We start from the raw sequence: 230,686 nt of genomic DNA on the forward strand, positions 1-230,686 counted from the left end.
ATGAACTTGCGCAATATCGCCATTATCGCACACGTCGACCATGGCAAAACCACCCTCGTCGATGCGATGTTCCGTCAATCCGGTGTTTATCGTGACAACCAGCGTGTTGATGAACGCGCCATGGACAGTAACGATCTGGAACGCGAACGCGGCATCACCATCATGGCAAAGCCGACCGCAATTCAGTGGGGCGATACGCGTATCAATATCGTCGATACCCCGGGCCACGCCGATTTCGGTGGTGAAGTCGAACGTATCCTGTCGATGGTTGACGGTGTTGTTCTGCTGGTTGACTCGGCCGAAGGCCCGATGCCGCAGACCAAATTCGTTCTGGGTAAAGCCCTGAAACTCGGCCTGAAGCCGATCGTGATCATCAACAAGATCGACCGCCCGGACCAACGCGCAGAAGAAGTTCTCGACGAGATATTTGATCTGTTCGTATCGCTCGAAGCCAATGACGAACAGCTTGATTTCCCAGTTCTGTATGCCTCCGGTCGTGATGGCTGGGCTGCCGAGGCACCGGAAGGCCCGAAAGAAAACCTGACGCCGCTGATGAACCTGGTTCTGAACTATGTTCCGGCACCGAAGGCAGAAGTTGACGCGCCGTTCGCAATGATTGCGACCATGCTGCATGCTGACAACTTCCTTGGCCGTATCCTGACTGGCCGTGTCGCACAGGGCCGCGCAAAACTTAACATGCCGGTCAAGGTTCTTCGTGGTGATGGCACTGTCGAAACCGGTCGTCTTTCAAAATTGATGGGTTTCCGTGGCCTTGATCGTGTCCCGCAGGAAGAAGCTGTTGCTGGCGACATCATCGCGATTGCCGGTCTGACCGACGCAACCGTTGCCGACACCATCTGCGCACCAGAAGTCACCAGTGCAATTTCAAGCCAGCCGATTGATCCGCCGACCCTTGCCATGACTTTCTCGGTCAACAACTCTCCGCTTGCTGGGCAGGAAGGCGACAAGGTTACATCGCGCATGATCCGTGCCCGTCTGGAACGCGAAGTCGAAGGCAACATTGCCATTCAGCTGTCGGAAACCGCGGATAAGGACGCCTTTGAAGTTGCAGGTCGTGGTGAACTTCAGCTTGGCGTTCTGATCGAAACCATGCGTCGCGAAGGTTACGAACTGTCGATATCGCGTCCGCGCGTTCTGATCAAGGAAATCGACGGCGTCCTGTCCGAGCCGTTCGAAGAAGTCCAGGTCGACGTGGACGAAGAATTTGCCGGTGCCGTCGTTGAAAAGATGAGCCTGCGCAAGGCCGAAATGACCGACATGCGCTCAAGCGGTGGCGGCAAGACCCGTATCATGTTCCTGGCACCGTCGCGTGGCCTGATCGGTTATCATGGCGAATTCCTGACCGATACCCGCGGTACCGGCGTGATGAACCGTGTGTTCCATTCCTATGGTCCGGTCAAAGGTTCGATTGCAGGTCGTCGTAATGGTGTTCTGATTTCGAACGATCAGGGCGATGCGGTTGCCTATGCCCTTTGGGGTCTGGAAGATCGCGGTTCGATGTTCATCAATCCGGGCGAACGTGTCTATGAAGGCATGATCATCGGCGAACACAACCGCAACAACGACCTTGAAGTTAACATTCTCAAGGGTAAAAAACTGACCAACGTCCGCGCATCGGGCAAGGATGATGCCATCACCCTGACCCCGCCGCGTCGTATGTCGCTTGAAGAAGCGCTGGCTTATATCCAGAACGACGAACTGGTCGAAGTTACCCCGCAAAGCATCCGTATTCGCAAGCTGCACCTCGACCCGAACGTGCGCAAACGCGAAAGCCGCAAATCGGAATCCGAAACCGTTTAAACCGGTTTGGGTCGTGATTTAGAAGGGTCGCCTGCTTGGGCGGCCCTTATACATTGAGAGGCACGAACATTTGCTATGATGTTCGTGCCTTTTTCATCAGGGGTCTCGTCCCGAAGTCGACATTGTCTGCGCCTATAGCTGACAACGTCGACTTCGGGACGAGACATACAATCGCCTACACCGTTTCGGCATTCCTTAACGTGTTTCCCCTAATTTCGCACAAGGCCGCATTCAGACGGGGAATATCCATGCACGACACAGCCTTGCGCAGTTGGGGTGATTCATTTCGGGCGTTCATTCATCCACGCGTGATTACCATGCTGTTCATGGGACTGTCGGCCGGGATTCCCATCCTGCTGATTTTCTCAACCCTGTCGATCTGGCTACGCGAAGCCGGCGTGGAACGTTCTACCGTCACCTATTTCAGCTGGGCCGCCCTTGGTTATTCTTTCAAATTTGTCTGGGCCCCCCTTATTGACCGGCTGCCGTTCCCGATTTTGCATGGGGTTCTTGGACGTCGGCGAAGCTGGCTGATTATCGCCCAATGTGCCATTATCGGCGCCATCCTTTGGATGGGCTTTACCGATCCGGCCGAAAACCTGACTACTATGGCCTTTGCTGCTGTTGCGCTTGGCTTTGCATCGGCAACACAGGACATCGTGATTGACGCCTATCGCATCGAGGCAGCAGATACCGACCTGCAAGCCATGATGAGCTCGGCCTATATCGGTGGGTATCGTATCGGAATGATTGTCGCCGGTGCCGGAGCATTGACCATTGCCGGACTATTTGAGGCCGAAGGCAGTTATGAGCCGATTGCTTGGACAATTGCCTATGGCTGCATGGCTCTGGCCATGGGGATCGGCGTTATCACCACGCTGATCATTCGCGAACCCACCGTAAATCGGACTGACAGCAAGTATTTTCATAAAACATCCGATTACGGTCGTTTCCTTCTGATGTTTGCGCTGACTGTGATCGCCTTCATCATTGCCAACATCTATGCCAGCGACCTGACCGAGCCGTTAAAAACGGCTTTAATCGAAAACGGAATGATCGACGAACTGGCTGGTTTCATCGCCGGGTTTCTCAAACTAGCCATCTCTGTCGCAGCCGCAATCCTTGTCGCATGGCTGACCACCCGTATCGGCGTAACCCCAACCGGCATGGTTCAGGAAACCTATGTCGCACCGGTTAAGGATTTCATCGACCGCTATGGCAAGGCTGCGATAGTTGTGCTGGCACTCATTGGCGTCTATCGGATTGCCGATATCGTCATGGGGGTCATGGCCAATGTTTTCTATACCGATCTGGGCTTTTCCAAGGAAGAAATAGCAGCTGTTTCCAAAACATTTGGCCTGTTCATGACCATCGCAGGCAGCTTCCTTGGCGGTCTTCTTTCGGTTCGCTACGGGGTCGTGCGTATCCTGTTTCTTGGCGCACTTCTCTCGGCAATTACCAACATCCTGTTTGCAATTATGGCTCATCTGGGCCCGAACACGATCATGTTTGCCGGTGTGATTATGGCCGACAACCTGTCAGGTGGTCTTGCAACAGCCGCCTTCATCGCCTACCTGTCGGGCCTGACCAATATTTCCTTTACCGCCATGCAATATGCGATCTTTAGCTCGATCATGACCCTTTTCCCTAAAATCCTTGCCGGATTTTCGGGCAGTGTCGTCGATGCGCTTGGTTACAGCTGGTTCTTTATTGGCACAGCCCTGATTGGCATACCCGTGCTGTATCTCGTCGTCCTGGCCGGTAGGCTGATGACACAGAATACCGCAGAAAAAGCCGCGCACGCAGCAGCGATAACCGAAGACGGCTAACCAACAGTTATTCATCAAGGCAAAATAAAACCGGGCACCACATAATGGCACCCGGTTTCAGATTTTCTGATTTCACGACGTTCAGGCGGCCTGTTCAGCCTCATCCTGTGTCAGCAGTGCATAGATTGCATCCGCAGAACCCGCACCGCGCAACTTGTCGCACATGCCCTGATTACGCAGAAGGCGGGAAATACGCGCCAGTGCTTTCAGGTGATCTGCACCAGCTTCTTCCGGGGCAATCAGCATGCAAAACAAATCGACAGGATGTTCGTCAACGGCATCGAACTCAATCGGGTTCTGAGCACGCGCAAAGATCATGTGCAACCGGTCAAGATCCGCCAGCTTGCCGTGCGGAATCGCGACACCACCACCTACGCCGGTGCTGCCAAGTTTTTCACGGTCAAGCAAAACGGAAAAAATCTCGCCCGCTTCACGCCCGGTGACGTCAGCTGCCTTTTCGGCAAGTTCCTCAAGGACAGCCTTTTTCGCACCGGACCGCAGGGCCGGTATTACCCCCGAAGGGGAAAGAATCGATGATATGTCCATTTTTCGCGTTGCGTTGTTTGGCTCGGAAGAATCTGTGTCCGTCACGCTGCACCAGCCTCCTTATCGGATGGGTCAAGCCACCCGATATTGCCGTCAGCACGACGATATACAACATTCAATCCGCCATGTTTGCCATTCCGGAACATAAGTGCCGGAATGTCCCCCAAGTCGAGCCGCATAACAGCTTCTCCAACAGAGAGCGTATCAATGCGATCCGGTGTTTCAGCGACGATCACAGGCTCGAAGCCATTGACATGTTCGTCATCAGAATGATCGTCGTCTTCCTGTGCGATCACATAATGTGTCGCATCAATTCTTGCCTGCTCATACTGATCACGGTTGGTATGATGGTCACGCAGACGCCGCTTGTAGCGTCGCAACTGTTTAGCGACACGATCACAGGCGGAATCGAAGGCAGGATACACTTCATTCGCCGATGCCTTCGCCTGAACCAACATGCCCTTGCCGACATGGACCGATATCTGCGTGATGTAGAGATGTGCCTCTTTGGTGATGGTCACCGTGGCTTCGATCGCGTGATCGAAATATTTCTCTACCGCAGGATCCAACGTCTCGACGACGTGTTGACGGAGTGCGTTACCAACGTCGAGTTGTTTACCAATAACCGTAATTTGCATGGATCGCCTATCCCCAGTTGAGTGACTTCCCAGTACATATGGACATTCAGTGCCCCTCAATCAGGAGGCCGCACCATATTCCCTCGTTAATGCCAAGTCAACATTTGGGTATTATTGCTTAATATACAATACCTTAAGGTATATTTTGCAGTATTTGACTGGCTAGGAAACCCGCGACTTTTTTTCGCGCCGTCGCTGGACCGACGAGGGAATTCTCATCGCTTCGCGGTATTTTGCCACTGTTCGGCGGGCGATGTCGATCCCTTCCTTTTGAAGCAGCTCGACAAGTTTGTCATCAGACAAAATCTTTTTCGGATCTTCCCCGTCTATCAATGACTTGATGCGATGACGCACAGATTCAGAAGAATGCGCATCTCCACCGTCCGCAGATGAAATTGCCGTGGTGAAAAAGTACTTCAACTCGTAAACGCCACGCGGGGTCGCCATAAACTTGCCATTGGTCACCCGTGAAACCGTGCTTTCATGCATGCCGATTGCTTCGGCAATATCGCGCAGGATCAACGGGCGCAAATGCGATACGCCGTAATTGAAGAATCCATCCTGCTGACGCACGATCTCGCTTGCGACTTTCATGATCGTGGTAGCACGTTGGTGCAGTGCCTTTACCAGCCAATTGGCGTTTTGAAGCTTCTCGCTAAGAAAACTTCGTTCCTCGCGATTACGCAGCCCCTGTCCTATCGTTACGGCGTAATCCTCGTTCACCAATACGCGCGGCAATGCATCGCTGTTCAGTTCAAGATGCCAGTTGCCGCTTCCGGCTGCGCGCATCAAAACATCGGGAATGACCGGCGTTGCCGGTTCCCCATCGGCGGTTCGCCCCGGACGCGGATCAAGGGTGCGAATTTCGGAAATCATGTCCGAAAGATCATCGTTATCCACGCCGCATATCCGGCGCAAGCGATCAAATTCACGACGCGCAAGCAAATCCAGATTGGCCAGCAACGCTGCCATCGCCGGATCAAACCGATTAAGCTCACGCAATTGCAGTTCGAGGCATTGGGCAAGGTCGCGGGCGAAGATGCCCACTGGCTCAAATCCCTGCATAACGGCAAGAACGCGCAATACATCGCTCATTTCGCATTCAAGTGCCTCGGCAACCTCTTCAAGCGGCCCGGCGACATAGCCATTTTCATCAAGCATATCGATCAGGTAGCTGCCAATCATGCGTGAAATGGCATCCGCAAACGCGATGTTAAGCTGATCATCAAGTGACTGACGAAGTGTCGCCTTGTCGGCAAGCGTCTGTTCCAGGCCCGGCAGATCTTCGCCGCTGCCTCCACCACCCGTTCCACCGCTATAGGGCGAAGAATAATCATGGTTTCCGGCAACCGGGGCACCATCGGGAGTGATTTCACCTTCGCCGTTGTAAAGGGCATCTGGCGCACAATCGAGCGGACCGGAATCGCCGGTGCTCATGGTTTCACTTGACGTCAGGCGGTCGGTGCCAAAACGATCTTCTCGATCCGAAAAATCATCACTGGTACGGGAATCGATACCCTGATCGCCATTCCCGACGGCCCCGTCACCTGTTTCGGCAAAGGTTTGCCCCGGATCTGCGCGTTCCAGCAGCGGATTTTCCAGCAATTCACTATCAATGAAATTGGAAAGTTCGATGTTGTTAAATTGCAGCAGTTTGATCGCCTGCTGCAACTGAGGCGTCATGACGAGAGACTGAGACTGACGAAGATCAAGCCGCGCCTTCAGGGCCATTATGAACTACCCCTCGTCAATCCGAACCCCCTAGAAACAAGGTGTGTGATCAAAGGCTGAAACGATCACCCAGATAAACCCTTCTGACATCGTCATTTCTGACGATTTCGTCAGGACCACCTTCCATCAAAACCCGACCGTCATGCAAGATATATGCCCGGTCAATGATGTCCAGAGTCTCGCGCACATTGTGGTCGGTAATCAAGACCCCAATGCCACGATCTTTCAGATGACGTACAAGATCGCGAATATCACCGACCGCAATCGGGTCAATCCCAGCCAGCGGCTCGTCCAGCAGAACGAAGTTCGGATGGGCCGCAAGGGCACGTGCAATCTCGCAACGGCGGCGTTCCCCACCCGACAGGGCAAGGGCAGGAGTGCGGCGCAAATGCTCGATGGCAAATTCAGCCAGAAGATCTTCCAGGTTCTGTTCACGCTTGATCCGGTCATCTTCCACGACCTCCAGAACCGCCATGATGTTCTGTTCGACCGTCATCCCGCGGAAAATCGATGCTTCCTGCGGCAAATAACCGATTCCCATGCGTGCACGCTGATACATCGGCATCATGGTGATATCGCGCCCATCAAGCGAAATATTCCCCCGATCCGGAGAAATCAGACCCGTGATGATATAAAAACTGGTTGTCTTTCCGGCACCATTTGGTCCCAGAAGGCCGACGGCTTCGCCGCGTTGTACCGACATCGACACGTCTTTAAGCACCGGTCGCTTCTTGAAGCTCTTGCCAAGATTGTGCGCCACCAGCCCCTTGTTGGCTGTCACCAGCCGCGGGCCCGTACCGGAGGATGCATTGCTGCCACTACCGGTCTTTGGTGCATGTGTGTTGTCGGTTTTTCCGCTTTTGCGCGACCAGAACAAATTCCCGACCCTTCGTCAGTTGCCATTCCCGGATTGGCCCGGGCTGTTTTCGTCGTCTTTTTCCGGCACAAGCAAACCGCGAACGCGGCTTTTGCCATCGCCATTTCCGCTGGCGGTCAATCGGCTGACACCTGTATTCAGGTCGACAACAGCGCGATCCCCATTCAGCTGGTTCTCGCCGCGCGTGATCTTAACCGATCCGACAAGGGTTGCGATACCCGTTTTCGCATCATAAACGCCTTGATTGCCAACCACAAAATCGGTTGACGTTCGGATGGTAACATTTCCATCACCGTCAATGCGGCTCAGTTCGTTTTCGCCATTCTTGCCTGCTTCGAACCGTGCCGTCAGAACATCACCGCGAAGGGTACGATCATCGGCAACGGCAACCGCATTACCACGTGCAACCGCCATACGTTCGGTTTCCCAGTATTCAAGGCTTTCTTCAGCGGTCAGGGTTTCATTGGGTGTTTTGTATCGCAGATCTTTACCCGTCAAAACGACAACGGCATCGTCAATGTCATAAATCGCCTGATCACCGGTTGCGACATCGGTTTCTGAAGACAGTTTTACGTTGCCCGTGGCAATGATACGGTAAATCTCGCTTTGACCGTCACGATCCCGATAAAGGGCACGCAGTTCATCTGCGTCCACACGGGAATTGCCGCGTTTAGCCACCGCATTACCTCGCGCAATCAGGACCTGCTCGTTACGACGCCATTCAATGCCGTTATCGGATTCGACCTCAAGCCCCCCGCTTCCACTTTGGGCAAGACCAAGTGGATCGGCATATGCCGCCACTGAGGGAACCAGCAGCGCGCCCCCAAAAACTGTCGCCATCAAAAAACGGCGCACCGCAAAACGCGCAACTGCGATCATGATTTACCTTTCAAAGCACTATCGAAAATCACCAGACGAGCATTCCCCAAAAAGCGGATCACGGCACCCTTGTCCTCAAGCTCAAACCCGGTGTCAGATTTGATCGTCCCGAACGGTCCCTGTCCATCGACAGGTTCATTGCCTTTGGCACTGCCGCTATTCAATGCGATCTCGGCCTGCTCGGTATGAATTTCAAACCCCTGATCGTGATACATATTCACGGTCCCGACCAGATCAAGCAATTCATCGGACTGGGTATAAAAACCTTCATCCGCCGTAAGTGCAATCCACGAACCATCTTCAAGCGTTATATCAGCCTGCGGTGCATCAAGATGCACATGTGCCAGCCGCTCGCCGCTTTCCGGTTGCTCAACCGCGTCGTTGGCTGTGACGGTGAAGGGTTGCTTATTCCCATCCACGCCAAAAAAGCGCGGATTGCTCATGGTAACATTTTCCATCAAATCATCGGGTGTGGTCGAAAAGCCAAGACGAAAACCGCTTTCCTGAACCTTCTCGATTTGTGGCCACAGCACAACAAGAGCAACAAGCGATGCCGCAATCAACGGCAGCACAAGTTTCAGCATGTTAACGATCGAACGGCGAAACGGATTGATTCGCACGTCCCGCCGCCCGGACGGAAGACGATCGTTCATGCGCGCATTACGCGCGGCCCTCTCGATCTCGGCCTTCCGTTCTTCGCTCATGGATTACGCAACCCCCAAACGCAGAAGGTCATGAATATGCACAAGGCCAACCGGCTTGCCTGCATCATCAACGACAAACAAGGCCGTGATGCTGCGATCATTCATAATCGCAAGTGCCTCGACAGCCAGAACATCGGATTTGGTCGCCTTGGGATTGGGTGTCATCACATCACCGACCCGCATTGCCACCAGATTGTCTGCCATATGCCTGCGTAGATCACCATCCGTTACGATACCGCTCATCACGCCTGTATCGTCGAGCACACCGACACAGCCAAATGACTTGCCAGTCATGATGACCAATGCCTCGGACATCAGCGCATTTTCCCCAATAAGTGGAATATCCGCAACGTCATGCATAACGTCACTAACACGCAGCAATCGCTGCCCCAGTTTGCCACCAGGGTGGAATGTGCGGAAATCATCGGCGCTGAAACCACGACGCTCCATCAAAGTCACAGCAAGCGCATCGGCAAAAGCCAGCATCGCTGTCGTCGACGTCGTCGGTGCCTGCCTGTTCGGGCAGGCTTCCGGGCTATTGGGCAGAATCAGCGGATAATCACATTGAGCTGCCAGCGAACTTTCCGGACGCCGGGTCATACCGATCAACGGCACGTTAAAGCGGCGCGTATACGCGATGATATCTGACAGTTCTGGTGTTTCGCCTGAATTCGACAGGGCCAAGACGGCATCATTCTTGCCGATCATCCCCAAATCGCCATGGCTGGCTTCAGCCGGATGCACAAAGAAGGATGGCGTTCCTGTCGAAGCAAAAGTTGCTGCGATCTTTTTGGCAATATGACCACTTTTACCCATGCCGGTTACGACAAGGCGGCCCGCAAGGCTCTCGATCAGATCGATTGCCTTGCAAAAATCGCCGTTTAAGGATTTTGCAAGATCACTGAGTGCATCGGCTTCAATTGCCAGAACCCGGCGGGCGACTTCAAGGTCTTTCTCCGATGCCGGTTCAGGCGTGTTTTGCGGTTTCGGGGTCACTGTCATCAGTTTCTTTATGCGTTTCCCGGCGGAACTAACTACGGGGAAAGATGGGCGGGATCATCTGCACTGGCAAGCGACAAAAGCAACGATCAGGTTAATGATGTCGGAAGGGATCATTCCCTTACGCCAAATGCCGTTGACGCAGAATTAACAATGCAGGCTCACCAGGAAAAATTTCAACACACCAAAAAGGCAAATCAGTGGGCAAAAATGTCTGTCTCTTCCCAGCCAGCAAGATCAAGTGTCGCCCGTGTCGGCAGGAACTCAAAACAGGCCTGGGCCAGTTCCGTTCTTCCTTCGCGCGCCAAACGACGATCAAGCTCTTCCTTGGCCTTGTGCAGATACAGCACATCGGACGCGGCATATGCGATCTGTTCATCTGACAGATCAGAAGAACCCCAGTCAGAGCTTTGCTGTTGCTTGTCGAGGTTGATTCCAACCAGCTCCCTTACAAGGTCTTTTAAACCATGGCGGTCGGTGTAGGTGCGCACGAGTTTGGATGCAATCTTGGTGCAATAGACTGGTGCACACCGCACACCAAGATACTTGTCCATCACAGCAATATCGAACCGCCCAAAGTGAAACAGCTTCAAAACCGACGGATCGGACAAAAGCTTTTTAAGGTTGGGCGCTTCGTAGCTTTCCACGTCAAACTTCACCAGATGAGCATCGCCATCCCCCGCCGAAAGCTGGACCACACAAAGACGATCACGATGCGGATTAAGGCCCATGGTTTCACTGTCAATGGCAACGGTTTTGCCAAGATCAAGCCCGTCGGGCAAGTCTCCATGATGAAGGAAATTGGTCATCGCAATTCTCCAGAATGCTGGTTTGACGCTGTATTAACACAGCATTACCAACGTCGCGATGCAAAAGACTCACCAAGATCAGCTTTTTGCGTCAATGAAATTTCGCAAAAAGCCCAATCAATCACACAGATTTAACCTGATGTTTTTCAGACAAGCGCAACGCAGCAACGGCAACAGCAATCGAATTCCACGCAACAATCGCAGGCCAATTTGAAAATGCACTTTGTGTTGCCGCCAACGGAAATAAGGACAGAACCAGCGTACCGAAATACAAACCAGCGACCAGACTTTGGCGATCCCCGTTCCGGAAATGGCGCAGCCCAGCCCAAACAAGTATTCCAACAAAAGCCAACCAAGGCAAAGTGCCCAGTAATCCAGTATCCGACAACCATTCTACATAGAAGTTATGCGGATGGGGATGACATTCGCTAATCAAGCCTTGTGCTTCGTAACTCGGACAAACGAGACCAAAGTTTCCCATACCGGTCCCGGTAATAGGATGTTCCGCAAACAAGCGCCAACCAAGTGATGTCAGCTCACCATAGATCGAATTGCTATAGTCACTGACAACATTCCCGAGCGCCATAACCCGTGCAAGAATGCGATCACTCAATATAAGAAGTGCGCCGATTCCACCCACAACAAGAGCAGCGATTGCCGCTGCAGCATGGCGGCTTTTTCCACCAACAAAAAACAAGCCAATCAAACCGGAACCAACCGCCAAAAGGGTCAGCACACTTGCAGTGCGTTCACCGCTCAGAAAAATAATTGCAAGCAAAAAGGGGAAAGTCGCCAAGCTGATACGAAAGATATTTTGTTTTGAAGTCGAAATGCATAAGGCGCAAGCCAATGTGATCGTCGCAAAGCCAGTCTTAGCAAGGTATATTCCGATATTCGGTCGATCTAGCGGACCCGTAAGCCGACCGGTCATCAGCTGCCCCCCCAACAGGGAATAACCGACAAAGAACTGATAAAACGCGTCAGCAACCGCTACAGCAGCCGTTATCATAAAAGCCTTGCAAACCCATCGAACAGCTTTCTCATCAGCGAGAATCCAACGCGTTACTGCCGCATAGAAAATCACAAACCGTATCCAGCTCGCTGATCGCCCGAAACTTTTGCCAGTAAATTCGGCAAAGGGTGAAACCAGTAAATTCAGGATCAGCCAGATCATCAAAAGGATCGCGATATCTACTTCTCGCACCCAATACCAATCCCGGTACACGGCACTACGCACGAGAAACAACAGTCCGATTAAAACCAAAGCACCATCAGAAACGCCACGCGCAAACAACAGGAAGGCTGGGATCGTGCAAAGGAGGAATGTCGCAGCAATATGCATACGGCGATCAAACACACTGGAAGACTGGGCGGAAATCACGGTTTGATCGGCCTCCTGATGCCGGAAATTTGTTCAAAAACAGGCACGAAGCGGTTCAAACTCGTTGAATCAGCAGGGCCAATAGAAAGTTTGTTTGCCAGATATTGAAGCTGAAGATCAAGCCAATTGAACGGCGCACCATCACGCTTGGCTTTACGTGCAGCAGAAATACATTTGCCAAACACTTTGCGACGCTTCGCCAAGCCCAGCTCGGGATGGGCGCGTAAAAAGTTTGCATAGGCAAAAAAACGATCATGATGTTGCTGCATTTTATTTGCCGAGAGGTGACTACCTGCGTCCGGAACAAGTGTCACAACCATGTCGGCATCAACGACCCGACGACCATGGTATGACAATCTCAAAGGCAAAGACTCGTCCTGAATGAAGATGTCAGGGTCGCATCCCCCTGATTTTTCAAACAACTTCCTCTCAACCAGCCAAGTCATTCTAACCATGCCACGGCCTAAAATCCGCTCCAAGGCATCATCAAATATCTTGGCATCAATATTGTTGCCAATCATGTCGATGTTTGCCCGGGCAATTATTGCGTCAGTCTTTCGTCCGCGGCCATGCACCATGTCAGCATCGTATTCTTCGGCAAGCCGGAGCATGCAGGAAACCGCATCGGGCGCCAGAAGCTCGTCACAATCAAATAACGCAAGATATTTGCCACGCGCGCGTTCCGCGCCCTGATTTAGCCGGATCGCGGGACCGGCATTGTCATCATTGGCAATGACGCAAACAAAATCGTACTGCTTTGCAAAACCCTCCAAAACAGCACGCGAGCCATCGGTTGACGCATCATCGACAAATATCACCTCGCACGAAAATCCACCCTGTTGCGCAAGCAATGTCTCAAAAAAATGCGGCAAAGCATTTTCCTTGTTGAACACCGGCAGTACAAAACTGACATCAGGCATCATGCCATCACAAGGAGAGGAAATCATCACAACTCTCAACTATGCAGATACTTCGTCGTCTTAACACAGTGCTTGATGCGCCGCGACGCAAAAGTCATGTGTATCTAGGGCTTTAAAGGTCCTAAAACGACAATACCCCAGCACATTGACGATGTGCTGGGGTATGGTGCCCAGGAGAAGACTCGAACTTCCACGACCTTGCGGCCACTGGCACCTGAAGCCAGCGCGTCTACCAATTCCGCCACCTGGGCATAGGGGCTTGTGGTATTTACCCGGCGGAACCCGCCGGAACGGGGCGCAATATACGCTGCCAAACTTCAGTGTCAACAACCTTTTTGAGGGTTTTGCAAAACGCGTCTTTGAAAATCGCCCACCGTCGCAAGACATAAGGAAAATCTTGATTTTCCCACTCATCCGCGATCACGCCGAATGGTCGAACAAGTATCTGAGAACCCCGTTCAAACGGTTCCGCCCCTGATCGGTCGTGCTCAATCCTGCCTGATCGCAAATCAGATCGCCCGACGCAATCAGGGTTTCAAGCCGTTCTGAATCCAATGCCTCGCGCGGGGCTTTGCCAATAATCCGCTCGAAGCGTCCCACCGGAATCGGTTCATTCAGGCGCAGCCCCATCATCACCATTTCAATAAGGCGTTCATCCGCAACCAAAGCGGTTTCTTCCTGCGTGCCATGTCCCTGCTTTTCCACACGGTCAAGCCAGATTTCCGGCGCACGATGACGGCGCACCGCCATTGGTTTCGTGCTGCCATCTGGCTGAATCACGGCTTCGCGGCCATGTGCCCCCGGACCAATGCCAAGATAATCGCCATAGCGCCAGTATACGAGGTTATGGCGGCTTTCCTGCCCGGGTCGGGCATGGTTCGAAACCTCGTAGCAACTATAACCGGCGGCTTTGGTTTCTTCCTGGGTGATTTCATAAAGATCGGTCGCAAGATCTTCATCGGGTACAACGAGATCACCGCGCTGATGCAAGGTATGGAACTGCGTTCCCGGTTCGATCGTCAACTGATAAAGCGAAATATGACCGCGCGCGATCTCAAGTGCTTCGCGCAGCTCCTGACGCCAGGCTTTCGGATCATGTTCGGGCCGGGCATAAATCAGATCGAACGAAAACCGGTCAAACACATTCGCCGCAACATCAAGAGCACGCATGGCTTCAGCCGCATTGTGCACCCGCCCCAGAAATTTAAGATCGCGGTCATTGAGCGCCTGAATACCAATTGAGACCCGGTTGATGCCATTGGTAGCAAAGGCCGAAAACCGGTTGATTTCAACCGTACCCGGATTGGCTTCAAGCGTGATTTCGATGTCATCGGTTACCGGCCAGAAGGTTTTGATATCGGCGATCAGGGCCCCTGCGGTTTCCGGATCCATTAGCGACGGTGTCCCACCACCAAAGAATACCGATCCGACCGTGCGGCCGGGATGACGCGCAGCACCTGCGGCAAGTTCCGCACGCAATGCCGACCTCCAGCGCGCATGATCAACCTTGTCAGCAACATGACTATTGAAGTCGCAATAGGGACATTTCGACAGGCAAAACGGCCAATGGATATAGATGCCAAACGGGACAGCTTCTGCGGTTGCTAGGGACACGCGGTTCTCGATCTTCGACTGCGGGAAAGACGGATAAAGTAACACGCACCACCGATAGTTACATCAGCGATGCGTGCATAGGTTCGATGCAGGCAGTTAGCCGCCTAAAATCCTTACACGAAGCAAGCCTTGACCAGCTGGCGAAACGCATCCGCGCGATGGCTCATTGCATGTTTCTGTGCCGGGTCCATTTCCCCAAAGGTCTGCTCATAACCTTTTGGCTGGAAAATCGGATCATAGCCGAAACCGTGACGGCCACGTTTGGGCCAAACGATTTCACCTTCAACACGACCTTCAAAATTCTCCACATGACCGTCTGGCCAAGCCAGAGACAAGGCGCAGATAAAGGCCGCCCGACGGTCAGGATGGCTCCCGATCCCGTTCTGGACCTTTTCCATCGCCATATCAAAATCCTTGTCCGGCCCGGCCCAACGCGCTGAATAAATACCCGGCGCCCCATCAAGGGCGGAAACCGCCATGCCGCTATCATCAGACAGGGCTGGCAGATTGGCGGCCTTTGCTGCCGCCAACGACTTCAGTTGAGCATTGCCAATAAAACTGTTTTCGGTTTCTTCGGGTTCGGGAAGATTCAAATCGCCTGCTGAAACCACTTCGATCCCGAACGGATCAAGCAGTTCGGCAATCTCCTTGATCTTGCCTTTGTTGTGGCTGGCGATAACGAGTTTTTTTTCCGTAAAGCGACGGGCCATGATGCTGCCTAGAGATATTCGGGTCGTTAAGACGAAGACGGCTGAAAACCGCAAAAACAATATCGGGCGAACCATATCCAGGCTCGCCCGAATAAATTCTTAGATGCCAATCGCTGCTCGCTGTTTGGCAAACAGTTCCTTGCAGCCTTTTTCCGCCAGTTCAAACATCTTGTCATAAGCAGAACGATCAAACGGCACATCTTCCGCAGTCGCCTGAACCTCAACAATGCCGCCACTGCCCGCCAGAACAAAGTTCGCATCCGCACCCGCATTGCTGTCTTCGGCATAATCAAGATCAAGAACCGCTTCACCCTGATAAATACCGCACGAAATTGCGGCAACCGGCTGATTCAACGGGATTTCCTTGATCAGGCCAAGACGGCGTACGCCCTGAAACGCCAAATGGGCCGCAACATAGGCACCCGTGATTGATGCGGTGCGTGTTCCGCCATCAGCCTGGATAACATCGCAATCAAGGCGCATCTGCATTTCACCCATGCCCTTAAGGTCAGCGACCGCACGGATCGAACGCCCTATCAGGCGCTGAATTTCCTGGGTCCGACCCGACTGGCCACCGCGTGCGGCTTCGCGCTGCATGCGGCTGTCGGTTGCACGCGGCAGCATGCCATATTCTGCAGTGATCCAACCCTTGCCGGAATTACGCATCCAGCCTGGCACCTTGTCCTCGACCGTCGCGGTACAAATCACATGGGTATCGCCAAATTTAATCAGGCAGGAGCCCTCTGCATATTTGGAAACACCTGTCTCAATGGAAACGTCGCGAAGCTGATCGAAATTACGGCCGGATGGACGCATGGGGTCTGAACCTCTTTGTTCTGGGTCGGATCAACCTGCATGGCTGATCAACGATGGCTGAAATTGCGGCCAAAGCTACTGAGCATCGTATCAAAGGTCCAGCAGTTTCCCCGAAAATAACGGCAAAATCCCAGCAACACCATGCCTCAGATCCACGCGCAAAAACCATAAATGGCACTCGATTCGCGACGAATTCAAAGATTTGGCAAGACTAACTTCCTGATTGATACCATCGTTTTCCCGTCCACCAGCTATCACCAATCTGCCAGCTTCATTGACGCCTGCCCGACACCTTACTAAATTCCACGCTACACATTTGGTTTTGACAGGTTTGACATGGCGCTGTTTGACGACACATTGCTGGGCGACATGAACGCACGATCCCGCGAAGTCTTTCGCCAGATCGTAGATGCTTATGTCGAAACCGGCGAACCGATCGGATCTCGATCCATCGCACGCCGCATGTCAGAAAACCTCTCGGCGGCGACCATCCGCAATGTCATGTCCGATCTTGAGGAAATGGGGCTTCTGGTTGCTCCCCATGTTTCGGCCGGTCGATTGCCAAGCGAGAAAGGCCTGCGTCTTTTCGTCAATGCCCTGATGGAAGTCGGTGATCTGCCAAATGCCGAGCGCGATCAATTGACCAAAAATTGCGAGCAGGCCGGATATTCCCTTGATCAGATGCTGGGCGAGGCCACAAGTATGCTTTCGGGGCTGTCACGCTGTGCAGGGCTTGTGGTTGCACCGAAAACCGATGGAATCCGTTTAAAACAGATTGAATTTGTTGCGCTTTCGCCGGGCAAGGTCCTTGCGGTTCTGGTTTCGCAGACCGGTAATGTTGAAAACCGTATCCTTGATGTTCCGCCCGATTTGCCGACCTCGGCATTGACAGAAGCATCGAACTATCTAAATACCCGGTTGGCCGGAAAGACACTTGATGACGCCCGGCAATTGATGAGTTTGGAACGCGACCGCATCAAACAGGAACTCGACGAATTGTCGGCTGGACTGATTGATGCCGGACTTGCGACATGGGCCGGCGGGGTCAAGGGTTCGTCCCTGATCGTAAAGGGCCAGTCGCAATTGCTTGAAAATATCGACACGATCGAACAGCTCGAAACCGTAAGAAGGCTGTTCAACGTGCTCGAAGCACGCGATCAGATGATTGAATTGCTTGATGTCACCACGATTGCCCAAGGTGTGCAGATTTTCATCGGGTCCGAGAACAAATTGTTCGGCGGATCGGGGCTTTCGATGGTGATTTCGCCCTATCAGAATGCCGAAGGCAGCATTGTGGGCGCAATCGGGGTTGTCGGGCCGACCCGGATCAATTATGCCCGGATCATTCCGCTGGTCGATTACACCGCCAAGCTGGTCGGGCGACTGATTGGATAAACGTTGGCGCTGCGTGTCAGGCCACACAAATTGAAGGTACAGGTTAGCCATGTCGGAAACCGCAAAGAACAACCAGGACGATCTGCATGATGCCGCGTCGGCAGAAGAAACTGCCGCAGAGGATGTCGTCTCAGAAGCAACCGAAGCCGAAGGTGGCGAAGCCACCACAGATCCGGTTGCAGCACTTGAAGCAGAAGTTGCTGAGTTGAAAGACCGCCTATTGCGCGCCGCCGCCGAGGTGGAAAACACGCGCCGTCGCGCGAAGAAAGACGTCGAGGACGCCGGGAACTATGCGATTACCAAATTTGCCCGCGAACTGCTTGATGTAGGTGACAACCTCCGTCGCGCCCTTGAGGCTGCTGGCGACACGTCCAATGCCGACCCGACGATGAAAAAGCTGGTTGAAGGCGTTGAAATGACCGAACAGACGCTTCTTAAGGCACTGGAAAAGAACGGCGTTGAAAAGCTTGAACCGCTTGGGGAAAAACTTGACCCCAATCATCATCAAGCCGTGTTTGAAATGCCAAATCCTGCTTATCCAGACGGCCATGTCGCCCAAGTAATGCAGGCCGGTTACGTGCTCAAAGGTCGCCTTTTGCGCCCGGCAATGGTTGGGGTCACCAAAAACCCCGCCGGTCAGGAGGCCGCAAAAAACGACGAACCTGGCAGCAACGTTGACACCTCTGCCTGATAGCGCTGGCTGATTTCTGGTCGGGAATCCGCAAACCGGTTTTGAAAGATCAAATATTTAAACGGCCCTGCCATTTTCACGGCGGGCCGTTTTATTTTGTCCATTTCGGGTCTAATCTGGCTTGGTTGCAACAATGACATCGGAACACGCCATGCCGCTTCGTCCTGACATTATCAATATTCTGCGCGATGAAGCCGCAACGATTGTTATCTTGACCGGGGCCGGTATTTCGAAGGAAAGCGGCCTGCATACCTTCCGCGACCCAGATGGTATCTGGGCAAAATATGACATTTCCGAAGTCGCAACGCCTGAGGCATTCATCAACAATCCCGATCTCGTACATCACTTTTACAATGACAGACGCGCAGGGCTGCTTGACCCTGCGATACAGCCAAACAAGGCGCATCTTGCCCTTGCCCGGCTCGAAACCAGATGGCCAAGCGACGTTCTGCTGGTAACCCAAAATATCGACGATCTCCATTACCGCGCCGGATCAAAAAACCTTATCCATATGCATGGCGAATTGCTGAAAATCAGCTGCAATCATTGCGGGCTTCTGACGGTCTGGTCTGCCCCACTGGGACGAGACACTCCCTGTACCTCCTGCACCAAAACCGGGGGCCTACGCCCACACGTTGTCTGGTTCGGGGAAATGCCGTTTGAAATGGAACGCATTTATGCTGCTCTTTCCAAATGTGGCCTATTCATTTCCATCGGCACATCAGGGAACGTTTATCCGGCTGCCGGGTTCGTCCAAATCGCCAGTGAAGAAGCTGGTGCAGAAACGGTCGAGATCAACCTGGAACCTGGTTCCGGGGCGTCCTTGTTTGATCACAGTTCATATGGCCTGGCGACTAAATTGGTTCCGGCACTGATCGACAGCCTATTGATGGATCAAGTCTGACAACTATTAACTATCGCACAGCGCCTTGAAGTTGCGTTCGCCTTCGGGGCTGAAAATCACCACACGCGACTCCTTACTTCGGTGTGCCCAGCCCAGATCATAAAACCGGTCCAGTAACGCAGCACCAAACGACCCTGCCAAATGAGATTGTCGGGCGCTCCAATCCAGGCATTCCCGGCAAAGCGGCCTGCGGCTGGTGCGCAGTTCATTCAGATTAATCCCGAACGCCTCGGCGAAATCTGCACCGGCATCTGTCAAAGCCACGCCATTATGATCTGTCGAAATCAGTTTGCGGGCCTCAAGCCCCGAAAACAGGGCAACCCCCATTTCTCCGGCCAAATGATCATAGCAAACACGTGCCTTGCGCAATGCCGGGTCCTTCGGCCCGGTTCGGACCCGATTATGTCCGACCCGGCTGGCAATCCCCATCAGGACTTCCAATGCCTCGACAATATCGGGGCCCGAAAGCGTAAAATAACGATGCCGCCCCTGCTTTCGCGGGATAACGATCTGACCAGCCTCCAGCTTTGCCAGATGTGAACTCGCCGTTTGCGGCGTCACACCGGCCTCCTGTGCAAGTTCGGCCGCGGTCAGGGCTCGGCCACTCATCAGGGCGGTCAACATGTTCGCGCGTGCCGGATCGCCAAGCAATGCAGCCACGCGGGCAATATCGGGTCCTTCTTTCATAGTTCGATATTAATCGAAGCATTGGTCGCCAGCAATCGGTTATTTGTTCAGAATTGCCCCTGCCCCGGAGATCCGAATGACATCGTCCAAAATATCGCTACCCCTTGAAATCGGTTTGCTGACTTTGCTCGCCCTGCTTTGGGGATCGTCTTATCTGTTTATCAGAATCGCCCTAACCGACATCCCACCGGTTACGCTGATTGCGATCAGGGTTGGCATCGCATCGCTGTTTCTTCTAGTCGTCATGTGCTGCCGTAGCGAACGTTTTCCGCGCGATGGCAAGGTTATCGGCACATTGCTGATCCAGTCGGTTTTCAACAGCCTCGGCGCATGGACAATTCTTGCTTGGGGACAGCAACATGTCGAAAGCGGCCTTGCCAGTGTGCTGAATTCGACGTCACCGGTTTTTGTGTTCCTGTTCACGGCCCTTCTGACACGGCATGAACGGGTTGACCGGTTTCGTCTTGTCGGTGCGTGCCTTGGCGTTGCTGGTGTGGTTCTGATTGTCGGCCCCGGTGTGATTATCGGCCTAGGGCAGCATGTTGGCGGGCAGCTTGCCGTTCTGGCCGGAGCGATCCTCTATGCCGGAGCAGCAATCTATGGCAAGCGCTTCAACGCCCTGCCCGCAACCGTTACCGCCGCCGCAACCATGATCTGGGCCAGCACCTTTCTGATCCCGGCCAGTCTGGTGCTGGATCGACCCTGGACCTTGACACCTTCAACGTCCGCCATTCTTGCAACGCTTGCCCTGTCGGTCTTTTGCACGGCAATCGCTTTGCTGATCTATTTCAGGCTGTTACGCACGCTTGGCTCAATGGGTGTTGCCAGTCAAAGCTATCTGCGTGCCGGGATCGGCGTCTTGCTGGGCGCTCTTTTGCTTGGTGAAAGCATAAGTTCCCCGGTTCTTGCTGGAATCCTCTGCACGCTTGTCGGCGTCGCAATGATCAATCTGCCGCGCACATTCTGGCGACAGTCACCCTTTCCTAAATCATAAAATGGTCTCCCAATAAGGATATAAAGCCAATGATCACGTGTTTCATCCGCTATGAAATCGACCCTTATAAGAAGAATGCTTTTGTGGAATATGCGCGTAACTGGGGCGAAGCAATTCCACGATGCGGTGCTGATCTGGTCGGCTATTTCGCGCCCCATGAAGGAACAATATCGACCGCTTACGCAGTTTATCATTTGCCGGATCTGGCAGCATATGAAGCCTATCGCGCCCGCCTGTCACAAGACCCACTGGGGCGTGAAAACTATCAGTTCGCCCAACGTGAAAAATTCATCCTGCGCGAAGAACGCCAGTTTTTCAAAATCGCCTCTACCCCGCATGCGGAGCTGGTCAAGCCATGATTGCCGTCATTTTCGAAGTCCTGCCTAACCCGCAACATCGTAACGAATATTTCTCGATCGCAAAAGACCTCCGGCCGGTACTTGAAACAATCGACGGTTTCATTTCCATCGAACGGTTCGAAAGCCTTAACGAGCCGGGCAAGGTTCTGTCTCTTTCGTTCTGGCGCGATGAAGAAGCCGTCATGGCATGGCGCAATGTCAGTGAACACCGCATTGCACAGCACAAAGGCCGTAACCGGATTTTCGACGATTATCGTCTGCGGGTCGCCCATGTCATGCGTGATTATGGAATGCATGAACGGGCCGAAACACCCGATGATTCCCGCAAGCAACACGACGACAGTTCATAACGGATAAACAGGTTTTCCGAAGAAAGGCTAAACTTTCGCCGTTGCGGCCTTGCGATTTCCATCACTTTCATCATCTTCGGCGGGCACAACCGAAACCGGTTTTGCCCCGCCTCTGTAATCCAGCAAGGCAACCGCTAGCACGACAATCGCCGCCCCGACAAAAATCACCGGCACCGGAAGCATGTCAAAGAAGATCAGATCCATTGCTACAGAAAACGGCAAGGCCGTATAGGCTGCGGGCGAAATGACACTGGCATCCGCAACCCGAACAGCCCGCAGAACCATGTAGTTGGTCAGCATGGCAAAGAAACCTGCACCCGCAGAATAAAGCCAGTCAGACAAGGCCGCCGGTTGCCACATGATGACGGCAACCGGCACCCAGATCACGATGGCGACAATCTGGGGCCAGAACAGCATGGAGAAATTCGTCTCGGTCCGGGTCAGAACCTTGGCATAAAGCGTTTGCGCGGAAAAACAGAACGCCCCGATCAGGGCTGCGGCAACCCCCAATGGAACGCCAAATCCGTCCATTTTGGGAACGCACATCACCCAAACGCCAACAAGTCCAAGAAGGGTTGCGATTACTTTACGTGCCGTCAACTGCTCGCCAAGAATCACAACGGCAAGCATCACGGTCAGCAAGGCCTCAATGAACAGATAGGCATTTACCTCGGCAATACTCATCTGGCGAAGGGCAAAGAACACAAAAAACAACGATCCGTACCAAAGAACGCCGCGCGCCAGATGCGCATAAGGTCGCTTGGTCCGGATCGACCTGGTGCCAATAAACATCAGGATGATCACGAACACAGCCACCGTCGTCACTGCACGCATCGCGAGAATTTGTGCCGTCGGCACATCATGGGATACCAGCTTGGCACAGACATCGACAAAAACGCCCGATGCCATCGCCGCCGTCATCCACAAAACGCCGCGAAAATTGCCGCTGAGGCGCAAAAGCGTCCCGGTCATCACCTGATCCTGATCTCTGGAATTAAAGTGGGTTTCCGACAGCGGGGAGACTGCTGCGGGGTGGCGCAAGGAGACTATCTATCGATCAGCCGGAAACCCTTTTCATTCGGCAGTGTGCCCGCAAAAATTGAAAAATGCGAATGAGGAGTTTTCAGCCATTGATGAGAATTTTTTGCCCCAAACCACATTCAGGCCTGTTACACAGGAATAAACTCTAAAAACCCTGTCCCACGGAAATGTTCTATGCGCCGCAAACTGCCCCCCTTACGCGCGCTTGTCGCTTTTGAAGCCACCGCCCGCCATCAAAGTGTGAAGGCGGCGGCGGAAGAATTGCATGTCACCCAAAGTGCGATCAGCCATCAATTGCGTCAGCTTGAAGAATGTCTTGGCGTTGTCCTGTTTGTTCGCAAGGGACGCGGGCTCAGTCTGACCAAATCGGCAACCCGTCTGCTCCCGCGCCTGACAGAAGCCCTTGATGGCATTGCCGATATCACCGGCGAAGTCGGGCCCGACAAGGGCAAGGCGATCCGTATAGGCGCATTGGCAACCCCTGCCTTGACCGTTCTGTTAAACGAGCTTGGTGACCTGCAGGCCCGTATGCCTGCCGATATTCCCGTTCAGTTTCGCAAGATCGAATTTGATGATGATCTTGATCCACTTGAAATCGACATCGCCCTTCAGATCGCACCAAAAGATTTGCCGGGGCTTGATGGCTGGATCACCGAACTTCTGACTCCCGAAATTTACAATGCCTTTGCTGCGCCTGAATGGCTGAAAAAACGCGGACTTGATCCCTGCAATATCGATGTCAGTTCACTTGGATCGCGCGATATCCTGCTGATCGACAGCGACAGCGAACAATTTTCGCAGATTGCCAATTGGTTTGATCGCGCCACCTTTTCACTCGATGATTGCTGGACCTTCAGCCATCATATCTGGGCACTCGAAGCAGCCCGTGCTGGACAAGGCATTGTTGCCAGCACCGATGTGATCGCCCGCAACTTTGTGGAACGCGGGGAACTGGTATTGCTTAATTTCCCCGATTTCGTATCGCACTGGTGGTATCGCCTGCTGATCCGCCCGGCCCGTGAAAAAGACCCGGCCGTCATCGCCACCGCCAACTGGATCCGCGAACTGATCAATCCACATACGGCGTCGCTGAAAGGCAAAATGCTTAAAAAATGATCTGCCAGACAGAATTCACCTAATCTGTATTTCTAATACGACCAAATCATTGGCTGGATATTGAACAGAACGGAAGCTATGGAAAAAATACTGGTAACAGGCGGCGCCGGATATATCGGATCTCATATATGCCTGAAATTGCAAGAAAGTGGCTATCTGCCGGTGGTTCTTGACAATTTGTCGAACGGTCACCGTGACGCGATTTCTGGTGATATCCCATTTGTTCATGCAGATATTCGTAATCGCACCGCTCTTGACGATACCTTTAAAAAATTCCAACCAGCTGCCGTCATTCATATGGCTGCCCTGATTGAGGCAGGTCTTTCGATGCAGGAACCAGCCAGCTTTTACGAGGTGAATACGACCGGCTCATTTAATCTGCTTGAAGCGATGCGTCATCATGAGTGTCGGCAGATCGTTTTCTCATCAACTGCCGCCATATACGGTAACACCAATCTCGACATGCTTGACGAGACTTTACCGGCTCAGCCTGAAAATCCCTACGGCCGCTCAAAGGCGATGGTTGAAACAATGATCGCGGACTATTGCGCGTTATATGGTTTTCGTTCCATTGCTCTGCGTTATTTTAATGCCGCGGGTGCGGACCCTTCAAGGCGAACCGGTGAAAGACATGATCCGGAAACTCACCTCATTCCGCTTGCTCTATTGGCGGCGGTCGGGCGAAGAGACGGTTTAAAAATATTCGGCAATGACTATGACACGCCGGATGGAACCTGCATTCGTGACTACGTTCACGTTGATGACCTGGCAGCGGCCCACGTCAGGGCACTTGAGCATATAACAGGCGAAACAAAACCATTTTTTGATTGCGTCAATATTGGGACGGGCAAAGGCTGTTCTGTACGTGAAATATTGATGCTTTGCAGAGAAGTTACGGGTATCGAGTTCCCGATATCTGACGCGGCACGCCGCCCGGGCGACCCCGTAAAACTGATTGCCAATCCGGCGAAAGCGAATTCACTATTAAACTGGAAGCCGAAATATACAGACCCACGTGAAACGATTGCTCATGCTTGGGCCTATTATTGTTCTAACGCTCGAAAGTCTGAATGAACACAAATTGGTAACCTGTTCATGTGATATACGATTTTAATATCTAGAACTTTTTTGTAATTGACGAGACGGAGCGGAAGTCGGCTCCATGCATTATGGACCAGAGGGGATACTGGTTGAATGCGTTCTGTAATTGGGGGGAAATTACGTGCATAAGGTTTCTGTGATCGTTTCGACCTATAATTGGCCCGAAGCGCTTGAGATGGTCTTGCAGTCGTTAATCGACCAGAAAGATAGGAACTTCGAGGTGGTCGTCGCAGATGACGGGTCCGGCCCGGAGACGGCAAATACCATTATCCGCATGCAGAAAAAATCACCCGTGCCGATCAAACATTTCTGGCAAGAAGATATGGGCTATCGCCTGTCACGTGTCCGCAATGGTGCAATCAAACTCGCAGAGGGCGATATTGTTGTTTTCACCGATGGTGACTGTTGTCTTCTTCCTGATTTTGTCTCAAACCACCGAAAAGTGGCCGAACCAGGCTGCTTCGTGACCGGCAAGCGCGTTTTTCTTAAACGTCGCTTCACTGAATTCGTTATGAAAAAGCGCTTTTCATTTCACAAATGGCCTCGCATCCTTTTGTTCATACTGGGTCTGATGGGACAATGCAATCGCCCCTTCCAGTTTGCCCCTCTCCCGCAAAACAAGAAAAGCCTTTGGGCGCATCAGAAATGCTGGAAAAAGGCACAAGGGTGCAATATTGCCGCCTTTCGAAATGACATTCTGGCAATCGGCGGTTTTGACGAAGCCTATGAGGGACATGGTCTCGAAGATTCCGATTTCGTGCTGCGCATGATCCGATCTGGCGTGAAACGCAAAAGCGTCGAATACTGCTCACCCGTTCTGCATCTGTATCACGGACGCTCCATAGGGCAACGTCACGCCAACAAATCAAATAACGGTATGTATTTTAAAGAGCTAGAAGCAGACCCGAGCCGCTTCCAACCGAGACAGAGTGAACTCATTCCAATCGCCGCTTCAGCATAAAATAGTCCAGTTATCTGCGGGGCTTGGAACAACGCCAATTTCAAGATAAAAGGACCACCTGATTTTTGCATCCTCGATAGATTTCGAGTGTTTGTGCGTTGTGACAGCCCCGGCAACGGGGCACAGCCTTATCAAAAAGCGAAAGGGATTTTCCCACATGGATCTCAGCAAGATTGCCGTTGGCAAAGATGTTCCCTGGGACGTTAACGTCGTCATCGAAATCCCACAGGGCGGACCGATCAAGTACGAAGTCGACAAAGACTCCGGTGCTGTCTTCGTTGACCGCTTCCTCCATACCTCGATGTATTATCCGGTAAATTACGGTTTCATCCCGAATACCCTTGGCCTGGATGGTGATCCGGTCGATGCCATGGTCATGTTCCGTGAACCGGTTGTTGCTGGCTCGGTCATTCGCGCCCGTCCGGTCGGTGTTCTGATGATGGAAGACGAGGCCGGGCAGGATGAGAAACTGATCTGCGTGCCGCACGACAAGATCGATCCGTACTATACCGATATCAAATCCCACGAAGATCTTCCGCAGATTCTGCGTGATCAGATCCAGCATTTCTTCGAGCGTTACAAAGACCTTGAAAAAGGCAAATGGGTAAAAGTCACCGGTTGGGAGGGCGCTGAGAAGGCCGCCAAACTGATCGAAGAAGGTGTAGCCCGTCTCGGCAAATAAGCCGATTTATGTGCGATTGCTTTCTAACGCCCCGCCCGGATTCCGGCGTGGGGCGTTGTCATTTTTACATGACGCCAAAAAACATACATAATCTCAATTCGCTCGGGACTATTGGACAAAGGATTTGTTCCGTGCAGGCGAAGCTCGCCTGACGTAGGCATTAAGCCTTCCGCACCTTTCCAAAGGTATTTTTGCTTACCTGCGAAACCTGACAGTCTGCAATCCCGTATCAACTTTGCGTGCAATCATTGTAGCTGATACGGCATTGCCACAAATTCACCTTTGTTGTTTCTCAACATCTTCGAGCAATTTTCTGCAAAACGCTTTGGCGACAGCACTTTAGACAACCGGAATTCAGAGTTTCAGACCAATGCAAAGCAACCTGCAAACCAGTGCGCCGTCCGATCCGGTCGAAATGATTGTCTCGACAGATGGATTGCTGCGCTTTGAGGACCGGGAATTTCGCTGTGCAATTGGCAAAAACGGCGTGGTCTCTGCCGATGCCAAGACCGAAGGTGACGGTAAAACGCCGGCTGGAACTTGGCGACTGCGTTATGTTATGTATCGGTCTGATCGCCGCGCAAGCCCCCATACAGACCTTCCAGTCACCACTATTTCTTTTTCTGATGGCTGGTGCGACGATCCTACCCATCCGGACTATAATCGCCCCGTGCGGCTTCCGTTTGATGCCAGCCATGAGAAACTGTTTCGCGACGACGGGCTTTACAACCTCATCGTCGTACTTGGTCACAACGATGATCCTACAGTCCCGGGAAAAGGGTCGGCGATTTTCATGCATATTGCCCGCCCGGATTATACCGGTACCGAAGGCTGCGTTGCGCTTGGCGAAAAAGATCTCGAAACCGTTTTGTCCATGTGCACGACTGAAAGCTATATTCGGATCGATATGTAAAATCATGGACTTGCCGTTCTGGCAATGACACCCTAGTTTCATGCTGCACGCCATTGACCGGGACGGATCATGATTGAAGACGATTATCTATACAAAAAGAACGGTATTTCCGGTTTCGGAGCACGCATCAGGCGTGTTTTCAGCTCTCGCAAGTTTTGGGTGGGCAGCCTTACCGTTATTGTGTTGGTCGCTGTCATCTATTATCCGGTCGGCATGGCACTGGTGCACAAGATCGACGACAATCCCGATTTCACTGGTAATTATCAGGGCGGCAGCCATTCGGTAAGCACCGCATCCGCATTGATAGATCGCGAAATCAATCAGAACCGCTGGACGGCGAACGATCCCTTCTTCCTGCCGAGTGCCGCACTGGACAATATGCCGAACTTCCAGACGGGTATTGTCTATGCCCTGTCACGCTTTGCAATCGAGTTGTCCGATCAGATTGGTCGTACGCGTGGCTCAAGCCAGGTTGACCCGGATCTGGATGATGCAGCAGGCCTTCTGAAATTCAGGGGTGACAAATGGGTCTTTGATCCCAGCGTGTCGCTTTTGCCCGGTGTAACCTCCGAACAGCAATACCGGCAGGCTATTGCAGCGCTTAACCGTTACAATCAGCGCCTGGCAGACGGTCAGGCCGTTTTTGAACGCCGTGCTGACAATCTGCAGGAAACGCTGAACCGTTTCGCCAATGATCTTGGATCAGCATCCGCACTGATTGATGACAAGGTCGAAGACCCATCCTTGTTTGATCGCACTGCTGATGATGTCTTTTATGCCACCAAGGGCCGTCTTTATGCCTATAGCCTGATCCTGCGTGACCTCGGCACCGATTTCGAACAGGTCATCAATGAACGTCAGGTAGCACCAGCCTGGGCGGAAATGATCGGCTCGTTGCAGGCAGCAGCGGCTCTTGATCCTCTGGTTGTGGTCAACGGTTCGGCCGATGGCATTATTTTCCCAAACCACTTGGCCGGGCTTGGTTTTTATCTGCTGCGCGCCCGTACCCAGATGCGCGAAATCAGCTCTATTCTGCAGCGATAAGACAGGTTCCCGGTACCGGGTGTCAGATCACGAATACCTGAGTTGCGCGCTCAGACTTGATCTTTTCCTGTTTTTGCCCCATTTAGGGCCTAACCAGATGAAATCGGGAACGCCGCGCGGGCAAGATTTGCCCCGGCCCCCAGAGTGAGAGGACAAGCCGACATGTTCATTCAAACCGAGCCGACTCCGAACCCGGCAACACTGAAATTCCTGCCCGGCGAAGATGTTATGGGCCGTCAAGGCACCGCCAACTTCACGGCAACCGATACAGATGTAAAATCACCGCTTGCCCGCAAGCTGTTTGAAGTTGAAGGCATCACAGGGGTGTTTCTGGGCGGTGACTTCATCACCATCACCAAGGATGATGCCAAAGACTGGCAGACACTGAAACCGCAAATCCTTGGCGGTATCATGGAGCATTACACCTCCGGACAGCCGGTTCTTGATCAGAATTCCGGTGCCGCCACCGGTGCCAGCACCGCATCAGATGGAGATGATGAACTGGTCAGCCAGATCAAGGAACTGCTTGATACCCGTGTCCGGCCGGCCGTCGCGCAGGATGGCGGCGATATCGTCTTCCACAAATTCGAAGACGGCGTTGTCTTCCTTGAAATGCACGGCGCATGCTCCGGCTGCCCGAGCAGCACGGCGACCCTTAAAATGGGCATCGAAAACATGCTGCGTTATTACGTGCCGGAAGTTCAGGCCGTAGAACCGGTCATGGCTGACTGATTTCCCGATTCGCGAAATTTTTTCCGCCCAGCACGCACAAATTTCTGTGCCGGGCGTTGTCATTACGCGCGGAACGCAAACGTCGCAAAGGAAAAATTAACCTTTTCGATATTGCAGGTTGCGATCCGCACAACAGGCAGGCATAGATAACGGCTCGCATGAACCGGCAGTTTTACTGATCCTGGAGAAACAACATGAATAGCGCAAAAGAAGGCAGTTACCGTAAAATTGCGCTTGCTTCAGTGTTTGGAGCGGTAGGTTTACTGTATTTTGGCATTTTCGGTGGATGGGATGTTACCCCCACCCCTAAAGGTATGAGCTTTGACGAAGTCGCAGCAGTTACCGTTGCGCCGGAAAAAAAGAACGTCAAACCGCTCTACCGTCGCGATCCAGAAGTGATCGCGCTTAACCAGTATTATCAAAGCATCGGCTATAGCCTGTCGGGTGTGCAGGAAGTTCCACGCGTCTATATCAAACGCGTTCCCAAAGGCATGCGCGATCTGGCATCCGCAGACGAGCGCAAACAGATTTTCATTCGAATCATGCTGCCGCTGGCATTGCGTGTGAACGAGGAAATCACGGCGCGACGTGATCGCCTGATGGCTATTCAGAGCAAGAAATATTCCGGCGACCCGATCAGTGCAGCCGAAAAGGAATGGGTCGATCAGATGATGAAGCGCTATCGCGTGACGGATGGTGGTGTCACCGCACTGCTTGAACGCATCGATATCATTCCGCCATCTCTAATGCTTGCTCAGTCCGCTGAGGAAAGCGGCTGGGGCACGTCGCGCTTCGTGCGCAAGGGTAATGCCCTGTTTGGCCAGTGGGCCTGGGATGAAGACGGCATCGTCCCAGAAGACCGTGCCGAAGGCAAAACCCACGTCATCAAATCGTTTAACAGCCTGATCGACAGTGTTCGTGCCTATGCACGCAACATCAACTCGCACCCGGCATATGCCGAACTGCGCGCTGAACGTGCCAAATTGCGTGAAGGTGGCGAAGTCGTGCTTGGTTGGGATCTGGCCGATACACTAACCAAATATTCCGAACGTGGTGAAGAATATGTCGACTCGCTTCACGCCATCATGCGCGTGAACGGTCTTGAAACATTCGACGGGATCGGCTTCGCGTCTGGCGATATACCGCCGCCGCCAAGTGTTCTGGCACTTCTTGAAGATTGATCGCACCAATCGCGCATAAAAAAGGGACCGTTTTCACGCGGTTCCTTTTCTTATTTCCGTAAATGGATATCGCCAGATTCTATGGGCGGTAAATCCAGCCTTTCTCGGATTTGACCAGCCGGATCTCGCTTTCGACAATGCGCCGGTCTCCCGCCTTGAACTCGCCTTCCTTCAAGGCCAGCATCTTGGTCTTCACCAGATCAATTGCTTCACTGACAGTGTCACCAACCGTATCAAGGTCCCCGGCGGCCTTGCCCTTTTCCGTGACGTCATCGGCAAAATCCGCGACCGAGCGATCAAACACCAATTCGTAACGCACCATAACTGTCGTTTCATCGTCGGCTTCTTTGATGCTGTTGGTCTTTGTAACATTTTCGACATGACCAACTTTGGCATAAGGATCATCACGGAAACGTTCGATCACGGCCGTGGTGATCTCATTAGCTGTTGGGCCTTCGGTCTTTGTATCGTCGCACGCAGCCAGGGCCACAAGCGCCGGAACAAACAGAATAAATGCAAAAAAATGACTGATGCGATGCATCGACAAGTTCCTTATGCCTGAAATACGGTTATGGTGCTAACCTGTTACAGTCCGATGTGGCAGAAATCGGGTCGATCCACGCTATTGCCCAAACGATAAACGCCATCAGGGCTGCGCGATCCATTTGCCTTTGATCTTAACAAAATCGACGACCCGGGCGACGTCAAAGCGCTGATCTTTTTCAAATTCACCATAAAGGCTGGTCAGGCCCGTCAATTCAACAGTTCCAAGAATACCAAGATAATCACGAAACCGCTTACGCTCAGCTTCCGAAGCTGCCCCCGGATCGGCAACAATGCGAATGGCATTGGCAAAATCAATGTCAAACACCAGTTCGTATCGCACAGATACACGGCTGCGATTGTCGCCTGTACGCTCCGTATCGGATATCTCGATATTTTCCAGATGCGATAGCATGCCTATCAGGGCTTCATCGTGCAGTTCGTTCAAGCTGGACGTAATCAGTTCTGACGAAGGCTCGGAAGCATTGCACCCGAACAGAATCAAAAAAACTGTGCATAGCCCAAAACGCCATTTGCATGAAAAATTCAACGTCACGTTCCCACGATTACCGGTTGTTTTTTGTTATATTCCGGCCTCTTAAAGTAAAATGGCGGAAATTGCATCAGCAATTCCGCCATTTTAACAATATTGTTTAGCGCAACTTAGCCGTGTTCTGCCTCGTGTGCGGCCAGTGCTGCCAGGTTGACAAGGTCGTTAACCGTACTGCCCATCTGGGTGATCTGTGCCGGCTTTTCGAGCCCGATCATCACCGGACCAACAACCGTACCACCGCCCAGCTTGTCGAGAAGCTTTGACGCCGTTGTCGCCGCATGAAGGGCCGGCATTACAAGCACGTTGGCCGGGCCGGAAAGACGGCAGAACGGATAAAGCTTCAACAGTTCAGTATCAAGAGCCACATCAACCGCAATATCACCATCGAATTCAAAATCGACATTACTGCGCTCAAGGATACCGACCGCCTCGCGGATACGGTCGGTATCTGCACTCCACGGGTTGCCAAACGTCGAATGCGATACCATTGCCACACGCGGCTCGTGACCAAGCTGACGGGCTTTCTCGGCCGCCTGGATCGCAATCTCGGCAAGCTGCTCCGCATCGGGCATGTTATGCACGCGCGTATCGGCAATAAACACCGTCCGGCCTTTGGCAATTGCAATCGAAAGACCCATCGGGATTTCGCCCGACTTGGCATCGATCACCGAACTGATATCGGTAAAGCTGCGATGGAAGTTTCGCGTCAAGCCGGTAATCAGGCCATCGGCGTCACCCTTGGCCACCATGACGGCGGCAAAGACGTTACGCTTCTGGTTGACCATGCGTTGGCAATCGCGCCACAGGAAGCCTTTACGCTGCAGGCGACCATACAGGAACTCGGCATATTCCTTGTTCTTGTGAGAAAGGGCCGCGTTGCTGATTTCAACACCCTCAAGGCTTTCGATACCGAGCGATTTGGCCGATTCCGCGATCCGGTCCTCGCGCCCGATCAGGATCGGGGTACCATAACCGGAATTGCGATAGGCCACAGCCGCACGAATAACGGTTTCCTCTTCACCCTCGGCAAAGGCAATCCGTTTCGGATGCGCCCGCACATAATCGGAAATCAGTTGTAGATGGGCCGCCGTCGGATCAAGGCGACCGCGCAGCTGATTTTCATATTCCGCCATGTCAATGATCGGTCGGCGTGCAACACCACTGTCCATCGCGGCCTGTGCCACGGCCTTAGGCACCGCAATGATCAGGCGCGGATCAAACGGTGCCGGAATGATATATTCCGGACCATATTGCAGGCGACGGCCGGAATAAGCCGCAGCAACCTCGTCAGGCACATCTTCACGCGCCAGTGACGCCACCGCATGGGCCGCGGCAATCTTCATTTCCTCGTTGATCGTGGATGCCTGAACGTCAAGCGCCCCGCGGAAGATATAAGGGAAACCAAGCACGTTATTGATCTGGTTGGCATAGTCCGAACGCCCGGTTGCACAGATCGCGTCATTTCGGATCGCGGCGACGTCTTCCGGGCTGATTTCCGGATCCGGGTTTGCCATGGCAAAGATGATAGGCTGTTTGGCCATGCTTTTGACCATGGCCGCCGTCACCGCGCCCTTGACCGACAGGCCAAAGAACGCATCCGCCCCGTCCATCGCTTCTTCCAGCGTGCGAGCATCTGTTTCGGCCGCGTGCGCCGATTTCCACTGGTTCATGCCGTCTTCACGGCCCTTGTAAATCACCCCGCGCGAATCGCACATGATGACATTATCGGGTGTGACTCCCATGCTTTTGACCAGTTCGCAACATGCAATCGCCGCCGCACCCGCACCGTTGATCACAAGCTTGATGTCTTTAAGCTCGCGCCCCGTCAGGTCGCAGGCATTGATCAGGCCGGATGCGGCAATAATCGCCGTACCGTGCTGGTCGTCATGGAATACCGGAATATCCATCAGTTCGCGCAAGCGTTGCTCGATGATGAAGCATTCCGGGGCCTTGATGTCTTCAAGGTTGATCCCGCCGAACGACGCGCCAAGGAAGCGCACGCAATTGACGAACTCGTCAACATCCTCGGTCGACACTTCAAGGTCCAGCCCGTCAACATCGGCAAAACGCTTGAACAGGACCGCTTTGCCTTCCATTACCGGCTTGGATGCCAGCGCACCCAGATTGCCAAGCCCCAGAACGGCCGTACCATTCGAGATCACGGCGACGATATTGCCCTTGGACGTATAGTCATAGGCCGTTGCCGGATTCTTGGCGATTTCGAGGCATGGCACCGCCACACCTGGTGAATATGCAAGTGAAAGATCGCGCTGTGTGGTCAGCGGCTTCGACGGAGTGATTTCGATTTTTCCGGGGCGGCCACTTGAATGAAACAGCAGCGCTTCACGGTCACGAACCTTGATTTCTGAATCTGACATATATTTTCACTGACGCTTGCGTGGTGGATTGGAAAGCGGCGAGAACCTGTAAACTTTAACCCGACAATCAGGTGTGGAGCCGTCATGCCGGACCGCTCAATAAATCAGGCTTCTGGCCCCGGGTCAAAGGCGACGTTAACGGCAACCGCAAAATTACGTAGCGTTTTCCGTATGTTGCAGCGCATCATATGCCAACCGGACATAAGAAAGGCGATCATTTCTGATCGCCTTTTACGTTTTAGCAAACCATGTCCGTCATGCCGAAAAATGCAAATACGCACTCAAAATCAAGGGATTATCCCTGATGCAGATGAATGTTTTCCGCGCCGTGCTTTTTCAGAATCGCGGTCGCCTTGGCTTCTGCATCGTCCTTGTCGGGATCAATCCGCACCCACAGGATCACCGACCCGGCATTGATCGCGCGGGCGAAATCTTCGGTATGCGGGGTTGATGTAACTTCCTCGATAAATTCGCGAAGCGCCACGGCGCCAACGCCCGCACCAACCGCAAGCGCCACCGGCGCGGTTGCCGCCCCGCCAAACAGTGCAATCGCCCCCGATGCCACCAAGGGCACCTCGTATTTTGCTTCACCGACCAGCGCGGTCAGCACATCGGACCAGGACCGGCCATCCGACCCGGCAACATCAATTGATTCATGGGAACTTAAAACCGACAGGTCCGTGCGCGAAAATCCGCTATCGCGCAATTCCCGAACTGCGGCATCAAAGCCGTCTTTTGTATCGAATAATCCAACCAGTTCCGGTGCCTGACGGTTCGCTTGGTCTGCTGCCATCTTCTTATCTCCTTGGTCACTGGTCAAAGGGCGGCAAATCGGCGATGATCGCGCTACTTTGCTGCCTGCGTATCTTAACATATTTTACAGAAAATCAGGCATTGCAATGGCATAGGTCAAAAACTGCTACCGGGCCGTTTCATCCCCTCGTCAATGCCTTCAGGGTTTGCTATCACACTCGCCATGAACAATATTGCCGATCCTTCCGATACTCAGACCGTCCCTCTTTCGTTCGATACCGAAGGTGCGACCCCGATGATGATGCAGTTCCTTGAAATCAAGGAACAGTATCAGGACTGCCTGCTGTTTTACCGCATGGGCGACTTTTACGAGCTGTTCTTCGACGATGCCGTCAAGGCGGCCGAGGCACTCGATATCGCGCTGACAAAACGTGGCAAACATCAGGGTAACGAAATTCCCATGGCCGGTGTTCCCGTCCATAGCCACGAAACATATCTTCAGCGTCTGATTCGCAAGGGTTTCCGTGTCGCTGTCTGCGAACAGATGGAAGACCCGGCCGAGGCCAAGAAACGCGGCGCCAAATCCGTCGTCAAACGCGGCGTTGTCCGACTGATCACGCCCGGCACCCTGACCGAAGACAGCCTTCTGGATGCCCGGCGCCATAACTATCTGGCTGCGGTGTCCGAAGTTCGCGGCAAGGTCGGTCTAGCTTGGCTTGATATGTCGACCGGCGATTTTTATGTTCAGCCCTGTGATATGAGCGGGCTTCCTGCCGCCCTTGCCCGTCTTGACGCTGGTGAGCTTCTGATATCGGACAAACTTCTGAATCGTTCGGAAATGTTCGATATCTACGCCGAATACAAAAACGTCATCACACCGCAACCCGCATCACGCTTTGATGCCGAAAATGCCCAGCTGCGCCTTAAAAAACTATATGAAGTTGCGGCCCTGGACGCTTTTGGCGGATTCGAAATTGCCGAACTTTCGGCGGCCGGGGCGCTAATCGATTATGTCGATCTGACCCAGAAGGGTCAGATGCCGCGCCTTGCCCCACCGCAACGCATGGCTGCGGGTGCTGCAATGGAAATCGATGCCGCCACCCGCCGGTCACTGGAATTGACCCAGACCCAATCAGGTGAGCGCAAGGGATCACTTTTATCGGTCATCGACCGTACCCGCACTGGCGCAGGTGCACGCTTGCTAGCCGCCCGTCTGTCCGCACCGCTGACCGATGCGGGCACGATCAATAAACGCCTTGATCTGGTCTCCTATTTCCATGATCGCGATGCCCTACGGTCCGATCTGCGCGCTGCCCTTGGCGAATGTCCGGATATCGAACGTGCATTGTCACGTCTGTCCGTCGGTCGTGGCGGCCCACGCGATCTGGCTGCCATGCGCGATGGTCTGGCCTGTGCCTTTGCGATTGGCAACCTTTTGCACAAACCCGATGGCGGCAATGACGGCCTGACCGCGCAACCCGCCTCCCTTGTCGATCATTTGACCGATATGGGCCATCACGGCGATCTGGTTGATCTTCTGCGCCGGTCGCTCAGCGAAAATCTGCCGTTGCTGGCACGTGATGGCGGCTTTATCGCGGGTGGTTATCACCCGCCGCTTGATGAATTGCGCATGCTTTCAAGCGAAAGCAAAAAGCTGATCGCCAATCTGCAGGCCCGATATACCGAACAAACGGCCATCACCAGCCTTAAGGTCAAACACAACAACGTCCTTGGCTACTTCATCGAAGTACCGGCCAAACAGGCTGACCGGATGATGGAAATCGATGAATTTATTCATCGCCAGACCATGGCCAATGCGGTTCGTTTCACCACGGTCGAGCTGTCCGAGCTCGAAAGCAAGGTTTCCAAGGCCGGGGATCAGGCGCTTGCACTTGAACTCGAACTGTTTGACTCACTGGTCACGGGCGTCCTTGAACATGCCGACGCCATCGCGCGCTGTGCACAGGCGCTTGCCGGGCTTGATGTGTCGGCCGCGTTGGCCGAACTGGCGCGTGATCAGGGATGTATCCGCCCGACCATTGATGATAGCCTTGCCTTTGATATCCGTGGCGGTCGCCATCCAGTGGTGGAAGCCGCCCTGCGCGAAAATGGCGACAGCCCCTTTGTCGCCAATGACTGCCGCCTTGAAGGCGAACAAAGCCTTTGGCTGATTACTGGTCCGAACATGGCCGGTAAATCGACCTTCCTGCGCCAGAATGCCCTGATTGCGGTTCTGGCCCAGATCGGTGCCTTTGTCCCGGCGGAAACGGCGCATATCGGTGTGATTGACCGGCTGTTTTCGCGTGTGGGGGCGGCGGATGATCTGGCGCGTGGCCGGTCGACCTTCATGGTCGAAATGGTCGAAACCGCCGCCATCCTTAATCAGGCATCCGATCGTTCGCTGGTTATTCTTGATGAAATCGGGCGCGGCACGGCAACATTTGATGGTCTTTCGATTGCCTGGGCGGTTGTTGAAAACCTGCATGAAGTCAATAAATGCCGTGGCCTTTTCGCAACCCACTATCATGAACTCACAGCCCTTGCCGCCAAGCTTGCCCATCTGTCCTGCCACACCATGCTGATCAAGGAATGGCAGGGCGAAGTCGTCTTCCTGCACGAAGTCGGTGCAGGAAGTGCGGATCGGTCTTATGGCATTCATGTTGCCCAGCTCGCAGGCCTGCCTAAACCAGTGATCAAACGCGCCGAACAGGTACTGAAAACCCTGGAGAAGGGCGAACAGGGCGGTGCGGTTTCCAAACTGGCCGATGACCTGCCGCTTTTTGCTGCCGCAATCGAGCAGGTCAAACAGGAAGAAAAAGCCAAATCCCCTGCATTGTCGCCAGAACAAAAGGCCCTTCTGGATGCTGTGGCTGAAATCGATCCCGATAACATGACCCCGCGCGAAGCACTTGATGCGCTATATCGCTTGCGCGCCATACGCGTTTGATCTCGCATCTGTCGCGAAAAATATCGGCCACCGCATTAAAAACAGGCACTTTGCCCTTATATCAGGCAGGTGCCTGTTTGCTTTTTGATGTTAAACTCCGGCGATCAGCCGAACACTGGCATCGGAAACACGGCATGCCATATGCATTGGGATGGACCCAATAGGGCAACCAACCCGTTCATGCCAGACCCGACCGAGGAAACCACTTCAAGTGACGTATAGAATCAAGAAACAGCGCGAAATCATCGACCGCCGCAAAATCTTTGCCGAGCTTGAAACCATCGCTGCCAATGCGGATCTGACATCCTTCAAACAGCGTGCGGAAATCCTTAGACACCTCAAAGCCGTTCTGGAAGATGGCCGCAAGGTCATCCGTGCCCGTTTCGAAGAAACCAATTCCGGGCAGGACGCGGTCTTTTCCAACAGTTTCCTGATCGATCAGATTGTACGTCTGATCCATGATTTCGCCCTGAAATTCGTCTATCCGCTGCATAATCCAACCAATGAGCAACGCATGGCGGTTGTCGCGGTCGGCGGTTACGGTCGCGGCGATATGGCGCCGCAATCTGATGTCGATATCCTGTTTCTGTTCCCCTACAAACAAACCGCGCATGGCGAACAGGTTGTCGAATACATCCTTTATATGCTCTGGGATTTAGGGCTGAAGGTCGGACATGCCACCCGTTCGATTGATGACTGCCTGCGCATGGGCAAACAGGACATCACAATTCGCACCAACCTGCTTGAAAGCCGGTTCGTATGGGCGGATGAAGAAGTCTATAAAGCCTTCCGCACCCGTTTCATGGAAGAACTGGTCAAGGGCACGGGGCTTGAATTCATCGAAGGCAAGCTGAACGAACGCGATGAACGCCACATTCGCATGGGTGATTCCCGCTATGTGGTTGAACCCAACGTCAAGGACGGCAAAGGCGGCCTTCGCGATCTTCATACCCTGTTCTGGATCGGCAAATATCTTTACCGTGTCAGCAACCCGCTTGAACTGGTCGACCTCAAAGTCCTGACCCGCAAGGAAGCACAAGGCTTTCTGAAAGCACAAAACTTCCTGTGGTCGGTGCGCTGCTGGCTGCATTACCTGACCGGACGCGAAGAAGACCGCCTGACATTTGATATGCAGCGCGATATTGCCGATAAGCTTGGCTATACCGACCATGCAGGCGCATCAGGTGTCGAACGCTTCATGAAACACTATTATCTGATGGTGAAACATGTCGGCAACCTGACCCGCATCTTCTGTGCCGCCCTTGAAGAACGCCATCAACGCAAACCGCTAATCCGCTTCCCGGCACGTTTTTTCGGTAGCAAGGAAATCGACGGTTTCCAGTTGCGCAATGATCGCCTGACCGTCGACAGCCTCGAAACCCTTCAAAGTGACCCGATACAGATATTACGCCTATTCCTTGTCGCCCATCAGAACGGGGTCGGCATTCATCCCGAAACGCTGCGCTGGGTAACACAAAGTCTGAAACTGGTCGATCACAAGTTGCAAAAGGATCCGGCCGCGAACGAGGTCTTTCTTGAGATCCTGACACACCGCGATACCCCCGATATCCCGCTTCGCAAAATGAACGAAGCCGGGCTGCTTGGCCGTTTCATACCGGATTTCGGTCGTGTCGTTGCCCAGATGCAATATGACATGTACCACACCTATACCGTGGACGAGCACACCATCCGCGCGATCGGCATATTGAACCAGATCGAACGCGGCGAACTGGCAGAAGAAGCCCCGGTCGCCACCCGTATCATGGAAAAGGTGATTTCGCGTCGCGTGCTTTATGTCGCGGTATTGCTTCATGATATCGCCAAGGGCCGAGGCGGTGATCATTCGGAACTCGGCGCCGAAGTCGCCGAAAAGCTTTGTCCGCGTCTGGGCCTGTCGCCTGCCGATACCGAAACCGTCGCCTGGCTGGTCAAAGCCCATCTGTGGATGAGCCTGACGGCATTCAAACGTGACCTGAATGACCCGACGACGATTCGCGCCTTTGCCGATCTGGTCCAGTCACAGGAAAGACTGCGTTTGCTGCTGTGTCTGACGGTCGCCGATATTCGCGCTGTTGGCCCGAATGTCTGGAACGGCTGGAAAGCGACCCTTCTGCGCGAACTGTTCTATGCCACCGATGACTTGCTTTCGGGCGGCCTGAATGCCGACAGTCGCGATTCGCGTGTCGCCCGTGCCCAGCAGAAATTGCGCGACGCCCTTGCCGCATCCGGTTCCAACTGGCCAGAACAGGATGTCGAGGACTTCATTGATCGCGGTTATCCGTCCTATTGGCTCAGTTTTGACACCGAAACCCATGTCCGTCATGCCCATTTGACCCGTGATGCCAAGGCAAGCGGTGCGGACATCACGATCGATATGCGAATCGAAACCGATATCGATGCCACCGAAATCATTGTCCACACCACCGATCATCCCGGGCTGTTTTCCCAGATTGCCGGATCGATGGCGCTGTGTGGCGCCAATGTCGTCGATGCCAAAATCCTGACCCTTGCCGACGGCATGGCACTTGATACCTTCTTTATCCAGGATACCAATGGCGAGGCCTTCAACGACAAATCCAAGCTTGATAAATTACGCAAAACGCTTGAACAGGTGATTTCAGGCCGTCTGCGACCGAGTCAGGAAATCGAACGTCGCCAGATCAAGGATAACAAACACCGTACCGCCGTGTTCAAGGTTGAACCAAACGTCATCATCGACAACAAGGCCAGCCGCACCCACACGGTCATTGAAATTACCGCGCGCGACCGGCAGGGTCTGCTTTACGACGTCACACGCACGTTACGTGATCTTTCGCTGCAAATCGCATCGGCGCGTATTTCGACCTTTGGCGAACGCGCAGTCGACGTTTTCTACGTCAAGGACGTGTTTGGTCTGAAAATTGATAGCCGCACCAAATTCCTGCAGGTCAAGGAAACCCTAACCCAAACCTTGGAAAACGGCTGAACACCGACCCGAAAACACAAAATCCCCGCCCCTGCGATTGGCCAAACGCCAAATCGCCCCGGCAGGGATCCGTGTTCAATGGTGCAAGCACCATGATCGAATTTTGATTTGTATCGGAAGTTTGAACGGACGAGGGCTGGTCGGTCCTGAAACCTGATGTTATGGCCTGTTGTCCCGTAACATCATATTCCTCGGAGTGCAGCAGGTTGAGGTGGAGCGCCTTTATCCCTCGTCCGGTCAGAATAGCGAGGCTCGCGTCCCAACGAATCCTCAGCGAGTTGCAATGTATGAGTATTGCAGCATATTTTCTGTGACGGTTGTCACAACCCCGTGCATTTTTTACAAAACCACAGCCCATTTCACAAAAGTTCAATGTTTGTGTGCCCATTTAGGCAAAAATTATCGCGGCTCTCTCACCGCTAATCCGCCGTCATTACGAGTTATTCACCTTCGACTGGCAGATTTCATAACTATCGAACCCGGTGGGGCTCTTTGCCACGGTTAAAAATATATTCTGGTTCATAACTTTTTCGGATTTGATCGCGAATGTCGCTCGTACGTTCCATTGCCACGGTCAGTGGTTTTACCCTGATCTCGCGTCTTCTGGGTTTTGCCCGCGACATCATGATTGCCGGGATGCTAGGTGCCGGTGGCATGGCCGATGCCTTTTTCGTCGCCTTCAAATTTCCCAACCTGTTCCGCCGCCTGTTTGGCGAAGGCGCGTTTAACGCCGCCTTTGTACCTTTGCTAGCCGGTGATATCGAAAAACGCGGCCTTGATGTCGCGCGTGAATTTGCCGCACGCGCCATGTCGATGCTGATCCTGATTACCGGTTTTCTGGTCGCGATCATCGAAATCACCATGCCTTGGGCAATGCATGTCTTTGCACCGGGGTTTGCCGAAGACCCGGAAAAATTCGCCCTTGCCGTCGAACTGTCGCGTATTACCTTCCCCTATCTCGCCTTCATTTCGGCTGTTGCCCTGATGTCGGGTGTGCTTAACACCCTGCACCGCTATGCCGCGGCAGCGGGTGCGCCCATCATCCTCAATATCTGTCTGATCGCTGCCCTTCTGGGACTGACACCGATGACCGAAACCCCGGCCCATGCCCTGGCATGGGGGGTTGCGATTGCCGGTATCGCGCAGTTCGTTTGTCTGGTGATTGCCTGCAAACGCGCCGGTTTTGTCATAAAATGGCAATTGCCCAAAATTGATGACCGGATAAAGTTGCTGGGCAAACGCATGATCCCGGGCATGATCGGTGCGGGCGTCTATCAGTTGAACCTGCTGATCGATACCATGCTGGCATCCCTTGTTTCGGATGGTGCCGTATCCTGGCTTTACTATGCCGACCGCGTCCATCAATTACCGCTGGGCGTCATCGGTATCGCGATTGGCACCGCCCTGCTGCCGACCCTGTCACGCCAGCTTCAGGGCGCGGATGCCAAAACCGCGATGTATAGCCAGAATCGCGGCATCGAAATCGCATTGCTGCTGACCCTGCCTTCCGCGGTTGCGCTTGGCGTAATGGGTATTCCGATCATCAATGTCCTGTTTGAACGCGGTGCCTTTGGTGCCAGCGAAACACTGATGACTGGCATGGCACTGACCATTTTTGCCTTTGGCTTGCCCGCGTCGGTTCTGGTCAAGGTTCTCGCGCCGGGATTCTTTGCGCGCGAAGATACCAAAACGCCCATCCGCATCGGCATTTCCGCCATGGTGATCAATATCGTTCTGATCATCGCCCTGATGCCGACCTTCGGCCATCTTGGCATTGCGGCAGCAACCTCGACCTCGGTCTGGATCAATGCAGGCGCGCTTGGCTGGATTCTGCACAAACGCGGTGATCTGGCCTTTGACGACCGGCTTAAACGCCGGGTACCACGCATCTTGCTGTCATCGGTTCTGATGGGGCTTGCCCTGTGGTTTGCCATCGACTGGCTGTGGCAAAATGACGCCCTTTCAATCACGCGCGTCATCACCATGGCCGGGCTGGTCAGTGGCGGGTTGCTGATTTACGCCGTCACCGCACAGCTTTCGGGCGCGACCAGTTTCTCGGAACTGAAAGCAACTCTTAAACGCGGCAACACTGCCTGAAGACGACTATTGCGGCTTATTTCCGTCATTTCGGGACAAGCCGCTTGACCAAATCCGGTCCGGCGGCTTAACTCCCGCCCGAAGATTTGCAGGCTCGTCCGCCGGCGGGTGTCCAAAACCTGGCGGAGCATGCAGATCAATCAACACATTTTTGGAAATGGACGACATCGTTATGGAACGTGTTTTTTCGGGTGCTCAGCCCACCGGTAACCTTCATCTTGGCAACTATCTTGGTGCGATCCGCAACTGGGTCGCGCTGCAGAAAGACTTCGAATGCATCTTCTGCGTCGTTGATCTGCATGCCATAACCGTCTGGCAAGAGCCCAATGAACTGCGTTCCAACATCCGCGAACTTGCTGCCAGCATGATTGCATCTGGCATCGATCCGGAAAAACATGTCCTGTTCAACCAAAGTCAGGTTTCGGCACATGCCGAACTGGCCTGGATTTTCAACTGTGTCGCGCGCATCGGCTGGCTGAACCGGATGACCCAGTTCAAGGAAAAAGCTGGCAAGAATCGTGAAAACGCATCACTTGGTCTATATGCCTATCCCAGCCTGATGGCCGCCGACATTCTGGCCTACAAGGCGACCCATGTGCCGGTCGGCGAAGACCAGAAGCAGCATCTTGAACTGACCCGCGACATTGCGATCAAATTCAACAACGATTTTGGCGTCGAGTTTTTCCCACAGCCAGATCCGCTGATTCTTGGTCCGGCAACGCGCGTGATGTCACTACGTGACGGTTCGAAAAAGATGTCGAAATCCGATGCATCGGATATGTCGCGCATCAACATGACCGACGATGCCGACACGCTGGCAAAGAAAATCCGCAAGGCCAAAACCGATCCGGAACCGCTGCCAAGCGAGGCTGCGGGTCTCGAAGGCCGCCCCGAGGCCAAAAACCTGATCACCATCTATGCCGCACTGACCGATGCAAATGTTGCTGACGTTCTGGCAGAACATGGTGGAACCCAGTTCTCGGGCTTCAAACAGGCGCTGACCGATGTTGTTGTCGAAAAACTGGCACCAATCACCGAAGAAATGGCACGTCTTAAAGCCGACAATACCTATATCGACGCAGTTCTGGCAAAGGGTGCAGAACGTGCGGATGCCATTGCCCAGCCGATCCTCAAAGAGGTCAAGGAAATCGTCGGTTTCCTTAATCGCTAAAATCGCCAAGGATTCGTTACCAAATCAAAACAAAACCCGACATCAAACGATTGTCGGGTTTTTTTGATACTTTATGATCGGGTAATCAGATTGAATTATCCGCGGGCTGCTGGCGACCTTCCTGCATTGCCTGGTATTTCTTAAGCCCGTCCATCATGGTCTGACTGAACCAGACTCCGACCGGGGCGTCACTATTGCTGTGGCTTTGTGCTTTTTCCATCAATGGATGGACCATTTCGGCACTGTCTGCGCTTTCATTGCGCGCTATGTCGCGCTCCAAATTTGCCCTATCATCGCGCTGAATCTGCTGACCTGATGCCGGCTTGTCCTGTGCCACCGCATTGGTCGATGCAACGGCATTATTTGCCATGGTTTGCGCCCGATCACGGCCAAGGGCTGCGTTAAACCGTGCGGCCATTTCCGCAGCACTCAAGGGGCCCTGCTGCCCCGAACCTGCTTCTTGTGAATTTGCCGGTTTGGTTACGTCACCCTGCTTGATCTTGGCATATTTTGCCTCCCGGGCAGCAATTTCGGGCGCAACGCCAAATTGCGATGTTCCACGGCTTAACCGCCCGGAACTTTGCGCTCGTGCCCAGACCGTATCACCATTTTCGGTACTAAAGGATGCGCGCTGTATCATGCCCTGATGCCCATTGCGGCTGTCCTCTGCGTTGCGCATGGTCATGTTTGATGCAATATCACTCTGCCCGGCACGTGCAATTGCTACGGCCAGTTCGGCCGGATCGGCATCCTGCGCGTCGATATTGGTTCCGGCCACATCATCCCCTGCCTTGGCCAAAAGACGCTGGGCGGTCTGTATTGCGGGATCATCGCCTGCTGACATTGAAGCTGCCGACGGTGCGACCTGCTGTCGGGCAATTGATTGCGTCAGGGTTTGAGCATTAGAGACAGCCGGACTTGCGACTGGTTTAACAGCTCCATAGGCAGCTGCGGCATTGGCATTGCTAACCGCCCCGCCCCAAGGCGTCACCAGATCAGCCGCATTGTATGCCGTGGTACCTGTTTGGGTCTCAGTACCCTGCTGTTCGTTCATCGCCAGTGTCTCAACACCGGCCACCGGGGCAGCATCGGTAATCGTTGCTTGTTCGGCGGGATCGACCGGTAAACCGTCCTCGCCGGCCATTGACCTGTCACCAACCATCCACGGCAGGACAAGATCGCTTGCCCCGCCAGTTGGGCCACCTTCGAGCGATGCATCGGCCATCATCGGCTGATCTGCCGGGGCCTCGTCACCTTCAAACATCGCCATGATATGCGCACCGGTATCTTCACCGGTCGCCAGATCGACAACCGCATCAACCGCCGCACCGGCCAGACCAAAGATACCGCCAAACAGACCGCCACCAACAACGCGCGCACCATTGCCAAGCTCGTCGCCTGTGATGCTGCGGTAAACCATGCCCACGCCGGGGATATGCTGCAAAGGATTGATCACATCGAGGAAATCGGTGAATTCAAAGCCGTCCTTTCCGAACATATATTCGGAAAAGCTGCGGCCTTCTTCGACACCATCAACAAGCTGCTCGGCCGCACCCGATCCAGCAGACCCGCTGCCTGCCGCTCCGTTTGCGATGCTTGCCCCGTTACCGGGCGATATTTGCCGCCAATCTGCACCAATCGACATATCAGTCCTCCTCTTGCCAACTATTTTGCAAAAGGAGTGCCAGTTTTGTTTCTGGTTAAGGTATTGATTTTAAGGGAATTTATTGAAAGAGAATTTGACGCAGAACTGCCTGTCGGAATCTTCTGCCGGGTAGCATCAGGCAGTCATAATCAGGCGGATTCCGTTATGCGCGACTCAAAACAGGTGGCCGGCGCGGTCCTTTTTGGTCTGAAGATAAAATTCGTTATGACCATTGGACGGAAACTTGTGCGGCACACGTTCGGCAACCGTCACGCCCCAGCTTTCAAGCCCGGTAAGCTTTTCGGGATTATTGGTCAGGAGCCGGACAGTTTCAAACCCCATCTGACGCAGCATTTCGGCAGCTGGCCGATAAACCCGTTCATCAGCATCAAAACCAAGTTCCTCGTTGGCATCCAGCGTATCAAAACCGCGGTCCTGCAATGCATAGGCGCGCAATTTGTTCACAAGCCCGATACCGCGCCCTTCCTGTCGCAGGTAAAGAATAATTCCGCCCTGCCCGCTTTTCGCAATTTCGGCAATCGCTCCACGCAATTGCGGTCCGCAATCACATCTCAGCGACCCGATCAAATCGCCGGTAAAGCATTCTGAATGCAGCCGGATCAAAACCGGCTGATCTTTTGCCGGCTCATCAATCACAATCGCCAGATGTTCCTGACCACCATCTTCCGGACGAAACGCGATAACCGTTGCGTTCTCGGCATTTTCCAACGGAACGCGCGCTTCGCTGACTTGGCGCAGGGTTGCGGCCGATGCGTCTTCGTATCCATTGATGCTCTCGGACTGAAGCACCAGAAGGTTCTGCGCCTTTGACAGCATTTCAAGCTGTTCGGGGTCAACCGGTGCTGTCACCACCGCCGGTAGCAACCGAGCCAGCTTCGCAAGGCGAATGGCCGCACTTTCGGCCATATTGACCGGACGCCACGCGCCAGCTGGCATGCTTTCAAGATCCAGCAACGGATTGGCTATCTCGGCCAACGCTTTCGCATCAACAGCGGATTTTTTGGCGCTGACAAAAGCAATGAAATGATCGTTTTTACAGGTCTTGCCGAGCGATCTGGCCCGCACGCGCGGCAAAACAATCGCGGTATTTCCGCTTTTGCCAGCAATGTCATGAAGGCGCGCCAATCCGTGGTCGGAAAGCGGTTCGGCAGCAATCACCGCCACACAATGGGCAATGCCATTTGCCTGTCCCTGGACCAGAACGATTTCACCGCGCCGCAAATCGGCAACAGCACGCGATACGGTCACCAGATCGGTCGCGGAAACATTGGCTTTTGATGGCACGGCAGCAGATTGGGTCATTGCAGTCTTTGTTTCTTCTGGGTCATACACGGATGATCACAACATCGCGATCCGGTCGGTATGGGGCTGGATAAGGTGCACGTCAATGGGCTAAAGCGAAAACAGTTTGTTCTTCAAAACGCAGTATGAGACTCTAATCCTAAGTATATGGCGGGCCTACGAGAACAATGCCACAAAAAGAACCCTCGGCAGGCCCAGAATATAGGCGGGATTTAGCAAGCAGCAAGGGATGGCGAATGTCGACAGGTAAACAGGTTCTGGTGGTCGAAGATGACGCGGCACTTAGCCAGTCTCTCACCGAGCAGCTCCGGCTTCATGAGGAATTCGAATGTGTCGTCGCCAATAGTGGCCAAAACGCCCTCGAAGTCGCCAAAGAAAATTACTACGACATTATCCTTCTTGATGTCGGCCTGCCCGATATGGATGGTCGTGATGTCTGCAAACTGATGCGGCGCGCCGGGGTCAAATCCCCGATCATCATGCTGACCGGTGCCGACAGCGATTCTGATACGATCCTTGGCTTGGAATCGGGTGCCAACGACTATGTCACCAAGCCGTTCCGCCTGAACGTGCTGCTGGCGCGTATTCGTGCCCATATTCGCCAGCATGAACAAAGCGAGGATGCGGTTTTCGTCATCGGCCCCTACAGCTTCCAACCCAGTGCCAAGCTTCTGATCGAAACCACGACCGAGAAAAAAGTCCGTCTGACGGAGAAGGAAACCTCGATCCTTAAATTCCTGTTCCGGGCGGGCGACAAACCGGTCACACGCGAAACCCTGCTTGACGAGGTCTGGGGCTATAACGCCGGGGTCACCACCCACACGCTGGAAACCCACGTTTATCGCCTGCGCCAGAAAATCGAAAAGGACCCGTCAAACGCGACGATCCTGGTCACCGAGCCTGGCGGCTACAAGCTCGTTCCATAACCAGACCCAGACAAACCGCAGAAATACAAATAATTTGCAAAAATCCCGCCGGGCTAAATTCACTTGGCGGGATTTTTGATTTTTTTCGTCACAAAACGGCTTTGAACGCGTCTTATACGTCCGGGCCAGTTATCCACATTTTCTGCCAAATTCGGGCAGTTGACCGAAATCACACCTTAAAGATAGAAAAATCGGCGTTTACAGCATCAGATTTGCGTCGAAAACAATAAAAACAGGGTTTCAGCCGTCTTTAAAAGGCTTCATCTGGCGATTTAATAGCCCCGTGAGCCGAAAACTGCTGTCCCGACACGGATATGGGTCGCGCCAAGCCGGATTGCTGCTTCGTAATCGCCACTCATGCCCATGCTTCGAATGGCCAAACCATGACGGTCGGCAATTTTGCCTAACAGGGCAAAATGCAGTGCCGGTTCCTCATCCACCGGCGGGATGCACATCAATCCCTTGATCGGCAATTTCAGGCGTTCGATGCAATCGATAATAAAATCATCGGCATCGGCCGGGGCTATTCCGGCTTTCTGCGGTTCTTCTCCGATATTGATCTGGATATAAAGATCAGGGCATTCGCCGGTCGTATCGCGATGCTTTGCCAGCGCATTGGCAAGTTTTGGCCGATCAACGGTTTCGATCACATCAAATAACGCAACCGCATCTTTTAGCTTATTGGTCTGAAGCGGCCCGATCAGATGCAGTTCGATATCAGGGAATTCATCCCTCAGGCCCGGCCATTTCCCTGCTGCTTCCTGTACCCGGTTTTCACCAAACACCCGCCGCCCGTCGACAAGAGCGGGTCGCACATGATCGGCATCGTGGTTCTTGCTGACACAGATCAGGGTGACATCGCTGGGTGCGCGACCAACCGCTGTACAGGCTTTATCGATATTTTGCTGGATCTCGGCAAGATTGGCCGCGATGTCGGGATTGCCGGATGACAGATGCTGATCGCTCATGGATGATGGCCCAAATCGGTACAGGAATCGGTGAAACAGAATCGGGATACTATCAATGGATGCCACACTGGCAAAGCAGGCACGCCAACTCAATTTGCGCAATGGCGGTCCTGATTGCCCAATCCCGCCGATCATATTGATGACCGACGACAAACGGATGCCCGATCCGATCCCGGCAATCATCGGTCTGCCGCGCAGAAGCATGGTAATTTTCCGACACTACGGACTCAACCCTAAGGACCGTGCACACCTTGCCTACATCGTTCGGCGAACCTGTCGCAAATATGGTCACCTTTGCCTGATTGCCGATGATCTTGCACTGGCCTTGCGCCTAGATGCCGATGGTATTCATTTGCCGGAATACCACATCGAGAAAAGACCGCATATCTATCGGCAAATACCACACGACATGTTTGTGACATCCGCCTGCCACAGCTTGCAAACGCTGCGCAAGCTGGCACTTCTCGCACCCGATCAACGTCCCGATGGTGTTCTGATCTCGCCGGTTTTTGCCACCCAAAGCCATCCCGGTCAACCGGGCATGACGTTTTCGATATTCCTTCAAAGAACTGCTTTTTGCCTCAGTCTTGGCCTTATCCCCGTTGCCCTTGGCGGCATAAAACCCGACAATGTCGCCCTGTTAAGGGGATCGGGCGTTGCATCTTTGGCCGGGATCGGGTTCTCTGCCACATAACACCGAGCAAAAGGTGACCGGAGATCGCCCGAAAATGCCTGCACATCACCATCCCGCCCGTAAGAAATTTACCCGGTTTGCATCAAAACAGCCGTTTCAGTTCGGCCTGCCCAATGTCAGCCCGGACCTCGTGCAGGCATCGGATAATAGCCCGGCCTATCTGACACGCACCTCATCGCTTTTGCGCCAGCAAATTCTTGCCAATGCGCCATCAGTAAAAATCATATCAGATAGCGTTCAACCTGATGTGCTTGCCCGCGATGCATGGGCCGATACCGATTTTGACCGGAAACGGGTCCTGTTTTTGATCCCGGACGATGCGATTGGCGATTGTGTCGGCATGGTTCTGTTTCTACGTGCCTTTGCAACAAAATATCCCGGCGCGAAAATCGCTGTGCTCAATAGCGGTACGGCGTCTGACATATTCGCCACCATCCCCGATATCACGATCTTTCAGCTTTTCATCTCCGCCAAACGCCTCAAAACATTCGACTATCTGATCGATTTCAGCGAGATGGAAGGCTGGAAAGATATCGCGACCATGCCGGTTAACCCGGAAGAGGCACTTTGCGAGGCATTCAGAATTCCGCCGATCCCGCTTGCATCCGAACGCGCACCGAAACTGGCATCGGGTATGAAAATTGGCATCCTGCCAATGGCCTCATCCCCCCTTCGCACCCTTCCCCCGGAACTAGTGCACGAAACCACGGAACTCCTTGCACAAGCCGGATTTGAAACCACTCTGATCCTCAACGCCTATCAGGGGGTAATGAAGAAATACAAGGACACGATCGGGTCGTTCGACACGCCGAATATCCGCGTCGTTGACGGTTTCAAAACCATCGGAAATCTCGTGCCCTTCATCCGGGAACAGGATTATGTCGTGCTGGCCGATAGCGGACCTGCCCATATCACCAAGCTGTTTCAAACGCCCGGCATTGGCATCTATAGCTCGGCCTCTGCCACCGTTTTACAGGGCCGCCACCACAACCTTTACCCTTGGCAAAGCAGTTATAAAGGCGAGTTCTGCGAAGCGCCCTGCGGGCTTGCAAAATTGCGCGCAACCACATCGGGTGAAATCGGCTGCATGGGTAGCCTCAGCCTTCCGATGTGGGAACTCGGAAACCTGCCGGTCAATTCTGACAAAGCACTGGCCGAACGGCTTGTGACCGAAAATCCGGTTCCCTGTGTTGCCGACCTTGTCGCACAGAAAGACCGCTTTTTAGCTTTTCTGCGTCAGGATATCGGGATCTGAGCCGGAACAACGGATGTTGGACAAAAAAGAAAAGGGCGGAAAACCGCCCTTTTCAAATCACGCTAATTCCCAGGAATTAGAAGGTCAGTGCCAGACCGGTGACAACGCCGTAACCGTCATTGTCCTCTGCGCCATCGACTTCGTCATCGAACCAGAAGATCGAGGATTTCCATGCAACGCCGGCACCAAGGGTGTAAGCAAGGCCAAGATCCGCGGTGCTGATTTCACCGGTACCGTTACCACGGCTGCCATTGCCATATTCGGCATAACCATAGGTCAGAGATACAGCTGCGGCATCCATTTCATAGGAAACACCAACGTCGAACTGATCGGTATCGTCCGGATTGCGGCTACCTTCGCTGAAGCCATAGTCATCATCTGTATGTGAATAGGAACCGCCAACGGTAAAGTTGCCGAAACCAACATTCAGACCGCCACCAACAAGGTTACCTTCACCCCAGTTTTCGCCAATCGCGGAAACGTCAAGCGAGATGCCACTGAAATCACCGGTATATTCAAGAGCACCGGAAACGATGTTGTCGCCAGAGCCAGAGGTGTCTGAACCATAGATGCTCTGGGACCCGGGAGTCGTGCTTACATTCAGGCGACCATTTTTCTCACTATTATCAGCAAAGGACACACCTGCTCGGAAACCGCTAAAGCTTGGCGTGAAGTACGTAACGCGGTTCTGATCACCATTCGGGACAGTGGTGTCAATCAGATAAGAGTTTACCCAGATGTCGAGGTCACCATCGTTAACACCAACAGGACCGACCGCGGGTGCAACAATCTGCATCGAGTCGGCCGCGCTGTCGTTTTTGCCCATTTCGATGCGGCCGAAATTGCCGCTTATATACAGGTATTGTTCGTCAATCTGGTCGCTGGAAGTTTCACCTTCCAGTTCCACAACCGCGCCAACTTCAATACCGTTATCAAGGGTCGTGGAACCCTTGAAATGAATTTCGGTGTCGGACTGGAAGGCATTGTTGCGATCACCGACTTCCTGATCAGCAAAACCGGCCCATTGGTTCATGTAGCCACCAACCGACAATTTAATCGGCTCGGACGCCTGAGCCTGACCCGCAAACGCAACAGCGACAAGCGCGCTGGAAGCGATCAATAATTTTTTCATCTTAACCTCTTGATTTTACGTGTGCACCGGGTGTTTGGCCTGCCCGGACTCTCCAGACTTATAAAACGACAAAAATGACCGACGGTCAATTATAGTGGAATGCGGAACATATTTTCTGTACATACGTGTGGCAGAATAAGCACACAGAGGTAAATTACCTCTCACTTACAGGGGAAATCGTATTATTTCAAAAGGCCTTGAAACTTAGATCACCTTCACATATATGACTATTAGTCATTTAACTCCTTGCCGAAGCAACAAGTGCTGAAAACTTGGCTATCCCACACATGACCAAAGATGACATCATCGCGCAGGCAACCCCTTGCCTGCGCGAATTTTTATTGTCCAAGCACAAAACAAGCAAAAGTTGATTGATATAGCAACGATATCCCTACTGAATAACGCATCACGATACTGGAACATCTGCACTTTCCAAAAAAAAATCCCGCTCAACGTTTTGCTACGCTGCGGAATTTTAAAAAAAGGGGACGGTAAACCGCCCCCTTCAAATTGCACTAATTCGAACCGAATTAGAAGTCGAGACGCAGACCGGTTACAACACCGTAGCCATCGTTATCCGAACGGCTCGCACCAGCATCGGTGTCCTGATCGAACCAGAAGACCGATGAACGCCACGAAACGCCAGCACCAAGCGCATAACGCAGGCCAAGATCGACTGCGCTAACGTCACCTGAACCGAAATCTTCATAACCGTAGGTCAGGGAAACGGCAGCAGCATCCATGGCGTAAGAAACACCGATGTCAAATGCGTCCAGATCCTGGCCAGCAGTGTCACGCGAGCTCAGACCATAATCGTCTTCGGTGTGGCCGTAAGAACCACCAACGGTGAAGTTGCCGAAACCAACATTGGTACCAAATCCGTACCAGCTGCCTTCGCCCTGGTTTTCACCAACAGCCGACAGACCAAGCGATACGCCACCGAAGTCACGATTGAATTCCAGACCGGCAGAAACAATGTTATCACCATTGCCCGAAGTATCGGAGCTAAGAATGCTCTGCGAACCAGCGGTAGTGGAAACGTTCGCAGTACCGTTTTTGCCGCTATCATCAGCAAACGACACACCTGCACGGAAGCCACCGAAGACCGGGGTGTAATAGGTAGCACGATTCTGGTCACCGCTGGAGCGAACAGTGTCGATCAGATAAACGTTCGACCACTGGTCCATGTCACCATCGTTGACACCAACCGGACCGACTGCCGGTGCAGTGATGCCCATGTCATCGGCAGCACTGTCGTCTTTACCCAGTTTGAACTGACCAAAACCACCGTTGATGTAAAGGTACTGTTCGTCAATCTGGTCAGTCGAGGTTTCGCCTTCGAGTTCGATTACCGCACCGATTTCAATGCCGTTATCAAGCGTGGTGGAACCTTTGAAGTGAACTTCGGTGTCCGACTGGAAGGCGTTTTTACGACCACCGGAAGCAGTGGTATCTTCGTCAGAGAAGCCAGCCCACTGTTCCATGTAACCGCCGACCGACAATTTGATCGGTTCGGAAGCCGAAGCCTGACCAGCGAAAGCAACAGCGACGAGCGCGCTGGAAGCAACAAGAATCTTTTTCATCTTACCCTCTTAATAATCTGTAGCCGATCAGCAACACCGTATTCCACACAACACGTCGGCTGATCACTAAGCGAGAGTAAAACGGATATAATGACTTATGGTCAATTGTTTTAAGTGACCAATAATCAGTTATGATATTGTGTGTGATATTTTAATCACAAATCCCGTCACTTTTTGGTCATTATTTTCTGACCACAGGCTAAAAAAACAAAATATAATGGTATAAGAATCAATATGCCTATCGATAAATGACTAACTATCAACTTATGTGCATGCTCGATACCAAAAGGCTGGATTTTAGGGCTAGGTCGTAAAACGAAGATCAATCATGACAAACAGGTAAAGTCATCATAGTAATCTGTCGCACTCAACCACTTCCAACCCTCCAGAACAAAAAGAAGGGAGCGATTTCTCGCTCCCCTCAGGGCATTTTTATTCAATCCAGATTGGATTAGAAGGAAAGTGCCAGACCGGTTACTACACCGTAGCCGTCATTGTCAGAGGCAGAACCAGCTGCATCTTCGTCAAACCAGAAGACCGAAGACTGCCAGGAAACGCCTGCACCGAGGGTGTAAGCCAGACCAAGGGAAAGGCCCTGGTTTTCAACGTTATCTTCTTCATCATCCTGATAAGCATAGCTCAGGCCGATAGAAGCGGCATCCATTGCGTAAGTTACGCCGAGATCAAATGCATCAACGTCTTCTTCGCCATCGTTATCAACGTGGCCGTAGGAACCACCTACGGTGAAGTTGCCGAAGCCAACGTTAACGCCAGCGCCGTACCAGTTGTCTTCGTCTTCGTTCTCACCTTCGACCGACAGGCCAAGCGAGAAGCCATCGAAATCATTCGAGTAAGCAATTGCACCAGAAACGATGTTGTCACCGTTGCCCGAAGTGTCAGAACCAAGAATGCTCTGCGAACCTGCGGTAGTCACAACGTTTACACGACCATTGGACTCGCTGTTGTCAGCGAACGACACACCAGCCTGGAAACCACCAAAGTTCGGTGTGAAGTAGCTAACGCGGTTCTGGTCACCAGAAGACGGAACAGTATCGATAACTTTAGCGAGGTTAACCCAATCTTCAGTACCGCCATCATTCGGATTAACCGGACCAACGGTCGGGCCGGTGACGCCCATCGAGTCAGCAACGCTATCGTTTTTACCCATTTCGATGCGACCAAAGCCGCCATTCACGAACAAGAACTGTTCGTCAACCTGGTCGGTCGAGGTTTCGCCTTCGAGCTCGATGCGTGCGCCGATTTCGATGCCGTTATCAAGGGTAGTCGAACCGGTGAAGTAAACCTCAGTGTCAGACTGGAAGGCGTTCTTACGACCACCAGTTGCGGTGTTGTCTTCGTCAGCGAAACCAGCCCACTGTTCCATATAACCGCCAACCGACAATTTAATCGGCTCAGAAGCCGAAGCCTGGCCTGCGAAAGCAACAGCGACGATTGCGCTGGAAGCAAACAGAATCTTTTTCATCTTTTCCCTCAACGTCTTTGCAAGTGCGGAAAACCGCTTACAAAAATTAGATGAACGACTTTTCGCCGTTCGGTTCGGGGGTAATGGAGCCAGTAAAACTATGGCGCGTCAACAACACTGTGATCGAAAAGATACATTCCCGCATCTTAGTTGCATATTTGACACACATGTTTTTGTTTGCTCCAAGCCGTGTCGGCCCTATAGTGCCGACAGAAATTCTAATGCCTTGGACAAGGAATAGACCGTGCGATTGTCTCTTGTTAAAGTTTTTGCCCCGGCTGCAATATGTTTGCTGCTTGCAGCATGTGGTGCGGGCACCCAGTCCGAATATGATAGTTATCCGGGCTCAGCGCCGGGTGACAAACGTGTTGGAACAACCGGCCGCTCGCAAACAATCGCGGACCAGAAAAAAGAAGGGACCCTGTTTGGTCCCGACGGCTTTAATTTTCTAGGTGGTGACGAAAGCAAGAATCAGGGCGGCGGCACCGGTATTGGTGTGAACAGCTTCCTGTGGCGCGCATCGCTTGATACGCTCTCCTTCATGCCCCTCAACTCGGCCGATCCGTTTGGCGGTGTGATCATTACCGATTGGTACAGCCCGCCGGAAACACCAAACGAGCGTTTCAAGATTACGGGGTATATCCTCGGTACCGCCCTTCGCTCCGACGCAATCAAGGTCGCTGTCTTCCGGCAGGTCCGCGTTGGAACGGACCAATGGGCGGATGCTGTGGTTGAACCAAGTACGATAACCGCAATGGAAGACTCGATTCTGACCCGTGCGCGTCAACTGCGCATTGACAGCGCAACCGCACAATAAGCATTCTGTTTGGATATGCCAGACACACCTATATATGTGTCAGGTCAATACAACCCCCATTCGCTGACACGTGAATGGGGGTTTGTCTTGGCCCTTCATCGACCTGCATTATCACAATACGGGGATGATCTGCGCGCTGGGCGACTTGCAATCGCGTGCGAAATTCTTGGCCTGCTTCCTGCTTGGGAAGAACAAAAGGATTTTCCCCGCCAGCCAAAAAATGCAGGACCGGTTTCAACAGACTTCATCGAAAACAATCTGGCAAAGCTTCATTCCCAGATAGGGAGTGATATCTTGTGCCTCACGCTTCTGGCAGATGTGCCACTTGATCGTCCTTTGCATATAACCCAAAGCAGCCTGATCGGCCATTGGCGATGGCTGCGTCAGGTTTGGACCAAACTGGCGATAGGCGAGCAGCCCTTTACCTTTATGCCTGAAGCCCAGGCTCAGAGTTTACAAGATACGCCGAAAAGCAAAATTGTGGACGAGCTTGCAAAGGGTCGTTTCAATACGGCCGTTGCGAAACTGCGCAGCGACTTCAAGTCTCTTTCAAATAACAGCGACTCAGCTAAAGATCTTGAACTCAGACTTTCTTTCATCACGAACCTAACTCTGTTTTGCCCTTTGATCGGATCGGAACTATTGTATCGTCATGGTCATGCGCCTTTCGGCAAAAACCATCACGCAAAAAAATAGCGAGGAATGACGTTGCGCGCCCTGTTATCGATTATCGCCATGCTTGCCCTGACCGGCCTCACCGCTTGCGGCTTCCGCCCTCTTTATGCCGAGGATAAAGGCGGTGACAGTACCGCGGCCGATATGGCGAGGGTCAAAATATCGATGATGGAAGACCGAATCGGACAAATAACACGTAACGTTCTGGTCGAAACGCTGACCCCGCGCGGCCAAACTGTTCGGCCGGAATATACCCTCGATATTACTCTTGATGAATCAACTTCCGAACTCGGTTATACCAAGGACAATGAAGCAACCATTGCCGACTATATTTTGAGCGCCCAGTACCAACTTTCTCGAATTTCCGACTCAAGAATACTCCGTTCAGGTTCTCTTCGCGCCCGAACAACTTACAACCTTGTCGACTCCGACTTTGCCTCACTAGAAGCAGAGTCCGCCGCCCGCTCAGATGCTGCCCGGAATCTTGCCCGACAGCTTGCCAATCAGGTCGCCGTTGGCCTGCGCAGCGGACGTTAGGTAATATCACGCCATGAAGCTCAAGGCGGCACAGGTCGAAAATTTCCTTCGCGCTCCCGATGCCAAGGCGCAACTCGTCCTGATCTATGGCGAGGATGAGGGGCTTGTACGAGAACGTGCGGTCAGACTTGCCAAGACCGTGGTCGAGGATCTCAAGGACCCATTCCGCGTAATCGAACTTGGCACTGCCCAGCTTAAGGAAGACGCCAGCCGTCTGCGCGATGAAGCCGCCGCCATCAGTTTTGGTGGCGGGCGCCGTGTGATCCGAATCCGCGACATTGGCGAGGCACAGGCCCCCATCATTACCGATTTCCTTGCCGATCCCGCCGGTGATGCCCTGATCATCATCGAAGCCGGCAGCCTTGCGTCCAAATCGAAACTGCGTCAGACGGTCGAGAAAGCCGGTAATGGCATGGCGCTGCCCTGCTATGCCGATAGCGGACGGGATATCGAAGCCCTGATCAATTCCGTCATGGAAGATCACAAACTGCGCATTGATCGCGATGCCATACGCTATCTGGTCGGTAATCTCGGCTCTGACAGGATGATTTCACGAAGCGAACTTGAAAAACTGGCTCTTTACGCTCTGAAAGAAGGTCAGGTCACATTGGCCGACGCGATGGCCTGTGTCGGGGATAGTTCCGCCCGCCATTATGACGATGTCGTGCAAGCCGTATCCCAGGGCAATGTCGCAAGCCTCGATAGCGCCCTGACCCGCCTGGTCGAAGAAGGCCTCAATCCGGTTGGCGCACTTCGCATGATGATCGGCTATTTTCAAAAACTGCATCTGGTCAAAGGCCAGATGGCACAAGGCACGAATGCCGAACAGGCGATGAAATCGTTGCGTCCCCCCCTGTTTTTCAAGGCCGCAGATCAGTTTCGCGCCAATCTGCAGAATTGGGCATTGGGAAATCTGCAACGCGCCCTGCAAATCCTGCTAGAAGCCGAAAAGGATTGTAAAAGTGGGCTTGCCATCCCCGAAACCATCGCACACCGCGCGATGATCAAGGTCGCCGTTGCCCGCCAGAAGCAGGGCAGACGCTAACGACCGTACATATTTCGCAAAAAGAAAACAGCCCCGCTGATCGAGTCGTACGGGGCTGCTTATCGTTTGCGGATTGGCTATAAAAATCTATTTGTCGCTATTACTTAGGGCTCCATGAGCTTTACTCTTCAGGACTTTCGTGTCCGACAATGTCTCAAGCGCCTCTTCACCGACTTCATCCTGCTCAATCGGCATATCGCCTTCTGGCTCGTCTAGAAACGAGTCATCGGCATCCAGCGCGACCTCGGTCGCGTCGGCAATCGATTCGAGCTCGTCAGTCAGAAGATCCTCATCGATAAACATCGAATCGAATTCGTTGTCCCCCTCACCTTCGGGAGCAAGCGGATCATCCTCGTCATTAACCGGTGCCGACTCGCCCAACCGTCCCTGACTCAAACGTTTGAGAATATCGTCAAGTTGCTCAAGGGTTTCATACCGAACAGAGATTTTACCACCCGCCCCGTCAAAATCGATATTTACTGCCAACCCCAACATATTGCTAAGATCATGCTCCAGCGCCACTGTATCTGGATCTTTATCGCTTGTGCGTCCCGACGAAGGCTTCTTCTGGCGCGCGGTTTTACCGCCGTCACTTTTCACCAGTTTCTCGGTCTGGCGAACGTTTAGCCCCTTCTTGACGATCTGGTTTGCGAGCTCGACCGCGTTATTCGCCCCCAAAAGGGCCCGCGCATGACCGGGGCTCAGCACACGATCCGACAACATCTGCTTGATCGGTGAAGGAAGCGTCAACAAACGCAGGCTGTTCGCAATATGACTGCGGCTTTTGCCAAGCGCCTGAGCCAATGCCTCCTGGGTATGCGAAAAATCGCTCATCAGGCGGCTATAACCTTCGGATTCCTCGAGTGGCGACAAATCCTGCCGTTGCAGGTTTTCGATCAGGGCAATCTCGGCGGTTTCCCTGTCGTCAAAATCACGTACCAGAACCGGCACTTCGTGCAATTGCGCCCGCTGTGCAGCCCGCCAGCGACGTTCACCAGCAATGATTTCATAGGTGGTTTCACCTGTAGAGGACGCCCGCACAAGAATCGGCTGAATAATACCCTTCTGACGAATCGATGCCGCCAGATCGTCAATCGCCTCGTCATCAAAATTGCTGCGCGGCTGGAATGGTGATGGCTTCAGATCGGTGATGGCAATCAGCTGTGTGGTCCCGCCAGGGCCTGGATGAGCAACAGCCTCATTGCTACCAGCAACCGCTGCACCGACATCATCGTCTTCCTCGCCCAGCAGGGCCGATAGCCCCCGTCCCAAACCGCGTTTTTTTGCCTCACTCATGCCTTCACCCCTTCGCGTTTCAGAACTTCGCTTGCAAGATTAAGATATGCCCGCGACCCCGGACATTTCATATCATAGACAAGCACCGGCGTACCGTGGCTTGGCGCCTCTGATACACGGACATTGCGCGGGATCACCGTGCGGTAAACGACATCACCAAAATAGTCGCGTACGTCATTGGCTACCTGTGCTGACAGGTTGTTACGCTTGTCATACATCGTCAAAACAATGCCCTGAATTTCAAGAGCAGGGTTAAAAGCCTTTTTCACCCGCTTAATGGTGCGTACCAGATGGCTGATCCCCTCCAGTGCGAAAAACTCGCACTGCAGCGGCACCAGAACCGCATCACTGGCAACCAACGCATTAAGCGTCAGCAAGCCAAGTGACGGCGGGCAATCGATCAGCACATAATCGACATCATGCGGCAACCGACCGAGCGATTCTTTAAGCTGCATCTCGCGGCGTTCAAAATCGACAAGCTCGATCTCCGCCCCAGAAAGATCCATACCTGATGGCACAATCGTCAGGCGCGGAATAGCAGTTGCCTTGCGTGCTTCTTCCAGCGTGTTGCCGTTGATCAGCACGTCATAAGAACTTATCTGGCGCTCAGACGGACGCAGGCCCAAACCGGTGCTTGCGTTGCCCTGCGGATCAAGATCAACGATCAAAACCCGCTGGTTCACAGCCGCCAACGCAGTTGCCAGATTAATCGTGGTCGTGGTTTTACCAACCCCGCCCTTCTGGTTGGCCACGGCAATGATCCGCGGCCGGTGACCGGCCTCGGAAGAGATTGAAAGCGGCAAATCAATAACGTCGGTCACCGGTCAACTCCTTGCAAAATCATCACCACGCCTTCCGGATCAACCAGGCTGGCATGGGTGGTTACAGTGAATGCCCAACCGGCTGCACGTGCATCGGCCAGCTCTTCCTCAAAGGCACGTCCTTTTAACAACACATAATGCCCGCCCGGTTTAAGATGCCGCTGCCCAAGCTCCAGAAGCTTTGGCAATGGCGCAAATGCACGGGCTGTAATCACGTCGGCTTCGCGCGCGTTGGCGGCTTCAATACGCTCGCGGGCAATTTCGATCTGACCCAGCACCCCACAAACCCGCGCTGCTTCCAGCAGAAACACGGTTTTTTTGGTGTTTGATTCCATCAAAATCACGTCATTCGCACCCAAAATCGCCAAAACGATCCCTGGGAACCCTGCCCCGGAACCGAAATCGACAATTTTCCCGCCACGGACAACGTCTTCCATATACGGCCAAAGTTGCGCAGAATCTTGTAAATGGCGTGTCCAGACGTCATCAGCCGTGCTGGCACCAACGATATTGATCCTTGGCTGCCATTTGACAACAAGGTCAGCATAAAGGCCAAGACGGTCCAATGTTTCACGTGAAACATTCAAATCGGTCTCAAACCATGTTTTTACGGGTTCTGAAATGGATTGCATGTTCGAGTTATAATCCGCGTTAATGATTCGCACCAGACTTGATTTTTTAAACAAACACGTTTTATCGCGTCGAAATCAATAAATTTTGGGAAAAACACGAAAATGTTTCACGTGAAACATTTTACCGATAAGTAGAAGTATCACGGACGCAAAGCCAGCGGGTCAGAATAAGACCAGACAGATATTCAGATAATGTATTTGAAATCGGCGGTAAATGAAGCCCGATCGTCAATGATAAACAGCGGCACATCAAAAAAGGGCAGCACACTTATACAAAATGTGCTGCCTTTCCGAAATTATGGACAACCCAACGTAAGTTCCAATCAGGCGCTGCGTATCGCCTTATGCTTGTGGCTTTTGATATGCCCAAGCAAGGCGGTCACTGCCGCCGGGGTGACACCCGGAATGCGTGATGCCGCACCAATAGTTTCGGGCTGGATTTCTTTCAGTTTCAAACGGATTTCCGCCGAAAGGCTGCCGACGCTATCGAAGTCAAGATCGCGCGGCAGACGCAACTCTTCATCCCGACGGAAGGCCGCAACATCGGCGGACTGGCGATCCAGATAGCCTTTATATTGCGCATCGATTGAAACCTGTTCTCGGATCGCCGGGGTAATTTCAGAAAGCTGCGGCCAGACGCGGGTCAAGGTATCGAAATCAATATCCGGATATGCCAGCAAGTCATACGCCGAGCGCCGCACACCATCCTGGTTGATTTTGATATCATGCTTCGCCAGACCATTCGGGGTTTCGGTCAAATCGGAAACGGTGCGTTTGGCTGTTTCAAGCGAAAGTTTTTTATCACCCCAAACCTGCTGGCGGTGCGATGCCACGCAGCCGATGTCAAGACCACGATCCGTCAGACGCTGGTCAGCATTGTCCGCACGAAGCATCAAACGATACTCAGCGCGTGAGGTAAACATGCGATAAGGTTCGCGCGTGCCCAGCGTCACCAGATCATCAATCATCACACCGATATAGGCGTCAGCACGATCAAGAACAAATTCGCGCTCAACCGCACCTGCTGTGCTTCCGGCGACAAGGGCGGCATTAACACCCGCGACAAGTCCCTGCCCGGCAGCTTCTTCGTAACCGGTCGTGCCATTGATCTGCCCGGCAAAGAACAGTGCGCTGACTTTCTTGGTTTCCAGCGTATGGCGCAGCTCGCGCGGATCAACAAAATCATATTCCACTGCGTAGCCAGGACGGAAAATCGCGACCTTCTCGAGACCCGGAATGGTGGCCAGCATCGCAAGCTGAACTTCTTCGGGAAGTGAGGTTGAAATGCCGTTCGGATAAACCGTCGGATCGTCGAGCCCTTCTGGCTCCAGAAAAATCTGGTGCTGGTTCTTTTCGGCGAAACGCACAACTTTGTCTTCGATGGACGGACAATAACGCGGGCCACTGCTTTTGATCTGGCCACTATACATCGGAGCCCGATGCAGGTTTGCACGGATGATTTCGTGCGTCGCCTCAGTTGTCCAAGTCATGTGACACGGGATTTGCGGTACGGTGATTTCTTGGGTCAGGAAGGAAAACGGATCGGGCGGATTGTCACCCGGCTGTTCTTGAAGACTGGCCCAATCGATCGTTCGGCCATCAAGCCGTGCCGGGGTGCCGGTTTTCAAACGCCCCAAACGGAATTCGAATTTTTCCAAAGTTTCCGAAAGACCAAGTGCTGGCGCATCACCGATACGCCCGGCCGGAGTGGTTTTTTCGCCAATGTGAATAAGACCACGCAGGAATGTTCCCGTTGTCAGAACCACCGCACCGGCATCATATTCGCGCCCGTCTTCGGTGATCACACCGGTCACGCGGCTGTCATCGCCCTCGGCAATTTTAAGGTCGTGAACCGCGCCTTCGATGATCGTCAGGTTTTCCTGATTGGCCAGAATATCCTGCACCGCTTCGCGATACAGCTTCCGATCAGCCTGCGCGCGTGGGCCGCGCACAGCCGGTCCCTTGGAACGGTTCAGCATTCGGAATTGGATCCCGGCGCGGTCAATCGCACGACCCATCACACCGTCAAGCGCGTCGACCTCGCGAACCATATGCCCCTTGCCAAGCCCGCCAATAGCCGGGTTGCAAGACATTTCACCGATACGATCAGCACGGTGTGTGACCAGTGCGGTTTTCGCCCCCATGCGCGCAGCCGCAGCCGCAGCCTCGCACCCGGCATGGCCCCCGCCAACAACAATCACATCAAATCGGTTATCCGACATCGAATTCCTCGTTGAATTCCTTGACTACGCCAAGCCATGACATCTGCTCAATGCAACACAGCTTGCGAGTCTTATTCAGGTCTTAATTCAAAACCACGTGTCATCGAAATGGCCGATGTTTCACGTGAAACAATTTCTGATAATCTTATTTGCCGATACAGAAGTCGCCGAATATAATATCAAGCAGGTCTTCGACATCGACGCGTCCGGTGATTTTACCGATTTCACGCACGGCAAGGCGAACATCCTCGGCCGCCAATTCGGCAATATCGGTCTGCAATCCGCGATCCAGATGATCACTGGCACGCTCAAGTGCCTGGCGGTGCCGCAGCCGTGTCAGAGGAACTGGTCCCGCAAAATCGAGCCCTTCTTTTACGCGAGTCTCCAGCAGTTGCAAGAGGCTTTCCATCCCCTGCCCGGTCATGGCCGATATGGGCAAAACGGGCAGCTCAAGCCGATCACCTATTGCCGATTTTCCAGACCAGACTGTCGGGATATCGCCAACATCCACACCATCCACCTTATTGACCAGAAGGATCGTATTGGCATCAATCAGGCGCGCAGCCTCTGCGTCGATGTGGGGCCAGTCGGAACGATCCACCACAACAAGCCGCAAATCCGCATCCTCCGCGCGGGCGGTTGCACGGCGAACACCCTCGGTTTCGATCACATCGCCACTTTCGCGAAGGCCCGCAGTATCCACCATGGTGACGGGAAAACCACCAAGATCAAGATGGACTTCGATCATATCGCGCGTGGTTCCAGCGATCTCGGACACAATAGCCGCCTCACGCCTTGCCAGCCGGTTCAGAAGGCTTGATTTACCGGCATTAGGCGCACCGAGAATCACGATCTGGAAACCTTCGCGCAACCGTTCGCCGCGCCGGTTATCGGCGAGATGTTTATCCATCTCGCCGTGAACGGATGACAAATCACCACGCACCACCGGCACAATACCACCAGGCAAATCTTCGTCCGGAAAATCGATATCCGCCTCGATGTAGGCCAATGCCTTCATTAAACGCGCGCGCCAGTTTTCGTAAAGGGCGCCCAATTCGCCTGCCATCTGGCGCACGGCCTGCCTGCGTTGGGCCGCAGTTTCGGCATCAATCAGATCGGCAATGCCCTCGGCCGCGGTCAGGTCCATTTTGCCATTTTCGAAGGCACGTCTGGTATATTCCCCCGGTTCGGCGATACGCAGGCCCGGTCGAGCGGCCAAGCAATCAAGAACACCGTCGATTACCGCACGCCCGCCATGAGTATGAAGCTCGACGACATCCTCGCCTGTAAAGCTGGCCGGACCTGCAAAATAGATCGCTACCGCATCATCAAGTCGCTCGTTCGTTTTCGGATCATGGATCGGCGCATAGATCGCATGACGTGGTTTTGGCAGGCTGTCGCGGCCCAGAAGCGCGCACAATGTCGCCCCAGCCATTGACCCGGATAGCCGGATAACCGCCACCCCGGCCCGCCCAGCGCCGCTGGAAAGGGCAAATATGGTGTCTGTCTGGCCCACTCGGATCGGGGTTCCACTGTCGGTCACGTTAATCGTCATCCGTTCTGCTATCCGTCACGCCATCTGAAGAAAAATGTTGCTGGCTGTCCATATCGGTCAGCATTCCGCGAAGGTCAACATATAGCTGCAATCACAAACGGGGCTTTAAGGCTGCACAAGATAGCTGAAAGCGGCATATCATCAGCTTTCTGACCACCAAACAATCCTCGCGGAAACCGGTTTCCAGTTTGATTGACAGATCTTTGGAAACGGCACCAACCTGTCACCGTTCTCGTTGCCGGAAAACACAAAACGACCCCTGTCGGAGCCGTTTGAAGTGATTGTCCTAATGATGATGCCGCGCATCGCGCCTTACCGGTTTATTGATCCGGGCTTAGGCGCAGCCGTTCAACCACCTTTCCCCCGACCAGATGGTCATTAAGGATGGTATCAATATCTTCGATCGTCTCGTAACGATACCAAGTGCCTTCGGGATAGATAACCATCACCGGCCCCAGTTCGCAGCGATCAAGACATCCAGCGGTATTGATACGAGTCATCGGCAGACCCAGTTCCTTGGCGCGAACCTTCATGTAATTGCGAAGCTTCGTAGCACCCTTGGAATTGCAGCATCCGCGTTCGTGCGTCGCGGGGCGCTCGTTCTGGCACACGAAAACATGCGCCTGATAAAAATGTGCCTCGATCGTCAAGCTAGTCAGTCCTTGGTGTTCTTGCCAGTGGTGTTTCCGGCAGCGTTAAACTGGCTCCAGAAGGCTTTCTGAAGCTGTTCCCAGTTCTGCATGCCCTGCGGCAGCCAGGTATTGAGCATGGTTTCGGGATCCATCGCCGCAAGATTAGCTTTCATCCGATCCTCGATATCTTTCATCAAGGCCTGCTGCATGGGCTGCACATCGGGCAGACCAAAAAAGGTGCGCAGTTCTTCCGGCGTGCAATCAATATCCACGGAAACTTTCATCGCCCTGATCTCCTCTGTTTGATCTTCTGCTTTTTATTGGGTCCATTATGGACGCCCGTGCGAAGTTCTCAATCACTATCGACCTCAGAGCACTTCCAATCAGTTAAAAGCCGATAAAATCGCAATATATTGCTAATCCAATCCCTTTACCCCTCTTGTCTTTCGCTTCAGGGGCTTTACCCTTACATCCATAGAATGAATGTCAGCAATGGGATGGAACACTTCCCTTCCCGCAAACCATAAAAAGCCCGCCACCTTCACAGGAAATCCGGACGGGCACAGGATACGACGCCATGAAACTTGCGCAGAACAATCTTGGTTCGGAAACCAGCCCCTATCTTTTGCAGCACCGTGACAATCCGGTGCATTGGCAACCCTGGAGTACCGAGGTTCTTGCCGCGGCCAAGGCCGCAAACAAGCCTGTTCTGCTGTCGGTTGGCTATGCGGCGTGTCACTGGTGCCATGTTATGGCACATGAAAGTTTCGAGGACGATGGTATCGCGGCCCTGATGAACGAGCTGTTTGTGAATATTAAGCTAGACCGCGAGGAACGCCCCGATCTTGATAGTGTCTATCAGAATGCGCTGGCATTGCTGGGTCAGCAGGGCGGATGGCCGTTGACCATGTTCCTGACGCCGGATGGCGAACCGTTCTGGGGTGGGACCTATTTCCCCAAGGAGGCCCGGTATGGCCGCCCGGGATTTGGCGATGTTTTGAAGTCGGTTTCAGAAATCTATACCCAACAGCCCGATAACATCCGCCATAACGTTGCACAGATCGGTCAGGCGCTGATTAAAATGAATAGCGGTGCAACCGGGTCGATGCCGTCGCTCGCGATGATTGATCAGTGCGGTCATGGCTGCTTACAGATCATGGACGGCGAAAATGGCGGCACCAATGGTGCGCCAAAATTCCCGCAACCAAGCCTTCTGGCCCTTATATGGCGTGTCGGAGTTCGCACCAACGATACCGATCTTAAACGCATCGTCCGCCACAGCCTTGATCGCATGTGCCAGGGCGGGATTTATGACCATGTCGGTGGCGGTTTTGCCCGTTATGCCGTCGATGACCAATGGCTGGTGCCGCATTTTGAAAAGATGCTGTATGATAATGCGCAGCTGATTGATCTTCTGTGTGATGTCTGGCGTGAAACCGGCAACCCGCTTTATGAAGCCCGCATTTCCGAAACCATCGACTGGATCCTGCGCGATATGCGAGTCCCCGGCGGAGCCTTTGCCGCCAGCCTTGATGCCGACAGCGAGGGTGTAGAAGGCAAGTTCTATGTCTGGGACGAAGCCGAAATTAACGCCATTCTTGGCAATGATGCCGCCCTGTTCAAGGATATCTATAACGTCAGTCCCTCGGGCAACTGGGAACATAAAAATATCCTGAACCGCACGCAATCGGGCCTTGGCCTTGCGGACCGAACGACGGAAAAGAAACTTTCGGAAATACGGACAAAGCTTTTGGCAGTGCGCAACAAGCGCATCTGGCCGGGATGGGATGACAAGGCTCTGACCGACTGGAACGCTATGACCATCGCAGCTTTGGCTGAAGCCGCAATGGTGTTCAAGCGCGCAGACTGGCTTGATTATGCAAAGCTTGCCTATAATTTTGTGATCAACAGCCTGATGACTGGCGAAAGTAATGACCGGCGCTTCCTGCATAGTTATCGCAATGGAAAGGCACAGCATGCCGGGATGCTCGAAGATTACGCGCACATGATCCGCGCGGCTTTGCGGCTTTATGAATGCTTTGGCGAGGATGCATACCTTCGCGAAGCCACCGAATGGTGCGAAGCAGTCGAAAACCTGTTTGCCGACACCAAAGGTGGTTATTTCCAATCGGCATCTGATGCCGATGATCTGGTTGTGCGCCAGAAACCGCATATGGATAATGCGGTTCCGGCTGGGAATTCGGTCATGGCACAAAATCTGGCGCGGCTTTATGCCCTGACCGGCGATACCAAATATCGCGACCGGGCGGAAATCACCATTGCCGCCTTTGCTGGGCGATTAAACGAACAATTTCCCAACATGCCTGGCCTTCTTCTGGCAGCCGAAATGCTGCAAAATCCGCTTCAGATCGTGCTGATCGCCAAGGAACGCAGCCAGATGTACATGGAAATGCGGCGTGCCATCTTTGCCGCCTATCTGCCAAACCGTGCGATCACCATTCTGGCCGACACCGATGCCCTGCCCGACCTGCACCCAGCCAAGGGAAAAACCGCGATTGACGGACATGAGACAGCCTATGTCTGTCAGGGGCCGGTCTGTTCCGCACCGGTTACCAATGCCACCGACCTTGCCAAGCTGCTTGCCAATTTGCCAAATAAGTCGACATAAGAAGAGCCGCTGATACGATGCCTGCTCAACTCGGATGTTTCACGTGAAACATCCGATGGTTGGCCTCCTCCTCCGGCGTCCAAAAATTAATTATGCCTTTTACCCCTTCCCACAAGCCGCAGGATTTCGACCATGCCGCAGATTTCGATGAACAGCCCGGTCGGGGCGATTACAATTTTCGAATTCGACGATCAGATCGTCGCCGTCGATTGGGGCTTTGTCGAGGATATGGAACCGAGTCCGGTCCTGAGCGATGCCAAAGCGCAGCTCAATGCCTATTTCGATGGCAAGCTTGATGCCTTCAACCTGCCGCTGGCGCCCGATGGCACCGATTTCCATAAGGCGGTATGGGATGCGATGTGCAAAATCCCGCGCGGCAAAACAGCGACTTATAAAGATTTGGCAATTGCCGCCGGGGCACCAACAGCCTATCAAGCGGTCGGCACAGCCTGCGGGCTTAATCCGATCCCGATCATCATTCCGTGTCACAGGGTTCTGGCAAGCGGCGGCAAACCGGGTGGCTATTCCGGCGACGGTGGACTTGAAACCAAACGCGCGCTTTTGAAGATCGAAGGCGTAGATCTGATCATCCCAATCGATCAGGGTAACCTGTTCTGAAAAAAGCAGCTATCAGCCAATTTTGTCTGGCATTCCATCAGGTGAAATATCGTCTTTTAACCTCCGTCCGAACGGACAAAACCAAACCTGCTGAATAGTAAAATGGCGTTTTCTGACATAGACTTGGACCATTGATCAGACAAGCGCCAAACGGCGCCTTAACGGGAGGTCTCCATGACCAAAGCTTTCCGATTTTATGAAACCGGTAGCAGCGATGTGCTGCGTTTTGAAGATGTCGAGATCGGCGCACCGGGTGCGGGTGAAGTTCGCCTGCGACAGGAAGCCGTCGGGCTGAACTATATCGATATCTATTTCCGTTCCGGGGTTTATCCGGCCCCGTCCCTGCCATCGGGCCTTGGGCTTGAAGGTTCGGGCGTGATCGAGGCGGTTGGTGACGGCGTAACCGACCTTGCAGTTGGTGATCGGGTTGCCTATGCCGCACAACCGCTGGGTGCCTATGCCGAGGCACGTGTAATGCCGGCCAAGGGTTTGGTTAAAATCCCGGACGGAATCAGCTTTGATCTTGCAGCAGCCGCAATGTTGCAGGGCATGACCGCTCAGTATCTTTTGCGCCGAACCTATCACGTCAAAAAAGGCGATACGATCCTTATCCATGCGGCTGCAGGCGGGGTTGGCCAGATTGTTTGCCAGTGGGCCAAACATCTGGGTGCCACCGTAATCGGCACCGTCGGATCGAAGGAAAAAGCCGAGATCGCCAAATCCAAGGGCTGCGATTATCCGATCCTTTATCGCGAGGAAAAGGTATCCGAGCGTGTAAAAGAGATCACCAACGGCCAAGGCGTTGAAGTAGTTTATGATTCCGTCGGTAAGGATACCTTTGACGACTCGCTCGATTGTCTGAAACGGCTTGGCATGATGGTCAGTTTCGGCCAGTCATCAGGCGCCGTTCCGCCCATCCCGCTTAAGGCACTCGCACCTGGGGCCTATTTCCTGACCCGGCCAAGCGTCTTCCAGTATACCGACACCCGCGAAGAGCTTCTGGCGACTGCAAACGAGCTGTTTGACGTCCTGAAATCTGGTGTGGTGAAGATTGATATCGGCGCGACATATGACCTTGCGGATGCCAAACACGCACATGACGACCTTGAAGGCCGCAAAACAACGGGCTCGGTCATACTGAAACCCTAAGACTTTATCGCATTGAAAAACATCGATTCACGCCTTTGCGGAAATGAAAGGAATGGGAAGAGGCAGGGTTAAACCCCCGCCTCTTCCTTTTCCGTGTGCCAGGCACGAACATCGCGCGCGATAGCATCGAAACGATCCGACAGGCCGGAGCTAACCGCACGGCACGGAGCAATGACAGCTTCGGCCCAATCGACATAGCGCAGAATCTGTTCTCGGTCCCAGCCAACCGGGGTATCGGTCAACATCGCGCCAACATTGGCGACCTTATCGGCCAGACGGACCAGTTTAGCCCCGTTACTAAGATGCGGGGCGGTTTCGATCTGGCGGGCTTTGCGCTCATCGCGCGGCAGCGCCTTGTCATCGCTGACTTCAAGGACGATATCGGCGATCATTTCATTGAAACAGGCGGCAATTTCATCGCGAGTCGCCCCGCAATCCTCGATCACATCATGCAGGACCGCAGCACAGAGCACGTATTCATCCGTATGCGGTTCGCACTCGATGATCAGGCGCGATACCTCGATCGGGTGATTGATGTAGGGTTCATGGGCCGGGCCTTTGCGGCGCTGGTCACGATGCGCGCGGGCGGCAAAATCGACGGATTTCAGTAAAAGCTGCATCAGCCTTGAAAAAAGTAGTGGAAGAACGAGACCAGAGTCACATTTGATTGCGGCTACTGCAAGCATTGATGGCTATCGACATCAAAAATCTATGCCCCACATACAGGAAAGAGCCAAAATCAAGGAGATAAGCGAGACATGCCCGAGGAAATGAATCTTAAACTAACCTTGCAAAATACCGGCTACCGAACCTCTGCATTTAACCAGTCTGGCACCGCAAACCGGCTGGAAATCGGCCCCGCCCCATCATCTGGCCGCCAATAACCAAATGGATTGCGAAATCGTCGCTGCTGATGAGCTGACAATCACCCTTCGATACGGGGTACATCATATCGGGCTTCATTTTGGTAATGGAAAGCTGCATGTCGAACCGGGTGATAGCAAACTGATCCGGCAGAAACTTGACGGTCACAATGCCGAACTAACATTGGCAATGACCTGAATAGCGAAGTGTTTCACATGAAACATCCCGCAAGGTTGCAGATCAGGCCCGGTTCCGGCGAGTGCCTGCCATTCGGCGGCCCGCACAGCACAGATATATTCATCGCGCAAAGGCAACCTGTCACTGTTCAAGCGAAGTAGATCACAGTGATCTACCGCACTCATAAACCTGTCGGATACCTCCTGCCGGCAAACAAAAACCCCCGACAGATTGCCGGGGGTTTTCCATGACGGGTCGATTACAGGATCGAACGGCGATCAGCCATTCATTGAATCGAAGAAATCGTCGTTGTTTTTGGTCGATTTGAGCTTACCGAGCAGGAATTCCATCGCATCCTGCGGCCCCATCGGGTTGAGGATACGGCGCAGAACCCACATTTTGGAGAGCGCGCTTTTTTCGACCAGCAGTTCTTCCTTACGGGTACCCGATTTAAGAATATCGATCGCCGGGAAGATACGTTTGTCGGACAGTTTGCGATCCAGAATAAGCTCGGAGTTACCAGTACCTTTGAATTCTTCAAAGATGACCTCGTCCATGCGCGAACCGGTATCAATCAGGGCAGTTGCGATGATGGTCAGCGAACCGCCTTCTTCTATGTTACGTGCCGCACCGAAAAAGCGTTTCGGACGCTGCAGGGCGTTGGCATCGACACCACCGGTCAGAACCTTGCCGGAGCTTGGAACGACAGTGTTGTAAGCACGTGCAAGACGAGTGATGGAGTCCAGCAGGATGACGACATCGTGCTTGTGCTCAACCAGGCGTTTTGCCTTTTCCAGAACCATTTCAGTGACTTGGACGTGACGCTGTGCGGGTTCGTCGAAGGTCGAACTGATGACCTCGCCCTTCACGGAACGGTCCATGTCGGTCACTTCTTCCGGGCGTTCATCAATCAGAAGAACGATCAGATAGGCTTCCGGGTGGTTTTCCTCAATCGCGTGCGCAATGTTTTGCAGCATCACGGTTTTACCGGTGCGCGGCGGTGCGACGATCAGGGCACGCTGACCTTTGCCAAGCGGGGAAACAAGTTCAATCACACGGTTGGTGATGTCCTTGTTGCCTTCCTGATCAAGGTGGCGCTCCATCTTGAGCGGCTCGTCCGGGTAAAGCGGGGTCAGGTTATCGAAATTGATGCGATGGCGGACTTTTTCGGGCGCATCAAAGTTGACCTTGTCGACCTTGAGCAGCGCGAAATAACGCTCGCCCTCCTTGGGCGAACGAATCTGGCCTTCAACCGTATCGCCCGTGCGCAGACCAAAGCGCCTAACCTGGCTCGGCGAGACATAGATATCGTCCGGACCGGCAAGATAGTTTGCCTCGGGACTGCGCAGGAAGCCAAAGCCGTCTGGCAGAACCTCCAACACGCCTTCGCCGAAAATGGCATGATCGTTTTCGGCCAGCTGTTTGAGAATGGCAAACATCAGCTCCTGTTTACGGAGCGTGCTGGCGTTTTCGATTTCGAGTTCCTCGGACAGGGCAAGAAGCTCCGTCGGGGATTTCTTTTTGAGTTCCTGAAGATGCATATGTGCGTTTAATGATCTTGTGATTGCCGGGAAAGGCGATGATTGAAAGGAGAGGAGATATAGAGAGGAATGCGGTCGACGGTCAGGCAGATCATAGTTTCTGCGGACCTGTCGGAACCTTGTAGTTGTGAAGCAGACAGGACTGTTTCATGTTTCCGGTGAAAACACCACAGATTGATAACGCCGATTGAACCAATAGTCAAACCGTGTTTGATACCATTAAGGCAATATCACGTGCACCTGTTGCAGAACTGCCATGCAATCGCCTGCCCAGGCTAAACCGGTGAAAGATATTCTTCAACCAACTGGCGAACCTTCGTGCATCTGTCTGGTCAACCAACCCGTTCGCGGACTATCGCCAGCATACGGGCAAGCTGATCATCGCTTAAACCGGCAATCCGTTCCGACAGAAGATTGGCAAGTTCGGTTGCCTCTGGCTCAAGCCCGGCGGTATCTACCGTTACCTTGGGATGAGAAAGCTGTGCTAGGCGTTTGATTTCGTCAACTTCATCCCAGACCAGATTGAAATAGCCGCAGATTTGCTGCACCAGACCCGGGCTTGGCCGGCCACGATGGCCATGTTCAAGCGCGGAAAGGTATGCTGGCGAGAGCTGCAAGGCGTTTGCCATATCGGTCAGGGTGACATTATGGCGCGCCCGTAATTCGCGAATACGATTGCCAAAGGGTGTCACGGGCGTCTCCGTTTCAGCAGAACATAAAAGGCGCCCGATCCGCCGTGCTGGATACGAGCTTCGCTGATGGCAAGAATACGGGTGCGAAGCCTTGGCGCGCTTAGCCATTGCGGGGTGCGTTGGCGCAAAAGACCGGTGCGGCCATATTCATCAGCACGCGATCCTTTGCCCGTAATCACCAGAACACACCGTTTTCCGGCCCGCCAGCTGTCTTCGATAAAAGCATTCAGTGCATGGTGGGCGACATCCTGGGTCATGCCGTGCAGATCGATACGTCCGTCGATTGACATCTGGCCTTTCTGGAATTTTTTGGCCGTCGACTTATCAATGTTATCGGTGACACCGGGTTCAAGTTCGGCCAAGGCGCGATTCTTTATCTGCGGGCCTCGATCAGCATTGCGTGCAGATGGCAGATTGCGCGCAGCCCGGACTTCTTCGGCCTTGTTGATTTCGCCTTGCAGGTCATCAGGAAGCGGCATCGCCGTATCGCTTTTGGGATGATCTTCGTCCAGTTCGAACACGGCGTCGCTGCCCTTGCGCTGTTTGGAATGCAGGGGTTTGACATCACGCGTGAAAATTTCCCAAAGGGCCTTTTCTTCGTCGCTGACGGAGCGCCGTCTTTTATGGGTTTTCTTTTGTGTCATCCACCAGAACGATATGCAAACGGCGCGGTCCGTGCGCGCCTAGCTGTATCGTCTGTTCGATATCGCCTGTTCGCGACGGGCCTGTCACCCAAAGGAATGTTTGCGGCATATTGCCGTTTCCTTCCCATTCGCGCAACCGTGCCCATACTTCTTCGTAAGTTCCGACGATGTCGCTGACTTTTAAAACGACAATACGGGTGTCGGGAAGCATATTGAGCGTAACCGCCAACCGCGCCATAAACCGAACAATGGTGGGTCCAAAGCCTGATGATCACTACATGTGCGAATGTTCATAAACCGTATCAATCATCCCGCCCGAAAAGATCAAGACAGGCAACACCGTTATTGTCGAGGTTCAACATTGCTCGCAGAAACGCACTGTCGGTATTCGAAGACAAGCCATGTCTCTCACGTAAATTAATGAATTGGCCACTTTTCTTGATCTTATTGAGAGAGTTCTGAAGTTTTTTGATCTCGTCAATCGGGGCCGCATTGCTGATGGCAATATAAAGAAAACAACTGCGATATGGTAAAATCCCGTCAATATCGCGTTGCTGAGCACTGGGATCGACAATGTCGCGATATTGGCGCAGAACCGAACCACCAATTGCAATCAGATCCACACGATCAGCATGTAACATAGGCAGTAAAAGCTCTTCGCGTGGAACCAGAACAAGCTGTTGTGCGCCGCGTTTACGTAAATAGGGTTCACGCGCCGATCCCAACAAAACGCCGATCCGTGCCGAGGACAGGATGTTATCAAAGCTCATATCCTGCCATTTGGCATCGGCGTAACCATAAAGGTTCCAGATCGTGCGACTGATCGGCCCAACCCATTTGAAGCTGTCTTCGCGATCCGCGGTTCGAGTTGTCGGATAGATTACATGCCGGGTGCCCTGCACCGCCTGTTCCATAACCCGCTTCCAGGGTGCTTGGGCCGCAATAACATAGGGCAGACCAGCATCGTTAAACAGAGTCGTGACAAGATCATCAAAATAGCCCGGTTCGGGACGGACTTTATCACGACCGCCCTCAGACGCATGAATGGTATAGGCAAGTTCGCCATCGATGAGGGTGTCTGTTTGCTGCAACTGGATCGGGGATTGGTCACCCAATTGATATTGGGCGCTCGCATCGCGGGTTGGGATCCCCGACAGAAGCATTGCAGTGATCAAACATCCGATTACATCCGGCTTGTTGAAAAGCGGCCGGTTCAAGAACGGGAGTTCAAAAAGCAAAAAGACGATCTGACAAAAAAAAGAAGTTCGAAAAAAAACGGCATATCGGGAAAACATGCCGGTCACATCATACCTCTTCGAGCTTTAGCCAAAAGGCACCTGAAAGCTTTGTTTCAATATAGGCGCGATGTGCAGCCAATTCTTCGTCGCTGACGATATTGAGCCGTGGTTCAAGACGATTTTCCTTTGGCCCCACCACCATGCGCGGGGTATTCGCGGTCTCCTTTGCTTTGTCCTTGGCATTGGAATCAAGCAAAAGCCCATGTTGCCGCCCCCCCAGCAGTTCAAGATAAACCAGCGCCAACAGATCGGAATCGAGCAATGCGCCGTGCAGGGTACGGTTCGAGTTATCGATCTTGAAACGACGACACAGCGCATCGAGGCTGACCGGAGAACCAGGGAATTTTTTGCGCGCCATCTGCACGGTGTCAATCGCGCGATTCATGTCAATTTTCGGCTTGCTCAGCCATTCAAGTTCTGCGTTCAGGAATTTCATATCGAACGCAGCGTTATGGATCACAAGAAGCGAATCATCGCCGATAAATTTGAGAAAATCATCGACAATTTCGGCAAAAACAGGCTGGTCTTTAAGGAAATCGTCACCTAGACCGTGAACGTCAAATGCCTCTTTTGGCATCGGACGCTGCGGATTGATATATTGGTGATATTGCTGTCCCGTCGGCATGTGATTGATCAACTCGATGCAACCGATTTCCACCAGGCGATGGTCTGCATATGGATCAAGGCCGGTGGTTTCCGTATCAAGGACAATTTCACGCATGTCGGGTCCGATTTTCCAGTTGGTCAATGATGGTCCGTATCGTAGCGAAAGTTACCGCCCGCCCCAAGCCTGTCGGGATGATAAAATCGGCTTTGCGACATTTTTCGCGATCCGGCATCTGTTTGGCAAGAATGGCGGAAAATTTGGCCTCCGTCATCCCTGATCGCGCCATAACACGTTGGCGTTGAATGAACTCCGGCGCTGATACTACCGCAACTTGATCGCAGCGTTTTTCGCCCGCCGTTTCAAACAGAAGCGGTATATCAAGCACAACCAATGGTCTTTGCGCCAGACGGTTCTGCTTTAGAAATCGGTTTTCGTCACCGCGAACCAGCGGGTGCAGGATGGCTTCAAGACATTTCAGCGCATCGGAATCGGCAAAAACGATTGGTCCGAGTATCTGGCGATCAATACGGCCGTCTTGCAGGACATGAGGGAATGCCGAAATGATCGGTTCAAATGCCGCCCCATCCGGTGCCATTAAATGATGGACGCTGGCATCGGCATCGTGAACCGGCACACCGAGATAGCGGAACATCCCCGCCGCTGTCGATTTACCCATGCCGATGGACCCGGTCAGTCCCAAAATCACCATAATAAATAGTGTCCTGTGATCTTAATTCGGATTAATCTGGCGAAAGCACGAATTCGCGAAGCTCTGGCGTAACCTCTGGATCAATCCCGAACCAGCGATGGAAACCCGGTCGTGCCTGATGCAGCAACATGCCTAACCCGTCAACCACCTGATTGCCGCGTTTTTTGGCTTGTGCCAGCAGATCGGTTATCAGCGGTGCATAAACGATATCGGTAACAAGGGCTGTTTGCGGCAAACCTTCAAGATCGATTTCAAGTTTCGGCTGTCCAACCATGCCAAGGCTTGTGGTATTGACCACAAGTGCCGCATCGGCAAGGCTTGCGGGATCAAGCGGCCAGTTCACAACATTTATCCGGGGATCATTAATCTCGGTCGCCAAATCTTCAGCGCGTTTGCGTGTACGATTGGTAATACGGATTTCGGGACTGCCTTCGTCAAGCAGGGCAATCAAAACCGCGCGCGATGCCCCACCCGCACCCAGCACCACCGCCGGACCAGACGCAAAATCGATATTCGGGGCTTCTTGGCGCAGGTTTTCGATAAAACCGAACCCATCGGTATTATCGCCCAGCATGCGGCCATCCTTGGCAAAGGTCACAGTATTGACCGCTCCGATGCGACGCGCACGATCAGAGAGTTCATCACATTCGGGCATCGCCATTTCTTTTTGCGGAATGGTGACATTGACCCCAGAAAAACCCAGATTTCGCAAGGATTTCAGGGCACCCTGAAAATTATCCGGCTCTACCGGGAGCGGCATATAGCAACCGTCGATCCCGTATTTTGCCAGCCAGTAACCGTGCAGACGCGGCGATTTCGAGTGCGATACCGGCCAGCCCATCACACCGGCAAGGCGCGAGGTACCCGACAGGGTTCGATAAGGAGTTCGCAAAGTCATAATGAAGAATTTCCTGCCTGAATGTCTTTTATTATGCCTTGAGAATACCGTGATCACGCAAGAAGCCAATCAGCGGCAAAAGAGGCAGGCCCAGAACGGTAAAATAGTCACCGCGCACTTCGGTGAAAAGCTGCGCGCCAATACCTTCAAGCTGATAACCTCCAACACAGTCGTAAATGTCGTCGCCGGCGGCATCAAGATAGTCTTCGAGCCATTCATCCGTAAAGTTGCGCATGGTCAGATGGGCGGTATCGATGGTGCCCCAGATACGTGATCCTTCCTTATAGATCACGGCCGCCGAAACCAGTTGATGGGTTTTACCGCGAAGCGCCAGAAGCTGGGCACGGGTATTGTCGCGGTCACGCGGCTTGTCAAACCAGATCCCGTTGCATTCCAGCATCTGATCGGCCGCTATAACGATACCATCGGGTTGCTGTCGATACATGCGCAATGCCTTCATTTCGGCGAGCGTTTCGGCGGCTTCGGCAGCACTGGCACCTTCGGCCTTCATTGATTGCTTGTAACCCTCTTCGTCGATCATGGAGGCAATTGCCTCGCAATCCACACCTGAATTTCTCAGCATGGAGTGGCGAGCTTTGCTGCTGGACGCCAGAATCAGTCTGGTCATGTATCGGTATCCTGTGATTTTCTCATGTCTTTGAATTAATCGAATTAATGACCACGCCGGTCATACATGGTCGATAGAATGATCGCCGCGGTTTCTTCGATGGATCGTCTGGTGACGTTGATAATCTTCCAGCTGCGATCAGTAAAATAACGGCGTGCCTGATGGACTTCGTTTCGCACGGCAACCGGGTCAACGTAATCTCCACCCTCGCCGCGCTCGATCTGGCGCAGTCGATTTTTGCGGATCGATACCAGTTGATCAACATCCTTGATCAGGCCAACAACCAGCGGATTTTTAAGCTTGTCGAGTTCCGGGGGCAACGGGCACCCCGGCACAAACGGCACATTGGCGGTTTTGATGCCACGATTTGCCAGATAGACGGAGGTTGGTGTCTTTGACGTGCGCGAAACTCCGACAATCACGACATCGGCTTCTTCAAGATCCCAGGTCGATTGCCCGTCATCATGAGACAGCGTGTAATCAATGGCTTCGATCCGGTTGAAATAATCTTCGTCCATTTTATGAAGGGCGCCGGTGCGACCGCGTGATTGCTGTCCCAGATACCCCGCCATCATGGTAATGGTATTATCAAGCACATGGCTGTGCGGTACCTGCAAACGGCGACAGCCTTCTTCGAGCTTGCGGCGGATATCCATATCGAAAACCGTATAAAGCACGATACCGGGATTGCGTTCGATATCGGCAAGCACACGGGCGAGCTGCGCATCGGTTCGGATCAGCGACCAGACATGTTCATGGGCCCGGACATCGGGAAATTGTGCAATGCAGGCACGTGCCACCCCGTCAACGGTTTCACCGGTCGAGTCCGATACCAGATGGAGGTGAAAGATGTTGTCGTCATCAATCATTGCAGACCCGCAATTTTCCAGCATTTCATATTACTTAACCGAAACCCGGTGTTCGATATTTCGATCATCTGCCATATGTCAGGGCACTGCAATCCCAACCATAAATTAAACTGACGGAGTCGGGCCTGTGGATAATTGTGGATAACGGGGGCGACTCCGGCCAAATTTTTTCCACAGATTTTATCCTGCACGTCATACAAAATTTCTCAATGCATTCGTCCCACGGGGGATAAGCGGAAAATTTTTTCCCTAATAGCAGGGATAACAGGGCGAAAACCAGATTAATCCCCGCTATCCCCATTATTCAAAAACGGCTTTTCCCAAGCTCATCCTTGGGAGTCGTTCGGATTCGTCCCCAGTTTTCCCCAAGACCGTTTGAGATGAATCATTTTTCCCGAGTCGCAATGTGGATAAGCTGTGCACCAAATTTGATCCCCGTTATCCACAGGGAACCACTAACAAACAACATCCTTTTTTATTAAAGAAGGTTTTGTTAGAGACACGGTGGAAAAACGGATTGGAAAGGCTTCAGGACACAATTAACGGGTCAGGAACCGGGAACCGGACATAAGCGCCAGATCATCGTGTCTGACAAAAGGATCGGGACTATCATACCCGGAAACAGCCCGTTAAAAGGCAGTTACCGGCAGTCAAACAGGAAACGTCATGCCAAAACCAAACAAGACCTTTTTGCGCGCCCTTGCCGGTGAAATATTGCCGGTACCTCCCATCTGGCTCATGCGCCAGGCGGGTCGCTATCTTCCGGAATATCGCGCAACACGGTCCGAAGCAGGTTCGTTCCTCGATCTTTGCTATAATCCTGATCTTGCGTGTGAAGTTACCTTGCAGCCGTTGAGGCGCTATGACTTCGATGCGGCTATTCTGTTCTCCGATATCCTCGTCATACCACAGGCACTTGGGCAGCATTTGGCTTTCAAGCAGGGGGAAGGACCGCAGCTTGAAGCCATTCGCGATGCTTCGGGACTTGGCATCCTAAATGTTGATCATATCCATGACACATTGGGGCCGGTTTACGAGACGGTTGCAAAGCTCTCTGCATCCATTCCGTCTCATACCTCTCTCATTGGTTTTGCAGGGGCACCGTGGACGGTTGCGACCTATATGGTTGAAGGCAAGGGCAGCAAGGATTTTGCCAATATTCGCCGCTTTGCTTATGGCGATCCAGACGGGTTTTCACGTCTGATAGAAATCCTGGTCGAAGCCACCACGCAATATCTGCTAAAACAGGTTGAAGCAGGTGCGGAATGCATTCAGCTTTTTGAAACCTGGGGCGGAGTACTGTCGGAAAACGGGTTTGAACGCTGGGTGATCGAACCGACCAAAAAGATTGTCGCAAATCTTAAGGCGGTACATCCGGATTTGCCTGTGATTGGCTTCCCAAGGGGTGCTGGCTTGCATCTGATCGACTTCAAACAGAAGACTGGTGTCGATGCCGTTGGTCTTGATAGTGGTGTTCCTTTGAAATGGGTTGCGAAAAAACTTCAGCCATTGGGCCCGGTGCAGGGTAATCTTGATCCGATGTATCTGATTACCGGTGGGGACGAAATGATTGATGAAACCCGCCGTATCCTAGATGTGCTGCGTGATGGTCCGTTCATTTTCAATCTTGGACACGGGATTACCCCGGAAACATCGCCGGAAAATGTCGGCAAGCTGGTCGATTTTATTCGAAATTATCGCTGATAATTGAAATCGATCAAATCGATTGAAAAATTCAATGCGTAAAATGGTTTAAACCCGTTGCACTTCGATACTGATTGGCCATTATAATCGGCAGGATCAAAAGAAGTGGGACGGGTTTATCCAGACAAAACTTCCGGGATGAACCGGACAGTTTCAAAACGCCATGAAGGATATGCCGATGTCCGAACTAAAGCGTAAAAAACGCGCGATCATTCTTTTCAATCTGGGCGGCCCGGATGGCCCGGATGCGGTTAAGCCGTTTCTTTTCAATCTCTTTAATGATCCGGCGATTATTAGCCTGCCCAATCCGTTCCGGTATTTTCTGGCAAAGCTTATTTCATCGCGCCGCGCACCGATTGCACGCGAGATCTATAACCATATCGGCGGAAAATCGCCGCTGCTGGAATTGACTAAGGATCAGGCGGATGCGCTTGAAACAGCGCTTAACGGGCTTGATGACGGCTATGAAAATCGCTGTTTCATTGCCATGCGTTACTGGAAACCGTTTGCCGATGAAAGTGCGGCCGCGGTTAAGGCATGGGGTGCGGATGAACAGATTTTGTTGCCGCTTTATCCGCAATTTTCAACAACCACCAGCGGATCCTCGGTCAAGGACTGGAAGCGGGCCTGTCACAAGGTTGGCCTTGCGGCGCCGATCAAAACCGCGTGTTGTTATCCAACCAATCCTGGCTTTATTGATGCATCGGCTGAAATGGTTAAGGCCGGGTATGAAAATGCCCTGAAAAAGGCTGCCTATCTTGGTGTTGGCAAGCCACGCCTGCTGTTTTCTGCCCATGGTGTGCCCAAGGCAGTGATTACCAAACGTGCTGATCCATATCAGTCGCAGATTGAAAAATCAGCACAAGCCGTGGTCGACAAGATGGCAATTGCCGATCTGGACTGGCTTGTGTGCTATCAAAGCCGTGTAGGGCCGATGGAATGGATTGGCCCGTCGACCGAGCATGAAATTGAACGTGCCGGCAAGGATGGCGTACCATTGGTGATTGTTCCGATTGCCTTTGTTACCGAGCATTCCGAAACGCTGGTCGAGCTGGACATTGAATATCGCGAAATTGCCGATGAGCTGAAAATCCCGGTTTACGAACGTGTTCGAACGGTTTGTTCGCATCCGCTGTTTATCAGTGGCTTGGTTGATGTGGTCAACGAAACCCAGCAGGAACTTGATCAGAACGGACCAGATGATTACGCGGTGGAAACGCGTGGCTGGTGGTGCCCGGATGAACATAGCTGTGCGGTGGCCAAACAGCCGATGGGTGCGGGCCCTGCCTGATTATATTGTTGATCGGGCAATTTGACGTTTATCCTGTTTGAAACAAACAATATCGATTGCCCCGTGCCCCGAATCGACCAGAAGAGAGAGACATGGATACCTACAGCGTTATCAAATCCCTGCATGTCATCAGCATTATTGCCTGGATGGCAGGGCTTTTGTATCTGCCGCGGCTTTTTGTCTATCACTGCGAAGTGGCACCGGGTTCCGAAGCCAGCGAGAAGTTCAAGATCATGGAACGCCGGTTGCTGCGCGCGATCATGAATCCGGCGATGATTGCATCATGGATTTTCGGCGGTTATCTGATCCATGCAGCCGGTGTGATGACCGAGGGATGGTTCCACGTCAAATTGCTGTGCGTGGTGCTGATGACCGGGATGCATATGATGATGGCGCGCTATCGCCGTATGTTTGACGCCGATGCAAACACCAAGTCCCAGAAGTTCTTCAGAATTTTGAACGAGGGACCAACCATCCTGATGGTGATTATCGTCTTTATGGTCATTGCCCGCCCGTTCTGATCCGGATGATTTTAGGGTGATTTACCGATCATTTGAAAATCATTTCGGTATTAAAATAAAAAGGCCGCCCGTTTGGCGGCCTTTGTTTTGGTATCGTATCAAATTGACTCAAAGCAGGAAATCAGGCGTTGCCCGCAGGCTGACCTTCCATCTGTTTGGCGAATTTCTTGCGGAAAAGATCAGCAAAATCAATCTGCTGCATCATCAACGGCGGGAAGCCACCATCGGCAGTCAGGTCAGAGATGATTTTGCGTACATAGGGGAACAACATACGCGGAACTTCGATCAGAAGAACCGGCAGACGGTGTTCGTCAGCCACATTAAGCGTCACGACGGCACCATACTGAAGTTCCGCGATGAAGGCGACCTTGTCGGCAACGTCGGCTTTGACGTTAATTTTAACAGTGACTTCGTGAAGTTTCTGGTCCTGAGTCGTACGCGCCTCGACATCGACATCGATGTTGATTTTAGGTTGCTGTTGCAGGGCTACGCTTTCCGGTGCATTCGGATTTTCGAAGGAAAGATCCTTTATGTACTGGGTGTGGATCGTGATCGGGTTGCCAGTCGGCTTCTGTTCTTCGCCGCCCTGTCCTGCACCGGTGGTGTTCTCGGCCATTAAAGTATAACTCCCTTAAATCTCGGTCTTGATCAGAAACAAGCCGTTCAGAACGTATCTGCCAGGGGATTGGCAGCATGATCAGATGTTCTGAAACTGGCTGATATGCTTGTTTCTGACGCCGCAACCTTGCGGCATGTCCTCTCATGGCCTAGCATGTCTTCTGGATACGGGCAAGAAAATCGCCGTAACACTAGGTCTAGGTCAAAAATGGCGCAAAAAGGCCACTTTGGGTGTGACCAGCAGTAGGTAGCCAAGCCTTGCAGAATGTCGCGCAAGACGTCGAATAGCCGCCAAAACGACAACAGATCCCAGCGCGTGGTCAAAGTCCTGTCGGGAATGATCGATGTGATCGGTTATGCCAAACGTGGCGAAGAATTGTCATTATGAATTCTTGGGCGGCAGATTGCGGGGATCATCGTCATTTCTGTTGTGATCGGTTGTATCCCTGCTTTCGCCATTACCATTGGTGGGACTGACATTTTCGAAGTCACCATCAATGATCGGTCCAGTACCCGGACGCCGTCCGCGGCCAGCAGAAGTACCGCCCGACGACGAGCTCTCATTGCCATAGGTCCGGCGCGAGAAATTGGTCCGGATATTGCCCGACTGAACCAGTTTCATGATGACGCCGGCACCAACCGCCTTTCGCAGCGGCGGGACCAGCAACAGAAAGCCCATGGTGTCGGTGACAAAACCGGGGGTCAGCAGCAGCACACCAGCAACCAGAATGCAGATGCCGTCAAACAGCTCGCCAATCGGCATTTCGCCTTGATCTATCTGGGCCTGCGCACGGGCCAAGGTTTGCAAACCCTGAGCACGCATCAGTGAGGTTCCGACCACAGCGGTCAGGATGACGATGCCAATCGTTGGCCAAAGGCCAATCAGTTCGCCTGCCTGAATGAAGACGGCAATTTCGATGATCGGCATGGCCACGAAGATGGCCAGAAAATAAAAGCCCATTTTTGCTCCGCTCGGCTTTGCATTTGGTCGATGTGATCAGGTTTGATCACAGTCTGTCAGGTAAACATACTTTGACAGGACCTGTCCGCAAAGCGCAGTATTACATAAACATGTTGGTTTTCAGGTATTTCGCTTTAATCTGACCTGAAAGACTTTCTGAATTTGTCGGCAAATTAACGGTATAACTGGACGAAAATGCGGCAGTTTACCAACGTGTTCGCGACGATATGATGATTGTGCGAATGAACATGGTGAAACCGATCACATTTTAAATGCGATAGGGAGTTGCCCTTGCATTCGCTTCGGTTCATACCATTTCTCGACCACAGCAGTTTTGCTGTTTTTGGCGTTTTTCGAAACCTTACAGATCAAGAGTCCGGGCTTGCAGTATTTCGACATCATTCTTTTCGCATTGATCGCTGTTTTTCTGGTTTTGCGTCTGCGCAGTACCCTTGGGCGCCGCAATGGCGAGGAAAAACAGGGTCCAACGGATGTTTTTGGCCGTCGTTCGCACGAGGATGACAGCAAAGGTGCCACCAATGGCGCGCCACAGCCGACGGACAATGTCTATCGCCTGCCTGATGCCGACAAGGTAGTCGGAAAGGATGATGCAACTGTTGCGGTTGACAGCAGTGCCTTTAGCGTGTTGCAGCAAATCCAGAAAGCTGATCCCGACTTTACCCAGCAGGATTTCCTGAATGGGGCGCGGATGGCATTCGAAATGATCGTCGAATATTTTGCCAAGGGCGACAAAGACGGCCTGAACCCGCTTCTTTCGGCCGAAGTCTATAAAAACTTTGCCGCCGCCATTGATGCTCGTGCCGAAAAGGGAGAGCGCGAGGAAACAACGCTGGTCGGAATCAAAAGTGCCACCATTCACGATGCCAGCCTTGAGGGCCGCACCGCCTATATCACGATCAAATTCGTGTCCGAGGAAGTATCAGTCATTCTCAATAATGAAGGTGATGTGATTTCCGGCGATCCGAATCAGGTGGTCGAGGCCGAAGACCTCTGGACGTTCGCACGCAATATTGAAAGCCGCGATCCAAACTGGCAGCTGGTTGCGACCGAAACGCCGGAAGAAGAGACCGCGCAGTAATTTGGCGGTCTCCACTGGCACTGAATTGATAAAGGCGATCCAGACGGGTCGCCTTTTTTATTGCCTGATTTTATGGATTTGATGGCCGTTGTGGGTTTCGATTATCGGCTTGTTAAGCATGTTTTTGGACAATCGCGGCAGATAGTTGAAATGGGCAAGCATGGGTCAAATCATCTTGCCGGTTCTGATCGGATTTTGCAGATAGCGGGTTTTGCCTTGAAAAGACGTCTGGTTTTGTCGCGACTTCTTTCATTCATTGCGGTTTTTATCGGGGCGACAGGTGCTCTTGTCTGGCTGTTTTGGACCGATATTGCCGGTTTTGTCGGATGGGGAGAGGTATCGGAAAAACCGGCAGATGCACTGACACTGAGTGCCACGGACTTCAATCATCTTGATGGTTGGCAGTCTGACGACATGCGCGGCAGCCTGAAAGCGTTTCAGCGGTCCTGTGCAGCAATGATCAAACGTTCTGATGACCGCGATATCGGCCCGGACCCGCGGATGGGAACGGTTGGTGACTGGCGCGGATTGTGCGAAACCGCGCTGGCACTTGAGCCCGATACGATACGCAAGGAAGACGCACGCACCTTTTTCCAAAGCGGATTCAAACCGTGGCTGGTGGGCAATAACGACGATCCCGAAGGATTGTTTACCGGTTATTTCGAGCCGGAACTGCGCGGTAATCTGACCCGAGAAGGACCTTTCCAGACGGCGATTTACCTGAAACCTGACGATATGGTGTCAATTGATCTTGGCGCGTTTCGTGAGGATCTTAATGGCACAACACTGGTCGGTCGGATTGAGGGTAAAAATGTAAAGCCCTATTACGACCGTGCGGCGATTGAAAATGGTGCACTTGCCGGACGGGATCTTGAACTTGTCTGGGTTGATGACGCGATTGATGCATTTTTCCTGCAAATTCAAGGATCGGGCCGTGTTGTTTTGCCAGATGGCAGTGTTTTGCGCATCGGATATGCTGCGACCAACGGCCATCCCTATTTCGCAATTGGTCGGGAACTGATCGAACGGGGCGAGTTGACGCGCGAAACCGTATCTTTGCAAACCATCCGGCAATGGTTATCCGATCATCCCGATCAGGCAGCTGATGTTATGAATACCAACGCATCCTTTGTGTTTTTCAATCCGCTGAAAACCGACCCTGATGACCCTGATGCCGGGCCGCTTGGATCGCAGGGCGTACCGCTGGAAACAGGGCGGTCATTGGCTCTTGATCGGCGTTTCCATGCCATGGGGGTTCCGATCTGGCTTGAAACCGATGATGCGATGAATGCCGATGCCAGATTTCATCGTCTGATGGTTGCGCAAGATACGGGCGGCGCCATTCGTGGTCCGGTACGCGGGGATATTTTCTTTGGCCCTGGCGAGGATGCCGCCCTGCATGCCGGTCATATGAACCGCAAGGGACGCAAGTTTGTTCTGCTGCCGGCATCAATTGATCCGGTCAAACTGGCAGAGGTTCAACCCTGATGCTGCGCCATATAGTCCTGCTTCAGATCAGTGATGCAGTTCCGGCATCGGAAATTGACGGATTACTCCGCGAATTATCCGAAGTGGCGCTTGAAACGCCGGGAATATGTGCCTTTGTTGGTGGTCCCAAAACACCGGGAAGCGGCATGAGCCAGGGTTTTACCCATGCCTTGACCATTGATTTCACCGATGCGCTGGCGCGCGATTCCTATTTATCAGGTCTGGATAAAGACGGGGTGGGTCGGCGTATTTCGGAAATGACAGTTGGGGGGCTTGGCGGAGTGTTAGCAATAAATATCGATATTTCAGATATGAAAGCACCTGACGACATGGCACCTAAAAAGCTTCAGGCGAAATGGGCCTGATGATAAATCAGAATCAATGGAATGATCCTGATGCGATTAAACCAGCTAAGAAGTGCTGATAGTTTTCTACTGAAAACGTTAATCAGAAAATCAAAATAAAACGGGCAGGATAACCTGCCCGTTTGTAATTCCAGATGTTTGCCAAGTTGTACGGGTTAATTATTGCGCGGCAACGACATTGGCATTTTCAGCATCGGATGCGTTGCCACAACCACCGACGCGTGATTTGCGTTGGCGCTGACTTTCGGATTTCAACTGGCCGCAAGCTGCCAGGATATCGCGGCCGCGCGGCCAGCGGATCGGCGCTTCGTAGCCGAGTTCAAGCAGCGTATGTGCGAATTTCTTGATGTCGTTGGTCGGCGTGCATTCATAGTCCGAACCCGGCCATTTATTGAACGGGATCAGGTTGAATTTGCAATGAACGCCCTTGACCAGTTTTGCCAGTGCGCGTGCATGTTCAGGTTTGTCATTCACGCCTTTAAGCATCACATATTCCATGGTGATCGGGCGCGAATTGGACATGCCGGGATAATGGCGGCAGGCATCCATCAGTTCCTTGAGCGGGTATTTCTTGTTGATCGGCATGATCTCATTACGCAGATCATCATCAGGCGCATGCAGTGAAATCGCCAGACCAACACCGAGTTCCTCGCCACAACGCACGATTTCCGGCACAACGCCAGAAGTCGAGAGGGTAACGCGACGGCGCGAAATTGAAATTCCTTCACCATCCATGGCGATTTTCAGCGCTTCACGGACATTTTCATAGTTAAACAGCGGCTCTCCCATGCCCATCATAACGATGTTCGACAGGCGACGGATACCGTTCGCAGGGGTTGGCCATTCACCATAACTGTCACGGGCAACCATGAACTGGCTGATGATCTCGCCAGGGGTAAGGTTGCGCACCAGAAGCTGGGTACCGGTATGGCAGAATTTGCAGGTCAGTGTGCAGCCGACCTGCGATGAAATGCAGACAGCACCACGATCTTCGTTACGATCAGGGATATAGACGGTTTCGGCTTCGTTACCGTCATGGAACTTCATCAGCCATTTATGGGTATCGTCCGAGCTTTTCTGATCGGCTGTTAGAATCGGGCGGCCAATATAGAAGTCCTGCGACAGTCGATCGCGAAGCTTTTTGGAAATGTTGGTCATATCCTCGATGTCTTTGACACCGCGGTTATAAATCCAGTTCCACATCTGCTTGACGCGAAACTTGCTTTCACCCATTTCGCCAAGCAGTTCGGTCAACTGATCGCGCGACAGACCCACAAGATCACGACGTCCGTCAGCAGCCTGCCCGTTGGCGGCGCGCGTTACGAAATCGGTCAACGTCGGGCCGGACGGTGTGGCACCGTTTTCGGCGTTCTGGGTCACGTTTTCGGACAGGACGTCGGTCATCCCGGGCACTCTCTTTGGTGTTTGGCGTTTATCGGCGTTTGTTCTTCGTTACTGGCAGCATCTTACTGTTTCCGGTCGTTTCCGGGTTTGTGCATCCGATGCGCGCCGATTTGCAACGGGGCGGAACTATAACAGATTTTTCCGCGAAATGCTTTTGGCGCATAAACCATGGCCCCGCATATAGCGGGGCCGGGGCAATTTACAAACGATAAAATTCACATTGCAGCTATTTGCCGAACGCGATGCAGCTTTACAAGCGCCTAAAACCACTGGGATTTATCGGTTCTCTGTTCGGTTAGTTAACCGGTTTGGCGTCGCAAGCCTTTGAAATTGCATTATAGGCAGCGGTGAAACCGGAAAGAGAATAAGTATCGGTAGTTTTCGTGCCGCGTGATGAGTTCCCGACAACAACCATCGTGCTGCCCGACTTCATGGCACTGACCAGTTTTCGGTCTTCTTCACCGTTCACGGCCCAAGCTGAATCTTCGTAGGTGAACAGTTTGAAGCTTTTGGAATCGATTCGAAGGTCAACATCGCTATCCTTTTCATAGGTATAGCCGGTGATGAAACTGACTTCGTTGAACAGTTTGAGCGCCGGGCGGTGCGTGACCATGACATAGATCTTGCCGCGCTGGGTGTAGTCGCCTTTGGCCGAGGTCGGCTGACTTCCGATATAGCAAACTTTCTTGCCTTTCTCGGAATAGCTATAGGCCTCCCATTTTCCATATACATCAATTAGTTGCGGCGCATTTTGCGCAATCGCAGCCTGAGAGATCAAAGCGATAAGGGCGGCAGCTGCACCTGACAGCGAATTTCTGACAAGACGATGGGCGTGTTTTTTCATGGGCTCGCGTATCGTGTCTGAAGTTTCGGGACGAAGACCTTAAATCCACCCGATGTGGCGGATTTATGAGAAATTTTCCCAAGGGTGACGGGAAAAGGTAAATATTCGACCAAGGAAATAACGGCATATCGCGAAATTTGAAAAAATCGACTGCGATATGGCAAAATGGTGCAAATACCTGTTCCTTTTGGGCTTTCAACCCTTGTTTTTTAGGGTAGCCCGGGCTTTTACGACCTGATCGAGGCAATCTTGGACCGAGATTTTATCGGCACTTTTGCGTTTGCGGGCGAGCATATGGGTCATTTTGCGTTTTTGTCCTTCGGCAGCCGGGAAAAAGAACGCGTCAAAGGAGCAGTCATCGGACCGGTATTGCCAAACCCGTGCGGGGCCTTCGCCGCGGGTCATTTCTGGTTCGCCGATTTTTTGTTCTACCGCGTCCTCCGAAAGACCCATCAGGGTTTCAGCCTTGATTGATTTAAAGGGAACAGGCGGAATGGCAACCGTGATACGCGGCGACTTCGATTTGGCCGTGCCAGTCGAGCTTGCCGCGGGTTCTGTTGCCATTGACGTCGCGCTACCAGTGGCAGATACTTGGGGTTTTTTCGGGATGTCCTGGGTCACGCGCGGTGAACTGGCCGATGTAGCCTTGCCATAGTTCTGATTGGTGCTGCCCGGCGGGAGGGCATTGCCGCCACATGCCACAAGTGATGTCGCGATCAGGATCATCGCACAAAGAAGCCCGGCGGGGTGTGCTTCACCACGCCGGAGCTGTATCGGGGTCGTATGGACTGGTGAGCGGTTTATGCCGATCACGGATCAGATATCGTCGCTTTTGCGCGGAATGGTGATCGCAGCCGAATGACCTGTACGGCTGGTGCCGTCGTCGCTGCCTTCAACATATTCCAGCGAGCCCTTGATACGTGCACCGTTTTCGATTTGAAGTGCACCATAGGTGATCTTGCCGTTGATGTCGGCTGTGCCGATCACGATGACGCGGCGTGCTGTCAGATCGCCTTCGAAGGTGCCGCTGATTTCGGCTTCGTCGACCTGTGCGGTACCGACAAATGTCCCACCCTGGGAAACTTCAAGGCGGGTGCATTCCTTGATCTGGGCTTCAACATGGCCCTCGACGACAAGTATGTCGCAGGAACCGATTTCGCCAGCCAGACGGATATCGCGGCCAACCGTCAGCTTCTTGCCTTCGGTGTTGCTTGGTGTTGCGCTCGGACGGCCAGCACTGCCGCGGGTCGGAATTTCAAGCGGGCGCTTCGGGATTTCCGGGCGGAAGCTGGTGGAATGCGGTTTGCTGGACATTTGCGGTTCTTCCTTTGTGCGCGGCTGGGTAAATAGCTGCGGCTCACTACGTTTTTCTGTTTTTGTGGCGGTATCGTTGCTGGCACTCGCACTTTCGTCCGAAGTCGACGTGTTCGGCGAGGAAGCTGTGCTGTCGGAAAGACCGCCTGAATTCAATCTGGAAGAAGATGTATCTGACGAAGCCGGGCTGCTGTCGACTGTTTTGTTGGCTTTTTTCTTTCCGAACATGGGGATGACCAAATCCTTGTCTTGCAGTTTTGTTTCAGGTTTCCGCCGTTTTATCCGATGCCCACCGGAATGGCGTCAGGCTGTGGTCCGGTTTTCGAACGCGCCCAGACGGACGGAGTAATGTACCATAAAGGCAGTCGCAATGATCGGAGCCACAAGGTTGACCAGCGGCACGGTCATCAGGAATGTCAGGCCGATCCCGGCAAACCACAGTTTCATCTGGCGGCTCTTGCGAATGGCATTCACCATCTGCACATCATAACGACGTGCGGCGACCAGTTCAAAATATTCGCGCGAAAGCAGATACCCATTCATCGCATAGAACGCGATGATGTAGACCGGTCCGGCCAAAAGAAGCGGCAGTATCAGGATGTTAAGCGCCAAAGCGGTCAATGCGAATTTAAGGCCGCTGATCAGGGCTTCGGTGATCGGTTGTGGGCGGGTGTCAGGCAGGGTTGGATAATATTTATCTTCAACCGCATCGGCGATCTGATCAAGCAAAAGGCTTGAAATCAGCACGGTCGCTGCCGGGAACATCAACAGCACCAAAAATGCCAGACCAACGCCAAGCAGCCAGTCTGCCGCGGTTTCCATCCAGCCGCCATCGGCAAAAAAGGTTACCGAATTCAGGCCAAAGCCAATCAGCATCCAAAGCCCGACAATTGTTGCCAACGCGCCGGCAACGCCGATCCACACAACCTTGCGAAAACGCGGGTCGGAGAACTGGGAAACGGATTTCAGAAAGTCATTGATCATTGGCGGATTTTATCCTGCTGACACTGTCGTAAACACGCTTGAAGGGAATCATGCCAAACATTACTAGGCAATCAAAATTAACAGGCCGTGAAATCGGTAGCGGATTTGACTGATTTTTTGCCCAAAGCGTTGGATATCGTATGTGTTGGGCAGAAAAAAGGCGTCCGGTCAGGGGGGAGAACCGGACGCCAGCGCTCCGATGATCTGGAGCGTGAGGAAAGGTAGGGGAGACCTGTTCCTCACACTTGGCTCCCACATCAAAATTCGGGAACCTTGTGACAGATTTTCATATAGGGACTATAACCCCCGTCTGCCATAGATCAGGCCGCTTATCGGCGATAAATTTCTTGGATGCAGGTGAAAAATGTCATACCGATTGATCGTTGCGAAACAACAATGTTTGCAAGAGTTTGAATCGGAATGCTTAACCGCTTTGTCAGGCAGATTTGACATTTTCGTGAAGTTGACCGGGAATTTTGAAATCAGCCGCGCTGATTGGGCCAGATGCGGTCAAATTTGAATAATGCCGGGTCCAGCTTCATGCCTTCTTCGGTATTGAACAGGGTCACGGTCGTCTCTACCCCAGCGGGGTCGGTGACAATCCATTGACGCAACTGCATCGGGTTTTCCTGAAATACCAGTGTGACACTGCCAGCACCCGGATCGGATTTACGCACCATTTCAACCCGCATGGTTTCGGCGGTACGTTTGAAATCAACAACCTTGACCTCTCGTGTCAGAGACACGTCCTTTGCCAGAATGATACCAGCCGGGGTTTCGTCGATATTGAAATAGGTCGGCGCGTTGATTTCCTTGTCATAATAAATGAAATCAGACCCGGTGGAGACCAGCAGGATTTGAGCGGGCGGGTTATATTCAAACCGCATCTTGCCGGGCCGCTCCATATAAAGCTTGCCCTCTGCGGCACCACCATCCGACGAGATCTGGACGAAATCGGCTTTCAGCGTGGTGATGTCCTCAAGATAGTTTTCGATTTTCTCGATGGTTGCCTGATCTATCGCGCCTGACTGCGCCAAAGCACTTGCGGGCGTAAGGCTGATTGAAACCGGTGCGGCAATCACAAAGGCTGTGGCAAAGACGGATGCCGCCGTCATGGAGCGGAAGCGTGCGCCCACCTGTTTGATGCGGAATTTGCCGAATTTGCTGAAGAATGCCATGTGACAGCCTGTCTACCCGTTTTAAGAAATTCTGTGATCGCGATTGCGAAACCGGAATGGCGAATGATAAAAATTCAGCCAAATTGTAACCAACCACAATATGTACAACATATCGCATCATTTGGCCGGGAAGGCCAGCCGGGTCAAGTCACGCCCGCAAATGATCACAATTGGCCGGGTTTGGCCGCATTTGCAGCAGTGATCGGCTTTCCGGCAACAGGAGAAAGCGTTTTATGAGTCGTATCGTCGCAATTCAGATGGATCCAATCGCATCGATCGATATCAAGGGGGATTCAACCTTTGTGATGGGGCTCGAAGCCCAGTCACGCGGTTATGATCTTTTGCACTATCATCCCGATGACATGTTTTATGACCGCGGTCGGATCAAGGCCGAAGTCCGCCCGATGACGCTTCGTTACGAGAAGGGCAATCACTATGATCTGGGTGAGGCAAAGATCATAGATCTCTCCAAAGAAACCGATGTGATCCTGATGCGTCAGGACCCGCCGTTTGATATGAATTACATCACGGCGACCCATCTGCTTGAAGCCGTTCATCCGGAAAGCTTCGTGGTCAACCACCCCGGCCATGTCCGCAATGCGCCGGAAAAGATTTTCGTTACAGAGTTTCCCGATCTGATGCCGCCGACCCTGATTACCCGGTCGGCCGCGCGTATTCGGGATTTCCGCGAGGAATTCAAGGACATCATTGTCAAGCCGCTGTTTGGCAATGGCGGGGCTGGTGTTTTCCATCTGAAACCGGGTGACGAAAACCTGAATTCGTTGTTGGAACTATTCGCCGCGCAGTCGCGCGAGCCTTTGATGGTGCAGGCTTACTTGCCCGATGTGCGCAAAGGCGACAAACGCATCATTTTGGTCGATGGCAAACCTGTCGGTGCGATCAACCGTGTCCCGGCCGAGGGCGAGGCACGGTCGAACATGCATGTTGGCGGCGTAGCGGAAAAATCCATGCTGACACCGCGTGAACTTGAGATTTGCGAACGCATTGGTCCGGAACTGAAAAAGCGCGATCTGATCTTTGTCGGGATTGACGTGATTGGCGATTATATGACGGAAATCAACGTCACCTCGCCGACCGGGCTTCAGGAAGTGAACCGTTTTGACGGATCGAAACTGGAATCCCTGATCTGGGATGCGATTGAAACCCGCCTGTCCTGATCGGATTTGACGACGGGACGATTTTCGGGGCAAGCGGTTTAACCACTTGCCCCTTTTTCTGGCCCCCTGTCTGGTCGGAACGGATGGCTGCGAAATGGCCGGATTTCATCGGCAATTCTGCACCAATTTGCTACCTATATCCGTTGATGTGACCGAATTCATGCCCGCAGGCTGGAACCAAATGTCTGTTTCTGCGTATGATTTTGGGATCAATCATCATCAAGGCGGAATCCGATTGCATGGCGGATAAGCAAAACAGCGCAATTTCAACAAACGGTACCTTTGGCCCGTTCCTGTTCGCGCGTGGCAGCGACGATAAAACGGCCCGTCTGGCCGCCCTTGTTGTGACGCCGGAAGGAGCCGATCCGGCCGAGTTTCGAATCATGGGTCAGGATATTGTAACCCCGACAAAGCTTGCGAACCGGTTCGGGCGTCATTACTGGCGTTATGATTTCGAGCTGCCGGTTGCGTCGGATGCGCATTATAGTTTTGATATCGAAACATATTATGTGAATACCGATTTGACTCATGACCTTCGGATCGGGTTTGTCTCGTGTAACGGACAAGAAGACGGCGATCTGGACCGACCTTTGGCGGATCGTAATGCGCTGTGGATTGATTTGGCCCGCGAACATCGAAAACGGCCTTTTTCCCTGCTTTTGCATGGCGGGGACCAGATTTATGCCGACGGGGTCTGGGGATGCCATCCTGATATTGTCACCTGGAAAAAGACGAGACGTCAGCAGAAACTGGCAGCGGATTTCACCCCCGAGATGCGCAATAGTGTTCTGAAATTCTATCTGGAACATTATCTTGAAATTTATGGGCAGCCGCAGATCAGCCATATACTGGCGCGGGTGCCATCTTTGATGATGTGGGATGACCACGACATTTTTGACGGTTGGGGCAGTCACAAGAAATGGTTTCATGACAGCATGGTAGCAAAGGGCATGTTTGCCTGTGCGCGAGAAGCATTTTGCCTGATGCAGCTTTGCACCGTGCCCGACGAATTGCCGCAGAAAATACTGGATCGTTCGGGGCAAAGCCTTGGCTGGCGTACGGATTTCCCCGGATTTTCGGTGATTGCGCCCGACTTGCGGTCGGAACGGACCCCGCATGCGATCATGGGCGAACATGGTTGGCGGGACATGATTGCGACACTCGATACGATTCCGGAACATCATCGTATTTTGTTGATGTCGAGTGTGCCGGTGATTGGCCCGCGCCTATCACTGGTTGAGGCGATCCTGCATCTGATGCCCAGTGCGCAGAAATACGAAGATGACCTGCGCGATCAGTGGCAAAGCCGTTGGCATCGTAAGGAATGGTGCCGTTTTCTGGAAACCATTGAAGATGTCGTCGTCAAGGGCGGTTATGACATGACCCTGCTTTCGGGGGAAATTCATGTGGCGACCCGCGGCACGTTTGAAACCCATGGCAAGTCCATTCACCAACTGGTGGCATCGGGCATTTCGCACACTGCCCCGCCGGTGGCGTTTGCGCGTGCGCTTGGTCTTTTGGCATGGATTGGCGATAATCCCCTGCCCGGTCGCCCGACCAAGCTTAAGCCGCTTCCTGGGCGGATTGGCACCTATTGCGCTGCACGCAATTACCTAACACTGGACCGAAAGGGCGAGAACTGGCGGGCCAACTGGCATCTGGAAAACATTGGCTGGACACCGGATTTAACAATCTAGGGAGGATCCCATAGTTCCTACCATGCAGCTTTACTATTCGCCGACATCGCCCTTTCCACGGAAGGTGCGGATCAATGTTCGCGAATTGGGATTGGAAGGCGATATTTCTGAAATTATGATCAATCCTTGGACGGATGCGGCTTTGCGTGACGGTATGATGTCCTCGACCGGGCGATTATACGCCGATAGCAAACGCCCGGAAACTGAACGTTCCGATTTCGTAATGGATCGTCAGCGTGCCGCGGTTCATGCAAGCATTGACGCTTTAGAAGCCGGGATCAGCAGCCTCGCAACAGATAGGCCAGATATCGGCACTCTTTCGGTGGCCGCAGCCCTTGAATATGTTGATTTCCGCTGGCCCGATGGGTGTTTTGCTGTTTCAGACGATCTACGCCATTGGATGGCGGGCATGGCCAATCGCCCGGCCATGCTTGCCACGCGGTATCATTTGCTTCCGGTTTGACAGATCTGATCTGCATGGATGCAATATTGTCCGTGCCGGTTAAACAAGCTATAGCGTGGCGGGGCAGCCAGATGTGTTATGATGTCGGGCAGCAACTTTTCAGATGAAACGGGTTTCATGACCGACATTACCAAATCCATGCGTGAACGGGCCTGGGCCCGGGCCGGAAAAATTCAGGGTGAAGATTCCGCCGAAGTGCGCAAGCACCGTTCCAGCGGCATCACGATGAAAAAAGAAAGTTTTGGCAAGTTCCGCAATTTTGGCTGGACCGTTGTAGATGGCGTTGCTGTTCCATGCCGCAAGGAATTCCTGCCGCCGCGTGACGGCGATGCGACTGATGGCGATGCATCTGAAGATCTGGCCAAATCCGAACCTTCCGAAGACTGATCATCTGATTCTGTCCTAGCCATTCGTCAGGCTGATCAAATCTGTCAAAAGGTGGCGCGAATCGGAATTCGCGACCAGAGCGTTTAGCTCTTTCTGGGTTTTTTGCCAGATCGGAAAGGCTTTAACGAGCAACGCCATTCCCTGATCGGTTAGAGTCAGTAAACGACTGCGTTTATCTTTGGGGTCGATATCGATTGCAACCAGCCCCCGTCGTTCTAGCGGTTTAAGATTGGCGGTCAGTGTTGTGCGATCCATCGCCAGCAAATCAGCAACATCTTGCATATGCGGCGGGTGTGGCCGGTTAAGCGACATAAGCAAGGAATATTGCCCGCTGGTCAGGTCAAGCGGGCGAAAAGCATCGTCGAACCGGCGCGCAATCGTGCGCGCGGCCCGCCGCACATGCAGACAAAGACAACTGTCACGCACCATCAGCGTCGATGAAAACGGGACTTTATCGTTCTGGTTGAAATCTTTTTTTGACATGAATTAATTATGTTGATATCAACTTATTTGTCAAACGGGAAAATAAGAAAAAACTGATCAATCGTTTGGTTCATAAAGCGCCACCACGCTTTACCCGATTTGGAATTCACTTCTGAACGGCAAGGAGGAAGCCCGATGCAGAAGATCAGCCCCTTTCTATGGTTTGACGGCAACGCCGAAGAAGCCGTCAATTTTTATGCGTCCGTTTTTCCAAATGCCACGATCGGCAAAATTCTCCGCAGCAGCAAGGCCGGACCCGGACGGGAAGCCCATGTTTTGACCGTAAGTTTTGAGCTTGAAGGTCAACAATTCACAGCCCTTAACGGCGGGCCGCAGTTCAAGTTTACCGAGGCTGTTTCCTTCACCGTGTCCTGCAATGATCAGGCAGAAGTTGATTATTACTGGGACTGCCTTTCCGAAGGTGGGGAACCCAGACAGTGCGGCTGGCTAAAAGACAGGTTTGGCGTTTTCTGGCAGATCACTCCGGTTCGCCTGATCGAATTGATGAACGATCCCGATCCGGATGTAGCGGGCCGGGTGGCAACAACCATGATGTCTATGGAAAAATTCGATATCGCCGGGATTGAACGTGCCGCCAAAGGCATCTGAAAACTCCACGCAAAATTTTAGCCAATCCCTCGCACCACCAACGCAAGGAAATGCCCCCATGACTGATAAACAAAGCAAAGACAAAGTTGCTATCCGCGAGATTTTCACCCGCTGGTCAACGGCGGCGCGTAACAAGGATCTCGACGGTATCATGGCGTTATATAGTGATGATATCTGCTCCTATGACGCGGTTGGTCCGTTACAATTCAAGGGCCGCGACGATTATCGTGCCCATTGGGAACGCTGCATGGCGTTCGATGACGAATTCATCATGGAACCGCAGGAACCCCTTATTCGCATTTCCGGGCATTTGTCAGTTGCACGGTTCCTGATCCGGTGCGGTATGCGCAAGGAAGATGGGACCGAACAGGCAAGCTGGATGCGGTCAAGCTATCACCTTGAAAAACACGATGGTCAATGGCGCATCATGCATGAACATTTTTCCGTGCCTTTTGACTTTGAAAACGGTTCCGCCCAGTTCGGGTTGCAGCCGTAATTCTGTGTACTTACCCACCTTATAGTCAAGGAATGCCCCAATGAAACTGATCACGTATCTGAATTTCGATGGTAATTGCCGTCAGGCTTTTGAATTCTATCAATCGGTCCTGGGTGGTGAACTGATCATGATGCCGTTTGGCGATACGCCGATGGCCGGCGACACTGCGGAACTCAACGACAAAATCGCCCATGCATGTTTGATGGGGGATGGCTGGCACTTGATGGCGTCCGACTGCCCGCCAGGCTATTTTGCTAAAATGCAGGGTATGACAGCGTCCCTGCATTTTGAAAAAGCGACCGATGCCAGAAAAATGTTTGATACTCTCTCGTCAGGTGGCGAAGTCACCATGCCGTTCGAGGAAACCTTCTGGTCGCCGGGTTATGGCATGTTTACCGACAAGTTCGGTACGCCCTGGATGATCAATACCGAGATGTCGCCAGAAGACGGAGCAGGTTGTGCCTGATCACCGGGGATAAACGACTTGTTGCCTTGATCCCCGTTTCCCGCCAAAGTGGTATATATAACTTGGGGTTACGGGGATCAACACCACATGACAGCACGGGTTATGACCGTCGCCTTTGCCGGGATTGATACAATTCCGGTCGATGTGCAGGTTCAGATGGCAAGCGGATTGCCCGCTTTTAGCGTGGTTGGCTTGCCCGACAAGGCGGTTTCCGAGGCGCGCGAACGTGTGCGATCCGCGCTTTCAGCGATGGGGCTGGCATTGCCGCCCAAGCGCATCACAATCAATCTGGCCCCCGCCGATTTACTAAAGGAAGGATCGCATTTCGATCTGCCGATTGCGTTGGGTCTTCTGGCCGAGATGGATGTGATCGGACACGAAGACATTGCGAATTTTGTCGTACTGGGTGAATTGGGGCTTGATGGCAGTATCACCGGCGTCGGCGGGATTTTACCGGCGGCCATGCAGGCAAGTGGCTTGGATCGGGGGATTATCTGCCCGGCAGATAACGGTGCGGAAGCGCTTTGGGCAGGGGAACTTGAAATTCTGGCACCATCGCGTTTGACCGGATTGATCAACCATTTCAAAGGAACTCAGATCCTGTCGCGGCCATGTGCGCCGAAGGTTAGCTCATCTCCCGTATCATTGCCAGATCTACGCGATATCAAGGGGCAGGAAAGTGCCAAACGCGCGCTCGAAATTGCTGCGGCTGGCGGTCATAATTTACTGATGAGCGGCCCGCCCGGTTCGGGAAAATCGATGCTTGCCGCCCGTCTGCCGGGGCTTTTGCCAGAATTGAATGCCAGACAGGCCCTTGAAACTACCGTGATCCATTCGGTTTCCGGGATGCTGCCCGAAGGCGGTCTTATCCGCACAAGACCCTTCCGACAGCCCCACCATTCGGCATCCATGCCTGCACTTGTTGGCGGTGGCCATCGTGTTCGCCCTGGCGAGATTTCCTTAGCCCATCATGGCGTTCTGTTTTTGGATGAATTACCGGAATTTCAGCGCAATGTCCTTGATGCATTGCGTCAGCCACTTGAAACCGGGCAGGTATCGGTTGCGCGTGCCAATGCGCATGTAACCTATCCGGCGCGCGTGCAACTGGTGGCGGCAATGAATCCCTGCAGGTGCGGCTATTTGGGTGATAATGATCTGGCGTGCACGCGGGCACCGCGATGTGGCGAGGATTATCAGGCGCGGCTTTCCGGCCCGCTTCTGGATCGTTTTGATATCCAGATTGATGTTCCCGCAGTCACACCCGAAGAACTTGACCTTCCGGCGTCGGGCGAGGCGACGCAGGTGGTGCGCAAACGGATTTTGGTGGCGCGCGAAACCCAGTCATTACGATATAAAAATGATAATATTTTGACCAATGCTGAAGCAGATGGCGAGGTCTTGCAAAAAGCAGCGATTCTGGATGAGGATGGGCGTGCCTTGTTGCAGGATGCCACGCGTCAGATGAAGCTTTCAGCTCGCGGGTATCATCGTGTTTTGCGTGTTGCCCGCACGATTGCCGATTTGGCGGGCATGGATAACGTCAAGCGCGGGCATATCGCCGAAGCCCTCGGTTACCGGCATATGGCCTATCGGAGATGATCAGGCAACGCGGGAAATCCGGTAAACGGACGATGGTGGCACATTGCGCATGATCGTTCCGATCCGGCTGGCGCGAAGGCCCATCCGATCAAGAATGGTGCTTGGAATCGGGCAGCGCGGGCCATAGGTGAACTGATAGAAGGCACCGGTAGGTCCAAGATAACGGAATGCACCATTCAAAGCACCCATCACTTGGCGGGGTCGCATGGAAAGCAATGGCAGGCCGCTGATGGCAGCACCCAGATCATTGGATGGATAAAGCGGGTTTAAGGTGATCCGGCTGGCATCCATATGCAACACCCTGGCACGTGGATAACGATCTGAGAGTAATCGGGCAAATTCGGCCCCGGCTTCGACCAGGGTCAGATCGCCCTCATCAAGACCGCGCGCGATCAGGGCCCGTGTAAAAACACCGGTACCCGGACCAAGCTCAAGCACGGAGCCGGTTGCGGGGGAAATTTCGGATGTAATCAGTTCTGCCAATGCCGAACTGGAGGGGGAAATGGCCGAAACCCGTTTGGGATTGGCCACCCAGGCCCGAAAAAACGGCAACAGGTCCGACATCGCATTTACTGCCTTTTGATCGAATTTCGATAATGACGTCAATCTCATCATCCTTCATGTCGCCAAAAGTGCAGGTTTGTGTTCATTTTGTGAGAACACGCGAAAAACCGGGATATCGCGATTAATGTGTGTTCCGACGCAGATCATCAATCAACTGTGCCTTGGCCGGATCAGTATGGAAACTTGAAGGGATGATCATCATTCCCTTGGTGCCATCGCGGGCTTCGATCATATAAAGGGTGGCATCATCCCCTGGATCGGTACCTGCATCGACACTGTTGCTGTGCACGATTTTAAGTTCTGCCGGATCATAGACCGGGCCGCCCCCATCACAACGCAATACGCCATCTTCATAAACGAATTGATGCGAAAAGCCGTGGCGGATGGCATTTTCCTGCAGTTCTGCGAGATTCATGACTTGGCTCCTTGCTCGTTTTGATATCCGTGTTTCATAAACGCGCAAAGAGAATGACTGTTCCGTCAGGATTAAGGATTGCCCGATTTGCTTTCGCGTTGCTGACTTCGCAAATGGTCAATCAGTTCGGCCTTTTCATGTTCTGTGTAAAAGCTGCTCGGTACGATCAGGGTGCCACGCGTACCGTCGCGGGCCTCGATCATATAAAGCGTCGCATCATCACCCGGATCGGTGCCGCTATCGACGGATCGACTGTCGATAATAGTCAGATCATTGGCGGAATAGCTTACTTCATTGCCATCGCAGGTAACATGGTTTCCAGCCGCACTGAAATGATGGGTGAAGCCCTTTAGTGTGGCAACTTCCTGCAGTTCGGAGAGATTCATGGTGTAAGCTCCGTTTGCCGGTGTTTCGTGGGTTTTCAATCATAGCACGAAAAGGCTGAGAAATATTGCCATTACTATGGCAGAAAACCTCAGATTTCCTTTTTCATACCTTCGTGGCTGGCAACAAAACCAAGCCGTTCGTAAAAGCGGTGCGCATCCTTTCGGCTTTTATCGGTTGTGAATTGCACAAGCGATGCACCAAGTAATTTCGAAATCGAAATGGATTCGGTAATCAGCTTTTCCCCGACCTTCTGACCGCGACATTTTGACGACACCCGCACCCCTTCGATCTGCGCACGCAGACGGCCTTTGCGCGAAAGCCCGGCAATCAGGGTCAGTTGCAGACAACCGACGATCTCATCCCCGCGACACGCCAGCAGGTATTTGTTGGGAAGAGCTTCGGTGCTTTGGCTTTCCATGGCATCGAACGCGGCATAATAGACATCAGGCAGTGGATCGCGCAGTTCTTCGCGGGTTTTGCCCTTTTCGTCATCGGCCAGAAGCGCAACGATGGCAGGCAAATCTTCATGCGTGGCATAGCGGAAGGTAATATCGGTCATAAAGGCATCCTTGTTCGGGGCGTGGTGCCATCATGGGTTAAAATCAGGAGCTTGCCAATTTGCCCGGTGGAGTTTTTGCGAGTTTCTTGTCGCTGTTTTGGCAATAAGGCCATTCGTGGAATGGCAAAGGTGCCGTCCTCATGTTTTCAGGACGGCACCCTTGCGTAATCACCCTGTCGCGCGGGATCGGGGGAAAAGCGGCAGGGCAATCAATTTAATGATCCGGATCAGGCCAGGCCACCATTGGCGCGCAGCGTCTGTCCATTGACCCAACCGGAATCCGGCCCAGCCAGGAAGGAGACAACACCGGCGATGTCTTCTGGCTGTCCGAGGCGTTCAAGTGGCGGCATTTTGGAAAACTGCGTAATCTGTTCGTCGGTCTTGCCGTTCAGGAACAGCTCGGTAGCGACCGGACCGGGGGCAACGGCATTGACCGTGATATTGCGGCCGCGCAGTTCCTTGGCATAAACACCTGTCATGGCTTCAACCGCCGCCTTGGTTGCATTGTAGACCGCATAACCCGGCAATTTCAGATGAAGGGCCGTGGTTGAAAAGTTGATTACCCGACCATTATTGCGCAGGCGTTTGGCCCCCTCGCGCAGCATGTTGAAGGTACCGCGTACATTGGTATCCATCATCGAGTCATAGACCGCGTCACTCATTTCCGAGATCGGCTGTGTTGTCATGACGCCAGCATTATTGACGATGACATCAACCCCGCCAAAACGGGTTTCGGCGTGATCGAACATCTGTTTGACGGCATCAGCATCGGTGATATCGGCCTTGATTGCCATCGCCTGATGGCCGCTTGTTGTCAGTTCGTTGACAAGGGCGTCTGCGCTGTTGGCACTGTTGGCATAGTTGATAACAACGGCAAAGCCATCCTGCGCCAAGCGTTTGGCAAGGGCCACACCAATGCCACGTGCGGCACCGGTGATAATGGCGGTTCTGGTTTCATTTGCATTTGTCATGTCGGTTTTCCTGCCTGGTGATGAACCAATTTCGATGGGCGGAGTATGAACCGGATGACATTTGGGATAATTACCCCATAATCGACAATACTGTTCGATAAATCATAACAATTGGAAATGCGATGGACCGGTTTGAGGAAATGCGCAACTTCGTTCGAATTGTCGAGCGCAGAAGCTTTACCAAAGCAGCGACGGATCTTCAGATACCACGCGCCACGATGACCAACGCCATTCAGCGCCTTGAAGAACGGTTGGGTACTCGGCTTCTGAATCGCACCACCCGGCAGGTTCGACCAACTCTGGACGGCGAAGCTTATTACAAGCGCTGTATCCGGATACTGGGCGAGCTGGAGGAAGCCGACGGCCTTTTTCGGCCTTGTGCGCCCAAAGGGCTTTTGCGCGTCAATCTTCAGGGGACACTGGCCCGGATGTTTGTCATTCCGGCCCTGCCGGGCTTTATGGATGAATATCCTGATATCACGCTTGTGGTGGCGGATGGCGATCGGTATGTCGATCTGGTTCATGAAGGATATGATTGCGTGTTGCGCAGTGGGGAACTGGTCGATTCATCCATGATCGGCCGTCGTTTGGCAACAATGCCCGAGGTGACGGTTGCAAGTCCTGGCTATCTTGAAAAATATGGCATGCCCGAACGGATCGAGGATTTTGAACGCCAGGGACACCGGGTTGTTTCCTTCCTTTCCGGTGCGGATGCCAAGCCGATGCCGCTTGATTTCACGATTGACGGTCTTGTGCGGCAGGTGGAGATTCCTGCCAATATTTCCGTGACCGGGGCGGATTTATATATCGCGGCGGCTATTGCCGGGCTTGGGATCATTCAGGTCCCGTATTACCGCGCGGTGGCCGATCTGAAGGCCGGTCGGCTGGTCGAAATCCTGCCGCAATATCCACCGGAATCGATGCCTGTATCGGTGCTTTATCCACATAGCAGGCAACTTTCACCGCGCGTTCGTGTGTTTACCGACTGGTTGGGGCAGCTTTTTGCCAATGGGGTCGAAGGACTGATGGCAAGCTGATTGCGGTTCGAGGTGACTAACGTTGGCAGGCAGAATGGTTGGCTATGCCAGTCCATTCTGCTCATTTACCAACGATGCGGCTTAATATCCTGTTTTACGATCAACAAGGCCGCGCGGGGTTTCGCCGCGTGAGATGCGATCAATATTTTCGGCGATCTGATCGACCGATTCCTCAATCCGGGTCGCGGCCGCGATATGCGGCGTGATGCGGATTTTCGAATGATCCCAGAACGGGTGGCTTTCGGGTAGCGGTTCGGTTACCGCCACATCAAGGAACGCCCCGCGCAGATGCCCGGTATCGATCAGGCGCAGAAGATCCGCCTCCACAATCATTGCACCGCGCGCGGCATTGATCACTGCGGCATTTTTTGGCAGTTGGGACAGAGTGTTTCCGTTCAAAACGCCCTCGGTTTCGGCGGTACGCGGCAACATGCAAACCAAGATGTCGGATTGTCCAAGGAACTCGTTGAGGGTTTCGGCCCCGGCATAGGTGGTTATGCCATCAATCGCCTTCATCGTGCGGCTCCAGCCGGATACGGCAAAGCCAAGCTGGGTCAGGGCGGTGGCGACCGCCGCACCAAGTGCACCCAGCCCCATCACCCCGACCCGGCATTTCGAAATACGTGCGACATCGTGCTGGGTCCAGTCGGCCTTGGCCTGCTGACGGGCATAAATATCGAAATCGCGCATGAAATGCAGTGCGGCATACAGATGATATTGCACCATCTGATCGGCCATACCGGCATCTTCAAGGCGAATGACTGGCACTTCTGTCGGAAGGCTGGGCGCTGAAAGTACATGATCAACACCCGCGCCAAGTGAGAAGATCGCCTGAAGTCCCGTCAGGCTTTTAAGCAATCCCTGCGGCTGTTTCCACAACAAGGCAAAATCAATCGTTTTGGGATCGTAATTTTCATATTGTGTGACGATATTTGCATCCTGCAGGCGGGCGACCATGGCCTCTTTCCAGCGATCATCCTCGCCCGCCGCCGCAATCAGGATGCTGGGGGTTTTGCGGGTAGCATTGGCGGAACTGGTGGCGGACATGGGCAATTCTCCTGACGGACGGATGATGTGGATCGACGATTTAGGGATGTCGCGGATACCGATCAGAACCGGCATCGCTCATATTACCTGATCATATAACGCATTGCAGGGCAAAGCGTTCCGCGACATCAAAGCCAAAGTCTGATCATCTCTGCCTGAAATGCCAATTAATGCGCAAAAATCATCGCCGGATCGCGGAATGTCTTGAATTCCAGACCATTGCCGGCCGGGTCTTCCACAAAGAAAGTTCCCTGTTCGCCCGGTTCATCTTTAAAGCGGATTTTCGGCTCCAGCAGGAATTTAACCCCCGCTTCTTTCAGGCGATCTGCCAGATCATGCCATTTATCCCATTCCAGAACCGCGCCAAAATGCGGGATTGGCACCGCATCACCATCCACATTCCCCGCGCCGGCATTTTGTCCTGCTTCGGGGCGAACATGGGCAGAAAGCTGATGACCAAAGAAATCAAAATCAATCCATGCCTCGGTCGAACGACCTTCGTCACAGCCAAGGATATCGATATAAAACGCGCGTGTATCGGCAATCGATTTAATCGGAAATGCCAGATGGAACGGGGACAGTGACATGTGAACCTCGTAACGTTAAGGAAATTGCTGCGGCCTAGGCCTTTGGTTTTCGAAGATAAATGCTGTGCAACAAATGGTCTTTCTTCGGGCCAGTTATTTTTATTTTAGTTTCGAAATGATTTTCATCATGCCAGATCATGCAATGATGATAAAAATCATCACCACAGGGATGAATGTCTCGTGCACAAAGCACATCGGCTGCATCCTCTCCAAATTGCAGCAGGACATAGCGATTGCCAAAGCTTAACGGATCGCGAAACAGAAGCTCAATCCCGGGCGGGTCTTCATGCAGAACGAAGTCGTATTCGCGGTAACCATCAAAGCGTTTGCCATCCCCGCGCTCAAGAACTCCTTCCTCCCGATAGCGTATAATTCCGGTCTTTTCAGGCTCTATCAGACGAAAAGTCACATCGCCTTTGAACTTTCCTGTGGGACCAATATCTCGCACAAGCGTCCAGTCACCCGGAAGGCTTTGGAAAATCTTAGCGGCGGACGAGATATCTCGGATCATGACATTCCGGTAAATCAAAAAGGCAGGGACGCCATAGCCGCCCTGCCCCGAATTCTAGTCTTGCAGGCGTCAACCTTAGTCTTTTGGCAACATCAGGCCCAGCTTTTTGCCGCCGATGATATGGACATGAAGATGCGGGACGTCCTGGCGGCCATGGTCGCGGGTATTGGCGATCAGGCGATAACCGTCCTCGACAACGCCTGCTGCGGCAGCGATTTTGCCGATTGCACGGGTATAGGCGATGATTTCTGCGTCCGATGCATTGGCTGCAAAGTCGTCATAGCTGGTATAGGCACCCTTCGGGATCACAAGGATATGGGTCGGGGCCTGCGGGGCGATGTCGTGAAAGGCAAGGACATGATCGTCCTCAAAAACCTTGTTGCACGGGATTTCGCCACGAAGAATTTTGGCAAAGATGTTTTGCGGATCATAGGCAGAGACGGCCATAGGGATGCTCCTGATCTTGACGGGATATGACCCTATTTATCGGTGCGGGATGCCTTTTCGGCAATACCGGAAATACCCTGACGTTCGGCCAGTATGTTCCATACATCTTCCGGCTTTACCCCTTGATCAGCCCAAAGCACGGTCAGGTGATAGAGCAGATCGGCACTTTCGGATGCTACTTTTTGAGGTGTTTCGGCAAGGGCCGCGATCACGGTCTCAACGCCTTCTTCGCCGACTTTCTGGGCGATTTTTGCCGTGCCTTTGGCAAGAAGTCTTGCTGTATAGCTGGTTTCGGGATCTGCGCCTTTGCGTTCGGAAACCACAGCGTAAAGCTGATCAAGGATATGTTTATCAGTCATAATCATCCCTCCCGGACCGGGATGCCGGCGGCTTTCATGTGGTCCTTGACCTCGCGGATACGATAGGTCCCGAAATGGAAGATCGAGGCAGCCAGAACCGCCGAGGCATGGCCTTCGGTCACACCTTCGACCATATGGTCCAGCGTCCCGACACCGCCCGATGCAATCACCGGCACATGTACGGCATCCGCAATTGATCGCGTCAGCGGCAGGTTAAAGCCCGACTTGGTGCCATCGCGATCCATCGAGGTGACTAGGAGTTCCCCGGCGCCATATTCCGTCATTTGTTTTGAAAACGAAACGGCGTCAATCCCGGTTGGTTTGCGACCACCGTGGGTAAAGATTTCAAACTTGTCCGGGCCGGTCGATTTGGCGTCAATCGAAACCACAATACATTGTGATCCGAACTTGCGTGCTGCTTCGCGCACGAAATCGGGGTTATTGACCGCGGCCGTATTGATCGAAACCTTGTCGGCACCTGCCAAAAGCAGTTTGCGAATATCTTCAAGCGAACGCACGCCGCCACCGACTGTGACGGGCATAAAGCATGCCTCAGCGGTGCGGGCAACAACGTCGAAAATGGTATCGCGATTGTCGCTTGATGCGGTGATATCAAGGAAACAAAGCTCGTCTGCGCCTTCGGCGTCATAGAAACGTGCCTGTTCCACTGGATCGCCGGCATCAATCAGATCAACGAAATTGACTCCCTTGACGACGCGACCGTCCTTGACGTCGAGACAGGGAATGACACGGGTTTTCAGCATGGTCGGTTTCCTGTTTGGGTCCGCTTAGGACAATGCCCTGATGGCTTCTGCCAGATCAATCCGGCCATCGTAAAGTGCGCGTCCGGAAATCGCGCCGTCAATCCCGGCATCGGTATGTTTGGCAACTGCAATCAGATCATCCAGCGATGAAACCCCGCCCGATACGATTACCGGGGTCGAAATCGCGCTGGCAAGGGCTACCGTGCTTTCGATATTCGGGCCGCCCATTGCACCATCGCGGTCAATATCGGTAAAGATGATCGCGGTAACCCCGCAATCCTCGAATTTCTGCGCCAGTTCAAGTGCGGTGACTTCGGATGTTTCGGCCCAACCTTCAACCGCGACATAGCCATCGCGGGCGTCAATGCCAACCGCAATACGACCCGGCCATTTTGCACAGGCTTCTTTGACAAAATCTGGATTACGCAGGGCGACAGTGCCAAGGATCACACGGGTGATGCCCTTGTTAAGCCAGTAATCAACCGTTTCCATTGTGCGGATACCGCCGCCAAGCTGGGTTTTGGCCTTGCCTGCGACCGCGGCAAGGATGCGGTCAACCGCGGCTCCATTGACCGGTTCACCGGCAAAAGCACCGTTCAGATCGACGATATGGACCCAATGACAGCCGGCAGCGACAAATTCACCGGCCTGTGCACCCGGATCGTTGTTGAATACGGTGGCCTTGTCCATATCACCGCGCAGCAGGCGAACGCATGCACCATCTTTAAGGTCGATTGCCGGATAGAGATTCACTGGTCAGTGTCCTGTATTTTTTTGGTGTAGTAGTAACCTTCGACCATTTTACCGTTGACCATTGCGTAATAGGGATTGATGCCCCAACGGACATAACCCAGCCCGTTATAAAGTGCGATGGCAGCAGTCTGGGTTTCACGAAGATCAAGTTTCAAAACCGAATAACCGCGTTCGCGCGCATAAAATTCGATGCTGCGCACGATGGCCTTGCCATTCCCGCGCCCGCGCGCCCACGGTGCCACGAAATGGCCGGTGATCTGGGCCGAATGCCGTTGTGCTTCAAGGTTGGACGGCGTTTCAAGCAACTGGGCGGCCCCGGAAATCACGCCGTCAACGCGCGATACAAACAGATGACGCCCCGGCATCAGCAAAACGCCGCGCCAGTATTTTTCCATATCCGGACGATCCGGCGGGGTCAGCCAGCCAAAACCTCCGCCTTCGACGATTGCCTGGGTACAGGCATCAACGATGTCGGAAAGGTCGCCCGCGCTCAGTTCCGTAACGCGTTCGGCGGTAACACCGGGTTCGATCGTATTGCTGGGTGCGGTCATGGTTTCCATCCCAGGAAGTTACCAATGATGGTAAGTCCCGTTTTCTGGCTTTTTTCCGGATGGAACTGGGTACCGATCATGTTGTCGCGCCCGATCATCGCCGTAAGCGCGCCACCATAATCGACCGATACCAGCCGTTCATCCGGATTTTGAACATGCATGTGATAACTGTGCACGAAATAGGCATGATCGCCATCCGATACACCCGACAACACGGAATGCGATTTGCCAGACAGATCAAGGACCAGCTCGTTCCAGCCCATATGCGGGATTTTAAGCGACGGGTCTGCGGGTTCAATTGCAACCACTTCGCCCTTGATCCAGTCAAGACCCGGGGTGTCGGCAAATTCGCGACCAACCGTCGACATCAACTGCATGCCGACACAAATGCCAAAGAATGGCTTACCACCTTTGATGACCTGCTCGTTCAGAACTTCGACCATGCCGGTAACGGCATCAAGGCCGGCACGGCAATCGGCATAGGCACCAACACCGGGCAGGACGATATGGCTGGCATTGCGGACCTTTTCCGGATCATCGGTGACAATGATATCGGCGGAAATGCCGGTTTCGCGGGCCGCGCGTTCAAACGCCTTGGCAGCAGAACGCAGGTTGCCTGAACCGTAATCGATAATCGCAACACTCATGGGTAGGGGGTGCTCCCGGATAAGGGGGTGGGCGCAGCATTTTGCAGGGTATCGTGAACAGCGCGTCCGCCACGCAGGCGATCAAAGAAACGATGTTCGGCTGCATTTTCGTTGGGGCTTGCGACAATTTCGACAAGCTTCCAGCCACCGGCCGCAAGCTTTTTGCGCCGCAAGTCATTGGCAATCAGGCCGAAACCAATGCCGGTCGCAAGGGCGAGGGCAAAATCCATTTCCGGACCGCCATCGAATAGATAGATCACAAGATTGCAAATCAGCGATACGCCGATCAGACCAAAAAAAGCGGCCCACAAACGATGATAAAGCGCCCAGATGCCGCTAAAAATAAAGGCCCAGAAATTAAAGCCTTCGCGGATCAGGATCGCATTTTCCATCGGATTTGCATCGCCGGGATGGGTATGGACTGTGTAAACCTTCATCGAAAACCGACTTCCTGTTCCAGGTGATGCATCACCCGGTCATTCGGATCAGACCAGGGGCATCTGGCGGGTTAAAGCGACCCGCCGAGAACACCCTTGGTCGAGGGAATGGCATCGGATTTGCGCGGATCGATTTCGATCGCGGCGCGCAGGGATCGTGCCAGCGCCTTAAAGGCACTTTCGACGATATGATGGTTGTTATCGCCATACAGATTTTCAACATGCAGCGTCAGGCCAGCAGCCTGTGCAAAGCCCTGGAACCATTCGCGGAACAGTTCGGTGTCCATATCCCCGACCTTGTCGCGAGTAAACTCGACATTCCAGATCAGATAAGGACGGTTTGAGCAATCCAGCGCCACACGTGTCAGTGCCTCGTCCATCGGAAGCAGGCAACTGCCGTAACGATTGATGCCCTTTTTATCGCCCAGTGCTTGCGAAAACGCCTGACCGATTGCGATGCCTGTATCTTCGGTGGTGTGATGGAAATCGATATGCAGGTCGCCCTTGGCCCGGACTTTAAGGTCCATCAGGCTGTGGCGTGAAAGCTGTTCGAGCATGTGATCAAGGAAGCCAATCCCAGTCTCGACATCGTATATGCCGGTCCCGTCAAGATTAAGCTCGACCGTGATCTGTGTTTCGTTGGTATTGCGCTCTACGCGGGCCTTGCGCATGCAAAGCTCCTTTCCTGCAGGTATCAATGCATCTGTTGGGTCGTATTTAGCAATAACAGCAGCGAAAAGCCAGTTTAACCGGCTAAGTATTGGCCACAAAACGTAACCGGTATTTGTCATTGTTAAACTGTCCGGTTTGATGGCTTAGACAAAGTCGAACTTGTCGACGTCAAACAGGCCCTTGTCCGTCATTTTCAGGTGCGGGATTACCGGCAAGGCCAGGAAAGCGACCTGCAGGAACGGTTCTGGCAGGATGCAACCAAGATCCTTGGCGGCAGCGCGCAGCGTGATCAAGTCATTCTCGACCACCTCAAACGGTTCCGTACTCATCAGTCCGGCAACGGGCAACGCCAGTTCGGCCGTGATCCTGCCTCCATCTGCAACGGCAAAGCCGCCACCCAGTTCAATCAGGCGATTGACCGCGGCGGCCATGTCGGCGTCATTGGCACCAACCACAGTGATATTGTGGCTGTCATGCCCGACCGAAGATGCAATTGCCCCGCGTTTCAAACCAAAACCACGGACGAAACTGCGCCCAATATTGCCGTTCTTGCCGTGGCGTTCGACAACGGCCACCTTGATCACATCCTTTTCAAGATCGGGTTTAAGGCCGTTATCGCCAATTTCAAGGGTGGCTTCATCCCGGAAGGTCAGGATCAGGCCCGGTTTGACGCGTATCACAGGCGTTTGGTTCTGACCCGGTTTGGGTTCGGCCATGAATGCCTCGGCGGTGACCGGTTTGGCCTTCATCGAGGTCAAGCCAATTGGCGCAACGGTTTCGCGGGCATCAAACAGACCGTTGGTGACCAGACGGCCACCGGCAATCACATCGCTGACCGCACAGGTTTCCAAATCATCAAGTATGGCGATATCGGCCCGCCAGCCTGGCCCGATCAGTCCGCGGTCACGCAAGCCGAAAATGCGGGCCGCTGAATACGATGCTGCGCGATAGACATGATGGATCGGGCAATTACGTTCTTTTAAATGACCGATTAATCGCTCAATAAGACTATCAAGATGACCTTCTTCACCAATATCAAGCGGATTGCGGTCATCTGTGCATAGCGCAACGAAGCTTGACGTATTTTCATCCAGAATTTCGGCAAGTGCCTCAAGATCCTTTGAAACAGACCCTTCGCGGATCAGGATTGCCATGCCCTTGGCAAGCTTTTCGCGCGCTTCGGCGGCTGATGTTGCTTCGTGGTCGGTGCGGATGCCTGCGGCCATATAGCCGTTCAGTGCTGTGCCCAGAACCAGTGGTGCGTGACCGTCAATGTGACCATCCTGAAAGGCTTCAAGCTTGGCCATGATGCGGGTATCAAGGTTCAGCACACCCGGATAATTCATCATTTCGGCCAGTCCGACGACCTTGGGATGGTTTCGGAATGGCAGAAGATCATCGATTTCAAGCTGCGCACCCGATGTTTCAAACCCGGTTGCCGGAACGCAGGATGACAGATTAACGCGGATATCCATCACGGACCGTTCGGCGCAATCCAGGAAGTATCTGATCCCGTCCGCTCCCAGCACATTGGCAATTTCATGTGGGTCACACAGGGCCGTGGTCACACCGTGCGGCAAGACGCAGCGATCAAATTCAAACGGCGTGACAAGCGAGCTTTCGATATGCAGGTGCGTGTCGATAAAGCCCGGGACGGCGAATTTACCGGCACAGTCAATTTCGCGATCGCCTTCGTATTTGGCATGGGTGCCAACAATCCGGTCACCCACAATGGCAATATCGGTTTCAGTTACCGTGCCGGTAATGACATCAAGCAATCCGATATTGCGCAGGACCAGATCGGCCTTGATCCGGCCCTGACCGGCCAGAATACATTTGCCAAGTTGGGTTTGCGCAAGGGCAGGATTGCTCATGATTATTTTCCTTTGTTCTTTGAAATTCTTTTATGGTCCAAGGGTAAAGCATGTGGCGGTAATACGTCCTGAATTTTTTGCATTCCATCGCATTGAAACAGTGTTTGTGATCCGGGGATGGTGGTTCGCGGGGCTTGGCCCTTGACCGGGCTGTTGTGCGTGCTAACTCTTGATCGAACGCATTGGATGAAAATCTAGGGATTATTTATGAGCGAAAAATCGCAGCCGAGCTGGCATGGCACGACGATCCTGTCGGTGCGCAAGGGCAATGAAGTGGTGGTTGCCGGTGACGGTCAGGTTTCTTTGGGCCAGACCGTGATCAAGGGCAACGCCCGCAAGGTGCGCCGTATCGGCCAGAAAGGCGAGATCATCGTCGGATTTGCCGGGGCGACGGCGGATGCCTTTACCCTTTTGGAACGTCTTGAAGCCAAGCTAGATCGTCATCCGGGCCAGACCATGCGCGCCTGTGTCGAGCTGGCCAAGGACTGGCGCACGGATCGTTATCTGCGCAAGCTTGAAGCAATGATGGCGGTGGCCGACAAGGATGTTTCGCTGGTCCTGACCGGGATGGGCGATGTTCTTGAACCGGAAGACGGCATTATCGCCATCGGATCGGGCGGTAATTATGCTCTTGCCGCGGCGCGGGCCTTGATTGATCTGGACCTGAGTGCCGAGGAAATTGCCCGCAAAGCCATGGCGATTGCCGGTGATATCTGTGTTTATACCAATGACAGCGTTACGCTGGAAAAGATCGAGGATGCGAAATAAGGGTGCCGTTTCGGGCCTGACATCGCATTTCCGTCGCAAGAACTAACGGATAAATTTAATGACCCAACATTTCAGCCCGCGCGAGATCGTATCCGAGCTCGATCGCCATATCATCGGTCAGAAAGATGCCAAGCGGGCGGTCGCCATTGCCTTGCGCAACCGTTGGCGCCGCCAGCAGCTTGACGACACGATGCGCAATGAAGTGCTACCCAAAAACATTCTGATGATCGGCCCGACCGGTGTTGGCAAAACCGAAATCGCCCGGCGTCTTGCCAAACTGGCAGAGGCGCCGTTCATCAAGATCGAAGCCACCAAATTCACCGAAGTTGGTTATGTCGGTCGTGATGTTGAACAGATCGTTCGTGACCTTCTGGAAGTGTCGCTGGACCTGACGCGTGAAAGCATGCGCAAGAAAGTCCGTGCCAAGGCCGAAATGCAGGCCGAGGAACGCATTCTTGATGGTCTGGTTGGTGAAAATGCCTCGGCTGATACCCGTCAGAAATTCCGCAAGATGCTGCGAGAAGGCGAATTGCAGGACAAGGAAATTGAAATCCCTGTTCAGGAAAACAGTTCTTCTTCGATGCCGACCATTGATATTCCCGGCATGCCAGGCGCACAGATGGGGATGCTGAACCTGTCGGATGTGTTCGGCAAGGCCTTCGGCGGCCAGACCAAACCAAAACGCATGACCGTCGAGGAAGCGTTTGAACGCCTGATCGACGAGGAAGGCGACAAGCTTTTGGATATGGACAAGGTCACCGCCGAGGCCATCGAAAACGTTGAACAGAATGGTATCGTGTTCCTTGACGAGATCGATAAGATCACCGCGCGTTCCGAGCGTGGCGGTGATGTATCGCGCGAAGGTGTGCAGCGCGATTTACTGCCGTTGATCGAAGGGACAAGTGTCTCGACCAAACATGGTACGGTCAAAACCGACCATATCCTGTTTATCTGTTCGGGGGCATTCCATCTTTCAAAGCCATCGGACCTGCTGCCGGAATTGCAGGGCCGTTTGCCAATCCGGGTCGAGTTGAAAGCCCTGACCGAGGAAGATTTCCGCCGTATTCTGCTGGAACCGGAAGCATCGCTGATCAAGCAGTATGTCGCACTGCTGAAAACCGAGGATGTTACGCTGGAATTCGCCGACGATGCGGTTGATGAACTTGCCCGTATTTCGGCCAGCGTCAATGAAACGGTGGAAAATATCGGCGCACGTCGACTGCATACGGTGTTGGAAAAGCTTTTGGATGACATCAGCTTTACCGCAACTGACCGCGGCGGTGAAACGATTAAGATTGATGCGAATTACGTCCGCGAGCAGGTCGATGGCCTTGCCAAGGATGCGGATCTTTCGAAGTTTATTTTGTAATCGAGATGTTCGATTAGGGCAGATACACAAAGGGCTAGCACGATGTTGCTAGCCCTTTTACTTTAACCCTGCGCGGTTTGATCTTGGACTATAATTAGGGCATGTATATTGAATGGGTACGGTCATGTCATATGACATTGTTTATCTGGCAGACAGGCCTGATTGCGTTGATGCCTGTGCGGCTTGGGCATATGGGCGTTGGGGCGTGCAAAAGACTGAGAGTAGTCTTGAAAATGCCAGGGCTTACTTTGCTCAATGCAGTCAGAAGGACGGTCTTCCGATGACTCTTCTGGCGATCAACCGCGATACCAACCTGCCGATCGGGATGATTAGCCTTTGGCCGCAGGATGGGCAGGAATGGCCGGATAAAACCCCATGGATTGCTGCAGTCTATACGCTTTACCGCTATCGCGGGATGCGCATTGCAACAACGCTTGTCGAGCGTATCCTGCAAGAAGCAAAACGTTTTGACTTCGATATTGTTTATCTTCAGGCCGGAAGTGCTGCCGGGATGTATCGAAAATTGGGATTTCGCGAAATTGAACGCAGAGATGCGAGTACTGCTGCCGCAGGTCATGAAATCCTGTTCTGCAAGGATATGTGATTGTTGCCAAAAGCGGTTCAGGCGGTATGGAGTTTGCGGATATTATCGCTGGCCTTGGCGGGCAGATAGACGGTGAATACCGAACCAACCCCCTGTTCGCTGTCGATGATCATGGTGCCACGGTGGCGTTGCACCAGATGTTTGACGATGGCAAGACCAAGACCGGTGCCGCCAACGGCACGCGACCGTGCCGTATCGACCCTGTAAAACCGTTCAGTCAGGCGTGGCAGATGTTCGCGTGCGATTCCGTCGGAATGATCCCGGACGGCAACGGCCAGAACACGGTCATGCCGGTAACGGGCCAATGCACCCGGGGTGTTTTTGGCCAGTGTGATCGATACATCAATACTGGTTTTGGGATGTCCGTATTTGATGGCGTTTTCGACCAGATTGACAAAAACCTGGGTCATTTCCTTTTCCTCGCCAACAATTTCGGTGTTGTCGAGGTCGCAGGAAATCCTGATTTCCATGCCCTTGGCTTCGGCCTTCATCGCCAGTGTCTGGGCGACTTTGTCGATGATCTTGCCGATATCGCAATCATCAGATGGCGGTGTATGTTCGTTCAGCTCAATCCGTGCAAGTGACAGCAAATCTTCGATCAGGTGCTGCATACGCTGGCCTTGATCACGCATGACCGGCAGGAACTGGTGCAACGCATCGGGATCGTCCTTTGCCGGGCCTTCAAGCGTTTCGATAAAGCCCAGCAACACCGAAAGCGGGGTGCGTAGTTCATGCCCGGCATCGGTCGCGAAATCGGCGCGCATCTGTTCAAGTTTGCGAAGCTCTGTTAGGTCCGAGAAGGACAGAACAAAGTTCCGGTCCCCGGTTGCGGCTGGCAAGCGCGCGGTCAGAACATCGAAATGACGATGGGCGTCGCTTGCCAGAACGAATTCGGCATGTTTCATCTGTTCGCGTTCGCCCGCGACATCATCAAAGGCATCAAGCAGGATCGGATCGCGGATATAGCGTGTCAGATCGCGACCGATTTCCAGATTGTGGAACAGGCCGCGTGCCGCCTGGTTAAAACCGGTCACAACGCGTTGCCGGTTGACCATCACAACCGGGTTCGGCAGGTGATCAAGGATTTCGGCATCGGTGCTGGTCTGGGCTTCAAGATGGGCGATGCGTTCGCGAAATGCGTTGGTGATCTGGGTATAAAGGGACGACAGCTCGGACGCCGCACCGAAAAAAAGATGCTGTGGCGGGGTGCCGCGGAACTTGTCACGCAATGCGGTGGCGTAACGCGCAACACGGCGCAGATCATCGAAATAGATACGTAAAACCCCGGCGACACCGACCCACGCCAAGACCGCACACAGAATCGCTGTGCCCCAGCCAAGCAATTCCATCGATGCCAGTACGATAAAGATCGCAGCATTCGGGAATGCAACCGCAAATGCGGTCATTAACAACTGGCGAAAGCCCAACGGATGCTCCTGATGTCGGGTACCCCAGAGGGTACGCATTAACGCATGCAAAAAATTTCGACTAAAATGATTATGCGCCGGTAAAGATCAAATAAAAGTTAGATGACAGTTTTCAAGTATTGGAAAAGCTTGAAAAAATACGTCGTCTGAACCCTGATCATACAGGTGTATAATCCGATTTTGCCAAAAAATCTGCGAATGCGCCAGCACGGCCATCCCGCGTCGGTTTCGACTTCAGATAGAAATCAGATAATTTCGGCACCTTCGTCAAACGCTAGGCGAGGGCTGCGATCAAACAGTTTTGAGGGGTCGCCATAGCCGATATTGATCAGGAAATTGCTTTTGACCGACGTGCCCGCGAAGAATTCTCCATCAACCTTGGCATTGTCAAAGCCTGACATCGGGCCGCAATCAAGTCCAAGGGCACGTAACGCCAGAATGAAGTAGGCTGCCTGTAATGTTCCGTTACGAAACGCAGTGGTGGCAATCAGGTCATCATTTCCTGAAAACCACGATTTTGCATCTGTGTGCGGGAACAGTTTCGGTAATTTTTCATGGAATTCGATGTCATAGGCAATGATGGCTGTGACCGGAGCTGCCAGGGTTTTTTCCCGATTTCCTTCGGAAAGTGCCGGTTCGAGACGTTGTTTGGCGTCCTGTGATTTAACAAACTTGATGCGCATCGGCTCGCAGTTGGCGCTGGTCGGGCCCATAACCGTGAGGTCCCACGCCTTTTTCAGAAGCGCTGTATCGACATCGCGATCCTGCCAGCCATTGTGGGTTCGAGCTTCATTGAAAAGAATGTCCAGTGCGTCTGAATCCAGCATGCGAATCTCCGTTAATACTGCGGTTGAATTGAGTGCCTTTCAGGTAGGTTGCAGTGAACTATACACAAGCCGAGTGACGAAATTGTGGAAAAACAATTGGTTCGCTGGTAGGTTCACAAAAAACATAATTACCGGAAACCATAAAATGAAGACTGTGGTTTTGGGGGCTGCAGTGACCAATGAGTGGGGTCGCAAAAAGATGGATGTGGCAATGCAAGCACAGACCAATGGGCAGCAAACTTCTGATGCTGTTGCGCGAGCCAAACGCGCAAATATGTTTCGTTGTATGGTATTCGGCACGGCCTTTGCGGTCGGTCTGACATTTGGTGTCTCGCCGGGCATGGCTCAGAATGCCGATACAAGCGGTACTGCAACGGAAATCCAACCTCCTGCTGCTGATGTGTTGCAGTCTGATAATCGCCAAAGCAACAATGATGCCTCCGGTGACGTACAGGCACCATCGGGTGATGCGACGTCGGCCGTTGTGTTTATGTATCATCGGTTCGCGGAAACCGATTTCCCGTCGACCAATATTCGTGGTCCGCAGTTCGAAGCCCATATCCGCGAACTGACAAGTGGCAAATATACGGTCATGGGCATCCCGGAAATCATTGATGCCATGCAAAATGGCAAAGGACTTCCAGATTATGCCGTCGGTATTACGGTAGATGACGCCTACCGTTCGGTTTATGACGTTGCGTGGCCAGCCTTTAAAAAGCACAATATCCCGATGACGGTATTCGTCGCGACCGAGCAGGTTGATGCCGGGTACGAGAACTACATGACCTGGGATATGTTGCGCGTACTGGTCAAAGACGGGGTAACCATTGGCGGCCACAGCCAGCATCATTCGCACTTGCCAAGCTTGCCAATCGAGGAAGTGAAGGCCGAACTTGCGCATTCGGCGCAGCGTTTCAAGGAAGAACTGGGCTTTGTCCCGGACATCTTTGCATATCCGTATGGCGAGGCCAGCGACGAAGTTGTCGCAGCGGTCAAGGAAGCCGGTTATAAGGCGGCATTTGGCCAGCAAAGCGGCGCGATGAGTACGGAATCGGATATGATGTATTTGCCGCGCTTTGCCATGAACGAGAATTACGGCGAAATGGACCGCTTTATTCTGGCGGCAAATTCCCTCCCGTTATCGGTCAGCGATGTGACACCGCCAAATTACACGCTTGAACGTAATCCGCCAGCATTCGGCTTCACCCTCAAGCAGAAGGCAGCCCACATAGCCTGTTACCCTTCCGAGGGCGAACCGACCATGAATCGGCTGGGCGATGAGCGGGTTGAAATCCGTCTGGATGCCCCGGTTTCATCGGGGCGGTGGCGGATCAACTGTACTTCGATGGGGCCGAATGGACGGTGGCGCTGGTTTGGAATGCTTTATACTGTTCCCTGATAAGTAATTGAAAATCAACAATGAAATGGCGCCATGGGTTTTACGAACCTGTGGCGTTTTTTCTGATCACTTTGGACGCTTGCGCGTAATCAACGGAGAAGGTAGGTTAATCACACTTATTCAACGTAAATAGCTGGTAACCACAGTGCAGGCAGGAAAAAATATCCTTCTGATCATCTCGGGCGGCATTGCCGCCTATAAGGTTCTTGAGGTGATCCGGCGGTTGCGCGACCGAGATATTAATATCCGCGCGATCCTGACCAAAGGCGGTGCAGAGTTCGTTACACCGCTGTCGGTGGCCGCCCTGACCGAGAACAAGGTTTATCAGGATCTTTTTTCTCTGACCGATGAGGCCGAAATGGGCCATATCCGCCTGTCGCGTGAGGCCGACCTTGTTCTGGTCGCTCCGGCAAGTGCCGATATCCTTGCGAAAATGGCCACCGGACAGGCGGGTGATCTTGCAACGACGGCCCTGTTGGCTACCAACAAGCCGGTGATGGTCGTTCCGGCGATGAATGTCGAAATGTGGAACCATGCCGCGACACAGGCAAATATCGCGACCCTTGAAGGGCGTGGCGTGATGCGTGTCGGGCCGGCGGCGGGTGATCTGGCTTGTGGTGAAACCGGATCGGGTCGTTTGGCAGAACCTGCTGAAATCATCGCAGCGGTTGTTGATTTTCTTGAAGGACAGCCGGTTTCAAAACCGCTTTCAGGGAAAAAGGCTGTTGTAACCAGTGGCCCGACATACGAGCCGATTGATCCGGTGCGCTACATCGCCAACCGGTCTTCGGGCAAGCAAGGGCATGCGATTGCCGCGGCTCTTGCTGCGGCGGGTGCAGATGTGACGCTGGTTAGCGGCCCGGTAAGCCTGCCTGATCCGATGGGTGTCAAAGTTGTGCGTATTGAAACAGCCCGCCAGATGCTTGATGCGGTGCTGGCCGCCCTGCCCGCCGATATCGCGGTTTGTGCTGCCGCAGTTGCAGATTGGCGCGTTGCCGAAGAAGCAGGTCAGAAGCTTAAAAAAGATGGCTCTGGTGTGATTGCAGACCTGAAGCTTTCGGAAAATCCGGATATTTTGGCGACACTCAGCCAGAAAGGTCCTAAACGCCCGCAATTGGTTATTGGTTTCGCTGCCGAAACGGAAAATGTCATCGAACATGCCCGCGCCAAGCGCGCGCGCAAGGGGTGTGACTGGATTCTTGCAAATGATGTCGCCCCTGGAACCGGGACCTTTGGCGGTGATCATAATGAAATTTTCCTGATTTCCGGGGTGGATGCCACCAGTGACGAAACCTGGCCTCGCCAGGGCAAGAACGGTGTGGCGCGGGCGCTGGCAGAACGAATTATCCAGCATTTTGCATGATATTATGGATTTAACCCGGTCAGTGTTTGTGTGGCATTGCAACGCATCTGACCAGAAAAGTGAAGACAAGGATTGTTTATGACGCGTTTGACTGTCGATCTGAAACAGCTGCCCCATGGTGCGGATTTTCCGCTGCCCGATTATGCCACCGCACAGTCGGCGGCCGTCGATTTGCAGGCAGCGATTGACGATACGCTTGTGATTGCACCGGGCAAACGGGCCATGGTTGCAACTGGTATTGCGATTGCCCTGCCCGCCGGGTTCGAAGCACAGGTTCGCCCGCGTTCGGGGCTGGCTGCGAAAAATGGCGTCACGGTTCTGAACAGCCCGGGGACGATCGACGCGGATTATCGCGGTGAAATCAAAGTAATCCTGATCAATCACGGTGACGCGGCATTCACCATCGAGCGGGGTATGCGCATCGCCCAGCTTGTGGTCGCACCGGTAACCCAGGTGGCGTGGAATGCGGTTGCCGATCTGGATGAAACGGCGCGTGGTGCCGGTGGCTTTGGATCGACCGGTGTTGCTGCACCGGCGGTAAAAACGGTCTGATTGCCGTAAATACAGCAGCAATATCATCGAAAGCATTTGGGTTATCTGATGATGTTGCTGCGTTGTGAACTCTGATAATCGCCAGTCCCGATATTTCCGGGGGGATCAGCGGGACTGCAAGGGGAGCATGAAAGAGACGATGTTAAAACTGTCAAAGAAGATGCTGTTCGCCATAGAGGCGGTGGTGGACATCGCCTATAACGCTGCGGGTGAACCGGTGCAAAGTCGCGATATCACCGCACGTCAGGGCATTCCGAAACGTTATCTTGAACAGACCCTGCAACAGTTAGTGCGTGCCGACATTCTGGTCGGTGTGCGCGGTCCGCGCGGCGGGTATCGTCTGGCACGTGAACGTCGGCGCATTACCCTTGCCGATATTGTATCCGTCATCCGGTCAATGGAAACATCCGATGACCCGATCGAGGATCCGGCAGGATCGCCGTTGGGTAAGGAAGTTGTCCGTCCGCTTTGGCGGGAATTGCAGGACGAAATGATGGTGGCGCTGACCCGGATCACGGTCGAGGATCTTTGCAACCGTGCGCGTGACGCAGGTCTGCGCAGCGGGATTGAGGAATCACCGGATTTCATTATTTAGTCGTCGGAACGGGCTGCGGATTGTTGTATCGTTAAACCACAAGAATCCTCTGCGGTTCATATCCAATACACAGGCATCGGAAACCGGCCAAACCAGATTTTGCGTAAAAACTGTTTAAGCCCAATTGACTTGGGTATTAAACGGGATAAATACAAATCAAGAATGTGGTTGGTTTTAAATTACAAGAAATTGCGAGGAAAACATGACTGAGTTTCGCGGCAAGATTTACGACAGCATCATCGACACCATTGGTGCGACGCCGCTGGTTCGTCTTTCACGTCTGGCAGCGGCCGAGGGTGTGAAGGCCGACCTGATTGGCAAGCTTGAATTCTTCAACCCGCTGGCCTCGGTCAAAGACCGTATCGGTCTCGCAATGATCGAGGATGCCGAAAAGTCCGGTCGGATCAAGCCGGGTGCAACACTGGTCGAACCGACATCTGGCAATACCGGTATCGCGCTTGCTTTTGTTGCGGCGGCCAAGGGTTATAAACTGATCCTGACCATGCCCGAAAGCATGTCGCTGGAACGCCGCAAGATGCTGATGCTTTTGGGCGCGCAGATTGACCTGACCCCGGCAGCCAAAGGCATGAAGGGTGCTGTTGCCCGCGCCGAGGAACTGGTCGCCGAGATTGATGGCGCGATCATGCTTCAGCAGTTTGAAAACCCGGCAAACCCGGAAATTCATCGCAATACGACGGCCGAGGAAATCATCAAGGATACCGCAGGCAAGATCGATATCTTTGTTGCCGGTGTCGGTACTGGCGGGACATTGACCGGTGTTGGTGAAGTCCTGAAAAAACATAATCCGAATATCCAGATCGTCGCGGTCGAGCCCGAAGACAGCCCGGTTATTTCCGGTGGCGCACCTGGACCGCATAAAATCCAGGGCATTGGTGCCGGTTTCATTCCAGGTAACCTTCATACCGATGTGATTGACAAGGTCATGACGATTGGCAATGAAACCGCCTTTGCCACCGCACGCAAACTTGCCAGCATCGAAGGTCTGCCGACCGGGATTTCGTCCGGTGCGGCCGTTGCTGCCGGTATCGAGCTTGGCCAGTTGCCGGAAAACGAAGGCAAACGTATCGTGATCATCATTCCGAGCTTTGCCGAACGTTATCTGTCGACCCCGCTGTTCGAAGGTCTGCAGTAATCCGGTTTTGCTGACCGACGCATCTTAAGAAGGCCCGGATTTTCCCGGGCCTTTCTTGTCTGTGCCATGCGCGCTATATGCAATGGCAGACCCGTTTGGCATGAATGAAAGAAACCGCCTGTGAGTGATTTTGATTTCAGCGAAAATGAAGTGCAGCGCTACGCCCGGCATATCGTTCTGAAGGATGTTGGCGGCACAGGGCAAATGAAGCTGAAGCGCGGGCGGGTGCTGATTGTCGGCGCGGGTGGACTTGGATCGCCATTGGCGATGTATCTGGCCGCGGCCGGGGTTGGCAGCATCGGGATCGTCGATGCGGATACGGTCGAACTTTCCAATCTGCAGCGCCAGATCGCGCATGGCATGAAAGACCTTGGTACGCCCAAGGTCGAAAGCGCCAAATCAACCATGCTTGATATGAACCCGGAAATCACCGTGCAGACGCATAATGTGCGGCTTGATGCGTCCAATGTTATGGACCTGATTGCGGATTATGATGTGATTGCCGACGGGTCGGACAATTTCGAAACACGATTCCTGCTAAACGATGCATGCTATTTTGCGGGCAAAACACTAGTGTCGGGTGCGGCCCTTCGGTTTGACGGGCAGGTTTCGACATTCAAGGCGCATCTGGGCGATCCGCATCCCTGTTATCGCTGCATCTATCACAGCCCACCGCCCGAGGACGCCATTCCGTCCTGTGCGCAGGGCGGTGTTCTGGGCTCGGTCGTGGGCATGATTGGCGGGATTCAGGCAACCGAAATTCTCAAGGAACTGATGGGGATTGGCGATGGTTTGTCTGGCAGGCTTGTGATTGTCGATGCACTTGGTGCATCCTTCCGAAAGATTAAAGTCCCGCGTGATCCGGGCTGCCCGCTTTGTTCCGAAAATGCCAGTATCAAGGACCTGTCCATTCATGAGCACTGAAAACGCGAAACAGTCGGAAAGCCCAAGGAAATTGTCACTGGTGGTGTTTTCAGGAAGCTTTGAAAAGGTTCATTACGCACTCGTATTGGCGTCGGCTGCCCTTGCATCCGGGCGTGAGGCCACCCTGTTTTTCACTATGGAAGCCAGTCGTGCGGTCCTTGCGCCGTCGGGCTGGCGTCATCTTCGGACCGAGGCCGAGGGGGCAACTGCAACCTCGATTGACCTTAGTTATTCGATGCGCGGAATTGGCACTTTCGAGGAATTGCTGTCGGCCTGTGTGGCACTGGATGGCAAGTTCATGGTCTGCGATATGGGTCTTCGTGCGCTTGGCCTTGAAAACGAAGCAAAGCGCGAAGAGCTTAAAATCGAAACGGGCGGCGTGGTAACGTTTCTGAATGATGCCCATCAACAGGGCGAAATGCTGTTTATCTAAGACGTTGAAGAATTCAGTTGGTGCTTGTCAGTAGTTTGATGCCAAGTCCGGCAAGACACAGGCCCACACCACGTTCAATCCAGATTTTAATAGCTGCGATGCGCGCTTGCACCGAAGGCAGTGTCAACGCGACCGCGACCAGTGCAAACCAGATCATGTGGCATGCCGCGATATACAAACCGTAACCGATTTCCATCAAAACCGGTGTATCGGGTGAAATCATCTGACTGAACAATGAAACTATGAACAGCATCGTCTTGGGGTTAAGGGCATTGCAGGCAAAACCGATCCAGAAAGCGGATCCGTTCCGTTTTTGATTTTCTTCCGGCCTGTTGGTGCTTTTGTTTGTCATTCGGGTCTGAAGTGCCGCGGGTCTTGGCGAAAATAAAGCCCGAATATCTGGCCAAAGTGCGGATATCCCCAGCCATATCAGATAGGCAGCACCCAGATAGCGCAAGCTGGTCAGAACCCAGACATTACTGGCAAATACAACGCCAAGCCCGATCAGCGTATAGGCCAGATGTACTGAAACACCGCTGCCGATCCCGATAGCGCACAGAACACCAGCGCGACGACCCCGTGTAAGTGCAATACGCGTCACCATGGCGAAATCCGGTCCGGGGCTGATAACGGCAAGAATGGTGATGATGGCGACGGCAATGACTTCGATCTGGGCAATGGCTGGCATGTTCGTGGTCCTTGATCTGTGAGCTTATTCAGTATCAAATTGAAAAGATCACCAGAAAATCGAAAATTCGTGGGAAATTTCGTGAGTAATTTTCACAGAAAGCGCAATCTGCCGCCACTTGCTGCGTTACCTGCCTTTGAGGCGGCCGCACGGCATCAAAGCTTTTCGCGCGCCGCCGAAGAATTGCACCTGACGCATGGTGCGATTAGCCGTGCAGTCGCGCAGATCGAGGAACGGCTGGGTATTGATCTGTTTGTTCGTCGCAACCGGCGTGTCTGGTTGACCCCGGCAGGCGAAAGGCTTTTCAAGTCGGTCGTAACAGCGCTGGACGGGCTTGATGGCACGGTCGAGGAAATTCACCGCCATGACAGTGCATCGCCGATCCTGTCAGTATCGTGCGAACCAAGCCTCGCCATGCGCTGGTTGATGCCAAGGCTGGGTGCTTTTCGCGAAGCCAATCCTGACTTGAATATCGATCTAAGGCTGGCTGGTGGGCCGGTTGATCTGCTGGTTGAGGGATGCGATCTGGCGATCCGGCGGGCTGATTTCGGCATTGCCGAGGATTACGAGGTAACCCGCCTTTGGCCGGAATTTGCCGGGCCGGTTTGTGACCCGAATTGCTGGGAAGATATTCTGGTTCGCGATTTGTCCAATGCGCGATGGTTGCATAGTCGTACGCGGCCGGATGCCTGGGATATCTGGAGGCGGGCGAGTGGGAGTAATAGCAGCCCGGCAAGCGAGCAATATTTCGACCATTTCTTTTTTACACTTCAAGCCGCCGTCAATCGTTTGGGGACTGCAATCGGGCCTTTGCCGCTGGTTTATGATGATCTGTTGGCTGGCCGATTGGTTGCGCCGTACGGTATGGCGCCTACCGGCTATGACTATGTCCTGATTACATTGGATAGACCGGGGCGCGACCCGCGGATTTTGCGATTCTTTGACTGGCTGATGGCCGAAGCCAAGGGAATTGAAAGCGGAGTCGTGCCGCAAGACTGATTGATATCGGGTTGCCCGATTGACCGTTGGCGGAACAATGCACGAACAGGGCGCGTTTCGGTCTGTATATCAAACAGATTAAGCGCGAACTGGATGCGGCATGACAAACCTTTCCTATCTTGCAACCGTCGAAGGCTATTTCGATATTGCGGTGGTCGACATGATCCTGCGGCTCTGCGCGGCAACGGTCATTGGCATGCTGATCGGGTTAAACCGGGATGTGAATGGCAAGCCGACCGGCATGCGGACATTGGCATTGGTAGCACTTGGTGCCGCGGTTGTGTCGGTGGTTGCAGTACATTTCGAGGATTTGATCGATCACCCTGATGCACTATCGCGCGTCGTGCAGGGGATTTTGCAGGGCGTTTTGACCGGCATCGGCTTTATCGGGGCGGGTGTTATTCTGCGCCATCCAAAGGATATGTCAGTCAGCGGCCTGACGACGGCGGCAACCGTCTGGATCACGGCGGCACTTGGCATCGCATGCGCCCTTGCGGCCTGGCATATCGTGGTGATCGCGACGGTGTTGACGTTGATTGTCCTGATTGTTTTAAAACCGGTCGAACTAATGCTGGTTCGGCTTCTGGGTAGCGACGAAACGGTGGAAGATATCAGGAAAGACAACGAAGGCTGATTGCCATGGATCAGAAATCCTCCCCTTCCCGGAAGGCGGCGAGGTCATCAATCCGCCGATAAGGCAGCAGCGTTTGCAGTTTTTCGGCGGGTGTGCCGGTCATCAGGCTGTGCAAATGTTCCGACAGGACTTTTCCAACCTTGCGTTGCGGCTGGTAGTAATAGGCAAGTTTCTGTTTTGAGAGCATACGGAACGGCATGCCGCCAAAGCCGACAACACCGATTCCGTCACGGATCGTATCCATGCCCAGTTCCAGTAATGCTTCGAGTGCGCCAATCATTGTCATCTGACTTGCGCAGACCACGGCAGTAGCATCGCGCTGATCGGTCAGCAGGCGGATGGTGGCTTCGCGGGCCGCGCGGACGGAAACATCCGAAGTCATCCAGATCAGGCTTTCTGGATCAAGCCCTGCCTCGATCATGGCGCGGCGCGCACCGCGTTTGCGATATCCGAAAAAGGTCAGGTCTTCAGGCGGATCAATCATGCCGATTTTGCGGTGGCCGTCATCAATCAGGCGTTTGACCGCATCATATGCCGCCTGTTCATCATCGTGATCGACAAAGGCATGCGGAGTTAAAAGTTCGGTCCGACCAAAGCTGACAAAGGGAAAGTCATGTTGCAGGCAGTATTTGGCGCGGCTGTCCTGCAATGTGGTGCGCGAAAAGACAACCGCATCGGCCATGTGTTGCGTATGTACGCGGCGAACGGGTTCAAGTGGATCTTCGCTGCTGGTCTGGGCCAGGACAACCAGTGAATAGTGATCGGCCTCCAAACCTTTTGCCAGGCTTTCAACCTGGGCCAGAAAGCCCGGGTCGCCATAATCACCAACTTCGGGGGAATACAGGATCGAACAGACCTGCATGGTTTTGCCGGTGCGCAGCATGACGCCACGGGCATCGGGGTGATAACCGATTTCGGCCGCCGCGGCCTTGACGCGTGCGACCGTATCAGGTTTGACCTCCGGCCCGTCTTTCAATGCACGAGAAACCGTTGTGACCGACAGGCCAAGACGGTCAGCAATAGTGCGAAGGTTCGGGCGGGAGGCTGACATATACAGGTCCGTTCATCTATTCTTTGGCGGACAATCTAATCGCCCGTCTGTGGTTAAGGCAATGCGTTGCTTTCGATCACGCGCCGCATGAAGTCATAAGACGCCTTTGGCGTCCGTTTCTGCGTGTTGTAATCGACATGCACCAACCCGAACCGCTTTTCATAGCCATATGCCCATTCGAAATTATCAAGCAGGGACCAGGGCATATATCCTTGCACATTTGCGCCTTCGTCAACGGCGCGCAAAAGAGCCGAGAGATATTCACTGTAGTAGGCAATGCGATCCTGATCTTCGATATAGCCGTCATGACCGGGAAGATCGATGAAGGCACCGCCATTCTCGGTCACGAAAACCGGCGGATTGCTGTAGTTCTCCTGCAGGATTTTCATGGTGCGATAGAAGCAGTCACCATCAATCGCCCACCCCATTTCTGTGCGACGGAAATATTTTGGCGGTTCGGCGTGTTTGAACGGCCATGCGCGTCCTTCAGTAGCTTCGATATAGCTTGGAAAATACTGGTTCAGGCCCTGAAAATCGACTTTGGTTTTGATCGCTTCAAGGTCGCCATCCTGAATATGGGGTTCCATGCGATCAATAATCAGCTCGGGATAGCGGCCGAAATAGACCGGATCAAGGAAGGTGCCATTCCATTTGGCTTCGAACAGATCGACCAGATGGGCGTCCTGTTCGCGCCGATGCGGCAGTGTATAGGCCTTGTGCATCGGCAAAACGAATCCGACCGGTGCATCCGGATAATGATGCTTGATCACGCGGGTCGCCCGCGCATGGCACATATTCAGATGATGGGCGACGCGCATCGCTGCGCGTGGATCGGTAATACCCGGTGCGTGGCGGCCTTCTTCGTGACCGACCCATGCAACCACGTTGGGTTCGTTAAATGTAACCCATGATTTGACCCGGTCGCCAAACCGTTTCACAAGCAATTCGGTGTAATCGCCAAACCAGTCAACGATATCGCGATTCGCCCAGCCCCCGCGATCCTGCAACGCCTGTGGCAAATCCCAGTGATAAAGACAAAGCCAAGGATCAAGATCGCGTTCGCACATTCCGTCAATCAGCCGGTCGTAAAACGCCATGCCGGTTTCATTAACTTCGCCGGTGCCATTCGGTATGACACGCGGCCACATTACCGAAAATCGATAATGTTTCGCGCCAAGCCGACGGATCAGGTCAAGATCCTCGGCCCAGCGATGGTAATGATCGCAGGCGACGCTGCCGTTGTCGCCATTGGCAACCCGGCCGGGTGTTGCACAGTAGGTGTCCCAGATGCTGGCGCCGCGCCCGTCGTCGCTCGCGCCGCCTTCAATCTGGTAGCTTGAGGTCGAGACACCCCAGCGGAAACCGTTGGGAAAAGGTTTGATCATGATTGTTTCCTTGCCCTGTCGCGGATCGCATTCGTTGGCAGATCCAAAATCGTAACGTTTCGGAAATTTCGGCAAAAAAATAATGCCGGATCGATTTCGCCTTATTATGGCCGGGTTTTCTTGATTGACAAGAGTGAATAAACCGCTTATCAAAAAATCGAAACGTTACGAATTTTCGACCATTTAAGAAGTCGGGCGCGAACGTATCCATTAGGGAGGACATCCGTTATGAAGAAATTTTCAAGGGTCGCAGCACTTGCGACATTTCTGAGCGCCGGTGTTTCTGCGGGTGCGCTTCACGCCCAGACTGCCGAAGTTCTGCATTGGTGGACATCGGGCAGCGAGCAGGCTGCTTTGGGCGAAATCCGTACCGCTTTCGAAGCACAGGGCGGTAAATGGGTCGATACACCGATTGCGGGTGGCGGCAATGCCCGCGCGGCTGCGGTCAACCGCATGCTGGGCGGCGACCCGGCGACTGTTTTCCAGTTTTCCATCGGGCAGCAATTGCGTGAATTGGCCGATCAGGGGCTTCTGGCCGATGTGAATGCGGTGGCCGAGGAAGAAAACTGGGATGAAAAGCTGCCGCCACTTATCGTTCAGGCTGCAAAATATGATGGTGATTATATCGCCGCCCCGATCAACATCCATGGTGAAAACTGGATGTTCTACAACAAGGACGCGCTTGAAAAAGCCGGGATCGAGGTGCCGAAAAGCTGGCCGGAATTCGTTGATGCGGCGAAAAAGCTTGAAGATGCCGGTGTGATTCCGATCGGCCTTGGCGGGCAGCCGTGGCAGGAACGCATCCTGTTTAACAGTGTCCTTCTCGGCGTTGGCGGGCGTGAATTCTACGCCAAGCTATACAGCACGCTGGATGATGAACTTCTGGCATCCGACACCATGCGCAAGGTGTTTGAAACCTTTGCAGCGCTCAAACCCTTTGTCGATGAAGCGAGCCCGGGTCGTAACTGGAACGAAGCGACCAATATGGTCATCCGCGGCGACGCCGCGTTTCAGTTTATGGGTGACTGGGCCAAGGGTGAAATTATTGCGGCCGGTGTCGAACCGGGCACAACGGTCGGCTGTGCCTTCGCCCCGGCCATCGATACCGCCTATATCATGACGGTTGATGCCTTTGCTTTTTCCGCGATGGACAGCGAAGAAGCACAGGCGGCCCAGGAAAAAATGGCGCATGTGATGCTGGAGCCTGATGTCCAGATTGCGTTCAATAAGAAAAAGGGTTCGATCCCTGCCCTTCTTGATGTGCCGGGTGATAGTTTTGATGTCTGTGCACAAAAGGCCATGGCGACATTGCAGGACAAGAAAACCCATCTGGTCAGTACCGGTCTGTTTGGTGTTCCAAGTGCCGTTTCCGGGGCAATTGATGACAGTATCTCCAATTTCTGGAACAGTGCTGACATGAGTCCGGAACAGGGGCAGGAAGAATTCCGTCAGGCGATTTCCTATGCCAAGTAAGGCAGATGGAATGACACGGCTTTGCAGGTGTGCCGCTGCTTGATGCAGCGGCACCTTTACAAAGAAGCGAGATTACTTATGGCCGAACCGGCACAGGGTGCGTTGAAAACTTCGCACAACGGCAGACGGCGCTGGCGTCCGCAATGGACGGCAAGAATGGCGCTGATCCCTGCCATGACGATTACCATCGTCTGCTTTTATGGCTTTATTATCTGGACCTTTGTGATTTCGCTGACGCGGTCGCGTCTGTTGCCGGTCTATAAATTTACCGGCTTTGACCAATATGTGCGCCTGTTCGCCAATGAACGTTGGTGGACGGCAATGCAGAATATTGCCATTCATGGCTTCCTGTTTATCGGTGGATGTATCGTTTTCGGTTATTTGCTGGCGATTCTGATTGATCGCGGGATCAAGGCCGAGGGCATGTTTCGCACGGTTTTCATGCTGCCGCTTTCGATGTCTTTCATCGTGACAGGTGTCATCTGGCAATGGGTGATGAATCCGGGTTTGGGGCTTCAGGATGCTGTGCGCGAACTGGGCTGGACTACATTTGAGTTCAACTGGATCGTACGTCAGGATCGGGCGATCTATACCCTTGCCATTGCCGGAATCTGGCAGCAGGTCGGGCTGTGCATGGCACTGTTTCTCGCAGGGCTACGTAATGTCGACCCCAATATCTGGAAGGCATCACGGGTGGATGGCATTCCGATCTGGCGGGTCTATCTGCATGTGATTACGCCGATGATGCGCACCGTATTCTTTACCGTATTCATCCTGATGAGCGCGATTGTCATGAAGGCCTATGACCTTGTCGTTGCCCTGACCGGCGGCGGGCCCGGCTTTTCATCGGATTTGCCGGCGAAATTTGTTGTCGATCATATCCTGAACCGGCAGGAACTTGGCCTTGGTGCGGCCGGTGCATTTGTATTGCTGTGTACCGTGATTGCAGTCATTTCGCCCTATATCCATTTTGAACTGCGCAAAGCACGCGACGGTGGGGGGCATTGACCATGCGATTTAACCGTCTTGCGCTTTATGGACTGCTGGGCATTGCTGCCCTGATGATTTTGGCGCCGGTTTTTATTATGGTGTCGACATCGCTTAAACCGATGGATGAAATTCGTGATGGCAGCATCTTTGCCCTGCCGGTGGAACCAAGTTTTGACGCGTGGCGCGAAGCATGGTCTGGCGATTGTAGCCAAACCGCAGGCGGAAATTGCGGTGGTCTGTCATCCTCCTTCCTGACATCAGTCAAAATCGTCATTCCGGCGCTTTTCCTTTCGGTCGGACTTGGTGCGGTTACCGGTTATGCCTTGGCAGCGTGGAAAATGCGCGGGGCCAATCTGATGTTTGCCGCCCTTCTGGTTGGCATGTTCATCCCGCCACAGGTAACACTTTATCCCCTGATCATCATGGTGCGCGAACTGGGAATATTTGGATCCATTCCGGGATTGGTTCTGGTGCATGTCATATGGGGCGTTGCCTTTACCACCATGATGTTTCGTAACTTTTTCAAAACCGTTCCACAGGATCTGCTGAAAGCCGCCCGCATTGACGGAGCCGGTTTCTGGCCCTTGTTCTGGCATGTCATGTTGCCCCTTTCGTTGCCGATCCTCGGTGTCGCGATGATTTTGCAGTTCACATATATCTGGAACGATTTTCTGTTGGGCCTGACCTTTGGTGGGCGATCCGGACAACCGATGACGGTTGCGCTCAATAACCTTGTCGGATCGCAGTTCGGCGAGAAGGAATATAACGTGGATATGGCTGCCACCATGCTGACGGCGCTTCCGACATTGGCTGTTTATCTGCTGTCGGGGCGGTTGTTTGTTCGCGGAATTGCGGCTGGTGCAGTGAAAGGATAACGGACATGAACGGCGTTGAATTACGTGGTGTGACCAAGGCCTATGCCGGTCTGACCGTGATGAAGGATATCAATCTCGAAATCGAGGATGGTGCGTTTCTGGTCCTGTTAGGGCCGTCGGGGTGCGGCAAATCGACGATCTTGAACATGATTGCCGGTCTGGAACCCGTCACCGGCGGATCAATCCACATCGCCGGGCGAGATGTCTCGGAACTGGAGCCTGATGAACGCGATATCGCGATGGTGTTTCAGTCCTATGCGCTCTATCCGACCATGTCGGTGCGCAGGAATATCGGTTTTGGCCTTAAAATGCGTGGCATGCCCAAGGCCGATATCGAAAAGCGTGTCGATGACATTGGTGAACTTCTGCAAATTACCCCGCTTCTGGATCGTAAACCGTCGCAATTGTCCGGTGGGCAGCAGCAACGCGTGGCGATCGGCCGTGCGCTGGTGCGCGAACCATCGGTTTTCCTGTTTGACGAGCCTCTATCGAACCTTGATGCCAAATTGCGTGCCGATATGCGTGTCGAATTGAAACGCCTTCATGAACGGCTTGGCCGGACCATTGTCTATGTCACCCACGATCAGATCGAAGCCATGACGCTGGCAACCAAGGTTGTGGTGCTGGACAAAGGGTCTATCCAGCAGGCCGACACACCGGAAAATGTTTATCGCCGACCGGCCAACAGGTTTGTCGCCAGCTTCGTCGGTGCCCCGACCATGAATTTCATTGATGGCAAACTGGTTCAGGTGGGTGACGGAATTGCGTTTGACGGGGGATCGGGCCAATTGCCATTGGTAGATTTGCCCGGCCGCGCCCGTGAATTTATCGGCTGCCCCATGACATTGGGCGCGCGGCCGGAACATCTTGTATTTGATGACTTTGGTGCAAATGCCCGGGTGCTTCTGGCAGAGCCGACCGGGCCTGATCAATATGTCCGTCTTGCCGTCGCCGGGGCGGAGGTTACGGCCCGTACAGGCCCCGAACAGCATTTCAGTTCCGGCAGTGATGCCCGGATCATGATTGATGGTGCGCGTGTATCGCTGTTTGATCCGGAAAGTGGTCAGGCCGTTCTATAGAAACCGGGCCAACCGCGTGCTTATTGCGGTTGGCCCGGCAACTTTGTTGCCCAATCAATTATTTCATCATGCTTTGCGGCAGGGAACTGTCGGAAAACAGGGGATAATTGCTGCGTGCGTTAGGCAGTTGATAATGCCACCATTCGTGGCTGTAATATTCGAAACCCGCACTAACCATGATGCCCAGAAGCAGCAAACGGTTGGCCTCGGCGTCTTTTGAAAGCCCGTCCGCTCCATGATAGGACCGGATATGCATTTCATCAAACCCTGCCCCCATATCCAGTTCCTTGCCGTTTGCGTCCAACAGCGTTAGATCAATGGCAACACCACGGCCATGTGGCGATCCAAGATCGGGATTGGCGATGAAATCGGGATTGGGTGTATGGTTCCAAAGAGCCCGCTGGGCTTCTTGTGGGCGGAAGGCATCCAGAATGCGAATGCGTTTACCGTGACGTCGTGCCATGGCGACAGCCTTTTTCAGGCAGTCCGCCGCATCACGATGAAGATAGCAGGCAGGCCGTGAATAGATCGGTGCCCCGGTGAAATTGCGATCCGTGGCATAAACAATATCAATTTCGACATCATATTCTTGTGGCGTAATTTCGACCAGCGCCATTGCCGGAGGCCCCCTGTTCTTGTCGTTTACCGATTACATCAAAAAAATGCTGACTGGTCAGTTGCGTCACAATCCCCATAGCGCAGATCGGACCGCACCGCAAACGTCATCCGGGGCCATTGAAAAAACGGGCCCAACGCTTTTGGCTATCGACACCGCGTCAACGTCACTTTCAACAGCTGTACTGGTCAATGGCGAGGTCAAGAGCGAGCTTTATGAGGATATGGAACGCGGGCAGGCAGAAAACCTGATGAGGTTTATTGCCAAAAGTCTGGATCAGGCGGGAATCACCTTTGACGAGGTTGATGGTGTCGCCGTCACCGTCGGACCGGGCGCTTTTACCGGTATGCGGATCGGCCTTGCGACCGCGCGTGCGCTTGGGCTAGCACGTAAAATTCCGGTGGTTGGTGTCAGTTCGCTTGAGGCGGTGGCCTATGGCGTTTCCGAACGTGATCAGCAGGGACGAAATATTCTGGTGGCACTCGACAGCAAGCGGAACGAAATTTTTGCCCAGGCCTTTGATGGCAAGAAGCGCCCGCTCAGTGCGCCGGAATGTGTCGCACCCCGACAGGCTCTGATGATGGCCCCACCGGGCGATACGCTTCTGGCCGGCGATGCTACCCCACGCCTTTTGACTGCGGCTGCCCACGCGCCGGATGCATTTTATGATTGCACGGCGCCGGGGCTACCGCGAGCCGGAAATGTGGCGCGTATTGCAGCGGCGCGCTGGGGAACGGATGAAAACCTGCCGCCTGTGCCAATGTATCTGCGTGCACCCGATGCGCGCCGGATCGAAGATCAGGGACCGGCAAAAAACAAGCCGGTACATGAGGAATGAGTGCTTCATCCCACCAGCCGGAAGTTGAAGACGGGATTGAAGTCGTTCCCCTGACTGCGGCGTTTTGCAATGTTGCAAGTGCGCTTCATGCTGAAGGGTTCGAAGATCAGGATTGCTGGTCGGCGGATGAAATGATCGCACTGCTTGATGTGCCTGGGGCCTTCGGGTTTCTGGCCTTTGCACCGGGGAATGAGGCGGAAAACCGCCTTGATATCCCACTTGGTTTTATCCAGATGCAGGCAGTGCTGGACGAGGCGGAAATCAATACCATCGTTGTCGCAAAGGAAGCGCGTAAACGCGGCGTTGCCAGAAAACTGTTGTCTGCGACCTTTGATCGCTTGCGCGAAACCGGTGTCGGGCGGGTTTTACTGGAAGTGGCCGATGATAACGCACCGGCGATTGCGCTTTATCGTGATTGCGGCTTTGCCGAGATCGGGCGGCGCAAGAGATACTATCGCCGGAAGTCCGGGCGTGAGGTCGATGCACTGGTTATGGAGCGTGATCTTGGTGCTTGTGTTTTGGGCTGGGGCGATTAATGCAAGCTGGATGTATTCTATTTCGCTATATCCACATCAAATGTGTGGTTTTGACCGTCAAGCTGTTATAGTCTAGGCCTTGATGACGACGCGCGGGATTTGTTCAACCTTTTCGTATCGTTAAACGGTATGTGTTCGGTGCGTCGGCAAGTTCGACAAGGTCAATGACGGTGTCGCCCATTTCGGTGACAGAACGCGGAACGTTTTTTAACGGTTCGCCAGCGCCTAGTGTTACTTCGAGAACCTGACCCTGTGTCATGGTTTCAAGTTTCAGTCGGGTGCGAACAAATGTCATCGGGCAGACATCCTTTGTGATGTCGATCTTATGATCGGGCGTGATGTCGTCCATATGCTGTCTCCTGATTGGGCACCGGAAACGTGAAGTAGCGTTTCATCGGGCTGGAGGCAAGCTGGAGAGAACAAATTATCGCTATTTGTACCTTGCGATATGTGACAGTTTTCTCGATATTTAGCCCACATGAGAGCAAAAGCCTGGGAGCATCCTGGCTGGGGACAGGCGGAACCGGAAACGAGAAACAAGACTATGCTTACAGAATCAACCATCGAGCAGAAGTGCATCGACGCGGGTTTGAAAATGACCGGCCAACGCCGGGTGATTGCCCGGGTCCTGTCGGAATCAGAAGATCATCCCGATGTGGAGCTCGTTTATCGCCGGGCGACCGAAATTGACCCGAAGATTTCGATTGCAACCGTTTATCGGACCGTTCGCCTGTTTGAAGAGGCGGATATTCTTGAAAAACACGATTTCGGTGATGGCCGTGCACGTTACGAGGAATTGACCGAGGAACACCACGACCACCTGATTGATATGCGATCAGGTAACGTGATCGAGTTTTCGAACGAAAAAATCGAAAAGTTGCAGGAAGAGATCGCCAGAGAGCTTGGTTACAAGCTTGTCGGTCATCGACTGGAGCTTTACGGCGTTCCGATGAAGGACGAAAAGTAACCGATTTCTGACAATACGGTTGCGAAAATCGCAGATTTCAAGCCACCCGTTCATGCCGAGCGGGTGGTTTTTCATATTCCTGTTACGCGTTCTTAACAAAGCCTTCACTCGCCCCTGACGCGAAACTTGCGCAAAATCTGCGCAGATGAACGAAAGGGAGTTGCGATGAGCGACGATCGACAGCAGCGGTTAGAGGTGCGCCTCGCCGAAACCGAGGATGAAATCCTCGCCAGTCAGAAACTTCGCTACAAGGTGTTCTATGAGGAACGCGGGGCAAAGCCCAGCGCGGAAATGGCTGCGGCCGAGCGCGACTTTGACAATTATGATCCTTTATGTGACCACCTGCTGGTAATCGATCACAATCGCGGTCAGGGACCAGACGGTGTTGTCGGAACCTATCGCCTGCTGCGTCAGTCGGTTGCAAATCAGCATGGCGGCTTTTACAGCGCTGATGAATACCACATCCAGTCAATGCTTGATGCGGCACAAGGCAGCGGCGAGATCATGGAACTTGGTCGTTCCTGCGTTGAAGAAGCCTATCGCACGATGCCGACCCTGCAACTTCTCTGGCAGGGAATTGCTGCCTATGTTTTCAAATACGATATCAAGCTGATGTTTGGCTGCGCATCTTTCCATGGCACCGATCCGGATGCCTTTGGTGATGTTTTGACCTATCTGCATCACAATCATCTGGCACCCGAAGAAATGCGACCTCGCGCAGTCGAAGGCCGGTACGAGCCGATGGCGCGCACGACGATTGATGCAATTGATGCACGACAGGCGCTTCGCGATCTGCCGCCATTGATCAAGGGCTATCTGCGATTGGGTGGTTTCGTCGGTGATGGTGCGGTGGTTGATCATCAGTTTAATACCACCGACATTTGCATCGTGTTACCGACGGAAAAGGTAACGGATCGTTACTACAAGCATTATGAGCGGACCGCGAGGGTATCGTGAACTGTTATGCGTGTGCAGCCATCCGGCTGTTGGCCTATGCCCTGCTGACTTTGATCCTGATCCCGGTTCAGGTGATGGCAATTGCATTTCGACTGCGATTGGCCGATGATCTGCCGCGGTTTTATCATGCGCTTTGCCTGAAAATCCTTCATATCGAGCTTCGCGTTTCCGGGGTAGAGTTGATGGATGGGCCGGGTATTATTGTGGCCAACCACGCATCCTATCTCGATATTCCGGTGCTGGGGGCCTTGGTTCGCGGCAGTTTCATTGCCAAGACCGAGGTCGCCAGCTGGCCGATCTTCGGAACGCTTGCCAAGTTGCAGCGATCCACCTTTGTCGAACGTCGCCCAGTCCGCGCTCGCGAGCAGAATGATCAGATTTCCCGGCGTCTTGCTGATGGGCACAAACTGATCCTGTTCCCGGAAGGCACCAGCAACGACGGCAACCGTGTGCTGCCGTTCAAGTCGACTTTGTTCGGTGTTGCCGAACGCACCCTGCCCGATGGATCGCAGGTAAAAGTCCAGCCGGTTTCGATTGCGGCTACCCGTCTTGATGGAGCACCGATCGGACGCGATCTGAGAGCTTTCTATTCCTGGTATGGCGATATGGACTTGGCGCCGCATTTGTGGCAGTTTCTGGCTCTTGGCAAAGTAACGGTTGAGCTGGTTGTTCACCCGCCTGTGACCTTGGCCGATGCCGGGTCGCGCAAGGAACTTTCCCGGATGTGTGAAACAGCTGTTGCGCGTGGACATCATGCAGCACTGACCGGCATGCATCAGGGGGTTCCGGTTCCGCTGATTGATAATGGACGTACCGGTGACCTGATTGGCTTTTCGCCGCTGGCCATTGTTTCCGAAGATTTTCGTCTGTTCGGACCGGATCGTCAGTTCGGCTCCTGACCGTTTTGCCGTATGATCCGATTGCGTGAATTGGGTTTCATGTAACCGGAATTTCAGATATCGAAGATGTCCGGTCTGCGGTGTGAGCTTTCACACCGCTTTTCGGCGTATTCGAGAAAGCAAAAAACGGATCCAGAAGTGAGTGTGACGAAAAAGCTTTTTGTAAAAACCTATGGCTGTCAGATGAATGTTTATGACAGCCAGCGCATGCAGGACGTATTGGCGCCGCTGGGTTACCAGCCGGTCGACGATGCCGCAGGTGCCGATATGGTTATCCTCAATACTTGCCACATCCGCGAAAAAGCTGCTGAGAAGGTCTTTTCCGATCTTGGCCGTATTCGTAAACACAAAAAAGCCAAGGAAGCCAATGGCACGGACAAGATGATTGTCGCTGTTGCCGGTTGTGTTGCGCAGGCCGAAGGTGCGGAATTGATGCGTCGCGAACCGATGGTCGATATGGTGTTCGGGCCGCAGACCTATCATCGTTTGCCGGAAATGGTAGCGCGCGCCAATCGCGCAGTCGGGCGTGATCGCATCATTGATACCGATTTCCCGGCCGAGGAAAAGTTTGACCACCTGCCACAACAGGTTTCAAGACAGGGTTATTCGGCCTTTCTGGCGATTCAGGAAGGTTGCGATAAATTCTGTACCTTCTGTGTTGTGCCTTATACCCGTGGTGCCGAATATTCCCGACCGGGCATGGATATCATCAATGAAGCCCGCCAGCTCGTTGAAAAGGGCACCCGTGAAATCACTTTGTTGGGTCAGAACGTCAATGCGTATCACGGCGACGGCCCAAATGGCGGCGAATGGACGCTTGGTCGTCTGTTACGCGAATTGTCCGAGATTGATGGACTTGATCGCATTCGTTACACAACCTCGCACCCGCGCGATGTTGATGATGACCTGATTGCAGCCCATCGTGACCTTCCCAAACTGATGCCGTTTTTGCATCTTCCCATTCAGGCAGGATCGGATCGTGTGTTGCAGGCGATGAACCGCAAGCATGATGGCGCATCTTATCGCGAAATCGTTACAAAACTCAAAGATGCCTGCCCTGATCTTGCGCTGTCGTCTGATTTTATCGTGGGTTTTCCCGGCGAATCCGACAAGGATTTCGAAGACACGATGCAAATGGTGCGCGATATCACCTTCATTCAGGCTTTCAGCTTTAAATACAGCCCGCGCCCCGGCACTCCGGCATCGGCCATGGAACTGCAGGTTCCCGAGCCGGTAAAGACCGAACGGATCATGCGTATTCAGGCGCTTCTCGCCGAGCAGCAGCTTGAATTCAACCGAAACTGTCTTGGTCGGGAAATGGATGTCCTGCTGGAACGCCACGGCAAACTTGAAGGACAACTTGTCGGAAAAAGCCCTTATATGCAGCCGGTTCATGTCAGCGGTTTGCCAGAATCCGCATTGGGACAGATCGTAAGGTTGAAAATCACCGAAGCACTGCCTAATTCCCTTGGCGGTGAACTGGTCGATGCCCCGGTTCAAAACCGGGATTCTGAAAGGAAAATTGCGTGACTGCCACTTCAGCCAAGGCAAAAAACACGGCAAAAGCCAAGTCTTCGACCAAAGACACCGACCAGATCGAATTTGCAGATAATGCACTTGCCCAGCTTTTATATGGGCCGCAGGCCGAAAACCTGACCCGCCTTTCCGAAGGTACCGGGGTTCAGGTTTCCAGTCGTGGATCGGTTGTGACCCTTGCCGGGCAAGGTCCCAAAGTAGCCCAGGCCAAAAAGGTTCTTGGTCAGCTTTATGCGCGCTTGCGCGACAAGGAAATAGATCATGTCGATGTCGAAACGGTTGATGGTGCCATCCGTTTGTCCGAACCCGACGAAGCTGACCCCTGGACCGGGCAGACCAAAGATATGTTTGGCGGGTCGCGTCTGACCATCCAGACCAAAAAACGCCGGATTTCGCCGAGATCCAAACGCCAGAAGGATTATGTCGAGGCCATGCTTGATCACGAGCTGGTCTTTGGCATTGGTCCGGCCGGAACCGGCAAGACCTATCTGGCGGTCGCCATGGCGGTCCAATCGCTTATTCAGGGTCAGGTTGATCGTATAGTCTTGTCACGTCCTGCGGTCGAGGCCGGCGAACGGCTTGGTTTCCTGCCGGGTGATCTGAAGGACAAGGTCGATCCGTATCTGCGTCCGCTTTATGATGCGCTGCATGACACCTTGCCTGGCGACGTCGTGATCAAGCGAATGGAAAGTGGCGAGATCGAAGTTGCCCCGCTTGCTTTTATGCGTGGCCGTACTTTGGCCCATGCCTTTGTCATTCTGGACGAAGCACAGAATACGACAGCCATGCAGATGAAAATGTTCCTGACCCGTCTCGGCGAAGGATCGCGGATGGTGGTGACGGGTGACCTGACTCAGGTCGATTTGCCCGATGGCACCAAATCGGGTCTGCGGGATGCGCTTGAAACCATCGCGGATGTCAAAGGTGTCGCGACGATCAAGTTTGATCAGCGCGACGTTGTTCGCCATGCGCTTGTCACCAAGATTGTTCAGGCTTATGACGCGGCAGATGCATTGCGGGACAGACTGAAAAAAGGCTATCGCGGAATCAAGGACGAGGGTCAGGGCGATGACAGCACCGCTTGATCTGGACCTTGATGTTGAAGCGGGTAATTGGACCAAGGCCGACATTGATGCGATTGAAAATGCTGTGCGTGCCGCCCTTGATGGCGCTGTGCGTGACGGTGCGCTTTGGGAAGAAGATGCGGCTCCAGCCGATGGCACACCCGACCAAGGAGATGGTGCATCGCTTTTAAGTATTGCGCCGGTGGTTGAGGTCGGTGTTCGGTTATCCGATGATGCGTCTGTCCGGATATTGAACCGTGATTATCGCGGCAAGGATAGTCCGACCAACGTTTTATCGTTCGCAGCCCTCGAAAGTGCGGATGATACAGCAGCTTTCATGATGTCATCCGATATGCCCCTGATGCTGGGTGATATCGTCATTGCACGTGAAACATGCGAACGTGAAGCCGTTGAACAGAACAAGACGCTGATAAATCATCTTGTTCATCTGACTGTACATGGCACGCTGCATCTTGTCGGCTATGATCATATGGTTGATGATGAAGCCGAAGAGATGGAAGAACTTGAACGGCAAATTCTTGCCGCACTGGGGATCGATGATCCCTATGAACCGATTGAAGATCAAGATATCGAAACAGGACAATGAACGAGAATAGTCAGCGCGACGACGACCACGAGAGTACGAGCCCTCGCCAGGGCGGGGAGAATGGTCAGGATTCCGATAACGGATCCTTGTGGGGAAATGTCGCATCGGCATTAGGCCTTAAGCGCGGCAAGCCAAGGAATGGCGAGGCATCGCTTTCAGACACACTTGAAGAACTTGCCGAGCGTAGTGAAGAAGATGACGAGCCCGTCTCGCTTCACGAACGGTCACTTTTTGAAAATATCATCGCACTCCGCGATATGACGGCTGAGGATGTCATGATCCCGCGGGCCGATATCGTTGCGGTCGAAAAAAGCATCACGCTTGACGAGCTTGTTGACGTGATGGTGAAAAAAGCTCATTCACGCCTACCGGTTTATGGCGAGTCCCTCGATGAAATTGCCGGTATGGTTCATATCAAGGATGTGCTGGGCTGTGTTGCTGCCGGCAAGGAATTCAAGCTGCAATCCCTTTTGCGTCGGGTGTTGTTCGTATCGCCCGCCATTCGGGTGCTTGATCTTCTGTCCGAAATGCGTTTGTCGCGAACGCATATGGCATTGGTCGTCGACGAGTTTGGCGGCATTGACGGGCTGATCACGATCGAGGATCTGGTCGAGGAAATCGTCGGCGAGATTGATGACGAACATGACATTGATCAGACACCGAAACTGATCCGGCTTTCCGATGGCTGTTATATCGCCGATGCCCGCTACGAGGTCGAAGACCTTGAGGAAAAGCTGGGCTTCGGCCTGTTGGATGAAGACGAGGACGAAGATATCGATACATTGGGCGGGCTGGTCTTCTCGCTTGCGGGGCGTGTGCCTGCGCGTGGGGAACTGATCGAACATCCGTCCGGTATCCAGTTCGAAGTCCTTGATGCCGACCCGCGCCGAATTCGGCGTTTGCGTATTCATCTGGTCCGGACCGAACCGGCCGAGATTAGTGACGAAAGTTCCAAACAGGGATCATCGAATGATTGACAGACTAGCGGCGCGCCTCGCCAACCTTTCGGGTTGGCGCAGGCGCTTCCTGTGGTTGGTGTCTGGGGCGGTTGCGGTTTTGGCGTTACCGCCTTTCTTCTTTTTGCCGGCCTTGCCAGTGGCTTTTGCCATACTGCTCTGGTCGCTTGAGGGGGTTAAGTGCAACAAGGGGGCGCTGTCCGCCGGTTGGTGGTTTGGTGCCGGGCATTTTGCCGCTGGGTTCTATTGGATCAGTCATGCGTTTCTGGTTCAGCCGGAAATCTATGGATGGATGATTCCATTTGCTCTTTTGGGGCTAGGCGGCGGGCTGGCAATTTTCCCGATGGTCGCCGTTTGGGCAAGCTGGCGGTTGACGCGGCAAATCATTGGTCGTGCCATAATGCTGGCAACTCTTTGGGCTGTGGCGGAATTCCTGCGGGGCCATGTATTGACCGGATTTCCGTGGAATTTGCTGGCGCATGTCTGGGCTTTTGATCCAGCACCAATGCAGTTTGCCTCGATTGTCGGTGTTTACGGTCTATCCGTATTCACGGCTTTGTTTGCGACCCTGCCGGCAACGTTTATTGCCGGGCGCGTGGGCAGAATAAGTGCCATTGCCGGCATTATGATTGCGGTTCTGCTGTGGGGCGGTGGTGCCATTCGTTTGTCGCTGGTTGGTCCCGCGACAGCCGACGCAACGGTTTCTGACTATCTGCCCGTCATTCAGGTTGTTCAACCCAATATTCCCCAACGTGAAAAGTGGATTCCCGAACTTCAGGATCAGCATTTCGCAAAATTGCTGCGATTGTCGCGTCGCCCGGTTGATATGGCACCAGATCGAAAACGTATCGTGATTTGGCCAGAAACGGCTGCAACATTCTTTGTGGAAGCCCAACCTGTTCGTAGGTTGCAAATGGCATCGGTTCTTGGACCTGATGATATCCTGATTACCGGGGCACCTAGGACCTATCCGCGGGATACGAATGAATTCAAGGTTTGGAACGCCGTTCAGGTTCTTGACAGCAACGGGGAAATTGTTGCGAGTTTTGACAAGTTTCATCTTGTGCCATTTGGCGAATATGTACCTCTCAGAGAATGGATTCCGATCCCTAAGCTGACTGCTGGCCGCACAGATTTTTCATTTGGTGAAGGGCCACAGACCCTTGAAGTGGCCGGGATGCCAAGCTTCTCGCCGTTGATATGCTACGAGGTCATTTTCCCGGGCGCTGTTATTGACGATGCAAATCAGCCTGACTGGCTGCTCAATGTTACCAATGACGGGTGGTTTGGCAAAAGTGCTGGTCCGTATCAGCATCTGGCAGCCGCACGGTTCCGCAGCATCGAAGAAGGCCGACCGCTGGTGCGCGCGGCCTATACCGGCGTATCGGGAATGTATGACGCCTATGGTCGGGAACTGGCAAAACTCCCCTTAAGAACAGAGGAGATCATGGTTCACCCCCTTTCGGGGGTGTATAACCATACCACAGTATATTATTTGTGGCGCGATATTCTATTTTACGGTATTGTAACCTTTCTAGCCGTTCTCGTTTTGGGATATAGTAGGTTATTCAAATCCCTTAAAGCGGCTGTGTGAAGCACCGAACCGCTCCCTGATTGTCCCAGCAAAAATAAGAGCGGGTAGGTCGGAGTGAGAGAAGGACAACACAAAATGTCGCCTAAGGATGAAAACACGATGGTCAAGAATACTCGTGGTAGAGGTCGGGGCCGGACCGCAAATGGCAAGCCGAATCCCGTCGACATTCATGTCGGTGCACGTGTTCGGTTGCGCAGAACCCTTCTTGGTATGAGCCAGGAAAAACTGGGTGAGGCCATTGGGCTGACATTCCAGCAGGTCCAGAAATACGAACGCGGTGCAAACCGTGTCGGGGCTTCGCGCCTTTATGATTTGTCGCGCGTTCTGGAAGTACCGGTTTCATTCTTCTTTGATGATATGCCTGACGAGATTTCGACGAAATCCGTGCATGAGCGTCGCGAAATGTCGGAAAGCCCGGATCCGTTCGATAATGATCCGATGAACCGCCGTGAAACCCTTGAACTGGTACGCGCATATTATCGAATCACCGATCCGACCCAGCGAAAGCGTGTTTTCGAGTTGGTTAAGTCGATGGGCATTCTTGTTGCCGATAACGAAAATGCGAAATAGAAGACACCCGAAATTATGATTTCAAAAAGCGCATTTGCCAGAAAGTTGCAGATGCGTTTTTTCTTTGTTTCCTTCGAGTTTCTGGCCGAAATGCGTCAGGCGCGTTACGCTTATGCGTCGATCTTTCTTGACCCGAAAATGTCATTGAGGCAAAACCGCAGCTTGGGTGATAAGCCCAATTGAATACGTGGACGGATTTGGACCGCTTGCCACCACGTTAAAAAAGGCTAAGTGGGCGCAATTGGTGCAAACTTGTACCGATGCCCTCCGGTCCAGTTGTGGAACTCCTTTTTTACCGGAGAAGGTTTGAATGTCTCTTTCCGAATATCTTTTTACCAGTGAGTCGGTTTCCGAGGGTCACCCGGACAAGGTCTGTGACCGCATTTCCGATTCCATCGTTGATGCGTTTCTGGCCGCCGATGAAGATTCTCGCGTTGCCGTTGAGACTCTGGCAACCACCAATCGTGTGGTTCTTGCTGGCGAAGTTCGCGGTCCTGAGAGCGTTTCCAAGGAAGTCATGATCGAAAAGGCACGTGAAGCTATCCGTGCCATCGGTTATGAGCAGGAAGGCTTCCACTGGAAAACGGCCGAAATCGAGTGCCACGTCCACGAGCAGTCTGCTGATATTGCCCAAGGTGTTGATTCCGCTGGTGAGAAAGACCTCGGTGCGGGTGATCAGGGCATTATGTTCGGTTATGCTTGCAACGAGACGGACGAGCTGATGCCAGCTCCGATCCAGTTCTCGCACCGTATCCTGCGCAAAATGGCCGAAGACCGCCATTCTGGAAAATCAGCCGAGTTCGGTCCGGATGCAAAAAGCCAGGTTACCTTGCGCTATGTAGATGGCAAGCCGGTTGGGGCGACGTCGGTTGTTGTTTCGACCCAGCACGCAGATGGCCTTAATCAGGCCGATGTGCGCTCGCTTGTCATGCCCTATATCCAGAACATTCTGCCGGAAGGCTGGATGCCAGCCGAAGACGAGATTTACATCAACCCGACGGGTCGTTTTGTTATTGGTGGCCCTGATGGCGACGCCGGTCTGACCGGTCGTAAAATCATCGTTGATACCTATGGTGGCGCTGCACCGCATGGCGGTGGTGCGTTCTCGGGCAAAGATCCGACCAAGGTTGACCGCTCGGCTGCTTATGCTGCGCGTTATCTTGCGAAAAACGTTGTTGCCGCTGGTCTTGCTGAACGTTGCACCATTCAGGTTGCTTATGCGATCGGTATTTCCAAGCCGCTGGCTCTTTATGTGAATAACCATGGCACCGGTAATGTGGATGAAATCAAGCTGGGCAGTGTGCTGCGTCAGTTGATGGATCTCAGCCCACGTGGCATTCGCGAACATCTTTCGCTGTGTCGTCCGATTTACACCCCGACTTCTGCGTACGGTCATTTTGGTCGTCAGCCGCAGGAAGATGGTCACTTCTCTTGGGAACGTACCGATCTGGTGGGTGATCTTAAGTCGGCATTCGGTGCCTGATTGGCTTAAAAGCCAGCGCGCGATTTGCCAAAATCGTGTGGCATGATATGAGGCGGGCGGCCCCGATACAGTTCCGGGGCCGCCCGTTTGATTTTGAACCCCTTTTCGAACCCGTCCTGACAGATAAGACAATGCGCAACAGCAACCGCCCGCTACCAACTCCGGATCGTCCAAATTTTTATGGCCGTCGTGGCAGCCGTCCTCTTAAGGATTCGCGCCGGGCGCTGGTCGACGAACTGTTGCCGAAAATCGGGATTACCTATCCAGATCAGGCTGATGTCGATCCGAACAGCTATTTCGCGGAGAAACCGGAACAGCTTTGGCTCGAGATCGGCTTTGGCGGGGGGGAACATCTGGCGGGCCAGGCTCAGGCCAACCCGCAGACTGGGATTATCGGGGCTGAACCGTTTATGGACGGGGTTGGCAGCCTGTTGCGCCATATCGATGAGCGCGGACTGAACAATGTTCGGGTCATTGCGGACGATTCCCGACCACTGCTTTATAAGCTGGTTGATGCCTGCTTTGATCGCGCATTCCTGCTGTTCCCGGATCCGTGGCCTAAAAAGCGTCATGCCGAACGTCGATTCATTGGCCCCAAAAACCTTGCATTGCTGGCGCGTATTCTCAAAGATGGGGCCGAGTTCCGGGTGGCCAGCGACGATATGCAGTATATTTCCTGGACACTGCAACATATGCACAATCATCCGGATTTCGAATGGCTTGCTGAAAGCCCCGAAGATTGGCGCAATCCGCCCGTTGATTGGGTCAAAACCCGTTATGAACAAAAAGCACTCCGTCAGGGCAAAAAGTGCAACTATTTGCGGTTTCGTCGTAAAAAGCGTTCCTGATCTGCACGGTTTTCTATTGTTATCTGACCCGCACCAAAGGCTTTTCGTTGTGTGCGGGTTTTCTTTTGCGTGAACAACATAACGGCACAATTTCAATAAGTTGAAATTTTAATTGAGAATGATTGTCATGTGCGATATTCATGTTGTTCCACTGATATGACATTGTCGCAAAATCGCTTGTGCCAAATGCCGGTAACAACAATTTTTGTGCATAATTCCAAAGGTCCGAACCGTGACACACTGGGATGTCAACATACTCTTCCGAACCTATCGCTCCCGGTTGCTGCATTTTGTGCAGCGGCGAAAGTTGTCGTGGCACATGGCCGACGACATCGTGCAGGACACCTTCCTTCGGGTTGTGACCACACCATCGCTACCCGATCCGCAATTTGCCCAGTCCTATCTTTTTAGGACGGCCCAAAATCTGGTGATCGATCATTTCCGGCGGGAACGAATACTGACCTTCGTTCAGGAACCCGATAAAGCATTTGAATTCGTTGCCGATGACGCTCCGTCCCCCGAACAGATCGCATGGTCTCGGCAGGAATTGCGCCATCTACAGGCCTCACTGAATGCTTTGCCAAAAAACCTTCGGACTGTTTTCATTCTTGCCCGGCTTGAAGGCAAAACATACGTCGAAATCGGTGAACAACTTGGCATTCCAACACAAACCGCGTTTAGCCGCATGGTCCGTGCCCTGACACTTGTCAAAGAGGCAATGGATAAATCGGAAAAAATTTGAATGTCAGATCAGAAATATGCGCTTCAGGTTCGTCCCAATAGTGAGGGTGTTTGTGTGATACGCCCAAACACCATCTGATCAATGACGCACGGAACCCGGCATTCATGGCTATGACAGGTGAAAATCACCTTGCAAATCTGCCCGATACGGTGTCGGAGCAGGCGATCTATTGGTTTGCACTGTTGCTTGATGGCAGTGAAACCGAAGAAGACCGTCGTGCATTCGCCCGCTGGGTCGAGGCTGATGCGGCGCATCTTGAGGCCTTTGGCGAGATAGAAAGGCTTTGGAGTGGCAGTACTAGCCTTAATCTTTCAACAGGCAATAAGGTCGGTCGACGTGCCTTTATGACGGGAACGGCGGCAGCGCTTGTCATCAGTGCGGGTTGGGCATTCTCCCCGCGTCACCCTTTTGCCGATATCCGGACTGTAACCGGCGAACGGCATAGTTTTTCCCTTCCCGGCGGTGTTGAGGCCGAACTGGCGAGCGATACCGTTATGTCCTACGTCGCGCGTGACGGGATAAACGGTGTCGAACTCCATAGCGGCGAAGCATGGTTCAATCATTCGGCAACAGGTAACGCCTTTTTTGTTGCTGCTGCCCATGGCGCAAGCTGGTCGTGGGGCGGAAGGCTCGACGTGGCTGCTTATGATGGGGATGTCACGGTAATTGCCGAACAAAATCCGTTGATTGTTCGTGTTGGCGGCGCGCAAACCCAAGTGGCTGCGGGAAATGCCGTGCGCTATCGAGATGTGCAAATCGGGCGGCCTTACGAGGTTGATCTTTCGGCAGAGCTGGCCTGGCGGAACGGCCAGCTCGTCTTTATGGGGAGGCCGCTCGGGGAAGTCGTTCGCGTTTTGCAGCGCTGGCAGAATGGCAAGATCATGATCATCGGCGAAGAACTCAAATCCCGCCCGGTAACCCTTGTGGTCGACCTTGAACGGTCAAAGGATGTTCTGCCGGTTCTGGCTCGTGTTCTGTCGATCAATGTGCATCGGTTTACAGATTACCTGACGGTCATTCGCGCCGCCTGACCCTCTCAAACTCCAAAATCACCAATCGATATGATCCTTCGGTTCGGTCAGAATATTTTGATAATAAAAATTATTATCAAAAAAATGCAATGAATATCAGATATCTGAATTTCAGCCTCGTCTAACTGAGTAACGAAATAATGAATGAGACGCAATCTCATTTATATATGCATTCGTGACTCAGGAGACAAAAAGAATGCTCTCGAACGGGGTGGGTCGCATTGTCGACACCAACAAAATAATTCGTAAATCCAGTACACCTATTGGGGGTGTTCGCACAATTGCCCTGACAGCCGTTGGCAGTGGCATGATTGCTTTGATGCCGCTTGCCGTGGGGGCTCAAACCCGGGGCGCAGAAATATTGCAACAGGCTAACAAGGCTGAAATTGCGCAGGTCGCTGAAGAGGGCGTGACCTTGTCAAATGATATGCTCTCATTTGATATATCCGCACAACCGCTTGCCATGGCATTGGTCAATTTTTCGCGTGTATCGGGGATCGATGTTGCCGTGGACGGGACATTGCCCGACGGTACACAAAGCGTTGCCGTCCAGGGGAATATGACGGCTGGCGCAGCCCTTGATCGCATGTTGTCGCAAAGCGGTTTGATCTGGAATGCCGTCAATCCGACAACCATTTCCATCATTGATCCTGTACGGGAAGATGCCGGTAACGCCTCAATCATAACTGTTCCGGTCACCGTAACGGCGACTGAAAGGGCGCTTGGTCCTAATGGGGTACCGGACAAAGTGTATGAAACGCCGGGCTCGGTAGCGGTAATTACCCAGGAAAGTATGCGAAAGTCGCCCGTACGCGAAGCGCGCGAGATTTTCAACAATGTTGCCGGTGTGGATATTTCCAATGACGCGCGTGACCCCGGTTTGACAGTCAACGTTCGCGGTCAGCAGGAAATGGGGCGTGTGAACGTCAATATCGACGGCGCGCGTCAGAACTATAATCAGATGACACATGGCACATCTTCTCGTGTGTATCTGGACCCTGCTTTGTTGGCAGAAGTGGAGATCGAGAAATCCAATCTCAACCAGAATGGTGGTGCCGGGTCTTCTGCAGGTATCGTCACAATGCGTACCCTCAATACACAAGACATTCTTGATGATGGCGAAAAATGGGGCGGCAAGGTAAATGTCAGCCACGGCACGAATGATTACGAATTTGCGGGCGATGCTGCTGGAGGTGTTAGGCTTGCGCCAAGGTTTGACATCTCAGCCGCGGTAAGCCGGAAGGTCATTGGTGACTATAGTCCGGGGAAACGCAATCCAGCCCTGTTTACTGACGGAAACGGCAATTATCACGATGTACACAGTTCCAGACCTGAATACACTTTCCTTCGCCAGACATCCGGTTTGGTGAAAGCCAATGTCCATCTTACAGATGATCAGGAACTGAATCTTGGGTATGTTGGCTCAAAAAGCAATTACACCAAAACCAACGACGTCACGAATACAAGACCGGATCTGAACGAAACCAAAACCCATACCCTGACCGCCAAGCACAACTGGAATCCGTCGACTGATTTGGTCGATCTGGATACGCACGTTTATTGGACCCGAACAGAAAGTAACCAATACAGGCCAACCAGATTTAACACCAGTGGATCAGTTAGCCAGAACCCCTACGACACGGACTATACGCTTGATACGACAGGGCTTGATTTGGCCAACAGTAGCAAGTTCGAGCTATATTCAGTGGGTGATGGCCTGAGCAAGGTTAGCTTTGACTATGGTACCGAGTTCTTTCACGACAGGGCAAAGACAACCTCTGAGGTCGAGGACCTTGGAGGATCAGGTTCTGCCTATCAGGCAGAAGGAACAACCCCATCCGGGGAGCGTGATGTCTATGGTGGGCATGTAACGGCGACATATGGCTGGAACGACGTGTTTCAAATCAGTGGTGGTTTTCGCTACGACCGTTACGAATTGACAGGTGACTCGTATTGGTGTGAAGCGTTACCCGGTGGTTTTACATCACAGCAGTGCGGAAGCGGCAATGACGTACCTTTGGACGTTGATTTGTCGGAGGACCGGGTTTCGCCGTCTTTTGGTGCAAGCGTGACGCCATTCCCCGGTCTGCAACTCTTTGCCAATTACCGCGAAAACCTGCGGGCGCCGACAGTTATGGAAGCCATGTTCAAGGGGATGCATATCGGTGATCAGCCGGTTACCTATTTTTCGAACGCCAATCTCAAGGCTGAGGAAGTTGAAACCAAAGAAGTTGGTGTCAACTTCATGTTCGACAACGTCATAAAGCAGGGCGACGGATTCAGAGCCAAACTGTCCTACTACCGTTCAACAATCGACAATTATACGACTGTTGGTTTTGTGCCTTTGCCGTCACTGCCGTCAGTGAACTGGCCATCGGTTGGGGCGGGCATGGTCAACCTTAGTGACCCTGTCTATATGACCGGTACGGAGCTCGAGGCCTTCTATGATGCTGGTGAGTACTATTTTGGCGGTACATTGACGACATCGGACATTGATCTGATCGGGAATTATAACCAGTTCATTCTTGATACCACCTATTCTACTGCAGCGCAGAACGCAGCTACTTACGGTACAGTTGGCGGATTGTTTGGCATTTATGCGCCGCCCAAACGCAAATACACGCTTGACGGCGGGTTCCGTCTTTTCGATCAGGATCTTGTCTTGGGAATGCGGGCGACATTCGTTTATCCGGAAGAAAACTATGGTTCCCAGGTCGGGTCGGTAAGTCTCTCGACCGTTGGTGGCGAATATTACAAGTACCGCGTATTCGACTTTTACAGTTCCTATGACATCAACGATGCCGTGAAACTGCGGTTCGCCGTCAATAACCTGTTCGATGAGGGATATGTTCAAGGAAGCGGGGGAACGTATGCCCCGGCACCGGGACGTACCGCGATCATCAGTCTCAGCGGCAACTTCTAGGCCGCTTAAAAGGAAAAATGCCAATCACCGGTCAGGTCATCGACCTGACCGGATAGGTTTGTCTTTCTTTCAATTAAGTATTTGATTTTAAACATTATTTTGTTGACTCATGATGATAATAATAGTCATCCTCATCATGTTGCTCCAATGGTTGGGGCGGAAACAAACCAGGAGATGTCTAAATGACTATTACAATTGATCTGAACGCAGATGGTTCCGGAAATGGTGTTGATCTGCATGGTCTGTTGGAAGATTTCGACGCCAACTTTTCCAAGGGATTGTTCAACTACGGCGAGTTTCTGAATGGTGGGCTCTTTGACGGTCCGCAATACTATCTCAGCGATGAAGACAGTTCATCAAGCTACACCGATGGCTTCCTTGCAACGACCGGTGGCGGAGATGACTTCACCTATGACATCAGCACCCATCAGATTGTCGGAAATCTTGATCAGCTTTCATTCGGGGAAACGTTGGTTCAGGATTCTAGCGGCGATTACAATCTTAGCGACTCGTCGGTCGATATTTCTGGCCTTGACCTCAGCAGCAGCAAGACTGGTATGGTCCTGACCGCGCTTTTTGGTGGTGACAGTTCAGAATTGCAGTCTGTTTTTGCCTCCGAAGGTGTCGAAATCAACGGCAGTTCCGGCGCGGATGTGATCGGCGGTTTTGCAGGTGACGACGTCCTGACTGGCAATGGCGGGGCAGACACTTTCGAGTTCGATACTTCGGCATCGTTCGGTGATGACACCGTTACCGACTTCACCGATGGCACCGATCTTCTCGATATCGATTACAACTCGGTCACGATTGGAGATGATGGTGCTGGCAATGCGCTCATTACCCATGCCACCGGCACCATCACCCTGACTGGTGTTGACTTCAACGACCTTGACGCAAGCGACTTCGTTTAACGAAGACGGCCCGCTCCGCAGGCGGCGGAACGGGCACAAGGTCTTTGATTGCAGGGCACCGCGGAACAGCGGTGCCCACCTCATCCTATCTTTTTCTTTTCCGGAATGGAAACAGCGTGTTCGAACAGGTCCATTCGCAACATTTGTCCAAATCGTCCGTATTCTCGCCGTTGGCGGCCGCCATTCGATCCGTGCGCGGAGCGTTCCTGTCGGTCGCGGCGTTAAGCGGCGTGTCAAATATCCTGATGCTGACTGGGCCGCTTTTCATGCTGCAGGTTTATGATCGGGTTCTGGCGAGCCGCAGTGTGCCGACGCTGGTCGCGCTCGTTGTTCTGATGCTGGCGCTATACATGTTTCTGGGAACTGTCGATGCGCTTCGGGCGCGGATGCTGGTGCGGATTGGCTGGCGGGTGGATGAGCAAGTTGGGCCTATGGCACTGGCAACTACACTCGATCAGGCGCTGCGAAATGATAATGCAACCTTAAGGCCGCTCAACGATCTTGATCAAATCCGACAGTTTCTGGGTGGTGCGGGCCCTATTGCGATTTGCGATATGCCTTGGATGCCGCTGTTTCTGGGGATCGTTTTTGCTTTTCATCCCTGGCTTGGTTTTCTTGCCCTTATTGGCGGTATCATTCTGGTGATTTTGACATTGATCAGCGAGCTTGCCACCCGTCGCCAGGTTGAACGGATGAACCGCCAAGCCGTTTCACGTGCAAATCTTGTCGAAGCTGGGCGTCGAAATGCCGAAGCCATTCGCGCGATGGGCATGCTGGCGAGTTTCACGGACTATTGGGCACGTCTGAATGACAGGTATTTACGCGACAATACCGGTGTCGGTGACGTCAATTCGACCTTCTCGGCCTATATCAAGGTCATTCGCCTTGCGATGCAGTCCGGCGTTCTGGCACTTGGTGCGTATCTGGCGATCCTGCAGGAAGTCACACCGGGTGTGATGGTTGCCGCCTCAATCCTGACAGCACGAGCATTGTCCCCGGTCGAACAGGCGATTGGCAACTGGCGCGGATTTGTTGGTGCCCGTCAATCGCGACAACGTCTTGAACGCTGCTTTGCCGACACACAAAAAACGTCTGAACGCCTCGAACTGCCTGCCCCGCAACAAAGCCTGCATGTTTCCAATCTGATCGTTCGGGCCCCTGCAAAGCGGGTGGAAGGAAAGCTGGCCGCACCGGGGCGCGTATTGCTGCGCATCAACGACGTGCTCCTGAAAGCAGGCGACGGGCTTGGCATTATTGGGCCAAGCGGATCGGGGAAATCGACATTCGGTCGCGCACTGGTCGGGATTGGTGCGATCCATAATGGCACCATCCGCCTGGATGGGGCGGAGCTTGACCACTGGGAGCCGGATCGGCTGGGGGTGCATGTCGGTTATTTGCCGCAGGACGTCGATCTGTTTGACGATACTGTTGCCCGCAATATTGCGAGGCTACGTAGCGATGTGGACTCTGCGGCAATCGTTAAGGCCGCGCAATTGGCCGGGGTGCATGACATGGTCCTGTCTCTGCCCAAGGGATATGACACGCCGATCGGAAGTGGCGGGCTTATTTTGTCGGGTGGGCAACGCCAACGGATCGGGCTGGCGCGTGCCCTGTTTGGTGATCCGTTCCTGATTGTCCTTGATGAACCCAATTCCAGTCTCGACAGTGCCGGGGAACAGGCCCTGATCGAAGCGGTCCGTCTGGCCCGGCAACGCGGGGCGATTGTTGTCATGATTGCCCATCGCCCCGGCGCACTGGCAACGGTCAATCTGGCGATGGTTATTAAGGATGGACGCCAGATTGCCTTTGGTGCGCGTGACGACATTCTGCGCAAAACCATGCGTCAGGTCGGAGAAAGCGCATGAGCCGAAAAAAGTCGCACACGTCGTCAAAAACTCCATTCGCCAGCCCTGCAATGCATAGTTTGCGTCGACATACCCTGTTTGGCGTATCCGTGATGCTGGCATTGTTTGCTGGTCTGGGAAGCTGGATGGCGTTGGCCAATCTTTCCGGGGCGGTGGTTGCCACCGGCAAACTGGTGGTCGAAAGCAATGTCAAGGATGTGCAGCACCCTGACGGAGGCATTATTGGTGAAATCCACGTGCGTGACGGGGATCGGGTGCAGGCCGGTGATCTTCTGATCCGGCTGGACGATACGATGGCACGCGCAAGCCTTGGCATTGTCGATAGCCAGATCGATGCCTTGCGGGCGCGCAAAATGCGTCTGGTTGCTGAACGGAACGAAGCGAAAATCGTTGCCGTGCCCGATTTGTTCGCGGCCCGTATGCAGGACCTGGCAATCGTTGAGCTGGTTGCGGCCGAGACAAAACTATTCGAAGCAAGGCGTAAAAGTCTGGAGGGTGAAAAGGCCCAGCTTGAGCAAAAACTGTTGCAGCTTTCGGAGACGATCATCGGGCTTGAGGCCCAGAAAGCTGCCAATGAAGAAGAAAGCCGCCATATTCGCGATGAACTTGACGGGCTTGAAATGCTTTACAAAAAGCAGCTTGTACCGATTACCCGTGTTGCGGCATTGCGTCGTGAACGCGCCAGTCTGAGGGGCAAACACGGGGAGTTGACGGCACAGATTGCCGCGACCGGCATGCAAATCTCGGAAACAGAAATGTCGATCCTGCAGCTTGACCGGAACCGCCAAACCGAAGTCCTGACGGAACTGGGTGACATTGATCAACAATTGGCTGAATTGATGCAAAAGCAGGTTGCGTTGCGCGATCAACTGCGTCGTGTCGACATCCGTGCCCCCTATGACGGGACGGTCTATCAGATGACGGTACATACGATTGGCGGCGTGGTTGCGGGCGGGGACCGGATCATGGGGATTGTGCCTGATCAGGATGAGCTGGTGATCGAAGCCCGAACCAACCCGCGCGATATTGACCAGGTCCATCCAGGGCAAAAGGCGATGCTGCGTTTTACTGCCTTTAATCAGCGCACAACGCCGGAACTTTCCGGGACGGTGTCCTTTGTGGCAGCGGACCTTTCACGCGATGAACTGACAGGCGAAACCTACTATAATGTCCGGGTGAAAATTGCCGGTGGCGAGATGGAAAAACTTGATGGGCAAGGTCTGATGCCCGGCATGCCGGTTGAAACCTTTATCGCAACGGGGGATCGCACCGCACTTAGCTATCTTGCCAAACCGCTTACCGATCAGTTTGCCCGCGCATTCCGCGAAGAATAATTTTTCACCGGTTTCGGATATCGAACGCCCCGAATCGTTTCTGCTTTGAAGGGCTGCGAATTCATGCGGCATTTGCGGACAGGGACGAAAGGTAATCGGGATGACTTTGGATATAACAGCAGACGGTGTGATAAAAACCCGCCTTCAGAACCTCAAACAGGCAACAACCCGCGACCATCAGCACATCGATGACATGGTGATGGAAATGGCACCGTTTGAAAGCCGCGATAACTACGCCCGGTTTGTCGGGATGCAGTATGTGTTTCACCGCGCTGTAAAACCGCTTTATGACGCCAGTGACCTGAACGACCTGATACCCGGGCTTTCGATGCGCAGTCGGTTCAATCATGTCTGTGCAGATCTTGCAGACCTGCAATGCAGCCTACCTGAAAATACCAAACCATTTCCTGTTCCCCAAACCGGAATGGGTCGTCTGGGATGGTTATATGTTTGTGAAGGTTCGTCGCTTGGGGCGGCATTTTTGCTGAAAGCAGCCGGAAATATCGGGCTGAATGCCGAGTTTGGTGCCCGTCACCTGGCTGGGCACGAAGACGGTCGCGGCAAGCATTGGCGCGAATTTGTTGATCAGGTCAATGGCTTGGCTTTAAGCGCTAAACAAGAACAGGAAGTGATTGATGGTGCTATTGCTGCCTTTGACTTTTTCCGAACCCTTTTGATCGAAGATCGCAAGCTTGCCGCATAGGCGCAAATCCCTTGGTTGAAAGGCTTGCAGAGACAGGATCGTGACTTGATTTCTGGCAAAGTCGGCTGTATAAAGCCGCCAAGCTTTTTGTAAATTCTGACAAAGAGTGGGCCCTTCGCCCGCTCTTTTGTGCTTTTTGGGGTATGGCATCGCTATATGGCTGAGCTGATCGGACAACAGTTGAAAGACCCGCTGATGATGCGGATCACGGAGATTATCGAGCCGTCGATCAATGCGCTGGGTTTCGAACTGGTACGTGTGTCCATGATGGGCAAGGACAGTAATGTCTTGCAGATCATGGCAGATCGTGCGGATGGCAACGGCAGCATCAATGTAGAAGATTGCGCCGAAATCAGCCGTACCGTCTCTGCCCTGATGGATGTCGAGGACCCGATTTCCGGGGCTTATCACCTTGAAGTCAGTTCACCGGGTATTGACCGCCCGCTGACCCGTGCCAAGGACTTTGATGTCTGGCGCGGGTTCGAGGCAAAGGTCGAGCTGGTGATGGCCCAGAGTGGCCGTCGCCGTTTCAGCGGAAAGCTGGATGGAGTTGAGGATGATGCGGTCGCCCTGATTGTCGATGGCGAACGTGAATTGTTGCCGTTGGCCGATATCGCAAAGTCGAAATTGGTGCTGACGGATGAATTGATCGCGCATGTCACCGGCAAGGGCCGGTCTGACGAAAACGCAGAATAGAGGTTGGATATGGAAGCAACTTCGGGAATGCCGCGGCCGGAACTTTTGCAGGTTGCAGATGCCGTTGCCCGTGAAAAGGGCATTGATCGTGATGAAGTTCTTGGCGCAATGGAACAGGCCATCCAAAAGGCCGGCCGTTCCAGATATGGCCACGAGCATGACATCCGTGCCCATATCGACCGTAAAACCGGTGAAATCAAGCTGGCCCGTTTCATCGAGGTCACGGATGATATCGAAAACGACTTCACCCAGATGTCGCTGGAACAGGCGCGTATTCGCAACGAAAATATCCAGCTTGGTGAATTCCTGATTGATCCGCTGCCGCCGATCGATTTCGGACGTATTGCTGCGCAGACCGCAAAACAGGTTATCGTGCAGAAGGTCCGTGATGCGGAACGTGAGCGTCAGTTCGAAGAATATAAAGACCGTGCCGGTGAAGTGATCAACGGCGTCGTCAAACGAGTCGAGTTTGGTAATGTTCTGGTCGATATGGGCCGTGCAGAAGCCATTCTGCGCCGCGAAGAACTGATCCCGCGTGAAACTGTCCGTCAGGGTGATCGCGTTCGTGCGCTGATCCTTGATGTGCGTCGCGAACAGCGTGGGCCGCAGATCTTCCTGTCGCGTACCCATCCGACTTTCATGGCAAAACTGTTTGCCCAGGAAGTTCCGGAAATCTACGACGGTATTATCGAAATCAAATCGGTTGCCCGTGATCCGGGTTCGCGCGCCAAGATTTCCGTTCAGTCGTCGGATAACTCGATCGACCCGGTCGGGGCATGTGTCGGTATGCGTGGTTCGCGCGTGCAGGCTGTTGTTGGCGAACTTCAGGGCGAAAAAATCGACATCATCCAGTGGTCGGAAGACCCGGCAACCTTCGTTGTGAACGCATTGGCTCCGGCCGAGGTCACCAAGGTTGTTCTTGATGAAGAAACCAATCGTATTGAGGTTGTCGTCCCCGACGATCAGCTGAGCCTGGCCATTGGCCGTCGCGGTCAGAATGTGCGTCTGGCGTCCCAGCTGACCGGATGGGATATCGATATCCTGACCGAGGAAGACGAAAGCGAACGTCGCCAGGAAGAAGCCCGTAAACGGGCGGAGATGTTCATCAAGGCACTTGATGTTGATGAAGTCATTGCCCATCTTCTGGTCGCCGAAGGCTTTACCTCGATCGAGGAAGTCGGTTACGTGCCGTTGGCCGAACTGGCAGAGATCGAAGGTTTCGAAGAAGAAATCGCCGAAGAGCTGCGCACGCGCGCTCGTAACTTCCTTGCCGAAGAAGCCGAACGTCTTCAGAAGCGTCGTGAAGAGCTTAAGGTTGCCGATGACCTCGTCGAATTTGGCGGACTGTCGCTGGCCGTTGTTGTTCGCCTAGGCGAGAACGATGTCAAAACCCTTGAGGACTTTGCGGATCTCGCAAGCGACGAGCTGATCGAATATGTCGGTGATGCGGACAACATGACCATGGATCAGGCCAATGACCTGATCATGGACGCGCGTCGTCAGCTTGGCTGGTTCGAAGGACTTGAAGAAGAAGTTTCCGAAGATGCCGAAGAAGGCGAAGACGCCTGAGGGCTGATCGGAGGACGCCATGTCGCACCGTAAAGGCGGCAAGGTAGCCGAGGTTCCGGAACGCCGGTGTATCGTCACCGGCGAAGTCCGGCCCAAGGAAGACCTTCTTAGGGTTGTGATCGGACCGGATGATTCGGTTGTTCCCGACCTTGAGGAACGGTTGCCTGGACGGGGATTATGGTTGTGCCCGTCGCGGGATGTGATAAATACCGCCTGTGCAAAAAATGCCTTTGCCAAGGCGGCGCGGCAAAAAGTCGTGATTGATCCTGCGCTGGCAGACCGGATCGAGAAGCTTTTGCTTCAGAAAAGTCTCGATCTGCTGTCGCTTGCGCGCAGAGCCGGTCAGGCGGTTGCCGGTTACGAAAAAGTCAGGGCCCAGATTGACGAGGGCGCGGCAATGATATTGGCAGCCCGAGATGGTGCTGCGGACGGAAAATCCAAGATCGAGGCGAAAGCCCGGGATCTGCCGATTTATACCGTTCTGGATGCTGCCGAGATTGGCGCGGCCTTTGGCCGCGAAAAAGCAGTACATGTGGCTGTTGCGCCAGGTGGACTGGCAAAACAGTTAAGTCGCTCGCTTAGGCGGCTAGAAGGATTTCGCGCGGTCTGAAGGCAGGCTTGCGCAGAACGGACAGGACAGGACAGGCAAAGGATGCCGGTCCCGCAGGAAATGAGGAAGTTGGACGGATTATGAGTGATCGCGATCAGGAGAAGAAACCGCTGAGCCTCAACAGATCGAAACTTGAACTGAGCAAGACGGTCGAGGCTGGGCAGGTACGGCAAAGCTTCTCGCATGGACGGTCCAAATCTGTGACTGTCGAAGTGCGCAAGAAGCGGACTTTCGAAAAGAACGAATCCGGCCGCTTCCGTGAAGTGAAGAAGGATGCGGTTGCTGAACAGCAACCTGCCGCACCGGCGCCGGCAGCAAAACCCGAACCGGTTGCCAAACCGGAACCGGTTGAAGACCACGGCAATCTTACCGATAGCGAGCGTGCAGCACGCATGGCTGCCCTGAAAGCAGCCGAAGAGCGCCGCAAGCAGGAAGAAGCCGAAGCAGCCCTACGTGCCGCTGAGGAAAGCAAGCGCAAGGCAGAAGAAGCCGAACGTCGTAAACAGGAAGAGGCCGAAGTAGCAAAAGCTGCTGCGGCAGAAACCCCTGTGCTAGAAAAGGATGCCCCGGTTTCTGTAGAAGAAGTCGAGAAAGCCCTTGAAGCATCGACGACCAAAGGCAAATCCAAACCGAAGCCTGCTGCTGTTGCCAAGAAACAGGAAGAAATCATTCCTGGCGAACCGGCAGAACCGCTGGTTCCGGAAGAACGCCGTCGTGCCGATCCGTCCACCGTCAAGCCGAAAAGCCGCAAGGAACTGGACGAGGAAGAAGCCCGTACCGCAGCCGCACGCAAACGCGCCGAAGAGGAAGCTCTTGGCCGTGCCGCGCGCACGAAGGGTGACGAAGGTCGCCGTCGTGGCAAGCTTTCGATCAATAATGCGATGACCGGTGACGAAGGTGGCCGTCGTCGTTCGATGGCCTCGATCAAGCGTCAGCAGGCAAAAGCAAAGGCCCGTATGCAGGGCCAGCAGAAGCCGAAAGAGAAAATCGTGCGTGATGTTATCGTTCCGGACGTTATTACCGTTCAGGAACTTGCCAACCGTATGGCTGAACGTGCTGCCGACGTCATCAAGTGCCTGATGGGCCTTGGCGTTATGGCAACCATCAACCAAAGCCTTGATCCCGATACCGCACAGCTGGTTGTCGAGGAATTCGGCCACAAGATGAAACGCGTTTCGGATGCCGATGTTGAAGAAGCGCTGGTCAGTGCCGTTGACAACGAAGATCAGCTGATCGGTCGTCCGCCGGTTGTGACCGTCATGGGTCACGTTGACCATGGTAAAACCTCGTTGCTCGATGCCCTGCGCAAAACGGACGTTGTCAGTGGCGAAGCCGGCGGCATCACCCAGCATATCGGTGCCTATCAGGTGACGATGGAAACAGGATCGAAGATTACCTTCATCGATACCCCGGGCCACGCTGCCTTCACGGAAATGCGTTCGCGCGGTGCCAAGGTTACCGACATCGTCGTTCTGGTTGTTGCTGCTGACGACTCGGTCATGCCGCAGACGATCGAAGCCATCAGCCATGCGAAAGCAGCCGGTGTGCCGATGATCATTGCGATCAACAAGATCGACAAACCGGGTGCAAACCCGTCGAAGGTTAAAACCGAACTGCTTCAGCACGAAGTCGTCGTCGAGGAAATGGGCGGTGAAGTTCAGTGTCTTGAAGTTTCCGCCAAACAGGGCCTTGGCCTGACCGAGCTGGAAGAAGCCATTCTGCTTCAGGCCGAGGTTCTTGACCTTAAAGCCAACCCAGCACGTGTTGCTGACGGTGTTGTCGTTGAAGCCCGCATGGAAAAAGGTCGCGGCCCGGTTGCCACGGTTCTGGTTCAGCGCGGTACGCTTAAAAACGGTGATATCTTTGTTACGGGTGCCGAGTGGGGCCGCGTTCGTGCGTTGGTCAACGATCATGGTGTTCGCATCGAAGAAGCCATTCCGGGCATGCCGGTCGAAGTAACCGGTCTGAACGGCGTGCCGTCTGCCGGTGATGACTTCGTTGTTGTCGAAAACGAAGCCAAAGCGCGTGAGATTTCCGACTATCGTCAGCGTCGCATCCGCGAAACGCAGGCTGCTGCGATGAAGAAATCGGCACTTGAGAACATGTTCTCGAGCTCGGGCGACGTCAAGGAACTGCCGATCCTTATCAAAGGTGACGTGCAGGGTTCTGTCGAAGCGCTTATCGGTACCCTGCAGAAGCTGGGTAACGAGGAAGTCAGTGTACGCGTCCTGCATAGCGGCGTTGGCGGAATCAACGAGTCCGATGTCACGCTGGCGCGCGCGTCGAATGCGCTGATCATCGGCTTTAACGTGCGTGCCAATCAGCAGGCCCGTGAACAGTCCCGTCGCGACAATGTCGACATTCGTTATTATTCGATCATCTATGATGTTGCAGACGACATCAAAAAGATGCTGTCGGGCATGCTGTCGCCGGAAGTTCGCGAGAAGTTCCTGGGGTACGCAGAAATACGCGACATCTTTACCATCTCAGGCAACAAGATTGCCGGTTGTATGGTTACCGAGGGTACCGTCAAGCGTGGTGCGGGCGTTCGCCTGCTTCGCGACAACGTCGTGATCCATTCGGGCGAGCTGTCGACACTGCGTCGCTTCAAGGATGAAGTAAAAGAAGTCCGCGAGGGCTATGAATGTGGCATGTCATTCGCCAAGTATAATGACCTGCAGGTCGGCGATATGATCGAGTGCTTCGAGCAGGAGGAAATCGCCGTCGAACTTTAAGACGGTGGATTGACGATATGGCGAAGCAACCGGCCAAAGCACCAAGTCAGCGACAGTTGCGCGTGGCGGAGGAAATCCGCCAAGCCCTGTCGCAGGCACTTGAGCGCGGAGATATTTATGACCCGGACCTGACCCGGCGCCCGGTAACCATTACCGGCGTCAGTTTGAGCCCGGATATGCGCAATGCCATGGTATCCTTTACGCCGCTTGGCGGGGGCGAGGCGGAAACCTCGCTTAAGGCGCTAACGCGGCAGAAGGGCCATTTGCGTACCCATGTGGCGCGTACGGTTCATATGAAATACGTACCGGCGTTGCGTTTTGTGGAAGACAAAAGTTTCGATGTCGCCGACCATATCGGTGCCCTCCTGCGTGACCCTCATGTCGCACAGGATCTTGCGGCGGACCGGTCGGACGACCATGAGAATGAGGACGACTGATGGCGCGTCGGCGTCGCGGTAGAAGCATCAATGGCTGGCTGGCAGTCGACAAACCCTTGGAAATCACCTCTTCGACGGTGGTCAATCAGGTGCGTCGTCTGCTTGATGCGGCAAAGGCCGGTCACGGCGGGACACTTGACCCATTGGCGAGTGGTGTCCTGCCTATTGCATTTGGCGAGGCGACAAAAACGGTTGCCTATGTCATGGATGGCAGCAAAAGTTATCGTGTGACGCTTAAATTCGGCGAAGCACGCAGCACCGACGATGCCGAGGGCGAGGTTACTGCCACCTCGGATCATCGTCCGGATGCAGACGAAATAAAGGCCGTGCTGGGTGAGTTTATTGGCGAAATCCAGCAGGTGCCGCCAAAGTTTTCGGCGATCAAGGTTAATGGCAAGCGTGCCTATGATCTTGCCCGTCGCGATGAAGACGTGGTGCTTAAACCGCGTCCGATTCTGATCAAGGATCTTCGACTGGTCGATATGCCGGATCGCGATCATGCTGTTCTCGAAGTTGTTTCGGGCAAAGGGGCATATATGCGGTCTTTGGCGCGCGATATTGCGCTGCGCCTGGGTTCTGTCGGCCATATATCCGCCCTTCGCCGCACGTCGGCGGGGCCGTTTCCTGAAACGAGTTCCATTCCGCTTGCGGAGTTGCTTGAAATGGATCCGGATGCGGTGTTGGAGAAATTGCTTCCGGTCGAGACCGCGCTGGACGACATCCCGGCGCTGGCCCTGACCGAAGTCGAGGCGCAGCGTCTATCGAGTGGGCAACCTGTCGGGTTGTTGCCGGTGGCAAAACGCAGTGCCCTCGAAACCCCCGTCGTGCAGGACGATATCGTCTGCGCCATGCTCCATGACCGCGCGGTTGCGTTGGCGGAGATAAGTGGCGGCGAAATCCGGCCTGTACGTGTTTTTAATCTCTAAAGGCGAAAGGATGCCTGATGTCGATTACTGCTGAACGCAAAGCTGAGCTGATCAAAGAATACGCTCAGAAAGACGGTGACACCGGTTCCCCCGAAGTCCAGGTTGCAATCCTGACCGAGCGGATCAAGAACCTGACCGAACACATGAAAGAACATAACCACGACTTCCATAGCCGTCGTGGTCTTCTTATGATGGTTGGCCAGCGCCGTCGTCTGCTGAAGTACCTGCAGCGCAAAGACCAGTCGCGTTACGAGACCGTTATCGAACGCCTCGGTATTCGCCGCTGATATCGAACTGCGGCGGAGGTGGTTGATCCCCTCCGCCGTCGTTTTTTTAATGTCCCGAGCGGATCGGGAAACACGGGGAAGCAGGGTCGGATGGGCCGACCTCTTTGCTTGGTCCGGACCCATTAATTATGCAGCTTTTATGAAAGCCTCATAATTAATGTGTTCGGAACTCGTGTATGACTATCCGGGTCCGCTGAAGGTTTGTAAGAGGAAGAGAAAATAATGTTTAATGTCGTCCGCAAGGAAATGCAGTGGGGCAATGCCAAGCTGGTTCTCGAAACCGGTAAGGTCGCGCGCCAGGCCGATGGTGCCGTCATGGTCACCTACGGCGAGACCGTTGTGCTTTGTACCGCTGTTGGCGCGAAATCACCGCGCCCGGATATCGACTTTTTCCCGCTGACCGTGAACTATCAGGAAAAAGCATTTGCTGCCGGTAAAATCCCGGGTGGTTTCTTCAAGCGTGAAGGCCGTCCTTCGGAAAAGGAAACTCTGGTTTCGCGTCTGATCGACCGTCCGATCCGTCCGCTGTTTCACCCGCTTTATCGTAACGAAACCCAGATCGTTTGTACCGTTCTGTCCCATGACATGGAAAATGATCCGGACGTGGTTGCGATGATCGGTGCGTCTGCGGCGCTGACCATTTCCGGTCTGCCGTTCCTCGGCCCGATCGGTGCTGCGCGCGTCGGTTACAAAGACGGGGAATATATCCTGAACCCGGCAACCGAGTCGGTTAAGGAAAGCGACCTTGATCTGGTTGTTGCCGGTACCCGTGACGGTGTGATGATGGTTGAATCCGAAGCCAGCGAGCTTTCGGAAGAAATCATGCTTGGCGCCGTTAAATTCGGTCACGAGCAGTTCCAGTCGGTTCTTGATCTGATCATTTCGCTGGCCGAAGACGCCGCGAAAGAGCCGCGCGACATTGCAGAACTGCCGGAAGGCTATGATGAGCTGGTCGAAAAAGTCGCTGCCCTTGGCACCGACGGACTGACCAAAGCATACAGCCATGTCGTCAAGCAGGAGCGTTCAGCTGCTGTTTCTGACGCCAAAGCCGCGATTGCGGAAAAACTGGCCGAAGAAGAAATTGCCGATGCCCTGAAAGGCAAAGTTTCGTCGATCATCAAGGATCTGGAAAAAGACATCGTTCGCGGTGCGATCCTGAAAACCGGCAAACGTATTGATGGCCGTACAGGTGCTGACGTTCGCCCGATCCTTGGCGAAGTTTCGGTTCTGCCGCGTGCACACGGTTCCGCGATTTTCACCCGTGGTGAAACCCAGGCACTTGCCGTTGCCACCCTTGGCACCGGTCAGGATGAACAGATCGTTGACGCGCTTGACGGCGAATATCGCGAAAACTTCATGCTGCACTATAACTTCCCGCCCTACTCGGTTGGTGAAGCTGGTCGTATGGGTTCGCCAGGCCGTCGTGAAATCGGTCATGGTAAACTGGCATGGCGTGCCCTGCACCCGCTGATGCCGGGCAAGGACGCGTTCCCTTACACCATTCGGATCGTTTCTGAAGTAACCGAATCGAATGGTTCGTCCTCGATGGCGACCGTTTGCGCAACCTCGCTTGCGATGATGGATGCCGGTGTTCCGCTGGCACGTCCGGTTGCCGGTATTGCTATGGGGCTGATCAAGGAAGGCGATGATTTTGCCGTTCTGTCCGACATCATGGGTGATGAAGATCACCTTGGCGATATGGACTTCAAGGTTGCCGGTACCGAAAAAGGTATCACCTCGCTACAGATGGATATCAAGATCACCTCGGTGACTCCGGATATCATGCAGATCGCACTGGGCCAGGCCCGTGACGGCCGTCTGCACATCCTTGGCGAAATGTCCAAAGCACTTCCGGAAGCACGTGGTGAAGTTTCGGGCAATGCACCGACCATCACCCAGTTCTCGATCCCGCGTGACAAAATCCGTGACGTTATCGGGTCGGGCGGCAAGGTCATTCGCGAAATCTGCGAAGAAACCGGTGCGAAGGTCGATATCGAAGACGATGGCTCGATCACTGTTGCACATACCGACGGTGCAAAAGGCAAACAGGCAGTCGATTGGATCAAATCGATCGTTGCGGAACCTGAATTGAACCATATCTATGATGGTAAGGTTGTTAAGGCTGTCGACTTTGGTGCATTCGTCAATTTCTTTGGCGCGCGCGACGGTCTGGTCCATATCTCCGAACTGGCGCAGGAACGCGTCAAACAGGTTTCGGATATCGTCAAGGAAGGCGACGCGGTCAAGGTCAAGGTCATTGGCTTTGATGATCGCGGCAAGATCAAATTGTCGATGAAACGCGTTGACCAGGAAACCGGTGCCGATCTCGACGCCGGCGACGCTGAATAATCCGATCTGATAGACCGGACGGCGATAACAACAACACGCCGTCCGGTTTTCCAAATGCGATGCCGGGGCATCGCTGGCGATGAAAAGCCGAATGGGAGAGACGAATTTGAAAGCCCTTAAACCGCTCGTCATGTCGGGAAAAGAGGTCTTGCCACTGATTGAAGGTGGCAAAGGTATCGCTGTTTCGACGGGTAAAAGTTCCGGCGCATGGGCAGCTGCTGGTGGCATCGGGACGTTTTCCGCCGTCAATGCCGATTCTTATGACGAAAATGGCAATCTGGTTCCGGTCGAATATGCCGGAAAAACCCGCGGTGAGCGCCATCAGGAACTGATCGCCTATGGCATCCGCGGCGGTATCGCCCAGGCACAGATCGCACACGAAATGCGCGGCGGTGAAGGCCGCCTGCATATGAACGTTCTGTGGGAAATGGGCGGTGCGGAAGAAATTCTGCGTGGCGTGCTTGAGGGCACCAAGGGTCTTGTCCATGGTGTGACCTGTGGTGCGGGTATGCCTTACAAGGTATCGCAGATCGCAGCCCAGTATGGCGTGCATTATTACCCGATCGTCTCGTCGGCGCGCGCATTCCGTGCCTTGTGGCTGCGGTCGTATAAAAACACCCCGGAATGGCTTGGCGGCGTGGTCTACGAAGATCCATGGCGTGCCGGTGGCCACAATGGCCTGTCAAATTCCGAAGACCCGCTTGTGCCCGAAGACCCGTTCCCGCGGGTTGCAGCCCTTCGCGAATACATGAATTCGGTCGGCCTGAATGAAGTTCCGATCATTATGGCGGGTGGCGTCTGGTTCCTGCGTGACTACGAAGACTGGCTTGATAATCCGGAGGTTGCCCCGGTGGCGTTCCAGTTTGGAACCCGTCCGCTGCTGACCAAGGAAAGCGAAATTTCCGAAGAATGGAAAAACCGTCTTCTGACGCTGCAGAACGGCGACGTGTCGTTGCATAAATTCAGCCCGACCGGTTTTTACAGCTCGGCTGTTCGGAACGACTTTCTTGAAGACCTGCATCAGCGTTCCGATCGTCAGGTCCGTTATTCGCGCACCGCAGAGGCCGATCTGCATGTCGGTATTCCGCTGGGCCGTCGCGGTCGTCCAATCTATGTCCGCGAAGATGATGCCGACAAGGTTCGGGCATGGCTTGATGCTGGTTATACTGAAGGCATGCCGACACCCGATGAAACCATGGTGTTTGTCACGCCTGACAGTGCGCTGACGATCAAGAAAGACCAGATCGATTGCATGGGGTGCCTGTCACAGTGCCAGTTCTCGAACTGGGAACAGCATAGCGGCACCACCGGCAAGCGTGCCGATCCGCGTTCATTCTGCATCCAGAAAACGCTCCAGAACATTGCACATGGTGCGATGGTTGAAAACGAGCTGATGTTTGCCGGTCATAATGCCTATAAATTTGGTGAAGATCCGTTCTACGCCAACGGCTTTGTCCCGACGGTCAAACAGTTGGTCGACCGGATCGCCACGGGCGATTAGGTTGGACAACAAATCAGACACTGGTCTTTTACGGATCAAAAAGGGGTCGGGTTTCCGACCCCTTTTTGTTGTTTGATCCCCTATGGGCCATTGAAAATCGGTATGATTGGAGTTGATCAAAATCAAAGAAAGGTGCGTCTTGGTTCCTTAATATACGCTTGGATTTGATCGGGAACCGGGCATTGGCCGGTCCTGAAAAGCGTATGAAGGGACAATTTCATGACGACGAACCCGCGTCCTTACACCCATGCTCTGAACCGCCTGAAAGAGGCCGGGTTGCGCCCGACCCGTCAGCGCTTGGCATTGGCCCGCCTGCTGTTTGATAATGGTCATCGGCACATCACCGCCGAACAGCTTCATTCCGAAGCCATGAGCCAGAATATCAAGGTATCACTGGCGACCGTATACAATACGTTGCACCAGTTCACCGAGGCAGCGCTTCTGAATGAAATCGTGATTGATTCCGGTCGATCCTATTTCGATACCAATACCGCCCCGCATTACCACTTCTATTGCGAAGAAGACGGCATGCTCAGCGACATACCCGCTGATGCGGTGCAGCTTGCACGCGTCCCCAATATGCCCCGTGGTACGGAATTGGCATCGGTTGATCTGGTGTTTCGTTTGCGGCGCCAGTCGGCCCGCAACGCTGCCTGATTGCTATTGGGTCGGTTTATTCGGCAGGGCTGTGTCGCAAATATAGCGGTGCGGTGACAGCGAAATGACGCGTCGATGAAAACCGCCTGAAATGGCGCGAAACGTCCCTTCAGTGCTTGACGGGCAGGGTTTTCAAGACAAATACAGAGGCGACGGTTCCATATGGAACGGTCGCCCTTTTTTTACCTATGTGTGTGACAGCAACACCGCATATTTCAGACTTCAACGACAAAAAAGGAAGCCCGTAATGGTGCTCAAGGGAACACGGACCGAGGAACTTCTGCGTGCGGCATTCGCATCTGAAGCACAGGTCAATCGTCGTTATCTTTATTTCGCGCAGCAGGCCGATATCGAAGGCCATCCGGAAATTGCCGAAATGTTCCGCGCCACCGCCGAAGCCGAAACCGGCCATGCCTTTGGCCATCTCGAATTTCTTGAACAGGTCGGGGACCCTGCAACCGGGCAGCCGATTGGTACCACCAGGCTTAATCTTGAAGCCGCATTTGCCGATGAACAGAACGATGCCAGATCCCGATATCCCGAAATGGCCCGTATTGCGCGCGAAGAAGGTTTTAACGATATTGCCGACTGGTTTGAAAGCCTTGCGCGTGTCGAAGATGCCCATGCCGCCCGAATGGAACGCGCCCTGGCATCTTTTGGGACTGTTTCCGAACCGGTGGAATAAGGTTGAAGACAATCCGACGATGCCTTTACAGAAATAGCGCCTTTCTGCTTCTGGTGATGTTAATGGCACCGCTTGCGGCCAAGGCACAATCGTCGGTGGACCTTGACGATATCCTGACCCATGCGGGGCGTTTGGAGCCCTTGCAGGCCGTGATGATCGCCCACCGTGGTGACGTGATCGCGACGCAGGGCTACCATGGTAGTTTCCCCGATCAGGCGGCCAATATCAAATCCGCATCGAAATCGATTATTTCGGCATTGGTTGGCATTGCCATAGAACGTGATGTTTTGACCGGTACGGATCAGAAAATCGCCCCCTTGCTGCGGGATCAGTTACCTGCCGATCCCGACCCCCGACTGTTTGATATTACCATCGGGCATCTTTTGTCGATGCAGGCCGGCCTGGGGCGGACATCGGGGCAATATTACGGTCAGTGGGTCGCGCAATCGAACTGGGTGCGTGCTGCTCTTGCCCGCCCGTTTGCCGACGATCCGGGTGGTGACATGCTGTATTCTACCGGCTCAAGCCACCTGCTGTCGGCCATCCTGACGCGCCAAACCGGAAAATCGACGCTGGAACTGGCGCGTGAATGGCTGGGGCCATTGGACGGTTTTGCTATTACCGCTTGGGATCGCGACCCTCAGGGTATTTACTTTGGTGGGAATCAGATGGCGATGAGCACCAGATCGCTTCTGGCTTTTGGCGAACTTTACCGGAATGGCGGGCGTACCGCGGATGGCAGACAGATCATCACGCAAAACTGGATCGATCAAAGCTGGCAGCATCGGACAAATTCACGCTTTACCGGCGATGAATACGGTTATGGTTGGTTTATGCGCGATCTTGCCGGGCAGGATGTGGTCTATGCGTGGGGATATGGTGGGCAGATGCTTTACATCGTTCCTAGCCTTGAATTGACCGTGGCGATGACATCGGACGAAACAAAACCCTCGGCCCGAACCGGATACCGCGATCAGCTGCATGGCTTAATGGCCGATATCATCGACAGGATAGAAGCAGATGCAGGCTGATCGGGCTGAGCGGACTTTTTATTGAGCCGCAATCCGTTCTGAAAGGTATTCGGCGGTGTGGCTATTGCCGGTGATCGGTCCGCGCAAAACAACATGCGGATGACCAAGCGAATTGCGTTCGACATGCCCATCAACCTGGTACACATCACGCAAAAGATCACGATCAATCACATTGGCGCATTCGCCAAATGCCACCATGCGGCCATCGCGAATCGCCATGGCGTGATCGCAATATTGCAGCGCATGGTTCAGATCGTGGATCGCGATCAGGACGATTATTTTCTGGCGCTTGGCGATATCGCGCATGAAAGACAGGACCTCCATCTGACGATGCAGATCAAGGGCTGAGGTCGGCTCGTCCATCAGCAGGATTTCGGGTTCACGCACCAGCGTCTGGGCAATGGCAACCAGTTGGCGTTGACCACCACTAAGTTCGCCCAGATTGCGGGCGGCCAGATCAGAAATCCGAAGGGCGGCCAGAATATCGTCAATCCGGGCCAGTTCATCGGTCTGAACGCGCAATGACGATCCCTGTTTGGCGGCAAGGATAACCGACTCGTAAACAGAAAGAACCGCGTTTGATCCTGTGTCCTGCGGCATGTAGCAAATCGTGTTGCGGCTATAATTCGCCGTTTCGACATGCACTTTTCCGCCACCCTTGGCAAGACCGGCGACCCGTTTGAACAGGCTCGATTTGCCCGCTGCATTCGGGCCGATGACGGCAATTACGTCGCCCCCCGTCAGAACCGGTGTACTAACACCGGAAACCACCTCGGCGCGGCCATAACGGGTGCCAAGGTCTTCAAGACGAAGTGTTGTTACCATGATTTTCTCCGGCTTGCGAAAATCAGCGAGAAGAAGAACGGCACGCCGACAAGCGCGGTAATTACCCCAATGGGCAGGATCGCGCCGGGGACCAGAAGTTTTGACAGAACCGACGTCGCCGACAGGATCAACGCCCCGCACAGGACGGATGCCGGCAGGAAAAAACGCTGATCCTCGCCCACCAGCATGCGGGCGATATGCGGCCCGACCAGACCGATGAACCCGATGGTCCCGACAAAGGAAACCGGGATTGCCGCCAGCATACTGACCAGCAACATCGTCTTCAGGCGCAACGACTGGACATTGACGCCGAAACTTTCCGCCTTTGCATCGCCTAACCGAAGAGCGGTCAGTGCCCACGCCTGGCGGGTAAACAGCGGAAGGGCGATGGCAACCGCTATGGCCGTGATGGCAACCTTGGACCAGGTCGCCTTGACCAGACTGCCCATGGTCCAGAATACGACCGCGGCCAATGCCTGTTCGCTGGCGAGATATTGCAGCAACGCCAAAAGCGCGTTGAAGGTAAAGACCAGCGCGATCCCCAGAAGGACTATGGTTTCAACCGTGACACCGCGCATCCGGCTGAAGAAATGAATGATCAACGCGGTCGCCATCGCCATGAGAAAGGCATTGATCGGAATAATGAATTCGACAAAAGCCGGCAGGATCGCGACCCCGAGAACCAGTGCCAAGGCTGCACCGAAACCGGCCGCAGCCGAGATACCCAGCGTAAACGGGCTGGCGAGCGGGTTGGCCAGGATGGTTTGCATTTGCGCGCCCGCGGTCGAAAGGGCCGCACCCACGGTCAGCGCCATCAGGGCGACCGGCATGCGAATTTCCCAGATCACGACGCGCAACTGATCGCTGGCATCCGACGGGTTCAGCAGTGCGAAAATCACATCAGCCATCGGATAATTGGCCGGGCCGGTTGCCAGATCAACAGCAAATGACAGGAACAGCGCAATTGTCATGCCGCTCAGGATCAGGATACGACGCAGGGAACGCGCCTTGTAATGCGCGCTCCCTGCCATAACGGTGGTTTGATCGGAGATCATGGAAATCAGTTCTGATCGCTGATGGAAATGAAGTAACCCGGCTGATAATCGATCGGTAGAAATCTTTCATGCAGTTCGCGGAATGATGCCTCCGGTTCGATATCGGCAAACAAATCCGGGTGGAACCATTTTGCCATTTGTTCGATCACCACGAACTGATAGGGGCTGTTATAGAATTGATGCCAAACGATGTGGATATTGTTGTTTTTGGTCGCCTTGATATCCCGGAATGCCGGGCGTTCTGTCAGGCCAATCAATTTGCGTTTGGCTTCTTTCATGTCAGCTCCGGGACCAACAGGAACCCAGCCCATGCCGGGTGCATATGCTTCCCAGTCACCGCCAGTACCGACAAATTGGTCGGGGTTGCTGGCAACAACCTGTTCCGGGTTAATTGTACCGAAAGTGCCCGGAATGATATCGGCTGCAATGTTTTTGCCACCGGCAAGTTCAACCATTTTACCGAAGTTCTCATTACCAAACGACATGCAGCATTCGTCGGAATAACCTGCAGCACGTTCGATGAAGACGTCGGGTATTTTGGGGTTGGCCTTGGCAAGGCGATCAGTGACCAGTTTGATATGATCGGCGCGGAATTTGATGAATTCCTCGGCGCGCGCTTCCAGACCGGTTAACTGACCAAGAATGCGCATACTGGTTTCCGTGTTCTTCATCGGTGATTCACGGAAGTCGATATAGACCAGCGGAATACCTACAGCAGCGAGTTTTTTGTCAAGGCTGGCATCATCGGTCGCACCTTTTGCTTCAAGGTTCATCACAATGACATCAGGTTTAAGCGATATGGCCTGTTCGACATCGAATGTTCCATCCTTGATACCGCCAAACGTCGGCAAGCTATCAATTTCCGGATACTTTGCTGCATATATGCCGTAACCTTGCGGATCGGCTTTTTTAAGATCATCGCGCCAGCCAACGACTCGCTTGAACGGCGCGTCGGTATCAAGCGTCGCGAGGCCATAAATCAGACGACCTTCGCCAAGAATAAGCTTTTCTGCCGGAACTTTGACCGAAACTTCGCGGCCTGCCACATCGGTGATCGTGACGGTTTCTGCTGCGTGAACGGTCCCCGCGACCATTAACGCAACGGCAGCAATAGCGCCAAAAATTTTCATCCCCGTACCCTTATTTAGGATTGCCTGACCGCCGCATTATCATTTATTGAGAATGCAAATCAATACTTTTCGCAATAATTGATTTTTTTATGGATTTGGTGATATTTGGCGCGGTATCTGCCGCCGTGTGATCCCCGCAAGATCGCGCGGCCTTTTGCAGAGACAGGCTATTGGGGATTCTTCGAACGATGACGACGCATTCAAGCAATTTCAATCTGCGTGACGAGATCAAGGAATACTGGTCAATGCGCGCCGACACGTTCGATCAACAGCCTGGGCACGAGATTTTTTCAGATCAGGAACGTCTGGCGTGGCACGACCTGTTTCGCCGTCATCTGGGCGACGGGTCCGGCAAACGTGCGCTTGACCTTGCCAGTGGCACCGGCGTTATCAGCCATTTGATGCATGACATCGGGTTTGAGGTTACCGGGCTTGATTGGTCCGAAGCGATGCTGGAAAAGGCGCGCGCCAAATCGAAACAGCGTCAGTCCAATATCCGTTTCCTTCTGGGCGATGCGGAAAACACGCTTGAAGACGATAACAGCTATGACGTCATCGTCACCCGGCATCTGGTCTGGACGCTGGTTGATCCGGCGGCAGCCTTTGCCGAATGGTTCCGGGTTTTGAAACCGGGGGGTAAGCTTTTGGTGGTTGATGGTGATTTTGTTTCCCCGACCTGGATCAGCAGCTTAAACAAGGTGATGGCAGGTTTCCTGAAATCCCTTGGTTTGAAGCGCGAAGCAGCCGAAATACCGCAACTCGAAACCCATCGCGATATTCTGTCGCGCGTTCATTTTTCGCAAGGTGCGCGGGCCGATGAAGTGACATCGATGTTGAAAACCGCCGGATTTGATCCGGTTGTTGCCGATTTCAACATGCGCCAGATTCACCGCGCCCAGTCAAAACACCTTACGCTTGCCAAGGGTTTGGAACGGGGAGCACAGCACCGTTATGCCATCTGCGCGACCAAGCCGTAGAAGGTCACACAGAATTGGCTGATTGCAGGCGACCGGAAAACATTGCGATGTCGTGGCGCATCGCATCCAGCAACGGGTGAAGTAGCGCAAGTTGCGCATCTTCCGTGCCCAGCTTAACCGTCAGGTAATTACCCTAATTAAGTTTGATGCTGATTTCGGTTTTGACCGAATTGGCAAGAAAGCAGGCCTCGTGGGCCGCGTGATGCAGTTCGGCCTCGACCTCGGCCGTCGGCGCTGCGGCGGCATAGGTGACCTTGGGGCAAAGTTCGACTTTGGTGATGACTGTTTTGCCGTCCTGCTTTTCCATGACACCGGTTGCAGCATCGACATAACTGTCGACGACGATTTTCCGGCGTGATGCGAAGTCAAGGAAGAACAGCATGTGGCAGCTTGAAAGGGCCGCCACATAGGCTTCTTCGGGGTCGACATTTTCGGCGACGGAACAGGGCAGTGGCACGACATGCGGGGATGAGGATGCGGGGACTTCGACCCCACCGTCAAACCGCCAGAGATGACCACGGCTATAGCGGCGGTCGGCAAAGTTTGCGCCGTCGCGTTGCCAAGTGACTTCTGCACCGAAACTGCTCATTGAGGGGCTCCGTTTCCGGGGTGGACGACAAGTTGTCGTGATGTGATGCCGATGTGTTTTTCAATGATTTCGACGGCTTTGTTGACATCGCCAAGGCTGCATACGGCTAGCAAGTCATTATGTTCTTCATAAAACGCTTTGCGCGCCTGCGATCCTGCGGGTTGCCGGTGATAGGAACGGCGCGCTTCGCCGCGTAATTCGTCAATCATCTGCAACAGGCGACTATTACCACACGGGGCATACAGGGTCCGGTGAAAGGCGATATCGAGCTCCTCGATGATCGCCGGGTCTTCTTCTTCAAAAAGATCGTCGTTCAGGCGGATCCCCTTGCGCAGGTCGCGTTGTGTCAGATGCGGGATCGAAAGGATAAGAGCGGTTGATTCAAGTGAAATACGAATTTGCGACAGTTCGTGGGCCTCGTTGGCGCTTAAACCGTTTACCGCGAGGCTGCGGTCGGAACGTTTGGTTAGCAACCCGTTTGCCAGCAAGCGTTCCAGCGCTTGACGCACCGGCTGGCGGCTGACGCCAAATCGTTCGGCCAGCCGTTCCTGTTTCAGGATTGTGCCGGGCGAAAGGGTGCCGTTTTCGATTTCGCTTTGAAGCGTTTCTGTAATTTTATTTGGATCCATGGATCCAAATTCGTGCAAATTTGCCAAAGAGTCAAGTGGGTTCCGTTGGGATGAATTCACCCGAAATTTGATGCGACAGCATCGTAAATCCCGGTCGCATTTTATTTGTATGAGGATTTAACCTGGGGCATTGTCGAGGTGGTGTGGACGTTGGGCGTTTGCCCGAGGGATGCTCAAGGGCTCCGGGGGCTAAGGGGGCGGCGGTTTCGGCGGGCATTCCCTCGAGTTATTGGGCCGGGATGGCTGCGGTCAAGGTGCTGTCGGCCGGGGCGGTTTTGGAGATGAAGTCGATCACGCGATTGACCGCATTGTCGATATCCTCGTTCAGGATGCCGTGCCGGTCGGATGCGAGCATCTGGATATCCAGTTTGCTGCATCCTGTGGCGTGGCGTTTGATCAGGGTGGCACTGGCGGGGTCAACCACCTGATCGCCGTCGCCCTGCAAAATCAGGATCGGACAGGCGATATCGGGCAGACGGTTTTGCATTTCGGCAACCGCCTGACGCAGATTGTGCAGGCCGCCAATCGGGATGTTGCGGTAATTGATATCGGGATGTTCGGATTCGTTAAGCCGGAAACTGAGCATTTCCTGTGCCGAAGGTACCCAGCCCATCAGTTTGTTGGCACCATAAAGCAACGGCACAAACATCAGGTTGCGGTTTCGGAATTTAAGCGGTGTTGATGCCACGACGAGCCCGGTCAGTTTTTCGGGCCGGTCGGCTGCCAGAATGGTCGACAGCGCCCCGCCGGTTGAAAAGCCGACAATAATGATGTTGTCGCAAAAGGCCGACAGGATTTCATAGCCGCGCCGAACCGATGCCAGCCAGTCACCCCATGTGCGTTTTTGCAATTCATGCGGTGATGTGCCGTGCCCGGCAAGGCGCACCCCCATTACGGCATAATCGCGCGCGGCCAGCCGATCCCCAAGATTGCGAAGTTCGGCCGGAGAGGCAAGGAAGCCATGCACGACCAGAACGCCGGTGGTAAAATGTTCGTTGCCATTGGGCAGCAACAGATAGGGGCGGCTATCGGCGGTGGCGGTTTCCTGATCGTTGATTGAGGCATATTTCGGTTTTTGATATTTCGCGCGGTTCCATTGCCATGCGCGGATTTCATCATCAAACCGGCGTTTGGCAAAATCGCGCAGTGTCAGGTGATCGACTTCGTCCCGCGCCTTTTCAAGCGCAGTCCAGGCCGCATTGATCGGGGCCATTTCATTGGCATAGACCATCACCGGATTGTCCATGCGGATCTGGTCAAAAGTGGCTTCTTCCTGCAATTTCGGCAGGAAGCAATATTTGCCATCAGCGCGTTCGATCAGGCCAAGTTGTACAGCGGCATCGATATATTCGCGGATCTGCGGGCATTTCAGATCAAAAATGCCAATATAATCTGCCGGGTTGCGCATGCCGCGATGCAGATGAACGCCTTCGGCCTGCTGGACATTTTTGATCGCCAGATAAAGGGTGCGGTCGAAATGGGCGATATCGACCTCGGTCACGCCATCGGCCAGCCACATCATGATCAGGCGCGATGCCAGATGACTGACATTGAGCGTGAGGTTCGAATACATCACCGCCATGCAATGATCGCGAAGCGGGCTGATATGGCGGGTAATGGCGTATTGCGTGATGCGATCCGGGATTTTTTCAAGCGTCTTGGCCGGGCGGAACAGATCATCGATGCAGGTCGCGGTTTCAACCCGATGGGCCAGCAGACGCCGGTCAATCCAGTTGAATTGATGGCGTGGATCAACCGGATCGCCAAGCCGGATATCCATATCCGTGCGTTTGAACAGAAGATTGCCTTCGATGATCAGTTCTTCGGCCATCTTGGGGCTAAGCCCGCCGGCGAAAAGATCGGCACCGCGCGCCAGCAGGTTCTGATCAACGCGGAGCGGATGGAAGGTGATGTTGGCGGGAAACATCAGGGTCGGCTTGGCAAGGGCGGCTTTGAGAATTTCGGGCGTGGTATCAATCGCAGTCGCCCAGCGATCAAGTTCATCGTGTTTGCCTTTGTCCAGCAGCATCGACAAACCGGTTTTAAAACCATCGATGCAAAGTGCGAGCAGGGCCGCGCCGGTGTGATGGGCGCGCCGTTGATCGGCGGAGCGGGAATAGATGCTGTAATCCGGGCGTTTGGGATGCGGGCGTTCGGCGGCCAGAACGCGCCGGTCCTTGACCATGCCGCCTTCGGGAAAGATCACGACCTTACCGCCGCGCAGGATTTCTTCGGCAAGGAACGGCAGCAGACGTTCGTAATCATTTGGCACACCGCCAAGAGCCCGCAAGTACCGAGAAAATTTGTTGTCTTCGACGAAAAACTCGCCCGACGCGATGGACCGGCAAAACACCCCGGTTTCAAGCGCGATCAGATATTGCGGGATAAAGGTTTCAAACCGGGCGAAATGGTTGAACATGAAAATGTCGCCCTGGGCCAGGTGATCGCGGTCGCCATGCATCTTGATGTTGATGTCGACCTTGGCGCGCAGTGCGGTCATGGCCCTGAGGGTCCATTCGCAAGTCTGGTTGCGGATCGCGAATTTTTCGCGCTCGATTTCCCGAAAGTTCTGATGCATGGGTGTTTCCGCCCCGAAGGCATGAATGCCGTGTTGATCGGCGTTATAATTAACTGCTGTTGTTTCCTTTAGGTCCTGATGCCTGAAACAGATATGTGTTTTCCCAACGGGTTTGAGAAGGCCAGATACACGCATCAGGCGAACAATCTGTGGCACGTATCTTTGCGTATCCCTATAATCGTTACGATACGTTAAATTACTGTTCTGTCCGGATAGCAGGCCATTTCGCCCCAAATATGGCCGTCAAATGCAACCGTCCGGTGCACCATGATCCCGCCCCGTCATGAAAACTGGAAAATCCGTGCTGCCACCAACCGCCGAGCCATCCCGGAAATCGATCTTTCAGGATCGCAACTTTGTCCTGTTTCTGATCGGGCAATGCATCACCACACAAGGACTTTGGGTGCAGAAAATCGCCATGTCGTGGTTGGCATGGTCATTGACCGGGTCGGCATTCTGGACAGGGTTGATTGCGGCACTTAATTTCGCCCCGGCTTTTATTCTGGGGCCGGTTTTCGGCGTGATGGCGGATCGGGTCAATCTGCGCAAAACGGCTGTGACATTGAACCTTATGATGGCGGCGACGGCATTTCTGTTGATGATGCTGTCGATGGCAGGGCAAATCAACCTGTTCTGGATGGTGGTTCTGGCAGGGGCGAACGGGGTTCTGGCCAGTGCGATGACGCCTATTCGGCTTTCACTGGTGCCGGTGATTGTTCAACGTGAATTCATGAGCCGGGCGGTGGCCTATGCGGCGATGAATTTCAATATTTCACGTCTGGTCGGTCCCGCCATTGGCGGTGTCGTGATCGCGACATGGGGAACCGGGGCGGCATTCATGATCAATGCGGCGTCCTATATCCCGATGATCTTTGTTCTGGCGACTGTCAAAATCCATGTAGAACGGGCACCCGATGCCAAAAGCAAGAGGGTTCTGGCGGCCCTTGTCGACGGGGCCAATTACGCCCTTCATCATCCGATGATCCGGTCTGTTCTGGCGCTATCGTGTTTTGTCGCACTGGTCGGAACCGGGATGGTTGAACTGATGCCGGTCTTCGCCGAGGCGGTTTATGACCGCGGCGTCACCGGGCTTGGCATGCTGGCATCGGCAAGCGGGGTTGGCGCAGTTGCATCGACATTCATGTTGTCGCGGGTCAGATCCGATCCGGCCGCCTTTCAGCGGGTGACGATTATCGGGGCCTTTGCCGCCGGATGCGGCATGCTGGGGCTTGGTTTTGCACCGTGGTACGAGCTTGCCGTGGTTCTGGTTGCGATTACCGGTTTTGGTTTGACGGCGGTCGGGGTTGGGTCGCAAACCGCATTGCAATTGACGGTGGATAACAAGCTGCGCGGTCGGGTGATGAGCTTCTGGAGTGCGACAAGCTTTGGCGGGATTGCCTTGGGCGGCACGATGCTGGGTGCGATATCGGAGGCCGGAAACATTCAATATACCGCACGTGGATCAGGGATATTGATTTTGTGCGCGGCGGTTTTCGGGTTTTGGCGCTTGTATCGCATTGCGACAAATAGTTCGAAACCTGCCACAGAAACGGCAAAATGATCTTGTTTTTCGGGGCTCTTTGTAAACGCTTGTTTAAAACTCGTCGGGTTAGGGTGACGGATCATTTTGCATTTCTTGGGGGAATATCGCATGCGGCTGGCGGTCGTTATCGGATTTTGTATGCTTGTATCGGGATGCTTTGCATCTGCAAGTACACCAAAACCCAATAGCGGCCTTGAAAGTGACGGCGTTTCGACCGTGACCAATGTCAGCTTGCCGTCATCGCGTCTGTTGCCATTTGCCCCCACCGACGAATTTTTGCAATGCGTGCCTTATGCGCGTGCTGTGTCGGGCATTGAAATTTATGGCGATGCCTGGACATGGTGGGATCAGGCGAAAAATACCTATAACCGGGGCAAAAAACCCGAAGTCGGTGCGGTTCTGGCGCTGAAGAAGACATCGCGGTTGAGATACGGGCATGTGGCGGTGGTTGCCGCCATCCTCGATAGTCGCAAGATCATGGTCAATCATGCCAACTGGGGCAGCGATTCGCGTACGCGGGGCAAGGTGCATTATCGCCAGCCGGTTGTCGATGTTTCGCCCAATAATGACTGGTCTGAAGTGCGGATGATGAACACGATCGGCACGTTCGGCCGGGTTTATCCGGCGCATGGCTTTATCTATCAGCCACACGAAACCGCCGAAGCCCACTAGATTTTCCGTCCTTTTCCTGCCTGCTTCCCTCTTCCCGCTTTCCTGGCCCGTTTATAAAAAAGACGAAGGCCCGACTGAGGGGCGCTTCGCCAAGGGGAACCTTGTGCGGGTGGGCCGCACAAGGTCGGGGGTTGATGTGGATATTTTCAGGCCGCCGATGCCGGAACCGGACCAAGCGCTGCAAACAGGGCGGTGTCGCAATCTTCTTCCGGGTTTGGTGTGGTCAAAAGTTTTTCGCCGTAGAACACCGAATTGGCCCCGGCCATCAGGCACATGATCTGGGCTTCGCGCGTAAGGTCGGCGCGCCCGGCCGAAAGGCGAACGGTGGATTTCGGCATGGTGATGCGCGCGGTTGCAACCATGCGGACCAGTTCAAGGGCATCGACGGGCTCGCGGTCGGCAAGCGGTGTTCCGGCCACTGGCACCAGTGCGTTGATCGGTACACTTTCGGGATGCGGCGCGAAACCGGCGAGGACATGGAGCATTGATGCGCGGTCCCGGATGCTTTCACCCATGCCGATGATCCCGCCACAGCAAAGATCGATCCCGGCACCCCTTACGGCAGCCAGCGTATCGAGCCGGTCCTGATAGGTCCGGGTGGAGATGATCTGGCTGTAATATTCCGGGCTGGTATCAAGATTGTGGTTATAGGCGGTGAGGCCAGCCCCGGCGAGGCGTTCGGCGTGGCGGGTTTCGAGCATGCCAAGGGTCACGCAGGCCTCCATGCCGAGATTGCGGACACCGCGTACCATTTCGATCACCGCGTCAAAGGCCGCACCATCGCGCACGCGACGCCATGCGGCCCCCATGCAGAAACGATCCGCCCCGGCGGCCTTGGCACGCGCCGCCATTTTCAAAACCATACCGGGGTCCATCAACTGTTCCCTGCCCAGCTTGACCTCGCGGTGGTGGGCTGATTGCGGGCAATAGGCGCAATCTTCGGGGCAGCCGCCGGTTTTGATCGACAGCAGGCTGGCTTTTTGCACCTCGTTGGGATCGTGATGGGTACGATGGACCGCGCTGGCGCGGCCCATCAGTTCAAGCAGGGGCAGGCGATAGATCGCCTCGATCTCGTCCACCGTCCAGTCGTGACGGAGGGTTTGATCGATTGCCGGGTTTTGTACGGGAAGGCTGTTCATCAGGCGGTGCCGCCTTTGTTGTGTTTGATGAAGCGGGTGCAGGCCGCACTGCCAAGGGCAACGAGGGCGATTTTGATGGTGTCGCCCAGAATGAACGGGGTGAAGCCATATTCAGCAACCTTTTCAAGCGGCACAAAGGCGGCAAGCCATGCCAGACCCAGAAGATAAACCGGGATCATACCGGCCATCATGATGCCAAATCGCGCCAGCATACCGCGCCCCTGAGCAAGCGCACCGACCAGCCATGAGGCAATCAGATAACCCAGCAGATAGCCGCCGGTCGGCCCGACCATATAGGCAAGCCCGATGCCACGTTCCGGCGTTCCGGCAAAGACCGGCAAGCCAGCCGCACCCGCCGCCAGATAACCCAGCATGGTGGCACAGGCGACGCGTGGGCCGGTGGCGAGTGCAATAGCCATGATCGCCATGGTTTGCAGGGTCATTGGCACCGGCCAGGAGGGAACGGTGATTTTGGCGCTGGCGGTCAGGATGGCGACACCGGCCAGAACCATCAGGCTGTATTTCATTCCCGATGATATGCGGGTTTCGGCCGGTTTGGAGACTGCATTGCTCATGGTGATTTCATCCTCCTCTGGATCGCATTCAAAATTATAGATAAAAAAGAATCTCATCTATTAATTACGCCGTGATCGGAGTGTGAAATCAATCCCCAAAATAGATAATTGGATGAAATTGGCCGATATTTGCGGAAATGTATCGTTAGTATATTGATTTATATGTTATATTTTTATCTATAAAATTGAAGATCTGCACATAAGCAGATGTCCTGCATTGCCAAAACGCAGGCAGGAACAGGTTCGAACCGTGGATTTTGGGTTCGGGAGACAGTTCTGGAAGGGGTCAGGAAAGGGTTTGCGGGCGGATTTTAGGCCCCGGTTTGGTGCCGATCCATTTGACGTGACGCGCAAGGGTGGCGGCAGCAATGTCAAACTGCCGTTCGCGGAGCGCCTTCAGGATGGCGCGGTGATCCTGATCGGTCGGGGCTTCCCATTCCATGCGGAAGCCGGAAAACAGGAAGCGGGCACTTGCGGCATGCAGATCGTCAATGGTTGCCAGCAGGCGGGGCATGCCGCACGGGGTCAGGATGAGGCGGTGGAAGGCGCGATTGGCTTCTTCCCATGCCCGGACATCGGGAGCATTTTCGCCCGCACGGTTGATCGCCTCTGCCTCGTCGAGAATGGCGCTGGTCAGGTGCGGGGCGGAATGGCGAAGGGCGAGGACTTCGAGGGATGCGCGCATTTCAGCGACTTCGCGGACTTCTGCGATATCAAAGCTGGCAACCCGAACACCGCGGCGCGGTTCGCTGACGACCAGCCCCTGTGCTTCGAGGCGGCGAAAGGCTTCGCGGACCGGCACGTGGCTTGCGCCGAATTCCTCGGCAAAATGGTCTTGGCGCAATTTCGTACCCGGTGCGATATGCCCGGCGATGATGCGGTCAGCCAGTTCGCGGGTGATCCTGCCTGTAACGGTATTGTCCATGTCACTTTTCATGATTTTATAGATAATTCGCGCGCCCGATTTTGTCGAGCACGCATATCCGTAACCGGTAAATTAATCGCGCGATATCAGGTTTAACAGTCCGGCGCACAATGTTCGTCGGGCATATCGGCGAATGCTTCGCGCAATGCCTGCGACCAGGCGTCAGAAAGGGCCTTGAACCCGGCATCTTCGGCATCAATCCGGCGATGTTCGGAGAATTGGCACGATCCTTCGGGTAGGACGGCAAGATCAAGCGGCATGCCTACTGAAAGGTTCGAACGCAATGTTGAATCCATCGACAGCAATGCGGCTTTGACGCCATCGGCAATTGGCGTTTCCGGGGTGATCACGCGATCAAGGATCGGTTTGCCGTATTTATGTTCGCCGATCTGAAGATAGGGGGTGTCTTCGGTGGCCTCTATAAAGTTGCCTGCCGCATAGACCAGAAACAGGCGCTGAGCCCCGCCCTTGCGCTGCCCGCCGACCATGATCGAGGCCGAGCTGCTTTCCTTGCGCTGTTCAAGGGTGTCCTGATATTTGTGCTGAACTTTCTGCATCGCCTCGCCCATCAGTTCAGCGACGCGAAACATGCTGGGCGCGCTCAGGATACAGTCGCCCGGTTCGGTTTCCGGGTTGTCGATGGCTTCCTGCAGGGTGCTCATGACTGCCTGCGTGATCGCGAGGTTGCCCGCCGTCAAAGCCACGATGGCGCGTTCGCCGGGGACTTCCCAGGTGAACATCTTGCGATAACGCGAAATGTTATCAAGCCCGGCATTGGTTCGGGTGTCGGAGAGGAACACCATCCCCTCATCAAGCATCAAGCCCACGCAGTAGGTCATCTTCTATTCTCGGGTCCGGCTATTGCTGTGATTGCGCAACGATGACTGTTACATCCAAATCCTCGTTTGCACCACCAGTATGTACACCCCGTATAGGTGTGGCACCCTGTGCATCAAGTCCAGACCCCAGACGAATATAATAATCGGTTGGGCAGCAGCGGTTTGCCGGGTCAAACCCGACCCAGCCCAGTTCGGGTAAATGCAGTTCCGCCCACGCATGGGATGCTTCGTGTGATTTGCCATCCTGATCGGCAAACAGATAACCCGATACATAGCGTGCGGGAATGCCAAGATGGCGGGCGGCCGAAATCATGACATGGGCGTGATCCTGACAGACGCCCTGACCATCGGCCAAGGCGTCGGCGGCGGTGGTATGGACATGGGTGCTGCCCGGGACATAGGCGACGGCATCGGACACGGCTGCCGAAAGGGCGTGGGCCCGTTCAAGCAGGTTATCCGGGCTGGTTCTCTTTTCGACTTTGGCAGCGAGTTTGCGGATCGCGGCACTGGATTTGGTGACCGGGGTCGAGCGCAGGAACACCGCAGGAAAGGCGCGTTCCTTATGCCCGCGAAGCATGCCGGTGGTATCGGTGGTTTCGACTTCTCCGGACACAACGACATCAACAGAATCAACTGGCCCGGTTGCGGTCAGCGTGCTGATGGTGTCGCCATTGCCATCGACAAATTCGGAATTGATGACGCATCCCTCGGCCTTGATCGACCAGCGGATGATTTTCTGTCCGTCAAACAGGGACGGCGTCAGCTTTAGACTTTGCACGACATAGCGTGCCGACGGGGAAAACCGATAATGGGTGCGGTGTTCAACAGTCAGGCGCATCTTACTGGCCCCCGAAATAATAGGTTTCGGCAATTGCCGATGACAGGGTCTGATTTCGTTTGAGAAAATCAGACAGGAATTCGTGAAGGCCCTGGCTGAAAATTTCGTCCATGCGGGTTTGGGTCAGCAGGGAATATGTTTCTACTGCCAGGCTGTGCACCGGGCTTCGTTGGCCGTAATGGCGGGCCAGATGTTCCAGATGGTTGGTGATCTGTTCCGAACAATGGGCCAGCGACCGGGGGCTGAAAGGATTGAGGATCAGGAAGTGCGCGATGTGATAGGGTGAATAATCATCGCGATAAACCCAGTGGAAGGCACGCAGGGATGATGCCGCCCGCAGAACCGTCGTCCATTGGTAATTATCGACACCGTCGCCGACCATACTGGTTTCGGGTAGCAGGACATAATATTTCACGTCAAGCAATCGTGCGGTGTTATCGGCGCGTTCGATAAAAATGCCAAGACGGATGAAATCGTACCCGTCGTTGCGCAGGATTGTTGAGTCGGTCGCGCCGCGAAACAAGGCACCCTGCCGTTTGACCCAGTCGATGAATTCAGGCAGATCGGTTTTTGCAAGGTTATGCATTGCCGTTCGGCGCAATTCCATCAGGGCATTGTTCAATGCTTCCCACATTTCGGCGGTGATGGCGGTACGCATGGCGCGCGCGTTGGCGCGTGCATTTTCAAAACAGTTCAGGATCGAAGACGAATTATCGCGATTGAAGATCAGGTAATCGGCAACTTCGGCCTGACGGAGTGGCATGTCGGGATCATAGCCCTGTGCGCAGCCCGAGGCCGAGAGAACCGACGCCCATTCTGACCGGTTGCCGTCGCCGGCGGCCGGCATCAGGGCCATGCGATAGCCCATTTCCATCAGTCGGGCCATGTTTTCGGCCCGTTCCACATAACGCGACAACCAGAAAAGGTTGTCTGCTGTACGACTAAGCATGTGACTTCCCTTTCTTCTCTACTCGGCCATGATCCAGGTGTCTTTTACCCCGCCGCCCTGCGACGAGTTGACGACTAGTGATCCTTCGCGCATGGCAACGCGGGTCAGGCCGCCCGGCGTCAGCCGGATGTCATCGCCGACAAGGCAGAAGGGGCGGAAATCGACATGGCGCGGGGCGATACCGCTTTCAACGAAGGTTGGACAGGCAGAAAGGGCAAGGGTCGGCTGGGCGATGAAATCGCCCGGATCGGCCTTGATGCGTTCGGCATAGGTAGCCTGTTCTTCCTTTGTCGATGCCGGGCCGACCAGCATGCCGTAACCGCCCGAACCATGGACTTCCTTGACGACCAGTTCGCCAAGGTTTTCCAGAACATATTTCAGGTCGTCCGGGTTGGCGCATTTCCATGTCGGTACGTTATTCAGGATCGGTTCCTGCCCAAGGTAAAACCGGATCATGTCGGGCACATAGGTATAGATTGCCTTATCGTCGGCAACACCGGCGCCCGGTGCCGAACAGATCGCAACCCCGCCTGATCGATAGACATTCATCAGGCCGGGAACGCCCAGCACGGAATCGGGCCGGAAACAGAGCGGATCGATAAAGGCATCGTCGATCCGGCGATAAATCACATCAACCCGGGCGGGCCCGCGCGTTGTGCGCATATAGACGCGGCCTTCGGACACGAACAGATCCTGCCCCTCGACAAGTTCAACACCCATCTGGTCGGCAAGGAAGGAATGTTCGTAATAGGCGCTGTTCATTGCACCCGGTGTAAGGACCACGATATTTGGCTCGCGATCGCACCGTTTGGGCGCGATGCTTTTGAGCGTCTTATGGAGCATGTCCGGATAGCTTTCGACCGGTTCGATCCGTAATTTCGAAAACAGTTCCGGGAACATCCGCATCATGATTTCGCGGTTTTCCAACATATAGGAAACGCCAGACGGGGTGCGGCAGTTATCTTCCAGCACATAGAAATCATCCGGGCCGACGCGCACGACATCAACGCCGACAATGTGGCTATAGACCTTGCGCGGGGGATCGATGCCGATCACGGCCGGCTCAAACGCGGCGTTCCTGAACACCAGATCGGCGGGGATGATCCCGGCCTTGATGATTTCGGCGTTGTGATAGACGTCATACAGGAAGGTGTTGAGAGCGCGTGCGCGCTGCTTGACGCCGCGTTCGAGCTTGCGCCATTCCGTGGCGGTGAAAATACGTGGAATAAGATCGAACGGAATCAGCCGTTCCGGATCGCCACCTTCGCCATAGACCGCGAAGGTGATGCCGATTTTGCGAAAAAGAGTTTCTGCCTCTAGTCGCTTCTGCTGGAGGGTTTCGGGCCCGCTGGCCTCCATCCAGTCAACCAGTGCGCGATAAGGTTCGCGTACTTCATCGTTCATCATCATTTCGTTGAACATGCACACTCCCCTTGCTTATCCTTTGATTAAAGGCGGTGCTGCAAGGGGCGGTCAAGCATGTTCACGGTTGAAATGTTTCTTTTTTCAGCAAAAACAGGATTTGCTGAAAATATGGGCCGGGTCGTCTAACTGATTGTGCAAAAAACGGGCGTTTTACAGTTCGGTTACGGTTTTGCTGGCCGCAAAACATGGGTGTGATCGGCAGCATACAGGCGGGAATCGGTGAAATCCTTCCGCCCAAAGACCCCGCCCACCATGATGAGAGCCGTCCGGGTGATACCACTACCTTTGACCTTGGCGCGGATATCGCCAAGCGTCCCGTGGATGAATTGCTGATCGGGCCAGGTGACGCGATAGGCGACAACAACCGGGCAATCTTCCCCGTAATGCGGGATCAGATCGCGAACGACATTGACCAGATTATTGATCGACAGATGCACCGCAAGGGTGGCGCGCGAACGACCCAATTCGGCCAGACTTTCACCTTCGGGCATGCAGGATGATCGCATGGCTGTGCGCGTCAGGATGACGGTTTGCGAAATATCAGGCAGGGTCAGCTCCGCCCCCAGTTCGGCGGCAGTGGCGGCATAGGCCGAAACGCCCGGCGTGATGTCATAGGGGATGCCAAGGTCATCAAGCCTGCGGATCTGTTCGGCAATTGCGCCATAGATCGACGGATCGCCGGAATGCACGCGCGCGACATCCTGCCCCGCGGCATGTGCCATTTCAATCTCGGCCAGAATTTCATCAAGGTTCATCGGCGCGGTATCAATCACGCGCGCGCCATCGGGGGCGGATTTGACGATTTCCTCGGGCACGAGTGATCCGGCATAGAGGCAGACCTGGCATTTTTCGATCAGTTTAAGCCCGCGAACGGTGATCAGATCGGGGGCGCCGGGACCGGCACCGATAAAATGAACGGTCATCAGTTTGCCTTATCGTTTTTGGGGTCGTTTTTGGGATTATCGAGGCTGTGGACCGGGGCGTTTGCAGCGTCCGGGCCCTTTTTGGCATAGCCGCGCGGGGTATAGACCCAGCTGTTTTCACCGCGTGTGATATGGCGGCTGTTGCTGGAGCCGACCAGAACGGTGGTCAGCATGTCGACCATATCGACTTCAAGTTTCGCAAGCGGAACGACTGTTATCTGTTCGTCCGGGCGGCCAAGCTGCCGACCCAGCACGACCGGCGTTTCCGGCCCGCGATGTTCAAGCAGGATATCGCGGGCTTGTGCCAGAAGATCACGGCGGCGTTTCGATACCGGGTTATAGAAGGCGATGACAAAGTCGCCCTCGCCCGCGGCCTTGAGCCGAAGCAGGATATCCTCGCGCGGGGTCAGAAGGTCAGAAAGCGATATCGCGCAGAAATCGTGGCCCAGAGGCGCACCGATCCGTGATGCGGCGGCTTGCAGGGCGGAAATGCCTGGTGATACCTGAACCGCAACCCGGTTCCAGTCAGAACGATCTTCGCGATCCAGCAGTTCAAACACAAGCGTTGCCAGCGCATAAATCCCGGCATCGCCAGACCCGATCAGGGCGACGTCCCTGCCAGTGGCGGCCAGTTCAAGTGCGTGTCTGGCACGGGCTTCTTCAGCGCCAAGGTCGGAATGATGGCAGGATTTGCCGTCAATCAGTGGCCCCAGAAGATCAAGATACATCTGATAACCGACAATATCGGTCGCACGCGAAATCAGGCTGCTGGCTTCGGGACTGCGCCAGCCGGGCTGTCCAGGGCCGATGCCGACAATCGACAAACGTCCCTGCGGACGACCCGATTGCAGCGGGACAATATCATCGATTGAAAGCCCGATGGCACAGGTGGCCCGTTTTGATTTCTGTTTCGAAACGATCAGGGTGCCATTGCTGCCGATGGTGGCAAGGGCTGCACCCTCGGCAACGCCGTGACAGCCGGTTTCGGCAAAGACGATGTCGGAGGGATTGGCAAGGCGGGGGGCTTCGGCTTCCAGTGTGGCGGCGTCATAGAAACGTGCCGGGACGCCGAGATGGTCGGCCAGTGCGTGAACGGCGGCTTCGTCTGCCTTGAGGTCGATGGACACAACGCACGCAACGCTTTGCGCACTCAGGCCATTTGCGACAAGGGTTTCGGTGGCGAGTTTGATCAGCTCGTCGGGAGCGCAGTGACGTTCGCAACCGACGCCAAGCGCCAGGACCGGCGGGCGATAGACGATTTCGTGATTGTTCTTGTCGTCGCCAATCGTATTTGTGGCTTTTGCGGTAGCGCGAATAACCACCGTGCCGGTGTCGCTGCGTTCGATATTGCTGTTGGTCAGCCAGGCGGCCGATCCTGCCTCGATCTCGAACCGGGCGGTTTCACCGGCCAGAAGGGCGGCGGTGGCCGGTTTGACGGCTTGCGGATTGGCAAGATGCCAGCCGACGGGGGGCTCATCAAGGGCCAGTCCCAGCATCGCATCGCCGGGCGTGGTGATCGCCGCCTGCCCGCCCAGTCGTTCGGCCAGATCGCGCGCCAGCCGGTTGCCACCGTGATGCCCGCCCAGAAGCGGGATGAAGGTGCTACCGGCTTCATCGACAGCGATGACGGCGGCGTCCTGCCATTTATCGGCCAGAAGCGGTGCCAGAGCACGGATCAGGATGCCCGATGCGCAAACACCGATGATCACATGGTCGGCCGAAAAAGTTCGTTGCAGATGTGCAATGGTATCGTCAAACGCCACATCAACGTCACTTGTTGAAACGCGTGTGCGCAGCCCATGCACCGATGCCCCCTGCAGGTTGGCAGCGATGCGTTTGGCGGTGGCAAGGGCGCGTTGCGTCAGGCAGACAACCGCAATTGGCGCAATCGGGTCCGTCGGCAGGATCGGGTTGGTGTTGCTGGCGGTGGGGATATTCGGGGGCGTCATCGCCATGCGTCTCCGCGACGGTGGATCAGGATCATCGAGAAATAGGGGGCGGTTGCATCCGCCGGAAGATCACCCAGCGGGATCATTTTCTGGGTTTCAAGTGTTGCGCGTTCGATATAGCGCGCCCGGTCGGTCAGGCCAAGTTCTTCGATCACCTTGCGGACTTTGGCGAAGTGACGGCCAAGTTTGATGATGGCGGCCGCATCGGTGTCGCCAAGTTGCGCGCGCAGGCGTTCTTCGGACAAGGGTCCCGGAATGACCTGCAACACATCGTTTCTGGCGGCAAGCGGTGCGCCAAGCTGGGCGGCGCAGGCCATCATCGAACTGACACCCGGCACGGTTTGAACCGGGTGGCCGGCCTCGGCCAGGCGACCAAACAGATACATGAAGCTGCCGTAAAAGAACGGATCGCCTTCGCACAGGACGGCAACGTTTTTTCCGGCTTTCAGATATTCGCCGATTTCAAGGGCGGCGGCATCATAGATCGGGTCGGCGGGTTGGCCCATGGTGATGCGAATGGCAATTTCGATCCGGCCATCAGGGACATGCTGGGCCACGATCTGGCGGGCCAGACTGGCACCGTCTTCGAGGGCCGGATAGGCAATCACATCCGCCTTTTGCAGGATGTTATAGGCTTTGAGCGTGATCAGGTCGGGTTCGCCCGGACCGATGCCAAGGCCATAGGCCGTACCCGCCACGGGTAATGCGCTGGCGGGTGTTGTGGCCGCGTCGCTCATGCTTTTACTCCGACATAGTGGGTGACGGGGGCAAGGTTGCTCCAGCCCCTGAAGCTGCCGCGTGGAACCAGCCGGGAAACCGACAGGCGCGACAGGGTGCCACCGTTTTTATTGTAAAATCGTAATAATTGTTCTTCGCCTTCCAGCGTGACCGTATTGGCCACCAGCCGCCCATGCATCGGCAGGATATCCCAGCACCGATCCATCAGACCGGATGTCGTGATGCCGCCGCCGACGAAAATCGCATCGGGTGTCGGAAGTTGATCGGCGAAGGCAATCACATCCTCGATCCCCTTTTGGCGGATCATCAGATCGGGTGTACCAAGGCGGATGGCATTTTTTGCGATCAGGTCGCAGCGTTTTGCATCGCGCTCTATGGCGATGGCCTGCCCCCCGGCGCGCATCCATTCGATTGAAACCGAACCGCATCCCGCCCCCAGATCCCAAAGCATGGCATCGCGCCATGGGGCAAGGGATGACAAGGTTTGGGCACGGATTTCGGATTTGGTGATCATCCCGTCATGGATGAAGGCATCATCGGGAAGACCGGCCCCATTGCCCAGAACGCGGCTTTTGGGACCGGCCACCAGATCAATCATGATCAGGTTCAGTGGATCAACCGGTTTGACATCGGGCATTGAGGTTGCCGTGGACTGCCATGTTTGGGCGGTCTGGGTGGTAATGCGTTCTTCTGTACCGCCCAGCCGTTCGCAAATCGTCATATGGCTTTGATCGTAGCCGGCTTCGCACAGCATGACGGCAACCAGTGCCGGGGTACTGCCATCGGCACTAAGCGCGATCAGTCTACCGCGCGATCGCAGGTGCGATCGCAGGATTTCCGGTTCGCGCCCATGCAGCGTGATCACATCGCATTCGGCAAGCGCCCAACCCATGCGGGCGGCGGCCAGACTGATGCTGGACGGGTGTGGGATCACGGTAATTGATCTGGATCCGAAATAATTGACCAGTGTATTGCCGACACCAAAGAACATTGGGTCGCCACTGGCGAGAATAACCGGGTTCTGATCAAGGCAATCCTCGATCAGGGGCATATTGGCCTCGAACGGGGTGATCCAGCTGTTCTGGGTGGCAATATTTGATCCGGGCAGCATGGCGATGTGGCGTTTGCCGCCAAAAATCACGCTGGCGGTTTCCAGAATCTGACGGGCAATCGTGCTTAGTCCGTCATAACCGTCTTCGCCAATGCCGATCACGGTGATTTTGCCGTTCAAGGGCGATTGTTCGTTCATTTGCCATTCCCCTTGTCAGGGTCGGTGGGTTTTGTGGCCGTGCCATCCGGTGTCTGCCCCGGCGATGCGAGGCGCGCCAATGCGTTAAGCGTTGCCGCGGTGACCGCACTGCCGCCAAACCGGCCGCGCAATGTGACGAACGGGATGTCACCGGCATGGGCAATCAGGGCTTCTTTGCTTTCCTCCGCACCGACAAAGCCCACCGGCATGCCGATGATCAATGCCGGTTTCGCCAGACGGTTCGAAATCAGGGCCTCAAGCAGATGAAAAAGCGCCGTTGGCGCGTTGCCGATGGCAATTATTGCACCATCGATATGATCTGCCCAATCTTCGATGGCGGCAGCCGACCGTGTGGTAGCAAGCTTGGCTGCGCGTTCGGCGTTGCCATCTGTATTCAGGGTGCAAATGACCGGGTTCTGTTGGGGCAGAAGGCGGTAAATGATCCCGTGACGGACCATTTCCGCATCACACAGGATCGGTTTGCCATTTTGCAGGGACCTGATTGCTGCGGTCACCACGTCGCCGCCAAAAGCAATCAGATCTCCCTTTTCAACCATGCCACAGGCATGAATGATCCGTACGGCAACCGACCGCAATTCTTCGGGAAAGCGGGCGAGATCGGCTTCGGCTTCGATGGTTGTAAAGCTTTGCCGATAGATTTCCTGCGGGTCCCGCAGATAGTCGAACATCGCCACACCTTTCGCAGGGAACAAAGGGCGACCGGTCAGGAACCGGTCGCTTTATTGGTTTCGTGGCTGTGATCGTGGCTGTGCCCGTGATCATGGCTGTGGTCATGAGAATGCCCATGATGATGGTGCCCGTGATCATGGCCATGACTGTGGCCGTGACTATGCCCGTCGGTGCCAATCCCCATCACATGATGATGATGGCCGACCTGCGGGGTTGCAACGTCGCCTTCATATCCAATGATCTGTTCGCGATATTTGCACAGCTGGCAGTTCATATTGTTGTCGCCGGTGTCAATTTCGGCCAGGCGTTCGGCAAAGCTTTCCAGCACCAGCGGATGATCGCGCAGATATTCCGCCTTAATGAATTCAACATCTTGGAATTCGGCCGCGATTTCGTCGGTATGGGCGTAAATCCGGTCGATCAAAATGCCTGCAAACAGGAAATACGGGAATACCACCACACGCTTGTAGCCAAGCTTCATGGCTTCGCGCAGACCGGCATTGACGCGCGGATGCGCAACCCCGGAATAGCTGATTTCGGTACGCCCGAAACCAAGCCCTTCCTGTAACATGCGTGCGACCTTATAGACGTTTGAATTGGCATCCGGGTCATTGGTGCCACGCCCGACGACCATCAAAAGCGTATCCTTGCGCGAGATGCTGTCATCAGCGGTTGCAAGGGCTTCTTCGATGCGATCAGCACTGGCACGCAGAAGTTTCGGGTCAATCGCCAGATCACGTCCGAATTTAACGTCGATATCCGGGTTTTCATGGGCGAAATTGTTCACTTCGCTTGGCAGGTCATTTTTGACGTGACCGGCGGCAAACAGCATGCCCGGCAGGGCGTAAATCTTTTTGTGGCCCATGGCTTTGAGTTTTTCAAAGCCATCGCGCAGGATCGGGTGCGCAAATTCGAGAAAGCCGCTTTCGACATCATAATCGGCCAGATGGGTCTGCTTCATTGTTTCAACCATGGCGTTGAACTGTGAAACAGCGCGCTCATCACGCGAACCGTGTCCGCATATCATTACGGCGCCTTTGGGGGACATAAAAGGCTGCTCCTTTGTCTCTCTCGTGTTTTGGTGCGCGACGGTCACAAACCGCCACGGTACCCGATGCCACCCCCGTTTTCACCGATTGGCCTGCGGAATGCAAGCCACAGCTGATTGGATAATCGTCGTAAGGGCGGGTCGGATAGAAAATACAAACTGTTGTGGTTTGTTTTACGGGCGATTGCAGATGTTGTGGTCACAAATCTTGCTACCCGAAATGATGGAATGGGTAAGTAACAGGTTTGAGGCCTCCTGATCTGGATGTTGAAGTGTTGTATGAGGAAAAAAATAAAAGTATGAATTTCTTTTATCAAAGCCCGTACCGATTGGCAAATCGTGCTGTTTGTTCGGTAATTTTCCCATGTAATCCCGGATGATGATTGACGGGCATGTGCCTGCGACGCACATTGCCGCAATGGAAACCATGATTCTTGAATTTCTGATTCCGCAGCCCGGTTTCATGGGCCCGCTTTTCACCGTGCTGGTTCTGGCACTGGTGCTTGATGCGGTTTGTGGGGATTTCCCGTGGCTGTTCGGGCGGGTGCCGCATCCGGTGGTCTGGATCGGCAATCTGATTGACTGGTTTGAAAAGCGCCTGAACAAACCGCGATATGGTAACAGTAATCGCTTTTTACGCGGAAGCCTCACCAGTCTGGCGGTGATTGCCTGTGCGGCGTCGTTTGGCGGCATGATCCAGCTGATATCGTCATTTGGCGATGTTTTCCGGTTTGCCGATATTCTGCTGCTTGCCATCCTGATTGCGCAAAAGGGGCTTTATCAGCATGTCAAAGACGTCTCGGTCGCGTTAAAGCGCGATGGCCTTGCAGGCGGAAGGGCAGCGGTTTCGATGATTGTCGGACGCGATCCGCAATCACTTGATGATGCCGGGGTCAGCCGGGCGGCGATTGAAAGCTGTGCGGAAAACTTTTCGGACGGCGTGGTCGCGCCGCTGTTCTGGTACGTGCTGGTCGGGCCGATTGGGCTTTGTGCCTATAAGGCGATCAATACGCTTGATTCGATGATCGGTCATCGCAGTGACCGTTATCTTTATTTCGGCAAGTTCGCGGCACGTCTTGATGATGTTGCGAACTTTGTCCCTGCACGGATTGCCGGTGGGGTGATCTGCCTTGCCGCTGTGATGGGCCGCAAAACTTCCGGCGCGCATGCCTGGAAAATCATGCTGCGCGATGCGTCAAAACACAAATCGCCCAATGCCGGGTGGCAGGAAGCTGCCTTTGCCGGGGCACTTGACCTGTCGCTTGCCGGACCGCGTCAATACGGGGCGGAGCTGGTTGAAGACCCCTATATCGGGGATGGCAGGCGGGATGCCGATGCCAGCGATATTGACCGTGCGCTTAAACTTTACACGACAGCATGCATTCTTAATGCCGCGTGGCCGGTGGTGTTGAAGATGATGTGGGTTTCGCTATGAGCTCAGGGAATGCCGTTGATCAGGTTGAGCAGGGGCAGCTGTTTCTTGATCTGGTGTTACGTAACCGTTTCAATCGGACAATCCTTGATCGGTTTGGTGATTTGGGAATTGATGACTGGTGGTTAACGGCTGGGTGTCTGGCGCAATCAATATGGAATATTTCAGCAAACCGTCCTGCTGAAGACCGGATTGATGACTATGATCTATTCTATTTTGACCCTGACATCCGTTGGAATGCTGAAGATAAGGTGATTGCACGAGTTGCTGATTTGTTCTCAGATCTGCCCATTCGGATCGAAATTCGCAATCAAGCAAGGGTGCCGATTTGGTACCGGAAGAAATTCGACATTGAATATGGTGATGTATCAGCTGCGTGCGACGGGATTGATCGATTTGCTTATCGAACAACTGCAATCGGGCTGCGCAAACTGCATGACGAGTATCGTATATACGCGCCATTTGGGCTTGAAGCGGTTTTGGAAGGCACAATCATTCCGAACCCCGTCCTGCCGATCCGGGATGTGTATGCGGCCAAAGTCATGCGATGGCGGAAAAAGTGGCCCTGCCTTAAAGTGATGCCATGGCCCGATAACCCGGAATAATCTGGATTATTTCTTGCCCTGATTGATCCGCGCAATGGTGGAGGTCGTCGAAAAACCGTCGGCGAGATTGGCCAGAACGACCTTGCCGCCATAGCCCTGAACGATATTTGCGCCGACAACCTTGTCGATGGTGTAATCGGCACCCTTGACCAGAATATCGGGTTTGAGGGCCTCGATCACCGTGATCGGGGTGTCTTCGCCGAAAATCACCACACCGCTGACGGTTTCAAGAGACCCCAGGACAGCCGCACGGGCAGCCTCGGATTGCACGGGGCGTGCTTCGCCCTTAAGGCGTTTGACCGATGCATCGGAATTAAGCCCGACAATCAGCCGGTCACAGTTGGATCGCGCCTGTTGCAGCAGGCTGAGATGGCCCGGATGCAGCAGATCGAAACAGCCATTGGTGAAGCCGACCTTATAACCCTTGCGGCGCCAGCGTTCGACACGGTCCACCATGCGGTCAAGCGGCATCAGTTTGGCTTCGCCGATCATCAGGTCGTGATGATGCAGAACAGAAATCAGTTCGTCCGGATAAACAACAGCGGTGCCGATCTTGCCAACCACGATGCCCGCGGCAACATTGGCAATACGCGCAGCGTCTGAAAGTGATGCGCCCCCGGCAATCGCCGATGCAAGGCAGGCAACGACCGTGTCACCGGCCCCCGATACATCAAATACTTCGCGTGCTTCGGTCGGAAGGTGGGTTGCCTCACCTTTGCTGGTGACAAGCGTCATGCCATCCTGGCTTCGGGTCAGAAGGACGTTTTCAATACCGCATTCGGTGATGATTTTGGTGGCTGCGGCAATTGCATCCTCGTCACTTTGAATGTCGATGCCGGTTGCGGCCTGGGCTTCGGCTCGGTTCGGGGTGACGACCGTCGCACCGCGATAGATGCTGTAATCTGTACCCTTGGGATCGACAATAACCGGTTTTCCGGCCTTGCGCGCGGCAGCAATGGTTGCGGCGACAACGTCACCATGCAAAACGCCCTTACCATAATCGGAAAGGATAATGGCACTGACATCGGGCGCTAGTTGTGCAGCCAAGGCAGACAGGTTGCTGATGGTTGGGGCGGCAAGCGTTGCGGTGGTTTCGTTATCAGATCGTAACAATTGTTGTCCGCCCGCGATATAGCGGGTTTTGATCGTTGTCGGGCGGTTGCGTTCAATCTGGATATAGGGCTCGACACCCTTGTCATTGGCGACATATTCCATCACCTCCCGGCCTGGAAGATCATCACCGACAAGGGAAAGAAAACGAACCGATGCGCCAAGGGCCGTCGCATTGCGGGCAACGTTGCCCGCACCACCCAGCATTGCACTTTCGCGTTCGACCCGGATGATCGGGATCGGTGCCTCGGGCGAAATACGGGTGACCGAGCCATAGACAAACCGGTCAAGCATCACATCGCCGATGCAAAGTACCTTGGCATTGGGCAGTTGTTCAACCAGTTGGGCCAGATGGCTGAGATCGGTCATGTGCGTATCGTCTTCTGTTCGTTAAATCGAAAGTGGCTCGGATCAGGCCTTGGTCAGGCCAAGGGTATGTTCGAGTGCGCCAACAAGCATTTGCCCGAGCTGTATATGCATTTCCTGAATACGGGCGGTGGTGTTGCTTGGCACGATCATCAACGGATCACACAGATCAACCATGGCGCCACCGGTTTTACCGGTCCAGCCAGTGGAAATCAGCCCCATCTTGCGCGCCTTTTCAAGGCCGAGATTGACGTTTTTGCTGTTGCCCGATGTCGAAATACCAATTGCGACATCTCCTGGCCGACCCAGTGCCTCGATCTGGCGGGAAAACAGATAATCAAATCCGAAATCATTGCCGATTGCGGTCAGTGCCGAGCTATCGGTTGTCAGGGCAATGGCCGGCAATGCACGCCGGTCATTGATGTAACGAACCGTGAATTCGGTTGCGATATGCTGCGCGTCGGCTGCTGATCCACCATTGCCAAAGAACAGGAGTTTGTTGCCTTCGTTCAGCGCATTGGTGCAGATCGATACCAGTTTTGCAAAGGGCGCACGCGTTGCTTCGCGGGTTTTGTCGACCAGATCAAGATGCTCGTCAAATTCGGCATCGAAGAAGGCATTGATATCCATGTTTTGATCTCTGGAATGTTCGAGGCTGATGAAATCGGCCTGAAACTAGCAGCTTGGATGATCCATTGCCATGACTTATCGTTTTTAAAAGTGGTGTTTTCGGCAAATATCGGAACATCAGGAAATGACTGATTTTCGGGTTTGGTTTCAATTTGTCACAATGATAAATACATAAGCTGTTAACGGCCCGCGAACTATTGTATTTCAATCGGGACTTTCGCCGCGCGTTGCACATTGGAAAATCTGGTCATCCTGTATGTCTGAAAGCACGTTACCCTCACCCGAAGCCTTTTTGGTCGATTATGTGCGCCGTCTTGAGCGTCGCAAGGATGGTGTGGGGGCGGTTCATGTGCATTTTTCAAAGCTGCTGCCGTTCAACCGGCGCGATCACCATATCCGCACGGCAATTGCATCATTCGAAGAAATCGTTCCTGATGTGACCGGGCGTATTTTCACGCTGTCCAATCAGGATCTGATTTTCATCTTTGATGCGGCCGAGATTGACGAGGTCAATGCAGTCATATTCCGGCTCAAATTCCTTTTCAATGATGATCCGCTGATCAGTGACGGCAAGGATGAAAGCGGCGCGCCTGCGACCTTTACCGACTATTTCGATGTCGCACAGCAATACAAGGATTTCCTGCATCTGGCACAAACGCTTGTGCGCTCAAACGCCAACCGTCCGCGTCAGGTCAGCAAGGCGGCCGAGCGTCACAACGACAGCCCGATGCTTGAAGATGATCGTGCACCGCTGACACCCAAAATACTGGGGCGTATTGACGAGGCATTGCGCAGGGCTGATCTTTCGAACCTGATGCGCAGGCAGGCGATTTGTGCGGTTGTCGGTGATGCGAACCCGACGCCGGTTTTTCACGAATTGTTCATTTCGATCAAGGATTTACAGCAAACACTGCTGCCCGATGTCAATGTTTTGTCCAATCGCTGGCTGTTTCAGCATCTGACGGAAATTCTTGATCGTCGCATGTTGTCGTTGCTGACACGCAGCAATGACGCATCGGTGACCGGTTCGGTCAGTATCAATCTGAATGTTTCGACCCTGCTGTCGCCGGATTTCCTGACATTTGACAGCAACGTCAAGGCAGGTCAGCGCGGAACCATCGTGCTTGAACTGCAAAAGATCGATATCTTTGCCGATCTTGGCGCATTCTTCTTTGCGCGTGATTTCTGCCGCGATCGTGGCTACCGGATTTGTATTGACGGGATCAGCCATCTTTCGCTGCCCTATATCAACCGCAACAAGCTTGGCGTTGATATGATCAAGATGATCTGGGATCCGGAAATGGAAAATCTGGACGAAGAGCACGGCAACGCCATGCGCGAAGCTGTGGCGCAATCAGGCGATACGCGCGTGATCATGTGCCGCTGCGATGATGAGCGGGCGATCAAATTTGGTCATTCGATCAATATCACCATGTTCCAGGGTCGCCATGTCGAGCATCTGCTGAGCGAGCGCACCAAAAAATAACGCCAGCAAACGGCCGGTATATTTTTAATTCCGAAATCAAAACGATTACGCGTCGCGGCTTGTGACACCTGCCTTGGCAAAGGTTGCCATGCCGTTGTGGCATTCCGCCGATGCCCGCAATAGCGGAATGGCAAGGGCTGCACCCGATCCTTCGCCAAGGCGCATGCCAAAATCGAGAAGCGCCTGTTTTCCAAGCTTTTCGATCAGTCGTTTATGGCCCGGTTCGGCCGAAACATGCCCGACCAGACAATGGTCAAGGGCATCGCTGCGAATAGTGCCAAGGATTGCCGCGGCTGCACAGGAAACATATCCATCAAGAAGAACCGGTACCCGTTGGTAACGTGCGGCCAGAATGGCGCCGGCCATCGCGGCAATTTCGCGTCCGCCGACACAGCGCAGAACGTCGAATGCATCATGGAACTGATTTTTGTGCAGGATGATGGCATCCCCGACCACGCGTGTTTTGCGTTTAAGCGTTTCATCGTCGATGCCGGTGCCGCGTCCGGTCCAGTCGGCGGCTTCACCGCCAAACAGGGCATAGGCAATGGCGGCGGCCGAGGTAGTATTGCCGATCCCCATTTCACCGGGCACAAAAAGGTCAATCCCCTTTTCGATGGCGCTCATGCCAAAGGCCATTGCTTCGGCGCAGCCTTCGTCATCCATGGCGGGTTCTTGCGAGAAATCGTTGGTCGGGATTTCAAGGGCGACTTCCATCACGCGCAGTTCCGCGTCAACCGTTTTGCAGATCTGGTTGATTGCCGCACCGCCATTGATGAAGTTTTCAACCATCTGCTGGTTGACCTCGGCCGGGAATGCCGACACGCCCTGTGCACAGACGCCGTGGCTTCCGGCAAAGACCGTGACACGCGGGCGTGTCATGTTCGGTCGTGAATTTCCTTGCCAACCTGCCAGCCAAAGGCTGATATCTTCCATCCTGCCGAGCGCGCCTGCGGGCTTGGTCAATTGTGGCTCGCGCGTACTTACGGCTGCCTGTGCCTCTGCATCGACACCGGGCAATTGGGCCATCAGGGTGCGGATTTCATCAAGACTTTGGGGGGGATGCTTGGGATCGAACATGGATAATCTCCGGCTGGCGGACAAGGATGCAAAGCGTCTTCTGCTTGGCTTCTGTCGCGCCCATGATTAGTCTGATTGCGTGCGAAATGCCAGTTCGAATATCGGAACACACCCGTGAACAATGATCATAATCAAGCCGGAATGAATTTGCAAAACCTTGATGATGATCAAGTTGATGCCAAAAAGCCAGAAACCAGATCTGAATCAGAACCTCAGCCTGAAGCACCCCCCACGGGGATGCTTGCTGATTTTTGGCGTGCTCTTGCCCTGCTAAGCCGGATACCGGTTTTCATTCCATGTGACTTCAGCGCGCATGCGATGGCACGATCAGTTTGGTGCTGGCCGCTGGTTGGGTTGTTCATGGCCGGGATTGCGATCATTCCGGCCTACGTCATCGAGATTCTGACCGGCAATGTCATGATTACGGCCATTGTCGCGACTTTTACCTTGATCGCGTTGACTGGGGCGATGCATGAGGATGGCATTGCCGATTGTGCCGACGGGTTTGGCGGTGGATTGGACCGTCAACGCAAGCTTGAAATCATGCGTGACAGCCGGATCGGGACTTATGGTGTTGTTGCGCTTGTTTTATGCCTAGCGATGCGCATCGCCCTTCTGGATGCTGCGGGTGAAAGTGGCAGCATGGCCGCCATCCTGATTGTGATGGCGACACTATCGCGTGCGGCGATGCCGATCGTGACCTATGTGTTTGATCCGGCGCGTGAAGATGGTCTTGGCAAAAGTGCCGGGCGACCCGACATTAAAGTGGTGAGCGCGGGTATTGCCATCGCCTTGGTTCTGGTGGTGATTGTTGCGGGTGCGGTGACCGCGTTCATGTGTCTGATTGCCATGATGGTCGGGGCATCGGTTGTCGGATGGATCGCCCGACATCAGATTGGCGGCCATACTGGCGATGTGCTGGGCATGACTCAAATCATCTCCGAGCTGCTTGTCGGTATTGCATTTATCGCGATACTTCAGATTGCCTGATGATAAGATCATGAAAAGAACCGTTCAAAACCGAGCCCAAACCCGGATCGTATTTTTCGACCGCATTTTTCCTTGGGGGAAGAATGGACAAAGCAGTGACAACCCGTTGGTGGCTTGTTCGCCATGCGCCGGTTCTCAACCCGGAACGGCTTGTCTATGGCCGAAGCGACGTGCCGGTTGATCTTACCGATGAAAAGGCATTGCGTGCCCTGTCGCGCCATTTGCCAAACGACGCGGTCTGGATTACGAGCCACCTTTCGCGCACGCTTGATACCGCGCTTAAACTTCTTGAGCTGATGGATGAAAACATCCTGCCGACGCGTGAAACCGGCTTTGCCGAACAGCATTTTGGCGCATGGGAAAAGAAACACTGGAATGATCTGCCCAAAGGGGAAACCACCCGTTTCTGGGCCGATTTCGCGCGCCAGCATCCTCCGAATGGTGAAAGTTTCAGCGACGTTGTCGAACGGGTTGGGCCAATATTTGACCGGCTGACAAGATATTGGGCCGGGCGCGATATTGTGGCCGTTATTCACGGCGGGACGGTGCGCGCGGCCCTTGCCAATGCGCTTGGTCTGTCGCTTGAGGCGGCCTTATCATTTCATATCGATACGCTTGGCGTGACACGGATCGAACATATAACCGGCGTCGATCAGCCGGGCTGGCGGGTGGCCGGTGTTAATCTGCGTTACTGATTAAAGGGGGGCTGGGCAGTACCCATCTGCCGATACCCTGTGGGGCTTGAATGACATGCCACACAGGGTATCAGTTTTCAGGCGGATTTCCGTTGATCGGTTTCCTGCGCATCGACAAGCGCATATTCCGACAAAAAGCGATCTACCATATCGGCAGAGACATCGTATCTGCCACAGATTGACGCGATATCGTCGAGATAGGCTTCGTAGTAAGGAATAGGCCGGCTGCGCGATTTGCCGCGAAGCTCGTTGATTTCCGTAAAGTCGGATGCAAATTCCGGTGCTTCGATAACCTGAATGATCGTGTCGTCGATGATGGCGGCGGGTTTGCCTTTGTATTTCTTACCACAGGCTGAAAGCATTTTGCTGGCGGTCGGGATGGATATCCCAGGCTGGCCCAGAAGCAGTGACATTTGATCTTCGTCGAAATCGTCATTTTCGAACAATTCCACGAGTTTCGTCAGGTCACGGACCAGAAGCGAAAGCGCATTTACGCGGATGCCACGCGCATGCGACCAAATGATGGTCGCGACAACACCACAGGTCGGACGGCTGGCATAAATGTTTCGAACATCACGACGCGCCAATGATATTTCACCATTCACAGCATGATGTTGCAGGAATTCGGGAAAGGATTGATCATTATAGCTCAATCTATCCAGCAGCCCGCGCCACATGTCTTCGCGTGATACGGTCTGCCAGGTTGTTGATTTCAGATTCCGAATTCGTTGAATTTGTTCATGAATTGCCATTTGATCAGCAAATTTCCAATTAACCCCAAGAAGTTTTTCCGAAACCCTTTGCGGTTTCGGCATCCGGACTTTGTTTGTTTTGTAATGTCCGGCGGTCACGCGGGCGGCTTTTGTCGGCTCTGATCCATCGTGACAAAATTATGTTCTCCTAAAGAATAACCGCCGACAAGCAGTCAATTCTTACAAATACTGACCTTATGGCTAGGTCGGAGTTTGGGCTTTGGTCGTGGGAGCAAAGCTGCTAGGTTCGGCGCTGCCGTTTGGTGATGGGAAACCGGTGTGATGCCGGTGCTGCCCCCGCAACTGTAACGGGTTGGGTGATCCGGGTGATGTGATGTCACAAGCCACCGGTAATGTTGATTTGCAGACAACATGCCGGGAAGGCGGATTGCTTTCATGCCCGCAGCCAGGAAACCAGCCATCGGTATCCCTGTTCGTAAGGATATGGGGTAACGCAATCCGGCCTCGGTGGGAGGTCAAAGCGAAGGAAAGCGGCTATGACCCAGAATATGGCTGATAACAGCCAGCTTGCCGGGATCCATCTGATCCTTGGCGGTGCCAGATCGGGCAAAAGCCGGTTTGCCGAAAACCGGATCAACCATGCAGGCGGCGGTATTTATGTCGCGACCGGCCGGGCATGGGACGAGGAAATGGCAAATCGCATCGAACTTCACAAATCATCGCGCGGCGAGATATGGCAAACGATTGAGGAACCGCTTGATCTTTTCGGTGTCCTGTCTGCCTGCAATCGCGACGGCAGCAAACCGGTACTGGTCGATTGTCTGACGCTTTGGCTGACCAATCTGATGCTGGAAGATCGCGATATCGAGGCCGAGTTTGACCGGCTTTGCGACCTTTTGCCGGAGCTGGATATCCCAGTTCTTCTGGTTTCGAACGAGGTCGGTTTCGGGATTGTGCCGGAAAATGCCATGGCGCGCAGCTTTCGCGATCATGCCGGACGATTGCATCAACGGATTGCCGAGCTTGCCGATCAGGTGACGCTTGTGGTTGCGGGCATTCCGATGTCGGTTAAATAGATCAGAATTCATAGATTTAAGGGTAATTGAATATGGCACAGCTTGGAAAAATTCCGGCAACAGTGATCACCGGTTTTCTTGGTGCAGGCAAAACCACGATGATCCGCAATATGCTGGAAAATGCCGGGGGTAAGCGGATTGCGCTGATCATTAACGAATTTGGTGATCTGGGCGTGGACCGCGAAGTGATAAATGGTTGTGGCATTTCGGGATGTGCCGAGGACGACGTTGTCGAACTTGCAAACGGGTGCATCTGTTGCACGGTGGCCGATGATTTCCTGCCGACCATCAAGGGCCTGATTGATCGCGACACGCCGCCTGATCATATCGTTATCGAAACATCAGGGTTGGCACTGCCAAAACCGTTGGTCAAGGCGTTCAACTGGCCGGAAATCCGTTCACGGGTCACGGTAGATGGTGTGGTGGCTGTTCTGGACGGGGCGGCATTGCGCGACGGGCTGTTTGCCCATGATCATCATGCGGTTCAGGCCCAACGCGAGGCGGATGATAATCTTGATCATGAAAGCCCGCTTGAGGAACTGTTTGAAGAGCAGCTTCATTGCGCCGATATGGTGGTTCTGAACAAAACCGACCTGCTTACAGAAGCTGAAATTGCCAAGGTCGAGGCAGATATCCGGGCCGAGCTGAAACGCCCATCGGTCAAGATCATCGCGACCGCGCATTCGAAGGTCGAAAATGCTGTTTTGCTGGGACTTGGAGCGGCGGCCGAAGACGATCTTGATAGCCGCCCCTCACATCATGACGATGGTCACGAACATGACCACGACGATTTTGAAAGCTTTGTCGTGTCACTTGACGCGGTTGACGATGCGGCCGTGCTTGAAAAACGCCTGATTGATGTCGTGCGTCAGTTCGATGTCCTGCGGATCAAGGGTTTTCTTGATATTCCCGGCAAGCCGATGCGCCAGGTTGTTCAGGGCGTTGGTGAGAGATTCCAGCGTTATTTCGACCGGCCGTGGGCCGAAACCGAAACGCGCCGGTCGGAACTGGTGGTGATCGGCCTGCATGGCTTGGATCGCGGTGCCATCGAAGCGGCAATCAAGGCATCGTGACATTTTGAAATTGTAAGATCATCCGGTCGACAACGTTGTGCGGGCGGATGATCTTGAACCAGCACACGATAAAAGAAACGGACATTTCCGATGCATCTGCTTGCCGCCCAGCCTGGGCTTGTTACCGATGGAAGCGAAGCCGTCGATCTGGGGCAAAGCCCGGGCGATGTCGTTATCCTGTCGGCAGCAGAGTCCGAGCTTGCCTGTCTGGCCGGGGCGCAGGCGCGATTGCATTCAGCATTTGGCGACGCGACACCGTCGCTGCGATTGGCAAGTCTATTGCAGCTGGGTCACAACATGTCGGTCGATCTTTATGTCGAGGATGTTCTGACCGATGCCAAATTCATCATCGTGCGCATTCTGGGCGGGCGGGGATATTGGGAATACGGGATCGAACAGCTGGTCGAACTGGCCCGTCGCAACGACGTGCCGTTGGTACTGTTGCCAGGTGACGATCAACCCGATGCGGAACTGTTGTCGTTATCGACGGTAAAGGGTGCAACGTATCAGCAAATCTGGCGTTACCTGATCGAAGGTGGTCCGGGAAATGCTGAACATTTACTGCGTCTTATATATGAAAAGTTGAACCCGTCTGTCAGTTGGGACTGGAAGCCGGCGGCACCCTTGGTCAAGGCAGGCCTTTATTGGCCGGGGAAAATCACCGCAAATCTCGAAGAAATTGAACAGAATTGGAAACAAAATCATACTGTTGTCTCGATCATCTTCTACCGTGCATTAATTCAGGCTGGTAATCTGGATGTAATTGATGCGCTGGTTGAGGAGTTGTTGGGTAATAGCCTCAATCCATTGCCTGTTTTTGTTGCCAGCCTCAAAGACCCGGTTGCGGCGGCCTTGGTTGAAGAATGGCTGGGGTCAACACGTGCGGATTTGATCCTGAACACCACCGGCTTCTCTCTTTCCGTTCCGGGTGTGGAACGAAAAGATGGGCCGTTTGATGTTGTCGATGCACCGGTTTTCCAGGTGGTGCTATCTGGCGGTGGAGAAGCATCGTGGCGGGATGGGGTGAACGGGCTTGCCGCGCGGGATATTGCGATGAATGTCGCACTTCCCGAAGTTGATGGCCGTATTTTATCGCGCGCCGTGTCGTTCAAGGGATCGGCGGGCAAGGATGCCCTGACGCAGATTGATCTGGTTAAATATATCCCGGTGCGCGATCGGGTGGCGTTTGTTGCCGAACTGGCAGCCAATTGGGTCAAATTGCGCAAGACGGACGCCCCGATGTGCAAAGTCGCGATGATCATGGCCAATTATCCCAACAAGGATGCGCGCCTTGGCAATGGTGTGGGGCTTGATACACCGGCCGGGATGATTGAAACCCTTCGGGCGATGAAGGATGCCGGGTACAAGATTGATGACCTGCCGGAAAATGGCGATGCCCTGATCGCGGCGGTCAAGGCCGGACCGACGAATGATTTCAAGTCGCTGGCTGATCGCACCGTTCGTGTGACGATCCCGGTTGCCGATTATCGCGCGGCATTTGCCACCCTGCCCGCACGCACCCGTCAGCAGGTAACGGATGCTTGGGGAGAGCCGGAGAGTGATCCGTTTTATCTGCCAGATCGGTCGGCGATTGCCCTTTCGATCCTGCCGATGGGCAATGTTGTAGTTGGGCTGCAACCGGCACGCGGATACAATATCGATCCGTTTGAAAGCTATCATTCGCCCGATCTGGTGCCGCCGCATAACTATTTCGCGTTTTATATCTGGCTGCGCCATCATTTCGGAGCGCATGCCGTCATTCATTTCGGCAAACACGGCAATATGGAATGGCTGCCGGGCAAGTCATTAGCGCTGTCGGAAGAATGTTTCCCCGAAGCCGTGTTTGGCCCGACACCGCATTTCTATCCCTTTATCGTCAATGATCCGGGGGAAGGCACACAGGCCAAGCGCCGTGCACAGGCGGTGATCCTTGATCATCTGACCCCGCCTTTGACGCGGGCAGAAAGTTACGGACCGCTTAAGGATCTGGAGGCGCTGGTTGATGAATACTACGACGCAGCAGCAGTTGATCCACGCAGATTGATCATCCTGAAGCGTGACATCCTTGAGCTTGCTATTCGCATCGGGCTTGACCGCGATTGCGGGATTGAGCCGGACGAGGACGAGGAAAGCGCGCTTGCCAAGCTTGATAATTACCTGTGCGAATTGAAGGAACTTCAGATCCGCGATGGCTTACATATCTTTGGTAAGGCACCGGAAGGGGATCTTTTGACCGATCTTCTGGTCGCACTGGCAAGATTGCCGCGCGGGTCGAGCGAGGGGCCAAAGGCATCACTTCATCGGGCCTTGGCCGCCGATATTCTTGGCGATCCCGGTTTTGATCCGCTTGATTGTGCCTTTGCCGAGTTTTGGCCGGGGATTAAGCCCGAAATTCTTGCGCAATATGACGTTGGGGCGTGGCGTACTACGGGCGATACGGTAGAGCGGATCGAGCTTCTGGCGCGTGATCTGGTACGTGGGGAGGTGGTCGCGGATCAGGCATGGCAACGGACAATTGAAGTTCTTTCCGATATCGAAATATCTATTCGTCCGGCAGTGACAGCCTGTGGCGAGGCAGAGATTGCCGGATTGCTGCGCGGTCTTGCGGGCAAATTTGTCGAACCGGGACCATCGGGGGCCCCAACGCGCGGCCGACCGGACGTGTTGCCGACCGGGCGGAATTTCTATTCGGTTGATACGCGCACGATCCCGACCCCGGCAGCATGGCAATTGGGATGGAAATCCGCCGAATTGCTGTTGGAACGGCATGTGCAGGATCATGGTGAATGGCCCGTGGCCCTTGGCCTCTCGGTTTGGGGCACCAGCAATATGCGCACCGGTGGTGATGACATTGCCCAGGCGCTTGCCCTGATGGGGGTTCGGCCAACATGGGACAGCGCATCGCGCCGTGTGACCGGGTTCGAGATTATGCCAGCATCTCTGCTGGGGCGACCGCGCGTTGATGTGACGTTGCGCATATCGGGGTTCTTCCGCGATGCATTCCCCGGCCTGATTGACCTGTTTGACAGCGCGGTACGTGCGGTCGCCGCGCAAACTGACGAAGCGCCCGACATGAACCCGATTGCGGTTGGGGTGGCGGCAGAAACGGCAAAGCTGTGTGACGCCGGGGCCAGTCCTGATCAAGCCAGAAAACAGGCAGCATATCGCGTGTTTGGTGCCAAACCCGGTGCCTATGGCGCGGGATTACAGGCAATGATTGATGAAGAGCTTTGGGAAGATGACGCCGATCTGGCGGATGCCTATCTGGCGTGGGGCAGTTATGCCTATGGCAACGGGGCGGAGGGCGAAGCCGCGCGTGATATGTTTGAAACACGGCTGTCGCGGGTTGATGCGATTGTCCATAATCAGGACAACCGCGAACATGATTTGCTGGATTCCGATGATTATTATCAGTTCGAAGGCGGAATGACATCGGCGGTCCGGCATTTATCCGGCAAGCAGCCAACAGTTTATCATAGCGACCATTCCCGCCCGGAAAGCCCGAAAATCCGTACATTGGAAGAAGAAATTGCCCGTGTTGTCCGGGCACGCGTGGTCAATCCGAAATGGATCAAAGGCGTAATGCGCCACGGCTATAAGGGTGCGTTTGAAATGGCGGCAACGGTGGATTACCTGTTTGCCTTTGCCGCGACGGCGCGGTGTGTCGCCGATCATCATTTTGATCTGGTTTATGATGCGTATCTTGGCGATCGCGATGTGCGTGATTTTATCAGGGATCATAATCCCGATGCGCTTCGCGATATTCGCAACCGCCTGCGCGAGGCGATTGATCGTGGCCTTTGGCAGCCGCGCCGGAATTCCGTATCAGTCGATCTGATGGGGAATGGCGCCCCATAACAGCGCATTATCCAATATTGCGAATCACGAGAATTTTACCGTTGAAATGAATGGCCGGAACAAACCGGGCAGTTGAAACGTTTCGTTTTCGCACCATATCTCTTTTAACCAAGTGTTAATCTATTGGTTGAGGGACGGGGCACACCTATCGAGCCGATAACCGCACAAGACGGATCGGCAACAGAGTTAGGAGGCCACTATGGAAAGAACGAAACACGTTCGTTTGCCTGACTATCTGCGGACCCCTCTGCCGGTTCATGCCGGACATGCAGAAATTGTCGATTTCCTGCTTGCTGATGCCGACCTTCCTGATTGGTTACGTGCCGATTTGCACGGCCAGGGCCGTTATCGCCCGGCCCGCGGTGCGATCCGTTCGGTTCTTGACCTGCGTGAACGGTTTCACGGCGTTCATGCACCGGTCAGTATTGAAGAATTCCGTGATGATCTGGACGAACTTGCGCGCCATCTGCCGGGGCCGGATCAAACAACCATTGAAATTGATGCCAAGGTCCGGATTTACTGGCGTTACCTGCAAGGTGTTGAACGCCAGATATGGCGTGCAACCATTTCAAGGGCCCATGTGGCGTTAAATCATTTCCCGGTGGTTCGCGAATTGAAGTCACTGATTGCGGATGTGGTTTCGACGCGCAACTGGCTTGAGCGTCGGCTTGAAGTGATCGAAAAAAGCTTCCAGAAACCGGTTCATGCCCCGAATGATGCGGTGCGCAAGGCATTGCTTCGCCTGCGTCAGATGTCGCCGGGCGACCGGTTGCAGTTATTTAACAAGGCGCGGATGCGTCGCCCCGAATTGCGTAATACCGACATGCGTGAGCCTGATAAATGGGCCGATTTGGTGACCGGCGACCTTGGTTTATCGTCAGGCTGAAGGGCTAAAAGATATATCGATTGACCGAGCCCGGCGGGTTTCGGGGGATCGCACCCGTTACGGGTGCAAGAGCGCGGCTGGAAACGGTCGCGTTTTCTTTTGGGAGGTTGTCTATCGCCCTTCAGACGGGCAAAGTCGCAAGATTGATTTTCCGGGGGTATTGATGCGCGCGTTTTTTACTGTTGCCGGTTTTGTTTTGCAATTTGGTGCCGGGGTCGGCATTGCGGCGGCGGATGACTGGTCAACGGTGCCGGACGGGCCGCTGCACTGGCAGTTGCAGGGCGACATTGAAATCGGCAGCAATATCCGCGTAATCGATAGCGATCTGTTTGAAACGACGGCCGAGCGGGTTCGGGAATGGCGCGCGGCCGGTATTTTTCCGATTTGCTATATCAATGTCGGTGCGGTCGAGGAATGGAACGAGGATTATACGCAATTCCCCAAAGATGTGATTGGCAACCCCTATTGGGGATGGGAAGGCGAAAACTGGCTTGATATCAGCCGGTTTGACCAATTCGCCCATATTATGGAAGCCCGGCTTGACCTGTGCCGGGAAAAGGGTTTTCTGGCTATTGAGCCGGATAACATTGATGCCTATGAAGCTGATACAACCAACAAGAAAACCGGGTTCAATCTGACACGGTCCGATCAGGTTCGATATATCGGATGGCTGATTGAGCAGGCGCATGCGCGCGGGCTTGCCATTGGGCAGAAAAATGCTGCCGAACTGGTGCCTGATCTGATCGACAGAATGGATTTCGCCCTGCTTGAATCATCCTATCGGTTTGGCTTCATGGATGCGTTTTTGTCCTATGTGCAGATGAACAAGCCGGTCTTTGCAATTGAATATATCGAAGAAGGGGTCAATCCGGACCGGTTCTGTCCCGAAGCCCGAAAATACGGTTTTCAGGGTGTCATCGCGCATGTCGAACTGGATCGAAAACCCGAAAACTGTCCTTGATCCGGCGTACGCTTCGCCGCATTGTTCGGGCAGAAATGCAAAGGGATGAAGCAATGACCGACACCAACACGCCCGATACCGATCTCAATACCCGCCACGACGAAAAAATGAAGAAGATCAAGGCCGCGCGCGACAAGATGATGGCGCAGAAGATCGACAAAAAGGGCCTGATCATCGTTCATACGGGTAAGGGGAAAGGCAAATCATCGTCGGCATTTGGCATGGCGATGCGCTGTGTCGGGCACGACATGAAAGTTGGCGTTGTTCAGTTCATCAAAGGCGGCTGGGAAACCGGCGAGGCAAAGCTTTTGAAGAAATTCCCCGATCTTTGCGAATTTCACGCCATGGGAGCGGGCTTTACCTGGGAAACCCAGAACAGGGCGCAGGATGTGGCTTTGGCGCGTGACGCCTTTAACAAGGCGCTTGAGATGATGCGTGATCCAAGCTTTGCCATGGTGATCCTCGACGAGATCAACATCGTTCTGCGCTATGATTTCCTGCCGCTTGATGATGTTCTGGCAGCCTTGGCCGACAAACTGCCCGACCAGCATGTAGTCCTGACCGGGCGTAATGCGCCTGATACCCTGATCGAGGCGGCAGACCTTGTGACCGAGATGACAATGATCAAACATCCGTTCCGCGAACAGGGCATCAAGGCACAGATCGGTGTCGAGTTCTGATTTGCGATCTTGGCATACAGCCAGATAAAAGAAAGTTTTGAAACCGGAATGAGCGCGCGCCCTGTTCCTGCTTTGATGTTGCAAGGTACCGGTTCGGATGTTGGAAAATCCTTGCTGGTGGCGGGCCTGTGCCGTGCCTTTGCGCGGCGGGGGCTTCGGGTGCGACCATTCAAACCGCAAAACATGTCCAATAATGCGGCCGTAACCGAAGATGGCGGCGAAATTGGCCGGGCACAGGCGTTGCAGGCGCGGGCGTGCGGTGTGCCTGCGTCGGTTCACATGAACCCGGTTCTGTTAAAACCCCAAAGTGAAATTGGTGCTCAGGTCGTGGTACAGGGCAAGGTCCTGACCAGTGCCAAGGCACGGGATTATTATCGGTTAAAACGCGATTTGATGCCGCGTGTGGTGGAAAGCTTTGATCTGGTTTCTGCTGATGCCGATCTTGTGCTGGTCGAAGGTGCCGGATCACCGGCCGAGGTTAATTTGCGTGCCGCCGATATTGCCAATATGGGCTTTGCCGAGGCGGCCAAAGTTCCGGTCGTTCTGGTGGGGGACATTGATCGGGGCGGGGTGATCGCATCAATCGTCGGTACGCATGCCCTGCTGTCCGAGGGGGACCGCCACTGGCTGCGTGGTTATATCATCAACAAGTTTCGGGGCGATGTATCGCTGTTCGAGCCTGCCCTGCAGATCATCCACAATCATACGGGGCTTGAAAGTTACGGTATCGCAACATATTGGCAGGGGGCCAATCGCCTGCCAGCCGAGGATGGCGTGGCGCTTGAAAAAGCCGGGCGTTATGTGCGGTCGGGCGTGGATGAGAACCGGATCAGGATTGCAGTGCCGCACCTGCCGCGGATTGCGAATTTTGATGACCTTGATCCGCTGGCGGCCGAACGAGATATTGATCTTCTGATCATTAAACCGGGCGAAGTTATTCCTGCCGATATTGATCTGGTACTTTTGCCTGGCAGCAAATCGACCACATCCGACCTTCGTTTCCTGAAACAGCAGGGCTGGGATATTGACATTCTGGCGCATTACCGCCGGGGTGGCCATGTCGTCGGAATTTGCGGTGGTTATCAGATGTTGGGGCGCATGGTCCATGATCCCGATGGTATAGAAGGTGCGGCGGGATCAGAAGCCGGGCTTGGATTGCTTGACGTTGAAACCGTGATGGGCGGTGACAAGACGCTGCGTCAAACCACCGGGCTGGCGGGACTTGGTGGGGTTATGGCCGATATCCCGGTCAGTGGTTATGAAATCCATATGGGCGAGACAACCGGGCCGGATCGTGACCGAAGCTGGCTTTGTCTTGATGGCGGAATTATTGACGGTGCGCAAAGTGCCGATGGACGAGTTACGGGATGCTATTTACATGGCCTGTTTGGCAGTGATCCGTTCCGGTCGGCTTATCTGAGCGCGATCGTCAACCGGGACCGGAACAGTACCATCGATTTTGAAGCTGGCATTGATGCCGCCCTTGATGAACTGGCCGATCATGTTGGGGCGTGCCTTGATCTTGACGGGCTTTTGGCATTGGCACAAAGCCGGTCAGGATGACAGGATGACAAAAAGCGCAAGATTGGTGCTGTTTGGCGCGACAAAGCCTTTACATCGGCGCATTTGCGTGGTTTGAGAGAATTTGAAATTCCGGTCCTGTAATGAATGGCGCACAGACGCCATATGGTATCAAACTGCCATATGCGGCCCGGTTTGCAAAACGTTCATCCTTGGTTGGGTATCTTCAATTCCATGCGTCAATTACATCATTTCTGGCTATCACCGTTTTCGCGCAAAGTGCGTCTGGTTCTGGCCGAGAAGAAGCTTGAATTCGAGCTTAAGGCAGAACCTGTCTGGGAGCGACGCGATGCGTTTCTGTCGCTGAACCCGGCGGGCGAAGTGCCGGTTCTGGAAGAAGAAGATGGTACGGTGTTGTGCGATTCAACCGTCATCTGCGAATATCTGGATGAAGTTTATACCGACACGCCGCTTTTGGGTTCGGATGCCAAGGAACGTGCGGAAATCCGCCGCCTTGTTGCGTGGTTTGATGGTAAGTTCAACCGCGAGGTCACCGATCATCTGCTCGGCGAGAAGTTGTTGAAAAGATTCTTTTCGACCGGGACGCCGGATACCAAAATCCTGCGCGCCGGACGGACCAATGCGGCCTATCATCTGGATTATATCGGCTGGCTGTTTGAACGCCGGAACTGGCTGGCGGGCGAACATCTGACCATGGCTGATATTGCTGCTGCGGCACAGATTTCTGTCATTGATTATATGGGTGACATCAACTGGTCGAAACATCCGCGTGCCAAGGATTGGTATATGCGGATCAAAAGCCGCCCCGCGATGCGCGATATTCTGGCGGACCGGCAGGCAAGCTTCCCACCATCCCCGCATTATGCAGATCTGGATTTTGAATGACGGGTTCGTCGAAGGTCGACAGCTTTTACCCGCAAGGTGGCCTTAACGCCGCCAGCTACGACCTTCGTGCCGACCTTGATCGCAAATTATTCGAAGATCCGATCCCGTTTTATCGCGATATTGCCGTCAAATCCGGTGGCCCTGTTCTTGAACTGGGATGTGGCACCGGGCGCGTTGCCGCTGCCATTCACGAGGCCGGTATCGCGATTGAAGGACTTGATCTTTCCGATGCGATGCTGACCCAGGCACGGACGAAATATCCCGATATGGTCTGGCACAAGGGCGATATGTGCGACTTTGATCTGGGACGGAGATTTGCCCTGATCATCATCCCGTTTCGTGGGTTTCAGGAAATCACCGATGGCGAGGACCAGAAACGCTGCCTGATGACGGCCTCTGATCATTTGCTGCCTGGCGGGATGCTGGTTCTTGATCTGATTGATCCCGACCTTCGGTATTGCCTTCCGGAAGGTGATCCGGAAAGTGTTGAACTGCCGCTGTTTCCGATGCCAGAAGGTGTTGGAGCACAAGATAGCAGGTTGCGGATCACCGCAATGGAGCGCACAAGCGACCCCCTGACCCAGCGGTTTGAAGAACATTGGCGGTTCGATGAAATCGATCCGTCAGGAAAGGTTCTGCGATGCGAGGATTGCTGGCATCACATGCGATGGGTTCATCGTAGTGAAATGCGCCTGATGTTAGAGATTTCAGGTTTCATTTCGGTGTCGGAATTTTCGGATTTCAAAGGCAGCCCGCCGCGATATGCTGCCAATCAGGTCTGGATGGCAAAACGACCGGACTGATGTCCGGCCGTTTGTTCATCCATTTTGCGCGGGCTTAGTTCCCGACGAATTTCTTTGCCCCGGCAAGGGCGTCGGCACGTTCATCATCGGGCAACGGGACCAAGCCATTTTCGGCAAGCAGGCCTTCCTCGCCAATCACCGTGTCCGAGGTATAGGTCGAAATGAACGAGCCAAGCGTTCTGACCAGTTGTTGGTGATCATCTTTAACATACAGGTAAAGGGCGCGCGATCCAGGATAGCTTCCGTCAAGGATCGTATCGTAATCGGGGGCAACGCCATTGATCGATACACCCTGCATGGTGTCGCGATTGCGGTCCAGGTTGTTGAAACCCATAATGCCGTAGGACTTCGGGTCTTTCTCAAGTTTGCTGATGACCAGACGATCATTTTCACCGGCAGCGATATAGGCACCGTCTTCGCGGATGGTGCGGCACAGAAGGCGGAAGCTTTCGGGGTCGCTGGCTTCGAGGCTGGCGATGTCACTGAAAGTTGCGCATCCCTTGTCCATGAGAAGCTGTCCCATAAGGTCGCGTGTACCCGATGTCGGCGGCGGACCATAGACGCGTATCGGAATATCGGGCAGGTCGGCATCGATATCGGACCATTTGACATTCGGATTGGGAACGCTTGCGCCCTGAACCGGGACAGTACGGGCCAGTGCCAGATAAAGCTGCCGTGCAGTCAATGACATGGTCGGTGCATTACGTCCTCCCATAAGCACGATGCCGTCGTAACCGATTTTTATTTCGCTGATATTGCGTACCGAATTGGCAGCACAGATGGCGGTTTCCGACCCGGTGATCTGGCGTGATGCATCGACAATATCGGGATATTCCGCACCGATCCCGCCGCAGAACAGTTTAAAACCGCCACCAGAACCGGTGCTTTCAACCACCGGGGCGGGTTCACCGGTGGTCTTGCCAAAATATTCGGCGACCTTGGTGGTCAGCGGAAAGATGGTCGAAGAACCGACAATTCTTATCTGGTCACGCGCCTGCGCAGTGTTTGCGGCAAGCATCATGGATATGGACGCGGCGATGGCGGTCGTGGCAATCAAACGACGCATGGGGTCCCCCGGCTGAAAATCTGGCGATATGGTCCCGAAACCGACGGGCACATATCAAGTACGGATCAGAACCTATTCCGATCCGGTTTGAACATCCATCTTTTCTATATTCGCTCTTGCCGCATCAGCGACAGGGGTTCCGTTTGAATTTTCTATGACAGTTAGATAATCCTGACGCGCAAGGTCATTGTCTTTGTTGATCCGGTGCAGGTTCGCACGTTCAAAAAGCGCCTGAATATTTTGGGGCGAGAGTTCCAGCGCGCGTTGAATATCGGTCATGGCAAGGTCGTATGTTTCAAGCATGCGCCATGCCGTGCCGCGATAAATCAGTGCTTCGACATTGTTTGGATCAAGATCAAGCGCGTTGTTAAGGTCATCGATTGAATCCCAATATTGACCGGCCATGCCAAGTACCATTGCCCGATCAACCCAAAGGGTCGGATCGTTTTTAACAATGCCAAGTGCGCGGGACTGGTCGCGCCAGGCAAATTCCAGATTTCCCGCCATCATCCAGCTTTGTCCGGCTTGGGCCAAAAGCCCGGCGACAACCTGTTGCGGGGATGTGCTTTCATCGGCAAGTGCATCAAGGCGGGTTGCGGCTTCTTCGTATTTTTCAAGTGCAATCAGGGCGACCGCAACGCAATGTTTCGCCGGTTCACCGCCGCCCATATCGCGCCATGCGATGGCGCTTTCAAAACCGTCTTCGGGTTTCAGGCGGGCGAGTTTCAGGCAGTCCTGATATTGTTTGGCGTCCTCCGCGCTCATATCCGTGCCTTGCGCCAAGGCTTGCCTTTGAAGGCCGAGCGAAACCAGAACCATGCCAAACAAAGTCATCGTAACAAGGGATGATGCGCGCAGGGTTTTGCGTGCAAGCAGTTCAGACATGTTGGGCCTTTCAGTTTGGCGTTGGTTGCAAGGCGGATCGATAATGATCAGCATAAGCGGATGTTGTCGATTCTGACCAGAAGCCGTTTATAAGGGCCACATTGCAAATCATGAAAGCGGCAAGAAAATGATTGTGATTTCAAAGTTTCCGAAAACCGACCGGAAAGCTTTTGTCATGCGCGTTCAGGGCCGATAGTGTTCCGCACAAAGATAGTCGCCCCGACATATGGATTTGATAATGACCGAAAAGCTGTTTTGCTTCGGATTGGGATTTTCAGCGCGCCTTGTCGCAAATCAGTTACGTGAAGAAGGCTGGGAAATTGCCGGTACCACGCGTAGCGCAGAAAAGGCCGATAAACTGCGCGCGGAGGGGATCGAGCCGCACATTTTTTCCGATGACAAGCCGGTTGCCGATATTCGCGATGCCCTTAAAGATGTGACACATGTCCTGATTTCTGCACCGCCGGGTGGAAATGGTGATCCTGTTCTGGCCCATCATGTCGGTGATCTTGCCGCGCTGCCGGGTGGTACATGGATCGGATATCTGTCGACAACAGGTGTTTATGGCGATTACGACGGTGCGACCGTCACCGAAGATGACGACCTCATGCCAAGCGGCAAACGTGGTCGCAGACGGGTGGCCGCAGAAAAGGCATGGTTCGATCTGGGGCAGCGTCATGATCTTTGTGTGCAAAGTTTCCGATTGGCCGGGATTTACGGACCGGGACGTAATGCCCTGGAAACGGTTCGATCCGGACGGGCGCGGCGGGTTGTAAAGCCCGGACAGGTTTTTTCACGTATCCATGTCGAAGATATTGCACAGACGGTTCTGGCATCCATCAAACGTCCGAATGCCGGTGCGGCTTATAATGTGTGTGACGATGATGCCGCTCCTCCGCAGGATGTGATTGCGTATGCCTGTGGTTTGCTGGGTATGGACCCTCCGCCGGAGGAAGATTTCAAGACGGCATATCTGAGCCCGATGGCTGCAAGCTTTTATGAAGATAACAAGCGGGTTGCCAATGACCGGATCAAAGCCGAACTTGGTGTGAAGCTGCGTTTTCCCGACTACAAGGCGGGTTTGCTGGCGCTCCATGATGAAATATTGGCCAAAATCAACGGGGGCGGGACACATGCGCTTTAAAAGCGCATTGTTGACGCACCCTATGGGTCGTATATAACCGCTTAGGAATTTTGATCGGGCCGATATCCGCATTTGGCCCTGATGGTACCCAGCGCCGGATCGTGATGGCGGGATCATCGCGACATTACCGACCGGCAAGGAGAGAGCAAGCATGGATCGTCGTATCGTAACCGTTTTTGGCGGCACCGGATTTGTCGGGCGTCATATCGTCAAGCGCCTGCTTGAGCGCGACTTTATCGTCCGCGTTCCGACCCGCAGCTTTGAGCGCGTCAAGAAACTGAAGCCGATGGGCTATCTTGGGCAGGTGGTTCCGGTGCATTGCGATGTCCGCAATGAAGAGTCGCTCAAAAGCGCGATCGAAGGTTCGGAAGCGGTGATCAACCTGCTGGGCATTCTGTATCAGCGCGGCAGCAGCAGTTTCATGAATATCCATGTCAAAGCGGCCAAGCGTATTGCCGAGGAAGCCAAGGCATGCGGTGTGAAAACCTTCCTGCATATGTCGGCGCTTGGTGTGGATAAGAACCCGCATGCGCTTTATGCGACTTCGAAACTGGCTGGTGAAAAAGCTGTTCGCGCAGCCTTCCCGGATGCGGTGATTTTCCGTCCGTCGGTTATCTTCGGCCCGGAAGACAATTTCCTGAACCAGTTTGCCACCATGGCGCGCTATTCCCCGGTTCTGCCGGTCATTGGTGCGCCGGGCTTGCCGAAGGTTGAACTCGACAAAGGCAAGGTCGACATGCTTGGCGATGGCGGACCGAAATTCCAGCCGGTCTATGTTGCCGACGTTGCCGAGGCATTCGTGACGGCACTGGTCGAGGGTAAATCTGCGGGTAAAACCTATGAACTGGGGGGGCCGGAAGTCTATAGCTTCATGGGACTCCTGCGCGATATGCTACAGATCACCCGCCAGCGCGCCATTCTGATGCCGGTGCCGTTCTGGCTGGCGTCGATCAAGGCGTTTTTCCTGCAATTGCTGCCAAAACCGCTTTTGACCACGGATCAGGTTCGTCTGCTTAAAACCGATAATGTCGTGTCTGACGGTGCCGAAGGTTTTGCCGAGCTTGGCATTACGCCCAACAGCGTTGAAGCAATTGCGCCGACCTATCTGAAACGTTTCTGTCCGCCGCGCAAAAGTGGTGAGTTCCGGCGTTTCGTCTAATCACTAAATCTTTCAGAACTGATATTAAAACCCCCGCCGATCATTTCGGCGGGGGTTTTTGCTGATTTCAGGCATTCTCAAGCAGCCTAACCGGCGCGAACACGGGCTACAAAGCTGTTGGCTTCGTCCTGCAGACGATGGGCCTTTTGCAGAAGCTCTTCGGCAGTGTTGCGGGTTGAACCTGACAGGTCCTGAACCGCCTCGGCGGCACGTGATACATTGAGCATGTTTTCAGACACGTGACGCACACCGTTGGCGGCTTCTTCCGATCCGCTGGCAATCTCGGCCGTGGCAGCACCCTGTTGACGCATGGCGGCTGCGATCGAGCTTGAGATCGTATCGATTTCGCCGATAGTCCGGGCGATGGTCGAAATCATCTCGACGGCTTCGCTGCTGACCGAACGCATTTCTTCGATCTGCTTGCCGATATCCTCGGTCGCGCGCTGGGTTTGGGATGCCAGATTTTTGACCTCGTTTGCGACCACGGCAAAACCCTTGCCGGCATCACCGGCTCGCGCGGCTTCGATGGTAGCGTTAAGGGCCAGCAGGTTGGTTTGGTCAGCAATGGTCGTGATCAGTTCAATGACTTCGCCAATGCGATTTGCCGTGTCAGACATCTGGCGAACGGTTTCATCAGATTTGCGGGCTTCGGAAACGGCAGCGCGGGAAACTTCCTCTGCCTTGGAAACCTGTCGTTCGATTTCGGCAATCGATGCAGACAGTTCCTCGGTTGCGGACGAGACCGAGCTGACATTCTGGGATGCATTCTGGGATGCTTCGCTGACTTCGATTGCGCGGTGAACGTTGTCACCGGCGTTATGTGCCATGTTGTCGGCGGCATCGCGCATGTCACCAACCTGGGACAGCAGTTCCGTGACCAGCCCATTGACGGAGCTTTCAAAGCCGTTCGCCATTTCCAGCAATGCTTCGCGACGTTGTTGTTCCGCACGAATTTCTGCGGCTTTGTTTTCTTCCCGAAGACGTTCTGCTTCCTTCGCGTTTTCCCGGAACAATTCGACTGCCGATGCCATATCTGCAATTTCGTCGCTGCCATGATCGGTTACCGGTGTTTCAAGGTCGCCTTTGGTCAAGCGATCCATGGCAACGTTCAATCCGATCAGACGGGCCAAAAGATTGCGTTGGACATAAAACCATATGATCAGTGCAGAAATAATCAGTGCTGCGGTCGCAACCGCGATCATGATGTTTTTCGCAATGCCGATGGTGGTTGTAACCCCCTGATTGGCATCGTTGATTTTCGCGCGCATATCTTCCAGAAGTCGTTGCGCGGTTTGGGCCATTTGTTGGGATGTCTCTGTTGTTTGTGTCAACAGATCGGTCAGCAAAGCTTCGCTAACGAATTCGTTCTGACGCAAATTGAACAGATTGTTACTGCCGTTCGATGTCAGACCATTTGCAATTGTTTCAACCGACGATCTTGCCGTTTCGCGATCTTCATCCGACGGAATTTCATCTGAGCCACTTTGCATTTGGGGGATAAGCGGCGTTGATAAATTCTTGATCTTGTCGAGTTCTTCGGGGCTGCTTGCCGTGAAAGTCATGCGGGCCAGTGCGGGAATCTTAAGTGCCACCGCGCGCAGTTCCAGCATGTTCTTTGTTGTTGGCGCGTCCTCTCCACGAAGCGTATTCAGCGTTTGAAAGACTTCTTTGGTTTTCTCCGGATTGCGGACCAGGCCATATAGCTGGCTTAAGTTGTTTTCCAGATTGCTGTTCGCCATGTCACTGGCGCTGATTGTGATCGATTCAATTTCATTCACGGCGCGAATGATGTCACTCATGATAAGTTGACGCGTTTTCTGCGTGTCAAATCGTGACTTCATGATATCGGACAAGCTATTAATATTATTGATCATCTTCCCTGTTTGTTGGGAGAATGAGTTTAGTATTTCGCCATCAATATCGTATCTGGCCAACTCGGCGATTTGATCGTTCATGCGATTTTCGATCATGCCGAGTGCTTTGGTCGTGTTTTCCAACTGTGCTTCTGATTGCGCAGTTGTGACACGACGCGCCATGCCGGTGACGGCATCGCTAAACGCGCTTAGTTCCTGGCCGGAAATCAGGGCCGGGATAGCTTCTTCTGCTACGACTTTTTGCTGTTGTTCTGTGATTTGGAAAGAAAAAACCGCTAGGGCGGCGGCACATACAGCGAGCAAGGCGATTGGCACAATTGCCAGCATCAGCCTTCCGCGCAAACCAATTTTGCCGGTCATGACAATTCCCATTAAGGATTTCAGGGTGTCGGCGGCTTATTTTGCCCTTCTCGACTGTTGTTACTTGGACCGCCCTGAAAGGTCCAAATCACGAGAAGAAATATCTTTTTGAGTCAGTGTTTTGCAAGCGTATTTCTGATTTTTTCTATTATTTCTTGTATTTTCTCTGCTTGTTCAACCGGAGCTGCACCGGGCCGTTCAACCATGATGATCGGTATGTTCAGTTCGCGGGCAGCCAGAATCTTGGCTTCGGTAGCATCACCGCCGCTATTTTTGCTGACGATGACATCGATTTTGTGGCGTTGCAGAAGTTCGATTTCCCCTTCGACCGTGAAGGGACCACGGGCAATCAGCCATTCACCCAGAGTCAGATTGAATGGATCTTTGGGAGACTCGACAGTCCGCACAAGCAGCCATGTTTTTTCCAAGCCTTCGAAATGGGCAAGATCCTTGCGTCCGCTGGCGATCAAGGCGCGTTTTCCGTGTTCGGGCAGGATTTGAGCTGCCTCTGCGAGGCTTCTGACGATGATCCAGCGGTCTTTATCCGTTTTTTGCCATGCCGACCGCTGAAACTGAATGCAGGGTGTCGCCACCGCGTGACAGGCTTGGGCAATGTGGCTGGATATCTGTGTGGCATAGGGGTGAGTTGCATCGATCACGAGATCGATTTTTTCCGAACCCAGACAGGATATGATGCCTTCGGCTCCGCCAAAACCACCAATGCGGACGGGAATGCCATCCGGTAATCTTGGGGCACTGGTACGACCGGCAAGAGAAAGCTGCAGACGCACATCTGATCCAAATTCCTGTAACAGGTCAGCAGCTATACGGTTGGCATCCCCCGTGCCGCCAAAAATAAGAATGTTCAGCGGGGTTTCTGTGTTTCGAGGGGGAGTCATATGTTGCGGGCCTGTTCTTGTTCATTTTAAAGGTTTGGCTTTGTGCCTTCGGCAGGAAGAAAGGCGTCAAAATCACCATGTCCGGCACGGGCGATGATCCTGCCAACACGATCAACAACGACAATTTCGATGGCGGAAGCACCGTCGATGGTTGCGCGGGCGGTTTCACCAGCCTGAAGGGCAATGGTGCGTGCTATATCAACGTTTCTGGATGAGCAAAGTTCCAGAACCTGTTTGGCCGTATTGGCGTTGGCAATTTCAGATACCAGTTCGGCATCACCGCCAAGTGCGGCAACTGTATCAGAGAGCTTGTTGAAATCGACTTCGGACCGGCTGCTATGCAGATCCATATGGCCCTGCGCCAGTTTGACCAGTTTGGCAAATCCGCCTGAAATTGTGATATAATCGACTGGATGGCGACGCAGATATTTTAGCATGCCGCCAACAAAGTCGCCCATATCCAGGATAGCCTCGTCCGGCAGATTATAAAATTGCCGAATGGCTGCTTCGGACGTTTTGCCGGTGGCCCCGGCAACATGTTTGCGGCCGGTGGCGCGCGCGACATCAATGCCACGATGGATGGAATGAATCCACGCCGAACAGCTGAACGGAATCACCACGCCGGTGGTTCCCAGTACGGAAAGACCGCCAACAATTCCCAGTCGCGGGTTCCAGGTTTTCAGAGCGATTTCCCGCCCGCCGGGAATGGAAATTTCAATTTCGACATCGGTAGTCGCGTTAAACCTGTTTGCCAGTTCGACGATCTGCTGTGTCATCATTTCGCGCGGTTTGGGGTTGATCGCGGCTTCGCCCACCGGGATGGGCAGGCCAGGTTTCGTAATCATCCCGACACCGTCGCCGGCATGGAAGGTGATGCCGGACCCCTGTTGTCCATGGCGGATTGTTGCAATGATTTCCGCGCCATGGGTGACATCGGGATCATCGCCTGCATCCTTGATCACGCTTGCCCGTGCCCAGCCATCGCCGGTTTCAGCCTTGATCAGGTTAAAGGATGGTGTTTCACCCCGGGGAAGGATGATGGTGACCGGATCAGGAAATTCGCCAGACAAAAGCGCTTGCCACGCCGCGCGGGTTGCCGCGGTGGCACAGGCCCCCGTTGTCCATCCCTTGCGTAGTGGTCCGTCCGGTTTTCGGGTCATGGGGCGGGCGATCCCGGTTTAGGGCTTTGAAGATTTGGGTTAACCATTATTATGGCACCACGCATTTTTTGACAAAGCTCATATATTAAACATTATAAATGATGTGGTATTAGGTAAATAACGAAAAAAATACGGATTAATATGTTGGACGTAGCACCAAGATGCTGTTTAACATATCCAAACGATCCGGTCCTGCACAGATGGACCAGTTGGCTGAGAGATAAAGAATTCCGCAATGACGACACTTGGTCTTGATTTTCCGGTATTTGAGCCGGGTTGGGTTTGGCTGGTCGGCGCAGGTCCGGGTGATCCCGGTTTGCTGACGCTTCATGCTGTCAATGCGATGCAGCAGGCCGATATTGTTGTCTATGATGCGTTGGTTGATGACCGGATTCTCAATCTTTTGCGTTCGGATGCCAAGCGTGTTTATGCCGGAAAGCGCGGTGGTCGGCCGTCTTCAAAGCAAACGGATATATCCCTGCAGCTTGTTGATTACGCCAAGCAGGGCTTAAGGGTTCTGCGGCTTAAGGGTGGTGATCCGTTTGTTTTTGGTCGCGGTGGTGAAGAAGGTCTGACGCTGGTTGAACATAATGTGCCGTTCCGGGTCGTGCCGGGTATTACGGCGGGGATTGCCGGTGCGGCCTATGCCGGGATTCCAACAACGCATCGTGATTGCAATTCATCGGTAACCTTTGTCACAGGCCACGGTTCAAGTGGCGAAATGCCCGATAACATTAATTGGGCGGCTCTTGCCAAAGGGGCGCCGGTATTGGTGCTGTATATGGCGATGAAGCATTTGCGCCGTATTTCATCGGAACTGATGGCCAATGGACGATCCGGTGACGAACCACTTGCGGTTATCAATCAGGCAACAACCCCCAATCAGGGCATTCTGATTTCGACGCTTGCCAATGCGGCCGATGATGTCGAAAAAGCCGGTGTGGAACCGCCAGCAGTTTGTATTCTGGGCAAGGTGGTCGACTTGCGCGACCGGTTGAACTGGCTTTCGCCGCAGGATGACGTCAAAGCCGTGCGCCATGTTCCGTTCGAACAGGTTCTTGACCTTATTACCATGCCGGTGGACGCGAACGTTTCCAAATCCTGAGTTCCGGATTGATCTATATCGTTGTTCACAATGGATCGGCGCGTCACAATCGACGTAACTGATCATTCCGGGTGGATCATGGACGAACAACAGATACTGATCCGCATCATCGAAAGCGGCTGGGCACAATGCGTGACTGTTTTGCAAGAAGACAGCGGCGTTTTGGCGACAGCATTGATTGCCGGACTTGTCGGCAGTGCCACGCACTGTGTCGGGATGTGTGGGCCATTTGTGATCAGTCAGGTCACATCGCGCATGGAAAAGCTGCCGCTTGAAAAGATGAGCGAGCTTCGCCGACTTACCGGGGCCGCCTTATTGCCTTATCAGTTTGGCCGATTGACGACCTATACCCTGCTTGGTGTGATGGCGGGATTTTTCGCCGATAGCATCACGGTGCTGACCAAAATCTGGTGGTTGGGGCCTATGTTGCTTTTGTGTGCGGCACTTTTCTTTCTGGTCTTCGGGGTAATCGGTCTGGTGCCACATCTTGCCGGGCTGTTTCCAAACGTGGCTGGAGGAAATGCTGCGGGGGCATGGTGGAACCGTGTGGTTGGTGACCGAACCAAACCGCTATTTGGTGCGCCATTTGGCTGGCGGGGTTATCTGCTGGGGATCATGCTTGGATTTATTCCCTGCGGCCTGATTTATGGTGCGCTGGTTCTGGCGGCGGCAGGTGGCAATGCATTGACCGGCGGGTTCGTCATGGCGGTATTTGGTCTTGGCACCGTGCCGATGCTGTTTGCAACGGGCGTGATCGGCCAGTATGCCACCCGACGTTTTCGTGCTTTTATGGCACCGGTCGGTCGGGGGCTTATGGTCGTTAACGCCATCATCCTTGCCATGCTGGCATTTCATCAGATCGGATAATTTTGCGAATTCGCAATGACGCTATTGTGAGCCATGGCACAGTCACGGGTCTTGCATGATCGTTTTGCGGATTTATAGTGCCCGCAAGACAGTGGGTTATTCATCCGGTTGATTGCGGCAAAGGTAATCCCGGGACAAAAGGAACAGGTAGCGGCGTGAGCAGGAAAACACTCGTAATCATTCTGGCGATTGCGCTGGTTCTCGGAATCGGATTGACCTATCGACTGATGATGATGGGATCGGAAACCGTATCTTCAAGTTCGGGTGCTGCGGCAATTGGCGGCCCGTTTGAACTGGTTGATCAAAATGGTCAGACCCGCACCGAACAGGATTTCCGCGGAAAATACATGCTGATTTATTTCGGTTATACCTATTGTCCGGACGTTTGCCCGACCGAATTGCAGGTGATGGGCAATGCGCTTGATGCCCTTGATCCCGAAATTGCTAATGAAGTAACACCGGTCTTTATTTCGGTTGATCCGGAACGCGATACAGTTGACGCGATTGCGGCTTATGTTCCCCATTTTCATGAACGTATGGTCGGCCTGACCGGAACGCTTGAACAGACTACAGCCGCGGCAAAGACTTTCCGTGTGTATTACGCCAAGGCATATGCCGACGGGGAAGCAAAGGATTCGGATGCCTATCTGATGGACCATTCGTCCTTTGTGTATCTGATGGGACGTGATGGGTCATTTATCCGTCACTTTAATTACGGAACAGCCCCGGAAGATATGGCAAAGGGCATTGCCGAAGTCGTTAAGAAGAACGGATGATTACCGCGTTTCTGTAGGGATCAGTTTGTGCGGCATTCAGGGAAACCGGAAGAATATGGAATTATCTGCAATGCAGCTTCCGGGCCTGATTATTGCCGCACCTTCGTCAAATAGCGGCAAGACGGTTCTGACGCTTGGCCTTTTGCGTGCACTTGCCAATCGGGGTGTTCGTGTAGCGGCGGCGAAAACCGGACCGGACTATATAGACCCGGCATTTCAGGCCGCTGCATGCCGAGAAAAATGTATCAATCTTGATCCCTGGGCGATGTCCGGTAATCAGATCGTTACGCTTGCCCAGCGGCAGGCCGGGGAGAAGTCACTTCTTCTGTGCGAAGGCGTGATGGGGTTGTTTGACGGGGCGGCGGACGGCAGTGGGTCGACGGCCGATCTTGCGGCGATGATGAATTGGCCGGTGGTGCTGATTATTGACGTCAAGGGGCAGTCGGCATCGGCTGCCGCGGTGATCGCCGGGTTCGCCGGCTTTCGCAAAGATGTGAAAATTGCGGCTGTGATCCTGAACCGGGTTGGCAGTTATCGGCATCGTATGATGATTGAAACGGCATGCCGCGAACATCTTCCGGAAATTCCTGTGATCGGGGCGGTCCGGCGCAGTGATACATTATCGCTGCCCGAACGGCATCTTGGCCTTGTGCAGGCAGGCGAACATGACGCGCTTGATGTGTTTCTTGATCAGGCGGCCGGGATTATTGCCGAGGATGTCAATCTTGATCAGTTGATCGGTCTGGTACGCGGGCGGAAACTTGCGGTGGGGGCTGGTGATGGTTCGGATGCGGTTGGCATCGGTATCCCGCCATTGGGGCAGCATATCGCCATCGCACGGGATACGGCTTTTGCCTTTGCCTATCCCCATCTTCTTGAAGACTGGCGCCGTCAGGGGGCGGAACTATCGTTCTTTTCCCCGCTTGCCGATGAAACCCCAAGCAATGGGGCGAACGCGGTCTATCTGCCGGGCGGTTATCCGGAACTGCATGGGGAACAACTGGCGAATGCCGGAAATTTCAAAGCGGCACTCGCGGCGCTGGCAGCCAGAAATATCCCGATCTATGGCGAATGCGGTGGCTATATGATGCTGGGCGAGGCATTGATTGATGCAACTGGCCAACATCACCAGATGCTTGGGCTTTTGCCCCTTGTGACGAGCTTTGCTGATCGCAAGCTGCATTTGGGATATCGAACACTGGTTTTGTCCGGGGCAACAGCCTTGGGGCCGGTTGGGACCGTTCTTCGCGGGCACGAGTTTCACTATGCCTCGACCATCAAAGCCGATGGTACGCCCCTTGGAAACATGGCCACGGCAACTGGTGATGACCTTGGCAGTGCCGGTTTGATGAAGGGCAGTGTTTTCGGCTCGTTCTTTCATCTGATCTGCCAGTAGCTTCGATTGATGATCTTTGCGGTTTGGAAGTCCGCCATATGTTACAATCCAAAAATAATAAAATGATGCCGGACGAGAGAGACGATGACAGAGCCGACGGTTGAGACAGGGAATGAACCGTTTTGGGAAACCAAGACGCTTGATGAAATGACTACCGAGGAATGGGAGTCCATTTGCGACGGATGCGGCAAATGCTGTCTGCATAAGCTGCAGGATGAGGACACCGACTTTGTTTATTATACCTCGGTAGCCTGTCGATTACTCGATTGCGAAACCTGCAGCTGCAAGGATTATCCAAATCGAACCCAGCATGTGCCTGACTGTGTGCAACTTTCGCAGGAAAACGTCACGACATTGTCCTGGATGCCATCGACATGTGCCTATCGTTTGATGGCCGAAGGAAAAGGATTACCTGACTGGCACCCACTAATTTCAGGACGCGCAGACTCAACGATCGCGGCGGGAATGTCGATCAAGGGAATGGTGATCTCAGAGGATGACGCCCACCCTGATTTGACCCGATATATTGTAAAATGGCCAGCTTGAACGTATAATCCAAAGTATGTTCACCTATGCTAAAATAGGTGGTTGATTACTTCATCGGTATAGATACCCTGTGATCCGAACAATTGCGCAGTATATGCGGAATTGTTCGTTTTGTTTTTATACATGCCTCTAAATGACCGGGTCTTCAGTTAGAAACCCGGGCAACACAAGGAAGACATTCGGATGGGTTTTGCGTCACTTTTCAGTAATGACAAGTCGCAGGAAGGTCAGCAGATTGTAAATGCGCTTAGCCTGTCGATGGCTGTTATCGAGTTTTCGATTAATGGTAAGATTCTGACCGCCAATGATAATTTCCTGAAAACAATGGGTTTCTCGCTGGAGGAAATTGTTGGTCGGCATCATTCGATGTTTGTCCCGCGTGAAATCAGTAATGGCGAAGAATACCGGAAATTCTGGGAACAGCTTCGCAGCGGTAAATTCTCGTCGGGTGCTGTGCCGCGTGTGCGCAAAAATGGCGAGATGATATGGCTTGAAGCAACTTACAACCCGATTCTTGGCAAAGACGGAAAGCCGACGAAGGTCGTCAAATTTGCATCCGACATTACAGCGCGTCGCGTTGAGCGTGCGGTTTTGCAAAGTGTCTTTGACGCGATGGAAAAATCGCAGGCCGTGATCGAGTTTGACCTGAAGGGCATTATCCTTAAGGCAAACAAGAATTTTCTCGATGCCATGGGATACAGACTCGATGAAATTATCGGCAAGCATCACAGCATGTTTGTTGAGCCAGAATATCGTGACTCTGCCGAATATCGCTCGTTCTGGGAAACCCTGAAAACCGGGAATTTCCATACGGGCCAATTCAAACGCGTCGGCAAGGGCGGCAAGGAAATCTGGATTGAGGCGTCCTATAACCCGGTGCTTGATCCGGTTGGAAAGCCTTTCAAGGTGATCAAGTTCGCGACCGATATTACCGAGCAAACCCTTCTGTTGCTTGAGCTCAAGACCATGATCGATCAGAACTTTACCGAGATCGATAGTAACATCGCCGCTTTGGGCAATTCGGCCAATCAAAGTGTCAGCACATCCGAGGAAACCTCGCATACGGTGCAGACCGTTGCGGCCAGTGCCGAGCAGATGGCGGCATCAATTGCAGAAATTTCGCGTAGTATGGCGCAGTCTCGTGACGAAACAGAGCGCGCATTTGATCAGACGATCAGCGCCAACAGCTCGACCCAGCGTATGGCGGAGGTTGTCGAGTCAATGGGGAGCATCGTTGAAGTCATTCAGAATATTGCCGGGCAGATCAACCTTCTGGCATTGAATGCGACGATAGAGAGCGCGCGTGCGGGCGATGCTGGCAAGGGGTTTGCCGTTGTTGCCAACGAGGTCAAGAACCTGGCCAATCAGGCCGCTCGTGCGACCGAGCAGATTTCCGATGAAATTTCAGGCATTCAGTCGATCTCGTCGGAGGTTGTCGGTGCCCTTGAAACCATTCGTCATTCGGTGGAAACGGTCAGGGACAGTGTCACCAACATATCCTCGGCGGTTGAGGAACAAAGTGCGGTGACTGAAGGCGTTTCGGAAAACATGCGCATGATGGCAGGTGCGGTTGATGGTCTTGCCCGGAACCTTGATAATATCAAGTCCACCACGGGTATGGTCGCCGACTCGGTCAGTCGAACCCGTAAGGCTGCGGAAGTCCTGGCGCGTTAACCGTCTGATTTCCTATACAGATGTATCGAACTGCAGGATGGCCGATGCATTCGGCCGTCCAGTTTTGTTTGTGCGGTGACGGTTTTGAGACTTTATCGCGAAAACAAATCTGAACAGCTTGCCTAATGTTCACTGTCTCAGCAAAAATAGACACTCATTGCAAATGATCCGCAAACAGCGCGGTGACAGGGAATGTCGAGTGAATATATGCGCATAGATGTTCTGGGTGTTGGCGAGGCATTCGATCCCGCCTTTGAAAACTCATCCGTCGTGGTGAGTGCAAATGGCTATCGGTTGATGATTGACTGTGGGGCAACGGTGCCCGGATTGCTGATGCGCAAGTTTCCCGATCCGGATGCCATTGATGCGATTTATTTCACCCACATGCATCCCGATCACGTTTTCGGACTGGTGCCGGTTATGCTGAACTGGCGCGATGACGGTCGATCAAAGCCGATCCATATCATCGCGACACCTGCGGTACGCAATCATCTGGAAAAGATCATGGAGCTTGGCTTTGCCGGGCTTGGAAGTGCGTGGCCGTTTGAAATTATCTGGCATGCGGTGCCGGAAACCACGCAGATAGGTCCGTTCGAAACCAAATTTGCCCGTTCCGATCACAGCGTTCAGAACCATGCAATTTTGCTGCGTTTCGAAAATAAGGGTTTTGCCTATTCCGGTGACGGTAACGTGACAGCCGATACTACAGCGCTTTTTACCGCTGCTGATCTGGTGTTTCAGGAAACATATTTGCCCAAGCATGATCCAAAACATGCCGCGCACTGCGATTTGGAAACTGTTCTGCAATTGGCATCTGATATGCCCGGATCACGTTTCTGGCTCTATCACATCAAACGTGATGTAAGACGTGAGATCGCCGAACTTCTGCGCGAAAATCCGCAGGTACGGGTTGCCGTACCTGGCGAAGTGATCGAAATTCGTTAGGGTGACGCCTGATCAAACCCAGCAAAAAGGCAGCCCATTGGCTGCCTTCTGATTTCCGAGATATCCTGATCGGGTCGTCTTAGTGAACCGAACGCGGGTCCATGTCGTGCTGGCGGATTGCCGCATGGGCTACGGCCTGACTTTCGAACGATGCGATATGGGTACCATCGGCGGTAAATACCCCAAAGACCGTTTCGTTGCTTTCGTCTTCAGGATTGGCCATCGCGCGCACATAAGCAAAATCGTGAATGCCAAGCATGGCAAAATCACCAGACGAAAGCAGGTTCAAATCCTGTTCCGCGCCGCGGGTTTCTTTGGTCTCATGGTCTGAGATGCGATTGCTCATAAAACCACTCTCCTTGTTACGCCTTGCGGCTTTTATCTTCGACCGCGTCTGCGCCATTTTCAGCATCGACGGTCATATCTATGGTGCGTGACGAGACGGCTTTCTTCTTGGCAGAGTTGATCGCAATTTCACGTACAACCGGTTCAGGAACCGGACGGTTCAAATCCACATGCAAAAGTCCGTTATCAAGATGGGCGCCAACAACTTCAATACCCTCGGCCAGTACAAAGGAACGCTGGAACTGGCGGGATGCTATACCGCGATGGATATAGATGCGGTTGCTGTCGTCTTCCTGATGCTTGCCACGAATAATCAACTGGTTGTCTTCGGTCGTTACCGACAGATCGTCTTCGGCAAATCCTGCGACCGCGACCGTGATACGCAGATGGTTTTCGCCGATTTGCTCGATATTATAAGGCGGATAGCCTTCTGCCTTGGTTTTGGAAACCTGATCAAGAACACGTTCGATCTGGTCAAACCCCAACAGCAGCGGACTGTTAAACATTGAAATTCGTGACATAGGCAGCACCTCCTCAGTAGAGCGAGTGTGATATCGACCAGACCCCACGCTTTTGGCGTTTCGGGCGTCTGAACATCTGACCCGACCCGTTCGGCATCAGACATATCTATCTAATCGAATAAATGTGGTTTTCTATCGCATAGTCAAGACCCGGATTGATACTGTAACCGCGGAAACCTTGGGAATATGCGATATCAGACCTGTGTAATACGCAGATCATGACCGATCAGAGATGATCATACAACGCGTTCCGGCAGTTCGGGCATATTTTCCAGTGCATAGTAGGCAACAGTCTGATCCTTTCCGCGCAAGGCCACTTCATGCATCACCGCATTTTCAGGTAATGGAATCGGCCCATGGTCGAAAATTGCCTTTGATATCACCAGCGGCACACCATGCTTTTTGGTCTGGCTTTCCAGTCTTGCAGCCGTATTGATCGTGTCGCCGATGGCGCTGATGTTTTCGCGGCCGGGTGGCCCCATTTCGCCAACAATCGCTTCGCCCATGTGAATGCCAATACCGATGCGCAATGTATGCGGAAGCTCTGATTTCAAATGTTCATTCAGATTTTCGATTCGGCGCAACATCCCCGCCGCCCCGTGAAGGGCATCACGGATCATGGTTTCCGTATCG

The 230,686-nt window shown here is 53.7% G+C and carries 230 protein-coding genes, 1 tRNA gene and 1 riboswitch (1 of these 232 running past the window's edge); of the genes, 123 read left to right on the forward strand and 108 right to left on the reverse strand.

All coding sequences use genetic code 11. From position 1 onward, the window contains the following. Both typA and SMB34_RS07400 read left to right on the forward strand, forming a co-directional pair. Complete coding sequence (gene typA, locus SMB34_RS07395) at window positions 1-1,821, forward strand: translational GTPase TypA (RefSeq protein WP_007088576.1); 1,821 nt, start codon at window positions 1-3, stop codon at window positions 1,819-1,821. Window positions 1,822-2,069: 248 nt separating this feature from the next. Further along, window positions 2,070-3,650, forward strand: a complete 1,581-nt coding sequence (locus SMB34_RS07400; protein ID WP_037988946.1) for an AmpG family muropeptide MFS transporter — start codon at window positions 2,070-2,072, stop codon at window positions 3,648-3,650. A gap of 81 nt (window positions 3,651-3,731) precedes the next feature. Here the strand turns inward: SMB34_RS07400 and ptsN are convergent, their stop codons facing one another. From ptsN to rph, 14 genes are all read right to left on the reverse strand, one after another. Continuing rightward, entirely contained in the window at window positions 3,732-4,196 is a 465-nt protein-coding gene (gene ptsN / locus SMB34_RS07405; protein WP_007088574.1) for a PTS IIA-like nitrogen regulatory protein PtsN, read from the reverse strand. Window positions 4,197-4,237: 41 nt separating this feature from the next. Next, on the reverse strand, window positions 4,238-4,834 hold the full coding sequence (hpf, locus tag SMB34_RS07410; protein WP_037988948.1) for a ribosome hibernation-promoting factor, HPF/YfiA family: 597 nt from the start codon (window positions 4,832-4,834) through the stop codon (window positions 4,238-4,240). Between the two features lie 162 nt (window positions 4,835-4,996). Further along, entirely contained in the window at window positions 4,997-6,565 is a 1,569-nt protein-coding gene (gene rpoN, locus SMB34_RS07415; RefSeq protein ID WP_037988949.1) for an RNA polymerase factor sigma-54, read from the reverse strand. A 49-nt stretch (window positions 6,566-6,614) separates the two neighbouring features. Beyond that, window positions 6,615-7,346: an LPS export ABC transporter ATP-binding protein gene (lptB, locus tag SMB34_RS07420; protein WP_246832234.1), complete on the reverse strand. Its 732-nt coding sequence runs from the start codon at window positions 7,344-7,346 to the stop codon at window positions 6,615-6,617. 111 nt (window positions 7,347-7,457) lie between these two features. Then, window positions 7,458-8,321 carry an LptA/OstA family protein gene (locus tag SMB34_RS07425; protein ID WP_007088570.1) on the reverse strand — a complete coding sequence of 288 codons (864 nt, stop codon included), beginning with the start codon at window positions 8,319-8,321 and terminating at the stop codon, window positions 7,458-7,460. Next, window positions 8,318-9,025 (reverse strand): LPS export ABC transporter periplasmic protein LptC, encoded by a 708-nt coding sequence (lptC, locus tag SMB34_RS07430; protein ID WP_007088569.1) that lies wholly within the window; start codon window positions 9,023-9,025, stop codon window positions 8,318-8,320. The genes SMB34_RS07425 and lptC overlap by 4 nt, the downstream gene beginning before the upstream one ends. A gap of 3 nt (window positions 9,026-9,028) precedes the next feature. Further along, complete coding sequence (locus SMB34_RS07435; RefSeq protein ID WP_007088568.1) at window positions 9,029-10,027, reverse strand: KpsF/GutQ family sugar-phosphate isomerase; 999 nt, start codon at window positions 10,025-10,027, stop codon at window positions 9,029-9,031. 194 nt (window positions 10,028-10,221) lie between these two features. Beyond that, complete coding sequence (locus SMB34_RS07440; RefSeq protein WP_007088567.1) at window positions 10,222-10,833, reverse strand: ribonuclease D; 612 nt, start codon at window positions 10,831-10,833, stop codon at window positions 10,222-10,224. A 121-nt stretch (window positions 10,834-10,954) separates the two neighbouring features. After that, entirely contained in the window at window positions 10,955-12,214 is a 1,260-nt protein-coding gene (locus SMB34_RS07445) for an O-antigen ligase family protein (protein ID WP_007088566.1), read from the reverse strand. Continuing rightward, window positions 12,211-13,161 carry a glycosyltransferase family 2 protein gene (locus SMB34_RS07450; protein ID WP_233421810.1) on the reverse strand — a complete coding sequence of 317 codons (951 nt, stop codon included), beginning with the start codon at window positions 13,159-13,161 and terminating at the stop codon, window positions 12,211-12,213. The genes SMB34_RS07445 and SMB34_RS07450 overlap by 4 nt, the downstream gene beginning before the upstream one ends. A 137-nt stretch (window positions 13,162-13,298) precedes the next feature. Next, window positions 13,299-13,385 (reverse strand) — tRNA-Leu (locus SMB34_RS07455). 169 nt (window positions 13,386-13,554) lie between these two features. Further along, window positions 13,555-14,748 (reverse strand): radical SAM family heme chaperone HemW, encoded by a 1,194-nt coding sequence (gene hemW, locus SMB34_RS07460; protein ID WP_037989232.1) that lies wholly within the window; start codon window positions 14,746-14,748, stop codon window positions 13,555-13,557. A 113-nt stretch (window positions 14,749-14,861) separates the two neighbouring features. Further along, complete coding sequence (rdgB, locus tag SMB34_RS07465) at window positions 14,862-15,458, reverse strand: RdgB/HAM1 family non-canonical purine NTP pyrophosphatase (protein WP_007088563.1); 597 nt, start codon at window positions 15,456-15,458, stop codon at window positions 14,862-14,864. A gap of 99 nt (window positions 15,459-15,557) precedes the next feature. After that, entirely contained in the window at window positions 15,558-16,274 is a 717-nt protein-coding gene (gene rph / locus SMB34_RS07470) for a ribonuclease PH (RefSeq protein ID WP_007088562.1), read from the reverse strand. Between the two features lie 171 nt (window positions 16,275-16,445). Between rph and SMB34_RS21515 the strand changes: the two genes are divergently transcribed. The 4 genes from SMB34_RS21515 (at window position 16,446) to SMB34_RS07485 (ending at window position 19,264) form a co-directional block, all read left to right on the forward strand. Then, window positions 16,446-16,574 (forward strand): hypothetical protein, encoded by a 129-nt coding sequence (locus SMB34_RS21515; RefSeq protein WP_276202143.1) that lies wholly within the window; start codon window positions 16,446-16,448, stop codon window positions 16,572-16,574. A gap of 36 nt (window positions 16,575-16,610) precedes the next feature. After that, window positions 16,611-17,669, forward strand: coding sequence for a heat-inducible transcriptional repressor HrcA (gene hrcA / locus SMB34_RS07475; RefSeq protein WP_007088561.1), 1,059 nt, complete (start codon window positions 16,611-16,613; stop codon window positions 17,667-17,669). A gap of 49 nt (window positions 17,670-17,718) precedes the next feature. Further along, a complete protein-coding gene (gene grpE, locus SMB34_RS07480) occupies window positions 17,719-18,360 on the forward strand; it encodes a nucleotide exchange factor GrpE (protein ID WP_007088560.1) in 642 nt (213 codons plus the stop codon). Window positions 18,361-18,511: 151 nt separating this feature from the next. Then, window positions 18,512-19,264 (forward strand): NAD-dependent deacylase, encoded by a 753-nt coding sequence (locus SMB34_RS07485; protein ID WP_051682199.1) that lies wholly within the window; start codon window positions 18,512-18,514, stop codon window positions 19,262-19,264. 6 nt (window positions 19,265-19,270) lie between these two features. Here the strand turns inward: SMB34_RS07485 and SMB34_RS07490 are convergent, their stop codons facing one another. Continuing rightward, window positions 19,271-19,924: an ArsR/SmtB family transcription factor gene (locus SMB34_RS07490; protein WP_338057849.1), complete on the reverse strand. Its 654-nt coding sequence runs from the start codon at window positions 19,922-19,924 to the stop codon at window positions 19,271-19,273. A 103-nt stretch (window positions 19,925-20,027) separates the two neighbouring features. Between SMB34_RS07490 and SMB34_RS07495 the strand changes: the two genes are divergently transcribed. The 3 genes from SMB34_RS07495 to SMB34_RS07505 are packed head-to-tail and all read left to right on the forward strand — an operon-like array spanning window position 20,028 to window position 21,654. Further along, window positions 20,028-20,945, forward strand: a complete 918-nt coding sequence (locus tag SMB34_RS07495; RefSeq protein WP_037988956.1) for a DMT family transporter — start codon at window positions 20,028-20,030, stop codon at window positions 20,943-20,945. 29 nt (window positions 20,946-20,974) lie between these two features. After that, a complete protein-coding gene (locus tag SMB34_RS07500; RefSeq protein ID WP_007088556.1) occupies window positions 20,975-21,304 on the forward strand; it encodes an NIPSNAP family protein in 330 nt (109 codons plus the stop codon). After that, the gene (locus tag SMB34_RS07505; protein ID WP_037988957.1) at window positions 21,301-21,654 is read left to right on the forward strand and encodes an antibiotic biosynthesis monooxygenase family protein; all 354 of its coding nucleotides are present in this window, start codon (window positions 21,301-21,303) and stop codon (window positions 21,652-21,654) included. Before SMB34_RS07500 ends, SMB34_RS07505 begins: the two co-directional genes overlap by 4 nt. 27 nt (window positions 21,655-21,681) lie before the next feature. Here SMB34_RS07505 and SMB34_RS07510 read toward each other — a convergent pair whose 3' ends face one another. Next, complete coding sequence (locus SMB34_RS07510) at window positions 21,682-22,626, reverse strand: DMT family transporter (RefSeq protein ID WP_007088554.1); 945 nt, start codon at window positions 22,624-22,626, stop codon at window positions 21,682-21,684. A gap of 243 nt (window positions 22,627-22,869) precedes the next feature. Here SMB34_RS07510 and SMB34_RS07515 point away from each other — a divergent pair, with 243 nt between their 5' ends. The 8 genes from SMB34_RS07515 (at window position 22,870) to SMB34_RS07550 (ending at window position 30,425) form a co-directional block, all read left to right on the forward strand. Beyond that, entirely contained in the window at window positions 22,870-23,811 is a 942-nt protein-coding gene (locus tag SMB34_RS07515) for a LysR family transcriptional regulator (RefSeq protein WP_037988959.1), read from the forward strand. A 78-nt stretch (window positions 23,812-23,889) separates the two neighbouring features. Further along, the gene (gene galE / locus SMB34_RS07520) at window positions 23,890-24,885 is read left to right on the forward strand and encodes a UDP-glucose 4-epimerase GalE (RefSeq protein ID WP_037988961.1); all 996 of its coding nucleotides are present in this window, start codon (window positions 23,890-23,892) and stop codon (window positions 24,883-24,885) included. Between the two features lie 148 nt (window positions 24,886-25,033). Next, the gene (locus SMB34_RS07525; RefSeq protein ID WP_037988963.1) at window positions 25,034-25,873 is read left to right on the forward strand and encodes a glycosyltransferase family 2 protein; all 840 of its coding nucleotides are present in this window, start codon (window positions 25,034-25,036) and stop codon (window positions 25,871-25,873) included. A 157-nt stretch (window positions 25,874-26,030) separates the two neighbouring features. Continuing rightward, on the forward strand, window positions 26,031-26,555 hold the full coding sequence (gene ppa, locus SMB34_RS07530) for an inorganic diphosphatase (protein ID WP_007088550.1): 525 nt from the start codon (window positions 26,031-26,033) through the stop codon (window positions 26,553-26,555). Window positions 26,556-26,925: 370 nt separating this feature from the next. Continuing rightward, the gene (locus SMB34_RS07535; protein WP_037988966.1) at window positions 26,926-27,468 is read left to right on the forward strand and encodes a L,D-transpeptidase family protein; all 543 of its coding nucleotides are present in this window, start codon (window positions 26,926-26,928) and stop codon (window positions 27,466-27,468) included. Between the two features lie 69 nt (window positions 27,469-27,537). Beyond that, window positions 27,538-28,512: a DUF2333 family protein gene (locus SMB34_RS07540; protein WP_037988967.1), complete on the forward strand. Its 975-nt coding sequence runs from the start codon at window positions 27,538-27,540 to the stop codon at window positions 28,510-28,512. Between the two features lie 162 nt (window positions 28,513-28,674). Beyond that, window positions 28,675-29,244 carry a NifU family protein gene (locus SMB34_RS07545; RefSeq protein ID WP_007088547.1) on the forward strand — a complete coding sequence of 190 codons (570 nt, stop codon included), beginning with the start codon at window positions 28,675-28,677 and terminating at the stop codon, window positions 29,242-29,244. A gap of 194 nt (window positions 29,245-29,438) precedes the next feature. Then, window positions 29,439-30,425: a glucosaminidase domain-containing protein gene (locus tag SMB34_RS07550; RefSeq protein WP_037988969.1), complete on the forward strand. Its 987-nt coding sequence runs from the start codon at window positions 29,439-29,441 to the stop codon at window positions 30,423-30,425. A gap of 79 nt (window positions 30,426-30,504) precedes the next feature. Here the strand turns inward: SMB34_RS07550 and SMB34_RS07555 are convergent, their stop codons facing one another. From SMB34_RS07555 to SMB34_RS07570, 4 genes are all read right to left on the reverse strand, one after another. Further along, window positions 30,505-30,966: a hypothetical protein gene (locus tag SMB34_RS07555; RefSeq protein WP_037988971.1), complete on the reverse strand. Its 462-nt coding sequence runs from the start codon at window positions 30,964-30,966 to the stop codon at window positions 30,505-30,507. A 105-nt stretch (window positions 30,967-31,071) separates the two neighbouring features. Further along, window positions 31,072-31,518 carry a hypothetical protein gene (locus SMB34_RS07560; protein ID WP_147262131.1) on the reverse strand — a complete coding sequence of 149 codons (447 nt, stop codon included), beginning with the start codon at window positions 31,516-31,518 and terminating at the stop codon, window positions 31,072-31,074. A gap of 113 nt (window positions 31,519-31,631) precedes the next feature. Further along, the gene (locus SMB34_RS07565; RefSeq protein ID WP_037988975.1) at window positions 31,632-33,899 is read right to left on the reverse strand and encodes an NADP-dependent malic enzyme; all 2,268 of its coding nucleotides are present in this window, start codon (window positions 33,897-33,899) and stop codon (window positions 31,632-31,634) included. 295 nt (window positions 33,900-34,194) lie between these two features. Then, a complete protein-coding gene (locus SMB34_RS07570; RefSeq protein WP_037988977.1) occupies window positions 34,195-34,692 on the reverse strand; it encodes a hypothetical protein in 498 nt (165 codons plus the stop codon). Window positions 34,693-34,875: 183 nt separating this feature from the next. On the opposite strand from SMB34_RS07570, the gene mutS reads away from it, so the two are divergent. From mutS to trpS, 4 genes are all read left to right on the forward strand, one after another. Then, window positions 34,876-37,599 carry a DNA mismatch repair protein MutS gene (gene mutS / locus SMB34_RS07575; RefSeq protein WP_037988978.1) on the forward strand — a complete coding sequence of 908 codons (2,724 nt, stop codon included), beginning with the start codon at window positions 34,876-34,878 and terminating at the stop codon, window positions 37,597-37,599. 211 nt (window positions 37,600-37,810) lie between these two features. Next, entirely contained in the window at window positions 37,811-40,564 is a 2,754-nt protein-coding gene (locus SMB34_RS07580; protein ID WP_037988980.1) for a [protein-PII] uridylyltransferase, read from the forward strand. A 546-nt stretch (window positions 40,565-41,110) separates the two neighbouring features. Further along, window positions 41,111-42,661: a murein biosynthesis integral membrane protein MurJ gene (gene murJ / locus SMB34_RS07585; RefSeq protein WP_007088539.1), complete on the forward strand. Its 1,551-nt coding sequence runs from the start codon at window positions 41,111-41,113 to the stop codon at window positions 42,659-42,661. A gap of 172 nt (window positions 42,662-42,833) precedes the next feature. Beyond that, window positions 42,834-43,832 (forward strand): tryptophan--tRNA ligase, encoded by a 999-nt coding sequence (trpS, locus tag SMB34_RS07590; protein ID WP_007088538.1) that lies wholly within the window; start codon window positions 42,834-42,836, stop codon window positions 43,830-43,832. Between the two features lie 85 nt (window positions 43,833-43,917). Here the strand turns inward: trpS and SMB34_RS20610 are convergent, their stop codons facing one another. Both SMB34_RS20610 and ribA read right to left on the reverse strand, forming a co-directional pair. Next, complete coding sequence (locus SMB34_RS20610; RefSeq protein WP_051682174.1) at window positions 43,918-45,477, reverse strand: hypothetical protein; 1,560 nt, start codon at window positions 45,475-45,477, stop codon at window positions 43,918-43,920. 174 nt (window positions 45,478-45,651) lie between these two features. Then, window positions 45,652-46,800, reverse strand: coding sequence for a GTP cyclohydrolase II (gene ribA, locus SMB34_RS07600; protein ID WP_037988982.1), 1,149 nt, complete (start codon window positions 46,798-46,800; stop codon window positions 45,652-45,654). Between the two features lie 236 nt (window positions 46,801-47,036). On the opposite strand from ribA, the gene SMB34_RS07605 reads away from it, so the two are divergent. Then, window positions 47,037-47,726, forward strand: a complete 690-nt coding sequence (locus SMB34_RS07605) for a response regulator transcription factor (RefSeq protein ID WP_007088535.1) — start codon at window positions 47,037-47,039, stop codon at window positions 47,724-47,726. 272 nt (window positions 47,727-47,998) lie between these two features. Here the strand turns inward: SMB34_RS07605 and SMB34_RS07610 are convergent, their stop codons facing one another. Continuing rightward, window positions 47,999-48,694 (reverse strand): YggS family pyridoxal phosphate-dependent enzyme, encoded by a 696-nt coding sequence (locus SMB34_RS07610; protein ID WP_051682175.1) that lies wholly within the window; start codon window positions 48,692-48,694, stop codon window positions 47,999-48,001. A gap of 55 nt (window positions 48,695-48,749) precedes the next feature. On the opposite strand from SMB34_RS07610, the gene SMB34_RS20615 reads away from it, so the two are divergent. Beyond that, window positions 48,750-49,388 carry a thiamine phosphate synthase gene (locus SMB34_RS20615; RefSeq protein ID WP_051682176.1) on the forward strand — a complete coding sequence of 213 codons (639 nt, stop codon included), beginning with the start codon at window positions 48,750-48,752 and terminating at the stop codon, window positions 49,386-49,388. Window positions 49,389-49,422: 34 nt separating this feature from the next. Next, complete coding sequence (locus SMB34_RS07620; RefSeq protein WP_037988984.1) at window positions 49,423-50,643, forward strand: glycosyltransferase family 9 protein; 1,221 nt, start codon at window positions 49,423-49,425, stop codon at window positions 50,641-50,643. A gap of 76 nt (window positions 50,644-50,719) precedes the next feature. Here the strand turns inward: SMB34_RS07620 and SMB34_RS07625 are convergent, their stop codons facing one another. From SMB34_RS07625 to SMB34_RS07635, 3 genes are all read right to left on the reverse strand, one after another. Beyond that, complete coding sequence (locus SMB34_RS07625) at window positions 50,720-51,775, reverse strand: porin (RefSeq protein WP_037988986.1); 1,056 nt, start codon at window positions 51,773-51,775, stop codon at window positions 50,720-50,722. Between the two features lie 530 nt (window positions 51,776-52,305). Then, complete coding sequence (locus SMB34_RS07630) at window positions 52,306-53,358, reverse strand: porin (protein WP_037988987.1); 1,053 nt, start codon at window positions 53,356-53,358, stop codon at window positions 52,306-52,308. A gap of 451 nt (window positions 53,359-53,809) precedes the next feature. After that, the gene (locus tag SMB34_RS07635; RefSeq protein WP_037988989.1) at window positions 53,810-54,841 is read right to left on the reverse strand and encodes a porin; all 1,032 of its coding nucleotides are present in this window, start codon (window positions 54,839-54,841) and stop codon (window positions 53,810-53,812) included. Between the two features lie 292 nt (window positions 54,842-55,133). Between SMB34_RS07635 and SMB34_RS07640 the strand changes: the two genes are divergently transcribed. From SMB34_RS07640 to holA, 4 genes are all read left to right on the forward strand, one after another. Further along, complete coding sequence (locus tag SMB34_RS07640) at window positions 55,134-55,658, forward strand: DUF3576 domain-containing protein (RefSeq protein ID WP_240478787.1); 525 nt, start codon at window positions 55,134-55,136, stop codon at window positions 55,656-55,658. A gap of 87 nt (window positions 55,659-55,745) precedes the next feature. Next, window positions 55,746-56,354, forward strand: a complete 609-nt coding sequence (locus SMB34_RS07645) for a hypothetical protein (RefSeq protein ID WP_037988993.1) — start codon at window positions 55,746-55,748, stop codon at window positions 56,352-56,354. Between the two features lie 6 nt (window positions 56,355-56,360). Next, a complete protein-coding gene (locus SMB34_RS07650; protein ID WP_037988995.1) occupies window positions 56,361-56,870 on the forward strand; it encodes an LPS assembly lipoprotein LptE in 510 nt (169 codons plus the stop codon). Window positions 56,871-56,883: 13 nt separating this feature from the next. Then, on the forward strand, window positions 56,884-57,915 hold the full coding sequence (gene holA / locus SMB34_RS07655) for a DNA polymerase III subunit delta (protein WP_007088524.1): 1,032 nt from the start codon (window positions 56,884-56,886) through the stop codon (window positions 57,913-57,915). Window positions 57,916-58,002: 87 nt separating this feature from the next. Here holA and SMB34_RS07660 read toward each other — a convergent pair whose 3' ends face one another. The 7 genes from SMB34_RS07660 to SMB34_RS07690 all read right to left on the reverse strand — a co-directional run bounded on the left by SMB34_RS07660 (window position 58,003) and on the right by SMB34_RS07690 (window position 65,357). Next, a complete protein-coding gene (locus SMB34_RS07660; RefSeq protein ID WP_037988997.1) occupies window positions 58,003-59,211 on the reverse strand; it encodes a ParB/RepB/Spo0J family partition protein in 1,209 nt (402 codons plus the stop codon). Continuing rightward, window positions 59,208-60,032, reverse strand: coding sequence for a ParA family protein (locus SMB34_RS07665; RefSeq protein WP_007088522.1), 825 nt, complete (start codon window positions 60,030-60,032; stop codon window positions 59,208-59,210). Before SMB34_RS07665 ends, SMB34_RS07660 begins: the two co-directional genes overlap by 4 nt. Continuing rightward, window positions 60,029-60,664 (reverse strand): 16S rRNA (guanine(527)-N(7))-methyltransferase RsmG, encoded by a 636-nt coding sequence (rsmG, locus tag SMB34_RS07670; protein ID WP_037989241.1) that lies wholly within the window; start codon window positions 60,662-60,664, stop codon window positions 60,029-60,031. The genes SMB34_RS07665 and rsmG overlap by 4 nt, the downstream gene beginning before the upstream one ends. A 323-nt stretch (window positions 60,665-60,987) precedes the next feature. Then, window positions 60,988-62,886 carry a tRNA uridine-5-carboxymethylaminomethyl(34) synthesis enzyme MnmG gene (gene mnmG, locus SMB34_RS07675; protein ID WP_007088520.1) on the reverse strand — a complete coding sequence of 633 codons (1,899 nt, stop codon included), beginning with the start codon at window positions 62,884-62,886 and terminating at the stop codon, window positions 60,988-60,990. A gap of 145 nt (window positions 62,887-63,031) precedes the next feature. Further along, window positions 63,032-64,441, reverse strand: a complete 1,410-nt coding sequence (mnmE, locus tag SMB34_RS07680) for a tRNA uridine-5-carboxymethylaminomethyl(34) synthesis GTPase MnmE (protein WP_051682177.1) — start codon at window positions 64,439-64,441, stop codon at window positions 63,032-63,034. A gap of 320 nt (window positions 64,442-64,761) precedes the next feature. Then, on the reverse strand, window positions 64,762-65,091 hold the full coding sequence (locus SMB34_RS07685) for a (2Fe-2S) ferredoxin domain-containing protein (protein ID WP_037988999.1): 330 nt from the start codon (window positions 65,089-65,091) through the stop codon (window positions 64,762-64,764). Between the two features lie 5 nt (window positions 65,092-65,096). Beyond that, window positions 65,097-65,357, reverse strand: a complete 261-nt coding sequence (locus SMB34_RS07690; RefSeq protein ID WP_007088517.1) for a DUF6489 family protein — start codon at window positions 65,355-65,357, stop codon at window positions 65,097-65,099. Between the two features lie 293 nt (window positions 65,358-65,650). On the opposite strand from SMB34_RS07690, the gene SMB34_RS07695 reads away from it, so the two are divergent. The 3 genes from SMB34_RS07695 to SMB34_RS07705 all read left to right on the forward strand — a co-directional run bounded on the left by SMB34_RS07695 (window position 65,651) and on the right by SMB34_RS07705 (window position 69,469). After that, window positions 65,651-67,702 (forward strand): thioredoxin domain-containing protein, encoded by a 2,052-nt coding sequence (locus tag SMB34_RS07695; RefSeq protein WP_037989001.1) that lies wholly within the window; start codon window positions 65,651-65,653, stop codon window positions 67,700-67,702. 132 nt (window positions 67,703-67,834) lie between these two features. Next, the gene (locus SMB34_RS07700) at window positions 67,835-68,320 is read left to right on the forward strand and encodes a methylated-DNA--[protein]-cysteine S-methyltransferase (RefSeq protein ID WP_007088515.1); all 486 of its coding nucleotides are present in this window, start codon (window positions 67,835-67,837) and stop codon (window positions 68,318-68,320) included. A gap of 174 nt (window positions 68,321-68,494) precedes the next feature. Then, a complete protein-coding gene (locus tag SMB34_RS07705; RefSeq protein ID WP_007088514.1) occupies window positions 68,495-69,469 on the forward strand; it encodes a quinone oxidoreductase family protein in 975 nt (324 codons plus the stop codon). Between the two features lie 68 nt (window positions 69,470-69,537). Here SMB34_RS07705 and SMB34_RS07710 read toward each other — a convergent pair whose 3' ends face one another. Then, window positions 69,538-70,089 (reverse strand): HD domain-containing protein, encoded by a 552-nt coding sequence (locus tag SMB34_RS07710; RefSeq protein WP_007088513.1) that lies wholly within the window; start codon window positions 70,087-70,089, stop codon window positions 69,538-69,540. Between the two features lie 268 nt (window positions 70,090-70,357). Here SMB34_RS07710 and SMB34_RS21035 point away from each other — a divergent pair, with 268 nt between their 5' ends. After that, complete coding sequence (locus SMB34_RS21035; RefSeq protein WP_156962655.1) at window positions 70,358-70,531, forward strand: hypothetical protein; 174 nt, start codon at window positions 70,358-70,360, stop codon at window positions 70,529-70,531. A gap of 257 nt (window positions 70,532-70,788) precedes the next feature. Here SMB34_RS21035 and rho read toward each other — a convergent pair whose 3' ends face one another. The 10 genes from rho to SMB34_RS07760 all read right to left on the reverse strand — a co-directional run bounded on the left by rho (window position 70,789) and on the right by SMB34_RS07760 (window position 78,396). Continuing rightward, window positions 70,789-72,051, reverse strand: coding sequence for a transcription termination factor Rho (gene rho / locus SMB34_RS07715; RefSeq protein WP_007088512.1), 1,263 nt, complete (start codon window positions 72,049-72,051; stop codon window positions 70,789-70,791). Between the two features lie 332 nt (window positions 72,052-72,383). Beyond that, window positions 72,384-72,743: a helix-turn-helix domain-containing protein gene (locus tag SMB34_RS07720; protein ID WP_037989003.1), complete on the reverse strand. Its 360-nt coding sequence runs from the start codon at window positions 72,741-72,743 to the stop codon at window positions 72,384-72,386. Continuing rightward, window positions 72,740-73,387, reverse strand: a complete 648-nt coding sequence (locus SMB34_RS07725; RefSeq protein ID WP_037989005.1) for a Smr/MutS family protein — start codon at window positions 73,385-73,387, stop codon at window positions 72,740-72,742. The genes SMB34_RS07720 and SMB34_RS07725 overlap by 4 nt, the downstream gene beginning before the upstream one ends. Further along, entirely contained in the window at window positions 73,365-73,598 is a 234-nt protein-coding gene (locus SMB34_RS07730; protein WP_240478776.1) for an LUD domain-containing protein, read from the reverse strand. Before SMB34_RS07730 ends, SMB34_RS07725 begins: the two co-directional genes overlap by 23 nt. Window positions 73,599-73,689: 91 nt before the next feature. Beyond that, window positions 73,690-74,562 (reverse strand): substrate-binding periplasmic protein, encoded by an 873-nt coding sequence (locus tag SMB34_RS07735; RefSeq protein ID WP_240478777.1) that lies wholly within the window; start codon window positions 74,560-74,562, stop codon window positions 73,690-73,692. A gap of 130 nt (window positions 74,563-74,692) precedes the next feature. Continuing rightward, on the reverse strand, window positions 74,693-75,406 hold the full coding sequence (dnaQ, locus tag SMB34_RS07740; RefSeq protein WP_037989010.1) for a DNA polymerase III subunit epsilon: 714 nt from the start codon (window positions 75,404-75,406) through the stop codon (window positions 74,693-74,695). Further along, window positions 75,399-76,001: a dephospho-CoA kinase gene (coaE, locus tag SMB34_RS07745; RefSeq protein ID WP_037989012.1), complete on the reverse strand. Its 603-nt coding sequence runs from the start codon at window positions 75,999-76,001 to the stop codon at window positions 75,399-75,401. Before coaE ends, dnaQ begins: the two co-directional genes overlap by 8 nt. A gap of 31 nt (window positions 76,002-76,032) precedes the next feature. After that, complete coding sequence (locus SMB34_RS07750) at window positions 76,033-76,899, reverse strand: shikimate dehydrogenase (RefSeq protein WP_037989014.1); 867 nt, start codon at window positions 76,897-76,899, stop codon at window positions 76,033-76,035. A gap of 31 nt (window positions 76,900-76,930) precedes the next feature. Continuing rightward, window positions 76,931-77,527, reverse strand: a complete 597-nt coding sequence (locus SMB34_RS07755) for a Maf family protein (RefSeq protein ID WP_037989017.1) — start codon at window positions 77,525-77,527, stop codon at window positions 76,931-76,933. 44 nt (window positions 77,528-77,571) lie between these two features. Continuing rightward, window positions 77,572-78,396, reverse strand: a complete 825-nt coding sequence (locus tag SMB34_RS07760) for a pyruvate, water dikinase regulatory protein (protein ID WP_037989244.1) — start codon at window positions 78,394-78,396, stop codon at window positions 77,572-77,574. Between the two features lie 666 nt (window positions 78,397-79,062). Between SMB34_RS07760 and hemE the strand changes: the two genes are divergently transcribed. The 3 genes from hemE (at window position 79,063) to hemJ (ending at window position 81,912) form a co-directional block, all read left to right on the forward strand. Beyond that, window positions 79,063-80,100: a uroporphyrinogen decarboxylase gene (hemE, locus tag SMB34_RS07765; protein ID WP_037989019.1), complete on the forward strand. Its 1,038-nt coding sequence runs from the start codon at window positions 79,063-79,065 to the stop codon at window positions 80,098-80,100. 178 nt (window positions 80,101-80,278) lie between these two features. Then, entirely contained in the window at window positions 80,279-81,391 is a 1,113-nt protein-coding gene (gene hemH / locus SMB34_RS07770; RefSeq protein ID WP_037989246.1) for a ferrochelatase, read from the forward strand. A gap of 92 nt (window positions 81,392-81,483) precedes the next feature. Next, on the forward strand, window positions 81,484-81,912 hold the full coding sequence (gene hemJ, locus SMB34_RS07775; RefSeq protein WP_037989028.1) for a protoporphyrinogen oxidase HemJ: 429 nt from the start codon (window positions 81,484-81,486) through the stop codon (window positions 81,910-81,912). 121 nt (window positions 81,913-82,033) lie between these two features. On the opposite strand, the gene secB is transcribed toward hemJ, so the two are convergent. Further along, window positions 82,034-82,528, reverse strand: coding sequence for a protein-export chaperone SecB (gene secB, locus SMB34_RS07780; RefSeq protein WP_037989030.1), 495 nt, complete (start codon window positions 82,526-82,528; stop codon window positions 82,034-82,036). A 267-nt stretch (window positions 82,529-82,795) separates the two neighbouring features. On the opposite strand from secB, the gene SMB34_RS21520 reads away from it, so the two are divergent. Further along, window positions 82,796-82,918, forward strand: coding sequence for a hypothetical protein (locus SMB34_RS21520; protein WP_276202144.1), 123 nt, complete (start codon window positions 82,796-82,798; stop codon window positions 82,916-82,918). Here the strand turns inward: SMB34_RS21520 and SMB34_RS07785 are convergent. Further along, complete coding sequence (locus tag SMB34_RS07785) at window positions 82,913-83,491, reverse strand: FxsA family protein (RefSeq protein WP_037989033.1); 579 nt, start codon at window positions 83,489-83,491, stop codon at window positions 82,913-82,915. The genes SMB34_RS21520 and SMB34_RS07785 overlap by 6 nt on opposite strands. Window positions 83,492-83,873: 382 nt before the next feature. Between SMB34_RS07785 and SMB34_RS07790 the strand changes: the two genes are divergently transcribed. The 3 genes from SMB34_RS07790 to SMB34_RS07800 all read left to right on the forward strand — a co-directional run bounded on the left by SMB34_RS07790 (window position 83,874) and on the right by SMB34_RS07800 (window position 86,443). Next, window positions 83,874-84,590, forward strand: coding sequence for a Tim44/TimA family putative adaptor protein (locus SMB34_RS07790; RefSeq protein WP_147262130.1), 717 nt, complete (start codon window positions 83,874-83,876; stop codon window positions 84,588-84,590). Window positions 84,591-84,824: 234 nt separating this feature from the next. Then, the gene (gene mltA / locus SMB34_RS07795; RefSeq protein WP_240478778.1) at window positions 84,825-86,078 is read left to right on the forward strand and encodes a murein transglycosylase A; all 1,254 of its coding nucleotides are present in this window, start codon (window positions 84,825-84,827) and stop codon (window positions 86,076-86,078) included. Next, window positions 86,078-86,443: a Dabb family protein gene (locus SMB34_RS07800; protein WP_037989035.1), complete on the forward strand. Its 366-nt coding sequence runs from the start codon at window positions 86,078-86,080 to the stop codon at window positions 86,441-86,443. Before mltA ends, SMB34_RS07800 begins: the two co-directional genes overlap by 1 nt. 159 nt (window positions 86,444-86,602) lie before the next feature. Here SMB34_RS07800 and rlmN read toward each other — a convergent pair whose 3' ends face one another. The 4 genes from rlmN to SMB34_RS07820 all read right to left on the reverse strand — a co-directional run bounded on the left by rlmN (window position 86,603) and on the right by SMB34_RS07820 (window position 90,005). Further along, window positions 86,603-87,847: a dual-specificity RNA methyltransferase RlmN gene (rlmN, locus tag SMB34_RS07805; RefSeq protein WP_037989037.1), complete on the reverse strand. Its 1,245-nt coding sequence runs from the start codon at window positions 87,845-87,847 to the stop codon at window positions 86,603-86,605. A 295-nt stretch (window positions 87,848-88,142) separates the two neighbouring features. Continuing rightward, a complete protein-coding gene (locus SMB34_RS07810; RefSeq protein WP_007088493.1) occupies window positions 88,143-88,691 on the reverse strand; it encodes an invasion associated locus B family protein in 549 nt (182 codons plus the stop codon). A gap of 195 nt (window positions 88,692-88,886) precedes the next feature. After that, a complete protein-coding gene (locus SMB34_RS07815; RefSeq protein WP_156962656.1) occupies window positions 88,887-89,504 on the reverse strand; it encodes a hypothetical protein in 618 nt (205 codons plus the stop codon). A gap of 3 nt (window positions 89,505-89,507) precedes the next feature. Beyond that, a complete protein-coding gene (locus SMB34_RS07820) occupies window positions 89,508-90,005 on the reverse strand; it encodes a bactofilin family protein (protein ID WP_223304929.1) in 498 nt (165 codons plus the stop codon). On the opposite strand from SMB34_RS07820, the gene SMB34_RS21445 reads away from it, so the two are divergent. Further along, entirely contained in the window at window positions 89,995-90,354 is a 360-nt protein-coding gene (locus SMB34_RS21445) for a hypothetical protein (protein WP_223304931.1), read from the forward strand. The two genes, SMB34_RS07820 and SMB34_RS21445, sit on opposite strands and share 11 nt — an antisense overlap. Here SMB34_RS21445 and SMB34_RS07825 read toward each other — a convergent pair. Beyond that, a complete protein-coding gene (locus tag SMB34_RS07825; RefSeq protein ID WP_037989043.1) occupies window positions 90,309-90,989 on the reverse strand; it encodes an EI24 domain-containing protein in 681 nt (226 codons plus the stop codon). The genes SMB34_RS21445 and SMB34_RS07825 overlap by 46 nt on opposite strands. Window positions 90,990-91,471: 482 nt before the next feature. Then, window positions 91,472-92,167, reverse strand: a complete 696-nt coding sequence (locus SMB34_RS07830; protein WP_037989045.1) for a LolA family protein — start codon at window positions 92,165-92,167, stop codon at window positions 91,472-91,474. Between the two features lie 233 nt (window positions 92,168-92,400). On the opposite strand from SMB34_RS07830, the gene gshB reads away from it, so the two are divergent. The 4 genes from gshB to SMB34_RS07850 all read left to right on the forward strand — a co-directional run bounded on the left by gshB (window position 92,401) and on the right by SMB34_RS07850 (window position 95,892). Continuing rightward, the gene (gene gshB, locus SMB34_RS07835) at window positions 92,401-93,345 is read left to right on the forward strand and encodes a glutathione synthase (protein WP_037989048.1); all 945 of its coding nucleotides are present in this window, start codon (window positions 92,401-92,403) and stop codon (window positions 93,343-93,345) included. A gap of 239 nt (window positions 93,346-93,584) precedes the next feature. Next, window positions 93,585-95,042, forward strand: coding sequence for an alkaline phosphatase D family protein (locus tag SMB34_RS07840; RefSeq protein ID WP_037989252.1), 1,458 nt, complete (start codon window positions 93,585-93,587; stop codon window positions 95,040-95,042). A gap of 22 nt (window positions 95,043-95,064) precedes the next feature. Next, the gene (locus SMB34_RS07845; RefSeq protein WP_037989050.1) at window positions 95,065-95,505 is read left to right on the forward strand and encodes a glutathione S-transferase family protein; all 441 of its coding nucleotides are present in this window, start codon (window positions 95,065-95,067) and stop codon (window positions 95,503-95,505) included. 117 nt (window positions 95,506-95,622) lie between these two features. Then, complete coding sequence (locus tag SMB34_RS07850) at window positions 95,623-95,892, forward strand: hypothetical protein (protein WP_174441865.1); 270 nt, start codon at window positions 95,623-95,625, stop codon at window positions 95,890-95,892. A 15-nt stretch (window positions 95,893-95,907) separates the two neighbouring features. Here SMB34_RS07850 and SMB34_RS07855 read toward each other — a convergent pair whose 3' ends face one another. Then, window positions 95,908-96,375, reverse strand: a complete 468-nt coding sequence (locus tag SMB34_RS07855; protein ID WP_037989052.1) for a MarR family winged helix-turn-helix transcriptional regulator — start codon at window positions 96,373-96,375, stop codon at window positions 95,908-95,910. Between the two features lie 135 nt (window positions 96,376-96,510). Here SMB34_RS07855 and SMB34_RS07860 point away from each other — a divergent pair, with 135 nt between their 5' ends. The 4 genes from SMB34_RS07860 (at window position 96,511) to SMB34_RS07875 (ending at window position 99,545) form a co-directional block, all read left to right on the forward strand. Further along, window positions 96,511-96,984 (forward strand): VOC family protein, encoded by a 474-nt coding sequence (locus SMB34_RS07860; RefSeq protein WP_037989054.1) that lies wholly within the window; start codon window positions 96,511-96,513, stop codon window positions 96,982-96,984. A gap of 58 nt (window positions 96,985-97,042) precedes the next feature. Beyond that, a complete protein-coding gene (locus SMB34_RS07865) occupies window positions 97,043-97,480 on the forward strand; it encodes a YybH family protein (RefSeq protein ID WP_037989056.1) in 438 nt (145 codons plus the stop codon). Between the two features lie 40 nt (window positions 97,481-97,520). After that, the gene (locus tag SMB34_RS07870; protein WP_037989058.1) at window positions 97,521-97,946 is read left to right on the forward strand and encodes a VOC family protein; all 426 of its coding nucleotides are present in this window, start codon (window positions 97,521-97,523) and stop codon (window positions 97,944-97,946) included. A gap of 87 nt (window positions 97,947-98,033) precedes the next feature. Next, window positions 98,034-99,545 carry a YifB family Mg chelatase-like AAA ATPase gene (locus SMB34_RS07875; RefSeq protein ID WP_037989061.1) on the forward strand — a complete coding sequence of 504 codons (1,512 nt, stop codon included), beginning with the start codon at window positions 98,034-98,036 and terminating at the stop codon, window positions 99,543-99,545. On the opposite strand, the gene SMB34_RS07880 is transcribed toward SMB34_RS07875, so the two are convergent. From SMB34_RS07880 to SMB34_RS07900, 5 genes are all read right to left on the reverse strand, one after another. Beyond that, on the reverse strand, window positions 99,546-100,157 hold the full coding sequence (locus tag SMB34_RS07880) for a class I SAM-dependent methyltransferase (protein ID WP_051682181.1): 612 nt from the start codon (window positions 100,155-100,157) through the stop codon (window positions 99,546-99,548). It abuts the gene before it with no gap. Between the two features lie 73 nt (window positions 100,158-100,230). Beyond that, window positions 100,231-100,524, reverse strand: a complete 294-nt coding sequence (locus SMB34_RS07885) for a hypothetical protein (RefSeq protein ID WP_007088479.1) — start codon at window positions 100,522-100,524, stop codon at window positions 100,231-100,233. 71 nt (window positions 100,525-100,595) lie between these two features. Further along, entirely contained in the window at window positions 100,596-100,910 is a 315-nt protein-coding gene (locus tag SMB34_RS07890; protein ID WP_007088478.1) for a hypothetical protein, read from the reverse strand. A gap of 89 nt (window positions 100,911-100,999) precedes the next feature. Then, window positions 101,000-101,470 carry a GNAT family N-acetyltransferase gene (locus tag SMB34_RS07895; RefSeq protein ID WP_007088477.1) on the reverse strand — a complete coding sequence of 157 codons (471 nt, stop codon included), beginning with the start codon at window positions 101,468-101,470 and terminating at the stop codon, window positions 101,000-101,002. A 227-nt stretch (window positions 101,471-101,697) separates the two neighbouring features. Continuing rightward, window positions 101,698-102,441: an SDR family oxidoreductase gene (locus tag SMB34_RS07900; RefSeq protein ID WP_037989064.1), complete on the reverse strand. Its 744-nt coding sequence runs from the start codon at window positions 102,439-102,441 to the stop codon at window positions 101,698-101,700. A gap of 122 nt (window positions 102,442-102,563) precedes the next feature. Here SMB34_RS07900 and SMB34_RS07905 point away from each other — a divergent pair, with 122 nt between their 5' ends. Beyond that, a complete protein-coding gene (locus SMB34_RS07905) occupies window positions 102,564-103,478 on the forward strand; it encodes a LysR family transcriptional regulator (protein ID WP_037989067.1) in 915 nt (304 codons plus the stop codon). Between the two features lie 81 nt (window positions 103,479-103,559). Here SMB34_RS07905 and SMB34_RS07910 read toward each other — a convergent pair whose 3' ends face one another. The 12 genes from SMB34_RS07910 to ade all read right to left on the reverse strand — a co-directional run bounded on the left by SMB34_RS07910 (window position 103,560) and on the right by ade (window position 112,127). Continuing rightward, window positions 103,560-104,525, reverse strand: a complete 966-nt coding sequence (locus SMB34_RS07910) for a 2-hydroxyacid dehydrogenase (RefSeq protein WP_240478779.1) — start codon at window positions 104,523-104,525, stop codon at window positions 103,560-103,562. A gap of 167 nt (window positions 104,526-104,692) precedes the next feature. Continuing rightward, the gene (locus tag SMB34_RS07915) at window positions 104,693-105,112 is read right to left on the reverse strand and encodes a VOC family protein (RefSeq protein WP_037989069.1); all 420 of its coding nucleotides are present in this window, start codon (window positions 105,110-105,112) and stop codon (window positions 104,693-104,695) included. A gap of 34 nt (window positions 105,113-105,146) precedes the next feature. Beyond that, a complete protein-coding gene (locus SMB34_RS07920; protein WP_037989072.1) occupies window positions 105,147-105,623 on the reverse strand; it encodes a DUF6314 family protein in 477 nt (158 codons plus the stop codon). 75 nt (window positions 105,624-105,698) lie between these two features. Beyond that, window positions 105,699-106,070 carry a histidine triad nucleotide-binding protein gene (locus SMB34_RS07925; RefSeq protein WP_037989075.1) on the reverse strand — a complete coding sequence of 124 codons (372 nt, stop codon included), beginning with the start codon at window positions 106,068-106,070 and terminating at the stop codon, window positions 105,699-105,701. A 32-nt stretch (window positions 106,071-106,102) separates the two neighbouring features. Beyond that, window positions 106,103-106,429 (reverse strand): phosphoribosyl-ATP diphosphatase, encoded by a 327-nt coding sequence (locus SMB34_RS07930; protein WP_037989257.1) that lies wholly within the window; start codon window positions 106,427-106,429, stop codon window positions 106,103-106,105. 2 nt (window positions 106,430-106,431) lie between these two features. Beyond that, window positions 106,432-107,193 carry an imidazole glycerol phosphate synthase subunit HisF gene (gene hisF, locus SMB34_RS07935; protein ID WP_037989077.1) on the reverse strand — a complete coding sequence of 254 codons (762 nt, stop codon included), beginning with the start codon at window positions 107,191-107,193 and terminating at the stop codon, window positions 106,432-106,434. A gap of 24 nt (window positions 107,194-107,217) precedes the next feature. After that, window positions 107,218-107,946: a 1-(5-phosphoribosyl)-5-[(5-phosphoribosylamino)methylideneamino]imidazole-4-carboxamide isomerase gene (gene hisA, locus SMB34_RS07940; RefSeq protein ID WP_037989078.1), complete on the reverse strand. Its 729-nt coding sequence runs from the start codon at window positions 107,944-107,946 to the stop codon at window positions 107,218-107,220. Next, window positions 107,943-108,497: a GNAT family N-acetyltransferase gene (locus tag SMB34_RS07945; RefSeq protein WP_037989259.1), complete on the reverse strand. Its 555-nt coding sequence runs from the start codon at window positions 108,495-108,497 to the stop codon at window positions 107,943-107,945. Before SMB34_RS07945 ends, hisA begins: the two co-directional genes overlap by 4 nt. After that, complete coding sequence (gene hisH / locus SMB34_RS07950) at window positions 108,494-109,144, reverse strand: imidazole glycerol phosphate synthase subunit HisH (protein ID WP_037989080.1); 651 nt, start codon at window positions 109,142-109,144, stop codon at window positions 108,494-108,496. The genes SMB34_RS07945 and hisH overlap by 4 nt, the downstream gene beginning before the upstream one ends. Next, the gene (locus SMB34_RS07955) at window positions 109,141-109,581 is read right to left on the reverse strand and encodes a DUF2628 domain-containing protein (RefSeq protein WP_037989081.1); all 441 of its coding nucleotides are present in this window, start codon (window positions 109,579-109,581) and stop codon (window positions 109,141-109,143) included. Before SMB34_RS07955 ends, hisH begins: the two co-directional genes overlap by 4 nt. 71 nt (window positions 109,582-109,652) lie before the next feature. Then, window positions 109,653-110,252 (reverse strand): imidazoleglycerol-phosphate dehydratase HisB, encoded by a 600-nt coding sequence (gene hisB, locus SMB34_RS07960; protein ID WP_007088464.1) that lies wholly within the window; start codon window positions 110,250-110,252, stop codon window positions 109,653-109,655. A 144-nt stretch (window positions 110,253-110,396) separates the two neighbouring features. Beyond that, complete coding sequence (gene ade / locus SMB34_RS07965) at window positions 110,397-112,127, reverse strand: adenine deaminase (protein WP_037989084.1); 1,731 nt, start codon at window positions 112,125-112,127, stop codon at window positions 110,397-110,399. Window positions 112,128-112,334: 207 nt separating this feature from the next. On the opposite strand from ade, the gene hslV reads away from it, so the two are divergent. The 3 genes from hslV to SMB34_RS07980 all read left to right on the forward strand — a co-directional run bounded on the left by hslV (window position 112,335) and on the right by SMB34_RS07980 (window position 114,868). After that, window positions 112,335-112,895, forward strand: coding sequence for an ATP-dependent protease subunit HslV (hslV, locus tag SMB34_RS07970; protein ID WP_007088462.1), 561 nt, complete (start codon window positions 112,335-112,337; stop codon window positions 112,893-112,895). A 58-nt stretch (window positions 112,896-112,953) separates the two neighbouring features. Continuing rightward, on the forward strand, window positions 112,954-114,264 hold the full coding sequence (hslU, locus tag SMB34_RS07975) for an ATP-dependent protease ATPase subunit HslU (protein WP_007088461.1): 1,311 nt from the start codon (window positions 112,954-112,956) through the stop codon (window positions 114,262-114,264). A 124-nt stretch (window positions 114,265-114,388) separates the two neighbouring features. Beyond that, entirely contained in the window at window positions 114,389-114,868 is a 480-nt protein-coding gene (locus SMB34_RS07980; RefSeq protein WP_167332747.1) for a GNAT family N-acetyltransferase, read from the forward strand. A gap of 17 nt (window positions 114,869-114,885) precedes the next feature. Here the strand turns inward: SMB34_RS07980 and SMB34_RS07985 are convergent, their stop codons facing one another. After that, window positions 114,886-116,295: an ATP-binding protein gene (locus SMB34_RS07985; protein WP_037989263.1), complete on the reverse strand. Its 1,410-nt coding sequence runs from the start codon at window positions 116,293-116,295 to the stop codon at window positions 114,886-114,888. A 245-nt stretch (window positions 116,296-116,540) separates the two neighbouring features. Further along, complete coding sequence (locus SMB34_RS07990; protein ID WP_007088459.1) at window positions 116,541-117,122, reverse strand: malonic semialdehyde reductase; 582 nt, start codon at window positions 117,120-117,122, stop codon at window positions 116,541-116,543. A gap of 145 nt (window positions 117,123-117,267) precedes the next feature. On the opposite strand from SMB34_RS07990, the gene SMB34_RS07995 reads away from it, so the two are divergent. The 7 genes from SMB34_RS07995 to SMB34_RS08025 all read left to right on the forward strand — a co-directional run bounded on the left by SMB34_RS07995 (window position 117,268) and on the right by SMB34_RS08025 (window position 123,541). Further along, window positions 117,268-118,521 carry a polysaccharide deacetylase family protein gene (locus SMB34_RS07995; protein ID WP_037989086.1) on the forward strand — a complete coding sequence of 418 codons (1,254 nt, stop codon included), beginning with the start codon at window positions 117,268-117,270 and terminating at the stop codon, window positions 118,519-118,521. 145 nt (window positions 118,522-118,666) lie between these two features. Next, window positions 118,667-119,884: a bifunctional phosphopantothenoylcysteine decarboxylase/phosphopantothenate--cysteine ligase CoaBC gene (coaBC, locus tag SMB34_RS08000; RefSeq protein WP_007088457.1), complete on the forward strand. Its 1,218-nt coding sequence runs from the start codon at window positions 118,667-118,669 to the stop codon at window positions 119,882-119,884. Window positions 119,885-119,962: 78 nt separating this feature from the next. Next, window positions 119,963-120,436, forward strand: coding sequence for a dUTP diphosphatase (gene dut / locus SMB34_RS08005; RefSeq protein ID WP_007088456.1), 474 nt, complete (start codon window positions 119,963-119,965; stop codon window positions 120,434-120,436). Window positions 120,437-120,575: 139 nt separating this feature from the next. Then, entirely contained in the window at window positions 120,576-121,031 is a 456-nt protein-coding gene (locus SMB34_RS08010; protein WP_007088455.1) for an RrF2 family transcriptional regulator, read from the forward strand. Between the two features lie 202 nt (window positions 121,032-121,233). Next, on the forward strand, window positions 121,234-122,184 hold the full coding sequence (gene cysK / locus SMB34_RS08015; protein ID WP_007088454.1) for a cysteine synthase A: 951 nt from the start codon (window positions 121,234-121,236) through the stop codon (window positions 122,182-122,184). A gap of 120 nt (window positions 122,185-122,304) precedes the next feature. Beyond that, window positions 122,305-123,108 carry a HesA/MoeB/ThiF family protein gene (locus SMB34_RS08020; protein ID WP_037989088.1) on the forward strand — a complete coding sequence of 268 codons (804 nt, stop codon included), beginning with the start codon at window positions 122,305-122,307 and terminating at the stop codon, window positions 123,106-123,108. After that, the gene (locus SMB34_RS08025; RefSeq protein WP_037989090.1) at window positions 123,098-123,541 is read left to right on the forward strand and encodes a DsrE family protein; all 444 of its coding nucleotides are present in this window, start codon (window positions 123,098-123,100) and stop codon (window positions 123,539-123,541) included. Before SMB34_RS08020 ends, SMB34_RS08025 begins: the two co-directional genes overlap by 11 nt. Window positions 123,542-123,554: 13 nt before the next feature. Here the strand turns inward: SMB34_RS08025 and SMB34_RS08030 are convergent, their stop codons facing one another. Beyond that, complete coding sequence (locus tag SMB34_RS08030) at window positions 123,555-124,229, reverse strand: LysE family translocator (RefSeq protein ID WP_007088451.1); 675 nt, start codon at window positions 124,227-124,229, stop codon at window positions 123,555-123,557. 81 nt (window positions 124,230-124,310) lie between these two features. On the opposite strand from SMB34_RS08030, the gene SMB34_RS08035 reads away from it, so the two are divergent. Both SMB34_RS08035 and SMB34_RS08040 read left to right on the forward strand, forming a co-directional pair. After that, complete coding sequence (locus tag SMB34_RS08035) at window positions 124,311-125,228, forward strand: LysR substrate-binding domain-containing protein (RefSeq protein ID WP_007088450.1); 918 nt, start codon at window positions 124,311-124,313, stop codon at window positions 125,226-125,228. 100 nt (window positions 125,229-125,328) lie between these two features. Then, window positions 125,329-125,862 carry an MgtC/SapB family protein gene (locus SMB34_RS08040; RefSeq protein WP_007088449.1) on the forward strand — a complete coding sequence of 178 codons (534 nt, stop codon included), beginning with the start codon at window positions 125,329-125,331 and terminating at the stop codon, window positions 125,860-125,862. A 10-nt stretch (window positions 125,863-125,872) separates the two neighbouring features. Here the strand turns inward: SMB34_RS08040 and SMB34_RS08045 are convergent, their stop codons facing one another. Together SMB34_RS08045 and SMB34_RS08050 are read right to left on the reverse strand one after the other, a co-directional pair. Beyond that, complete coding sequence (locus tag SMB34_RS08045; RefSeq protein ID WP_007088448.1) at window positions 125,873-126,913, reverse strand: LacI family DNA-binding transcriptional regulator; 1,041 nt, start codon at window positions 126,911-126,913, stop codon at window positions 125,873-125,875. Between the two features lie 53 nt (window positions 126,914-126,966). Continuing rightward, window positions 126,967-128,298 (reverse strand): GH1 family beta-glucosidase, encoded by a 1,332-nt coding sequence (locus SMB34_RS08050; protein WP_037989269.1) that lies wholly within the window; start codon window positions 128,296-128,298, stop codon window positions 126,967-126,969. Between the two features lie 228 nt (window positions 128,299-128,526). On the opposite strand from SMB34_RS08050, the gene SMB34_RS08055 reads away from it, so the two are divergent. The 4 genes from SMB34_RS08055 (at window position 128,527) to SMB34_RS08070 (ending at window position 132,715) form a co-directional block, all read left to right on the forward strand. After that, window positions 128,527-129,771: an ABC transporter substrate-binding protein gene (locus SMB34_RS08055; protein WP_007088446.1), complete on the forward strand. Its 1,245-nt coding sequence runs from the start codon at window positions 128,527-128,529 to the stop codon at window positions 129,769-129,771. A gap of 156 nt (window positions 129,772-129,927) precedes the next feature. Next, window positions 129,928-130,779: a carbohydrate ABC transporter permease gene (locus tag SMB34_RS08060; RefSeq protein WP_051682201.1), complete on the forward strand. Its 852-nt coding sequence runs from the start codon at window positions 129,928-129,930 to the stop codon at window positions 130,777-130,779. A 2-nt stretch (window positions 130,780-130,781) separates the two neighbouring features. Next, the gene (locus SMB34_RS08065) at window positions 130,782-131,636 is read left to right on the forward strand and encodes a carbohydrate ABC transporter permease (RefSeq protein ID WP_007088444.1); all 855 of its coding nucleotides are present in this window, start codon (window positions 130,782-130,784) and stop codon (window positions 131,634-131,636) included. A gap of 5 nt (window positions 131,637-131,641) precedes the next feature. After that, window positions 131,642-132,715, forward strand: a complete 1,074-nt coding sequence (locus SMB34_RS08070; protein WP_037989094.1) for an ABC transporter ATP-binding protein — start codon at window positions 131,642-131,644, stop codon at window positions 132,713-132,715. Window positions 132,716-132,773: 58 nt separating this feature from the next. Here the strand turns inward: SMB34_RS08070 and ddpX are convergent, their stop codons facing one another. Beyond that, window positions 132,774-133,331, reverse strand: a complete 558-nt coding sequence (gene ddpX, locus SMB34_RS08075; protein WP_007088442.1) for a D-alanyl-D-alanine dipeptidase — start codon at window positions 133,329-133,331, stop codon at window positions 132,774-132,776. A 19-nt stretch (window positions 133,332-133,350) separates the two neighbouring features. Between ddpX and tsaB the strand changes: the two genes are divergently transcribed. Beyond that, window positions 133,351-134,169 (forward strand): tRNA (adenosine(37)-N6)-threonylcarbamoyltransferase complex dimerization subunit type 1 TsaB, encoded by an 819-nt coding sequence (gene tsaB, locus SMB34_RS08080; protein ID WP_007088441.1) that lies wholly within the window; start codon window positions 133,351-133,353, stop codon window positions 134,167-134,169. Continuing rightward, complete coding sequence (locus tag SMB34_RS08085; RefSeq protein WP_007088440.1) at window positions 134,166-134,705, forward strand: GNAT family N-acetyltransferase; 540 nt, start codon at window positions 134,166-134,168, stop codon at window positions 134,703-134,705. The genes tsaB and SMB34_RS08085 overlap by 4 nt, the downstream gene beginning before the upstream one ends. 103 nt (window positions 134,706-134,808) lie before the next feature. On the opposite strand, the gene SMB34_RS08090 is transcribed toward SMB34_RS08085, so the two are convergent. After that, entirely contained in the window at window positions 134,809-135,054 is a 246-nt protein-coding gene (locus SMB34_RS08090; RefSeq protein WP_007088439.1) for a sulfurtransferase TusA family protein, read from the reverse strand. A gap of 195 nt (window positions 135,055-135,249) precedes the next feature. Between SMB34_RS08090 and SMB34_RS08095 the strand changes: the two genes are divergently transcribed. From SMB34_RS08095 to SMB34_RS08240, 30 genes are all read left to right on the forward strand, one after another. Next, window positions 135,250-135,672 carry a Fur family transcriptional regulator gene (locus SMB34_RS08095; protein ID WP_007088438.1) on the forward strand — a complete coding sequence of 141 codons (423 nt, stop codon included), beginning with the start codon at window positions 135,250-135,252 and terminating at the stop codon, window positions 135,670-135,672. Window positions 135,673-135,837: 165 nt separating this feature from the next. Continuing rightward, window positions 135,838-136,629, forward strand: a complete 792-nt coding sequence (locus SMB34_RS08100; protein WP_007088437.1) for a GNAT family N-acetyltransferase — start codon at window positions 135,838-135,840, stop codon at window positions 136,627-136,629. Next, on the forward strand, window positions 136,626-137,528 hold the full coding sequence (locus tag SMB34_RS08105; protein WP_007088436.1) for a lysophospholipid acyltransferase family protein: 903 nt from the start codon (window positions 136,626-136,628) through the stop codon (window positions 137,526-137,528). The genes SMB34_RS08100 and SMB34_RS08105 overlap by 4 nt, the downstream gene beginning before the upstream one ends. A 144-nt stretch (window positions 137,529-137,672) precedes the next feature. After that, a complete protein-coding gene (gene miaB, locus SMB34_RS08110; protein ID WP_037989277.1) occupies window positions 137,673-139,058 on the forward strand; it encodes a tRNA (N6-isopentenyl adenosine(37)-C2)-methylthiotransferase MiaB in 1,386 nt (461 codons plus the stop codon). Then, window positions 139,055-140,149 (forward strand): PhoH family protein, encoded by a 1,095-nt coding sequence (locus SMB34_RS08115; RefSeq protein WP_007088434.1) that lies wholly within the window; start codon window positions 139,055-139,057, stop codon window positions 140,147-140,149. The genes miaB and SMB34_RS08115 overlap by 4 nt, the downstream gene beginning before the upstream one ends. Then, window positions 140,133-140,735 (forward strand): rRNA maturation RNase YbeY, encoded by a 603-nt coding sequence (gene ybeY / locus SMB34_RS08120; protein WP_007088433.1) that lies wholly within the window; start codon window positions 140,133-140,135, stop codon window positions 140,733-140,735. Before SMB34_RS08115 ends, ybeY begins: the two co-directional genes overlap by 17 nt. Continuing rightward, on the forward strand, window positions 140,732-141,712 hold the full coding sequence (locus SMB34_RS08125; RefSeq protein WP_082242524.1) for a hemolysin family protein: 981 nt from the start codon (window positions 140,732-140,734) through the stop codon (window positions 141,710-141,712). The genes ybeY and SMB34_RS08125 overlap by 4 nt, the downstream gene beginning before the upstream one ends. Beyond that, on the forward strand, window positions 141,705-143,285 hold the full coding sequence (gene lnt / locus SMB34_RS08130; protein ID WP_007088431.1) for an apolipoprotein N-acyltransferase: 1,581 nt from the start codon (window positions 141,705-141,707) through the stop codon (window positions 143,283-143,285). The genes SMB34_RS08125 and lnt overlap by 8 nt, the downstream gene beginning before the upstream one ends. 99 nt (window positions 143,286-143,384) lie before the next feature. Continuing rightward, window positions 143,385-143,855 (forward strand): helix-turn-helix domain-containing protein, encoded by a 471-nt coding sequence (locus SMB34_RS08135; RefSeq protein WP_037989098.1) that lies wholly within the window; start codon window positions 143,385-143,387, stop codon window positions 143,853-143,855. A 310-nt stretch (window positions 143,856-144,165) separates the two neighbouring features. Further along, window positions 144,166-145,338, forward strand: a complete 1,173-nt coding sequence (gene metK / locus SMB34_RS08140) for a methionine adenosyltransferase (protein ID WP_037989100.1) — start codon at window positions 144,166-144,168, stop codon at window positions 145,336-145,338. Window positions 145,339-145,469: 131 nt separating this feature from the next. Next, window positions 145,470-146,186: a tRNA (guanosine(46)-N7)-methyltransferase TrmB gene (gene trmB / locus SMB34_RS08145; protein WP_037989279.1), complete on the forward strand. Its 717-nt coding sequence runs from the start codon at window positions 145,470-145,472 to the stop codon at window positions 146,184-146,186. 232 nt (window positions 146,187-146,418) lie between these two features. Next, window positions 146,419-146,928, forward strand: a complete 510-nt coding sequence (locus SMB34_RS08150) for an RNA polymerase sigma factor (RefSeq protein WP_065701880.1) — start codon at window positions 146,419-146,421, stop codon at window positions 146,926-146,928. A gap of 104 nt (window positions 146,929-147,032) precedes the next feature. Then, a complete protein-coding gene (locus SMB34_RS08155) occupies window positions 147,033-147,959 on the forward strand; it encodes a FecR family protein (protein ID WP_037989284.1) in 927 nt (308 codons plus the stop codon). Window positions 147,960-148,155: 196 nt separating this feature from the next. Further along, window positions 148,156-150,882: a TonB-dependent receptor gene (locus SMB34_RS08160; protein ID WP_037989102.1), complete on the forward strand. Its 2,727-nt coding sequence runs from the start codon at window positions 148,156-148,158 to the stop codon at window positions 150,880-150,882. A 182-nt stretch (window positions 150,883-151,064) separates the two neighbouring features. Further along, entirely contained in the window at window positions 151,065-151,793 is a 729-nt protein-coding gene (locus SMB34_RS21525) for a heme acquisition protein HasA (protein ID WP_007088424.1), read from the forward strand. A 116-nt stretch (window positions 151,794-151,909) separates the two neighbouring features. Next, complete coding sequence (locus tag SMB34_RS08170; protein WP_084716539.1) at window positions 151,910-153,658, forward strand: type I secretion system permease/ATPase; 1,749 nt, start codon at window positions 151,910-151,912, stop codon at window positions 153,656-153,658. Next, complete coding sequence (locus SMB34_RS08175) at window positions 153,655-154,992, forward strand: HlyD family type I secretion periplasmic adaptor subunit (protein WP_037989103.1); 1,338 nt, start codon at window positions 153,655-153,657, stop codon at window positions 154,990-154,992. Before SMB34_RS08170 ends, SMB34_RS08175 begins: the two co-directional genes overlap by 4 nt. Window positions 154,993-155,092: 100 nt before the next feature. After that, window positions 155,093-155,695, forward strand: coding sequence for a biliverdin-producing heme oxygenase (locus SMB34_RS08180; RefSeq protein ID WP_037989104.1), 603 nt, complete (start codon window positions 155,093-155,095; stop codon window positions 155,693-155,695). Between the two features lie 156 nt (window positions 155,696-155,851). After that, complete coding sequence (gene rimP, locus SMB34_RS08185; RefSeq protein ID WP_084716521.1) at window positions 155,852-156,391, forward strand: ribosome maturation factor RimP; 540 nt, start codon at window positions 155,852-155,854, stop codon at window positions 156,389-156,391. Between the two features lie 9 nt (window positions 156,392-156,400). Beyond that, a complete protein-coding gene (gene nusA, locus SMB34_RS08190) occupies window positions 156,401-157,960 on the forward strand; it encodes a transcription termination factor NusA (protein WP_037989105.1) in 1,560 nt (519 codons plus the stop codon). Between the two features lie 19 nt (window positions 157,961-157,979). Then, window positions 157,980-158,570 (forward strand): RNA-binding protein, encoded by a 591-nt coding sequence (locus SMB34_RS08195; protein WP_007088418.1) that lies wholly within the window; start codon window positions 157,980-157,982, stop codon window positions 158,568-158,570. An 80-nt stretch (window positions 158,571-158,650) separates the two neighbouring features. Further along, on the forward strand, window positions 158,651-161,305 hold the full coding sequence (gene infB / locus SMB34_RS08200; RefSeq protein ID WP_037989106.1) for a translation initiation factor IF-2: 2,655 nt from the start codon (window positions 158,651-158,653) through the stop codon (window positions 161,303-161,305). 17 nt (window positions 161,306-161,322) lie between these two features. Further along, on the forward strand, window positions 161,323-161,742 hold the full coding sequence (gene rbfA, locus SMB34_RS08205; protein WP_007088416.1) for a 30S ribosome-binding factor RbfA: 420 nt from the start codon (window positions 161,323-161,325) through the stop codon (window positions 161,740-161,742). Then, complete coding sequence (gene truB / locus SMB34_RS08210; RefSeq protein ID WP_007088415.1) at window positions 161,742-162,668, forward strand: tRNA pseudouridine(55) synthase TruB; 927 nt, start codon at window positions 161,742-161,744, stop codon at window positions 162,666-162,668. The genes rbfA and truB overlap by 1 nt, the downstream gene beginning before the upstream one ends. A 17-nt stretch (window positions 162,669-162,685) precedes the next feature. Further along, window positions 162,686-162,955, forward strand: a complete 270-nt coding sequence (rpsO, locus tag SMB34_RS08215; protein ID WP_007088414.1) for a 30S ribosomal protein S15 — start codon at window positions 162,686-162,688, stop codon at window positions 162,953-162,955. A gap of 222 nt (window positions 162,956-163,177) precedes the next feature. Further along, window positions 163,178-165,304 carry a polyribonucleotide nucleotidyltransferase gene (pnp, locus tag SMB34_RS08220; RefSeq protein WP_037989107.1) on the forward strand — a complete coding sequence of 709 codons (2,127 nt, stop codon included), beginning with the start codon at window positions 163,178-163,180 and terminating at the stop codon, window positions 165,302-165,304. 106 nt (window positions 165,305-165,410) lie between these two features. Further along, window positions 165,411-166,805 (forward strand): NAD(P)H-dependent flavin oxidoreductase, encoded by a 1,395-nt coding sequence (locus tag SMB34_RS08225; protein WP_037989291.1) that lies wholly within the window; start codon window positions 165,411-165,413, stop codon window positions 166,803-166,805. Between the two features lie 219 nt (window positions 166,806-167,024). Then, a complete protein-coding gene (gene irrA, locus SMB34_RS08230; RefSeq protein ID WP_007088411.1) occupies window positions 167,025-167,462 on the forward strand; it encodes an iron response transcriptional regulator IrrA in 438 nt (145 codons plus the stop codon). Window positions 167,463-167,709: 247 nt separating this feature from the next. Next, window positions 167,710-168,147, forward strand: a complete 438-nt coding sequence (locus SMB34_RS08235) for a rubrerythrin family protein (RefSeq protein WP_007088410.1) — start codon at window positions 167,710-167,712, stop codon at window positions 168,145-168,147. Between the two features lie 62 nt (window positions 168,148-168,209). Further along, window positions 168,210-169,178, forward strand: coding sequence for a serine hydrolase domain-containing protein (locus tag SMB34_RS08240; protein WP_084716523.1), 969 nt, complete (start codon window positions 168,210-168,212; stop codon window positions 169,176-169,178). An 18-nt stretch (window positions 169,179-169,196) separates the two neighbouring features. Here SMB34_RS08240 and SMB34_RS08245 read toward each other — a convergent pair whose 3' ends face one another. Genes SMB34_RS08245 through SMB34_RS08255 form a run of 3 tightly spaced genes read right to left on the reverse strand, consistent with a single transcriptional unit; the run spans window position 169,197 to window position 172,188 of the window. Beyond that, window positions 169,197-170,003: an ABC transporter ATP-binding protein gene (locus tag SMB34_RS08245; protein WP_037989110.1), complete on the reverse strand. Its 807-nt coding sequence runs from the start codon at window positions 170,001-170,003 to the stop codon at window positions 169,197-169,199. Next, entirely contained in the window at window positions 169,997-171,058 is a 1,062-nt protein-coding gene (locus SMB34_RS08250) for a FecCD family ABC transporter permease (protein WP_051682185.1), read from the reverse strand. Before SMB34_RS08250 ends, SMB34_RS08245 begins: the two co-directional genes overlap by 7 nt. A 5-nt stretch (window positions 171,059-171,063) precedes the next feature. Then, window positions 171,064-172,188 (reverse strand): ABC transporter substrate-binding protein, encoded by a 1,125-nt coding sequence (locus SMB34_RS08255; RefSeq protein WP_037989113.1) that lies wholly within the window; start codon window positions 172,186-172,188, stop codon window positions 171,064-171,066. A gap of 188 nt (window positions 172,189-172,376) precedes the next feature. Between SMB34_RS08255 and SMB34_RS08260 the strand changes: the two genes are divergently transcribed. After that, complete coding sequence (locus SMB34_RS08260; protein ID WP_037989116.1) at window positions 172,377-173,165, forward strand: class I SAM-dependent methyltransferase; 789 nt, start codon at window positions 172,377-172,379, stop codon at window positions 173,163-173,165. A 133-nt stretch (window positions 173,166-173,298) separates the two neighbouring features. Here the strand turns inward: SMB34_RS08260 and SMB34_RS08265 are convergent, their stop codons facing one another. From SMB34_RS08265 to SMB34_RS08275, 3 genes are all read right to left on the reverse strand, one after another. Then, window positions 173,299-173,754 carry an OsmC family protein gene (locus tag SMB34_RS08265; protein ID WP_037989117.1) on the reverse strand — a complete coding sequence of 152 codons (456 nt, stop codon included), beginning with the start codon at window positions 173,752-173,754 and terminating at the stop codon, window positions 173,299-173,301. Then, window positions 173,751-174,383: a GntR family transcriptional regulator gene (locus SMB34_RS08270; protein ID WP_037989118.1), complete on the reverse strand. Its 633-nt coding sequence runs from the start codon at window positions 174,381-174,383 to the stop codon at window positions 173,751-173,753. Before SMB34_RS08270 ends, SMB34_RS08265 begins: the two co-directional genes overlap by 4 nt. Window positions 174,384-174,609: 226 nt before the next feature. Continuing rightward, the gene (locus SMB34_RS08275; RefSeq protein ID WP_037989293.1) at window positions 174,610-176,961 is read right to left on the reverse strand and encodes an alpha/beta fold hydrolase; all 2,352 of its coding nucleotides are present in this window, start codon (window positions 176,959-176,961) and stop codon (window positions 174,610-174,612) included. A gap of 301 nt (window positions 176,962-177,262) precedes the next feature. On the opposite strand from SMB34_RS08275, the gene SMB34_RS08280 reads away from it, so the two are divergent. Both SMB34_RS08280 and SMB34_RS08285 read left to right on the forward strand, forming a co-directional pair. Beyond that, a complete protein-coding gene (locus tag SMB34_RS08280; RefSeq protein WP_240478780.1) occupies window positions 177,263-178,522 on the forward strand; it encodes an MFS transporter in 1,260 nt (419 codons plus the stop codon). Window positions 178,523-178,642: 120 nt separating this feature from the next. Beyond that, window positions 178,643-179,176 carry a CHAP domain-containing protein gene (locus tag SMB34_RS08285; RefSeq protein WP_231858550.1) on the forward strand — a complete coding sequence of 178 codons (534 nt, stop codon included), beginning with the start codon at window positions 178,643-178,645 and terminating at the stop codon, window positions 179,174-179,176. 146 nt (window positions 179,177-179,322) lie between these two features. Here SMB34_RS08285 and bioB read toward each other — a convergent pair whose 3' ends face one another. The 13 genes from bioB to SMB34_RS08350 form a co-directional block, all read right to left on the reverse strand. Continuing rightward, entirely contained in the window at window positions 179,323-180,315 is a 993-nt protein-coding gene (bioB, locus tag SMB34_RS08290) for a biotin synthase BioB (protein WP_037989122.1), read from the reverse strand. Next, window positions 180,315-180,890, reverse strand: coding sequence for a biotin transporter BioY (locus SMB34_RS08295; RefSeq protein ID WP_037989295.1), 576 nt, complete (start codon window positions 180,888-180,890; stop codon window positions 180,315-180,317). Before SMB34_RS08295 ends, bioB begins: the two co-directional genes overlap by 1 nt. A 286-nt stretch (window positions 180,891-181,176) precedes the next feature. Then, entirely contained in the window at window positions 181,177-181,815 is a 639-nt protein-coding gene (locus SMB34_RS08300) for a GntR family transcriptional regulator (protein ID WP_240478781.1), read from the reverse strand. A 92-nt stretch (window positions 181,816-181,907) separates the two neighbouring features. After that, window positions 181,908-182,654, reverse strand: coding sequence for a proteasome-type protease (locus SMB34_RS08305; RefSeq protein ID WP_037989126.1), 747 nt, complete (start codon window positions 182,652-182,654; stop codon window positions 181,908-181,910). A 19-nt stretch (window positions 182,655-182,673) separates the two neighbouring features. After that, on the reverse strand, window positions 182,674-183,492 hold the full coding sequence (locus tag SMB34_RS08310) for a transglutaminase family protein (RefSeq protein ID WP_037989127.1): 819 nt from the start codon (window positions 183,490-183,492) through the stop codon (window positions 182,674-182,676). A gap of 1 nt (window position 183,493) precedes the next feature. Continuing rightward, a complete protein-coding gene (locus SMB34_RS08315; protein ID WP_007088394.1) occupies window positions 183,494-184,441 on the reverse strand; it encodes an alpha-E domain-containing protein in 948 nt (315 codons plus the stop codon). Between the two features lie 18 nt (window positions 184,442-184,459). After that, entirely contained in the window at window positions 184,460-185,863 is a 1,404-nt protein-coding gene (locus SMB34_RS08320) for a circularly permuted type 2 ATP-grasp protein (protein ID WP_007088393.1), read from the reverse strand. A gap of 164 nt (window positions 185,864-186,027) precedes the next feature. Next, on the reverse strand, window positions 186,028-186,789 hold the full coding sequence (gene cobM, locus SMB34_RS08325) for a precorrin-4 C(11)-methyltransferase (RefSeq protein WP_007088392.1): 762 nt from the start codon (window positions 186,787-186,789) through the stop codon (window positions 186,028-186,030). After that, window positions 186,789-188,738 carry a precorrin-3B C(17)-methyltransferase gene (cobJ, locus tag SMB34_RS08330; RefSeq protein ID WP_240478782.1) on the reverse strand — a complete coding sequence of 650 codons (1,950 nt, stop codon included), beginning with the start codon at window positions 188,736-188,738 and terminating at the stop codon, window positions 186,789-186,791. Before cobJ ends, cobM begins: the two co-directional genes overlap by 1 nt. Beyond that, window positions 188,735-189,475 carry a precorrin-2 C(20)-methyltransferase gene (cobI, locus tag SMB34_RS08335; protein WP_007088390.1) on the reverse strand — a complete coding sequence of 247 codons (741 nt, stop codon included), beginning with the start codon at window positions 189,473-189,475 and terminating at the stop codon, window positions 188,735-188,737. The genes cobJ and cobI overlap by 4 nt, the downstream gene beginning before the upstream one ends. Next, a complete protein-coding gene (locus SMB34_RS08340; protein WP_007088389.1) occupies window positions 189,472-190,725 on the reverse strand; it encodes a bifunctional cobalt-precorrin-7 (C(5))-methyltransferase/cobalt-precorrin-6B (C(15))-methyltransferase in 1,254 nt (417 codons plus the stop codon). The genes cobI and SMB34_RS08340 overlap by 4 nt, the downstream gene beginning before the upstream one ends. Beyond that, window positions 190,722-191,414 (reverse strand): precorrin-8X methylmutase, encoded by a 693-nt coding sequence (locus tag SMB34_RS08345; protein WP_007088388.1) that lies wholly within the window; start codon window positions 191,412-191,414, stop codon window positions 190,722-190,724. The genes SMB34_RS08340 and SMB34_RS08345 overlap by 4 nt, the downstream gene beginning before the upstream one ends. A gap of 35 nt (window positions 191,415-191,449) precedes the next feature. Continuing rightward, window positions 191,450-192,463 carry a sirohydrochlorin chelatase gene (locus SMB34_RS08350; protein WP_037989130.1) on the reverse strand — a complete coding sequence of 338 codons (1,014 nt, stop codon included), beginning with the start codon at window positions 192,461-192,463 and terminating at the stop codon, window positions 191,450-191,452. Window positions 192,464-192,890: 427 nt separating this feature from the next. On the opposite strand from SMB34_RS08350, the gene cbiB reads away from it, so the two are divergent. Both cbiB and SMB34_RS08360 read left to right on the forward strand, forming a co-directional pair. Further along, window positions 192,891-193,898: an adenosylcobinamide-phosphate synthase CbiB gene (cbiB, locus tag SMB34_RS08355; protein WP_051682203.1), complete on the forward strand. Its 1,008-nt coding sequence runs from the start codon at window positions 192,891-192,893 to the stop codon at window positions 193,896-193,898. Further along, complete coding sequence (locus SMB34_RS08360; protein ID WP_007088385.1) at window positions 193,895-194,500, forward strand: nucleotidyltransferase family protein; 606 nt, start codon at window positions 193,895-193,897, stop codon at window positions 194,498-194,500. The genes cbiB and SMB34_RS08360 overlap by 4 nt, the downstream gene beginning before the upstream one ends. Window positions 194,501-194,506: 6 nt before the next feature. Here SMB34_RS08360 and rfaE1 read toward each other — a convergent pair whose 3' ends face one another. Further along, window positions 194,507-195,979 (reverse strand): D-glycero-beta-D-manno-heptose-7-phosphate kinase, encoded by a 1,473-nt coding sequence (rfaE1, locus tag SMB34_RS08365; protein ID WP_007088384.1) that lies wholly within the window; start codon window positions 195,977-195,979, stop codon window positions 194,507-194,509. 42 nt (window positions 195,980-196,021) lie between these two features. After that, window positions 196,022-196,606 (reverse strand): D-sedoheptulose 7-phosphate isomerase, encoded by a 585-nt coding sequence (locus SMB34_RS08370; protein ID WP_007088383.1) that lies wholly within the window; start codon window positions 196,604-196,606, stop codon window positions 196,022-196,024. 256 nt (window positions 196,607-196,862) lie between these two features. On the opposite strand from SMB34_RS08370, the gene SMB34_RS08375 reads away from it, so the two are divergent. Then, window positions 196,863-198,092 carry an EAL domain-containing protein gene (locus tag SMB34_RS08375; protein WP_007088382.1) on the forward strand — a complete coding sequence of 410 codons (1,230 nt, stop codon included), beginning with the start codon at window positions 196,863-196,865 and terminating at the stop codon, window positions 198,090-198,092. A 45-nt stretch (window positions 198,093-198,137) separates the two neighbouring features. Here the strand turns inward: SMB34_RS08375 and cobT are convergent, their stop codons facing one another. Then, entirely contained in the window at window positions 198,138-199,169 is a 1,032-nt protein-coding gene (gene cobT, locus SMB34_RS08380) for a nicotinate-nucleotide--dimethylbenzimidazole phosphoribosyltransferase (RefSeq protein ID WP_037989131.1), read from the reverse strand. A 237-nt stretch (window positions 199,170-199,406) separates the two neighbouring features. Between cobT and cobS the strand changes: the two genes are divergently transcribed. Both cobS and SMB34_RS08390 read left to right on the forward strand, forming a co-directional pair. Next, window positions 199,407-200,159, forward strand: coding sequence for an adenosylcobinamide-GDP ribazoletransferase (gene cobS, locus SMB34_RS08385; protein ID WP_037989300.1), 753 nt, complete (start codon window positions 199,407-199,409; stop codon window positions 200,157-200,159). Between the two features lie 83 nt (window positions 200,160-200,242). Further along, window positions 200,243-200,854, forward strand: a complete 612-nt coding sequence (locus SMB34_RS08390) for a histidine phosphatase family protein (protein WP_037989132.1) — start codon at window positions 200,243-200,245, stop codon at window positions 200,852-200,854. 77 nt (window positions 200,855-200,931) lie between these two features. Here the strand turns inward: SMB34_RS08390 and SMB34_RS08395 are convergent, their stop codons facing one another. Then, window positions 200,932-201,507, reverse strand: coding sequence for a hypothetical protein (locus tag SMB34_RS08395; RefSeq protein ID WP_240478783.1), 576 nt, complete (start codon window positions 201,505-201,507; stop codon window positions 200,932-200,934). Between the two features lie 342 nt (window positions 201,508-201,849). Then, window positions 201,850-202,043: riboswitch (cobalamin riboswitch) on the forward strand. 60 nt (window positions 202,044-202,103) lie between these two features. On the opposite strand from SMB34_RS08395, the gene cobU reads away from it, so the two are divergent. The 9 genes from cobU to SMB34_RS08440 all read left to right on the forward strand — a co-directional run bounded on the left by cobU (window position 202,104) and on the right by SMB34_RS08440 (window position 213,331). Next, window positions 202,104-202,643, forward strand: coding sequence for a bifunctional adenosylcobinamide kinase/adenosylcobinamide-phosphate guanylyltransferase (gene cobU / locus SMB34_RS08400; protein ID WP_205618041.1), 540 nt, complete (start codon window positions 202,104-202,106; stop codon window positions 202,641-202,643). 32 nt (window positions 202,644-202,675) lie between these two features. Next, window positions 202,676-203,716 (forward strand): cobalamin biosynthesis protein CobW, encoded by a 1,041-nt coding sequence (gene cobW, locus SMB34_RS08405; RefSeq protein WP_037989136.1) that lies wholly within the window; start codon window positions 202,676-202,678, stop codon window positions 203,714-203,716. Between the two features lie 90 nt (window positions 203,717-203,806). After that, a complete protein-coding gene (cobN, locus tag SMB34_RS08410; RefSeq protein ID WP_037989137.1) occupies window positions 203,807-207,574 on the forward strand; it encodes a cobaltochelatase subunit CobN in 3,768 nt (1,255 codons plus the stop codon). A gap of 199 nt (window positions 207,575-207,773) precedes the next feature. Continuing rightward, entirely contained in the window at window positions 207,774-208,460 is a 687-nt protein-coding gene (locus tag SMB34_RS08415; RefSeq protein WP_037989138.1) for a hypothetical protein, read from the forward strand. A gap of 163 nt (window positions 208,461-208,623) precedes the next feature. Continuing rightward, a complete protein-coding gene (locus SMB34_RS08420) occupies window positions 208,624-209,421 on the forward strand; it encodes an endo alpha-1,4 polygalactosaminidase (protein ID WP_240478784.1) in 798 nt (265 codons plus the stop codon). 53 nt (window positions 209,422-209,474) lie between these two features. Next, window positions 209,475-210,101 carry a cob(I)yrinic acid a,c-diamide adenosyltransferase gene (gene cobO, locus SMB34_RS08425; protein ID WP_037989305.1) on the forward strand — a complete coding sequence of 209 codons (627 nt, stop codon included), beginning with the start codon at window positions 209,475-209,477 and terminating at the stop codon, window positions 210,099-210,101. A 48-nt stretch (window positions 210,102-210,149) separates the two neighbouring features. Next, the gene (locus SMB34_RS08430; RefSeq protein WP_037989307.1) at window positions 210,150-211,664 is read left to right on the forward strand and encodes a cobyric acid synthase; all 1,515 of its coding nucleotides are present in this window, start codon (window positions 210,150-210,152) and stop codon (window positions 211,662-211,664) included. Between the two features lie 192 nt (window positions 211,665-211,856). Continuing rightward, on the forward strand, window positions 211,857-212,528 hold the full coding sequence (fzlA, locus tag SMB34_RS08435; protein WP_037989310.1) for an FtsZ-binding protein FzlA: 672 nt from the start codon (window positions 211,857-211,859) through the stop codon (window positions 212,526-212,528). Further along, window positions 212,525-213,331 carry a class I SAM-dependent methyltransferase gene (locus tag SMB34_RS08440; RefSeq protein WP_037989139.1) on the forward strand — a complete coding sequence of 269 codons (807 nt, stop codon included), beginning with the start codon at window positions 212,525-212,527 and terminating at the stop codon, window positions 213,329-213,331. Before fzlA ends, SMB34_RS08440 begins: the two co-directional genes overlap by 4 nt. A 34-nt stretch (window positions 213,332-213,365) precedes the next feature. On the opposite strand, the gene SMB34_RS08445 is transcribed toward SMB34_RS08440, so the two are convergent. Then, entirely contained in the window at window positions 213,366-214,397 is a 1,032-nt protein-coding gene (locus SMB34_RS08445; protein WP_007088368.1) for a substrate-binding domain-containing protein, read from the reverse strand. 72 nt (window positions 214,398-214,469) lie between these two features. Continuing rightward, complete coding sequence (locus SMB34_RS08450) at window positions 214,470-215,282, reverse strand: tetratricopeptide repeat protein (RefSeq protein ID WP_223304946.1); 813 nt, start codon at window positions 215,280-215,282, stop codon at window positions 214,470-214,472. A gap of 238 nt (window positions 215,283-215,520) precedes the next feature. Between SMB34_RS08450 and SMB34_RS08455 the strand changes: the two genes are divergently transcribed. Together SMB34_RS08455 and SMB34_RS08460 are read left to right on the forward strand one after the other, a co-directional pair. Continuing rightward, window positions 215,521-216,426 (forward strand): SDR family oxidoreductase, encoded by a 906-nt coding sequence (locus SMB34_RS08455; RefSeq protein WP_037989143.1) that lies wholly within the window; start codon window positions 215,521-215,523, stop codon window positions 216,424-216,426. Between the two features lie 151 nt (window positions 216,427-216,577). Further along, the gene (locus SMB34_RS08460; protein WP_037989144.1) at window positions 216,578-217,585 is read left to right on the forward strand and encodes a complex I NDUFA9 subunit family protein; all 1,008 of its coding nucleotides are present in this window, start codon (window positions 216,578-216,580) and stop codon (window positions 217,583-217,585) included. 86 nt (window positions 217,586-217,671) lie between these two features. On the opposite strand, the gene SMB34_RS20620 is transcribed toward SMB34_RS08460, so the two are convergent. From SMB34_RS20620 to SMB34_RS08475, 3 genes are all read right to left on the reverse strand, one after another. Beyond that, window positions 217,672-219,819 carry a methyl-accepting chemotaxis protein gene (locus SMB34_RS20620; protein WP_051682188.1) on the reverse strand — a complete coding sequence of 716 codons (2,148 nt, stop codon included), beginning with the start codon at window positions 219,817-219,819 and terminating at the stop codon, window positions 217,672-217,674. Between the two features lie 113 nt (window positions 219,820-219,932). After that, entirely contained in the window at window positions 219,933-220,718 is a 786-nt protein-coding gene (locus SMB34_RS08470; RefSeq protein ID WP_051682189.1) for a cobalt-precorrin-6A reductase, read from the reverse strand. A 26-nt stretch (window positions 220,719-220,744) separates the two neighbouring features. Beyond that, window positions 220,745-221,878: a cobalt-precorrin-5B (C(1))-methyltransferase gene (locus SMB34_RS08475; protein ID WP_037989146.1), complete on the reverse strand. Its 1,134-nt coding sequence runs from the start codon at window positions 221,876-221,878 to the stop codon at window positions 220,745-220,747. A 235-nt stretch (window positions 221,879-222,113) separates the two neighbouring features. On the opposite strand from SMB34_RS08475, the gene cobA reads away from it, so the two are divergent. The 7 genes from cobA (at window position 222,114) to SMB34_RS08505 (ending at window position 229,187) form a co-directional block, all read left to right on the forward strand. Next, entirely contained in the window at window positions 222,114-222,983 is an 870-nt protein-coding gene (cobA, locus tag SMB34_RS08480) for a uroporphyrinogen-III C-methyltransferase (protein WP_037989148.1), read from the forward strand. A 78-nt stretch (window positions 222,984-223,061) separates the two neighbouring features. Then, window positions 223,062-223,850, forward strand: a complete 789-nt coding sequence (locus SMB34_RS08485; RefSeq protein ID WP_037989315.1) for a sulfite exporter TauE/SafE family protein — start codon at window positions 223,062-223,064, stop codon at window positions 223,848-223,850. A 155-nt stretch (window positions 223,851-224,005) separates the two neighbouring features. Further along, window positions 224,006-224,626, forward strand: coding sequence for an SCO family protein (locus SMB34_RS08490; protein ID WP_007088359.1), 621 nt, complete (start codon window positions 224,006-224,008; stop codon window positions 224,624-224,626). Between the two features lie 55 nt (window positions 224,627-224,681). Further along, on the forward strand, window positions 224,682-226,022 hold the full coding sequence (locus tag SMB34_RS08495; protein WP_037989150.1) for a cobyrinic acid a,c-diamide synthase CobB: 1,341 nt from the start codon (window positions 224,682-224,684) through the stop codon (window positions 226,020-226,022). 84 nt (window positions 226,023-226,106) lie between these two features. After that, on the forward strand, window positions 226,107-226,568 hold the full coding sequence (locus tag SMB34_RS20860; RefSeq protein WP_007088357.1) for a YcgN family cysteine cluster protein: 462 nt from the start codon (window positions 226,107-226,109) through the stop codon (window positions 226,566-226,568). 183 nt (window positions 226,569-226,751) lie between these two features. Further along, a complete protein-coding gene (locus tag SMB34_RS08500; protein ID WP_037989152.1) occupies window positions 226,752-228,242 on the forward strand; it encodes a methyl-accepting chemotaxis protein in 1,491 nt (496 codons plus the stop codon). Window positions 228,243-228,434: 192 nt separating this feature from the next. Next, window positions 228,435-229,187, forward strand: a complete 753-nt coding sequence (locus SMB34_RS08505; RefSeq protein ID WP_139328086.1) for an MBL fold metallo-hydrolase — start codon at window positions 228,435-228,437, stop codon at window positions 229,185-229,187. A 79-nt stretch (window positions 229,188-229,266) separates the two neighbouring features. Here the strand turns inward: SMB34_RS08505 and SMB34_RS08510 are convergent, their stop codons facing one another. From SMB34_RS08510 to SMB34_RS08520, 3 genes are all read right to left on the reverse strand, one after another. Further along, the gene (locus tag SMB34_RS08510) at window positions 229,267-229,533 is read right to left on the reverse strand and encodes a DUF1150 family protein (RefSeq protein WP_007088354.1); all 267 of its coding nucleotides are present in this window, start codon (window positions 229,531-229,533) and stop codon (window positions 229,267-229,269) included. Window positions 229,534-229,549: 16 nt separating this feature from the next. Next, the gene (locus tag SMB34_RS08515; RefSeq protein ID WP_007088353.1) at window positions 229,550-230,053 is read right to left on the reverse strand and encodes an Hsp20 family protein; all 504 of its coding nucleotides are present in this window, start codon (window positions 230,051-230,053) and stop codon (window positions 229,550-229,552) included. Window positions 230,054-230,289: 236 nt separating this feature from the next. Next, window positions 230,290-230,686 carry the 3' portion of an adenylate/guanylate cyclase domain-containing protein gene (locus SMB34_RS08520; protein WP_007088352.1) on the reverse strand. 1,274 nt of this gene lie beyond the right edge of the window, so only the last 397 of its 1,671 coding nucleotides appear in the window; its start codon lies off the right edge, out of view; it ends in the stop codon at window positions 230,290-230,292.

The organism is Thalassospira permensis NBRC 106175, from assembly GCF_000714555.1.
In the GTDB taxonomy this organism is placed as follows: domain Bacteria; phylum Pseudomonadota; class Alphaproteobacteria; order Rhodospirillales; family Thalassospiraceae; genus Thalassospira; species Thalassospira xiamenensis.

Coding starts and splice junctions, on each gene's coding strand:
- SMB34_RS07930 (WP_037989257.1), bottom strand. CDS start 106,429: ATGACTGATAAACATATCCTTGATCAGCTTTACGCTGTGGTTTCCGAA.
- SMB34_RS08345 (WP_007088388.1), bottom strand. CDS start 191,414: ATGTTCGACTATCTGCGGGACCCGCAGGAAATCTATCGGCAAAGCTTT.
- SMB34_RS07650 (WP_037988995.1), top strand. CDS start 56,361: ATGACGTTGCGCGCCCTGTTATCGATTATCGCCATGCTTGCCCTGACC.
- SMB34_RS08265 (WP_037989117.1), bottom strand. CDS start 173,754: ATGAGCAGTTTCGGTGCAGAAGTCACTTGGCAACGCGACGGCGCAAAC.
- SMB34_RS07845 (WP_037989050.1), top strand. CDS start 95,065: ATGCAGCTTTACTATTCGCCGACATCGCCCTTTCCACGGAAGGTGCGG.
- SMB34_RS08485 (WP_037989315.1), top strand. CDS start 223,062: ATGGACGAACAACAGATACTGATCCGCATCATCGAAAGCGGCTGGGCA.
- rimP (WP_084716521.1), top strand. CDS start 155,852: ATGGCTGAGCTGATCGGACAACAGTTGAAAGACCCGCTGATGATGCGG.
- SMB34_RS07750 (WP_037989014.1), bottom strand. CDS start 76,899: ATGACTTTGCGAACTCCTTATCGAACCCTGTCGGGTACCTCGCGCCTT.
- SMB34_RS07800 (WP_037989035.1), top strand. CDS start 86,078: ATGCTGCGCCATATAGTCCTGCTTCAGATCAGTGATGCAGTTCCGGCA.
- SMB34_RS07865 (WP_037989056.1), top strand. CDS start 97,043: ATGACTGATAAACAAAGCAAAGACAAAGTTGCTATCCGCGAGATTTTC.
- fzlA (WP_037989310.1), top strand. CDS start 211,857: ATGCGTCAATTACATCATTTCTGGCTATCACCGTTTTCGCGCAAAGTG.
- SMB34_RS07425 (WP_007088570.1), bottom strand. CDS start 8,321: ATGATCGCAGTTGCGCGTTTTGCGGTGCGCCGTTTTTTGATGGCGACA.
- SMB34_RS07710 (WP_007088513.1), bottom strand. CDS start 70,089: ATGCAGCTTTTACTGAAATCCGTCGATTTTGCCGCCCGCGCGCATCGT.
- SMB34_RS07485 (WP_051682199.1), top strand. CDS start 18,512: ATGCCGCTTCGTCCTGACATTATCAATATTCTGCGCGATGAAGCCGCA.
- SMB34_RS07870 (WP_037989058.1), top strand. CDS start 97,521: ATGAAACTGATCACGTATCTGAATTTCGATGGTAATTGCCGTCAGGCT.
- SMB34_RS07500 (WP_007088556.1), top strand. CDS start 20,975: ATGATCACGTGTTTCATCCGCTATGAAATCGACCCTTATAAGAAGAAT.
- SMB34_RS07830 (WP_037989045.1), bottom strand. CDS start 92,167: ATGGCATTCTTCAGCAAATTCGGCAAATTCCGCATCAAACAGGTGGGC.
- cobT (WP_037989131.1), bottom strand. CDS start 199,169: ATGTTCGATCCCAAGCATCCCCCCCAAAGTCTTGATGAAATCCGCACC.
- cysK (WP_007088454.1), top strand. CDS start 121,234: ATGACTGAGTTTCGCGGCAAGATTTACGACAGCATCATCGACACCATT.
- SMB34_RS08175 (WP_037989103.1), top strand. CDS start 153,655: ATGAGCCGAAAAAAGTCGCACACGTCGTCAAAAACTCCATTCGCCAGC.
- coaE (WP_037989012.1), bottom strand. CDS start 76,001: ATGGTGATTTTGGGACTGACCGGGTCCATCGGCATGGGTAAATCGACA.
- SMB34_RS08010 (WP_007088455.1), top strand. CDS start 120,576: ATGTTAAAACTGTCAAAGAAGATGCTGTTCGCCATAGAGGCGGTGGTG.
- SMB34_RS08300 (WP_240478781.1), bottom strand. CDS start 181,815: ATGGACAATACCGTTACAGGCAGGATCACCCGCGAACTGGCTGACCGC.
- SMB34_RS07570 (WP_037988977.1), bottom strand. CDS start 34,692: ATGGCAGCAGACCAAGCGAACCGTCAGGCACCGGAACTGGTTGGATTA.
- cobA (WP_037989148.1), top strand. CDS start 222,114: ATGACGACACTTGGTCTTGATTTTCCGGTATTTGAGCCGGGTTGGGTT.
- SMB34_RS08040 (WP_007088449.1), top strand. CDS start 125,329: ATGACAAACCTTTCCTATCTTGCAACCGTCGAAGGCTATTTCGATATT.
- SMB34_RS07995 (WP_037989086.1), top strand. CDS start 117,268: ATGAAGACTGTGGTTTTGGGGGCTGCAGTGACCAATGAGTGGGGTCGC.
- SMB34_RS07850 (WP_174441865.1), top strand. CDS start 95,623: ATGACCGACATTACCAAATCCATGCGTGAACGGGCCTGGGCCCGGGCC.
- SMB34_RS20620 (WP_051682188.1), bottom strand. CDS start 219,819: ATGACCGGCAAAATTGGTTTGCGCGGAAGGCTGATGCTGGCAATTGTG.
- SMB34_RS08310 (WP_037989127.1), bottom strand. CDS start 183,492: ATGCGCCTGACTGTTGAACACCGCACCCATTATCGGTTTTCCCCGTCG.
- SMB34_RS07730 (WP_240478776.1), bottom strand. CDS start 73,598: ATGCTTCCCGACACCCGTATTGTCGTTTTAAAAGTCAGCGACATCGTC.
- SMB34_RS08270 (WP_037989118.1), bottom strand. CDS start 174,383: ATGGATCCAAATAAAATTACAGAAACGCTTCAAAGCGAAATCGAAAAC.
- SMB34_RS08515 (WP_007088353.1), bottom strand. CDS start 230,053: ATGTCACGAATTTCAATGTTTAACAGTCCGCTGCTGTTGGGGTTTGAC.
- trmB (WP_037989279.1), top strand. CDS start 145,470: ATGCGCAACAGCAACCGCCCGCTACCAACTCCGGATCGTCCAAATTTT.
- SMB34_RS08085 (WP_007088440.1), top strand. CDS start 134,166: ATGAGTGCTTCATCCCACCAGCCGGAAGTTGAAGACGGGATTGAAGTC.
- SMB34_RS07925 (WP_037989075.1), bottom strand. CDS start 106,070: ATGGCCGTCTCTGCCTATGATCCGCAAAACATCTTTGCCAAAATTCTT.
- lptC (WP_007088569.1), bottom strand. CDS start 9,025: ATGAGCGAAGAACGGAAGGCCGAGATCGAGAGGGCCGCGCGTAATGCG.
- secB (WP_037989030.1), bottom strand. CDS start 82,528: ATGGCCGAGAACACCACCGGTGCAGGACAGGGCGGCGAAGAACAGAAG.
- SMB34_RS08430 (WP_037989307.1), top strand. CDS start 210,150: ATGAGCGCGCGCCCTGTTCCTGCTTTGATGTTGCAAGGTACCGGTTCG.
- SMB34_RS07550 (WP_037988969.1), top strand. CDS start 29,439: ATGAATAGCGCAAAAGAAGGCAGTTACCGTAAAATTGCGCTTGCTTCA.
- SMB34_RS08440 (WP_037989139.1), top strand. CDS start 212,525: ATGACGGGTTCGTCGAAGGTCGACAGCTTTTACCCGCAAGGTGGCCTT.
- irrA (WP_007088411.1), top strand. CDS start 167,025: ATGACGACGAACCCGCGTCCTTACACCCATGCTCTGAACCGCCTGAAA.
- cobS (WP_037989300.1), top strand. CDS start 199,407: ATGCTTGCTGATTTTTGGCGTGCTCTTGCCCTGCTAAGCCGGATACCG.
- SMB34_RS08160 (WP_037989102.1), top strand. CDS start 148,156: ATGCTCTCGAACGGGGTGGGTCGCATTGTCGACACCAACAAAATAATT.
- SMB34_RS08095 (WP_007088438.1), top strand. CDS start 135,250: ATGCTTACAGAATCAACCATCGAGCAGAAGTGCATCGACGCGGGTTTG.
- SMB34_RS08235 (WP_007088410.1), top strand. CDS start 167,710: ATGGTGCTCAAGGGAACACGGACCGAGGAACTTCTGCGTGCGGCATTC.
- SMB34_RS07495 (WP_037988956.1), top strand. CDS start 20,028: ATGACATCGTCCAAAATATCGCTACCCCTTGAAATCGGTTTGCTGACT.
- rbfA (WP_007088416.1), top strand. CDS start 161,323: ATGGCGAAGCAACCGGCCAAAGCACCAAGTCAGCGACAGTTGCGCGTG.
- SMB34_RS07440 (WP_007088567.1), bottom strand. CDS start 10,833: ATGACCAATTTCCTTCATCATGGAGACTTGCCCGACGGGCTTGATCTT.
- infB (WP_037989106.1), top strand. CDS start 158,651: ATGAGTGATCGCGATCAGGAGAAGAAACCGCTGAGCCTCAACAGATCG.
- SMB34_RS08195 (WP_007088418.1), top strand. CDS start 157,980: ATGTCGCACCGTAAAGGCGGCAAGGTAGCCGAGGTTCCGGAACGCCGG.
- SMB34_RS08260 (WP_037989116.1), top strand. CDS start 172,377: ATGACGACGCATTCAAGCAATTTCAATCTGCGTGACGAGATCAAGGAA.
- SMB34_RS07725 (WP_037989005.1), bottom strand. CDS start 73,387: ATGACACAAAAGAAAACCCATAAAAGACGGCGCTCCGTCAGCGACGAA.
- SMB34_RS07955 (WP_037989081.1), bottom strand. CDS start 109,581: ATGAAGGTTTACACAGTCCATACCCATCCCGGCGATGCAAATCCGATG.
- cobM (WP_007088392.1), bottom strand. CDS start 186,789: ATGACCGTTCATTTTATCGGTGCCGGTCCCGGCGCCCCCGATCTGATC.
- SMB34_RS07555 (WP_037988971.1), bottom strand. CDS start 30,966: ATGCATCGCATCAGTCATTTTTTTGCATTTATTCTGTTTGTTCCGGCG.
- SMB34_RS08475 (WP_037989146.1), bottom strand. CDS start 221,878: ATGACCCGAAAACCGGACGGACCACTACGCAAGGGATGGACAACGGGG.
- hisF (WP_037989077.1), bottom strand. CDS start 107,193: ATGCTGAAAACCCGTGTCATTCCCTGTCTCGACGTCAAGGACGGTCGC.
- SMB34_RS07635 (WP_037988989.1), bottom strand. CDS start 54,841: ATGAAAAAGATTCTGTTTGCTTCCAGCGCAATCGTCGCTGTTGCTTTC.
- SMB34_RS07400 (WP_037988946.1), top strand. CDS start 2,070: ATGCACGACACAGCCTTGCGCAGTTGGGGTGATTCATTTCGGGCGTTC.
- SMB34_RS08460 (WP_037989144.1), top strand. CDS start 216,578: ATGGATCGTCGTATCGTAACCGTTTTTGGCGGCACCGGATTTGTCGGG.
- SMB34_RS07860 (WP_037989054.1), top strand. CDS start 96,511: ATGCAGAAGATCAGCCCCTTTCTATGGTTTGACGGCAACGCCGAAGAA.
- SMB34_RS07980 (WP_167332747.1), top strand. CDS start 114,389: ATGTCATATGACATTGTTTATCTGGCAGACAGGCCTGATTGCGTTGAT.
- SMB34_RS21515 (WP_276202143.1), top strand. CDS start 16,446: ATGGCACTCGATTCGCGACGAATTCAAAGATTTGGCAAGACTAACTTC.
- SMB34_RS07810 (WP_007088493.1), bottom strand. CDS start 88,691: ATGAAAAAACACGCCCATCGTCTTGTCAGAAATTCGCTGTCAGGTGCA.
- holA (WP_007088524.1), top strand. CDS start 56,884: ATGAAGCTCAAGGCGGCACAGGTCGAAAATTTCCTTCGCGCTCCCGAT.
- cobJ (WP_240478782.1), bottom strand. CDS start 188,738: ATGACGCCCCCGAATATCCCCACCGCCAGCAACACCAACCCGATCCTG.
- SMB34_RS21525 (WP_007088424.1), top strand. CDS start 151,065: ATGACTATTACAATTGATCTGAACGCAGATGGTTCCGGAAATGGTGTT.
- ribA (WP_037988982.1), bottom strand. CDS start 46,800: ATGACCCAATCTGCTGCCGTGCCATCAAAAGCCAATGTTTCCGCGACC.
- SMB34_RS08315 (WP_007088394.1), bottom strand. CDS start 184,441: ATGCTTAGTCGTACAGCAGACAACCTTTTCTGGTTGTCGCGTTATGTG.
- bioB (WP_037989122.1), bottom strand. CDS start 180,315: ATGAACAGCCTTCCCGTACAAAACCCGGCAATCGATCAAACCCTCCGT.
- SMB34_RS07880 (WP_051682181.1), bottom strand. CDS start 100,157: ATGAGATTGACGTCATTATCGAAATTCGATCAAAAGGCAGTAAATGCG.
- ybeY (WP_007088433.1), top strand. CDS start 140,133: ATGACAGCACCGCTTGATCTGGACCTTGATGTTGAAGCGGGTAATTGG.
- hemJ (WP_037989028.1), top strand. CDS start 81,484: ATGGATACCTACAGCGTTATCAAATCCCTGCATGTCATCAGCATTATT.
- SMB34_RS08305 (WP_037989126.1), bottom strand. CDS start 182,654: ATGACCTACTGCGTGGGCTTGATGCTTGATGAGGGGATGGTGTTCCTC.
- SMB34_RS20860 (WP_007088357.1), top strand. CDS start 226,107: ATGACAGAGCCGACGGTTGAGACAGGGAATGAACCGTTTTGGGAAACC.
- SMB34_RS08060 (WP_051682201.1), top strand. CDS start 129,928: ATGGCGCTGATCCCTGCCATGACGATTACCATCGTCTGCTTTTATGGC.
- ppa (WP_007088550.1), top strand. CDS start 26,031: ATGGATCTCAGCAAGATTGCCGTTGGCAAAGATGTTCCCTGGGACGTT.
- trpS (WP_007088538.1), top strand. CDS start 42,834: ATGGAACGTGTTTTTTCGGGTGCTCAGCCCACCGGTAACCTTCATCTT.
- SMB34_RS07565 (WP_037988975.1), bottom strand. CDS start 33,899: ATGTCAGATTCAGAAATCAAGGTTCGTGACCGTGAAGCGCTGCTGTTT.
- SMB34_RS07605 (WP_007088535.1), top strand. CDS start 47,037: ATGTCGACAGGTAAACAGGTTCTGGTGGTCGAAGATGACGCGGCACTT.
- SMB34_RS07885 (WP_007088479.1), bottom strand. CDS start 100,524: ATGAATCTCGCAGAACTGCAGGAAAATGCCATCCGCCACGGCTTTTCG.
- SMB34_RS07760 (WP_037989244.1), bottom strand. CDS start 78,396: ATGATTGATGACGACAACATCTTTCACCTCCATCTGGTATCGGACTCG.
- hemE (WP_037989019.1), top strand. CDS start 79,063: ATGCCAAAACCAAACAAGACCTTTTTGCGCGCCCTTGCCGGTGAAATA.
- SMB34_RS08415 (WP_037989138.1), top strand. CDS start 207,774: ATGGAAAGAACGAAACACGTTCGTTTGCCTGACTATCTGCGGACCCCT.
- hpf (WP_037988948.1), bottom strand. CDS start 4,834: ATGCAAATTACGGTTATTGGTAAACAACTCGACGTTGGTAACGCACTC.
- hemH (WP_037989246.1), top strand. CDS start 80,279: ATGTCCGAACTAAAGCGTAAAAAACGCGCGATCATTCTTTTCAATCTG.
- SMB34_RS08390 (WP_037989132.1), top strand. CDS start 200,243: ATGGACAAAGCAGTGACAACCCGTTGGTGGCTTGTTCGCCATGCGCCG.
- SMB34_RS07620 (WP_037988984.1), top strand. CDS start 49,423: ATGCCTGCACATCACCATCCCGCCCGTAAGAAATTTACCCGGTTTGCA.
- SMB34_RS08295 (WP_037989295.1), bottom strand. CDS start 180,890: ATGAGCAATGCAGTCTCCAAACCGGCCGAAACCCGCATATCATCGGGA.
- hrcA (WP_007088561.1), top strand. CDS start 16,611: ATGGCGCTGTTTGACGACACATTGCTGGGCGACATGAACGCACGATCC.
- gshB (WP_037989048.1), top strand. CDS start 92,401: ATGAGTCGTATCGTCGCAATTCAGATGGATCCAATCGCATCGATCGAT.
- murJ (WP_007088539.1), top strand. CDS start 41,111: ATGTCGCTCGTACGTTCCATTGCCACGGTCAGTGGTTTTACCCTGATC.
- SMB34_RS07705 (WP_007088514.1), top strand. CDS start 68,495: ATGACCAAAGCTTTCCGATTTTATGAAACCGGTAGCAGCGATGTGCTG.
- SMB34_RS08420 (WP_240478784.1), top strand. CDS start 208,624: ATGCGCGCGTTTTTTACTGTTGCCGGTTTTGTTTTGCAATTTGGTGCC.
- ddpX (WP_007088442.1), bottom strand. CDS start 133,331: ATGGCGCTGGTCGAAATTACGCCACAAGAATATGATGTCGAAATTGAT.
- SMB34_RS08505 (WP_139328086.1), top strand. CDS start 228,435: ATGTCGAGTGAATATATGCGCATAGATGTTCTGGGTGTTGGCGAGGCA.
- SMB34_RS08030 (WP_007088451.1), bottom strand. CDS start 124,229: ATGCCAGCCATTGCCCAGATCGAAGTCATTGCCGTCGCCATCATCACC.
- ptsN (WP_007088574.1), bottom strand. CDS start 4,196: ATGGACATATCATCGATTCTTTCCCCTTCGGGGGTAATACCGGCCCTG.
- SMB34_RS07545 (WP_007088547.1), top strand. CDS start 28,675: ATGTTCATTCAAACCGAGCCGACTCCGAACCCGGCAACACTGAAATTC.
- SMB34_RS08070 (WP_037989094.1), top strand. CDS start 131,642: ATGAACGGCGTTGAATTACGTGGTGTGACCAAGGCCTATGCCGGTCTG.
- SMB34_RS08375 (WP_007088382.1), top strand. CDS start 196,863: ATGTCTGAAAGCACGTTACCCTCACCCGAAGCCTTTTTGGTCGATTAT.
- ade (WP_037989084.1), bottom strand. CDS start 112,127: ATGAGCAATCCTGCCCTTGCGCAAACCCAACTTGGCAAATGTATTCTG.
- SMB34_RS07820 (WP_223304929.1), bottom strand. CDS start 90,005: ATGTCCAGCAAACCGCATTCCACCAGCTTCCGCCCGGAAATCCCGAAG.
- cobW (WP_037989136.1), top strand. CDS start 202,676: ATGGCACAGCTTGGAAAAATTCCGGCAACAGTGATCACCGGTTTTCTT.
- hslU (WP_007088461.1), top strand. CDS start 112,954: ATGACCCAACATTTCAGCCCGCGCGAGATCGTATCCGAGCTCGATCGC.
- lnt (WP_007088431.1), top strand. CDS start 141,705: ATGATTGACAGACTAGCGGCGCGCCTCGCCAACCTTTCGGGTTGGCGC.
- SMB34_RS07840 (WP_037989252.1), top strand. CDS start 93,585: ATGGCGGATAAGCAAAACAGCGCAATTTCAACAAACGGTACCTTTGGC.
- hslV (WP_007088462.1), top strand. CDS start 112,335: ATGAGCGAAAAATCGCAGCCGAGCTGGCATGGCACGACGATCCTGTCG.
- SMB34_RS07990 (WP_007088459.1), bottom strand. CDS start 117,122: ATGCTGGATTCAGACGCACTGGACATTCTTTTCAATGAAGCTCGAACC.
- SMB34_RS08495 (WP_037989150.1), top strand. CDS start 224,682: ATGGAATTATCTGCAATGCAGCTTCCGGGCCTGATTATTGCCGCACCT.
- SMB34_RS08360 (WP_007088385.1), top strand. CDS start 193,895: ATGAGCTCAGGGAATGCCGTTGATCAGGTTGAGCAGGGGCAGCTGTTT.
- hisB (WP_007088464.1), bottom strand. CDS start 110,252: ATGCGCAAGGCCCGCGTAGAGCGCAATACCAACGAAACACAGATCACG.
- cobI (WP_007088390.1), bottom strand. CDS start 189,475: ATGAGCGACGCGGCCACAACACCCGCCAGCGCATTACCCGTGGCGGGT.
- SMB34_RS07910 (WP_240478779.1), bottom strand. CDS start 104,525: ATGTCCGCCACCAGTTCCGCCAATGCTACCCGCAAAACCCCCAGCATC.
- nusA (WP_037989105.1), top strand. CDS start 156,401: ATGGAAGCAACTTCGGGAATGCCGCGGCCGGAACTTTTGCAGGTTGCA.
- SMB34_RS08285 (WP_231858550.1), top strand. CDS start 178,643: ATGCTTGTATCGGGATGCTTTGCATCTGCAAGTACACCAAAACCCAAT.
- SMB34_RS08370 (WP_007088383.1), bottom strand. CDS start 196,606: ATGGATATCAATGCCTTCTTCGATGCCGAATTTGACGAGCATCTTGAT.
- SMB34_RS07435 (WP_007088568.1), bottom strand. CDS start 10,027: ATGACAGTGACCCCGAAACCGCAAAACACGCCTGAACCGGCATCGGAG.
- cobU (WP_205618041.1), top strand. CDS start 202,104: ATGACCCAGAATATGGCTGATAACAGCCAGCTTGCCGGGATCCATCTG.
- SMB34_RS08135 (WP_037989098.1), top strand. CDS start 143,385: ATGGTCAAGAATACTCGTGGTAGAGGTCGGGGCCGGACCGCAAATGGC.
- mutS (WP_037988978.1), top strand. CDS start 34,876: ATGAACAATATTGCCGATCCTTCCGATACTCAGACCGTCCCTCTTTCG.
- mnmE (WP_051682177.1), bottom strand. CDS start 64,441: ATGACGATTAACGTGACCGACAGTGGAACCCCGATCCGAGTGGGCCAG.
- SMB34_RS08090 (WP_007088439.1), bottom strand. CDS start 135,054: ATGGACGACATCACGCCCGATCATAAGATCGACATCACAAAGGATGTC.
- SMB34_RS07890 (WP_007088478.1), bottom strand. CDS start 100,910: ATGAATCTCTCCGAACTGCAGGAAGTTGCCACACTAAAGGGCTTCACC.
- rdgB (WP_007088563.1), bottom strand. CDS start 15,458: ATGGCCCGTCGCTTTACGGAAAAAAAACTCGTTATCGCCAGCCACAAC.
- typA (WP_007088576.1), top strand. CDS start 1: ATGAACTTGCGCAATATCGCCATTATCGCACACGTCGACCATGGCAAA.
- SMB34_RS07785 (WP_037989033.1), bottom strand. CDS start 83,491: ATGGGCTTTTATTTTCTGGCCATCTTCGTGGCCATGCCGATCATCGAA.
- SMB34_RS08255 (WP_037989113.1), bottom strand. CDS start 172,188: ATGAAAATTTTTGGCGCTATTGCTGCCGTTGCGTTAATGGTCGCGGGG.
- SMB34_RS08045 (WP_007088448.1), bottom strand. CDS start 126,913: ATGTCAGCCTCCCGCCCGAACCTTCGCACTATTGCTGACCGTCTTGGC.
- SMB34_RS07450 (WP_233421810.1), bottom strand. CDS start 13,161: ATGATTTCCTCTCCTTGTGATGGCATGATGCCTGATGTCAGTTTTGTA.
- SMB34_RS07875 (WP_037989061.1), top strand. CDS start 98,034: ATGACAGCACGGGTTATGACCGTCGCCTTTGCCGGGATTGATACAATT.
- SMB34_RS21035 (WP_156962655.1), top strand. CDS start 70,358: ATGGATTGCGAAATCGTCGCTGCTGATGAGCTGACAATCACCCTTCGA.
- SMB34_RS07540 (WP_037988967.1), top strand. CDS start 27,538: ATGATTGAAGACGATTATCTATACAAAAAGAACGGTATTTCCGGTTTC.
- rlmN (WP_037989037.1), bottom strand. CDS start 87,847: ATGACCGACGTCCTGTCCGAAAACGTGACCCAGAACGCCGAAAACGGT.
- SMB34_RS08450 (WP_223304946.1), bottom strand. CDS start 215,282: ATGTCTGAACTGCTTGCACGCAAAACCCTGCGCGCATCATCCCTTGTT.
- SMB34_RS07625 (WP_037988986.1), bottom strand. CDS start 51,775: ATGAAAAAATTATTGATCGCTTCCAGCGCGCTTGTCGCTGTTGCGTTT.
- rsmG (WP_037989241.1), bottom strand. CDS start 60,664: ATGCAATCCATTTCAGAACCCGTAAAAACATGGTTTGAGACCGATTTG.
- pnp (WP_037989107.1), top strand. CDS start 163,178: ATGTTTAATGTCGTCCGCAAGGAAATGCAGTGGGGCAATGCCAAGCTG.
- SMB34_RS08340 (WP_007088389.1), bottom strand. CDS start 190,725: ATGAACGAACAATCGCCCTTGAACGGCAAAATCACCGTGATCGGCATT.
- SMB34_RS08455 (WP_037989143.1), top strand. CDS start 215,521: ATGACCGAAAAGCTGTTTTGCTTCGGATTGGGATTTTCAGCGCGCCTT.
- dut (WP_007088456.1), top strand. CDS start 119,963: ATGACGCGTTTGACTGTCGATCTGAAACAGCTGCCCCATGGTGCGGAT.
- SMB34_RS08245 (WP_037989110.1), bottom strand. CDS start 170,003: ATGGTAACAACACTTCGTCTTGAAGACCTTGGCACCCGTTATGGCCGC.
- SMB34_RS07695 (WP_037989001.1), top strand. CDS start 65,651: ATGAAACTTGCGCAGAACAATCTTGGTTCGGAAACCAGCCCCTATCTT.
- SMB34_RS08350 (WP_037989130.1), bottom strand. CDS start 192,463: ATGTCCCCCAAAGGCGCCGTAATGATATGCGGACACGGTTCGCGTGAT.
- SMB34_RS07535 (WP_037988966.1), top strand. CDS start 26,926: ATGCAAAGCAACCTGCAAACCAGTGCGCCGTCCGATCCGGTCGAAATG.
- rpoN (WP_037988949.1), bottom strand. CDS start 6,565: ATGGCCCTGAAGGCGCGGCTTGATCTTCGTCAGTCTCAGTCTCTCGTC.
- SMB34_RS08065 (WP_007088444.1), top strand. CDS start 130,782: ATGCGATTTAACCGTCTTGCGCTTTATGGACTGCTGGGCATTGCTGCC.
- SMB34_RS08180 (WP_037989104.1), top strand. CDS start 155,093: ATGACTTTGGATATAACAGCAGACGGTGTGATAAAAACCCGCCTTCAG.
- SMB34_RS08100 (WP_007088437.1), top strand. CDS start 135,838: ATGAGCGACGATCGACAGCAGCGGTTAGAGGTGCGCCTCGCCGAAACC.
- grpE (WP_007088560.1), top strand. CDS start 17,719: ATGTCGGAAACCGCAAAGAACAACCAGGACGATCTGCATGATGCCGCG.
- SMB34_RS07855 (WP_037989052.1), bottom strand. CDS start 96,375: ATGTCAAAAAAAGATTTCAACCAGAACGATAAAGTCCCGTTTTCATCG.
- SMB34_RS08250 (WP_051682185.1), bottom strand. CDS start 171,058: ATGATCTCCGATCAAACCACCGTTATGGCAGGGAGCGCGCATTACAAG.
- SMB34_RS07700 (WP_007088515.1), top strand. CDS start 67,835: ATGCCGCAGATTTCGATGAACAGCCCGGTCGGGGCGATTACAATTTTC.
- SMB34_RS07945 (WP_037989259.1), bottom strand. CDS start 108,497: ATGACCGCACCCAGCAATACGATCGAACCCGGTGTTACCGCCGAACGC.
- SMB34_RS08500 (WP_037989152.1), top strand. CDS start 226,752: ATGGGTTTTGCGTCACTTTTCAGTAATGACAAGTCGCAGGAAGGTCAG.
- SMB34_RS08025 (WP_037989090.1), top strand. CDS start 123,098: ATGAGCACTGAAAACGCGAAACAGTCGGAAAGCCCAAGGAAATTGTCA.
- dnaQ (WP_037989010.1), bottom strand. CDS start 75,406: ATGCGTGAAATTGTCCTTGATACGGAAACCACCGGCCTTGATCCATAT.
- SMB34_RS08240 (WP_084716523.1), top strand. CDS start 168,210: ATGGCACCGCTTGCGGCCAAGGCACAATCGTCGGTGGACCTTGACGAT.
- SMB34_RS07915 (WP_037989069.1), bottom strand. CDS start 105,112: ATGTCACTGTCCCCGTTCCATCTGGCATTTCCGATTAAATCGATTGCC.
- SMB34_RS07690 (WP_007088517.1), bottom strand. CDS start 65,357: ATGAAAGTTTCCGTGGATATTGATTGCACGCCGGAAGAACTGCGCACC.
- SMB34_RS08510 (WP_007088354.1), bottom strand. CDS start 229,533: ATGAGCAATCGCATCTCAGACCATGAGACCAAAGAAACCCGCGGCGCG.
- SMB34_RS07630 (WP_037988987.1), bottom strand. CDS start 53,358: ATGAAAAAGATTCTTGTTGCTTCCAGCGCGCTCGTCGCTGTTGCTTTC.
- SMB34_RS07510 (WP_007088554.1), bottom strand. CDS start 22,626: ATGACCGGGACGCTTTTGCGCCTCAGCGGCAATTTTCGCGGCGTTTTG.
- hisH (WP_037989080.1), bottom strand. CDS start 109,144: ATGAGTGTTGCGATTATCGATTACGGTTCAGGCAACCTGCGTTCTGCT.
- rpsO (WP_007088414.1), top strand. CDS start 162,686: ATGTCGATTACTGCTGAACGCAAAGCTGAGCTGATCAAAGAATACGCT.
- SMB34_RS08445 (WP_007088368.1), bottom strand. CDS start 214,397: ATGCGTCGTTTGATTGCCACGACCGCCATCGCCGCGTCCATATCCATG.
- SMB34_RS07515 (WP_037988959.1), top strand. CDS start 22,870: ATGCGCCGCAAACTGCCCCCCTTACGCGCGCTTGTCGCTTTTGAAGCC.
- SMB34_RS07825 (WP_037989043.1), bottom strand. CDS start 90,989: ATGATCAATGACTTTCTGAAATCCGTTTCCCAGTTCTCCGACCCGCGT.
- SMB34_RS07755 (WP_037989017.1), bottom strand. CDS start 77,527: ATGACCAGACTGATTCTGGCGTCCAGCAGCAAAGCTCGCCACTCCATG.
- SMB34_RS07610 (WP_051682175.1), bottom strand. CDS start 48,694: ATGAGCGATCAGCATCTGTCATCCGGCAATCCCGACATCGCGGCCAAT.
- SMB34_RS20615 (WP_051682176.1), top strand. CDS start 48,750: ATGGATGCCACACTGGCAAAGCAGGCACGCCAACTCAATTTGCGCAAT.
- SMB34_RS08275 (WP_037989293.1), bottom strand. CDS start 176,961: ATGCATCAGAACTTTCGGGAAATCGAGCGCGAAAAATTCGCGATCCGC.
- SMB34_RS08055 (WP_007088446.1), top strand. CDS start 128,527: ATGAAGAAATTTTCAAGGGTCGCAGCACTTGCGACATTTCTGAGCGCC.
- SMB34_RS07505 (WP_037988957.1), top strand. CDS start 21,301: ATGATTGCCGTCATTTTCGAAGTCCTGCCTAACCCGCAACATCGTAAC.
- SMB34_RS08050 (WP_037989269.1), bottom strand. CDS start 128,298: ATGATCAAACCTTTTCCCAACGGTTTCCGCTGGGGTGTCTCGACCTCA.
- rfaE1 (WP_007088384.1), bottom strand. CDS start 195,979: ATGACCGATCTCAGCCATCTGGCCCAACTGGTTGAACAACTGCCCAAT.
- SMB34_RS08155 (WP_037989284.1), top strand. CDS start 147,033: ATGGCTATGACAGGTGAAAATCACCTTGCAAATCTGCCCGATACGGTG.
- SMB34_RS07905 (WP_037989067.1), top strand. CDS start 102,564: ATGGACCGGTTTGAGGAAATGCGCAACTTCGTTCGAATTGTCGAGCGC.
- galE (WP_037988961.1), top strand. CDS start 23,890: ATGGAAAAAATACTGGTAACAGGCGGCGCCGGATATATCGGATCTCAT.
- SMB34_RS08320 (WP_007088393.1), bottom strand. CDS start 185,863: ATGTTCAACGAAATGATGATGAACGATGAAGTACGCGAACCTTATCGC.
- SMB34_RS20610 (WP_051682174.1), bottom strand. CDS start 45,477: ATGTCGATTGGTGCAGATTGGCGGCAAATATCGCCCGGTAACGGGGCA.
- cobN (WP_037989137.1), top strand. CDS start 203,807: ATGCATCTGCTTGCCGCCCAGCCTGGGCTTGTTACCGATGGAAGCGAA.
- SMB34_RS21520 (WP_276202144.1), top strand. CDS start 82,796: ATGTCGCGCAAGACGTCGAATAGCCGCCAAAACGACAACAGATCCCAG.
- SMB34_RS07900 (WP_037989064.1), bottom strand. CDS start 102,441: ATGACAAATGCAAATGAAACCAGAACCGCCATTATCACCGGTGCCGCA.
- SMB34_RS07660 (WP_037988997.1), bottom strand. CDS start 59,211: ATGAGTGAGGCAAAAAAACGCGGTTTGGGACGGGGGCTATCGGCCCTG.
- rho (WP_007088512.1), bottom strand. CDS start 72,051: ATGCATCTTCAGGAACTCAAAAAGAAATCCCCGACGGAGCTTCTTGCC.
- cobO (WP_037989305.1), top strand. CDS start 209,475: ATGACCGACACCAACACGCCCGATACCGATCTCAATACCCGCCACGAC.
- SMB34_RS08125 (WP_082242524.1), top strand. CDS start 140,732: ATGAACGAGAATAGTCAGCGCGACGACGACCACGAGAGTACGAGCCCT.
- SMB34_RS07920 (WP_037989072.1), bottom strand. CDS start 105,623: ATGATCCGAGATATCTCGTCCGCCGCTAAGATTTTCCAAAGCCTTCCG.
- SMB34_RS07895 (WP_007088477.1), bottom strand. CDS start 101,470: ATGACCGATATTACCTTCCGCTATGCCACGCATGAAGATTTGCCTGCC.
- metK (WP_037989100.1), top strand. CDS start 144,166: ATGTCTCTTTCCGAATATCTTTTTACCAGTGAGTCGGTTTCCGAGGGT.
- truB (WP_007088415.1), top strand. CDS start 161,742: ATGGCGCGTCGGCGTCGCGGTAGAAGCATCAATGGCTGGCTGGCAGTC.
- cbiB (WP_051682203.1), top strand. CDS start 192,891: ATGATTCTTGAATTTCTGATTCCGCAGCCCGGTTTCATGGGCCCGCTT.
- rph (WP_007088562.1), bottom strand. CDS start 16,274: ATGCGTCCATCCGGCCGTAATTTCGATCAGCTTCGCGACGTTTCCATT.
- SMB34_RS08470 (WP_051682189.1), bottom strand. CDS start 220,718: ATGACTCCCCCTCGAAACACAGAAACCCCGCTGAACATTCTTATTTTT.
- mnmG (WP_007088520.1), bottom strand. CDS start 62,886: ATGTCGGATAACCGATTTGATGTGATTGTTGTTGGCGGGGGCCATGCC.